The following is a 183,879-nucleotide window of genomic DNA, read 5'->3' on the forward strand; positions in this document are numbered from 1 at the left end:
CCGCGAAAGCGCAGCACACGTCCGCCGCCGGCGCGGCTGATCACCATCGAACGCAGGCGGGCGACATGGCCGCCGCCGGCATTGATTTCCATCTCAATGCGGCGCCGGATTGGTGGAACGACGATCCTGACGGTGACGTCCAGCACCACCGCTCCAGTCCTGTCCGGACGCGGCAGGGGCTGGGAAAGTGCAAACGGCGCCGACGTCGCTCTTGCCTTGCGCAATGTCGGCCTGCCGCGCCAGACGGCGGGCGTCGGCTGCTGCAGGCGGCCCTTTTTGCGTTTGAGGCGCAACTGCTTGGCAAAGCCGCGCGACAGCCAAACGAGGCCGCCGAAATCGGTGCGCGGCTTGGCCTGCAGCACCGAGGACCAGCGCGACAGGCCGGCGCGGTCGGCCAACTCAATCGTCTTTGCAAGTTCAGCCTCCGGCACCGCAATGCCGATCTCCAGGCAGAGATAGGAGAGCGCCACCGCCGCGGCTACGGCCAGGTGGCGCCTGGCGACGATGTCGGCGAACACGCCCCAGTCGACTGCGCCACTCTCGATGGCGACCGCACAGTCGACCAGCCAGTCGCTGTGGGTGTGGGCATCGAGGCCGCCATGTGCGATGGCAAGCGCCATGCGGTCGGCCGGAGAGGGAACAAGCACGCGGACGCCATTGAAGTCGGCTGACAGCGCCCGCTGCCAGATCGCCAGATCATCTTTCGCGCTTTGCTGCGACCCGTCATAAGCGAGCTGGTGCAGGTCGATGTCGCCGAAACTGCCCTTGAAGAAATTCATCGAACGCAAGGACGCCAGCCTGGTGCGCAGATATTGCGGACTGACGCCGGTGGCGATCTGCCAGTCGCGTTCGCTAAGCACATCGAAGGCGGCAATCATGTCCTGCGGGCGCACCAGTATGTCGATGTCATGCGCCACCCGGCCGCGCTGCGCCGACGCGTTGACGGCGATGCGGCTGGCGCCTTTGATAAGCATCACCGCGCAGCCGGCGTCGATCATGGCCTGTAGCGCCGGCTCGGCCTCGCGCGCAGCCAGTCGCGATTTGGTCCACAGCATCTTTTGCAGGCCGACAAGACGTGGATAGGCCGGATGCCCAGCGAGCTTGCGGCCGAACCTGTCGGAGATCGCGGCCAGCAGCCGATGCTCGCGGAAAGCAGCATGGTCGATATCGTTCTCGTCGAGCCAGCGCGCCGCATAGCCCCCGGCCGCCTCTTCATCGGGGAGCAATGCGGCCTTCAGCAACTGGTCGAGGCCGCCGGTAGGCCACGACCAGCCATAGTCCGGAAAGCGGCGGCCGATACGGCGCATGGCATTGGCCATCAGTCGGCGCTCGCCTTTTTCGCTGCTCGCCTTTGCATGGCCAGCCTTACGACTTCGACATAACCGCGGTCGCGCACGGGGTCGCGTCCATAGGACATGCTGTCGGGCCGGATGCGGCGCAAGGTCAGGACATCGTCGAGCATGGCAAGCGCAAAGCCCGCCTCACGGGCACGGGCGATCCAGTCGACCATGTCGCCGCGACCGCCTTGCGGGTCGATGATCGGACCGACGGCCTCGGCCACCTCCCGGCGGATCATCATCGTCGTGCGCGACCAGCCCGCCACCGCCACGTCCTTTTGCACATCGGGCTTGTCATCGCGAAACGTCCGCCAGTGGGCAAAGACGCCTGCCGTCGCGGGAAACCGCTCGAAATGCTCCAGCTGCCTTTCGATCTTGGTCGGCAGCCACAGATCGTCCGCATCGAGCGTGGCGACGAAGGGCGTCGCCAGCGCGGCGATGCCCCTGGTGGTGGCGCTGCCTGGTCCGGCATTGTCCTGGCGCAACACCCGCACCGGCATGCCCAGCGCATTGACCACCGCGACCGTATCGTCGGTCGAGCCGTCATCGACGACGATTATAGCGTCGGGCTGGACCGTCTGGGCCGCGACCGATCGCAGCGTCTCGGCGATGGTGGCGGTCGCGTTGAAGGCCGGAATGACGACGCCGTAGCTGGCCATCACAGGAAACGCCAATTCGCAAGTTCCTTGAAATCGAAGATGCCGTCGACAGGGTGCAAGGAGCGGTCGGCCTCGCGCCGTTTCATCGACTTGTAGACGGCGCGCATGAATTCGCGAAAAGGAACATCGGCCTGCCTGGTCATGTTGCCGGGATGGCGCCGGTAATAGAGCGCAACAGTGTCGGGCATCGTGAATTTCGGCCCGCTTTCGAAAGTGCGCAGCAGATAGTCGGTGTCCTCGGCCTGGTGGAAATCCTCGTCGAAGCTGCCGATGCGTTCGACCAACCGCCGGACGAAGATAGCGGGAGACAGGTGAATGCCGCGAACCGTCACCGAGTGGCTGTCGGCTGTCGGCTCCAGCGTATCGTCATCTATGTCGTCGACCAACGTCATGCGCGAATAGGTGAGCTCGAGGGTGGGGTCTGCGTCGAAACAGGCCAGATCCGCCTTGAAGCGGCCCGGCGGGGAAATGTCGTCCGAATCGAGAAACGATACCAGCCCGGTCTGCGGCAGCAATTGCCGCAAGCCCGCGTTGCGCGCCCGCGTCACCCCCGCATTCTCCTGCTGGAAAAGGCGAATGCTCGGCGCCTCCGCGATCAGCGAGCGCACGACCGCCGCCGAACTGTCGGTCGAACCGTCATCGATAACGATGATGTCGAGATCGGCGGCATCGCGCTGCCTCAGCAGCGAGCGCAGCGCCGAGCCGACATGGCGTTCGCGGTTGTAGACCGGCATGATCACGCTCAGCTTCACGCACGCATTCCAGGCTGTGATCTGTTCATTCTTTCACCACTCTGCCGGGCGCTTGATCTCGAAAAGCCCCTCGACCGGGCGCCGCGACGGATCGGCCTTGCGCCGCCGCAAGGATTTCTGAATTACACGTAGATATTCGCGCACCGCCACATCCCTTTGCTTGGTCAAATTGCCGGGGTGGCGCCGGTAGTATACCGCGACGGTGTCGGGAAAAATGTGCTTTGGGCTGGTTTCGAAAATGCGCAGCAGATAGTCGGCGTCTTCGCCCTGCCGGAACTCCTCGTCGAAAGCACCTGTACGGTCGATGAGTGCCCTGCGGAATATCCCGGCGCTAAGGCTGACGCCGCGCACGGTGGGACCTGCGCCGCCCCGTGCCGGCTGCAGGGTTTCGTCGTCCATGAGATCGACGCGCGTCATCAGCGAGTAGGTCAGCTCGAGCGCAGGGTCGGCCGCGAACAGGGGTAGGCCAGCCTTGAATCGTCCAGCCGGCGAGACGTCGTCCGAATCCAGGAACGACACCAGTTCGGTTTGCGGCAGCAACTGCCTCAGCCCTGTGTTGCGCGCGTTCGCCACGCCCTGGTTTGCCTGCTGGAACAGGCGGATGCACGACGCTTCCCGCATGATGGCGCGGACTGCTTCAACGGAGCTGTCCGTCGAGCCGTCGTCGACAACGATGATATCGAGATCGGCATCGTCGCGTTGCCTGAGCAGGGACCGCAACGTCGAAACGACATAGATCTCCCGATTGTAGACCGGCACAATGATGCTCAACTTCATGCAGCGCCCCGAAGGACGAAATCCGCAATCGTGCCGGCGATCTCGCGCGGCTCGGTCCCCAGCGACAGCCGGTAGCATGGCAGATCGCGGGTAAGCTCGCTGAAAAAGCGAAAGCCCGCTTCCCGCTCGCCCGGCATCTGCACGATTCCTGACGGCGCCATGGCGATCATGGCATCCTTGCGCGATATGGGCATGACCGAGCTTCTCGCACCTCCCCTGATATGGGGCACTATCAAAGCAATAATGTCCAGACTTGCAGGAGTTGGTCGAGGCGCGACCTCGTTGATGTGAAAGGCATGCTTGCCTTGCCAGTTCAGCGGTTGGTACGAATTTAGCCGACCCTCCAGCTTCAGCCGCTTGAAGCCCTCCGGATCCTGCTTGAGCGTGGCAAACAGCGGATAGGCCGTCACCCCCTCGGTCCGGTCGATCAGCACATAGTCGTCGCCGACGCTATCGAGCCCATTGAGCAGGCCGGCGACGACCGTTCCCGATTTTCCGGCTCCCCCGGAGCCCGCAAGCAACACGCCCTTGCCATCGATGCCCAGCGTGCCGGCATGGGTAAGCCGCATGCCGCGCGCCGCATATTCCCAATGCAGGAAGGCGCGCAGCGGCGCCGCCTGTTCCCATGGCGGAAAGGCGTCGGCCGACATCATCAGCTGCGCCCCGACATGTCGTTGCGGATCATGGAACTGCCAAAAGTCGAGGTCATGATAGTAGCTGCCGCGCAATCCGGCCTCTTCCAGCCGGTTGGCAAAGGCATGATGGTTGTAATCGCCTCGGCCCCAGGTGGCCGGGGCGGGGACGCCATCGATGGCCGGGTGGGCGACGAAAATGCGGCAGCCGTCAGATGCAGACGGATTTTCCGGGGCCGGTATGAAGGCATGGCTCATGGCTTCCGCCAGCGTGCCATGGTCGAGGTGGACACTCAGGTCCAGCCCCGGCAACCGCACGCTGGTGGTAACGGGATAGAAGGCGGCGGCGCTTTCCGCGGCCGCCAGCACATGGCGGGCATAATCCGGCAGGGTTTGCAGCGTGATCAAAGGCATGTGTTCGTTGTTCCAGCGTCCAGAATTGCGCCGGGTCGCCTGATGCATGTCGCTCGGGGTGGCCCCGGTTTTGAGACGACGACATGCATAAAATCAAAGATCTAAACCGCGTCGCCTGAGTCCGTTCAAACGCGACGCGCTTTAGGGAAACGATTATGCCTGTTTCACCGCCGGCCAGCCGAGAGGTTCCTCGACCTCATGGATCGGGTCGACAATGATGAGATCGGCAAGGTCGTCATGGACATCGACCTTGAGCGGCTCATTGCTGGCAGCAAGCGCAGCCGACAGCTCGCCCGAAAGCGGTTGTGCCGGTGTTTCGGCTGGCGCAAGCAACCCGAAATCGAGCAGTCGGGCAACGAAGCTTTCGAGGTCGGCTAGGCTTATTTTTGCGGCGCCCGCGGCAGCTCCGACCAGCGCTTCAGTGGCGACGCCGGACGACAAAGCCTGCCAGACCCGGCTGCCGGAATCGGAAAAGCCGAAATACTTACCGTTCGAAAGATCGAGAACGACGGCTTCGCCATCGAATGATTCGAAAACGATGTCCTTGCTTGCGACCGCGTAGACCCGCTGTTGCATCGCTCTGTCCCCCGTTCCATGCGCCCATGAAGGGATGCGCCGGTTTCACGGTCTGCCCAGCCCTTCCTAAGTGCGTCTAAATCACTCGGCCTATGCTTGGCAAGACAAAGACCCGCGAACACAACGCCTGCGTCGGCGACCGTTGCGGCGAAGTCGACCGGCTCAAGCCTCGATTTCGAGCGCCGACAACGGTTTCGAGCAGCAGGCAAGGATGAAACCGTCATCGATCTCGTGGTCGAGGATGCCGCCATTGTGGCTCATCTCGACTTCGCCGGAGACCTTCTTCACCTTGCAGGTGCCGCACAGGCCGAACTCGCAGGCGGCGGGAATCCGCACGCCCGAGCTGCGCGCGGTCTGCAGCACGGTCTGGCCGGCGACGCATTCGGCATCGACCTCCGAAAGCGAGAAGCGGATCGGCGTCACGGCTTCGACAGGTGCAGCGATGCCGTCCTCGACCGGGGAGGCAAACGGCGCCGGAATTTCCTCCATCACAGGCGCGGCAAAGCTCTCCTGATGGTATTTCGTCATGTCGAAGCCGGCGGCATCCAGCATGCCGCGCACGGCGCGCATGAACGGATCGGGGCCGCAGCAGAAGATTTCGCGCTCGCGGAAATCCGGAGCCAGCAAGGGCAGCCGGATCGCGTCGATGCGCCCCATATGACCGTACCAGCCCTCGCGGCTGGAACGTTCCTCGATCATGAAGCCGAGCGACAGGCCGGGCATATGGCCGCCGAGCAGTTCGAGTTCCTTGCGGAAGATGATCTCTTCGGCACGCCGCGCGCAGTTGACGAAACCGACATCGGTCCATGGCGCGCAGTCGTTCAGCCAGCGCAGCATCGACATCATCGGCGTCACGCCGGAGCCAGCCGAAATGAACAGGTATTTGGCCGCCGGGTGGCTGTGCAACGAGAAGTCGCCCGCCGGTCCATAGGCCTTGACGTGCGAGCCGGGTGCCAGATGGTCGAACATCCAGCGCGTGCCGATGCTGCCGGCCTGCGCCTTGATCGTCACCGCGATCGAAAACGGCCGCGATGGCGACGACGACAGCGTGTAGGTGCGCATCAGCGGCCCGTCCGGTGTCGGCAGTTCCAGCGTCAGGAACTGGCCCGGCTTGTAGCGGAACCAGGTCTGGTTGTCGGAGCGGAAGGTGAAGGTCTTGACGTCGGGCGCCTCGTCGCTGACGCCGATCACTTCCAGCACCTGCAGCCTATCGTTCCACGGCGCCATCTGGTCGAGATGGCGATAGAGCCCAAGATCCGTCATCGCATTCATCCTCTGGTCCCTCTTCGCCTGCTCCAGCTCACGCGACGCTGCGCAGCGCCGGCCGGCCGCCTTCGGCAAGGCGCGGGCCGATAAAGGCCGCGTACCATTCGACGAACTGGATCACGCCGCCCTCGTGCAGCTCCGAATAGGGGCCGGGCTCATAGGCCGGAGACAGGATGCCAAAGGCGTTTTCCTCGACGATTCGGCGGTCCTGGTCGTTGGTCTCGGTCCAGACATGGGTGAGCTCCTCAAGGTTGTAGTCGACCCCCTCGACCGCCTCCTTGTGCACCAGCCACTTGGTCGTCACCGCGGTTTGCGTAGCGCTGATCGGCAGCACCCGGAAGGTGACCGCATGGTCGATCAGTATGTGGTTCCAGGTCGTCGGATAGTGGTAGTGCATCAAGGTGCCGATGCGGTCGGCGGCAACAGTGTCGGACAGGTTCTTCGTCACCGCGCGCTTTCCGGACATCGTGTAGCTGACGGCATCGCGCAGCAGCGGCGCGCGGGTGGCGCGGTATTGCCCGGCCGGATCGATGCGGAACTTGCTCGGCAGGCCCGCCGCCTCGCATTTCGCCCAGTGCGCAAGCATCTCCGGATCGCTGTCGGCGCCCTGCACGCCGGTCACCGTCGGCGCTTCGGGGAATGTCTTGCACAGCTCCGGATGATTGCCGGCGCAGTGATAGCATTCGCGGTTGTTTTCCCAGACCAGCTTCCAGTTGCCCTTCTCGATGATGGTGCTCTCGAAGGCGACCTTGGCTTCATTCAGCCGGTGCGGCTTGAGGTAGGGCTCTATCATGGCGCGCATCGGGGCAAAGTCGGCAGGTTCTTTTGCCAGGCAGATGAAGATGTAGCCGCCGACGCTCTCGCAGGCGACGGGCTTCAGGCCGAACTGGCTCTTGTCGAAACCGTCGGCCATCTGGCGGGCAAACAGCAGCCGGCCGTCAAGCTCGTAGGTCCACTGGTGATAGGGGCAGACAAGCTTTGCCGCCATGCCCTTCTCAGTGTTGCAGACACGGCTGCCGCGATGGCGGCAGGAATTGTGAAAGGCGTTGATGTTGCCCTTCTGGTCGCGGACCAGCACCACCGGATAATCGCCGATCTGCACGGTGATATAGCTGCCGGGCTTCGGCAGTTCGCAATCATGGCCGATGAACAGCCAGTCGCGATACCAGATAAGCTCCATGTCGAGCTTGAAATAGTCCGGGTCGGTGTAGAAGGGCTGTTCCAGCGAAAAGCCTTGCTTGCGGCCGTTCAGGAGCCTCAGCATGTCGTTGCGCGTATCCATAGTTCTGTCCTCGTGGTTTAAGGACTGAACTTGGTGGTGATGGAGGAAGGATCGGACGCAGGCCGGCGCGGCGCCGGACATGCACTATCCACCTCTTGACCGCCCACCGCGATCAGTCGAGTCTATGCATCTCGGGCTGGTTTCCGGGCTCTGGAGTTGTCCTTGCGGACCATCGCGACACCTTCCCAGGCTGCTGCCCAGTGGTCTCCCGTTGCGACTTCAACTCCACCACCGTTGCGGGGGCAGCGCCGGATTCTGACCGGCTTCCCAATTCTCCGCTGCGTCGTCACGAAGCGGCACCTGAGATGCGATCATCTAATCACGGCAGCGATCGCGACGTCGGCATGAAAGCGACATCATATCCATGCGGCGCGACACGCGCGGCATACGCCCCGCCGACCACCGAAGGGCTGAGATCCTGTCTTGCGGCGCTATCATCGCCGTTTCGAATCGCTGCGGATCCAGTTCCGATCGGGGGCAAAAAGGGCTCAACGGTATCGAAAAGTTACTATTAGCGATCTCTAATCGAACCGAACGGTTCGTTTCTGTTGACAATGCGTGCAGGATGGTGTGAACGACGGCCCGGAAACCGACACCGGAGCGAACCACTCGGTTCGACATAAGCAACTGAAAACAATGCGATAAATGACCATAGAGGAACTTCCTGGCACAATTTCAAGGTGCAGGACCGTGGTCCACACGGAACAACTTCGTGATTGGAAACCAGCCTATGGCTTTCCCACATCGGGGCTGTCCGAACGACGCGAATTCCTCCCAAGACACGCCGCTAGACGGACAGACAAACTGGAGTACTAAAAATGAAAAAGATCATCCTCACTGCCGCAGCCGTTTTGGCGATCACCGGCAGCGCCTTCGCCGGTAGCGACAATTACGGTTCCAATGGTGCGAACCAGCCAGCCGTCTCGGTCGACAGCTCGTATACGGCTTCCATTCAGAAGCCGGCGCACGCTGACAAGCAGCCTGTCGTTCAGGGCGCCGACCGCGACCTCTACGGCAATCGCTGATCCCGACCAAAGAAGGGCGGCTAACCCGTCGCTCTCGGGATCCCAAAAAATTCAGGAGTATTGAAATGAAAAAGATCATCCTTGCTGCCGCCGCCGTTTTGGCCATCTCCGGCAGCGCTTTCGCCGGCAGCGACAACTACGGTTCGAACGGCGCCAACCAGCCTGCGATTACGCCGACCGATAGTGGCCATACGGCTTCGGTTGAGAAGTCGGCTCCAGCCGAGGAGGCGCCTGCCCACGGTGCCGACCGTAACCTTTTCGGCCGTTAAAAGCCGGTTCCCAGCACGCGGCGGGCTTATCCGCTGCAGCTGGCGGCATCAGAAAAATTCAGGAGACTAAAATGAAGAAGATCGTTCTTGCCACCGCAGCCGTTCTGGCTGTTTCGAGCGCTGCCTTTGCCGGCAGCGACAATTATGGCTCCAATGGCGCCAACCAGCCGGCCGCTGCCGTCGACACCACCCGCACTTCGTCGACCGGCACCAACTCGGCGGTCTACAAGCTGCTGAACTCGTCGAACGACCAACAGAAGTTCGTTCCTCAGAGCAGCGACAGGGATCGGTTCGGCAACAACTAACAGCCGAAGCTTAAAAAAAGAGCGGCGGGCCTGGCCCGCCGCTCTTTTTTCATGCCTGTACGACGCAGCTATCTCAAGCCGCCTTCACTTCCACCGGCTTGAGCGAGAAGGAGTGCCCATCGGCGTCGAAGATGTGCAGGTCCCCGGCATCCGCGGTCAGTCGCAGCTTTGCCCCGCGCTTGACCTCGACATTGCCGGGCAGCTTGGTCACCAACGGCAGGTCAGCGCGGCCGATATCGACATAGACAAGCTGCACCTCGCCGAGTTGCTCGACATAGTCCACCACGCCCTCGAAAAGATATTCCGCGCCGGTGGCGGCCGACAGATCCTCCGGCCGCACGCCGAAGCTGACTGCCGCACCCTTTGCTGACGCCGGCGTTGCGATCGGCACCGTTGCCTTGCGGCCGCCGACATGGCTGACGATTGTCGGGTTGCCCGTCCTGTCGATTGTCGCCGGCAGGATGTTCATGGCCGGCGAGCCGATGAACTGGGCAACGAACAGATTGCCGGGCTTCTTGTAGAGGTCTATCGGCGTGCCGACCTGCTCGATATGGCCATCCTTCAGCACGACGATGCGGTCAGCCAGCGTCATCGCCTCGACCTGATCGTGGGTGACGTAGATCATGGTCGTGGCAGGCATCGATTCCTTCAGCTTGGCGATCTCGATGCGGGTGGCGACGCGCAGCGCCGCGTCGAGGTTCGACAGCGGCTCGTCGAACAGGAACACTTTCGGGTTGCGCACGATGGCCCGGCCGATGGCGACGCGCTGGCGCTGGCCGCCCGACATGGCCTTGGGCAGACGGTCGAGATATTTGGTCAGCTGCAGGATCTCCGCTGCCTGCCGCACCCGCTTGTCGATCTCGGCCTTGCTTTCCTTGCCGATCTTCATCGAGAAGGCCATGTTGTCGTAGACGGTCATGTGCGGATAGAGCGCATAGGACTGGAACACCATGGCGATGCCGCGCTTGGAAGGCGGCACATCGTTCACCACCTCGCCGGCGATCTTCAGCTCGCCGGAGGTGATCTCCTCAAGCCCGGCGATGGACCGCAGCAAGGTCGACTTGCCGCAACCCGACGGGCCGACGAAGACGATGAACTCGCCCGACTTTATGTCGAGGTCGATGCCGTGGAGAATGTGCAGATTGCCGTATGATTTCTTCACCTGTCTCAGCGTGACATCGGCCATAATTTCCTCCCAGTGATTTCCCTAGAGAACCTGGATTTCCTCAAAAAATCCAGTTTCGTCAAAAACTCAGTCGATGCGCCCGAACCAGGCGCCGTAGCCGCCGAGGCGGATGGAACCTGTGCCGGATTGTCCCGAAAAACCGTGCCCGGCCAATGGCAGCAGCGCCTGACCACCGAGATCGACCTCGGCCGGCTTGCTGGCCAGATTGAAGACGCAGACGATCTGCTCATTGCCCTCACGGCGGGTGAAGGCGACGGTGTCGCCCTCGCTTTCGATGAACTCGATGTCGCCTTTGGCCAGGGCCGGATGCTGGCGGCGGAAACCGAGAAAGCGCCGGTAGTGCTCGAGCAGCGAGGCCGCGTCGCCCTGCTGAACATTGACCGCTTGCGACAAGTGCTTGCCCGGCACCGGCAGCCAGGGCTTGGCCGTCGAAAAGCCGGCATTGCTGGCGGTTGCATCCCACACCATCGGCGTGCGGCAGCCGTCGCGGCCCTTGAATTCGGGCCAGAAGCGAATGCCGTAGGGGTCCTGCAGATCCTCGAACTGCAACTCGGCTTCGCCAAGCCCAAGCTCCTCTCCCTGATAGAGGCAGACCGAACCGCGCAGCGACACCAGCAGCGCCGAGATAACCTTCAGATAGGCGGCCGGGTCGGCCTCGTCGGCGGCCCAGCGCGAGGCCGGACGCATCACGTCGTGGTTGGAAAAGGCCCAGCACGACCAGCCGTCACTGGCGACTTTGCCGAAGGCTTCCAGCACCTCGCGCACCTTGGCGGCGCTGATCTTTTCCGGCGCCAGGAAATCGAAGGAATAGCACATGTGGACGCGTTTGCCGCCGGCGGTGTAGGCGGCGACCACTTCCAGCCCGCGTTGCGAATCGCCGACTTCGCCGACTGCGGCGGTTGCCGGATATTCGTCGAGCAGCGCCCGGAACCGTTCGAGGAAGGCAAGGTTTTCCGGCCGGCTCTTGTCGTAGATATGGTCCTGGTAGTTGTAGGGATTGACCGCAGGTGCTGTCTGGTCGTTGCGCTCTTCGGGCGGCAGCGGCGGATTGTTCTCCAGCCCCTGGCTGTGGAAGTAGAAATTGATGGTGTCGAGGCGGAAGCCGTCGACGCCGCGCTCCAGCCAGAAGCGGGTGACGTCGAGCAGCGCGTCCTGGACTTCCAGATTGTGGAAGTTGAGATCGGGCTGCTCGGACAGGAAATTATGCAGGTAATATTGCTGGCGGCTGGTGTCCCACTGCCAGGCCGAGCCGCCGAAGATCGACAGCCAGTTGTTGGGCGGCGTGCCGTCCGGCCTGGCGTCGGCCCAGACATACCAGTCGGCCTTCGGATTGCCGCGGCTGGCGCGGCTCTCCTTGAACCATGGATGGTTGTCGGCGGTGTGCGACAGCACCTCGTCGATCATCACCTTGAGGCCGAGGTGATGGGCTTCCGCAACCAGCGCGTCGAAATCGGCGAGCGTCCCGAACATCGGGTCGACGTCGCAATAGTCCGACACATCGTAGCCGAAATCCTTCATCGGCGACTTGAAGAAGGGCGAAATCCAGATGGCGTCGACGCCGAGCGAGGCGATGTAGGGCAGCCTGCGGATGATGCCCTTGAGGTCGCCGATGCCGTCGCCATTGGAGTCCTGATAGGAGCGCGGATATATCTGGTAGATCACCGCGCCCCGCCACCAGTCGCGACCGACGGCGAGATCGGGCTTCGAGGTCGCCTTCAAAGCGGCTTGCATAAGTCTCAACCTCCTTTGACCGAGCCGGCCAGCAGCCCGCGGACGAAATAGCGCTGCAGCGAGAAGAACACGATCAGCGGCACGATAATGGTGACGAAGGCCGATGTCGTCAGGATTTCCCAGTCGCCGCCGCGCGAGCCGAGCAGTGCGTTGAGCTTCGCGGTCAGCACGATCTGATCCCCTTCGGTACCGAGGAAAACCATTGCCACCAATAAGTCGTTCCACACCCACAGGAACTGGAAGATCGCAAAGGACGCCAGCACCGGGAAGGACAGCGGCAGCACGATCTTGACGAAGATTTCGAAATCGCTGGCGCCGTCGATGCGCGCCGATTCCATGATCTCGCGCGGCAGGCCGGCAATATAGCTGCGCAGGAGATAAATGGCGAAGGGCAGGCCGAAGCCGGTATGCGCCAGCCAGATGCCGAGATAGGTTTTCGACGGCACACCGAAGAAGATGCCGACGCCGTTGTAGATTTTCAAAAGCGGGATCAAGGACATCTGCAGCGGCACGACCAGCAGGCCGATGATTGTGGCGATCAGCAAGGCGCGGCCGGGAAAACGCATCCAAGCCAATGCATAGGCGGCGAAGGCGGCGATCAGGATCGGGATGACCGTCGCCGGGATGGTGACGGTCAGCGAGTTTATGAACGAGCGGCCGATGCCCTCCGAAAACAGCACGGTCTTGTAATTGTCGGTGGTGAATTTCGGTGGCGCCGACGAGGCGTAATAGACGCGCTGGCCACGGTCGCCTTCGAAAGCCTTGGGCGAACTCATGACGAACGTTCCGTCGGCATTGAGCTGCAAGGTCACGCCGTCGCCGAGATCGGCAGTGGTGCCGGCCGGATATTGCGTCGGTGCCGCCGACTTGACGCCGAAGGCGCTGATGTTGCGCGCAGCACCGTCGCCGAAGATATTGCCGGCAAGCACGAACTTGCCGTCCTTCTCGACCTGCGCCGAGGCCGGCGGCAGGCGGCCGGCTTCAGTCTGGCTGGAGCTGGAGAACGAGTTCCACCAGCCCGAGGCGATGATCTGGTCCTTGTCGCGCAGCGACGAGACCAGGATGCCGAGCGTCGGCACGGTCCAGACGGCGACGAAGACAAGCACGGCGATGTGGACGCCGAAGCGGCTGGCAAAGGACTTTCCGGTCGCGACGGCCATCTCAATGTCCTCCCGTCTCTTTGTTCGCCTGGCGGATGTTCCAGACCATGATCGGGATGACCGCGATCATGATGATGATGGCGATGGTGGCGCCGCGGCCGAAATCGCCGCCGCCGCGGAACATCCAGTCGAACATCAGATTGGCCAGCACCTGGCTGTTCCATTGGCCGTTGGTCATGGTCAGCACGATGTCGAACACTTTCAGCACCAGGATGGTGATCGTCGTCCAGACCACGGCGATGGTGCCCCAGATCTGCGGCACCATGATCTTCCAGAAGATCTGGAACGGATTGGCGCCGTCGATGACCGCGGCTTCAAGCGTCTCTTCGGGGATGCCGCGCAACGCCGAAGACAGGATGACCATGGCAAAGCCGGTCTGGATCCAGATCAGGATGATCATCAGGAAGAAATTGTTCCAGAACGGCAGCGATATCCAGACCTGCGGCTGGCCGCCGAAATACTGGATGATGGCGTTGAGCAGGCCGATCTGCGTCTGGCCCTCGCCGCGATATTCGTAGATGAATTTCCAGATCACGCTGGCGCCGACGAAGGAGATCGCCAGCGGCAGGAAGATCAGGCTCTTGGCGATTGTGCCCCACCAGATCTTGTCCGTGAGCACGGCGATTATCAACCCTAGAAAGGTGCAGGCGGCGGGCACCACCGCCAGCCAGATGATGTTATTCAGGATCGAGTTGCGGAACTCGCGGTCGCCGAACGCCCATTCATAGTTGGCGAAGCCGACAAAATGCTGGCCGCCGCGGTCGAGGAAGGACAGCCAGAGCGTCGCCACCACCGGATAGATCAGGTAGACGGTGAGGATGATCATCGCCGGGCCGACGAACAGCCACGGACGGACCAGTCCTTGCCGGCGCAGATTGTCGATGGCCGCAGCCCCGGCCACGCCGCGCGACGGGAATATCAGGTCGACCAGCTTGTTGGCGCCCCAGAAATAGGCGACGCAGCCGCCGACGCCGATGATGATGACAAAAATGGCCGATAAGATCTGAGCAGCCATGGGTCCCTCTTCCCTGCGCATGATCGGCCGGGCCTTGAACAGCCCTGGCGATGTGGCTCTGCGCCGATTTAAGTTATTCTGAAACGAACGAACGCAAATCGGTCCGGCGTAAGGCGCCGGTCGGATCCGGGCCATAGCGGCCCGGACCCAGTCTGTGGAGGAAGTCCTGAATTTGCCGCCAAAGCGGCTGATTACTTGGCAGTGGTTACTTGCCAGCTGACTGCTTGCCAGCTGACTACTTGATAGCGTCCCAGCTCTTCTGGATGTCGGTGGCGACATCCTGCGCCGACTTGCCGCCGACCAGATCGATCATGCCGGTCCAGAAGGCGCCGGCGCCGATCTTGCCCGGCATCAGGTCCGAACCGTCGAAGCGGAAGGTCGAGGCATTGGCGAGGATATCGCCCTGCTTCTTCAGCGCGTCGCTGGCATAGGCATCCTTGTTGACCGACTTGAGCGGCGTGACGAAGCCGCCCTGGGCCATCCAGATTTCATGTGCCAGCGGCATTTTCAGGAATTCGATGAACGCGCGTGCACCCTTCGAATCCTTGGTGATCATGGCCAGCGTGCCGGCGCCGAGCACAGGCGTGCCCAGCTCGGGCTTGGATGCATAGGGCGGGAAGTAGAAGAAGTCGGCGTCCTGTCCAACCTTTGTGCCTTCCGGGAAGAAGGTCGGGATGAACGATGCCTGATGGTGCAGGTAGCATTTCGGCGGCACCGAGAAGAGGCCCTTCGGGCTGTCGCGGAAGTCGGTCGCGGCAACCGCCTTGGCCCCACCGTCGACCATCTTGTCGTCGGTCGCGATCTTGCCGAAAATGTCGATGGCCTTGACCACCGCCGGATCGTTGAACGGGATCTCGTTCTTTACCCACTTGTCATACACGTCGGGCGCCTGGGTGCGCAGCATGATGTCTTCGACCCAGTCGGTCGCCGGCCAGCCGGTAGCGCCGCCTGAGCCGAGGCCGATGCACCACGGCGTGCCGCCGTCGGCGATGATCTTCTTCTCGAGGTCGGCGAGCTCTTCCTGGGTCTTGGGAACCTTGTAGCCGGCTTCCTCGAAATTGTCGGGCGAATACCAGACCAGCGATTTCACGTCGGCCTTGTAGGGGAAGGCGAAGAAGCCCGGCTTGCCGTCCTTGTCCTTGAAGGTGCCGAGATCGACCCATGACTGGCCGGCGCCGTAATTGTCCTTGATCCATTTGGCGGTGTCGTCGCCCAGCGGCGTCAAAAGGCCCTTGGACGCCAGATCCTGGATCAGGCCCGGCTGCGGCAGTACGGCGATATTGGGCGGGCTGCCGGCCTGGGTATCGATGACGATCTGCTGTTCGTAATTTTCCGACGAGGAGTATTTGATCTCGGCGCCGGTGGCTTCCTGAAAATATTCGAGAACAGTGCGGATGAGGCCTTCGTCCTCGCCGCGCCAGGGCCCGAAGATGGTCAGCGTCTCGCCCTTGAGATCGACCTTCTTCAGCTCTTCGTAATTGGCCCAGTTGAAGCGCTTGTCTTCCCCGGGCTTGAACTTCAGTTCGGCTTGCGCCGGCAGGGACAAGGCGAGCGTGGCAAACGCTGCGCCAAGCAGAAGCATCTTCTTCATCGGTATTCCTCCCAGTGTGGACACATACACCCGGACGGAACCTCCATTCCGCCCGCCGACGCTGCAGGACTGTGACTCGTTCAGAAAGGAACCGCAACCTTTCGAAGAGTCTTCCAAAGCGCTTTGGTCTTTTTGATCTCGCCATTGAATCGGCTGGAAGTCAAGAGGGCGGTGGGCTAATCGATTTAATTTCGAGCTGGAAGACTTGGTAAAGTGCACTGCAGCATAGTTTTACGGCGGTGCAGCAGCGTATTAAGCTTCAAACTGGCCGGACCAGTGCGTATGGTCGACCAGCTTGGCCGCGCCCGTTGTGGCGCCGCGTGGCTTCCAAATTAAAAGCGCTTTGAGGCTTGGAGGCCTCCCAGTGAACCTGAAGCAGCTCTCTCATATGCTAGCCCTGTCGCAGACAACGGTAAGCCGTGCGCTCAACGGCTATCCGGAGGTCAACGAGGAAACCCGCCGGCGCGTGGTGGATGCCGCCAAGCGCCACGGCTACCGGCCCAACCCGAGCGCGCGCCGGCTGGCGACCGGCAAGACGGGCATGATCGGCTATGTGCTGCCGACGGGCGCCTCCGTCGACATCGACCCGCATTTCGTCGAGTTCCTGTCGGGTCTCGGCGACTATGCCCGCTCGCACGAGCTCGACCTGGTGCTGTCGCCGGCCGATGCCGACGACCAGGAAACCACCTATCGCCGCATCGTCGCCAACCGCCAGGTCGACGCCGTCTACATCTCCTCGCCGCGCCCGGCCGACCGGCGGGTGGCGCTGGTCAACACGCTCGGCATTCCCTTCATCGTCCATGGCCGCAGCGAAGGCTCCGATTTCGACTACCCCTTCACCGACATCGACAACGAGGGCGGCTTCCACGACGCCGCCCGGCTGCTGGTTCAGCTCGGCCACCGGCGGCTGGCGCTGATCAATGGCGACGACCGCGAGACCTTCGCCATCCACCGCGAGCGCGGCATGCGCAGGGCGCTGGCCGCGAGCGGCCTGACGCTCGGCGAGCGCCATGTCTGTTCACTCACCATGACGGAGGAGAACGGCTACCGCGCCGCCAGGCGCCTGCTCGAACAGAGCGAGCGGCCGACGGCGATCGCCTGCTCCAGCCTGATCATGTCGCTCGGCGTCGTGCGCGCGGTGCGCGACCTTGGCCTGACCATTCCCGGCGACCTGTCGTTGATTGCCCATGACGACGTCTTTCCATGGCTGAAGCCGGAGAATTTTTCCGTGCCGCTGTCGACGACGCGCTCGTCGATCCGCCTCGCCGGCGCCCGCATCGCCGAACGCTTGGCAGCGCGCATTTCCGGCTTGGAAGAAGGGGCGCGGGGCGAGGTCTGGCCTGTCGACCTGGTGGTGAGAGGCTCGGTCGCCGGCGCGCCGGTTTAGGGATTAATCCAATTGCTCCGCTGGGCAAGTTTACCCATGTGGATGTTGCCCGCAGATAGATTGACTTCGTTGGGACAACGGTCTGCCTGGACCTGTCCTTGATTTGGCTTCGAGTGGGTGGCAACCAGTAAGCCAGAGCCATCAACCAGTCCTCAGGGTGCGCCACTTGCCCATATTCCCGTTCTCCGAAACGGATCCAATCCGGCATCCTGGCCCACCGCCGAAAACGTCGGAGGTGGTCATTGTCGGTGGCGGCATCATCGGTGTGACGACGGCGCTTTTCCTGGCACAGCGGAACATCCCGGTGACGCTGCTGGAAAAAGGACGCATTGCGGCCGAACAGTCGTCCCGCAATTGGGGCTGGATCCGGAAGCAGGGACGCGACGCCGACGAGTTGCCCATCGTCATAGAGGCTATTCGCCTGTGGCGGCAACTGGCTGAGGAATGCGGCGAGGACATCGGCCTGACCCAGACAGGTGTGACCTACCTGGCGAAGACCGACAAGGACATGGCCGGCTTCGAAGCATTCATGAAGATCGCTGCGACGCATGCGCTCGACACCCGTCTCCTGGATGCAGACGAAACCGCGGCACTCATCAAAGGCATGTCGCGCAAATTCAAGGGCGCGATGACGACGCCCTCCGACATGCGGGCGGAGCCTTGGCTGGCGGTGCCCGCACTTGCCCGGCTCGCCGTGCGAAAAGGCGTCAAAATCGTCGAGAATTGCGCGGCGCGAACCCTCGAAATCTCAGGCGGCAAGGTCAAGGGCGTGTGGACCGAGACGGGGTATATCGAGGCCTCCAGTGTGCTGGTCGCGGGAGGTGCCTGGTCATCCTTGTTCCTGAGAAGACACGGCGTCTCCATCCCCCAGCTCAGCGTCAGGGTAACCGCAGCCGCAACGGACCCCTTGGCTGAAATCTATGCAGGTGCGGCGACTGACGAACACATCGCTTTCAGGCGCCGGCAGGATGGCGGGTATACGCTCGCCGCGGGCGGCAGCCATCTGCATTACCTGGGACCTGACGCCTTCCGGCACGCCACCAAATATCTTCCTGCGCTGAGGGACAATCCGCTGGGGACACGCTACTTTCCGTTCGCGCCGTCAGGTTACCCCGATGCCTGGTCGACGCCGCGCGATTGGGCGCCGGATTCGCACAGCCCTTTCGAGAGAATGCGGGTGCTCGACCCGGCCCCTGAACCGGCCCGTCTGCGTTCGATAGAACGCAAGTTCAAGCACCTCTTTCCGCAGTTCGAGAGGGTTCGCCTGAAGGCAGGCTGGGGTGGCATGATCGACGCCATGCCCGACGTCGTCCCCGTCGTGGATCGGGTTGAGGCAGTCGGCAGCCTTTTCGTCGCAACGGGAATGAGCGGCCACGGCTTCGGCATCGGGCCTGGCATAGGCCGCGTCGTTGCCGACATGATCCAGGGAAACCAGACGGGGCACGACCTCAGCCGCTTCCGGCTGTCGCGCTTCCATGATGGCAGCCCTGTCCGGCTGGGTCCGGCGCTCTGAATTGGGTGGCGCGAAATTCGCCCGGTTTACTTGTTCGCCGCCGCCTTCGTATCCAGCAGGCCATAACCGAAATCATTGTCCCGTCCCTTCGGACCGAGATCCCTGGCGGTGGCGGCCAGCGCCTTTTCGATATCGTCGGCCGAGCGCTCGGGTGAGGCGTGGATCAGGTTGGCGATTGCGCCGGACACGATCGCGGCGGCAAATGAGGTGCCGGTGACGACGTCAGAGCCGGCGCCGCTCGGCGCCACCATCTCGACGCCGGGCGCCGAGATGAAGACATAAGCGCCGCGATTGGCCTGCTGCATCAGCCCGTCCCTGGCGTCGGTGGCGGTGACCGCGATCACGCCGTCATAGGCGGCGGGGTAGCCATAGGGCGCTTTCGGCCCGTTGTTGCCGGCAGCAGCGACCAGGATGATGCCGAGCCCGCGCGCATTGCGGCAGGCGGTGGCGAGCAGATCGTTCTTGGGGCCGACGAAACTCATATTGATGATGCTGACATTCTGGTCCGCCGCCCAGTCGAGCGCCGACAGGATGACATCCATGGTCGACCTGCCGTCCTCGAAGGCGCGGGCGTGATAGATCCTGGCGCCGGGCGCCATGCCTTCGAGCGCGCCGACGCCGGCGATCAGCCCGTCGACCGAGGTACCGTGGTCACGCTTTTCGACCGGCACGTTGGGCATGGCGTCGAACTGGTCGGCAATGACGCCGGACAGCGCCGGATTGGTGTCGTCTATGCCGGTGTCGATGACGGCGATGCGCACGTTTTCGCCACTGGCTTGCTTGTTGTCGAGCTGAATGCGCTCGAAGGCATAGTTGACGATGCCGGCCGCCTGCTGCAGCGAATAGATATGGTTTGGCTCGCGCCGCAGGGTGCGGCCATCGGCGGCCAGCTGCGCCAGCACGGCGCCGACCGGGCGGCCGTCGGGAATGCCGAAGCGCACCAGTGTGGTGCCGAGCAGCCGCGACTGGCGCTGCGAGCGCACTTCAAGGCCGAAGGAGGCGGCGATCTGCTGGACGGCGCCGGCATCGCCGTCGACGGTCACCAGCACCTCGTCGGGCACGAACTCGCCGGCGATGGCACGGCGCGGCGCGGTCGCGACAAGATCGGTCGGCGAAACGATCGCCCCGCCGGCGGGTGGCCCGGCCTGCGTGTCGGCAGGCGGCGCTGACGGCCGTGGCGTCGGCACGGGCGCTACGGGAGCCGGTGGGTTGGGAAACAGGTCGACGATCAGGGCCGGAAGGGTAACTGCGCCTGGTTCGCCGCCGACGTTGGCCTCATTGCCGTCTTTCGGGCAGTCGGCAGCCGCCGCTCCGGCCGCGTCGGTGCAGTCGGCCCGGCCGGCATTGGGATCATTGGTCTGCGCCGACGCCGGCACGGCGACGATTGTCGTCGCCGCCACCAGGATCGCCGCAAATCGAATGACCGCCCTAGCTGCCATCAACCGGTTTCCTTCCCTCGATCACAGTCTCCGCGAACGGCTGGGCGGCAATAAGGCCGACGAGCCTGGTGTAGTCTGCTCCGGTCTTGACCGGGATGGCAATGCGGAAGACGCCCGAGGCGGCCGGCCCGCCGGCGATCTTCAGCGCGTTCTGGTCGAGGAAGACAGCGATGTCGGACATCTTCGCATCCGGCTTGAACTTGACCAGCGCGAACGGCAGTTTCGCCAGATCATCCTCGGCGCCGGCAATCTCGAAATCATGGCTCTTGCCGCCGGTCTGCACGTAGGACTGCACCACGACCAACGCCAGCAGCACCGCCGCTGCCGCCCAGGCGACACCGACCGGCACCGCCATGAAACGGCCGAGTGCCTGCGCCAGCCAGGAACGGCCCGCGGGAGCGCGGACCGGTCCGGCTTCGGCGTCGAGCGCCCTGGCAAAGCGGCTGAGCGCATCGGCCGGTGGCCGGATCGCCTCGTTGGCGGCGGTGGCGCCGGAGAATTCCGCCTCAGCCTCGCCAAGCGCCGCCGTCGCCGCCGGATCGGACGCCAGCCATTCCTCGACGGCTTCGAGGTCCGAGCCTTCCAGCGAGCCGTTAAGGTAGAACGGCAGCAGCGTTTCCATTTCGTCACGGCGCGACATTTTTTCAGCGGCGCTCATGTCTTCAGGATTGCTCATGGCCACCCCCTGTCGTAACCGGCGGCCTTGAGGGCTTCGCCGAGTTTCTTGCGGGCGTAGAACATTCGGGTCTTGACGGTGGCGACCGGGATGCCGAGCACCTCGCCGATCTCCGTCACCGACTGTCCATGGTAATAGGCAAGGTCGATCACCGAGCGGTGTTCCTCCGGCAAGGCATCGACGAAGCGCCGCAAAGCGGCGCCCTTGTCTTCCTTCATGGTGGCGACTTCCGGCGTGTCGGCGCCGTCGGGAACCTGCGCCGCATCATCGTCATCGATCCAGTCTTCTTTTTTCTTGCGAAGCATCGACAGCGCCTTGAACCGGGCGATGCCGAGCAGCCATGTCGAGACTTCCGAGCGCCCTTCGAAACCGGGCGCCTGGCGCCACAGCTCGAGAAAGACCTCGTTTGCGATATCGTCGGCCATCATTTCCGATCCCGTCTGGCGCACCACGAAGCGGTAGACCCGCGCGTGGTGACGCATGAACAGCAGCCGAACAGCGGCACGGTCGCCCTTCGCGACCCGGTCGACAAGCGCGCGATCAGTCTCGGTCGCTGCCGTCATGGCCGGTCGAGCCGCCTGGCTCCTGTCTGCTCTGTCGCCGATAGGTTCAAAAAGGTTCATCCTTCCGCCAAGGAATTTTGGCGAAGCTAACCGAAGAGAGGGAGTGTTGCCAGAGCGTCTCCCTTCTCCCCGTCACTATACGGGGAGAAGGTGCCGGCAGGCGGATGAGGGGCGGCGCCGGCGTTCGCAGGCGATGATGCNCCCTTCTCCCCGTCACTATACGGGGAGAAGGTGCCGGCAGGCGGATGAGGGGCGGCGCCGGCGTTGGGGTATTTATTTTGATGTTAGCGCTGCCCCTCACCCTTACCCTCTCCCCGTATAGGGACGGGGAGAGGGGGTAGCGAACGGCGGCTCAGCGACGACCTCCGTCACCCCAAAAACGGCTTAGCCTTCATGGTCTCCGGCACCGGCACACCCAGCCGCTTCAGCACCGTCGGCGCCAGTTGCAGCTGATCAAGCAGCGTGTCCGGATCCGGCCCTTTGCCGGCTCCGAAATAATACAGCGCGAAATCCTGCATTTCATCGTCACGGCCGCCATGATGGCCGCGGTCTGTCTGGCCGTGGTCGGCGGTTACGATCACCTCGTAACCGGCCTGCCGCCAGCCCGGCAGGAAGGCTGCCAGCATGCCGTCCATCGCATAGCAGGCATGGTCCATTTCGTGGCAGTCATGGCCGAAGCGATGGCCCATCGAATCCAGAGTGCAGGTGTGCAGGATACCGTAGTCGATGGCATGGCGTCGGGTCAGCATGGTCAGCGTCGCAAACAGGTCGACATCGCTCGGCGTCATCTGGTTGCGGGCATTGTAGCCGGTCATGGTGTGGAAGCGGCCATGCGCGATCGGTCCGTTGGGCTCGTCATACTCCATGTCCTCGACCAGATCGAACGGATAGGAACGAAAGAATTCCGACCAGTAGGAATGCGTCACCGCGCCGGTCTTGCCGCCGGCCTTGCTGACCTCGGAGAAAATATCCGGCTTGTTGACGAGAAAACGGTTCTCGTTGGATAGGATGCCGTGCTCCTGCGGCGAAACGCCGGTGTGGATCGAGGCATAGCAGCAGGCCGAGGTCGACGGCAGCACCGAGCGCATCTTCCACACCTGCGCCTCGCCCGATTGCACCCAGCCTTCGAGATTGCCCATCAGCCGGCGCCAGTTCCGGTAGGGCACGCCATCGAAAATGATGAGCAGCAGTTTGGTCTTGAGCGCCATGGGCGGCTCCGGAAAGCTTTTGCCGTTGAAGGAAGTTTTCGCGACAAAGGCCGCGAATTCCCTACTAATTCCCCGCGCTCGCCATGCGCCGTCCCTTGATCGCCTTTTCCAGCCAGCCGATCTCCATCTCGGGAACGGACGACAGCAGCAGGTCGGTATAGGCGTCGAAGGGCGGCGTCAGCACCTTGCTCTTGGCGCCGTAGCGCACCACCTCGCCGCGGTACATCACCGCGATCGAATCGGCGATCGACTTCACCGTCGCCAGATCGTGGGTGATGAAGAGGTAGGCGACCTTCTCGTGCTGCTGCAGGTTGAGCAGCAGCTTGAGAATGCCGTTGGCCACCAGCGGGTCGAGCGCCGATGTCACCTCGTCGCAGATGATCAGCTTGGGCTTGGCAGCGAGCGAGCGGGCGATACAGACGCGCTGTTTCTGGCCGCCGGAGAGTTCGGCCGGATAACGATCGAGAAAGCCCTTGCCCATCTCGATCTCGTCGAGCAGTTCGGCGACGCGCTTGTCGCGCTCGCGACCGCGTATGCCGAAGTAGAATTCCAGCGGCCGGCCGATGATGGTGCCGACGGTCTGGCGCGGGTTCATCGCCACGTCGGCCATCTGGTAGATCATCTGCAATTGCCGCAGATCCTCCTTCGGCCGGTCGGCAAGCCTGTTGGCGAGCGGCCTGCCGTCGAAGGTGACGGTGCCTTCTTCCGGCGGCAACAGCCCGGTGATGGCGCGCGCCAGCGTCGACTTGCCGGAGCCGGATTCACCGACGACAGCCAGCGTCTGTCCCGGAAAGATGTCGACCGAGACGTTCTTCAGCACCTTGACGTGGCTGCCGCCGTAAGCGGCGGTGACGTTCTTGACCGACAGGAACGGCGCGGCGCCGGGCTTCTGCTCGGCATGCTCGATCTCATGCACCGAGACCAGCGCATTGGTGTATTCCTGGCGCGGCTCCTTGATGATCTGGCGAGTGCCGCCCCATTCGACCAGCCTGCCATGGCGCAGCACCATGATCTCGTCCGAGACCTGGGCGACGACGGCAAGATCGTGGGTAATGTACAGCGCCGCGACATGGGTGTCGCGGATGGCGTCCTTGATCGCCGCCAGCACGTCGATCTGCGTCGTCACGTCGAGCGCCGTGGTCGGCTCGTCGAAGACGATCAGGTCGGGTTCCGAACACAGCGCCATAGCCGTCATCACCCGCTGCAACTGACCGCCGGAGACCTGGTGCGGGAACCGTTCGCCGATGATTTCGGGGTTTGGCAGGCTGAGCTTCTTGAACAACGCCACGGCACGTTTCTCGGCCTCGGCGCGTGTCGCCGTGCCGTGCAGCAGCGTTGCTTCCACCACCTGGTCCATCAGCTTGTGCGCCGGATTGAAGGCCGCGGCCGCCGACTGCGCGACATAGCAGACCTCGCGGCCGCGCAATTTGCGGAAACCTTCCTTGCCGCCCTTGAGGATATCGCGGCCGTTGAGCAGCACCTCTCCGCCGGTGATGCGCACGCCGCCACGGCCATAGCCCATCGACGACAGGCCGATGGTCGACTTGCCGGCGCCGGACTCGCCGATCAGGCCGAGCACCTTGCCCTTTTCCAGCGTCAGCGAGACATCGTGGACCAAAACGATGTTCTTCGGCGCCTCGCCGGGCGGAAACACTGTCGCTTCGATGCGCAGATTGCGGATATCGAGCAGCAGGCCGGGCTTTGCTTTTGTGTCAGCCATCACCCGCGTCCTCCCTTCAGGCTTGTCGTGCGGTTGAGCACCCAGTCGGCGACCAGATTGACCGAAATCGCCAGTGCTGCGATCGCCGCGGCGGGAATGAGTGCCGCCCCGATACCGAAGACGATGCCGTCCTTGTTCTCCTTGACCATGCCGCCCCAGTCGGCATCCGGCGGTTGCACGCCAAGGCCGAGAAAGGACAGCGTCGACAAGAACAGCACCGCGTAGATGAAGCGCAGGCCAAGTTCCGAGACCAGCGGCGACAGCGCGTTGGGCAGGATCTCGCGGAAGATGATCCAGCCGCTGCCTTCGCCCCGCAGCTTGGCGGCCTCGACATAATCCATGACGTTGATGTCGACGGCCACCGCGCGCGACAGCCGGTAGACGCGGGTCGAGTCGAGGACGCCCATCACCAAGATCAGCGTCACCAGATTGGTCGGCAGCACCGAAAGCACGACGAGCGCCATGATCAGGGTCGGGATCGACATCAGCAGATCGACAAGGCGCGACAGCAGCGTGTCGAACCAGCCGCCGAACACCGCCGCCGAAAAGCCGAGGATGGCGCCGAGCGAGAATGACAGCGCGGTGGCCAGCACCGCAATGAACAGCGTGATGCGAGCGCCGTAGATCATGCGCGACAGAAGATCGCGACCGAGATTGTCGGTGCCCAGCAAATGTGCCGCCGTCATCGGTTCCCAGACATCGCCGACGATTTCGGCATTGCCGTACGGTGCGATCAACGGTGCGAAAACTGCCGCCAGCACGAACATAGCTGTCAGCAAGATGCCGATCAGTGCGGGGATGGGGATGCGTTTGATGTCGAGCATGCCCGCCGCCTATTTCGGATGTCTGAGGCGCGGATTGGCGACAATCGCCCCGATGTCCGCAATGATGTTGAGGCTGATATAGACGGCGGCGAAGACCAGGCCGACCGCCTGCACCACCGGCACGTCGCGCTTGGTGACGTGGTCGACCAGATATTGTCCCATGCCGGGATAGACGAAGATCACCTCGACCACGACGACGCCGACGATGAGGTAGGCGAGGTTGAGCATGACGACGTTGATGATCGGCGCTATGGCATTGGGGAAAGCATGCTTGCGGATGACGTTGAAGGCCGACAGGCCTTTCAGTTCTGCCGTCTCGACATAGGCCGACTGCATGACGTTGAGGATGGCCGCGCGGGTCATGCGCATCATATGCGCCAGCACAACCAGCGTCAGCGCGGTGGCTGGCAACGCGATCGCCTGCATGCGCTCACCGAACGGCATGCCGTCATAGACCGTGGAAATGGCCGGGAACCATTGATACTTCACGGCAAAGAAATAGACGAGCACATAGCCGATGAAGAATTCCGGGAAAGATGTCGAGGCGAGCGCCAGGCCGGAGATCAGCTTGTCGACCCAGCCATTGCGGTAACGCACGGCGATCAGGCCGAGGATGATGGCCAGCGGCACGGCCACGATCGCAGCCCAGAAGGCGAGGAACAGCGTGTTCCACAGCCGCCCCTTGATCGACGTGGCAATATCCTGGCCGCTCGACATCGCCGTGCCAAGATCGCCGGTGAGCACACCGCCTAGCCAATGGAAATACCTGATGTAAGCCGGCTGATTCAGGCCGAGCTGCTCGCGCAGATTGGCGAGCGATTCCGGCGTCGCCGACTGTCCGAGAATGGCTTGCGCGACGTCGCCGGGCAGGATCTGGGTGCCGGCGAAGATCAGGACCGAAACGGCCAGCAAGAGGACGATGCCCAGCGCAACGCGCTGGGCCACAAGTTTCACGACGGGTGAGGACATATCCGCAAAGCCGGGCTCAGGCTTCGAGCCAGCACTTCGCCAGCGCGTAGCCGTTCATCAGCTCCTGATGCGGATCGTCTACCCAGCCGCCGACCTTGGCGCCTGTCGCATCGATGAACTGATTGAACATCGGCAGGATCAGGCCGCCCTCGTCGCGCACCAGCACGGCCATGTCGTGGTACATCTGCTTGCGCTTGGTCTCGTCGAGTTCGGCGCGTGCGGCCAGCACCAGCTTGTCGAAGTCCGGACGCTTGAAACGGGTGTCGTTCCAGTCGGCGGTCGACAGATAGGCGGTCGAGTACATCTGGTCCTGGGTCGAGCGGCCGCCCCAATAGGAGGCGCAGAAGGGCTGCTTGTTCCAGACCTCGTTCCAGTAGCCGTCGCCGGGCTCGCGCTTGAGCTCGATCTTGATGCCGGCCTTGGCCGCGCTCTGCTGGAAGAGCTGCGAGGCGTCGACTGCGCCCGGGAAGGCGACGTCGGAGGTGCGCAGCAGCACGGTGCCGTCATGGCCCGACTTCTTGTAGTGGAACTTGGCCTTGTCGGGATCATATTTGCGCTGCTCGATCTCGGAAAACAGCGGATAGGACGAATTGATCGGGAAGTCGTTGCCGAGCGAGCCGTAGCCGCGCAGCACCTTGTTCAGCATCTCTTCGCGGTCGATCGCGAGCTTCAGCGCCATGCGCAGGTCGCTGTTGTCGAAGGGCGCGGTGTTGCAATGCATGATGAAGACGTAGTGGCCGGGGCCGGCATGGTTGCGGATGGTGACGCCCGGTACGCGCTTGATGAGGTCGACGATCTTCGGCTCGACGCGGTTGATCATGTTGACCTGGCCGCCCTGCAGGGCCGCCGTGCGCGCGGTCGCGTCGTTGATGACGATGATCTCGATCTGGTCGGCATGGCCCATCTTGTCGGCCTGCCAGTAATTGGCGAAGCGCTCGCCGCCATGGCGCACGCCGGGCTCGTTGGTGGTGACCTTGTAGGGTCCTGCCGAGATGCCGGCATCCGCCTTGTCCTTGCCGCCGTTGGGCTGGACGATGAGGTGGTAGTCGCTGAGGAGATAGGGAAGGTCGGCGTTGGCCTCCTTCAGCGTCAGGACGACTTCCTTGCCACTGGCCTTGATGCTGTCGATGCCTTTCATGTAGCCCAGCGCGCCGGACTTCGATTTTTCATCGGAATGGCGCTCGAGGGTTGCCGCCACATCCTCAGCGGTCACCGTCTTGCCGTTGTGGAATTCGACGCCGTCGCGGATTTTCAGCGTCCACACCTTGGCGTCGTCCGACGAGCCGATCTCTTCGGCGATGCGGTTCTCGAGTTTGCCTTCCGGGGACAGCTCGACGATCAGCTCGCCCCACATCTTGCCAAAGGCGAACGGCACTTGCGTCATGAACAAAGCCGGGTCCAGGCTGTTCGTGGATTCGCCGCCTACGAGGCCGGCCTTCAGCGTGCCGCCCTTGACCGGGCCTTCCGCGCGAGCCGCACTGGAAAGCAGCATATTGGCGAAGGGCGCTGTGACGCCGAGTGCTGCGGCGCGGCCGAGGAAATCACGACGGCTCAGCTTGCCGGACGCAACGCGCCGGCTCAGATATTCGAGTTCGTTGGACATTTGAGTTCCTCACTCTGTTGGTTCGACCTTATGGTCGTTTTTTGCTTGTTGTTACCAAAGGGATATTGACCGGAAGGCAAAGCGGTAAGCAAGACGGAATGCGACATGCCGTGGCGTAAATCGTGCGTCGCAACTGGACCAGTCGCGTGGACGCTCAGAGCAGGTCGCGCGGGATCGTCTCTTCGAAATCGCGTTCGAAAACCAGCGTTTCGCCCTCATAGGCTTCGATTCTGGCGCTGACGACGAAGTTTTGCGCGTCGCTGCGCATTTCAGCCGATGTCTCGGTGCGCACCGACCATCCGTTTCGCGACAAGGTCTGCGTCCAGTGCGTCCGGCCCGAGGCAGACAGCGGGTCGTAGGGATGGATCGTCCAGCTCTCGCGGGCAATGCTGCCATTGGCCAGTCCATGCGCGAGATCGCGCACTTCGCCGAAATCATCCGTGATCGAGAGCGTGACGATGCCGGTCTTCTCATCGCGATCGACGTGACGCTCGGAATTCGCTGCACGAACTGTCGCGGTTGCCCAGGGTGTTGCGCCTTCGGGAGACTGGAATGAAGTCTCGTCGCTTTTTGCGAGCGGGCGCAGCGGCAGCCTCAGCGTCGCCGCTGAAAGGTCGAGCCGCACCGGCTCCGGCGACGGCCAGATCATCGGCCAGTAAGCGTTGGAAACAGCGATGCGCAGGCGGTGTCCGGCCGGCACGCGGTAGGCGCACTGGTCGAGAATAACGCGCGCCGAAACCGTTTCGCCCGGCACCAGCGCTTGCGGCTGTTCGTGCGAAGCGCGATGCGTCAGGTTGAGCACGCCGTAGGAGATCAGTTCCGAGGCGCCGTCGGGGTGCACGTCGCACAGCCGCACCGCGATGTTCGCCTGCGGGCGATCGGACGACACCCGGATGAGAAGCTCCGGCGCGCCGACGATGTCGAGTGCCTCGGCAAGCACAGGCTGATCGAAGCAGACGGACAGCGCATCGTCCGGGCGCTGGTCGCCGGGCAGTTCCGGGCCAAAGGTGAAGGGAAAATATTCGCCGCCGGCGAGCCCGCAGCTTTGCGGGGTCGCCACGATCGCCGGCCTGACGCCGTCAGCAATGAGTTCGATCGCCCCGACCTTGATGTTGGGAGACGGCCATTCCTGTTCGGCCACCCAACGGCCCGGCCGCTCCGGGTGCCAGCGCGCCGGCCGCACACTGTCCATGACATAGGCGCGGTAGTCCGGGTCGGCCTCGACGCCGGTGTCGACGCCCTTCAACCAGCTGTCCCACCAGCGCAACGCCTCCTGCAGGAAGCCGATGGCGGGTTTGGGTTCGGCATAATGCGGGTATTTGTGGATCCATGGCCCGACAATGCCCTTCACCGGCGCCTGGATGTTGGTGACCAGATGCGAAATCGTGTTGCGGTAGCCGTCATGCCAGCCGCCGATCGACAGCACGGCGGCTTTGACCGCGGAGAAATCCTCGCAGATCGAACCGCGTTTCCAATAGGCGTCGCGATGCTGATGGCTGAGCCAGAGCGGCAGAAGGAAAGACTGGTTCTCCAGCCGCGTCAGCCAGAGGTCGCGCCAGCGGTTGCCCGCAATCAGCGGATCCGGCGGTCGCGACGAATAGGACAACATGGTCGAGGCCCAGCCGAAATTTTCCGTCAAAAGGCAGCCGCCCTTGTAGTGGATGTCATCGGCGTAGCGGTCGACGGTCGAGCACAGGCTGATCACCGCCTTCAGCGCCGGCGGCTGCTTGGCCGCCACCTGCAGGCAGTTGAAGCCACCCCAGGAAATGCCCATCATGCCGACACTGCCGTTGCACCAGGGCTGTGCTGCCGCCCAGGCAATCACATCGCAGGCGTCCTGCAATTCCTGCTCGGAATATTCGTCGTCCATCAGACCTTCGGAATCGCCATTGCCGCGCATGTCGACGCGGATCGAGGCGTAGCCGTGGCCGGCAAAATAGGGATGCGTCAGCTGATCGCGAAAGATGGTGCCGTCGCGCTTGCGGTAGGGCAGGTGCTCGAGGATCGCCGGCACCGGATCGCTGCTGGCGTCCTCCGGCATCCAAACCCGCGCCGACAGCCGGCAACCATCCGGCATGACGATGCCCATATCGGGGAATTCGACGACCTTGCGGGGAAATTCGGTGATGGTTTTCATGCGATGCTCCAGGATGTCAGTGACGCATGGAGCGGGCATGTCATGAAGTCAAACGGGCGACGGCCGGTGTCGCCGCGACGACGCCACGATATGTAGCCCGATTGTTTTGCCCTGATGTTGCAGGATTATAATTAATGTATTACATTTATTAACTGAACCCAACGTGATGAGGATTTCGCCTGAAAATCGTTTGGGATGAGCCAGAGCGCGTGACGAACCTGGACAGCCGGGGTCTCGATTTTGCCGAACTCGATATTGAGTTTTTTTGCGACTTCAACCGTCCTTCCAGCCAAGGCCGACCGGTTCAAGGCGATTGGCGAATTCGGAGAGATCATCCTGGCCGTGATTTTCAAGCCGCTTGGTTCGGAGGTGATCTCGATGCGCCGTGCCAGCCGAAAGGAAAGGTCAGTATATGAACAATCCTAAATCGCGTGTTCGACCGCTTACCGATGCGGAGGAAGTGGAAATTCAAAGACAAATTGTTGATGATCCCGACGATACGGAGACGACAGACGAACAGTTGGCGCAAGCCAGGCCTTTCGCGGAAGTGTTTCCAGAACTTTTCGAGAGCATAAGGCGTGCTCGTGGCCGGCCAGCCGTGGAGAAGCCTAAGCAAGTCGTGTCCATCCGTCTGGATCAGGATGTCATCAGTAAATTCAAGGCGACCGGCAAGGGCTGGCAGGCCAGGATCAACGAGGTGCTGAAAAACGCGAAGGTAGGCTAGGCAATCCGCGTCAGTTCAGCGGAATGTCGTTTTCGGCCTTGCGCGCCTGATAAGCGCCGGACAGTTCGTCGTAGCGGGCGGAAATATTGCCGATCCTTGCCTCAAGCCGGCCGCGCTCGGCCTCGGGCAGCGTCCGCACCAGCCTGCGAATGGAAAAACTCTTCCAATAAGCGTTCTCGGCATTGTAGCCGCCGGGATCAAGAGTGAAGACCTCTTTCAGGATTTTCAGATCGTGCGGGATCGCAAAGCTGTCGCGTGAATCCTCGTGGCTGAAGAGGTAGTAGAAATTGTCGAAGCCGGTCCAGGTGATCGCCGACAGGCAGAGCGAGCAGGGCTCATGCGTGGCGATGAAGATGGCGTCCTTGGTGTCGACGCGCTCGGCTTTCGGCATTTCATAGAAACGCTTCAGGCAGTGCACCTCGCCATGCCAGAGCGGATTTTCCATCTCGTTGTTGGTTTCGGCCAGCACCAGCGAGCGGTCGCCCTTCCGCAGGATGGCGGCGCCGAACAGCTTGTTCCCATGGGCCACGCCCTCTGCCGTTTTCGGCACGATGTCGTGCTCGATGACATCGAGCAGGCGGTCGATCAGCGACAAGTCGGTCATTTCTCAGGTCTCGTTGGGGAGATGGATTTCGTAGGGGTGCGAGAAATGGAACTCTTCGAGGTTGGAGCCGTCACCGCCGCGGTCGACGATGACGAAATCCTGCGCTTCGCCGAGCGGCGTCAGCACGCCGTGCCAGAGATTGCGCGGATAGTTGACGCCTTGCCCGGGTGCGGTGATGAAGGCGTGCGGCTCGCCCGGACCGTCCTTGCCGTCATGGCAGACGACGACCAGGAAAGGCCGCGGTGACAGCGGGATGAACGCCTGGCTGCCTAAGGGATGGCGCTCGACCATGGTCAGCTTCAGCGGCAGGTCGTAAGGCGTGCCGCGCGCCATCGAGATCAGCACGCAGGCATTCGGTCCCGCGGCTTCAGCGGTGGCGAGATTGTGGTAGCGCTCGGTCTTGCCGCCATTGATCGGGTAGTGATTGCCGCCGCCCATGTCGATGACATCGCCGAAGCCGGCAAAGCTTTCGCGCGTCAGCGGCCGCGCTGTGATGCGGGTCACCGCGCGCGACCGCCAATGCCCGCCCCGCCGAGCTTGGCGTGCCGGTTGACGTCCTTGTAAAGGAGATAGCGGAATTTGCCTGGGCCGCCCGCGTAGCAGGCCTGCGGGCAGAAGGCGCGCAGCCACATGAAGTCGCCGGCCTCGACCTCGACCCAGTCCTGGTTGAGGCGGTAGACCGCCTTGCCTTCCAAGACATAGAGCCCGTGCTCCATGACATGCGTCTCGGCAAATGGGATGACGGCGCCAGGCTCGAGCGTAACGATGGTGACGTGCATGTCGTGGCGCATGTCGGCTGGATCGACGAAACGGGTCGTCGCCCAGCGACCCTCGGTGCCGGGCATCGGCGTCGGCGCCATTTGCTGGTCACTGCTGAACAGGACTTCCGGCGCGTCGATGCCGTCGACGGCCTCATAGGCCTTCCTGATCCAGTGGAAGCGTACGGCGTCGCGACCTTCGTTGCGCACCGTCCAGCCGCTGTCCGGCGGCAGGAAGGCAAAACCGCCGGCTTGCAGCACGTGCTTCTTGCCGGCCAGCGAAACGGTCAACTCGCCCTCAACCACGAACAGCACGCCCTCGGCGCCGGCGTCCGGCTCGGGCCGGTCGCTGCCGCCGCCGGGCAGGACCTCGACGATGTACTGCGAAAATGTCTCGGCGAAACCCGAAAGCGGCCTGGCGATGATCCAGGCCCTGGTCTCGTCCCAGAACGGCAGTGGGCTGGTGACGATGTCCTGCATCACTCCCTTCGGTATGACGGCATAGGCCTCGGTGAAGATGGCGCGGCCGGTCAAAAGCTCATTTTGGCCGGGATGGCCGCCATGCGGTGCATAATAGGTTTTCTGGTCAGTCTTGATCATATCCATTGGGTCCTGACCCCTCAGTCATTTCATTAGAGCGGGAGCATGTCTTTCAGGCGGAGCAGCGCGATGCGCTCGACCTGTTTGCAGGCGGTATCGAGTTCTACGCCACGGCTGTTGCCGATGCGCGCCTCGAACTCGGCGAGGATCTCCTCCTTGGTCTTGCCCCGCACCGCGATGATGAAGGGAAAGCCGAAGGTGGTGACGTAAGCGGCGTTGAGCTTGGAAAACAGCTCGCGCTCCTTGTCGGTCAGCGCGTCGAGGCCGGCGGAGGCCTGCTCGCGTGTGGATTCCGCAGTGAGGCGTCTCGCTTCGGCCAGTTTGCCAGCGAGATCGGGATGGGCGTTGAGGACGCCGATCCGCTCGGTTTCGCTGGCGGCGCGGAAGACGCGGCAGAGCGCATTGTGCAGGCCGCCGGCGCTGTCATGCGCCGGCCCAAGCTCCAGCTCATAGGCACGTTCCGCGATCCAGGGCGAATGTTCGAACACGCCGCCGAAAGTGTCTACGAAGGTTTCGAACGCCATCTTCGACGGCTTGAGCGCCGCCGGCTGGTAGGGGTGGTTCTCCTGCCAGTGCCTGGCGATATCGATCCGCCGCGCCAGCCAGACCTTGTCGTGCGATTTCACATAGTCGACGAAGCGCTTCAGCGCCGCCACCCGACCAGGACGTCCGACGAGGCGGCAATGCAGGCCGATATTCATCATCCGCGGCCGGCCCGCTTTGCCCTCGGCATAGAGCGTGTCGAAACTGTCCTTCAAATAGGCGAAGAACTGGTCGCCGGAATTGAATCCCTGCGGCGTGGCGAAACGCATGTCGTTGGCATCGAGCGTGTAGGGGATGACGAGTTGCGCGCCGCCGCTGTGCTCGAACCAGTAGGGCAGTTCGTCGTCATAGGTGTCGGAGACGTAGTCGAAGCCGCCCTCTTCGGCCACCAACCGCACCGTATTGACCGAGGTGCGGCCGGTGTACCAGCCGGTCGGCCGTTGGCCCGTCACCTCGTAGTGCAGCTTGATCGCCGCTTCGAGGTCGCGGCGCTCGTCCTCGGCGCTGTGGTCGCGGTAGTCGATCCATTTCAGGCCGTGCGAGGCCATTTCCCAGCCGGCCTCCTGCATCGCCGCCACATGGTCGGGCGACCGGGCTAATGCTGAGGCGACCCCGTAACAGGTCACCGGCACTTGCGCCTCGCTGAACAGGCGCAGCAGCCGCCAGAAGCCTGCCCGCGCGCCATATTCGTAGATCGATTCCATGTTCCAGTGGCGCTGGCCGACCCAGGGCGCGGCGCCGACGATTTCCGACAGGAAGGCTTCCGAGGCCTTGTCGCCGTGCAGCACGCAGTTCTCGCCGCCTTCCTCGTAGTTAACGACGAATTGGACGGCCACATGCGCACCGCCCGGCCATTTCGGATCCGGCGGATTGGCTCCGTAGCCGCGCATGTCTCTAGAGTAACGCATTGCCCCTCCCGCCGGACGCTGCCGGAAGTTATGATCAGGATAGTCGAAAGGGTTGCTCGCGCATTCCCCCGAAATTTTTGAAAGTGTTTTTGTGCCACTCCGCTCGACCGGGACTTATGCATCGCCTTTAATTGGCGCACAATTCACTGCTTTGTTCGGCTGTATCGGAAATGGGAGGCGCCAGTGGCAGAAACGTCGAAAGCCGATGGCGGACGTCTGACGACGCATGTGCTCGACACCGCGACCGGCAAGCCGGCGGCGGGCCTGTCGATCGCGCTTTATCATCTTGAGAGCGACGCGCGGATACATTTGAAGACCGTCGTCACAAATGCCGACGGCCGCTGCGATGCGCCGCTGCTGGCAGGAGCGGAATTCCGCCTCGGCGAATACGAACTGGTGTTCGCCGCCGGTGACTATCTACGCGGCCAGGGCACCAAACTGCCGGAACCGGCCTTCCTCGACAGTGTGCCGATCCGCTTCGGCATGGCGGAATCCGTGCATTATCACGTGCCGTTGCTTATCTCTCCTTATGGCTACTCGACCTACAGGGGGAGCTGACGCATGGCCAAGATCATCATACGCAACGAGATCCGCTTCATCCTCAATGGCAGGGATGTCGCGCTGTCGTCGGTGGCGCCCGACGCGACCTTGCTCGACTGGTTGCGGCTCGACCGCTCGCTGCGCGGCACCAAGGAAGGCTGCGCCGAGGGCGATTGCGGCGCCTGCACGGTGCTGATCGGAAAATTGTCCGCCGGCAAGCTGGTTTACGAAAGCGTCAATGCCTGCATCCGCTTCCTCGGTTCGCTCGACGGCACCCATGTCGTCACCGTCGAGCATCTGCGCGGCGCGCCTGGCCAATTGCATCCGGTGCAGCAGGCGATGGTCGATTTCCACGCTTCGCAATGCGGCTTCTGCACGCCGGGCTTCGTCATGTCGCTCTACGGCCTGTGGATGAAGTCGCCGGACCCGTCGAATGCGGCGATCGAAAAGGCCTTGCAAGGCAATCTTTGCCGCTGCACCGGCTATGAGGCGATCATGCGCGCCGCGCGTGCCATCTCCAGCTACGGCAAGGCGGCGAAGGATCCGCTGGCGGCCGAGCGCAAGGCGATCACCGCCAGGCTCGAGGCTATGCATGACGGTGCCCGCGTCGAAATCGGCGCCGGCAAGCTGAGGTTGGTCGTCCCGGCCAACGCCGATGATTTCGCCGCTGTACTGGATAAGGAACCCGACGCCACTGTTGTCGCCGGCTCGACCGACGTCGGCCTGTGGGTCACCAAGCACATGCGCGACATCTCACCGGTAGTCTTCATCGGCAATCTCGAGGGGCTGTGCGCGATCTCCGAAGACAATGACGTCATCACCATCGGAGCCGGCGTTACCTACACCGACGCCTTCGCGACACTGGCCAAGCGCATCCCCGCGCTCGGGCCATTGTTCGACCGCATCGGCGGCGAACAGGTACGAAACATGGGCACCATCGGCGGCAACATCGCCAATGGCTCGCCGATCGGCGACACGCCGCCGCCCCTGATCGCGCTTGGTGCGCAACTGACGCTGCGCCGCGCCAAGAAGCGGCGCACCATCGCGCTCGAGGATTTCTTCATCGCCTATGGCAAGCAGGACCGGCAGCCAGGCGAATTCGTCGAGGCCGTGCACGTTCCCGTGCCGGCCAAGGGCACGAAGTTTGCCGTCTACAAGATCACCAAGCGCCGCGACGAGGACATCACCGCAGCCCTTGGCGCCTTTTTCCTCGACTTGGCCAAGGACGGAACCGTGGCCGATATATGCATCGCCTATGGCGGCATGGCGGCCACCCCGAAGCGGGCTTTCGGTGTCGAAAAAGCGCTGCTCGGCAAGCCGTGGACGGAGACAACGGTGGAAGCGGCCATGGCTGAATATGCCGGCGATTTCACCCCGCTGACCGATATGCGGGCATCGGCCGAATACCGGGCGCTGGCGGCCAGGAATCTGCTGCTGCGCTTTTTTGCCGAAACCAGCGGCAGCAAGGCGCCGTTCCAGGTGTCACGCAACGAGGCGGCCTGATGAACAAGCACGCCTCTCCAGATCTCAAGGCGCAGAAGATTTCCGGTGGCGTCGCCGCCGACCAGCGCCACGATTCCGCGCACAAGCATGTCAGCGGCAGCGCGGTCTATATCGACGATATGCCGGAACCGGCGGGCATGCTGCATGGCTGCCTCGGCCTGTCCACGGCGACGCATGCGACGATCAGCAAAATGGATCTGTCGGCGGTGCGCGCGGCGCCGGGCGTCGTCGATGTGCTGACGGCCAAGGACGTTCCGGGCGAAAATGACATTTCGCCGACCGGTCGACACGACGAGCCGGTGCTGGCCGACGACAAGGTGCAGTTTTATGGTCAGCCGATCTTCTGCGTTATTGCCAAGACGCGCGAACAGGCGCGCCGCGCCACCCGGCTGGCCAAGGTCGAATACAGTCCATTGCCTTTCGTCACCGACATTGGCGATCTCGACCCCCGCAAGGACAAGCTGGTCACGCCGCCGCTCACGCTGAAGCGTGGCGATGCCGCTGCCGCGATCAAGGCGGCGCCGCGCCGGCTGAAGGGCAAGATGCGCATCGGCGGCCAAGAGCATTTCTATCTCGAAGGCCATATCGCAGTGGCCATTCCTGGCGAGGACCAGGACGTCACCATCTATTCCTCGACCCAGCATCCGAGCGAAGTCCAGCATATGGTCAGCCATGCGCTGGGCGTGCCGAGCAACGCCATCACAGTGGAAATCCGCCGCATGGGTGGCGGCTTCGGCGGGAAGGAGACGCAAGGCAACCAGTTTGCGGCATTGGCTGCGATCGCCGCCAAGAAACACCATCGCGCGGTCAAGATCCGGCCCGACCGTGACGACGACATGATTGCCACCGGCAAGCGCCATGACTTCCTCGTCGACTACGAAGTAGGTTTCGACGACGCCGGCAACATTCTTGGCGTCGACTTCATGTTCGCGGCGCGTTGCGGCTTTTCATCGGACCTGTCCGGCCCGGTCACCGACCGCGCGCTGTTCCATTGCGACAACACCTATTTCTGGCCGGCGGTGCATGCGCAATCGGCGCCGCTTTACACCAACACCGTGTCGAACACGGCGTTTCGCGGCTTCGGCGGCCCGCAAGGCATGGTCGGCGCCGAACGCGTCATCGACGAGGTTGCCTTTGCCGTCGGCAAGGACCCGCTCGAAATCCGCAAGCAGAATTTTTATGGCACCAGTGGTGATAAAGACGGGGGCCGCAACGTCACCCCGTATCACCAGACGGTCGAGGACAACATCATCCACCGCATCGTCGCCGAGCTGGAGGCGAGCGCCGACTATGCGGGGCGCCGCCGCATCATCCAGGCCTTCAACGCCAACAGCCGCTTCATCAAGCGCGGCCTGGCGCTGACGCCGGTCAAATTCGGCATCTCTTTCACAGCCACCCACTACAACCAGGCCGGCGCGCTGGTGCATGTCTACACCGACGGTTCGGTGCATCTGAATCACGGCGGCACCGAGATGGGGCAAGGCCTCTACGTCAAGGTGGCGCAGGTGGTGGCGGAAGAGTTCCAGATCGACCTCGACCAGGTCAAGATCACCGCGACGACCACCGGCAAGGTGCCCAACACTTCGGCCACCGCGGCGTCGTCCGGCACCGACCTCAACGGCATGGCGGCGCAGAACGGCGCCCGCCAGATCAAGGAACGGCTGACCGACTTCGCCGCCGAAAAATACCAGGTGCCGCGCGAGCAGGTGCTTTTCCTGCCCAACCGGGTGCGCATCGGCAACCAGGAGATCGCCTTCACCGACCTTGTCAAGCAGGCCTATATGGCCCGCATCCAACTGTCGGCGGCGGGTTTTTACAAGACGCCGAAAATCCACTGGAACCGTGACAAGGGCGAGGGCCGTCCGTTCTATTATTTCGCCTATGGCGCCTCGTGCTCGGAAGTCTCGGTCGACACGCTGACCGGCGAATATGTCGTCGAGCGCACCGACATATTGCATGAAACCGGCCGCTCGCTGAACCGCGCCATCGATCTCGGCCAGATCGAGGGCGGCTTCATCCAGGGCATGGGCTGGCTGACGACGGAGGAGCTGTGGTGGGACGACAAGGGCCGGCTGCGCACGCATGCGCCGTCGACCTATAAGATCCCGCTCGCGTCCGACCGGCCGAAGATATTCAACGTCACGCTGGCCGACTGGCCGGAGGCCAACGAGCCGACGGTGCACCGTTCCAAGGCGGTCGGCGAACCGCCCTTCCCGCTCGGCATGTCTGTGCTGCATGCGCTGTCGGACGCGGTGGCAAGTGTGGCCGATCATAAGGTCTGTCCGCGTCTCGACGCTCCTGCAACACCAGAACGGGTGCTGATGGCGATCGAACGGCTGAAGGGTGAAGCCAAGAATAGCGCCTGACTCTGACCTGGATTCTGGCAAAACGTGCAATTCAGACTGAAAAACCCTATATTTCCCGTACGGGAATGCGAAATATGAAGTCGAAAGTGCAAAGGCTCAGAGCTTTTCTCGCCAGCGCCGGCCGGCTTGCTCTGGTCGAAGTGGCCGGCACCAAAGGCTCGACCCCGCGCGAGAAGGGCGCCTTCATGCTCGTATCGCAGGCGGCGATTTTTGGCACGATCGGCGGCGGTCAGCTCGAGTACATGGCGATCGACAAGGCGAGGCAGATGGTGGGGTCTTCACCCTCCCCCTTGTGGGGAGGGTCGCTGCGCAGCAGCGGGGTGGGGGTGCGGCACCGACCCCCACCCGGACCTGCGGTCCGACCTCCCCACAAGGGGGAGGTAGGGGGCTGGCGCTTTTCGCGACGGCTACGATTTCGACAGGATAGNCCGTTTCGCCAACGACGCGTCGAGTCGCTTGCTCACCGACCCTCCCCACAAGGGGGAGGGTAAAGAAGCCCGCATCGGCTTCGACGAAGTCTGCGCCACGCTTGACGTGCCGCTAGGCCCCGAGATCGGCCAGTGCTGCGGCGGGCGCGTCGAAGTCTTGATCCGTGTCGTCGATGCCGCGCTTACTGCCGAGCTGATCGCGGCCGCAGAAGCCGAGGAAGCCCACCTGCCGCATGTCTATATCTTCGGCGGCGGCCATGTCGGCCGGGCGCTGGCCGCGACGGTAGCACTTCTTCCCGTGCATGGTGTCGTCATCGAGACGCGGGCCGAAGCGCTGGAAGGCATGCCGGAAACCGTCGAGACGCGGCTGACGCCGATGCCCGAGGCCGAGGTGCGAAACGCCCCCGCCGGCACCGCCTTCGCCATCCTCACCCACGACCATGCGCTGGATTTCCTCATCGTCGCCGAAGCGCTGAAGCGCGACGACGCGGCCTATGTCGGCATGATCGGCTCGAAAACCAAGAGAGCGACGTTCAGGAACTGGTTCCTGAAATCGGCGGAGGGCACGGAGGCTGAGTTCGCCCGCCTCGTCTCGCCGATCGGCGGCGATGCGGTCAAGGACAAGCGCCCACCGGTCATAGCTGCGCTGGCCGCGGCCGAGATCATGACGGCGCTGGTCGCGCACGGCGCGGCACCGGCGGTAAGCCAGCAGGCGCGGCAAGGCCAAGAGGTAGCCGGCTAATCTTTTTTATCCGACCGCTTCAGGCCAAGATGATCTCGCAAGGTGCTGCCTTCGTATTCCCGACGGAACAGTCCGCGCCGCTGCAGTTCCGGCACCACCAGCGTGGCAAAGGCATCGAGCTCGCCGGGGAAGTATGACGGCATGACGTTGAAGCCGTCCGCGCCGCCGCCCTCGAACCGCGCCTGCAATTCGTCAGCGATCCGCGCCGGCGTGCCGACGATACGCCAATGGCCACGTGCGCCGGCGAAATGGCGGGCAAGCTGGCGGATCGACAGGCCGTTGCGGCGCGATTGTTCGATGACCAGCGCCTGGCGGCTTTTCATGCCCTCGGTCTCCGGCAGTTCGGGCATCGGTCCGTCGATCGGATAGCTCCCGAGATCGGAGATGCTGAGATAGCTGGACAGCAGCGCCACGCCGACATCGTCGGGGATCAGCGCCTGCAATTCCTCCTGTTTCTCCCGCGCTTCGGCCTCGGTTTCCGCCACCACGGGGGAGACGCCCGGCATGATCTTGATGTCGTCGGGCTGACGCCCATAGGCAGCCATACGGCCCTTGAGGTCGTCGTAAAAGCCCTTGGCTTCCTCGAGGGTCTGCGCCGCCGTGAACACGACGTCGGCGGTGCGGGCGGCAAGGTCGCGGCCGACATCCGAGGCGCCGGCCTGCACCATCACCGGCGCGCGCTGCGGCGAGCGCGGCAGGTCGAGCGGGTCGCGCACCGAAAAGCTCTGGCCGTTGTGACCGTGAAAGCCACTGCCTTGCCAAAGTCCTGATACCACCTCGGCGAATTCGCGCGCCCGCTCGTAGCGGTCGGCATGGGGTTTCAGGCCCATCGCGCCGAAATTGGCGGCTTCGATGGGGCTGGCCGACGTCACCAGGTTCCAGCCAGCCCGGCCACCACTCAGATGATCGAGCGACAGAAAGGTGCGCGCCAGCCCATAGGGCTCGTTGTAGCTGGTCGAGGCCGTCGAAACGAGGCCGATGCGGCTGGTCTGGACGGCGAGCGCGGACAGCAGGCTGATCGGCTCGAAGCCGATCGAGCGTGAGGTCTGGCTGGCGATGCCGACATTGGCTTCGCGCAGACCGGCGGCGTCCTCGCAGAACACCATGTCGAACTTCGCCGCTTCCGCCGTGCGCGCCAGCTGGATGTAATGATCGATGTCGATGCCTGCAGTAACATGCGCCTTGGGGTGACGCCAGGCGGCGATGTGGTGGCCCGTCGCCCACAGGAAGGCGCCAAGCTTCATCTGGCGGGTCATTGCGCTCCTCCGGCAAGTCTGAGATGAGAGCGCAAGGTGGTGCCGGGATAATCCGGGCGGACGAGGCCGCGGCGCTGCAATTCCGGCAGCACGCGGCCGATGAAACCGTCAATCGCCGCAGGCGGTATTGCGATGTTGAACCCGTCGCAGCTTTGCGAGCTGAACCATGTTTCGAGCGCGTTGGCAGCGACATCTGCGCCAACGTTCAGCAGCAGCTTGACCGCACCCGGATCGCGTCCGCAGGCCACAACGCGGCGCTTGAGATCGTCATGGCGCGCCTTGGGGTCCTTTGTGGGTCTGTCCAGCAGGACGACATCGGCAGTGCGGGCAGCCATATCCAGGTCGGCCTCGGACAGGCCGGACAGCACCAGCACCGGCGTATCCTGCGGCGAGCGCGCGACGTTCAGCGGCCCGCGCACGGAGAAAAATTCGCCCTTGTGGTCGAGCAGGTGCATTTTTTCGGGATCGTGGAAGCGGCCGCCGATCTTGTCGAACAGCAGCGCGTCGGCATCCCAGCCCTGCCACAGGCGCTGAACGATACCGATGTATTCCTGCGTGCGGCGGCGGAACACATCGTCGGAAAATCCATCCGGCCGGCTGAAATTGGCGGCTTCCCGTGGCGCCTGCGCCATGGTCGCGTGCCAGCCGGCGCGGCCATGGCTGATGCTGTCGAGCGAAGCAAAACGGCGCGCCAGATTGTACGGCTGGTGAGCCACCGTCGAGGCTGCAGCGACAAGGCCGATCCGACTTGTCACCGTCGCCAGCGCCGCCAGCAAGGTCGTCACTTCGAAAGAACTCGACCCGGCGCTGTTCGGCGCGGAATCATCGAGGACAATCATGTCCAGCCCCGCCGCTTCCGCTTGCTTGGCAAAGCCGGCCAGGTCGCTGAACCCGAGCGGCTGCCCGGAAGTAATGTTGAGCGAAACGGCAAGATGCATTGTGGCTTGCTGGTCAGTCGGCATGGGACCATCGATCATAGGGCAGCGTATGCGAACCTAAGGTCACCTGCTTGTAAGACAACCCTGGCGACTGGGCCAACAGCCCCTCACTTGCCGGCCAGCAAATCCTTGATCAGCCGCTGGCAACGCTCGGCCATGAAGTCGAGCAACAGCCGCACCTTCGGGTCCTGCAGCTTCTTGTGCGGATAGACGGCGGCGAACTGCACCGGCGTTGGCGGCGTGCTGGCCAGGATGACCTGCAGCCGCCGGTCGCGGATGAAAGGTTCCACTTCGAAGCGCGGCTTGTTGATGATGCCGCGGCCCGACAGCGCCCAGCCGGTCAGCACATCGCCATCGTCGGTGTCGTAGGGGCCGTGCACCTCGAATTTCTGCGGGCCGGACGGCGTCTGCAGCGTCCAGACATATTCGCGCGCCCCGGAATAGCGCAGCATCAGGCAGTCGTGCTTCTTGCCGATCAGCTCCTGTGGCTCCACCGGCTCGCCCCGCGCTTCGAGATATTTCGGTGCCGCCACCAGCACGCGTTCACATTCCATGATGCCGCGCATCCGCAGGCTGGAATCCTCAATGATGCCGAGCTTGAAGGCGACGTCGATGCCTTCCTTCATGATGTCGATATTGTGGTCGGAGAGCCTCAGCCGCACCTCGATATCGGGGTATTTGTCGTGGAAATCCGGAATGCCCGACGCCACCAGCCGCCGTCCAAGGCCGAGCGGGGCGGTCACCTTGATGGTGCCGCGCGGCTGGCCGGAAAGAGCCGAGACCGCGGCTTCCGCCTCGGTGATCGCCTCCAGCACCTGCTTGGCGCCGGAGTAGAACACCGTGCCATGCTCCGTCGGCATCAATTGCCGTGTGGTGCGGTTGAACAGCCGCACGCCGAGGTGTTTTTCCAGCTCCTTGATGCGGTTGGAGGCGACCGCCGGCGAAATGCGCATGTCGCGGCCCGCCGCCGAGAGATTACCAAGCTCGACGACGCGGACGAAGACGGCGATGTTGTCGAGATAGGCCATTCGTGGCTCTTTATGTGGCGGCGTACGTGGTCAGCCTAGTATTTTCCATTTTTTTTTGAAAGTCATCGTACACCTCGCCTCTTTTCGTTTGCGCCCCACACCGTAAAGTCAGCCGATCGGCAGGGACGATTTCACATGATGGATTTCGCGATTTTCTGGGACTGGCTGAGTTTCGCCGTGCGCTGGCTGCACGTCGTCACCGGCATCGCCTGGATCGGCTCGTCCTTCTATTTCGTCGCGCTCGACCTTGGCCTGCGCCAGCGCCCCGGCATGCCGGTCGGCGCATTCGGCGAGGAATGGCAGGTGCATGGCGGCGGCTTCTACCACGTCCAGAAATATCTGGTGGCGCCGGCCGAAATGCCGGAACACCTGACCTGGTTCAAGTGGGAATCCTACGCCACCTGGCTGTCCGGCTTCGCCATGCTGTGCGTGGTCTACTATGCCGGCGCCGACCTGTTCCTGATCGACCCCAATGTTCTGTCCATGTCGGTTCCCGTGGGCATCCTGCTGTCGATGGCGACGATCGGCGTCGGCTGGGTTGTCTACGATCTGCTCTGCCGGTCGCCGCTCGGCAAAAGTGACACCGGACTGATGCTGGTGCTCTATGGCGTTCTGGTGTTCATCGCCTGGGGTCTGACGCATCTGTTCACCGGCCGCGCCGCTTTCCTGCATCTCGGCGCCATCACCGCCACTATCATGTCGGCCAATGTCTTCATGGTGATTATTCCAAACCAGAAGATCGTCGTCGCCGACCTGATTGCCGGCCGCAAGCCCGACCCGAAATACGGCAAGATCGCCAAGCAGCGCTCGCTGCACAACAACTACCTGACGCTGCCCGTGCTGTTCCTGATGCTGTCGAACCACTATCCGCTGGCGTTTGCGACGGAGTTCAACTGGGTCATCGCCTCGCTGGTGTTCATCATCGGCGTCTTGATCCGGCACTATTTCAACACCGTGCATAAGCGTGCCGGCAACCCCCACTGGACCTGGATGGCGGCTGCGGTGCTGTTCGTCATCATCATGTGGCTGTCGACAGCGCCGAAAATACTGACCGGCGAGCCCAAGGCATCCGCCGCGGCCGAAGTCTATATCGCCTCGTCGCATTTCCCGGCGGTGCGCGACACCGTGCTTGGCCGCTGCTCGATGTGCCATACGGCCGAGCCGGTCTATGAAGGCATCTACCATGCGCCGAAGGGCGTGATGCTCGACACCGACGCCGGCATTGCCGAGCATGCGCGTGAAATCTATTTGCAGGCCGGGCGCAGCCACGCCATGCCGCCCGCCAACGTCACCCAGATCAGCGACAAGGAACGGGCGCTGCTGGTCGCCTGGTTCGAAGGCGCAGGGAAATAGGGATGACCTCCACACTTCTGCGCGGCCGCACCCTAAGTTTTTTGCGCTGGCCCGAAGCCATCGACGACCATGCCGCCTGGCGCTATGAGGAGGATGGCGGCCTGCTGATCCGCGACGGCCGGATCGTTGCCGTAGGCAGCTACACGGAAGTCGAAAAGCAAGCGGGCGACGGTGCGAAAAAGATCGATCATCGGCCGCATCTGCTGCTGCCCGGCTTCATCGATGCGCATGCGCATTTTCCGCAGATGCAGGTCATTGCCTCCTACGGCGCCGAACTGCTCGACTGGCTGAACACCTACACCTTTCCCGAAGAGACCAAATTCGCCAACGCCCAGCATGGCCGCCGCATCGCCCGGCTGTTCCTGGACGAGATGGTGCGCCACGGCACGACGACGGTCGCCGCCTACTGCTCGGTGCACAAGGCGTCTGCCGAAGCGTTCTTTGCCGAATCGCATGCGCGCGGCATGCTCAACATTGCCGGCAAGGTGATGATGGATCGAAACGCGCCGGCAGGCGTGCTCGACACGCCGCAATCCGGCTATGACGATACGAAGGCACTGATTGCGGAATGGCACGGCAAGGGCCGCCAGCTTTATGCGATCACGCCGCGCTTCGCCATCACCTCTTCGCCCGAACAGTTGGAGATGTCGGGCGCGCTCTGCCGCGAGCATCCCGATCTGCATATGCAGACGCATCTGTCGGAAAACCACGCCGAAATCGCCTTCACGCAAAAACTCTATCCGCAGGCGCGCGACTACACCGATGTCTACGAGCAGTATGGCCTGCTGGGGCCAAAGAGCCTGTTCGGCCACTGCATCCATCTCTTGGAACGCGAGGCCGATGCGCTGTCGGACAGCGGCTCGGTGGCGGTGTTCTGCCCGACCTCGAACCTGTTCCTCGGCTCTGGCCTGTTCGATTACCAGCGCTTTCGGCGCCGCGACAAGCCGCTGCGCATCGCCGCGGCCAGCGATGTCGGCGGCGGCACCAACTATTCGATGCTGCGCACCATGGACGAGGGCTACAAGGTGATCGCGCTGACTGGCGAAAAGCTGAACCCGTTCCAGTCCTTCTGGCAATTAACACGTGGCAATGCCGAGGCGCTGTCTATGGCGGACAAGGTCGGCACGCTGGATGAAGGCACCGATGCCGACATCACCGTGCTCGACGCCCGCGCCACGCCGGCGATGCGGCTGAGGATGGAGACTGCGGAGACGCTGGCGGAGGAGTTGTTCCTGCTGCAGACATTGGGCGACGACCGCGCGGTGCGCGAGGTCTATGTTGCGGGGCGGCCGGCCAAGAGTGATATGATCGCGGGTTAGGACTCATCATCCGCGCGGGACAAGATGATGATTGCGCCTGGTTGCCAAGAGGTTCCCCCACTCCGTCGCCGCTTCGCGGCGCCAACTCTCCCCCCTCCGGAGGGAGAGGAAGGGAGCCTTTGCTTCGGAGGACGGGCGCCGGCTCGGACAGCTTTGCGCCCTTCCTATACCCCGTCGATCGGGGGAGAGGTGTCGAGAGAAGCTCGACGGAGTGGGGGGCGACCCTGGCGGGGCAAGACCACCACCGCGACGAGACCTTGACCGGGCGGAGCTTGTCGTACACACGATTTGTGACGATTTCGGAGAACAAAAATGGCCGCCGCAGACGACATCGCTCTGATCCAGAAACAGGAAGAGACGCTGGTCTTCCCGGCCTTCGACGAGGCCGTCGCCTTCAAGGTCGGCGCGGCGATCCGCGAGCGGGCGCTGGCCGAAAAGCTGCCCATCATCATCGATATCAGGCTGTGGGATCGGCCGCTGTTCTATGCCGCGCTGCCGGGTTCGAACGCCTCCAACCCCGATTGGGCTCGACGCAAGATCAATGTGGTCAAGCGCTACCTCAGGAGCACCTATCGCCTGGTGCTGGAACAGCAGCGACCGGGCCGCACCTTCAAGGTCGGCGAGGGGCTGGATATTGCTGATTACGTACTGGCCGGCGGCGGGTTTCCGGTGACTGTAAAGGGGGCTGGCGTGATCGGCGTCATCGCCGTCTCCGGCCTGCCGGAACGCCAGGACCACGGCGTCGTCGTCGATGCACTGTGCGATCATCTCGGCGTTGATCGGACACAATTGGCGCTGCCGCCGGAAGATAAATCGTGACGCTAGCGCTGCCCCTCATCCGCCTGCCGGCACCTTCTCCCCGTATAGTGACGGGGAGAAGAGAAGCACCCCAACGCCGGCGAACCCCTCTCCCCGTCTCTATACGGGGAGAGGGTAAGGGTGAGGGGCGGCGCCGGCTTTTCGGAAGCTCGCAAACCGCGGATGGCGGCCAATTATGACCGTGCTCGACCCAAAATCCTTTCTCATCTCGATCTTCAATGCCGCCGTTGCCGCTGCCGATCCGGAACGAACGATCAGGGATCACCTTCCGGCCAAGCCGAAGGGCCGCACCATCGTCATCGGCGCCGGCAAGGGCTCGGCGCAGATGGCCGCCGCGTTCGAGAAGGTGTGGGATGGCCCAATCGAAGGGCTGGTCGTCACCCGTTACGGCTATGGCGCCAAATGCGAGCGCATCGAAATCATCGAGGCGGCACATCCGGTGCCGGACGCTGCCGGTCTTGAGGCGTCGCGGCGCCTGCTCGAAAAGGTGCAAGGGCTGACTGCGGACGACCTGGTAGTGGCGCTGATATCGGGCGGAGGATCGGCGCTACTGCCGTCGCCTGCCGCCGGCCTGACGCTCGCCGACGAAATCGCCGTCAACGAGGCGCTGCTTGCCTCCGGCGCGCCGATCGCGGCGATGAACACCATCCGCAAGCATGTCTCAACCATCAAGGGCGGCCGGCTGGCAGCTGCCGCCTGGCCGGCCAAACTGGTATCACTGGTTGTCTCTGACATTCCCGGCGACAACCCGGCCCTGGTGGCCTCCGGCCCGACCGTGCCCGACTCCGGCAACCGCGCCGATGCGCTGGCCTCGATAGCGGCCTATGGCATGAAGCTGCCCGACGCCGTCATGGCGCACATCAACTCGCCAGAGGCCGATGCGCCAGATCTGGATGACCAGCGCTTTTCACGCAATGAAGTGCACCTGATCGCCTCGGCTGGCGTGTCGCTGGAAGCGGCAGCCGCTGAGGCAAAACGGCAGGGCATCGAAGCCGTCATCCTCTCCGATTCCATCGAGGGCGAGGCGCGCGAGGTCGGTGGCGTGCATGCAGCCATTGCGCGCGAAGTGGCGACGCGCAACCGGCCGTTCAAAAAGCCGGTGCTGATCCTGTCCGGCGGCGAGACGACCGTGACCTTGCGGGCCCCTGTTGACGAAAAAAGGGGCAAGGGCGGCCGCAACTCCGAATTCCTGCTCGCCTTTGCCATCGGCATCAGCGGCGCGGAAGGTATTCATGCACTGGCCGCCGATACCGACGGCATCGATGGCTCGGAAGACAATGCCGGCGCCTTTGCCGATGGCTCGACCGTCTCGCGCATGCGTGCCGCCGGCGTCGACGCCAAGGCGATGCTGGCCGGCAACAATGCCTGGACGGCGTTCAACGCGATCGGCGATCTGTTCGTGCCGGGGCCGACGGGTACGAATGTGAATGATCTGAGGGCAATCCTGATCAGTTAATTCGGCCGTGGCGGCCGAAGTTTCCAACGTTGGATTCACGACCGTAGGTGATTGGCTGAAGCCACTCAGCTTCGTCATCCCTGGGCGAAGCAGGAGCGAAGCTCCTTGTTCCGCCCGCGGATGACGATGTCGCTGAGGCTTTCGCTCATCTCACGACCCCATCAGCCGCTTCACCTCTTTCATATCCTTTAGGAACCGCTCGCGCTCAGCCTCCTTGTCCGTCGGCTCGTGAATGCGCAGGATAAAGGACGGGTGGATGGTGATGAACACGCGCAAGCCATCCTCGCGTTCGATCAACTGGCCGCGCATTTTCGTCACGGCAATGGCCTTGCCCAGCAGCGACAACGCCGCCGTTGCCCCAAGCGCCACGGCGAGGTCCGGCTTGATCAGCTCAAGCTCCCGGCCGATCCACCAGCGGCAGGCCTGGACTTCGCTGGTATTTGGCTTCGAGTGGATGCGGCGCTTGCCGCGCGGCTCGAACTTGAAGTGCTTGACGGCGTTGGTGACGTAGACTTTTTGCCGGTCGACGCCTGCGTCATCGAGAATCGCACCGAACACTTTGCCCGCTGGCCCGACAAAAGGTTTGCCGGCGAGATCTTCCTGATCGCCAGGTTGTTCGCCGACGAAGACCACTTTGGCGTCATCCGGCCCCTCGCCGAACACGGTCTGTGTCGCGTCGCGCCAGAGCGGGCAGCGACGACAACCCTTTGCAGCCTCGCGCAAATCGGAAATCGTCTTGGCATCGTCTTCATCCGGCGCCTCGGCCGGCTCGGGCTTCGGCCAATGTCTTGCCTGCAGCTTGGCGTGGTGCGGCGCCGGCGTTGTCGGCAGTCTGGCAATCATATCCCTGGCGGCCTCGTCCGCTCCTGCGATCAGATCTGGAATGAGCGAGGCCTCGGGAAGGTTCCGCCAATATTTCTTCGGCATCTCCTTCTGCATCGCCTTCACCTTGAGCCGCGCCGGGTTGAAGATGTTTTCGAAATAGGTCAGCCACAACGCCTCGGTGTCGTCCTGATCGGGTGCATCGCCCTTGGCCGCACCCGGCCCGATCGCCAGCCTTTCGCCGTTCCAGTCGGCGGAGGCATAGGGCGTCAGGATGGTCCAGCGCATGCCGGTGAACCGCCGGACGAAGAAATCCGCGTTGCGCTCGACAATGAAATGCTCCGGCTCGAACCAGGCGACGTAGCGCTCGTTCTCGCCGTCGCCGATCTTCCGGAAGCGTACGAAGGCATGCATCTTATGGCTGTCGCGCCGCACCGCCTTTTCCATGGCTTCGAGCCGCCTGGTGTCGGGATCGGATGCGATCGCCAGCAGTTTCGGCTCGGTGCGCAGGCGCCAAAGCATCCAGTAGAGAAAGGCAAACCGGCCGGGGTCGGAGTGGCAGAAGGCGGTTTCGGCATGGGCGATGAACTCGCGGGGGACGGTAAGCTGCGCGCCCTCTGGCACCGCCGGCAAGGCATCTTGAGGATCATTGGCGTCGGACCCGACACCCCAACTAATATCCTCAGGCCGGACCTCATTCAGCGCCAGACGCCGTGCCGCATCGCGCCAACCGGCGAAATCGGTCTGGCTCGCTAGCCGGACAGTGTATCGGGCAAGGTCGAGCTGAGCCGGCTGCATGGTCAAAACAGCGACAGTTGTTCGCAGGACTTTACGATCGTGTCGCGCAGGCCTGTCTTGTCGGTGAGTCCGCCCGGCGACCAGCCTTCGGCGATGATGAAGGGCCTCAGCTTGGCGATCGAATGGCAGATCCGTCCGACATCTTCCAGCCGCATGCGTCGGTGGCGGCGGGTTTCAAGGATCTTCGCCACCACCTTGGTGCCCAGACCCGGAACCCGCAGCAGCGCTTCGCGGTCGGCGCGGTTGATGTCGACGGGAAACCTCGCCCGATTGCGCAAAGCCCAGGCGAGCTTGGGGTCAATGGCGAGATCGAGCATGCCGTCGCTGCTGCCGGCGAGGATTTCCGGCTGCGAAAAGCCGTAGAAACGCATCAGCCAGTCGGCCTGATAGAGCCGGTGCTCGCGCATCAGCGGCGGTTTTTGCAGCGGCAGCGACGATGACGAATCCGGGATCGGGCTGAAGGCGGAATAATAGACGCGCCGCAGGTGATAGCTGCCATAGAGCCGCGCGCTGGTGTGCAAAATGCCGTCGTCGGATGTTTTGTCGGCGCCGACAATCATCTGCGTCGACTGACCTCCGGGCGCAAAGCGTTCGCGCTTCTTGGTCCTCAGCGTCGGCTCGGCTTTTTCCTCCATCTTCCGGCGCAGGTTCGCCATGGAAAGCCGGATCGTTTCCGGCTTCTTCTCCGGCGCCAGTTTCTTGACGCCTTCATCGGTCGGCAGTTCGACGTTGATAGACAGCCGATCGGCGTAGAGCCCGGCCTGCTCGACCAGTTCGGCCGAGCTTTCCGGAATGGTCTTCAGATGAATATAGCCGGAGAATTTTTCGTCCAGCCGCAGCCGCCGCGCCACTTCCACCATTTCGGCCATGGTCTCATCCGGGGAGCGGATGACTCCTGAGGACAGGAAGAGGCCCTCGATGTAGTTGCGCCGGTAGAAATCCATGGTCAGCTTCACCACCTCGTCGATGCTAAAGCGGGCGCGGCGCACATTCGATGACGAGCGGTTGATGCAGTAGCTGCAATCGTAAATGCAGAAATTGGTGAGCAGGATTTTCAGGAGCGAAATGCAGCGGCCATCCGGCGCATAGGAATGGCAGATGCCCATGCCTTCTGTGGAGCCGATACCGCCGGATTGGAGCGAATCCTTCTTCGCCGAGCCGGACGAGGCGCAGGAAGCATCGTATTTGGCGGCGTCAGACAGGATTGCCAGCTTTTCACGGACGGTGGGTGCGCTCATCCGTTCATGATATGTTCTTGAAGGCTGCAGCGCCACGTCATTTGATGCAGGCGGCGAAAAAGTAATCGCCGCCTGATCGTCGGGCTAGCAGGACGACTGCCCGAGTTCCAGGCTCTCTCAGACCTCGTGGAGGTAGAGGTGGTAATCCAGCTCGCTGACGGTGCGGGCGACGCGCAGATACTCCGACTGCTTGATCGCCACGAAGGTGCGATGCAGATCCTCGCCAAGCGCCTCTTTCAGGAAGCTCGATGCCCGCGCCGCCTCGATCGCAGCGCGCCAGTCGACCGGCATGGTCGTGCGCGTGATGGCGGCTTCATAGCCATTCCCAGTGGTTTCGGGGCCGGGGTCGAGGCCTTCATCCAGACCCTTGATGATGCCGGCCAGCACCGTTGCCGCGATCAGGTAGGGATTGGCGTCGACACCCGACGGCCGGTGCTCGATGCGCCGGTTCTTGGCGTCGCCCGCCGGGATGCGCAGCGCCACCGAACGGTTGTTGACGCCCCAGGTCGGCGCCACCGGCGCATAGGACTGCGAGACGAAGCGCCGCCAGGAATTGGCGTGCGGCGCAAACACCAGCATCGATTCGGCCATGGTCTGGATCAGCCCGCCGAGCCCCTGCAGCAGCGGCAGCGACCAGCTTTCGCCGCCAGCCTCGGCAAAAACGTTGCGGCCGTTCTTGTCCTGCAACGAAACATGGAAATGCATGCCGGAGCCGGCGTATTTTTCGATCGGCTTGGCCATGAAGCAGGCGGTGACACCATGGCGGCGCGCCTGCGCCCGCACCAGCCGCTTCAACATGACGAGGTCGTCGGCCGCCCGCATGACATCCTTGCGATAGTTCAGCGTCAGCTCGTACTGGCCGGGCGCGTATTCGGAAATCACCGTTTCGGCCGGAATGCCTTGCGCCTTGGCCGCGGCATAGATGTCGGAAAACAGCGGCTCCATGCCGTGCAGATGGTCGACGGAATAGACTTCCGTCTTGGCCGAGCGGCGGCCGTCGAGCACGGCGTCCGCCGGCTTTACCTTGCCGTCGGCGTCACGCTCATTGGCAAGCAGGAAAAATTCGAGTTCGAAGGCGCCGGCGGGATAGAGGCCCTTGGCCGCCAAGATGTCGACCTGCCTGGCCAGCGCCAGCCGTGGGTCCGACGACATAGGCTGTCCCTCGAGATGGTACATCGCCATCAGCAACTGGCCGCGCGGCGGGTTCGTGCCGTAAAGCGGCACCAGGGTGCCGGGGATCGGCCAGGCCCTGAGGTCGCCATCGCCGGTCGTCCAGATCAGCCCGGTTTCGTGAACATCCTCGCCGGTGATGTCGAGGCCGAGGATCGAGATCGGCATGTGGCGGCCGCCCTCGAAGATGCTTTTCAGCTCATGCCGGCGCACGATCTTGCCGCGGCCGACCCCGTTGGCGTCGGTCAAGACGATATCGAAGGCTTCGATTTCGGGATGGGCGTCGAGAAAGGCTTGCGCCTCGGCGGGCGTCGAGCCCGAAGGTGAAGTCATGATTAGTGTACTCGAGTTTGGCTTGGCAGCTTGTCTCATGCCGTCAGCCTTGCCGCAACCGTGGCGAAGGCGGTGATCAGCCGGTTGACCTGGGCGCCGGTGGTGGCCGGTGAGATCAGCATCATGTTGTGAAAGGGCGCGATCAGCACGCCCTGGTTGACCAGCGCGACATGGATAGCCGCCTCAAGCTCCGGCGCATGGGCAGTCTCGGCTTCGGCGCCGTTCCTGAGCGGGCCAGGGGCGCAGATGAACTCGACGCGGGCGCCGACGCGGGCGACATGCCAGGGCAGATTGTAGCGATCGATGACGCCGGTCAGCCCGGCATCGAGCCGCAGGGCGAGGCGATCCATCCGGGCATAATTCTCCTGCGTCATCACCTCTTCGAGCGTTGCGCGCATGGCTGCGAACTGCAGCGGGTTCGCCGACAGCGTCGTGCCCATGCCGGAATAGCCCGGCTCCTTGGTTCGGTTGTAGTCGGCATAGCGCGAGGCGACCTCGTCGCTCATGCCCCACACGCTTGCCGGCACGCCACCGGCGATCGGCTTGCCCAGCACGAAAAGGTCGGGCTGCAGCCCGAATTTTCTGGTGTAGCCCCCTGGGCCGGTCGAGATGGTGTGGGTCTCGTCGATCAGCAGCAGCGTTCCGGCCGCGCGCGTCAGTTTGCGCAAGGCGTCGTGAAAACCCGGATCGGGCAGCACCATGCAGGAATTTGTCAGCACCGGCTCGGCGATGACGCAGGCGACATCGCGGTCGGCGAGCGCCGCTTCCAGTGCAGCAACATCGTTGAATTCGATGACCTTCGCCGTCCTGGTCAGGTCGCGGAATTCGCCCGCCAGGCCCGGCCGGTTGACAGCTTTGCCGTCGACCAGCCGGACCATCGTCTCGTCGACCGAGCCGTGATAGCAGCCGTTGAAGACCAGGATCTTTTCCCGACCGGTGATAGCGCGGGCAACACGCAGCGCGAAGCGGTTGGCGTCGGTGGCGCTGGTGGCGATCTGCCAGAACGGCAGACCGAAACGCTGTGTGAGCAGCGGCCCGATGGCCAGCGCATCCTCCGAAGGCAGCATATAGGTCAGGCCGCGCCCGGCCTGGCGGCGGATGGCGCGCGCCACCGGCGGCGGCGAATGGCCGAACATCGAACCGGTGTCGCCGAGGCAGAAATGGTCCAGCCTGTTGCCGTCGATATCCGTGATGGCGGCGCCCTTGGCGCTTTCGACCAGGATCGGGAATGGCGTCGGCCAGTCGTTCATCCAGTGCATCGGCACACCGCCGAAGAAGCCTGGCAGGCCGTTACCGACCTTGGCCTGCGATTTCGGCCGCGCCTTGCGGAAGGTGTTCGCCTCGCTTGTCCGCAATGCAGCGATGCGGTCACGGCTGATACCGCCAATGGACGCCTTTGAACTGTTCGTGCTGTACATGAAATCCCTCTCGGCCGGCACACTACCCAATTGGCGACGGCAACCGCAATTGGCCGTGTTGGTGCGCTGCATTGGGTCAGCAGCAAGTTCGGCAGACTTGACCTTCCGGCGCAGTCGGGCGCCAATGCGATCGGGTCTGTAGTTTGGGGAGAAAAATGCGGACGATCATCTGAGCTATTGCGCTACTCTTGTCGGCCGCTGCGGCTTCCGCATCGGGCGGCGTCTGGTGTTCCGTCGATGACAAAGCGGTGCAATTCGAGGTCGGCGCCGGGGTCACCAGAGGTATGGGCGGCCCGACCTTCAATTTTCGCGGCGATCTCGAGATACTTGGCCGGCCGGAAGGCGACAGTCTGCGCAAGACCGTCTTCGAGGATTCCGACCTCACCCAGTACTGGCTGGACGACAAGGAGTTGCGGCTGAACGTCTACCACGAGCATCAGCTCGGAGATAAATTCAACTCTGTCGAACTGACGATCCTGACCAAGACCAGTGACGAGGGCGTCTATGACGGCCGGTACACGCTTGCCGTCTACGACAACGCCGCCGACACGGAACAGGACGGCAAGCCGAAAGAATTGACCGGCAAGGTGTCGTGCGGAGCTGAATAGGTCACGCCGAGATATCGATGACGCCGCAGTCGCCGGCGGCACTGCCGAAGGCGACCCGGCGCTCTTCCTTGTCCCACATCATCGCGGTGATGGCGCCCATGCCCGGGCGGCGCAACAGCACCTCTTTGGCATCGGTAAAGCGCACCGCCATGACCATGCCGTCATCATAGCCGACGGCGACGACATCCTGGCTCGGATGGCAGGCAACCGATGTCACCATGGCGTTGCCGCGCGTGCCGAGCTCCAGCGGCGCCTTGCCCATCGGGCCGTCCTTGCCCGAAAACGGCCAGACGATCGCCGCCGGCGCGCCGGAACTCGCCAGCCACTTGCCCTTCACGCTCCACGACAGGCTTTTGACCTTGCCGGGATAGCCGGTCATGCGCATGTGCTTGCCGTCGGCGAGCTTCCAACCATGCAGCGCGTTTTCCTGCATGGTGGTGACGAGGAAGGCGCCATCCGGCGAGAAGGTCACGCCGGTATGGGCGCCGGCCCATTCCAGCTCCACCGGTCTGCCCTCGGCGGCCGGGAAATGCAGCGTCGCGCCATTGTAGCGGGCGACGCCGAAGCGCATGCCCTTGGGGGAGAAGGCCAGCCCCTCGACCGAACGTGGATGGGCAAACTCTTTGGTCTTGCCGTCGGCAAAGCGCACGAACGCAGTCTTGCCTGTGGCATAGGCGATAGCGCCTTGCGGCCCGGCGGCGACGCTGGTGATCCACTTCTTGCCGGCGCTGGCGAGTTCGCTGACATTGCCGCCGGCGGCAACGGCAAAAATCTTGCCGTCCTCGCCGCCGGTGATCAGGCGGTCGTTGGCGGCGTCATGGAACGTGGAGAGCAGGCCGTCATTGGCCTGAATTGTCTTGTGGCCGTTGTCGAGCCTATGAACTGTCCCATCGGCGAGCGCAAAATGCGGCACGTTGTCGAGGAAGACGGCGGCAAGGCAGTGACCTTCCAGGTCGAGGGGAGCAACTGTGGGCATCAGGACCATTCCAATGAAGCTGTCACCACTCCCGGGAAGCCACTGAGGCGGCCAGGCCTGGCGTCAACCTTCTCCCCTTGTGGGAGAAGGTGGATCGGCGCGCAGCGCCGAGACGGATGAGGGGTGTTGAACGGATCGCCGTCGGTGCCGAGCTGGAGCACCCCTCATCCGACCTCGCTTCGCGAGGCCACCTTCTCCCACAAGGGGAGAAGGAAGAGCGGGCAGCGCTAGCGCCATAGAGTCCGGAAATCAAGCCGCCTGGCAGGCGTCAAAGCTCTTCTTCAGCCGTTCGGCGTCAAGCTCGCGGCCGATGAACACCAGCCGGCTCTCATGCTTTTCGCCGTCTTTCCAAGCGCGCTGGTGGTCGCCTTCGATGATCATGTGCACGCCTTGGATGACATAGCGCTCGTCGTCGCCCTTGAGCGCGATGATGCCTTTCAGCCGCAGGATGTTGGGACCTTCCATCTGGGTGATCTTCTCGATCCACGGGAAGAATTTCTTCGGGTCCATCTCGCCGCCGCGCAGCGACACCGACTGCACGGTCACGTCATGGATGTCGGAGGGATGCGCGTGACCGTGATGATGATGGTCGTGATCATGGTCGTGGTGATCGTGGTCGTGATCATGGTGGTCGTGATCATGATCGTGCGCCTCAAGGAAATGCGGGGCGTTTTCCAATGCGCGCGACAGGTCGAAGGCGCCGCGGTCGAGCACTTCGGACAGCGCCACGCCGGCGCGCGTGGTGCGGTGGATCCTGGCCGCCGGGTTGATGGCGCGGATGGTGGCCTCGACCTTGGCCAGTTCTTCGGGCGTCACCAGGTCGGTCTTGTTGAGCACGACGACATCGGCGAAGGCGATCTGGTCCTCGGCTTCCTTGGAATCCTTCAACCTGAGCGGCAGGTGCTTGGCGTCGACCAGAGCCACGACAGCGTCGAGTTTGGTCTTGGAGCGCACGTCGTCGTCCATGAAGAAGGTCTGCGCCACCGGCACAGGATCGGCGAGGCCGGTGGTCTCGACGACGATGGCGTCGAAGCGGCCGGGACGGCGCATCAGGCCTTCGACGACGCGGATCAGGTCGCCGCGCACCGTGCAGCAGACGCAGCCATTGTTCATTTCGTAGATTTCCTCGTCGGATTCCACGATCAAATCATTGTCGATGCCGATCTCGCCGAATTCATTGACGATGACGGCATAACGCTTGCCATGGTTTTCCGACAGGATGCGGTTGAGCAGCGTCGTCTTGCCGGCGCCGAGATAGCCGGTGAGAACGGTCACGGGGATTTGCGTCTGTGCTTCGCTCATATCTTGCCTCGAAATGGCTGGGCCACGGAATTGCGGGCCGCAAGAAGGGATTGTTGGCCTGATATAGGATGTGTGCCGGCCTTTTGCACGAGGCAAACCGCCTGGGTGTTTGACCCAGGATTGACGAAGCGGATGGGTAGACCCGAGAGGCCGAGTGCGAGGGATGCCGACCATCAACGTGTCGCCGGAAACGCCTCTTCGTTGACCTGTGCTGAGCCGCGCCGCGTCAAACCGTTGCAATCGCCTTGGCGGAAACTCGTTTGTCATCTAACTGAAATAAACATCTGGCATCACCATTTCGAGCACCACAAATGCTTGCCGGCAAAGCTGTTTCGAAAGCCGGAATCTTTTGGATCGTCGATTGCCAACCGGCCGGCTGCGTCTATGCTGCACGCACCGGTACGGCCGAAGAGGGATCACCATGGCCAAGGCGGACAAGACTGCAACGATGAGCCGGCTGCATTCGGCGGCAAGGCTGGCAAGGACCGCGCTGGCGGCGCGGCTTCTGGCGCACGGCTTCTATGCCGGCCAGGACCAGATCATGCTGACGCTCGACCGCGAGGACGGCCAGACGCCCGGCAATCTCGCCGGCCGCCTCGGCGTGCGCCCGCCGACCATCACCAAGACCATCAACCGGCTGCAGGCCCAGGGTTTTTTGGAAAAGCGCGCCTCTTCCGCGGATGCACGCCAGGCGCATATCTTTCTCACCGACACCGGCCGCGAGATCATCCACGCCATCGAGAAGTCGGTGAAGAAGACCGAGAAGCAGGCGTTGAAGGGCCTCGACAAGAAAGAACAGAAGACGCTGTTCAAGCTACTCGCCCGCATCGAGGCCAATTTGTCAAACGAGGAGCTGGTGCTTTTCGACGACGATGGCGACATCGACGATTGATCTTCCTGACCTAGGCGGCTACCGAAGGCCCGCGCACCAGCGCCGACCAGCGGCCGGGCGTCAGGCCGAATGCTTTCTTGAAATGCCTGTTGAAATGGCTCTGGTCGCTGAAGCCGGCGCCAACGGCAATCTCGGCCAGCGGCTCGCCCACCTCGATCATCCGTCTTGCCTTTTGCAGCCGGCGCATCAGCAGGAACCGATGCGGGCTGGTGGAATAGGTCGCGCGAAAATGGCGTGACAGCGCATAGCGGTCGAGCCCGGTGACGGCTTCCAGCTCATCGGAACGAACGGACCGCTCGGCATTCTCCTCGAGATAGCCGCGCGCCAGCGCTGCCGCACGCGAGGCCGACTTCCCCATCGGCTTTGCTTTCTGTCCCGCATGACGCCCCAGATGCTGCGCCAGCTCCGCAACGAAATCGGCGACGAACAGCTCGTCCAGTTCCTCATCGAGCGGCGACAGGGCCGAAAGCAGCGTGCCACGCAAGGCAGGATCGCTGACCACAGCATCCCTGACGAAAGGCAGCGGCGCGCCGTCGAGGCAGTCGAGCAGCAGTGAGGGTTCCAGATAGAGGATCCGGTAGCGCAGACCATCCTCGGTCCCGGCGCCGCCATCGTGCACTTCGTCGGGATGCAGCACGATAACCTGGCCCGGCAGGCTGTGGTTGACAGTGCCCCTGTAGTGGAAGCGCTGCACACCGGAAAGCGTCACGCCGACGGCAAGCGTATCATGACGGTGCAGGTCGAAGGCGTTGCCATGGAAATGCGCCTCGATGCGCTCGATGCCAGCGGTAACAGGCGCCGAGACGATCCGGTCTTCATCCGCGCACGAACGTTCAAGACCCTGCGTCGCCTCACCTTCTAGATCGTGCGTCATCACCTATCCCTGCCCTTCATGGGCGTGCTCCGGAGTCCTCATTTTGGTGTTCGATACGAAATTTGCAATCTTGCTGCGGGACGATCTCGCCGTCTGGCAAAAGCTCAACGTCGCCGCCTTCCTGACCAGCGGCATCGTCGCGCAATTCCCCGCCATTATCGGCGAACCCTACCGCGACCGCGCCGGCAACCTTTATAATCCTCTGTCGATCCAGCCGGTCATCGTGCTTTCGGCCGATGGGCCGACGCTCAACTCCATCCACCGGAAGGCGCTGGAGCGGGGCGTGACGGGGTCAGCCTATGTCGAGGAGATGTTTGCCACCGGCTTCGATGCGGCCAACCGCGCGGTCTTCGCCGAGTTCGGGCCTGAGGACGCCAAGATCGTCGGCATCGCGCTGCGTGCCGACAAGAAACTCGTCGACAAGATCACCAAGGGCGCCCGCATGCACGCCTAATTCAGCAGGAAGCGTGTAACGGCGCTCATGAATTCAGTCGGCCGCTCGACGTTCAGCATATGGACGCCCGGAAGCAGTGTAAGCGTGGCGCCGGGGATGCTGGCTGCGATCGCCTCGCTGTGGCTTGCCAGCGTTACCTTGTCGTCTTCTCCACCGATCACCAGGGTGGGCGCGGTAATGAGGGAGACAGTCCGGCGCAGATCGCAATCGCGTACGGCGGCGAAGCATCCCGCGAGACCTTGGGGCGGCGTCGCCAGGACCATCGCGCGGAACGCGTCGACGGTTTCGTTTGGGCCGGCAAGCATCGAGGCGGGAAACCAGTTGTGCATGAACATGTCCGCGGTGGCCGACATGTTGCTCGCTGCAAGGACAGTCCTGATCTGCTCATCAAAGTAAGAAGCCGGCCCGAGATGCGGCGAGGTGTTGGAAAGGATGAGACGCTCGATGCGCTCCGAGGCATGGATACCCAGCCACTGCCCTACGAAGCCGCCCAGCGACAGCCCGCAGAAATGCACGCGGGCGATTTGAAGCGCATCCAGCAGCTCAAGGACGTCGCGGCCCAGCCGATCAAGCGAATAGGCTCCGGCCGGAGCATCGGAACTGCCGTGGCCGCGCAGATCATAGCGCAGCACCCGGAAAGATCCGGCAAGTTCCGCTAGCTGCCGGTCCCACATATGCAGGTTCGTCACAATGGAATTCGAGAGCACAAGCACAGGGCCGGCCCCCGCCAGCTGATAGGCGATCCGGCAGCCGTCGCCCGTCGTAAAATAAAGCGTGTCAGTCATCTGGTCCTCATCTCACCCTGGCGAAAGGAGTTCGATGCTCCCGCCGCCCTTTGAATGAGCCACCCTAGGCCTCGTAATTATCCAGGAAAATTACTATGATTGGACGATCTCAGTAGGTTTTTACGATAATGAATGGTCTGAAACTCCACGACTTACGGTGCTTTGACGCCGTGGCAAGCGAGGGCAGCTTCCAGGCGGCCGCCCTCCCCTTGAACCGATCGCATCCATCCGTCTTCGCCGCTGTCGCACGCCTCGAGCAGTTGCTCGGGCTCACACTTCTCGACCGCAGCGGATATCGGGTGGGGCTGACGGAGGCGGGCCGCGAGTTTCACGCGCGAGCGCAGCTGACATTGCGCGAGCTCGACCATCTGCGAACCTATGCGGGCCAGTTGGCGAGCGGCGAGGAGACGGTCCTGCGTGTCGTCATGGGTGATCTCTGCCCGCGACCGCAAATCCTGCGTATGCTCAGCGGCTTCTTTGCCGAACGCACCGGGACACGCCTGCACCTGGAGTACGAGGCGGTCGGCGGTCCGCTCGAACGGTTGATGGAAGGCTCGGCTGACCTCATCTTCCATCGCGCGGATCCTTCCGATCCGCATCTCGAGCGGATCGATCTCTGCGCGGTGCCCCTCGTGCCGGTGGTGGCGCCTGGGTTCCTTCCGTTCGCGCCTGGCCGCGAGATTGCGCCGGAGCAGATGCGGCCCTTCACCCAGTGCGTGATCCGCGACACGGCGCGGCGGCCATCGCCGGAGAGCTATTTCCTCATCGACGGTGCGCATCAGTGCTCGGCGCCGGATCATCTGATGAAGAAGGAACTGATCCTTCACGGACTGGCCTGGGGCCATCTGCCGGCATGGCTGATCGAGGACGAACTGCGGGATAGGAGGCTGATCTCGATCGCTGGTGCACATCTGCCCGGCCGGACGGAGATCTTGGCGGCGGTGCGCCGGCGCGACCGACCGCATGGACCCGTCGCCGAGGCGTTGTGGCTTCATCTCCAGGCGCAAGTGGCATCCGACGGCAAAGCACCGGGATGTCAGAACGTCGCAGTGGAACGCAAAGCGCCTTAGCTGGCATCGGATCGGCCTGCGCTGAACCTGTCTCAGACGCCTGTTGTGCCAGTCGCTTTTGGCTTGCCGGGCGCTGGAGATTGCCGCAAAGGTTAAGCGTTGATCCTCCCTGCCCGGCCTGACATTTGAACGTTCCCGCAAGATCAGACGAAAGCGCAACGCCGCCCGCGGCGATGCTGTTCATGCTGTCCACCTATGTCTTTTTCACCTTTCTCGACACATCGAGCAAATATCTGGTGCTGGCCGGCGTCTCGGCGCTGATCGTCGCCTGGGCCCGCTTCACCGTCCATGTCCTGCTTGTCGGCGTCTTCCTGCGCGGCTGGCGCGAGCCGTCGCGCTTCCGCGCCAACAATTTGCCGGCCCACATCCTGCGCGGCGGTCTGCTGTTCGGCTCGACGATGTGCAACGTCATGGCGCTCAAAACGCTTCAACTGGCCGAGACCACCTCGATCTACTTCTTCGGGCCGATGGTGATCACCGCCCTTGCCGGACCGCTGCTTGGTGAATGGGCCGGCTGGCGGCGCTGGCTGGCAATCCTGTCGGGCTTTGTCGGCGTGCTCGTCATTACAAGGCCGGGCATCGGCGTGTTCGGCATCGGCCATCTTTTCGCGCTCGGCTCGATGCTGTCGAACAGTTTTTACGTCATCATGACGCGGCGGATGTCAGCCAGCGAAACCTCGGAAAGCCTGATCCTGTTTTCGGCGCTGGCGCCGGCCGTGCTGCTTCTGCCGATTCTGCCGTTCTCGCATGGGCTGCCGCAGGATGGCTGGCACTGGTTCATACTGGTGATGCTGGGCGTGTTCGGCGCCGGCGGCCACTGGCTGCTGGTGCAGGCCTACCGCCTGGCGACCACCACGGCGCTGGCGCCGTACCCCTATTCGCAGATGGTCTGGATGATCCTGTCCGGCTGGATCATCTTCCACCAGTTCCCCGACCGCTGGACGCTGGTGGGTGCAGCCATCATCGTCGCCAGCGGCCTTTACATCATCCATCGCGAGCACCGTTTGCGGCTGCGCAATCGCACGACCGTCGATGTCGAGGCGGAGGCTCTGGCGAAAAAACTTTGATTTGCTCCGAATCCGATGGCATAACGCCGCATTTAAAAAACTTAAAAAACTCGGGGAGCCAAGGGCTGGCACAAAAGATCAAGCTTTCGACGATCGCGGATGCGCTTGGCGTCTCCACGGCCACCGTCTCCCTCGCCTTGCGCGACAGCCCGCTGGTCGCAGGCGCCACGCGTGACCGCATCAAGGAGCACGCGCGGGCCATCGGTTATATCTACAATCGCCGCGCCGCCTCACTGCGCACCTCGCGCTCGGGCATTGTCGGCGTCGTCGTGCATGACATCATGAACCCGTTCTTCGCCGAGATCCTGCGCTCGATCGAGAGCGAACTCGACCGCAGCCGGCAGACCTTCATCCTGTCCAATCACTACGACCAGCTGGAAAAGCAACGCACCTTCATCGATACGCTGCTGCAACTCGGCGCCGACGGCGTCATCATGTCCCCGGCCATCGGCACGCCGGCCTCTGACATCGTCATGGCCGAGGAAAACGGCCTGCCGGCGGTGCTGATCGCACGCAGCGTGGAAGGCGCCGACGTGCCGGTGTTTCGCGGCGACGATGCCTATGGCACGGCACTTGCCACCAATCATCTGATCTCGCTCGGGCACAAGCGCATCGCCATGATCGGCGGCACCGACCAGACCTCGACCGGGCGCGACCGCTACCAGGGCTATCTCAACGCCATGGAGGCCGCCGGGCTTGAGGTCAGGCCGTCCTGGCGCATCGCCGGGCCGCGCACCAAGCAGGGCGGATTCGAGGCGGCTGGACAGTTTCTGGCGCTTAAAGACAAGCCAACCGCCGCTTGCTGCTGGAATGATCTGGTCGCCATCGGCCTGATGAACGGCATTGCCCGCGCCGGCCTGGTGCCGGGCGCCGACATCTCGGTGACCGGCTATGACGATCTCGAGGAGGCGGCAATCGCGACACCGGCGCTCACCACAGTCTGGAATGGCCAGCGAGAGGTCGGCCGCCGTGCCGCCAGCGCGCTGCTCGACAAGCTGAACGGACAGGCGGTACGGCCGTCACAGGAACTGATCAAGCCGGAACTGCATGTGCGCCAGTCGACCGGCAAGCCGGTGGAGCGTGCATGACCAAGACTGATGCGTTGCAGACCGTCGCCGTTCTGGTGCCAGGACATTTCAACGACCATGCGGTCGAGCGCATCGACCGCACCTTCAAGCGGGTCAAGATAGAGCGCGCCGATCCCGCCCTGGTCACCGACGAGATGCGCCATGACGTGCGCGCCATTGCGTCCTTCGCCGGCGTCAATGCGGCATTGATGGATGCATTGCCCAACCTCGAACTCATCGCCTCCTTCGGCGTCGGCTATGATTCGGTCGATGCCGGCCATGCGGCCAAGAAAAACATCATGGTCACCAACACCCCCGATGTTTTGACCGAGGAGGTCGCCGACACCACGATCGGCCTTTTGCTCAACACCGTGCGTGAACTTTACAAGGCCGAGAAATGGCTGCGCGACGGCAGTTGGGTGAAGAAGGGCAACTATCCCCTGAGCCGGCTGACCTTGCGCGGTCGGCATGTCGGCATTTACGGCATGGGCCGCATCGGCCTTGCCATTGCGCGCCGGCTGGAAGCGTTCGGGCTGCCGGTGGCCTACCACAACAGGCGCAAGGTCGAAGGTCTGGCTTATGAATACCACCCGACGCTGAAGGGCCTTGCCGAAGCGGTCGATACGCTGATTTCCGTAGTGCCGGGCGGCGCTTCCACGGAGAAGGCGGTCAATGCCGAAATCCTGGCGGCGCTTGGCGCCAACGGCGTTTTCGTCAACATCGGCCGTGGCAGCACGGTCGACGAGGCAGACCTCGCCGCAGCGCTTGCCAACGGCACCATCGCCGCGGCCGGGCTCGATGTTTTCGCCGATGAACCGAATGTGCCCAAGGCTTTGCTGGAGGCGCCCAACACCTCGCTTTTGCCCCATGTCGGCTCGGCCTCGCACCACACGCGCCGCGCCATGGCGGATCTGTGCGTCGACAATCTGGTATCCTGGTTCAGCGAGCGCCGGCCACTGACCCCGGTGCCTGAGACGGCGCAAGTCAAGCCACGAAGCTGAGCGGCTCTCTGCCACACTCGTTAACGTCGGCTTAACGCTTTGGAATCATTGTGGTCTGCGCCGGGGGGCGCGGAGTGCAAGATGACGAAACTTCCGGCATTGATTGCGGCAGCGGCACTTTTCGCCGGCTTTCAGCTGTTTCACGGCGGCAGCAGTGAAAGTTCGGCCAATGAAGCAAGGCCGGCAACCACCTTCAGGCTGGTCGCCAATGGCGACGAAGGCGACTGCGCGGTTAGCCGCGGCGCCGCGATTGACGATGGCCTGTCGCTGTTGACCGTGGCGCCGAGTTGCCGCGGGTTGCTGCCGGGGATCGAGCGGGCAAAATTCTGGCGAGAGGGCGAGGACGGCACAATCGCGTTCAGCGCCGACGGCACCGACCCGATCGTCACCTTCTCGGTTGCGGATGGCGACGGCTACGAATCCTACGCTCCGGCCACGCCGCTGCTTTCGCTGGCGACAACCGGCGAACTGGATCAATCCGCCGGCAATTGATCGTCGGGATTTATTCCGCCGCCGCCCGTGCACCGGCCTTCGCCGCCGCATGCAGCCGCACCGCATCGCCGAAGGCGCGGAAGATCTTGGCCGAGTTGCCGTCCGACTTGACCCAGTATTCGGGGTGCCATTGCACGCCGACGGCGAAGGCGCGGGCGTCCTTCACCGAAACCGCCTCCACCGTGCCGTCGCCGGCAACCGCCTCGACCTGCAGCTTCGAGCCGAGCCGGTCGATGCCTTGGCGGTGCAGCGAGTTGACCTTGATGTCGCCGGCGCCGAATACACCGGCCAGGCAACTGCCCGGCTTGATCGAAATGGTCTGGTGAATGGCGAAACGTTCGTCCTGATTGTCGCTCACCGGCGCGCGATGGTCCAGCGAACCTTCGCGCTCCTGGATCTCGGTGCCAAGCGTGCCGCCTAGCGCCACGTTCAACTCCTGGATGCCGCGGCAGATGGCAAGCAGCGGCACGCCGCGCTCGATCGCCTTGCAGATCAACGGCAGCGTGGTGGAATCGCGCGCCGGGTCGTAGGGGCCGTTGGCCTCGCTGGCGTCGCCGCCATAGAGCGAGGGATGCACGTTGGACTTTGAGCCGGTGACCATGACACCATCGACCGAGGACAACAGCTCGTCGAAATCGAGCCGGTCGCCGAAGGACGGCACCAAAAGCGGGAACACGCCGGCGCCGGAAAGTGCTGCCTCGATATATTGCTGCGGGACGGCATGCCAAGTGTAGTTGTCAAACTGACGGACGTCGGTGGATATGGCGACGAGCGGCTGGTGCATTTGGGTCCGGATTCCATTTGGAGCGAAGCGAATTATCTATTGTGCCTGCAAAATAGGCGATCCGAAGGCGCTTTTCCATGGCAAGTTTCGCCATCTCGCATGGGCCACGCGGCGAACGTTAGACTATAGTTGCACGCTGGCCGGCCGGCCCGCGGATTTGTCGCCAGCGCCGCCGTCAAATCCCGCTGCCATGCTGGACTCGACCCCTTGCCCGTGTATTGTTTCGGCAAATCGATACCGGGCGTGAGGAGACGTCCCTGATGTCGGTTTGTTGGTCCAAAAGGGAGGTTCTGCATGGATCGTCGTTCATTCATCCGCAAGGCCGGGGTCACCGGCGTGGGCGCAGCGGCGGCTGCCGCGACGCTAGCCGCACCGGCAATCGCCCAGTCCAATCCGAAAGTGACGTGGCGGCTGGCGTCATCTTTCCCCAAGTCACTCGATACGATCTATGGCGGCGCCGAAGTCTTCTCCAAGATGCTGTCTGAGGCGACGGACGGCAATTTCCAGGTCCAGGTCTTCGCCTCCGGCGAACTCGTACCCGGCCTGCAGGCCGCCGACGCCACCACTGCCGGCACCGTCGAGGCCTGCCACACGGTGTCATACTATTATTGGGGCAAGGACCCGACATGGGCGCTCGGTGCGGCGGTGCCGTTCTCGCTCAACGCGCGCGGCATGAATGCCTGGCACTATCATGGCGGCGGCATCGACCTGTTCAACGAGTTTCTCGCCACGCAAGGCCTGTTCGGCCTGCCCGGCGGCAACACCGGCGTGCAGATGGGCGGCTGGTTCCGCAAGGAGATCAACACCGTCGCCGATCTCTCCGGCCTCAAGATGCGCATCGGCGGCTTTGCCGGCAAAGTGGTCTCGAAGCTCGGCGTCGTACCGCAGCAGATCGCCGGTGGCGACATCTATCCGGCGCTGGAAAAAGGCACGATCGACGCCGCCGAATGGGTCGGCCCCTATGACGACGAGAAGCTCGGCTTCTACAAGGTCGCGCCCTATTACTACTATCCCGGCTGGTGGGAAGGCGGCCCGACCGTCCATCTCCTGTTCAACAAGGCGAAGTACGAAGAGCTTTCGCCGGCCTACAAGTCGCTGGTGCACACGGCCGCGCACGCGGCGGACGCCAACATGCTGCAGAAATACGACTACCTCAATCCTGCAGCAGTCAAGCGGCTGGTAGCCGGCGGCGCGAAATTGCGCCCGTTCAGCCAGGACATCATGGCCGCCTGTTTCGAGAAGGCCAATGAGGTCTACACCGAAATGGAAGCCACCAACGCACCGTTCAAGAAGATCTGGGACTCGATCAAGGGCTTCCGCAAGGAGCACTATCTGTGGGCGCAGGTGGCCGAGTACAATTACGACACCTTCATGATGGTCCAGCAGCGCAACGGCAAACTGTAGGCTGGGATCTGTCCCTTCTCCCCGTCACTATACGGGGAGAAGGTCCCGGCAGGTGGATGAGGGGCGGTGCAAACTTCGGCGATTGATCGCCTTGGGCCTGGTAGGCGCCTTGAGCCCGAAATTATACCTTATCCATCCAAGCGTTGACGCTGCCCCTTACCTGCCTGCCGGCATCCTCTCCCCGTATAGTGACAGGGAGAGGGACGCGGTCATCGTCGTTTCGCCAATCGCCAACGTCGCAGGATTGAGGCTGCCCTTCATTCCCTGCCCGGCACCACCAACACCTTGACCTCGCCGAGGGCGGCCGGGTTGGAGATAACCGAGGGGGCTCCGTCCAGGCCGACCTGTCTGGAGATGAGCTTGTCGATCTCGATTGCCCCGGACGCGACAAGGTCCGCCGCCCGCCTGTGGGTGAAGGGGTTGATGAACGAGCCGAGAACCTTCAGTTCGCGAAACAGGATGTCGAACGGTTCGAAGGGCACTTTCACGCCTTGCGGCATCACGCCGACGATCACCACCGTGCCGCCGGACTTCGCCAGCCGCATCGATTGTTCGACGGTATCGGGGACACCGGCGCATTCGAGCACCACGTCGGCCCCGCCGGGCACAAGGCCGGTTGGGCCGGCGATCGCCTCGATCGGGTCGACCGCGTTTGGGTCGACCGTCGCCGTTGCACCGAGCTCTTCGGCGAGCGCACGGCGGGAGGCCTGCCGCGTCGACAGGATGATGGTCGCCGCTCCTGCGAGCCTCGCCAGTTGCACGGTAAGCAGGCCGATGACGCCGCCACCAAGCACCACCACGGCAGCGCCGGGTCTGATTCCGGCGAGGTCGACAGCGTGCAGGCAGCAGGCCAGCGGCTCGCAGAAGGCGCCATGCGTTGGCTCGAGGTTCGCAGGCAGAAGAAAGGCCTGGCTCTGCGGCATCACGACATAGTCGGCGAAGCCGCCGTCGCGATGGATGCCGATGGCCCTGAGATTGCTGCACAAATTGACCCGGCCGGCCCGACAATGACTGCAGCGTCCGCAGAAGATGTTGGGATCGCCGGTAACACGGTCACCGATGGCGATGCCGGAAACCGCGTCGCCGACAGCCTCGACGATGCCGCAGAATTCGTGACCAAGCGTCACCGGCGGGCTCGAAGGGAATTCGCCGTGGAGGAGGTGACGGTCGGTGCCGCAAACGCCGCAGGCTTCGACGCGCACCAGAACGTCCTGCGGTCCCGCAACAGGCTTGTCGACCTCCCGTAGCGCAATGCTGCCCACGGCTTCCAGGCGCACGGCTCTCATAACATCCTCACTCAGGTTCTCAGTGTTCACACATCAGTTGAAGTTCGGCGGCTGCGACAGGTCGGTCGCCGGCGCCGCCGGCTTGGCGGGCGGCGTCTCGCCGAAATTCGGCGGCTGCGAGAGATCGTTCGACGGTGGCGCCGCAGGTGATGGGCCACCGTTGGCTGGTGGTGGTGTGCCGAGAGGCGCAAGGCCTGGCATATCAGGCAAGTTGATCTCGATCGTTCCCGGATCGACGGCCGCACCCTTGTAGCGCATGACCATTTGCGGGAAGGCGATGGTCAGCCCGATCATGATCACCTGGATGCAGACGAAGGGCACGGCGCCCCAATAGATCTGGCCGGTGGTCACCGGCGCGATCTGCTTGCCGGTGAGGCGATCGAGATAGGGCACGCGCGCGGCGACAGAGCGCAGGTAGAACAGCGCAAAGCCGAAAGGCGGGTGCATGAAGCTTGTCTGCATGTTGACGCCGAGCAGCACGCCGAACCAGATCAGGTCGATGCCGAGCTTATCGGCAGCCGGCGCCAAGAGCGGNCGATCAGGAAGCCGACTTCGCCGCCCGGCAGCGACGTCAACAAATGCTCGACCCAGACGTGGCCGTTGACGCCGTAGAAGGTCAGCGAGAACACCCGCGCGCCGATCAGGATGAACAGCACGAAGGAGGAAAGCCTGGTGGTCGACGCGAGCGCCTGTTTGATGACATCCAGCGACAACCGCCCCTTTATTGCCGCCATCGCCAGGGCGCCAACCGCGCCCATGGCGCCGCCCTCCGTCGGGGTGGCGATGCCGAGGAAGATGGTGCCCAGCACCAGGAAGATCAGCGCCAGAGGCGGGATCAAAACGATGATCACCTGCTGCGCCAACCTGGACATCATGTTGATGTTCAGGCCCTTGTCGGCGATCGCCACGATATAGATCAGGATCACCCCGATGCTGGCGCCAAGGATATCGGCATTGTCGCCATGCGCCGGCGCAAGGTAGCGATAGGCCGCATAGGAAGCCGCGACTGCCACCAGCAGTGCCGCGAGCAGCGACAGCACGCCGTGGCCAAGCGTGCGGGCCGCCAGCGGCAACGCCGGCATCGAGTTCGGCCGGACGATCGACATGATCAGGATGTAGAGCGTGTAAAGGCCGGTCAGCACCAGGCCGGGGATCAGCGCGCCGGCATACATGTCGCCGACCGAACGGCCGAGCTGGTCGGCCAGAACGATCAGCACCAGCGACGGCGGGATTATCTGGGCGAGTGTGCCGGATGCCGCGATGACGCCCGACGCCAGTCGTCGGTCATAGCCGTAGCGCAGCATGATCGGCAGCGAGATCAGGCCCATGGCGATGACCGAAGCCGCGACCACGCCCGTGGTCGCGGCAAGCAGCGCACCGACGAAGATCACCGCATAGGCAAGGCCGCCGCGAACCGGGCCGAACAGCTGGCCGATCGTGTCGAGCAGGTCCTCGGCCATGCCCGATCGTTCCAGCACGATGCCCATGAAGGTGAAGAACGGGATTGCCAAGAGCGTGTCGTTCGACATCACCCGGCTGCCGTAGAAATTGTCGGGCAGCGCATGCAGCAGCGGCCACGCCAGGTTGATCGAGCCGCCCGAATAGGGCGACAGCACGACACCGATGAAGAAGAACATCAGGCCGTTGGCGGCGAGCGAGAAAGCGACGGGGTAGCCGATCAGCAGGAAGATGATCAGCGAGGCGAACATGATCGGCGCCATGTTCTGGGCGATGAACTCGATCATGGGCGCGCCTCCTGGGCGAGCGCCTTGGCTTCTTCGGCAAGGGCTTTCGCCTCGAGCTCGGCCTGTTCGTGCACCGAGATGAACGGATTGGGATCGTCCATGTCGCCGCGCATGATGGCGATCTTCTTGATGATCTCGGAGATGCCCTGCAGCGCCAGCAGAAAGAAGCCGACGAGCAGGATCGCCTTGGCCGGCCAGATGATCAGGCCGCCGGAATTGTTCGACATTTCGCCGCTGCGGAACGACAGCGACACGTAGGGTACAAAATAGATCACCATCAGCGTCACAAACGGCATCAGGAAGAAGACATGGCCGAGCAGGTCGATCCAGTGCTGCACGCGGCGCGACCACATGCCGTAGACGATGTCGATGCGGATATGGTCGTTCTGTTTCAGCGTGTAGGCGGCGGCCAGCATGAAGGCGGCGCCGAACAGGTACCACTGCAGTTCCAGCCAGGCATTCGACGAGACGTCGAAGACCTTGCGGATGATGGCATTGGCGGCGCTGACCAGGATTGCCAGCAGGATCAGCCACGATATCCACCGGCCGATGAACTCGTTCATACGGTCGATCGTTCTGGATAGAGCGAGCAGCCCTGCCATGCATTTCCTCCCTGAGGTCGAAGGCGCGCCGGCTCCCCTATTTTCCGTCGCGCCGCTGTGGCCCAACGGTATGCCGTGCGTGGTTCGGCGGGTCAACATGGCATGGGCGCGATCAACGCCGTCGTGACGGGAGGCAGGGGATAAGTGCCGACCGGCTGCTGCGTCATGCAACCAAAGTCTGACAGCGGATGCGGCGATCAGGCGATCTTCTGCTGGTCGCGGCCGGGACCGATCAGCACAAGTGCCGCGACCAGGAACAGATACATCCAGCCATCGCGCCATTCGATCGGGAAATAGCCGGCCCATAGCGACTCCGCCATGCCGAAGGCGGCCGCACCGAGCGCGGCCCGAGGCGGAGAGAGATAGCCGCCCACCGCCGTCACGAACAGGATTTTCAGCCCGTAGACGAGGCCGGAGCCGAAGCTGACATTGCCGTAGTAAAGGGCGGCCATGATTCCGGCCAGCGCGGCGCAGAAACCGCCGAACAGCACCGCATGCCGGAACACTGCGCGCACGTCCACGCCGCACATGGCAGCCGCTTTGGGATCGTCGGAGACGGCGCGCCAGCGGCGGCCGAAGCCCGAGCGGGCAAACGCCCATGCAGCGAGCATGATTGCCGCCAGAACCACCGCGCAATCGATGAGCTGGATCAGCGTCAGCGTCGCCTGGAAGCCGGCATCCTGAGCAAAAACGATGGGCTGCGCCAGCATCGGCGGCAGCCACCAATCATGCGTGTCGGCGGCGATACGGCTTGCTTCCGACAGCACCAGCAGGATGCCGAGCGTCGTCACCACAATGGCATTGGGCGTGCGGTCGGCCAGCGGTTCGAAGACGCTGCGCGACAGCACGTGGCCGATCAGCGCGGCATAAAGGAAAGCCGTGAAGACGCCGAGCACCACTGCCGCCAGCAAGGTCAGCCACAATACCTGATAGCCGAAGGCCACGGTCAGGATCATCGTCTGGCCGCAAAAGGCGAACAGCGCGCCATAGGCGAGATTGGTCCGGTGCAGGATGCCATTGGTCAGCACGTAGCCGAAGGCAAGCAGCGCATAGAGCGCGCCGGAATGCAGCCCGTTCAGCACCTGCTGGAAGAAATAGAGCATAGACAGCTTTCCGGGCGCCGGAGCCCGCGCCAAGGTTTGCATCGTAAAATCTAACTTGTCAAACGCGATTTATCGGTTAGATTTCTGATATGACAGTATCTTGGAGCCCACATCGCTTCACCGGCGGCATTCTTGCGCTCGATACGGCCAACACCGTGGTGTTGCGCAACGATCCGGAAAAGACTTTCGACCGTTTTGCCGATCCGGCCGAGATCGCGCGCTTCGCCAACGCCGCAACCGGCTTTCGCGGTGCCGAGCTTGGCGGCAGACCGCTAGAGGCGACCTCGCCGGACAGCATCGCCCCGGTGGTGCTGGCGATCCGCGAGACGACCGACCGCCTGTTTCGCGGCGCGGTGTCGAAAGGTGCGCTTGCCGCCGGCGACCTCGCCGCTTTTCTCAAGGCCTGCGCCAACGGCCTCGATCGGAGCCCTGCCGAAATCGGCGCACCGGGTAGACCGTTCGGCGATCCATCGACGCCGATCGCGTTCGAGGCGGCGCTGGCGGTTTCGGCCTTGTCGCTGCTGCGCGACGACACGGTCGCCAGGCTCAGGATCTGTCCCAATTGCAGCTGGCTGTTTCTCGACAGGAGCCGCAATTCCAGCCGCCTTTGGTGCGATATGGCTGTGTGCGGCAACCGCCAGAAAGCAAGCCGTCACTATCGCCGCCGCACGGCGGCACATGAGGTCAACAATGCCTAGGGTTGTTTTTCGTTCGATCCTTGTCGGTGCTGCGCTCATTGCAGCCGTTGCGCTTGGCGCCTGCCGCGACACCGGCGGCGACGGCAAGCTGTTCGAGGTTTCCGGCAAGGTCGTCGTCTTCAACTACCGTCTCGCCCGGGCGACCTATGTCGTGACGCTGCGGCCCCTGCAGCCGATGGGCGAAGGCCAGGTTGCGGTCGCCAGTTTCCAGAATCCGGCCGGCGGCCCTCCCCTGGTAGTCGAGCAGAAGGTCTGGCCGAAGCTCGACAAGGTCAGCCTGGAGAGCCCGGCGCTCACCTGCATCGTCAAGGACAAACCCTATGCGATCTCCATCAGCATCAGGGGTCCTGACGGCACGTTCCTGCAGAAGATCGACACGACGCTGATGTCGAGCGAGGACCAGTCGATCCTTCCCGACCGGCCGCTGGTGGTCGACCAGCTCTATACGGCCAATCCCGATCTTGCCGGCCATCCCGACGGCAAGCTGCCGGGTGAGCCGAAGCCGGATTGCTCGAAAGGCTGACGCGTCTTTGCCGGGCGCGACTGCGTGGAAATTTTCGGTCGCCGGACAACCGCCGCGGACCGATTTCGTGCCGGATACGCGACGGCAGCGGATCGTTCGTTGCGCTTTGCCTGGCACTTTCGATTTCGTTTGACCTGCCTTGCAAGCGGAGAAAGACTGCGCCATCTCACTCCTACGTTGGCTGCGCGCCCCCGGTGCTGTCTCCGCAGAGGAAATGCCTGATGACGCTGCACGACGTCGCGCTCGACGACAAGTTCGATCTTGGCAAGGAGCGCATCTTCCTGTCCGGCGCACAGGCGGTCATCCGCATGCTTTTGATGCAGCGCGAGCGCGACCGCCGGGCCGGCCTCAACACGGCCGGCTTCGTGTCCGGTTATCGCGGCTCGCCGCTCGGCGGCCTCGATATGCAGCTGTGGCGGGCGAAAAAGCAGCTGGCGCAGGCCGACATCGTCTTCCAGCCCGGCCTCAACGAGGAGCTTGCCGCCACCGCCTGCTGGGGCTCTCAGCAGACGGAATTAATGGGCGAAGGCAAGCATGACGGGGTGTTTTCGGTCTGGTACGGCAAGGGACCGGGCGTCGACCGCTCCGGCGACGTTTTCCGCCACGCCAACCTCGCGGGAACGTCGAAGTATGGCGGCGTGCTTGCGCTGATGGGCGACGACCATATGGCCGAATCATCGACCAATGCGCACGCCACCGAATTCCTGTTCGTCGACACCATGGTGCCGATCCTCAACCCGGCCGGCGTTCAGGAGATCATCGACTACGGCCTCTACGGCTTTGCCATGTCGCGCTTCGCCGGCACCTGGGCGGCTATCAAATGCGTCAAGGACAACATCGAATCCACGGCCTCCGTCGATGCCGCGCTCGAGCGCCTGAACATCGTCGTGCCGGAGTTCGATATGCCGCCCGGCGGCCTCAACATCCGCGATGAGATCGACATGCTCGGCCAGGAGGAGCGGCTGCATGAATACAAGCGCGCCGCTGCATCCGCCTTCATCCATGCCAACGGCCTGAACCGCATCGTCTATTCGGGCGGCCGCGCGCCGAAGCTCGGTATCATCACGCTGGGCAAGAGCTATCTCGATGTCCGCCAGGCGCTGGAAGACATCGGCATCGACGAGGCCGCCGCCAACCGCATCGGCATCCGCCTGTTCAAGGTCGGCTGCCCCTGGCCGCTCGACCTGCAGCATATCGCCGAATTCGCCCGCGGCCTCGACACCATCGTCGTCGTCGAGGAGAAGCGCTCGCTGATCGAGGTGCAACTGCGCGAAAACCTCTACGGCACCGCCACCCAGCCGATGATCGTCGGCAAGAAGGACGAGCGCGGCGACTGGCTGTTCCCGGCCAAGGGCGCGCTCGACCCCAACGAGATCGCCATTGCGCTGGGCGAGCGCATCCTGCGCACAATCGGCCCTTCGGAAGAGATCACTGCCAAGGTGGCAAAGCTGCGCCAGTTCCAGGCGATGCTTGCCGACACCAGCGATATCGGTTCGCGCACGCCGTTCTTCTNAGGTGGCAAAGCTGCGCCAGTTCCAGGCGATGCTTGCCGACACCAGCGATATCGGTTCGCGCACGCCGTTCTTCTGCTCCGGCTGCCCGCACAATTCCTCGACCAAGGTGCCGGACGGCTCGATCGCCGCCGCCGGTATCGGCTGCCATTTCATGGCGCTGTGGATGGACCGCAACACGGTCGGCTTCACCGCCATGGGCGGCGAGGGCGCACAATGGGTCGGCCAGGCGCCATTCTCCAAGCGCGGCCACATCTTCCAGAATCTCGGCGACGGGACCTACAATCACTCCGGCACGCTGGCGATCCGCTTCGCGCTGTCGACCGATGCCAACATCACCTACAAGATCCTCTACAACGACGCCGTCGCCATGACCGGCGGCCAGCCGCATGAGGGCGGCCTGACTGTCGACATGATCGCCAGGCAGGTGCGCGCCGAAGGCGTCGAGCGCATCGCCATCGTCACCGACGAGCCGGACAAATATGCGGGGAAGGCCGAATTCCCCTCCGGCGCCACCATCCACCACCGCGACGACCTCGACCTCGTCCAGCGCGAGCTGCGCGACGTCAAGGGCGTCTCGGTGCTGCTCTACGACCAGACCTGCGCGGCCGAAAAGCGCCGCCGCCGCAAGCGCGGCACCTTCCCGGATCCCGACAAGCGGGTCTTCATCAACGAACTGGTCTGCGAGGGCTGCGGCGATTGCGGGGTGCAATCGAACTGCGTCTCAATCCAGCCGGTCGAAACCGAGTTCGGCCGCAAGCGCAGAATAGACCAGTCGAGCTGCAACAAGGACTTCTCCTGCGTCAACGGCTTCTGCCCGTCCTTCGTCACCGTGCACGGCGCCAAGATCAGGAAGGCCGAAGGCATTGCCGGGCGCTCCGACCCGCTTGACGGCGTGCCGGTGCCAGCCGAATTCCCGCTCGGCAGCGAGGGTTGGGCGGCGATCATCGACGGCGTCGGCGGCACCGGCGTCGTCACCATAGGTGCTGTGCTCGGTATGGCCGCCCATCTCGAGGACAAGGGCTGCGGCATGATTGACATGGCCGGCCTCGCCCAGAAGGGCGGTTCGGTGTTCACCCATGTCCGCATCGCCCGCACGCCGGACGACATCCACGCGATCCGCGTTTCGGCCGGCAAGGCCGACCTGGTACTCGGCTGCGACCTTGTCGTGTCCGGCGCCAAGAAGGTGCTTGGCGCGGTGCGCGAAGGCCATACCATCTTCCTTGCCAACACTGCCGAGATCATGCCTGGCGAATTCGCCCGCTCGGCCGATTTCTCGCTGCCCATCGAGCGCCTGAAGAAGGCGATCCGCGCTGCCGCTGGCGACGACAAGACGCATTTCTTCGACGCCACGCGCACCGCCACCCAATTGTTCGGCAATTCGCTCGGCGCCAACATGTTCATGCTCGGCTTCGCTTTCCAGCATGGCGGGCTGCCGCTGTCGGCGCAAGCCGTTGAAAGAGCGATTGAATTGAACGGCGAGGCGGTGGCGATGAACATCGCCGCCTTCCGCTGGGGCCGGCGCGCCGCGCATCAGCCGGACTTTGTGCGCGGCCTCATCGCGCAACCGGGCAAGGCCACTGAGATCGCCGAGACGCTGGACGATATCATCGCCCGCCGCGTCGCTTTCCTCTCTGCCTATCAGAATGCCGCCTATGGCAGGCGCTATGTCGAGAAGCTGGCGGTTTTGCGTGCTGCCGAGGCCAAGGCCGTGCCTGGCTCGACCGCGGTGACCGAGGCCGCCGCCAGAAACCTGTTCAAGCTGATGGCGATCAAGGACGAATATGAGGTGGCGCGGCTCTACACCGACGGCTCCTTCGCTATGGAGCTCTCAAAACAATTCCAGAGCTACGACAAACTCGAATTTCATCTGGCGCCACCGATCATGGGCAGGCGCGGCAATGACGGCAAGCCGAGGAAATCGAGCTTCGGCCCGTGGATGATGAAGGGTTTTCGCCTGCTGGCGGCGCTGAAAAGCCTGCGCGGCACGGCCTTCGACGTGTTCGGCTACAGCGCCGAGCGGCGCATGGAGCGGCAGCTTCTGGCCCGCTATGAGGCCGATCTGGAGCTTGTCGCCAAGGCACTTGCGCCAGGCAGGATCGAGGCCGCCATCGCCCTTGCCTCGGTGCCGGCGCTCATTCGCGGCTACGGCCATGTGAGGCAGGCCAGCGCCGAAAAGGCAGAGGGCGAGCGCACAAGACTTGTCGAGCGGCTGGCCAACACGCCGGCGCGGCCTGAACTTCAGGCCGCCGAGTGATCGATACGCCTTGTTTACCTGAAGCTTGATTTCCCAATCTGCACTGCATTCGCCCGCCCTCGGCAAACGGGCCAAAACCGCTGTTCTAAGCCTTTCTTAAGGCTGGTGTGGCATGACAAGGCTTAGCGTTGGGCCAACGGTATGGACAGAGCAAAGACCGAAGACATCCCGGCGGATGTTTATATCCAGTTTGTGCGGGCGTTATCCGACAACGCCTACATGCTGGTGGTCGGCGGCGTATGCTACTGGATCCTCGGATTGACGATCTACCTGCGGACGCACGATCCGCTGTATCTTGGCTTCGCGTTCCTTCTGTTGTCGATCAGCCTTTGGCGTTACTTCAGCATCCGCAGCTTCCACAGGGGAGGCAGCCCTATAACCACTGTCGAAAAGGCAGAGGCGTGGGAACGCGGTTACATTCTGAAAGGCAGTGCGCAGGGCCTCGCGTTGGGGTCGTTGTGTTTCGTGTCGATCTACCTGCGTCCCGATGACTTCGCCGAAGTGGCGTCTGTGTCGTTGGCATTGACCACCCTGCTCACGGTTGTCGGCCGAAGCTACGGATCCAGGCGCATGGTGCAGATTTTTTCCGTGACCCTCATTGGGCCAGCAGCACTTGCGCTCTTCCTGCGCATGGGCGTCCCCGACTTCGTCCTCGGGCTGATGATCATCCCGACGACAATCGTCACCATCAGCAGCGCCGACCATGTCCGCAACGTTCTGTTCTCGGCGGTCATCGGTCACAGGCAGGCGAAGGAGTTGGCGCAAAAGTTCGATCGGGCACTAAATACCATGTCGCATGGCCTTGTCATGCTCGACTCGAACGAGAAGGTGGTCGTCGCCAACGCCGAGGCAGCACATTTGATGTCATTGAAATCGCCGGGCACGCTGCTGGGGCGGTCGATCCACGGCCTCTTGATGCGCGGCGTTGCCGGCGGCATGCTGGCCCCGAAGGACTGCCGCTACATCGAGGCACAACTGACGCGCGCCCTGCGCGAAGGCCGCGACCGCAAGGTACTGGTCTCACTCGCCAACGGCCAGCACTACGAATTCTCCGCCCGTGAAGGCAGCCAGGAACTGGGCGTCATTACATTCGAGGACGTGACGGCCCGCGTCGAGGCGGAGGAAAAGATCCGCTTTATGGCGCGCTACGACAGTCTGACCGGCCTGCCGAACCGCGCCTATTTCCACGAACTTGTCCGTGAAGCCATGGCCTCCGGCGAGCAGGAGCGGCTCTGCGGTCTGGCGGTGCTCGATCTCGACGACTTCAAGAGCGTCAACGACACCCTCGGCCATCCTGTGGGCGACGGGTTGATCTACGCCGTGGCAGAACGTCTCGCGGCGATTGCCGGACCTGGCATCACGGTCAGCCGCTTCGGCGGCGACGAGTTCATGATCTTCTTCGACCGTGTCGAGGACGAGAGCCATCTCAGCCCTCTCCTCGACCATATATTCGCGAACCTGCAGGGTGAGGTGGACGTCGCCGGCCACGACCTGCGCATCCAGGCCAGCGGCGGTGCGGTGCTGTCCAAGGTCAAGGACACAGAAGTTGATGCAATGATCGTCAAAGCCGACCTTGCCCTCTACAAGGCCAAGGAGCTCGGCAAGAACAGTTGGAGGCTGTTTGAGGCGGCAATGGACGCCGCCTTCCGCAATCGCCAGATGATGAAGGCCGATCTGCGCAACGCCGTGCAGGCCAGGGAATTACGCGTCGTCTATCAGCCGATCGTGGCTGTAAACACCATGCGCATCGCCAGCTGCGAGGCGCTCTGCCGTTGGGACCACCCGGATCTCGGCCCGATCTCACCCAGTGTCTTCATCCCACTGGCCGAGGAGATGGGTATTGTTTCCGACATAAGCACTTTCGTGTTGGAGGCCGCGTGCGCCGAATGCTCGAAATGGCCGACCCAGACCAGCGTGTCGGTCAACCTTTCGGCCAAGGACTTCCGCAATCGCGATATCGTCGAGAAGGTCAGAAATGCCTTGGCCAAGTCGGGCCTTGCGGCGCACCGGCTCGAAATCGAGGTCACCGAGACCGCCCTGCTCGACGACAAGTCGCTGACGCGCGAGTCGATCGAGGAATTGAAGGCACTCGGCGCGCGCATCGCGCTTGACGATTTCGGGACCGGCTACTCCAGTCTGAGCTATCTGCACAAGCTGCCGCTCGACAAGATCAAGATCGACCGCTCATTCCTGGTCGATGTGAACCAGAACCGGCGGTCGCTCGACCTACTGAAGGGCATCGTCGGCCTGTCCCGGACATTGGGCCTTTCGGTCACCATCGAAGGGGTCGAGACCTTCGAGCAGCTGAAGACGCTGGTCCATTTGGTCAAGCCGGACTTCGTGCAGGGCTTCCTGTTCGGCGCCGCGCTCAGCGCATCGGGCATCGAGACGATGTCGAGCGTCACATGGCCGTTCGCCGCTGACCTGCATATCGCCGGCAAACGGACAGCCAGCTAAACGCAATCCGAGGAAAAATGCGAAGCGGTTTTCCGTCGGAATCGCGCCTGAGCAAAAGCAATCCAGGAAAAGTGCGAGCGGTTCTCCACTTGAATTGCATTTAAAAACACTCAGCAATTGTTCACTTGATGAAATGATGACCGCTCAGGCGTCGTTCAAGCCCGCGACGTCTTGGCGCTTTCAAGATCTGACTTCAGAATCATTTCGATGACCGCCGCCAGACCGGATCAGGCAACCACCCGCTGCGCCGTCTGTTTTCTCGTGTAAGACCGGTGAACGACCGCGCTCATTAAGGTTAACAAGCGGTAAACAAGCAATGTCGAATTTTCAGCTTGTGTCTCATTTCAACTCGAATAGCCTACTTCCAGGCGGAATTCGAGGAATGGCAATGAATACTGCGATGAAGAGTGCGTCGGCTGAGGCCAGCGCGAGGATCGACTCGGCTCTCAACCGATCCATGATGCAATTGCTGGATCATGTCGAATATCGTCTCATTACCGGGGGCGAAGATCTGGAGGCGATCTACCGACTCCGCTATAAGTCCTATCTGCGCTCAGGTATGTGCAGCCCGATCGCCAGCGGCATGTTCGAGGATCGCTGGGACAATCTGCCTAATTCCTATCGGTTCGGTGTCTACTGCTACGGCGAGTTGGTCAGTACAGTGCGCCTCCACTATATTTCCACAGACCAGCCGTACTCGCCTTCGGTCGACGCCTATCCCGAAGTATTGCTTCCCCGGCTTGCCCGCGGGGAAACGTTCATCGACGGAACTCGCTTCGCGACAGATCCGGACAGCGCGCCGGCGCCCGGAGTGCTGCCTTTCCTGACGCTCAGGATTTGCATGGCGGCCTACTGTTATTTTCGCCAGACCGCGATGTTTATCCCGATTAAGTTGGAGCATTCCGCTTTTTATGCCCGCTTCTTCAGCGCCACGCAGAGGACCGCGGGCAAGGCGTTTCCGGGCGTTCTCCCTCCGCTCGCATTGTTCGAAATTCCCGGTAATGAAGAGAATGTTCAACGGATACTCCACCGGTTGCCGTTCTTCAGATCGACAGCAACGGAGCAAAGGCTGATGTTTGGCAATCCGGCTATCAACCGGCTGACACCTTTGTCCATTCTGCCAACGGCGAAATACTACCGCGACGCCGCCTGAACGGATGTTCATTCTCGCGCCATGGATCTTTCCGCTGGCTTCGTCGTTATCGGTTGCCGCGCCGCATTCCTGGTGCTGCCGTAGCCCTGCGGTACCTCCGAATTGTTCACGCGAAAGCATGCCGACATGACTATCCACTCTCTCGCGCTTACCCCGCTCATCTCCCTGATCGCCGGTGTGCTGATCCTGGTGATGCCGCGGCTCCTTAATTACATCGTCGCGCTCTATCTGATCGTCGTCGGACTGCTCGGGCTGTTCCCGCATCTGGCCGGTTGAAACGCAAAACCCTCAACGTTCGACGCCAGGCCGGCGACAAGCCCATGCCGCCGGCTTTCAACATTCCTTTGAGGCTGTTGTCACTGGTCGTGCGGCAATAGCGCCATTGCTCTTGGCCCGGCTTTTCGCTATGTGCCTCAAAGATGTCTTCGAAGGGGTATTCCTATGGCTGATCACACGCCGACCGGTCCTGTCGAACTGGGCGCGAAGATGGACTATGCCGAACATGACCGCACCTATCATGGCTTTCTGGCGCTGGCCAAATACGGCTCGCTGTTCTGCGGCGCCCTGCTCCTGGCAATGGCTTTCGGCTTCTTCGCAGGCGGCTTCTTCTCCGCGACCATCCTGTTCGTGCTGATCCTCGCCCTCGGCGCCTTCATTCTCCGATAGTCTCTTCAGACCCTTGCCAAGGGCGTAGCCGGACATCCGGCCGCACTCTTTCGCAAAGCCGCACTCTTGCGCAAACAGGTTCCAGCCGAAAGGATCATGCGGTGGGACAGACGGTTTTCATCCCTCGCGAGCTCGATGCCAGCGAGCCTCGTGTCGCGGCCTCGCCCGATACCGTGAAGCGGCTGGCGGCGCTGGGCTTCGACGTCACCGTCGAGACGGGCGCCGGCACCAGGTCGCGCATCCCCGATGAGGAGTTCGCCAAGGCGGGTGCCGCGATCGGCAAGGCTTCGGATGCGAGCCGGGCGGATGTGGTGCTGAAGGTGCGCCGGCCGACCGACGCCGAGTTGAAGGACTACAAATCGGGTGCGGCGGTCATCGCCATCATGGATCCCTACGGCAATGATGCCGCGGTCGCGGCGCTTGCCGAGGCTGGGGTCACCGCCTTCTCGATGGAATTCATGCCGCGCATCACCCGCGCCCAGTCGATGGATGTGCTGTCGTCGCAGGCCAATCTCGCCGGCTACCAGGCCGTGATTGACGGCGCATCGGAGTATGACCGGGCGTTGCCGATGATGATGACGGCGGCCGGCACTGTGCCGGCGGCGAAGATCTTCATCATGGGCGTCGGCGTCGCCGGCCTGCAGGCGATCGCCACGGCGCGCCGCCTCGGCGCCGTCGTCACCGCCACCGACGTTCGCCCCGCCGCCAAGGAACAGGTGGCGTCGCTTGGCGCAAAGTTCCTCGCCGTCGAGGACGAGGAGTTCAAGGCGGCCGAGACCGCCGGCGGCTACGCCAAGGAAATGTCGAAGGAGTACCAGGCCAAGCAGGCAGCGCTCACCGCTGAGCACATCGCCAAGCAGGACATCGTCATCACCACGGCGCTGATCCCCGGCCGGCCGGCGCCGAAGCTGGTGTCGGCGGCGATGGTCGCCTCGATGAAGCCGGGTTCGGTGATCGTCGACCTCGCCGTCGAGCGCGGCGGCAATGTCGAAGGCGCGGTTGCGGGTCAGGTGGTGACGACGGCCAACAACGTTAAGGTCGTCGGCCACCTCAACGTGCCCGGCCGCGTCGCCGCATCGGCCTCGCTGCTCTACGCCAGGAACCTGTTCGCCTTCCTCGAGACGCTGGTCGACAAGACCAGCAAGACGCTCGCCATCAACCGCGAAGACGATCTGGTCAAGGCGACGATGCTGACCGACGCTGGCCGCGTGGTGCATCCGGCCTTCGCCAAGGCGGCGGAACAGCCCCATGTCGAACCGGCGGCCATTCCGGCGGAGACCATGGTGGCTGATGCCACGCCGAAGAAGGCTGCACCGAAAAAGGCGTCCGACAAAGCCACTGCCGGCAAGTCCGCCGCCAAGCCGAAGGGGATCGCGTGATGGATCAGACCTTGCAGAAAGCCCTCGATCAGCTCGACCAGGCAAGTGCCGCCGTCCGGCTGGCTGTGCAGAACCTGGCCAACGCGCCCGGTGGCGCCGATGCGGCGGGCGATGCCGCGCACGCACTGTCCGGCGGCGCCATCGATCCCTTCGTCTTCCGCTTCGCCATCTTCGTACTTGCGATCTTCGTCGGATACTACGTCGTCTGGTCGGTGACGCCGGCGCTGCACACGCCGCTGATGGCGGTCACCAACGCCATCTCCTCGGTCATCGTCGTCGGCGCGCTGCTGGCCGTCGGCATCTCGGCCTCCGGCATTGCCACCGGCTTCGGCTTCGTCGCGCTGATGCTGGTCTCGGTCAACATCTTTGGCGGCTTCCTGGTCACCCAGCGCATGCTGGCCATGTACAAGAAGAAGGACCGGTAGAGAGCCATGAACGCCAACTTCGCGTCCTTCCTCTACCTGGTCTCCGGCGTCCTGTTCATCATGGCGCTGCGCGGCCTGTCGCATCCGACCACCAGCCGCCAAGGCAATCTCTACGGCATGATCGGCATGGGCATTGCCATTGCCACCACGCTGGCGCTGGCGACTCCGTCCGCCGGGCGCTTCGGCCTGATCGTGCTTGGTCTGGCCATCGGCGGCGGCGTCGGCGCCGTTACAGCGCGCCGCATCGCCATGACTTCGATGCCGCAGCTGGTCGCCGCCTTCCACTCGCTGGTCGGCCTTGCCGCCGTCATGGTAGCGGCAGCCGCCATCTACGCGCCGGAAAGTTTCGGCATCGGCACGAATGGCGACATCCACGCCCAGGCGTTGATCGAGATGAGCCTTGGCGTTGCCATCGGCGCCATCACCTTCACCGGCTCCGTCATCGCCTTCCTCAAGCTCGATGGCCGCATGTCGGGCAAGCCGATCATGATCGGCGGCCGTCACATCATCAACGCGGTCCTCGGCATCGCGCTGATCGTGCTGATCGTGCTTCTGGTCACCACCGAGGCCAAGCTGGTGTTCTGGCTGATCGTCGCGGCTTCGCTGGCGCTCGGCGTCCTCTTGATCATCCCGATCGGCGGCGCCGACATGCCGGTCGTCGTCTCGATGCTGAATTCCTATTCCGGCTGGGCCGCCGCGGCACTCGGCTTCACGCTTGGCAATCTGGCGTTGATCATCACCGGCGCGCTGGTCGGCTCGTCCGGCGCCATCCTGTCCTACATCATGTGCAAGGGCATGAACCGGTCGTTCATCTCGGTCATCCTCGGCGGCTTCGGCGGCGAGACCGCGGCGGTTGCCGATGACGGCATCGAACGCACGGTCAAGCAGGGCTCGGCCGACGACGCTGCCTATCTGATGATGAACGCACAGAAGGTCATCATCGTGCCGGGCTACGGCATGGCGGTCGCCCAGGCCCAGCACGCGCTGCGCGAAATGGCCGACAAGCTCAAGGCCAATGGCGTGGATGTCAAATACGCCATCCACCCCGTGGCCGGCCGCATGCCCGGCCACATGAACGTGCTGCTCGCCGAAGCCAATGTTCCCTATGACGAAGTGTTCGAACTGGAAGACATCAACTCCGAGTTCGCGCAGGCCGATGTCGCCTATGTCATCGGCGCCAACGACGTCACCAATCCGTCCGCCCGCGACGACAAGTCGTCGCCGATCTACGGCATGCCGATCCTCGACGTCGACAAGGCCCGCACCTGCCTGTTCGTCAAGCGCTCGCTCGGCTCCGGCTATGCCGGCATCGACAACACGCTGTTCTACAAGGACGGCACCATGATGCTGCTCGGCGACGCCAAGAAGATGACCGAGGAAATCGTCAAGGCGATGGATCACTGATCCCGCCGCAACCTTCCACTGGAAGGTTTGGTCCATCATCGGAAACAAAAAAGCCCGGTTCGACCGGGCTTTTCTATGTTGAAGACCGGTTCAGCGGCTGGTCAGGAAAACCGCTTCCTCGTCGTCGCGCTGCCTGCCGCCCAGTGCTGCCGCAGCGCTGGCGATGAAGGCGCCGATAACCAGCGACAGGGCGCCAAGCAGTGCGAAGGTGGCGCTGCCTTTCCGGGCGGCGTCGGCGGCCTGCTTGGCCTTGACCTTTGCGTCCTCGACCCTGGCCACCAGGGCGTCGACACGCGCCTTGGCGTCAGCCTCGGAAAGCCCGGTGCGGGCGGCGACGAGCTGCGACAGATAGGTCTTGTCGTCAGCCGAAATTTCGCCTGCCGCCGCACTGGCGACGAGGATGCGCGAAGCCTGCCCGGCCGCAGCCGCATCGCTGTCCGGATTGGCCGCCGCGAGCCTGGCGGCATCAGCCGGACGGAACAGCGTATCCACAAGATAGGACGTTGCATTGTCGGCCGGTGCGCTGCCGGCATTGGCGGACGCGCCGGCCGAAGCACCCATGGCGGCGCCTGAGGCAACGGTAGAAGCCGCCTGCACGCCTGAACCAAGCACTGCCGACAGCGCCGACCCGAGAATGCCGACGACCAGCAATGTCGCCAGCGCCCAGGCGAGGAGGCCGTGCGCGGTGTCACGGAAATAGACCTCGTCGGTGTGGATGCCGACCCATTTGGTGCGCAGGCGTCCGGCAAGATAGCCACCGACCCCGGAGGACAGCCATTGCACGATGATGAGCCAGATCGCGCCGGACACCGCGAAGGTGGTCAGCGAGGCACTGGCGCCGGACCATGGCGAGACCATGGTCAGCCCCAGTCCTGAGCCGAGCAGCATGAGGATGAAGGTCAGCGTCGAGGCCGCGAAGGCGCCGGCGATGATCGGCCCCCAGCTGACGGCCGTGGCGGAGGATTCTGTTGAAGCAGATACGTCGACAGCCGATACGGTGGACTGCATCGACGCCTCCTACCGTACGAACAGCATGATGAGAATGATGATCGGGATCGGAATACCGAGCAACCAGAGCAAAATACCGCGTCCCATAAAGAGCCTCCCTGCGAGAAATTGATCGATGTCGTCACAATGTTCCTGAGCGATTTCCGTTCCGAGGAGCAATGAAATGATTTGCTTAGCGGGAACGGAACTATTTTCCGCGCGGCCCGAGGCACGACTGCGAAACTGTGGATTGGTTCACGGAGGTCCACATGGGCTGCCGTGTATTGTTGGCTCGGTGAGCCGGGGGTAGCATGAGCGATCCCGCCGTCGGATGTCGTCAACGGAGACGCTGATGCCCAAGACTGTCGCATCGCTGGCTTACAAAAAGGCGCAGCCCAGCCAGGCGGTGGTGATCGTGCATGGCATGGGCGAGCAGCGGCCGATGGGTACGCTGAGGGGATTCGTCCAGGCGGTCTGGAGCAGCGATCCCACCCGTGCTCCACCCTACGCCCAGATTCCCGATCCGGCCGTTTCCGGCGCCACGATCAACCAGAGCTGGATCACGCCCGACAGCCGGACCAAGTCACACGAGCTGCGCCGCATCACCACGCCCTACGACGTCGATGGCCGCCGTACCGATTTCTACGAGCTTTATTGGGCCGACATCACGCAAGGCACGACGCGCGGCCGGCTGGCCGCCTGGGTGACGAACCTGTTGTGGCGCAAGCCCGCCGACATTCCGCCCGACGCCCGCAAGCTTTACGTCGCCACACTTCTGATCGTTATCGTCATTCTGGGCGCAGCACTCGTGCTGGCAACATCGGTCTGGCAACAGGCCGTTACCTTGACGACCGGCCTGATGATCACCACCCTCGCTTCTTTTGTCATCTGGGCGGTGGATCAGTTCGCCCTGCCCTATTTCGGTGACGTCGCAGCTTATGTGCGCGCCGAGGCGGCGGCGATCGAGAAGCGTGCGCTGATCCGCGACAGAGGCCTGACGTTGCTCAAGACGCTGATGAAGGACGATGCTTACGACCGCATCGTGCTGGTCTCGCACAGCCTTGGGTCGATCATCGCCTATGATTTGCTGCAGATCCTGTGGGCCGAGTTCCGGCCGCGAAGGCTGGAAGCGGTCCGCGACAAGGCCAAACTGGCGGCGGTCGAGGCCGTCGACAAGGCAACGCTCGGCTCTGATGGGTCAGCGTGGCCAAAGAACCTTGAAGACCTCGCCGGATTCCGGCGCGGTCAATGGGCGCTCTACCAGCAGCTTCGGACCAAGGACGCCGACCACCCGCTGCCCTGGAAGATCAGCGATTTCGTCACGCTTGGCAGTCCGCTCTCCCACAGCGAATTCCTGGTGACCTACAATCTCGCCGAATTCAGGCGTGGCCTTGCCGAGCGCCTGTTCTCGGCTTGCCCGCCGATTGCCGATGACGGGCGCCCCGGCGGCACCGTGCTTTACCGGGAAGGACACAGCCAAGGCAAGGCGCAGCGCGCGGTGCATCATGGCGCGGTGTTTGCGGCAACGCGCTGGACGAACGTCTACGACCGCGGCAATGGCTGGGCGACAGGCGATCCGATTTCCGGTCCGATGACGGAAAACTTCGGCCCCGGTGTGGAGAACATCCAGATCGAGCTTCGCAGCTCACTTGGCCGTATCTTCACCCACACGCTTTATTGGTCATCGACGGCAAACGGCGTCGAAATCGCCCTGCCGGCGGGCACCGCGCCGCGCTCGCATCTGCAAGTGCTGCGCGACGCGGTGGACCTTGGTCGGAAGCTGGAGCCAAAGGCCTGACCCGGAGTGGAGCTCCGGCGGCAAGGCCCCCAGCCCTCAAATGTCCAGATTGGCAACTGACAGCGCGTTGTCCTGGATGAATTCGCGCCGCGGTTCGACCTCGTCGCCCATCAGCCGCGAAAACAGCGAATCCGCATCGGTGGCGTCATTGACCTTGACCTGCAGCAGCGAACGCACATTCGGGTCGAGCGTGGTTTCCCAGAGCTGCTCGGCATTCATCTCGCCGAGGCCCTTGTAGCGCTGCATGGTCAGGCCCTTGCGGCCGGTCGCAAACACCGCGTTGAGCAGCGCCAGCGGCCCCGAAATGGTTTCGGAGACATCCTTGCGGCGCAGCACCGGCGGCTCGCCATAGACTTCCATGAGGCGCGGGGCATAGCGGTCGAGCTGGCGTGCGTCGGCCGAATTTATCAGCCCGGCATCGAGCTGCGCGAATTCCTTGACGCTGCGCACCGTGCGTTCGAACACATAGCCGCCGACGCCTTCATTGGAGGTCGACAGCCGGCCGGTCCAGCCGCGCTCGGTGTCCTCGGCAATGATGTCGAGGCGCTGGGCGACGCGTTCGGCCATGGCATTGGCGCGGCCGAGGTCGTTTAGCACATCGGCGTTGAGCGCGCCGGCGATCGCCGCCTGTTCGACCACGCCCCTGTTGTAGCGCGTGTGCAGCCCGTTGATGAGCTGGCGCACGGCCAGTGCATCATCGATCGAGCCGCGCAGATCCTGTCCGGCCCGCGCCTCGCCGGAGGCAAGCGTCAGCGACGCCTCCTCCAGCCCGGAGCCGATCAGGAACTCCTCGAAGGCGCTCTCGTCCTTGATGTATTGCGAGCTTTTTCCGCGCGTCACTTTGTAGAGCGGCGGCTGGGCGATGTAGAGATGGCCGCGCTCGATCAGCTCCGGCATCTGGCGGAAGAAGAAGGTGAGCAGCAAGGTCCTGATATGGGCGCCGTCGACGTCGGCGTCGGTCATCAGGATGATCTTGTGGTAGCGCAATTTGTCGGCGTTGAACTCGTCCTTGCCGATCGAGGTGCCGAGCGCGGTGATCAGCGTGCCGATCATCTCGGAGCCGAGCATGCGGTCGAAGCGGGCGCGCTCGACATTGAGGATCTTGCCGCGCAACGGCAGGATCGCCTGGTTCTGGCGCGAACGGCCGCCCTTGGCCGAGCCGCCGGCGGAATCACCCTCAACGATGAAGATTTCGGATTTCGCCGGGTCGCGCTCCTGGCAGTCGGCGAGCTTGCCAGGCAGCGAGGTGACGCCGAGCGAGCTTTTGCGGGTGATGTCGCGGGCCTTGCGCGCGGCTTCGCGCGCCGCAGCCGCCTGGATCACCTTGTCGATGACCACCTTGCCCTCGGTCGGGTGTTCTTCCAGCCAGGTGCCAAGCGCCTCGTTGACCAGGCCTTCGACCACGGGCCGCACCTCTGACGAGACCAGCTTGTCCTTGGTCTGCGAGGAGAATTTCGGATCGGGAACCTTGACCGACAGCACCGCCGTCAGGCCCTCGCGGCAGTCGTCGCCGATCAGCGCCACCTTTTCCTTCTTGGTCAGGCCCGACGATTCGCCATAGCCGGTGATCTGGCGCGTCAGCGCGCCACGGAAGCCGGCCAGATGGGTGCCGCCATCGCGCTGCGGGATGTTGTTGGTGAAGGCCAGCACGTTCTCGTGGTAGCTGTCGTTCCACCACATCGCCACTTCGACGGTGATGCCGTCGCGCTCGGCCTTGATGGCGATCGGCTTGTCGATCAGCGGTTTCTTGACCCGGTCGAGATATTTGACGAACTCTTCCAGGCCGCCATCATAGTGCAACTCGTGGCGCACGAGATCGGCATGGCGGGCATCGGTCAAAATGATGCGCACGCCGGAATTCAGGAAGGCGAGCTCGCGCAGCCGGTGCTCCAGCGTGCCGAAGTCGAACTCGACCATGGTGAAGGTTTCGGACGACGGAAAGAAGGTGATCTCGGAACCGCTGCGGCCCTCATAGGTGCCGGGCTGCTTGTTCTGCTCATAGCTGCCGGTCGCCTTGAGCGGCGCATCGGCATTGCCATGCGTGAAGCTCATCTCGAAAATCTGGCCGTTGCGGCGGATTTTCAGCTTCAGCCAGGCCGACAACGCGTTGACCACCGAGACGCCGACGCCGTGCAGGCCGCCAGACACCTTGTAGGAATTCTGGTCGAATTTGCCGCCGGCATGCAGCTGCGTCATGATCACTTCGGCCGCCGAAATGCCTTCGCCAGTGTGAATATCGGTCGGAATCCCGCGGCCATTGTCGATAACGGTGACCGAACCGTCGGGATTGAGCGTCACCGTGACCAGATCGGCATGGCCGGCCAGCGCCTCGTCGATGGCGTTGTCGACCACCTCATAGACCATGTGATGCAGGCCCGAGCCGTCGTCGGTGTCGCCGATATACATGCCCGGCCGCTTGCGGACAGCGTCCAACCCCTTCAAAACCTTGATGGAATCGGCGCCGTATTCGGCCTCAGCGCCGTTGGCGTTGTCGCTTTGATCGCTCATGAAAACCTGTCTGATTGATGCCGCATGCTCAGCGCGAAAAAATGGCTTCGAATCACGCCGCTTTGATGTCCTAGATATAGGCGCAAAAGGCGGTTTTTCCAAGGTTTGCGGGCATTTCAGGGCTGAATCCCGAGCTGGCAGCCGGCTATTTTTTCGCGGCTTTCAATTTGGCCAGAAGACCGCGCAGATATTTGATAGTGGGTTTGTCCCTCGGCGCCAGTTTGCCTGTGCGGTCAAGCTCCAGCGTCAGGTCTAGCGCCTGCGACAACACAGCCTTCGGATTCTTCGCCACATAGGCATAGTTGATGTAGGCCTGTACCAGATCGAATTGCCAGATCGCATTGTCCGGATCGGACAGGGCCAACCGCTGGCGGATGGCCAGGCTGGCTTCGAAGGCCTTCTTCGAGCCCTCATAGTGGCGCTGCTTGGTCTCCAGCAGGCCTATTTCCTCGAACGTGATCGACAGGTCGCGCTGCCAGTCGGAATTGCCCGGGTCGAGATTTGCCAAACGGTTGGCAATAACGAGACTGTCCTGATAGTTCTGCAAAGCACCGGCGATATTGCCCTCGGCATCAAACACGCCGGCAATTTTTTCCAAACAGACCGACAGGTCGCGCTGCCAGTCGGTGTTGCCTGGGTCGCTGGCGGCAAGGTCTCGCGCCGTGGCCAGCGCTTGCTGGTAGGCCTCCAACGCGAGTGGCCAGTCCTTCTGGTCGCCGTAAGCATTGCCGATCTTGGCGTAACCGACCGACAGGTCGCGCTTCAAATCGGTGTCGTTTGAGTCGCGGCGCACCAGCGCTTCGGCGATTATTTGGCTCTTGTTGTAGGCGTCGAGCGCGCCCGCAGCGTCGCCACGCTCGCGCAGAACGTCGCCGATCCTGGTGTAGCTGACGGAGACGGCGCGCTGGTGCCTGGGGTCGTCCGGGTTGTTCTGCGCCAGTGCCAGCCGAATTCTCAGGCTCTCTTCGAATGCAGTCTGGGCGCCATCCAGTTGGCCGGCGGTGCGGGCAAGGCCGCCGATTTCGTCGTAGGTAATGGTCAGGTCGCGCAGCAGATAGACGCTGTTCGGCTCGGCATCGGCCAATTGCTGCTTGATGGACAGGCTTTGCTGGTAGGCCTGGGCTGCCGCACCCACGTCGCCTTGCGTGGCCAGCACATTGCCGATCTTATCATGGGCCATGGCGAGATCGCCGAGCCAGTCCTTCTTGTCCGGCACGTCTGTGGTCAGGCCCTGCAACATGTCCCTGGCCGCCTCATAGTTTTGCAGGGAGGCCGGCAGATCGCCTTGCGCCATCTTGATGTTGGCGAACTTGATATGGCCGATGGCGAGGTCGCGCTTGACGCTCGGATCGGTTTCCTGGCGCGCTCGCTGCTCGAGGTTGGCGACCAGCGCCGCAAAGGCGCGGCCGGCGGCATCGGTGTTGCCAACCGTCGTGTAGAGGATGCCGAGCTCTTCCAGCGTGCGGCTTTGGCGGTCGGCCTGTTCCAGGCTGAGAGAGGTCTGCCCGGCCTCGCCGTAGAGCGACAGCACCGTTTCATAGTCCTTGATGGCGGTGGCATAGTCGAGGGTGGCGCGCGCCGCGCCGCCCGAGAGAAATAGCGTCGCGGCTTCGGACAGGGTGCGGCTGACGAAATTGGCCTTCAACGCCTGGCGCGAGACATTGTCGACGTCGGCGGCCTTGGCGAGGATCACGCGTGCACCATCGAAAGCGCCGAGCGCCAACTGTTCCTCGGCCTGGCGGCGCAGTTCGGTCACCTGCGGGTCGTCGGCGGCCAGCGTCTTCATCTCGCCGCGCACCTTGACGAAGGCGTCGGCCGCCTCGCGCAGCTTGGCGTCCAGGCTTTCGCCGGAGAGATGGCTGGTGTCGGAACTGATCAGCGCGCCATAGAGCGGCGCCAGCGGCATGTCGGCATCGCTGGCGACCCGTTCGACCGCGCCGCGCATTTCCGGCGTCACATCGGCCATGGCAAGCAACAGCCGCTCGCGCTCCGGCAGTTGTTCCTTGGCCGCCGAGGCGAAGAACAGCTTCGGCAGCCCGCTCTCGACGTAGGGCAGCTGTTTTCCGCGCGAAAGGTCGTAGACCTCCTGCTGCACCAGCGTCAGCACCGAGCGGATTTCGAGCCCGTCGGTGCCGAGGTATTTGATCAGCGCCGCTGTAAAGGGCGAATTCGCACCGGTACCGTCGGCAGCCGTCTCGCCGGGCGCCGCCGAAAAGGCGAACAGGATGTTTTCCGCCTTGCCGACGCGTCCGAGGCCCGGCTTGATCTTGTCCACCAGGTCCTTGATCAGCGATGTGGCGCCACGCCCGTCGCCGTTGCCGCCTGTGAACGGATCGCTGCGGCAGGCGTCGAGCACGATCAGCCCGACCTTCGCCGTGGCGGCAATCGCATCGCGCACTTCCTCCAGCGGCAGGCTGGTCTTCTCCAGCTGGTCGAGCGAGGAGGCATCGGCATCGACCGGCAGAAGACGGTTGTCGCCGGAGATTTCGACGCCATGGCCGGAGAAATACACCAGCGCCACGTCGGCGCCCATGGCGTCCTCGCGAAAATCGTCGAGAGCCCGGCGCATGCGCCTGAGATCACGATTGGTCTCGACCACGACCTCGAAGCCGAGCTTCTTCAGCGCCACTTCCATCACCTCGCCGTCATTGACAGGATTGGCCAGCGGCCGCACCAGCCGGTAGTCGTCCTCGGCAATGACCAACGCCACGCGCCGCTCCGCCACCGCTGTGGCGGTGGTCGCAAGCATCAACAGCAAGGCAAACAACAGGCGCAAATCGAACCGCCCCCGGCTCAGTCACCTGCCGACCATTCCACCTCTTTATGGCATGAGCAAGCCGGAGCCGGCTGCGTTACGCAGCCCGCATCGGCTTCAGCGCCTCGCTCCAGCGCGAGAGCTCGTCCAGCATGGTCTTGGTCCCACCCTCTACCTGCTCACTAGCCTGGAAGGAGCCGTCGCTCTCCAGCAGTTTCTGATACATCGGCAGCGCGACGCCTTCCGAGATGGGCATGACGCCCACCGCGGTCAGCAGCGGCTTCAGCGCCTGCGCGGCGCGCAGGCCTCCGGAAACGCCGCCATAGCTGAAAATGGCGGCTGGCTTGTATTTCCATTCGCGCGCAAGGTAGTCGATGGCGTTGACGATCGCAGGCGCCACGAAATAATTGTACTCCGGCGCCACGAACACGAAGGCGTCGGCGGCATCAATGACCTTCGACCAGGCTTTGGTGTGGTCGTTCTGGTAATTGCCGAGCCTGGGGTGATGCGGCTCGTCCAGAACCGGCAGATGGAACGTGGCAATGTCGGTCAGCACCGGTTCGAATTTGCCGTGCTCGCGGGCAAAATCCTCCAGCCAGTGGGCGAAGACCGGCCCGGCGCGGCCCGGCCGCGTGCTGCCGATTATGATGTTCAGCTTGTGCTTCAAGCGGACTCTCCTGGGCGATTGGCAGTAGCTGTTGGTAACTGTCACCTATGGCAGAGTGTCCAACCGGACAAGCCGCAACGGTTTCACCGGCGGTCACGATCCGATGAACACACCGTCTGTCGGGCACACCGGGCGCTGCAGCGTTTCAGTTTGCCGTTCGGTCACATGGACGCCCGGATTGCCAGCCACTACATCTGAGCTATCAGCGGAGCACCTCATGGACACGCAGCCCGTCCCCTTCGTGCCGCCGGCGCCCAGGCCGCGCACGACGCCGCCTTCGACGCTGGAGATGATGCGGATCGTCTACCGCAATCCCCTCGAACTCTGGGGCGAGCACACCTACAACGAACCCTGGATTTCGGCGAATGGCGTCGGCGGGCATCTGATCGTCGCCAACGATCCCGGCCTCATCCGCCACGTGCTGATCGACAACGCCAAGAACTACAAGATGGCGACGGTGCGCCAGATGATCCTGCGGCCGATCCTGCGCGACGGGCTGCTGACCGCCGAAGGCGAGGTGTGGAAGCGGTCGCGCAAGGCGATGGCGCCGGTGTTCACGCCGCGGCATATCTTCGGCTTCGCCGAGCCGATGCTGCGCCGCACGATGCAGTTCGTCGCCCGCTACGAGGAGGGCGGGATGACCGATGTCGCCCATGACATGACGCTGCTCACCTACGATATCCTGGCCGAAACGCTGTTTTCGGGCGAGATTGCGGGCGAGCCCGGCAGTTTCGCGCAGGAAATCGACCGCCTGTTCGAAACCATGGGCCGTGTCGATCCGCTCGACCTGTTGCGCGCGCCCGAATGGCTGCCGCGGCTGACCCGCATCCGCGGCCGCAAGACCATGGCGTATTTCCGCAAGATCGTCACCGATACAGTCAAGATGCGCGAGGAGCGGCTGAAGCGCGACCCCGACACCGCGCCGCAGGATTTCCTGACGCTTCTGCTGCGCGCCGAAGGCCCCGACGGGCTGACGCGGGCGGAAGTCGAGGACAACATCATCACCTTCATCGGCGCCGGCCACGAGACCACCGCGCGGGCGCTGGGCTGGACGATCTACTGCCTCGCCGAAGCGCCGTGGGAGCGCGAAAAGGTCGAGCGCGAGATCGATGCCGTGCTGGCGCGCGAACCCGACCCGACGAAATGGCTCGACGCAATGCCGTTCACCCGCGCCGCCTTCGAGGAGGCGCTGCGGCTTTATCCGCCGGCGCCGTCGATCAACCGCGAGCCGATCGAGACGGAGACCTGGAACGATCTGGTGCTCCCCAAGCGCGCGGCCGTACTGGTGATGCCTTGGGTCGTCCACCGCCACAGAAAACTGTGGGACATGCCCGACGCCTTCATGCCCGAACGCTTCCATCCGGGAAACCGCGAGAAGATCGACCGCTTCCAGTATCTGCCGTTCGGCGCCGGTCCGCGCATCTGCATCGGCGCCAGCTTTGCCATGCAAGAGGCGATCATTGCGCTGGCCATCATGCTGTCGCGCTTCCGCTTCGATGTGACCGCCGAGACCAAGCCGTGGCCGGTGCAGAAACTGACGACACAGCCGCAAGGCGGCCTGCCGATGCAGGTGACGCGGCGCGTTTAACGGCGCAACGCCTTGTTACGCGATGCCGGCGGGCTTGCGCTGGAACTGGCCTGCGGCGCGGAAGCGCCAGAGATAGCTGGGCAGGATTGTGCCGATAGACTGCGGCTGGATGTCGAGGCCGGCAAGGTTCCGGTTGGCCTTGTTGGCCTCCTCCGACACAATGTTGGGCTGGCGCAGCAGCAGCACCTGGTCTTTGGTCAGCAACGGGTTGGGCAGCAGGCCGAGGATCGAGGCCTGCAGATTGGCCATCCACCACGGCACCGGCACCAGGAGCCGCTTGCGCTCGATGACGGTGAGCAGCTCTTCTATGCACTGCTTGAAGGTGAGCACTTGCGGCCCGCCGAGTTCATAGATCTGGCCGCCCTTGATCTTGCCCTCGACCGAACGCGCCACCGCTTCGGCGACATCGCCGACATAGACCGGCTGGAACTTGGTCTGGCCGCCGCCGATCAGCGGCAGCACCGGCGAATAGCGCGCCATGTCGGCGAAGCGGTTGAAGAAACTGTCCTCGGGTCCGAAATTGATCGACGGACGGAAGATGACGGCGTCGGCGATCGTCTCCAGGACAGCCTTTTCGCCGAGCGCCTTGGTGCGCGCATAATCGGACTCGGCGTTGAGGTCGGCGCCCAGCGCCGAAATATGGGTCAGTCCTGCGCCGACCGAGCGCGCGGCTTCGGCGACGGCGCGGGCGCCGAATTCGTGCACGGTGTTGAATTTCTGCCGGCCGCTTTCATGCGGGATGGCGACCAGATTGATGACATGGTCGGCGCCCTGCACGGCGCGGTCGACGGACCAGCGCACGCGCACATTGGCCTGCACCGGCTGGATCTGGCCGACATTGCCGAGCGGCTGCAGATGTCCCGCGAGATCGGGCCGGCGCACCGCCACCCTGATGCGGTAGCCGCGCTTGGCCAGCGCCCGCACGATGTGGCGGCCGACGAAGCCGGAGCCGCCGAAGACGACCACGAGCTTGGGGATCTGCAGGATTTCGGTCATGGCTGGCTCCGGCGCTCGAAAGCTTGGCTGAAGCCGTTTCATAGTCCGTTTTGGGCCAAAGGCAAAGGGTGACGCGTCGTCGCTGCCACCCTCTTATGGACCCTTCAGAACGCCTTGCCGAGGCGCGCGTCGACCGACTGGCGGTTGCCGCCGCGGATAACGAAGAACAGCAGGATCGCCGCCCATAGAAGCGACTTTTCAGCGCCGGAAAAGCCCTGGCCGACAGTGATCCAGTGGAACCAGACGGTGACCAGCAGCACGATCATACCGGCAAAGGCTGCGGGCCGAGTCAACAGGCCGATGGCGATCAGAATGCCGCCGAAGAATTCGGTGCAGGACAAAAGCAGCGACCAGAACGCGCCGGGACAGAAGCCGAGGCCTTCGACCATCTCGGCGGTGCCGAAAGGGTTGGTGATCTTCTGCGTTTCGGCGCCATCATACAGCGACGAATACAGGCGGCCAAACACCGGAACGATAAGTTTGCCCCGGGAAGCGTCGGTGGTTGCGGACATCGTAGCTCCTGTTGTTGTGACGATCCCTTGCAAACGCCCGATGGTTCCGGCAAGTCAAGTTAGCAAAAGTTAACTTCCGCCATCATGTTTTAGCACACAGAGCACGAACGCAGAAAACCCCGCCGAAGCGGGGTTTTCCGGGTGACGCAACTGTCGAGACAGAGCGCAACGCGGCGGATAACCTGAGACGGCATACGCCCGCCCGGGCCCTAAACGCATCCGACAGAAGACACCGACCGGGCAAACCCGACCCGGCAGCTATTGGTCGTTGCGATCGGTAGAAAGGTTCAGCCAGGTCGCGTTGTCGCAGGACCGCTTCAGCCCGAATAGCGCTCGGCGAACTCGGAAATGCGCTGCACCACGGCTTTGGGGGCATTGATGCCGCGCGCCTGCGCCTTCTCGGCCGCTTCGGCCCGCGCCCGGCCCGGAACGTGCACGCCAAAGCGCCGGCGCAGCCGGTCGAGCTGGTCCTTCATGCGCTGCTCGAAATCCGGGTCGAGCAGCTTGGGCTCGACGGCGAGCACGAACAGGCCGGTTCCCGGGCTGTCCGATCCGCCGGAGAACCAGGGCGCGTCGAGCGACCAGTTGGCGCCCGACAGGCCAGCCGCCAGCACTTCGACCATCAGCGCGATGTTGGCGCCACGCTGGCCGCCGAAGGCCAGCATGGCGCCCTTCATGGCAGCGGCCGGATCGGTGGTCGGGTTGCCGCTGGCGTCCAGCGCCCAGCCTTCGGGGATCTTCTTGCCGTCCTCGGCCGCCTTGCGGATGTTGACGAAGGCGGTGGCGCTCGACGACTGGTCGATGACCAGCGGCGCGCCATCGGCGGCGGGTGCCGCAAACGACATCGGGTTGGTGCAATAGACCGGCTTGACCGAGCCCGAGCCTGCCAGCACCGCCGGCCCGTTGGTGGCGGCGAAGGAGACCAATCCCAGCTGCGCCAGACGCCCGGTGAAATAGCCTAGTGCGCCGCACGTATAGGCGTTCTTCTGCGAGAAGATGGCGACGCCGAACAGCTTTGCCGCCTTGGCGAGGTCGTCGATGGTGCGGTCGAAGCCGGTATGGGCGAGGCCGCCACGCGCATCGGAGAGATAGACGGCGAGCGCCGGCCTGGTGATCACCGGATCGGCATTGCCGTCGATGCGGCCGGCTTCCAGCGCTTCGAGGTAATCGATGAAATGGGTCAGCCCGACGGTCGAAAGCCCTTCCGCCTCGGCGGCAATGATCGAGGCGGTGAGCGACCGCGCCGCCTCCTCATTGGCGCCGGCGCCGAGCGCCGCCATCCGGCACAGCCCTGTTGCCTGGTCTAGAGAGAGTTGCATGGTGCGGACCCGATTGGTGGTGAGAGTGAGTAGGGAGTAGTCAGTAGGGAGTAGCGAAAGCAAGCGGTTTCCCGGTCATATGCTGACTACTCACTACTGCCTGCTCACTATTCCCTAGCCCACCTTGTTCGGTATGCGCGCCTCGATCTTGCTGAATGCAAACACCAGTATGCCGGTGATGATCATGTAGATCAGCGCCAAAAGCAGCAAGGGTTCGTAGGTGAGGTAGGTGTCCTGCCGGACCTTGGACGAGACTGCGAAGATGTCGATGACGCTGATCGTCGCCACCAGCGGCGTCGACTTCAGCTGCAGCACGGTTTCGCCGGTCAGCGTCGGCAGCGCCCGGTAGATGGCCTGCGGCAGCCAGATGCGGCGGAAAATCTTCCAGCGGCTCATGCCGAAAGCGCGGGCCGCCTCTAACTGCCCCTTCGGCACGCCGGCAAAGGCGCCGCGCATTACTTCGCCCTCATAGCCGGCGAAGGACAAGGTCAGTGCCAGCACGCCATAAGGCCAGGCTTGCCTCAGATACGGCCACATCCAGGATTCGCGGATCCAGGGAAATTGCGGAAACAGCGAGCCCAGCCCGTAATAGAGCAGCCATAGCTGGATCAGCAGCGGCGTGCCCCTGATGACGGTGCAGAATGTCCTGGCGGGCGCGGAAAACCAGAAAGAGCCGGCGGCCTGCGCGAGCCCGAGCGGCACGGCGAGCAGGAAGCCGAGAAAGCAGGTGACGGCCAGGATCCACAGCGACCGCCAGATGCCGAGAAGCCCCATTTCATAATATTGCGGCAGCCAGTCCCAGCGCATGAAGAAGGCGGCGCTCAGCACCAGCCCGATCGCGATCAGGATCAGCACGATGCGATGCGGCTGCAGCCACAGCGACGTCCGCGCGGCAACATTGATGATGATCGCTTCTCCGGCCATCAGCGCGCATCCTTGAGCGACGGCATACCGCGCCGCGACCAGGCCTCGAGACGGCCGATGAGGAGGTTGGAGACCAGCGACAAGATGAGATAGAGCACGCCCGCGGCGAAAAAGAAGGTGAAATAGGCTTTGGTGACGCCCGCCGCCTGCCGCGTCGCCAGCGCCAGCTCGTAAAAGCCGACGACCGCCAGAAGGGCCGTATCCTTGGTGGCGATCAGCCACAGATTGGCGAGCCCGGGTATGGCGAAGGGCAGCATCGCCGGCAAGGTGATGCGCCGCAGCATGAGCCCGGGTGACATGCCATAGGCGCGGGCGGCTTCGATCTGGCCCTGCGGTATGGCCAGGATGGCGCCACGAATCACTTCGGTCGAATAGGCGCCCTGGACAAAGCCGAGCACGGCGATGCCTGCCGCAAGGCCGCTGATGTCGACGCGCTGGTAGCCCATTGCCGTCAGCGCCTGGTTGATCAGGTCCGTCCCGGCATAATAGAGCAGCAGGATCAGCACCAGTTCGGGCACGGCGCGCACGATGGTGGTGTAAACCGCCAGCAAGTCGCGTACGACCGGCCCGCCGTAAAGCTTGCCAAAGGCGCCCCCGGTGCCGATCAGGAGACCAAGGACCGTGGCGCCGAGCGCGATCTCGATCGAATGGAGCAGCCCAAGCAAGAGCGTGCCGCCCCAGCCCGGCGGATTGGGCGAAAGAAGCTCGATTATGCCGGCCGCCGAGGCCGAAAGAAGTGCGTCGATCAGCGTCGCCCCCGGATTGCTGGCTTCAACCACCGCCGACGGCAGCGCCGGCGGGGGCAGGGAGGCATGGCGCTAACGCCGTGCCCCCTAGCTCATGCGAGGATCGTCAGTTCGACTGCGCGCCGCCACCACCGTAAATGTCGAAATCGAAGTATTTCTTCGATATCTCGTCATATTTGCCGTTCGAGCGGATCGCCTTGATGCCGGCGTTGATCTTGGCCTTAAGGTCGGTGTCTTCCTTGCGCACGCCGGCGCCCACGCCCGGTCCGAGCACTTCATCGTCCGGAGCCACCATGCCCTTCAGATCGCAGCAGGCCTTGCCCTGGTCCGACTTCAGGAATGCGTCGAGCGCGATCGAATCCGCCTGGACGGCGTCGAGGCGGCCTGCGGCCAGATCGTTGTTGGCTTCGTCCTGCGTCTGGTATTCCTTGATCTCGGCGGCCGTGGGCCCGAAATGCTTCTTGGCATAGGCCGAATGGGTGGTCGACACCTGCACGCCGAGCACTTTGCCTTTGAGATCGTCGGGCGTGGCGCCGAATTTCTGGTCCTTCGGGCCGATGATGGCGGTCGGCGTGTTGTAGTACTTATCCGAGAAGTCGATGGTCTTCTCGCGTTCGGCGGTGATCGACATCGAACTGGCGATGACGTCGATCTTCTTGGTCGTCAGCGCCGGGATGATGCCGTCCCAGGCGACAGGCGTGATGACGCAGTCGAGCTTCTCCTCGGCGCAGACGGCGTCGATGAACTCGATTTCCCAGCCAACCCATTTGCCGGAAGCGTCCGGCGAGGTGAAGGGCGGATAGGGCTCGGCGGCGACGCCGATCTTGACCGGATCGGCCTTGGCCACGCCCATGGCGGCGACGCCGAGCAGCAGCGCTGCGGCGAATGTTTTCAGAACAGTCTTCATGTCACGACTCCCAGTTTGTTGTTGGTTCCCGGTTTTCTTCCGTCCCGGCCTTCCTAGCCGATGTTGCGGATGAACTGCTTCAGCCTTTCGGATTTCGGTGCGCCGAATATCTGCTCCGGCGGCCCCTCTTCCTCGACCAGCCCGTTGCAGAGGTAGACGACATGGGTCGCGACCTCGCGGGCGAATTTCATTTCATGCGTGACCAGCACCATGGTGCGGCCCTCGCGCGCCAGGTCGCCGATCACCTTCAGCACCTCGCCGACCAGCTCCGGGTCCAGCGCCGAGGTCGGCTCGTCGAACAGCATGACGCGCGGGTTGATGGCCAGGGCGCGGGCGATCGCCGCGCGCTGCTGCTGGCCGCCCGAGAGATAGGCCGGATAGACGTCGCGCTTTTCGGCGAGGCCGACGCGCGCCAAAAGCTTTTCGGCTTCCCTGATCGCCACGTCGCGCCTGACGCCCAGAACATGCACCGGAACCTCGATGACGTTCTCGATCAGCGTCATGTGGCTCCACAGGTTGAAGTTCTGGAACACCATGCCGAGCTTGGCGCGGATGCGTTCGATCTGCCGGCGGTCGGCGGGCACGGTGTGGCCGTGGCTGTCGGCCTTGAGTTTGATCTCCTCGCCATTGACGCGGATGATGCCGCTGGTCGGATTTTCCAGGCAGTTGATGCAGCGCAGCAGCGTCGACTTGCCGGAACCCGAGCCGCCGATAATGGCGATCACCTCGCCGTCGCGCGCCGACAGCGAAACGCCTTTCAGCACATGCAGCTGGCCGAATTTCTTGTGCAGGTTCTCGACATGGATGGCTTCGGCGGCGCCGTCCTGCGCCTTGCCGGATTGGACTGCGGCGGGTCCCGCCGCGCTCACCGGGGAACCTCTGCCACAGGGTCCACGGCAGATCGTCGAACGTCTATCCGGCTAATCAACATACGCTGTAATGCCCACTCCAGACTTCAGCATGGACCCAACAGCGCGAGCCCGTCAATCCCGCTCATTACGGCACTTGCGGCCTTATTGTGCAAGTGTATAAATAGCCTCCGATGAAATTTCTTCCATTTTTTTCACCCTGAACACGGCATTGAAAAGGGCACCGATGAGCGCTTTCGGATCACAGTCCATGGCGGCGCCGTTGCGGCGCGTGCTGATGCGGTCGGCGGCCAATGCCATGCGCGGCGCCGACCGGGCTACCTGGCACTATGGCCCGGGTTTCGATGCGGTGAAAGCGGCGGCGCAGCACGCGGCTCTTGCTGAACTGGTGACGGCTTCCGGCGCCGAAATCGAATGGATCGATGACAATGCCGACGGGCTGTCGGATTCCGTATTCACCCACGATCCGTCACTGATGACCGATCGCGGCGCGCTGATCCTGTCCATGGGCAAGCCACTGCGCGCCAGGGAGCCATCGCTGCATGAGGAAACCTACACACGCCTGGGTATTCCCATCCTCGGCCGCGTCCAGGCTCCCGGCCAGGTCGAAGGCGGCGATTGCGTATGGCTGGATGCCAGCACGCTGGTGATCGGGCGCGGGGTGCGCTCCAACCAGGAAGGCATACAGCAGGTTTCCAACCTGCTGACGCCGCTCGGCATTTCCGTCTACGGCTTCGATCTGCCGCTGTGGCAGGGCGAGGAGGCGTGCCTGCATCTGATGTCGGTGATCAGCCCGCTGGCCGACGACCTGGCCCTGGTCTATTCACCGCTTTTGCCGGCGCCGTTCTATCAGTTGCTGAAGGCGCGCGGCATCCGGCTGGTGGGAGGCGACGCCGAAGAGTTTGCCGCGTCCAACGGCCTCAGCCTGAACGTGCTGCCGACCAGCCCGCATAAAGTCATTGCCGTCGCCGGCTTTCCCAAGACCAAGGCCGCGATGGAAGCCGCCGGCTGCACGGTTCAAATCTTCGAGGCGGATGCCCTCTGCATCGCCTGCGAAGGTGGGCCGACATGCCTGACGCGGCCCATCCTGCGGCAATGAATGAGCGCCGCAAGTTCCGCCGCGAGGGCGAGGAGCGGCGGCGGCAGGATTTGATCGACGCGACCCTGGACAGCGTGGCCGAACATGGGCTGGAGGGCGCCAGCCTGCGCACCATCGCACTGCGCGCCGGCGTCACCGCGGGGCTGATCCGGCACTATTTCCCCGGCAAGGAAGACTTGCTGCAGGAAGCGTACGCGGCGCTGATGGGCCGTATGACCGAGCAGGCGAAGGCAGCATTGCTCATGGAAGACGCCGCGCCGCGCCAGCGCCTTGCGGCCTTCGTTACCGCCAACCTCAACGCCCCGATCATCGATGCACGCGTGTTTTCGCTCTGGGCAACCTTCATCGGCCGCGCCGGCGCGGATCCGAGCCTGGCTCGCGCCCACCGCGAAGGCTATCTTGGCTTTCGCAACGAGGTGGAAGCAGTCGTTGCCGAAGTGCTCGGCGCCGAGCAGCGCAGGCCAAACGCAAATGAACTGCGCCGCCATGCCATTGCCATCAACGCGATCATCGACGGGCTCTGGATCGAAGGCTGTCTGGCCGCAGAGATGTTCTCGCCTGGCGAATTGGCGGCGATCGGCGTCAAAGCCATAGAGGCCGAGCTCGGCCTGGCGCCGCAAAAGGGAGAGAAGCTATGACCACCATCGGCGAAGCGCTGATCACGCTGCTCGAAGCGCATGGCGTCGACACCGTTTTCGGCATTCCTGGCGTCCACACTGTCGAGCTTTACCGCGGGCTGGCGCGTTCAAAGATACGCCATGTCACGCCGCGTCACGAACAGGGCGCCGGCTTCATGGCCGACGGCTATGCCCGTGCCAGCGGCCGGCCGGGCGTTGCCTTTGTCATCACCGGACCGGGGCTGACCAACACCATCACCGCAATGGGCCAGGCGCGCGCCGATTCGGTGCCGATGCTGGTGATTTCGGGCGTCAACGCGATGCCGACGCTGGGAAAGGGGCTGGGCTTCCTGCACGAACTGCCGGACCAGCGCGGCATGATGGAGAAGGTGGCGCTGTTTTCGCAGCGTGTCACCGAGGCCAGCGAATTGCCTGGCGCTTTGGCGCGGGCCTTCGCGCTGTTTTCGTCGTCGCGGCCGGGCCCCGTCCATATCGAGATCCCGACCGACGTCATGGTCAAACCGGCCGACGGCATCGCTGCTTCGCTCACCAATGCAGCGCCGCGGGCGCCGGATGGCGCGGCCATTGCCGAGGCAGCCAGGCTGATCGCAGCCGCGCGCCGGCCGCTGATCCTTGCCGGTGGCGGCGCCAAGCGCGCCGAACAGCCATTGCAGCTTTTGGCCGAGCGGCTCGGCGCGCCTGTCGCCCAGACCGCCAATGCGCGCGGTCTGCTGCATGCACATCCGCTTTGCGTGCCGGCCAGCCCCAGCCTGAAGGCGGTGCGTGCGCTGATGGCAGACGCCGATCTGGTCATCGCCGCCGGCACCGAATTCGGCCCGACCGACTATGACGGTTACAGCGACGGCGGCTTCGTGCTGCCCGCCAATCTGATCCGCATCGATATCGGCGCCGACCAGCTCGCCCGCCGCCCGGTGAGCGTCGGCATCCAGGCCGATTGCGCGGAGGCGCTTGGCGCACTGCTAGGCGCGCTCCACCCTGATCATGCCGCAGCGAAGGACGGCGAGAGCCGCGCAGCCGCGTCGAGAAAGGCGGCCTTTGCCGAGCTCAGCCCGGCCTATGCCGCGCAGGTGCGTGCGGTGGAAACCATCCGCGACGCACTGCCGGGCGCCATCATCGTCGGCGATTCCACCCAGCCGATCTACGCCGCCAATCTCTATTACGACCATGACCGGCCAGGCGGCTGGTTCAACGCCGCCACCGGTTTCGGCGCGCTCGGCTACGGACCACCGGCGGCGATCGGCGCAGCCCTTGCCATGCCCGGCGTGCCGGTGGTCTGCCTCACCGGCGACGGCGGCTTCCAGTTCACCTTGCCGGAGCTGGGCGCGGCGCTCGATGCACCCGCACCGGTCATCTTCGTCGTCTGGAACAACAGAGGCTATCGCGAGATCGAAACGTCGATGCTCGATGTCGGCGTCGAGCCGCTCGGCGTGTCGCCGGCGCCGCCGGATTTCTGCAAGCTGGCCGAGGCCTACGGCATATCAGCCGAACGGCTTGCCGGTACTGCCGGTCTCGCCGATGCGCTCAAACGCGCACGCGCAACGGGCATGCCTCACGTCGTCGAAATCACCATCGACTGACGCTTGACCGCGCGCTTTACGTCAATGCGCGGGTCAGAAGGGGGCGGTCGGCGACTTCGAGCGATGCAAAGACGCAACAACTGCCATGTCGAGATGTCGGTTGAGTGATCGTGCAAAAGGCGCGACGCTCTGCGTCGGCGCGGCACGACAAGCGACATAATCATAAGAAACGACAGGAGCGTCCAGGATGACGGAAACAGTTCAGGGCAAGCATATCGTGGTGACCGGTGGCACCGGGGCGCTGGGTGCCGCGGTCGTCGGCAAATTGCTGGGGGACGGCGCGATATGCCATGTGCCGAATGCCCACGCGTCGGCCCCCTCGCATTTCCCCTTCGCGGCCCATGATCGCGTCCGGCTGGCGCACAATGTCGATCTCGCCGATCCTGCCAAGGTCGATGCCTTCTATGACAGCGTCCCCGAATTGTGGGCCTCCATCCATCTGGCCGGCGGCTTTGCCGCAGCCCCGGTCGAGAAGATCGAATCCGCATCCTTTGCCGAAATGATGGACACCAACGCCCGCACCGCCTTTCTGTGCTGCCGCGCTGCGGTGCGCTCCATGCTGGGCTCGAACACAGCGGGCCGCATCGTCAATGTCACGGCACGCGCCGGGCTCGACCCGCGCCGGGGTGCCGGCATGGTCGCCTATGCCGCCAGCAAAGCGGCGGTGGCAGCGATGACCGTGGCGATGGCGGAAGAGCTGAAGCACAAAGGCATACTGGTCAACGCGGTGGCGCCCTCGACGCTCGATACGCCGGCCAACCGCGCCGACATGCCGGACGCCGATTTCGGCAAATGGGTCAGCCTCGAAGCCGCCGCCGAGGCAATCGCCTATCTGGCATCACCGGCCAATCTGGCGATGAACGGCACGCTGGCGCCGCTTTACGGCCGCGCCTGAAGTTCCGCCGCGCAGAGCGGCTCATTTGGTTTGGCTTCCCGATGGCGGCCTTTGCCGACCTCGCCTGATCTACAGCGGAGGTTGGCCATTCAATCATGGCGACCGCCGACGCCTCCACGGCATTAGAAGACCTGCGACTACGTCAGGTTCGAGACGCCTGCCTCCACGACCTCGACTGCGTCGCCGATGGCGATCGTGCCGGCGTTGTTGGGAATGGCATTCTGGCCGAAGATGATGCCGCCCTTGGCGGAGCGGTGGATTTTGCCAAGCGTCTGCAACGGCTCGCGCGGGTCCGGCTGCTCGCCGCTCAACGGATCTCGGGTGGTGATGACGCAGCGCGAGCAGGGCTTTGCGATCCGCAACTCCACCGTGCCGATGCGGATCGTCTTCCAGCTGTCTTCAGGCCATGCGCCTTCTGCGTCGACGACGATGTTTGGCCGGAACCGCGCCATCTCGATGGGCCTGGCAAGATGGCTGTTCAGATGGTTCAGCGAGCCCGTCGTGGCGATCAGCAGCGGAAAACCGTCGGCAAAGCCGACGTAATCGCCAGGCTGGCCGAATTCCGCATCGACCGGCCGGTTTCGCGGATCGTCGAAATAGACGAGATCGACGGGCCGGCCAAGAATAGCCGAGAGATATGCACCGGCGGCCGGATCGCCCGGCCGCGCGGCAACCATATCCTTCCAGATCTTGACTTGCCGGAGCGCGGTGCCGGGAGCCGGTGCCTCGACGAAGTGCGAGCCATGCCTGTCATGTTTCAACAGGATGCCCGTTCCGCGATGCTCGACGTCGATCGTCGTCATATCGGGTATCTGGCGAATGGTGAGGAACTGCCCATCCTTGTCGACGACCATCCAGCGGCGGTCGCCTTCCATGCCCATTGTCTCGATCTCGGCGCTCGGCACGGCATGGCCGCGCAGGCTCTTGACCGGATAGCGATAGAGTTCGACGACCTTCATCCCGCATGCTTCTCCGTTGCCCGAAGGGCCGGACTTCCGTGTTTACGTCTGCAACGACGGCCGAGCCTACAACCGCGCGTGTGGAATTGAAGGGGTTGCACAGTCTTAGTCTAGTGCCAATCGCGCAGCCGAGCATGAAAAACCCGCGAGCCTTGCGGCCCGCGGGTTTTCTTGTTCAGGCTGCGCGCGAGGCGCAGCCGAGGCTTACGCTTGCGCGAAGCGGCTTACGCGCTGCGCGCAAAGCGGCTTAGCTGCCCTGCTTCTTCAGCGCGGCGCCAAGGATGTCGCCCAGCGAAGCGCCGGAGTCGGTAGAGCCGTACTGTGCGACGGCTTCCTTCTCTTCGGCGATTTCCAGCGCCTTGATCGAGACCTGCAGCTTGCGGGTCTTCTTGTCGAAGGCGATGACGCGGGCGTCCAGCTTCTGGCCGACCGAGAAGCGCTCGGGGCGCTGCTCGTCACGGTCACGGCTGAGGTCGTTGCGCTTGATGAAGGTCTCTATGCCGCTGTCGACCAGCCGCACTTCCAGGCCGCCATCCTTGATGCCGGTGACTTCGCAGGTGACGACCGCGTTCTTGCGCAGTTCGCCTGAAGTCGCCGCTTCGCCGACCGTATCCTTGGCCAGCTGCTTGATGCCGAGCGAGATGCGCTCCTTGTCGATGTCGACGTCGAGCACCTGCGCCTTGACCATGTCGCCGCGATTGTACTCTTCGATGACCTGCTCGCCCGGACGGGTCCAGTCGAGGTCCGAGAGGTGCACCATGCCGTCCACGTCGCCTTCGAGGCCTATGAACAGGCCGAACTCGGTCTTGTTCTTGACCTCGCCCTCGACCTGGCTGCCGACCGGATGGCTCGCGGCAAAAGCCTGCCACGGATTCTCGAGCGTCTGCTTGAGGCCGAGCGAGATGCGGCGCTTGGCCGGATCGACCTCGAGCACGACCACGTCGACTTCCTGCGTCGTCGACAGGATCTTGCCGGGGTGCACGTTCTTCTTGGTCCACGACATTTCCGAAACGTGGATGAGGCCTTCGATGCCCGGCTCCAGCTCGACGAACGCGCCGTAGTCGGTGATGTTGGTGACGGTACCCTTGATCTTCTTGCCGATCGGGAACTTGGTGCCGATCTCGGACCACGGATCGCTCTCGAGCTGCTTCATGCCGAGCGAGATGCGGTGGGTTTCCTGGTTGATGCGGATGATCTGCACCTTGACCGTCTGACCGATGTTGAGGATCTCGGTCGGGTGGTTGACGCGGCGCCATGCCATGTCGGTGACATGCAGCAGGCCATCGATGCCGCCGAGGTCGACGAACGCACCGTAATCGGTGATGTTCTTGACGACGCCTTCGACAACCTGGCCTTCTTCGAGGTTCTGCACGATTTCCGAACGCTGTTCGGCGCGGCTTTCCTCGAGCACGGTGCGGCGCGACACCACGATGTTGCCGCGGCGGCGATCCATCTTGAGGATCTCGAAGGGCTGCGGGTTGTGCATCAGCGGAGAGACATCGCGGATCGGGCGGATATCGACCTGGCTGCGCGGCAGGAAGGCCACGGCGCCGTCGAGGTCGACGGTGAAGCCGCCCTTGACCTGGTTGAAGATGACGCCTTCGACGCGCTCACCCTTGGTGAACTTCTCTTCGAGCTTGACCCAGCTCTCTTCGCGGCGGGCCTTGTCGCGCGACAGGACGGCTTCGCCCAGCGCGTTTTCGATGCGCTCGACCATGACCTCGACCGTGTCGCCGACCTTGAGCGTCGAGTCCTTGCCCTTGACGCCGAATTCCTTCAGCGGCACGCGGCCTTCGACCTTGAGGCCGACATCGATGATGGCCATGTCTTTTTCGATCGCCAGGATCGTGCCCTTGACGACCTGACCTTCGCCGGAGTGACCGGTGGTAAATGATTCTTCGAGCAGGCTCGCGAAATCGTCGCGAGTGGGATTTGCAGCTGACATATTTTCTCCTGGAGTGCCCCGCATCTGAAGCGGGACGGGCGCCGTGGGTTAGCGTTGCGTTGGCCTGCCGGCGTTCCGGGCTACAAAAGCCCTGGGCCGCCTAAGCGGCAATTCCGGCGCATGAAGAATGCTGGCAGGCTGGTTCGTGCCCGATATGGGTATTTTCTTCGCTTCCGGCAATCGGTGGAGCGGGAAAACCCTGGATCAGGCTTTGTCTCTCTTGGCCAGGGCGTCGTCGATGATCGCTTTGGCCGCCAGAAACGCGGCCTCTATAGCCATTTCGGAGGTATCAAGCAAGTGCGCGTCCGCCGCCGGCTTCAGCGGCGAGTCGGCGCGGCCCATGTCGCGCTCGTCGCGGCGCACAATATCGGCAAGAATTTCGGCGAAATCGGCGGTGCCGCCGATGCTTTCGATCTCGGCCAGCCGGCGCTGCGCCCGCACTTCGGCGCTCGCCGTCACATAGAGCTTTATGTCGGCGTCAGGGCACACAACCGTGCCGATGTCGCGCCCGTCGAGCACCGCGCCTGGCGGTGTCCTGGCGAAATCGCGCTGCTTTTCGACCAGGATGCGCCGGACGGTAGGGTAAATCGCGACCTTCGAGGCCGCCTCGCCAACCGCATGCGCCGACAGCACCGCACGGTCGAGCTTTGCCAGATCGACCTGGCGTGCGGCGGTTTCGGCTGCTGAGACATTGTCGAGTGGCAGCGCGTGCCGGATCAACGCATAGGCGACGGCGCGGTAGGTGAGGCCGGTGTCGAGCAGGTTGAGGCGGTAGTGGTCGGCCAGCCGTCGGGCCAGCGTGCCTTTGCCGGCGCCGGCGGGACCGTCGATGGCGATGGTGAAGGTCATTGGCGGGCCAACACGAAAGACAGACGCCGCGATCCTTCGCGCCCCCCTCTGTCCTGCCGGACATCTCCCCCTCCAGAGGGGAGATCAGAAGCTTCTGCGCCCCACTCTTTCCTGCAATTTCGAAAACTGGCGAAAGCCGCTGTGACGGCCGATCTCCCCCCTTGAGGGGGAGATGTCCGGCAGGACAGAGGGGGGCGCTGTCCCGCCGACATCTCTGCTTGCTTTGCGCTTGGCATCAACCTACCCGATCTCCGCACCGAGCCCCGTCATCAGACCCATGAACTCCGGGAAACTCGTCGCGATCATGGCGGCGTCGTCGATGGTCACCGGCTTTTCCGTTGCCAGCCCCATTACCAGGAAGCTCATGGCGATACGATGGTCGAGATGCGTCTGCACCGTCGTGTCCTGGCCATTGGGATGGCCGCCCAGCCCCTTGCCGCCGGGCTTTCCGCGCACCGCGAGCGAAGCTTCGCCTTCGGCGCAGTCGACGCCGTTGAGCTTCAGCCCATTGGCAACCGCTGCCAGTCGGTCGGATTCCTTCACCCGCAGCTCTTCCAGCCCCTGCATCAACGTCTCGCCCTCGGCGAAGCTCGCGGCAACCGCCAGCACCGGATATTCGTCGATCATAGACGGCGCCCGCTCGGGCGGCACGGTGACGCCCTTGAGCTCGGAGTAGCGCACGCGCAGATCGGCAACATCCTCGCCGCCGGCATTGCGCGGGTTCAAGATGTCGATCTGGCCGCCCATTTCCTGCAACGTTAGAAGCAGGCCGGTGCGGGTGGGGTTCATCAGCACGTTCTCGATGACGATGTCCGAACCCGGCACGATCAGTGCCGCGACCAGCGGGAAGCCGGCCGAGGAGGGGTCGCCGGGCACGGCGATGGTCTGCCCCGTCAATTTGCCCTGGCCCTCGATGAAGATGTGGCGCACGCCGCGCTCGTCGGTCTCGACCGAGAGATTGGCGCCAAATCCCCTAAGCATCTTTTCGGTATGATCGCGCGTCATCACCGGTTCGATCACGGTGGTGATGCCGGGCGTGTTGAGGCCTGCCAGCAGCACGGCCGACTTCACCTGCGCCGAGGCCATCGGCACGCGGTAGGTAATGGGTGCGGCGTGTTTCGGCCCATGCAGCGTGATCGGCATGCGGTCGCCCGGCGTCGCCTTCAGCACCTGCACGCCCATCTGGCGCAAGGGTTCGAGCACGCGGCCCATCGGCCGTCCCGACAGCGATGCGTCGCCGATGAAGGTCGTTTCCATGTCGTAAGTGCCGACGAGGCCCATTGTGAGGCGGGAGCCGGTACCGGCATTGCCGAAATCGAGCGGGCCTTCCGGCTGCAGCAGCGCGCCATTGCCGGTGCCGCGGATCACCCACTCGGCGCCGCGCTTCTCGATATGCGCGCCCATCGCCTTCATGGCGGCCGCCGTGCGCATCACATCCTCGCCTTCGAGCAGGCCGGTGACGCGGGTTTCGCCGGAGGCAAGGCCGCCGAACATCATGGAACGGTGCGAAATCGACTTGTCGCCCGGCACGCGAGCGGTGCCGGAAAGGGCGGATGATTTGCGGGCGGTGGCCGGCTTGGCAGCGGCGGCGTGAGACATGGAATTTCCCTGGACGGAATGCCGGCGCACCGGCGCTTTTCATTTGTTGCGGCGGTCTCGTATCACGGCGGGCACGAATGGTCATCCCCATGGTCGTCGCTTGGCGCGAGGCCTTTCAGTGCTTGGTTTTGTGACGCCGGCTTTTCGCTTTGACAGCGCGGTAAACTGTGGTTAAGGGGACCACTCTTTTACTGACGAGGCTTGACGTGGCAAAAAACGAACTTGGCACAAAGCGTGTCGACCCTGAAACGGGCCGAAAATTCTACGACCTGAACAAGGACCCTGTCGTCTCGCCCTATACGGGCAAGACGTATCCGCGTTCCTATTTCGAGGACGGCAAGATCGCCGCCCTCGAAGAGGAAGAGGAAGTGGCCGAGAAGGAAGTGGACGCCGAGGAAGAAGAAGGCGTTGAAGTCGTCTCGCTTGAAGAGGCCGACGAAGACGTCAAGGCCGGCGACGAGCTTCCCGACCTGGGCGACGACGAGGACGATGTCGATCTAGGCGACGATGAGGACGATACTTTCCTTGCCGACGAAGAGGAAGAAGACGACGACGTCGCCGACATGATCGGCGTCGGCGACGACGACGACGAAGTCTAAGAACGCTTCGAACGCATGCATTTAGCGGCGTTCACGGGCTATGACGAAAAAGCGGCCCTCGAAGGCTTGATCTTCAGGGAAGGCGGGGTTAGAAGCCGCCTGCACTAAACGGCGCGGTCCTGAAACCCGCGCCGGACCTCTCGCCGGCAACGGCGACGGCTGACTGCCGGAGTGGGGCCATAGCTCAGTTGGGAGAGCGCTTGAATGGCATTCAAGAGGTCGTCGGTTCGATCCCGATTGGCTCCACCAAACAGTCTCTTTCCGACGCTCGGTTTCGCGGCATTCATGCTTGTCGCCTGCCAGTCGGCGCCTGAACCATCATCGCCGCCCGCACCTCAGCCCATGGAGCCTGCCGCGATCTCTGCTCCTGATGGTGCGGCGGTCCTCGATCCATCCGTGCGGGTTATGCCGCCCGGCGAAGGCGTCCCGGCCAAATATGTCGCGTTTTCCGGCATATGGGGCGGACAGCTGGACGGGATGTATGACGGCAAGCTCGCCGTGCTGACGATTACGCGCGGCGGCAATGTCACCGCCACCTATGCCTGGGGCGATGTCGCCGACAACAAACCGGGCGTGGCCGATGGCGAAGGCAAGATTTTCGGCAACACGTTGAAACTGCGGCGCCTTCCCAATGGCGCGGACGTCAGCGCGGTCATTCAGGCGGACGGAACGCTGGCCGTCACCTATGGGCTTGCCGACCGAACCTATACGGGCACGTTCACCAAGCAATAATCGCGAGAGCTAATCTTCCGGGGGAGCCACGGCTGGCCCCTTCCCCGATCAGCGCAGGCCGAATTCGCGCAGCAGTTCTTCGCGATAGCGCACGAAGCGGCTCTCGCTGCGCTCGCGCGGGCGTGGCAGGTCGATGTCGATCAACCGCGCCGCGCCGCCTTTCTCCTTGGGCAGGATCAGCACCCGGTCGGCAAGATAGATCGCCTCCTCCAGATCGTGGGTGACCATCACCATGGTGACGTTCTCCTCGCTCCAGATGCGCGCCAGTTCCTCCTGCATGCCTATCTTGGTCATGGCGTCCAGCGCCCCCAGCGGCTCGTCGAGCAGAAGGATCTCGGGCTGCACGGTGAGCGCCCGGGCGATGCCGACGCGCTGCGCCATGCCGCCGGAAAGCTGGCTCGGAAAAGCATCGGCGAATTCAGCAAGGCCGACCAGTGCGACGTAGAAGCGGGCGCGTTCCTCGGCTTGTCTCTTGGGAACGCCACGCACTTCGAGGCCGAACGCGACATTGCCGAGCACGCTCAGCCACGGCAGCAGCCGCGGCTCCTGGAAGATCACGGCACGCTCGGCGCCGACGCCATGCACCGGCTGGCCGTCGATCGCGACACCGCCGCTGTCGGCCGCCTCCAGCCCGGCCAGAATACGCAGCAGCGTGGTCTTGCCGGAGCCGCTGGCGCCGACAATGACCAGGCATTCCCCCGAACGAATGTCGAGGTTGAGCGTCCGCAGCACGGCAAGCTGGCGCCCGCCGAGGCTGAAGGATTTGGACAGGTCGCGGATCGAGACCTCCCCGCCGCGGTTGGAACCGGTCATCTTGTCTCTCAGCTATTTCAAAGCTCAGTTGATCTTGGTTTCGCCGGGCCGGTACAGAATGTCGGCGGCTTTCAGCTTGCCCTTGGCCAGACGGCCGTCGCGCTCCAGCACGGCGACCCAGAAGTCGATGTCGCGGTCGGTCGCCTGCGCACCTTCGCGCAGACCAAAGCCGGTCCAGTAGCGGGCGAGATCGCCGTTTTCACCGCGCTTGTCGAGGATAGTGGCCAGCACCTTGCGGGCTTCGTCCGGGTTCTGGCGCGACCAGTCCGAGGCGCGCGCCGACTGTTCGACGAAGTTGCGCGCCGCATCCGGGTTGGCGGCAATGAAGTCGCGCCTGAGTACGACGAAGCCGCCGGCGAGTTCGCCGAGCACCTGCGTGTCGTCGAACACGCCGCGCACGCCGCCATTGGCGACCAGCGCGCCGGCAAAGGTCGCCTGCCAGTAGCCGAGGCCGGCAATGTCGACCTGGCGCGAGCGCAGCGTCTGCTCAAGCTGCGGGCCGGGCACGACAATGAGGTTGGCGGCGGTCGGCGGCAGGCCGACGCTGTGCAGGGCCTCACGCACCGTATAGTCGAGATGAGCGCCGAGCGTATTGACCGAGATGGTCTTGCCGGCAATGTCGGCGATCGATTTGATCGGGCTGTCTTCCAGCACGTAGAAGACGCTCTTCACATCCTTGTTGATGCCGTTGCTCGGATACGCCGCGACGAAGTCGTTGCCGCCCGAGATCGAGTTGATCACCGCTGCGGTGGCGGCCGAGCCGATGTCGACGCTGCCGGAAGACAGCGCAAACAGCGATTCCGGTCCACCCGAGGAATAGCCGACATTCTCCAGCTCGACGCCGAGCCCTTTGAAGTAGCCGAGCTCGTCGGCCAGCTCGTGCGGGGAGATGCTGCCACGGCTGGCGAGGTAGCGGAACTTGACGGCTGCGGCTTGCGCAAAGGCCAGGCGCGGCAGGCCGGCGGCGATGAGGCCGGCGGCAAGCGGCGCGCCGGCAAGCAGCGAACGGCGGGTGATTTTCATGATCGGGTCCTTGTGAGGTAAACGGTGAGGGGCGGACTGCTCAGTTGACAGGATTGCTCCAGCGACAGAGCCGCCGCTGCAGGGTGACCAATGCCTGGTTGGCGATCAGGCCAAGCCCGGCGAGGATGACGATTGCCGCAAACATCAGCGGGATCTGGAAATTGTACTGCGCGTTCATCACCTGGAAGCCGATGCCCTTGTTGGCACCTATCATCTCGGACGCGATCAGCAGCAGCAGCGCCGTGGTGGCGCTCAGCCGCAAGCCGACGAAGATCGACGGCACGGCGCCCGGCAGTACGACGCGGCGAAACACGGTGAGCCGGCTCGCACCATAGACGCGCGCCATTTCAAGCAGCTTGGGATCGACTTCCTTGACGCCGCTGGTGGTATTGAGCAGCAGCGGAAACAGCGTCGCCCAGAAGATGACGAAGATCTTCGAGGTCTCGCCAAGTCCCAAGAGCAGGATGAACACCGGGTAGAGCGCCAGTGCAGAGGTCTGCCGGAACACCTGCAGGATCGGATCGAGCGCGGTTTCGACCGGGCGCACCTGGCCCATGAACAGGCCGAGCGGAATGGCGACGGCCACGGCTGCGGCAAAGGCGATGCCGGCGCGCTGCAGGCTGATGGCGATGTCGCCGAGCAGGCTGCCGCCGGCAAGCCCCTTCCAGAGCGCTTCGACGATCATGTCGATCGGCGGCAGCACCGCCGCGTTGACCCATCCGACGCTGCTCGCCACCTGCCAGAGCGCCAGGAAGCCGGCAAGCACGCCGTAGCGCTTCAGGAAGCGAACAGCAGCCCGGCCGCCGAGGCGCAGAAAGTCGGTGCCGAGCCCGGTTTCGCCACCACTGCGGCGAACCGTGATTTGCCGATCGATGTGCTGCAACGTCATTGCTTCACCCCTTCGATGCCAAGGTCATTCGGCGGCAAGGACGGTCGAGCGGGCGACGGTCCATGGATTTTCCGGGCGCCTGAGGCCGAGATTCTCGCGCAGCGTGCGGCCTTCGTAAGCCGTGCGGAACAGGCCGCGCCGCTGCAGCTCGGGAATGACCAGGTCGACGAAATCGTCGAGCGCGCCGGGCAGCCAGGGCGGCAGGATGTTGAAGCCGTCGGCCGCCTCGCTGGTGAACCATTCCTCCAGCTGATCGGCGACCTGCGTGACGCTGCCGACGATGGTGTAGTGGCCGCGCGCCGTCGCTACCCATTGGTAAAGCTGGCGGATGCTGAAATTGTGCTCGTCGGCAATCTGCCGGATCAGCGCCTGGCGGCTCTTCATGCCTTCGGTTTCCTTGCTCGGCGGCAACGGGCCGTCGAGCGGATAGCCCCTGATGTCGAGCGTCTGGCCGGCAAGACCGTTGAGGAGCGCAACACCGTCCTCGGGCAGGATAAGGTCGTTGAGCTGTTGGTATTTGGCGCGGGCCTCGTCCTCGGTGCGGCCGACGAAGGGCGCGACGCCCGGCATGATCAGCACCTGGTCGGGATCGCGGCCGACTTCAGCCACGCGCGCCTTGATGTCTCGGTAGAATTCCTGCGCCGTCTCGAGCTTCTGATGGGCGGTGAAGATGACCTCGGCCGAGTGCGCGGCAAGCCCGCGTCCGTCTTCCGACTGCCCGGCTTGTACGACAACCGGATGCCCCTGCACCGGGCGCGGCACGTTGAGCGGACCCTTGACGCTGAAATGCTCGCCCTTGTGGTCGATGTCGTGCAATCTGTCCTTGTCGTAGAAACGGCCCGACTGCTTGTCGCGGATGAAGGCGTCATCCTCCCAGCTGTCCCACAGCGCCTTGACCGTCTCGACATGCTCATGCGCCCTGGCATAGCGCTCGGCATGGCTGGGCTGGACGTCGCGGTTGAAATTGCGTGCCGTTTCGTCGCCGGCCGAGGTCACCACGTTCCAGCCGGCGCGGCCGTTCGACAACAGGTCGAGCGAAGCGAATTTGCGCGCCAGCGTGTAAGGCTCCTCATAAGTGGTGGACGCCGTTGCGATGAAGCCGAGATGCGTCGTCAGCGGCGCCAGCGCCGCAAACAGCGTCACCGGCTCGAAGCCGGCGATCTTGGCGTTGCCGCCCTCGCGGGCGCCGAGGCCGACGGTCAGGTTGTCGGCCAGGAAATAGGCGTCGAACAGGCCGCGCTCGGCGGTCAGCGCCAGCTTCTTGTGGAACTCGAAATTGGTGGCGCCGTCGGCCGGCGCATCGGGATGACGCCAGGCGGCGATATGCTGCCCGCCGCCGGGCAGGAAAGCGCCGAGCTTGATCTGCCGCGGCCTGCTATCGGACTTGCTGGCTCGAGTCATTGCAGGCGTCCTTCTGGTCTATGCGGGATGGAATATTGCGTCGCGGATCGTGGTTTCAGGCGGCAAGGACGACGCTGTAGGGCACGCCGGCCACCCGGCATGCCTCGGCGACCGCCTGCCGGGCTCGCGCCTTGACTGCCTCTGACACCAGCACGCCATCTGCAAAGTCCTTGTCCGAGGCGTAGATCGCGGTCGGCAGGGTCTGCGCCTCGAAGAAGCCGAACAACGGCCGCAACTGGTGTTCGACGACAAGCGAATGACGCTCGCCGCCGCCCGTTGCCGCCAGGATGATCGGCTTGCCGCGCAGCGACGACGGGTCGAGCAGGTCGAAGAAGTGCTTGAACAGCCCGGTGTAGCTGCCCTTGAAGGTCGGGGAGCCGACCACCAGCACGTCGGCGCCGAGCAGCTGCTCGATAATACCCCGCGCCGCCGGATCGAGATCGCCAAGCTGTCTTGCAGGCGCAAAGGACGGGCCGAGATCCTCGATGTCGAAAACGCTCAAAGCCGAGCCGGCCCGGCTCGCCACCTCACCGGCGATGTGGCTGACGAATGCCTTCGTCTTGGACGGACGGGTCAGGTTGCCGGACAACCCCACCACCAACTTTTTTGACATCCGAGGCTCCTTCTCGCAGACGCACTATCCGCATTAAGCCTACAGATTTTGTAGAATTAAATGAGCGAGAAGATTTCAAAACCGGGCTCTGAAACGAATGGAGTTTGCGGTACATCGCCTTTGGTTGGTTCATTTGGCCCCAAAAGCGCCGCGGCAGATGCTGACGCGGTCGCGCAAGGCATCGCCGGGGACCATGGCCTTGGTCCTTTGCGCACCGATGGGTATCGTTGCGAAACCGTCAAGGGCCGGCGGCATTGACACTGCGTTGTGTGAGTGTCGATTGAACCCGATCGCGTGGGCGACGAAGTAGGCAACTGGAATCAAAGAACAGGATGCGCGCATGAAAAAGATCGGCTTTCTTTCCTTCGGCCATTGGTCGCCCTCGTCGCAATCGCAGACGCGCTCGGCGTCCGACGCGCTGCTGCAGTCGATCGACATGGCCGTCGCCGCCGAGGAGCTGGGCGCGGACGGCGCCTATTTCCGCGTCCATCATTTTGCCCGCCAGCTCGCTTCGCCGTTTCCGCTTCTGGCCGCGGTCGGCGCCCGCACCAGCCGCATCGAGATCGGCACCGCCGTCATCGACATGCGCTATGAGAATCCGCTGTATATGGCCGAGGATGCGGGTGCTGCCGACCTGATCGCCGGTGGCCGGCTGCAGCTTGGCATCAGCCGCGGTTCGCCGGAGCAGGTGATCGACGGCTGGCGCTACTTCGGCTACGTGCCGCAGGACGGCAAAAGCGATGCCGACATGGCGCGCAACCATGCCGAGGTGTTTCTGGACGTGCTGCGCGGCGAAGGTTTCGCGCAACCCAATCCGCGGCCGATGTTCCCCAATCCTCCGGGAATGCTGCGGCTCGAGCCGTTCTCGGCCGGCCTGCGCGATCGGATCTGGTGGGGCGCCGCTACCAACGCCACCGCCGAATGGGCGGGCAAGCTCGGCATGAACCTGCAAAGTTCGACGCTGAAGTTCGATGAGGGCGGCCAGCCGCTCCACATCCAGCAGGCCGAACAGATCCGCGCCTATCGCGCGGCGTGGAAGGCGGCCGGCCACACACGCGAGCCGCGCGTGTCGGTCAGCCGCAGCATCTTTGCGCTGGTGAACGACCGCGACCGCGCCTATTTCGGCGGCGGCAGCAGCGAAGATCATTTCGGCTATATCGAGCCTGAGAAGCTTGCCGTCTTCGGCCGCTCCTATGCCGCGGAGCCCGATGTGCTGATCGATCAGCTGAAAGAGGACGAAGCGATCGCCGAGGCCGACACGCTGCTTCTGACCGTCCCCAACCAGCTTGGCGTCGAGTACAACGCCCACGTCATCGAGGCGATCCTGAAGCACGTCGCGCCGGCTCTGGGCTGGCGCTGACAAGAGGCGCCAGCCGCCCGGCAAACAAAGAGATAGACCGTTTCGCCGGCAAACGTCGAAACGCTCTAAGGGACGAGGCGGCTAGGCATCCGCCTTGAAGGTCTGCTTCTGCTGGCCGAGCCCCTCGATGCCCAGTTCCACCACATCGCCGGGCTTCAGGAACACCGGCGGCTTCATGCCGAGACCGACGCCGGGCGGGGTGCCGGTGGAGATGATGTCGCCAGGATGCAGCGACATGAACTGGCTGAGATAGGAAACGAGATAGGCGACGCCGTAGACCATGGTCCTGGTCGAGCCGTTCTGCATCGTCTTGCCGTTGACCGTCAGCCACATTTTGAGGTTCTGCGGATCGGCAACCTCGTCCTTGGTGACAAGCCACGGCCCGGTCGGACCGAACGTGTCGCAGCTCTTGCCCTTGGTCCACTGGCCCTGGCGCTCGGCCTGGAAGGCTCGCTCGGACACGTCATGGGCAACGGCATAGCCGGCGACATAATCCAGCGCATCGGCCTCGCTGACATATTTGGCTTTTCTGCCGATGACCACGGCGAGTTCAACCTCCCAGTCGGTCTTTTCCGAACCGCGCGGGATCAGCACATCATCGTCGGGGCCGACAATGGCCGAGCTCGCCTTCATGAAGATGATCGGCTCCGGCGGCACGGTGGCGCCGGTTTCGGCGGCATGGTCGGAATAATTCAGGCCGATGCAGATGAACTTGCCCGTGCCTGCGACGCAGGCGCCGAGGCGCGGCTTGCCGGAAACCGCCGGCAGCGAGTTCGGATCGAGCTTCGACAATGTCTCGAGCGACGCCGGATCGAGCGCCTTGCCGGCAATGTCGGTGACATGACCCGAAAGATCGCGGATCGTTCCATCCGCATCGAGCAGGCCGGGGCGTTCGCTCCCTATCTCGCCATAGCGCAGCAGTTTCATCTTGCTCTCCAAATTGCGGCCCAAGGCCGTTTTCAACTCACTCTGCCAAAGCGACGAGGACTGGCCGACTCTGGCTAACGGATCCGACCTGGGGCAAGCCGGACTTTAGGACTGGTCGACCCGGAACCTGCGTATCGAGACTATGCTCAGATCGACCAGCCGCCGTCGATATTATAGGCTTGGCCTGAGGTGTACGTGGCGCCGGCGAGGTAGACGGCAAGGTCGGCGATTTCCTCGGGCGTGCCGAGACGGCCCATCGGCTGGCGGGCAATGAAGGCTGCGCGGGCCGCCTCGTAATCGCCCTGCGCATGCATGCGGTCCTGTAGCGACGGGCTCTCGACGGTGCCGGGGCAGATGGCGTTGCAGCGAATGCCCTTGGCGACATAGTCCGCGGCAATCGCCTTGGTGAGACCGATCACGGCCGCCTTGGTGACGCCGTAGGCGAAGCGGTTGGGCACACCCTTGCCGGCGCCGGCGACGGACGACATGTTGATGATCGTGCCATCGCCGCGCTCCAGCATGCCGGGCAGTGCGGCCCGAATGGTGCGGATCATGGCGCGGACATTGAGGTTGAAGGCGAAATCGAGATCGGCGTCCTTCATCTCGAGGATGGACCCGGAATGGACGAAGCCGGCGCAGTTGAACAGCACGTCGACGCGGCCGATTTCGGCGAAGCCGGATGCCACCGCATCGTCGTTGAGAACGTCGAGCTTGCGGGTCTTGATGCCGGAGGTCTTGGCGAGTTCGGCCAGCAGCGCCTCGTTGATGTCGGTGGCGTGCACGATGGCACCTGCCTTGGCGAAGGCCAATGCGCTCGCTCTGCCGATGCCTTGTGCCGCCGCGGTGACGACAACGACCTTGCCTGCTAGATCCGCCATGCGTTTCTCCTCGCCCTCTTTGGCCACTGCTCGGCCCGATTTACTGCCGGCTGACTGGGGCGTCCCGTGCCAGACAGGCGCGACTATGCGGCCCTGCACAATCCATCAGTCCATAACAAATGTTTTTTCTGGTTAAAGAACACATGTCCAAGCGTCAAGCCCGAACGCGATCACCTTCGCGACGGCTGATGTAATGCACATCGCTTGCTCTGATGCAACAACATGTATGACAACCGGACAACGAGTCACGCTGCCATGGTTCACTCAAGCACAGCGCGCTTCAGGCGGCATTAGTCGCCGTATGGCACCCAGACGTTCTTCACTTCGACGGCGCGGCGCAGCAGGGCATCGCCGGCGGCCTCGTCGGACGCCCAGTCGAGGCTGCTGCCGTTGCCGGTCCAGACGCGCTTGAGATTGCCGACGGAATCGGCCTCCGCCTTGGCGCAAGTGTCGGCATCGGCAAACAGCCAGAGCCCGTCGACATCGTCATGCTTGGCCAGCACGCCGGCAAGCTCCGCCGTGCTGCCGGTGACGATGTTGATGGCGCCTGCCGGAACGTCGGAATATTCGATCACCTGGTAGAGATCGGTGGCAAGCAGCGGGTATTTTTCCGACGGCACGGCCACTACCGTGTTGCCCATGGCAAGCGCAGGTGCGATCAGGGAGATCAAGCCGAGCAGCGGCGCGCTGTCCGGGGCGACGATGCCGACGACGCCGACCGGCTCGTGCAAAGCGAGCGTGACGGCGCGGGCCGGTGGCTGATGCACCCTGCCCTCATACTTGTCGGCAAGGCCGGCATAGAGGAACAGGCGCTCGATCGATTGTTCCACTTCCTCCCGCGCGGCCTTGGCGTTGGCGCCGGTCAGTTCGGTCAAGCGTGCGCTAAACTCGCCGGCACGGCCGGACAGATTTTCGGCGAGATAATATAGCACCTGGGAGCGATTGTAGGCGGTCGCCTCCGGCCACGCTTTGCAGGCGCGGGCGGCGGCAACGGCGTCGCGGATGTCCTTGCGGCTGCCGAGACCGACTTCGCCGGCCAGCTTGCCCCTGGCAGTGGCGACATAAACCGAGTAATTTCCATCGGGACGCACCTGCTTGCCGCCAATGAACAGCTTGGCCGTGCGGTCGATGGCGCCGCCATCCGATTGCTCGACGGGCTGCGCCGAAGACGCCGTCGGCTTGATCACCGGGCCGAGCGGCAGTTTTGCCGAGAGATATTCGAACATGCCCTCGCGCCCGCCCTCGCGGCCAAAGCCGCTTTCGCGATAGCCGCCGAAGCCGCAGGCGGCGTCGAACATGTTGGTGCCGTTCACCCAGACGACGCCGGCCTTCAATTGCGGAGCGACATGCAGCGCGAGGTTGATGTTTTCGCTCCACACCGAGGCGGCCAGCCCATAGCGCGTGTTGTTGGCAAGCTCGATCGCTTCCTCGGTGTTGCGGAAGGTCATGGTGGCCAGAACCGGACCGAACACCTCTTCCTGCGCCAGTATGTTTGCCGGCGAAACACCGGTGGCGAGCGTCGGCAGGTGGTAGTAGCCGGAAGACGGCAGCACCGCATCGGGCTGCCAGCAGACGGCGCCCTGCCTGGCGCCTTCGGCGACCAGACCCTTGACGCGGTCGAGCTGCGTGGCGTCGACCAGCGGGCCGACATCGGTGTTCTTGTCGAGCGGGCTGCCGACGCGAAGCCGGCTCATCCTGACCTTGACCTTGGCGATCAAGGCATCGGCAATGCCTTCCTGCACCAGAAGCCGTGACCCGGCGCAGCAGACCTGGCCCTGGTTGAACCAGATGCCGTCGACCAGTCCTTCGACGGCGCTGTCGAGATCGGCGTCCTCGAAGACGATGAAGGCCGATTTGCCGCCAAGCTCCAATGACAGCTTCTTGCCCGATCCAGCCGTGGCTTTCCTGATGATCTTGCCGACCTCCGAAGAGCCGGTGAAGGCGATCTTCTGGATGCCGGGATGGTTGACGATGGCGACGCCCGCTTCCGGCCCGCCCTGGACGATGTTGACGACGCCCTTGGGCACGCCGGCACGCTCGCAGATCTCGGCAAACAGGATGGCGGTGAGCGGCGTGAACTCGGCCGGCTTCAGCACCACCGTGCAGCCGGCGGCGAGCGCCGGCGCAATCTTCCATGCCAGCATCAGCAGCGGGAAATTCCATGGGATGATCTGGCCGACGACGCCGACACCCTTGTGGCCTGGGAAATCCTTGTCCAGCGCCTGTGCCCAGCCGGCATGATGGATGAAATGGCGGATGGCCAGCGGCACGTCGATGTCGCGGCTTTCGCGGATCGGCTTGCCGTTGTCGATTGACTCAAGCACTGCGAACAGGCGCTGATGACGCTGCATCGCGCGGCCAATGGCGTAAAGCACTTTTGCGCGCTGGTAGCCCGAGGATGCCGACCATTTCGGTAAGGCCTTGGTGGCTGCGGCGACGGCTGCGTCGATATCGGCGGCGCCGGCATCGGAGATCTTGGCCAGCAGCTTGCCGGAGGAGGGTTCGCTGGTCTCGAAAGTCTTGCCGCTGGCGGCCGCCTTCCAGCCGCCATCGATGAACAGCGCCTTGCCGAAATCGCGTCCGGCAAGCCAGGCATCGGCCTCGGTGCGGGCTTCCGGCGCCGGGCCGTATTCCATGGCGTGATAGCGTTCGAGAATGTTCATGACGCGCTCCAGATAATCGTCTTGGCAGGCGCTCTGTGGCGCCCCCCTCTGTCCTGCCGGACATCTCCCCCACAAGGAGGGAGATTAGCCTTCGCGCCTGTCGGCTCTGAAACGTCGACAATTGGCGAAATCGCCGACGTTAGCCAATCTCCCCCCAAGTGGGGGAGATGTCCGGCAGGACAGAGGGGGGCGCGAAGGAACTCGACGTTCAAGGCCTTCTCCGCCTCACGCCATCGCATGGCGGTGGTTGGCCGAATAATGCCCGGTCAGATGATGCTCGAGCTGGCGCTCGATATCGGTCAGCAGGCTCGAGGCGCCGAAGCGGAACAGGTCTGGCTCCAGCCATGGCCGGCCGAGGTCCTCCTTCATCAGCACCAGCCAGTCGAGCGAAGCCTTGGCTGTAGAGATGCCGCCGGCCGGCTTGAAGCCGATGAGAAAGCCGGTCTCCTCGAAATAGGCTCGGATGGCGCGCACCATGGCAAGGCCGACGGGCAGCGTGGCGTTGACGCTTTCCTTGCCGGTCGAGGTCTTGATGAAGTCGGCGCCGGCCATCATCGCCACCATCGAGGCCAGCATGACATTGCGCAGCGTGGCGAGGTCGCCAGTGCCGAGAATGACCTTGAGATGCGCATCGCCGCAGGCTTCGCGCATCGAGACGATCTCGTTGTAGAGCTCCTGCCACTTGGCGCCGAAGACCAGGCCGCGCGGGATGACGACGTCGATCTCGTCGGCGCCGTCGCGCACCGATGCCTCGATCTCCTGCAGGCGGGTCGACAGCGGCGCAAGGCCGTGCGGGAAAGCGGTGGAGACGGCGGCGACATGGATGCCGGTGCCGCGCACGGCATCAACAGCCGTCGCGACGAATGGATGATAGACGCAGACCGCCGCCGGGCGGATTTTTTCGCCCTCGATGCCAAGCCCCTCGACGATGTCGCGGCGGAACGGGTTGATCGCCTTGGCGCACAGGCGGCGGACGCGCTCTTCGGTGTCGTTGGAATTCAGCGTCGTCAAATCCATGCAGGAGACCGCGCGCAGCAGCCATGCCGCCTGGTTGTCAGCCTTGATCGAGCGCCGCTTTGTGAGGCTGGCGACCCTGCGTTCCAGCGCCGAGCGGTTGACCGAGCGAACCGATTCCATGAAGCCGAGATCGAGCCGCATGCCGGTGTTGCGGGCAATACCGTGGCTTTGCGGCACGGGCGTGTTGGCGGCCGCACGTGCCGCCAGCGGCGTGACCTTGGACGCGCCGAGATCGGCTTCGCGGATTGTGCTGCTCATCTCCTGCCCTTTCGCTCGACGATTTTACGTCGTGGTGCGTGTCGTTGCTCCCGGACTTGGGCGACACACACCGAAGATAGCCCGTGAATCGATGCTTCACGAGTCCTTCAAGGGCTCATAACGGAAAAAGGCGGCAAAAGCAGCTGAATTTTGACCACATGGTCAAAACGTCAATTCAAGACGTGGCGCCGAGGCGCCGGCTGATGTCAGCCGACGAAAGCGCGCTCGACGACGAAGGTCGAGGGATGGCTGAGCGAGCCCTCATGGAAGCCGAGGCTTTCGGCCATTTCCTTGACGTCCTTCAGCATATGCATCGAGCCGCAGATCATAATGCGATCCGTCTCCGGATTGAGCTTCTCGATGCCGAGGTCGTCGTAGAATTTGCCGGAGCCGATCAGCGCGGTGATGCGGCCCATGCGCGCCGACTCTTCGCGGGTCGTCGAATTGTAGAGGGTGACGCGGCCGCCGGTCAGTTCGCCGATCAGGGGATCGTTCTCGAGCGCGGCCACCAGTTCCTGGCCATAGGTCAGTTCGGCATTGTCGCGGCAGGTGTGGGTCAGGATGACCTGATCGAATTTTTCGTAGGTATCGGGGTCGCGCAGAAGGCTGGCGAAGGGCGCAATGCCGGTGCCGGTCGAGATCATGAACAGGCGCTTTGCCGGGGTCAGCGCGTCGACAACCAGCGTGCCGGTCGACTTCTGGCGCATGATGACGGTGTCGCCGACCTGGATCTTCTGCAGTTCGGAGGTCAGCGGACCATCCGGCACCTTGATCGAGAAGAATTCCAGCTCCTCGTCCCAGGCCGGGCTGGCGACCGAATAGGCGCGGTACACCGGCTTTTCGGCATTGGGCAGACCGATCATGACGAACTCGCCGGAGCGGAAGCGCAACGACTGCGGACGGGTGATGCGGAACGAGAACAGGCGGTCGGTGTAATGCTTCACCGAGACGACGGTTTCGGCATAGACATTGGCCGGAATCGGAAACTGCAGCGGACGGGCGCCGGCTGTGTTGAGTGCGGATGTGGTGTTCATCAAATCCAACTCTGTCTTGCCCGCGCCTGTGCGGGCGCCAAACCGTTTCCTGCGCGCCCAGACCATTCAGGTCCCGGCGAGCCGTTCACACACTCCAAAGCAGTGAGCTCTTGTGTCCCAAATTTATTAGTATACAAACGATATTTGTGTCAAGATACCACGCTAAAACAGCTTTCCAAACTGCGGCATATTCGTAGTTCCGCCATTTCGGATTTCGACAATGAAAGAGAATTTTTCGGTGCAACAACCGGATTCCCTGGGTCACGTCGTTGCCGGCATCGATGTTGGCGGAACCTTCACCGACCTCATTTTGATCGACGGAAATGACGGCGGAAAGGTGCATATCGCCAAGACGCCGACGACGGTCGACAACCAGGCGTTCGGCGTGGTTTCAGCGCTGGGCGCCACCGGCTTTGCCATAGACGGCATCGACCTCATCGTGCATGGCACGACCACCACCACCAATGCAGTTCTGGAACGCCGGCTGGCGAAAACCGGCATGATCACCACACGCGGTTTTCGCGACGTGATCGAGTTGGGACGGCGGACCCGACCGCAGCCCTATGGCATGACAGGCACCTTCGTTCCGATCATCCCGCGCGATCTCAGGCTCGAAGTCTCGGAGCGCGTCGAAGCATCCGGCGCGGTGCGCACGCCGCTCGACGAGGCCGAGATGCGCGACGCCGTGAAGACGCTGATCGCGGCCGGCTGCGAGTCCCTCGTCATCCATTTCCTGCATTCCTACGCCAACCCTGGACATGAGCGGCGCGCGGCCGAAATCGCCGCCGAGCTTTGGCCGAACGGCTACATCACGACTGGCCATGCGCTGCTGTCGGAAGCCCGCGAATTCGAGCGCGGCGTTACCGCCGCGGTCAACGCCTCGGTGCAGCCGATCCTCGAGCGTTATGTCGAGCGGCTGCGCAAGGAATTGGCCGCCAAGGGCTATGCCCGCGACTTCCTGATCATGAACGGCAATGGCGGCATGATCTCGGCCCGTTTCGTCACGCGCGAGTCGGCCAAGACCGTGATGTCCGGCCCGGCCTCCGGCGTCATCGCCGCCGCCTATACGGGCAAGCGCGCCGGCTTTGAAAACCTCGTCACCTACGATATGGGCGGCACCTCGACCGATGTGGCGCTGATCCGCAACGCCGAGCCGGCGGTCTCCAACGAGATCGAGATCGAATATGCGATGCCGATCCATGTGCCGATGGTGGCGGTGCATACGGTCGGCGCCGGCGGCGGCTCGATCGCGCGCGTTGATGCGGCCGGCCTGATCCAGATCGGCCCGGAAAGTGCCGGCGCCAATCCCGGTCCGATCTGCTACGGCCGCGGCGGCTTGGAGCCGACCATCACCGATGCCAATCTGGTGCTGGGACGGCTGGCGCCGAAAAAACTGCTGGCGGTCGAAAATCCAGTCACCGTCGAGCGCGTCACCGGCATTTTCGAGAACAGAATAGGCAAGGCCACCGGCCTCTCCGGCGTCGAGGCGGCGGGTGCAATCCTGCGGCTCGGCAACATGAAAATGGCCGGCGCCATCCGCATGGTCNCTCGGTGTCGCGCGGCCATGATCCGCGCGATTTCGCGCTGTTCGCCTTCGGTGGCGCCGGGCCGCTGCATGCCTCCGCCCTGGCGCGCGAACTCGGCCTGCCCCGCGTGCTGGTGCCGGCGCGTCCGGGCATCACCAATGCGCTCGGCTGCGTCGTGGCCGATCTGCGTCACGACTTCGTCAACACGATCAACCAGCCGGTCGCCGTGCTCGATGAAGCCAGGCTTCGCGAGGTGCTGGAACGTCACCGCGGGGAAGGCGAGGAACTGATCGGCAAGGAAGCGGTGAAGCCGGAAACGATCCGCGTCACCCATTCCGCCGACATGCAGTTCGTCGGCCAGACCCACATCATCAACGTGGCGCTGCCGTCGTCGTCGGTGACAAGGCAGGAGTTGCAGGCGCTGTTCGAAAAAGCCTATTTCGCCCGCTTCAAGGTCGAACTGCCGGAGATCCGCGCCAATCTGGTCAACCTCAACACGTCGGTGACGGGCGTGCGGCCGGCGATCGACCTGTCACGGCTGATCGACCCGGCCGGGCGCGCTGGGACACTTGACGAGGCGCGGCGCGAAATCAGGCCGGTCTGGTATGCCGGACGCTGGCACGATACGCCCATATACGCACGCGAAAAATTGCCGCTCGATGCCGTTATCCAAGGGCCGGCGATCCTCGAACAGATGGACGCCACCACCGTGCTCGAACCCGGCGACCGTGCACGTTCTGACGCCGACGGCAACATCATCATCCACATTGGCGAGGCCTGAGATGCAAAAGCTCGACGCCATCACGCTTTCGGTCCTGCAGGCAGCCTTGCAGCAGGTCTGCGACGAGATGGATCTCACTTTCTCCCGCGCTGCCTTCTCGCCTGTCATCGCCGAGGCCAATGACCGCTCCGACGGCATCTACTCGGCCGTCGATGGTTCGTTGATCGCACAAGGCAGCCAGGGCCTGCCGGTGTTCGTCGGCGTCATGCAGTATTCGACCAGGACGGTGATCGAGATGATCGCCGACGGCCGCTGCCTGCCACCTGAGCCGGGCGACATCTATATCGTCAACGATCCCTATCTCGGCGGCACTCATCTGATGGATGTGCGCTTCGCCATGCCGGTCTACCGCGACGGCAAGATATTTTGCTGGCTATCGAATACCGGCCACTGGCCCGATATCGGTGGCTCGGTGCCGGGCGGCTTCTCCGCTTCCGCGACCGCCGTCGAGCAGGAAGGCCTGCGGCTGCCGCCGGTCAAGCTGTTCAAGAAGGGCGTGCTGGACACGGAAATCTACGCCATCATCTGCTCCAACATCCGCGTCGCCGATCAGCGCATCGGCGATATAAGAGCGCAGGCCGCAGCACTGCTGATCGGTCAGGACCGGCTCAATGGAATCCTCGATCGTTACGGCGACGAAACTGTCGTCGGGGCGATCGCCGAACTGCGTCGCCGCGCCGCCGAGCAGATGCGCGCCAACATCTCCGCCATTCCCGACGGCACATACAGTTCGAAGGCCTTTGTCGACTCGGACGGCGTGGTCAACGAACCGCTGACCATCGCGCTCGCCGTCGAGAAGCAGGGCGACACGCTGACCTTCGATTTTACCGGCTCGTCAAAACCATGCGCGGGGCCGATGAACAGCGTGCTGGCGACGACATTGTCGTCGGTCTATCTCGCCATGCGCCATATTTTTCCTGATGTGCCGATCAGCGCCGGCGCCTTCGAGCCCCTGATCGTCAAGCGGCCGGAAGGCACCTTCCTCGACGCCAAATACCCGCGGCCGGTCTCGGGCTGCGCGGCTGAAGTCTCGCAGCGCATCGCCGAGGCGGTGTTCGCCGCGATGGTGCAGGCGCTGCCGGACAAGGTGACGGCCGCGCCCGCCGGCTCCAGCGGCAATTTCGCGCTGGGCGGCAACGATCCGGCGCGCGGCCGCGACTATGTGATGTATCAGATCTCCGGCGGCGGCTATGGCGGCAATTCAGGCCATGACGGGCTGACCAATGGCTGCTCGACCATCGGCATTTCCAAATCACCGCCGGTCGAGATCATGGAGCAGGCGTTTCCTGTGCTCTACCGCCACTATGCCTTGCGCGAAGGCTCGGGCGGCGCCGGCAAGCAGCGCGGCGGCTTCGGCCTCGCCTATGAGGTCGAGATATTGCGAGGAGAGGCGCGCGCGTCCTTCGTCATGGACCATGGCCGTTTCGGCCCGCAAGGCGCGCTCGGCGGCAAGGACGGCGCGGTGAACACGGTGACCGTGTTCCGCGACGGCGAGGCACATGTGCCGCCGCATCTGTCCAAGGAGCAGGACATCGCGCTCAAGGCCGGCGACCGCGTGCGCGTCGGCACGCCGGGCGGTGGCGGCTATGGCGATCCGCGTCAGCGCGACCCGAAACTGGTCGCCGAAGACATCAGGCTTGGTTACTACACCGATGAACAAGCCAAAGAGCTGTTCGGAACCTGACAGCCGACAGGCCCGAGCCGCGTCAGGTCTGCAGCTTGGCCTTCAGCGCATCGGCGAATTTCTGCGCGATCTTCTTGAAGCCGGCGGGATCGGGATGCAGTTCGTTGGCCCAGTCGGCCACCTTCAACGTTCCCTGCGTGTCGGCCAGATGGAAATTGTTGTTGGGATCGTCGGCCAGGCGCTTCACCACATCGCGGAACGCCGCCAGCGCGTCGTGAACGATGACCGTGCCCTTGGCGACCGTCCAGTTGCAGAAATCGAGCGACGGTTTCAGCCACGGGCCGACACAGGACGGATGCGCTCCGTTCGGGATCGGAAAATCATAGCAATGGCCAAAGATCGGCACGCCTGGCGCGACGCGGTCGCGCAGCGCGAACAAATCGAGATAGCAGGCCTCGACCATGCCGAGCGCCTTGGTGAAGCGGTTCTTGTTCAGCCCGGGGGCGTGGCCGTCATTGAAGTCGAGGAAGATGCAGAACTGGTCGCCGGCAATGTCGTTGCCACCGGCAGAGAACAGGATGGCATCGGGCTTGCCGTCCAGCCAGTTGGCTTTGTTGCGCAGGGCGGCGATCATGCGCTGCTGCTTGGGCAGCGACATCTCGTCGGTCGCCGCATCGCCATGATGGGCAAGGTTGAGGATGGTCGGCGGCATCGAGCCGATGCGTCGCAGCTGCGCGATCACGTCGGTGTCGACGAACGGAAAGCCGTTACCGGTGAGCGGATAGTCGAACCAGGAATCGCCCTGCGCCAGCATCACCAGCGGCCGGTTGGCGACGGCCGCCTCGAGATTGCCGGCGCTTTCCCTTGCGGTTTCGAGCCGCTCGATGTTGGCTTGGTGAACCCTGATGCGCTTGGCGATGTCGTCGTCGATGCGCCGTTGCGCGGCTTCCTGCACGAATTCCTGCTGGTCCATCCCCAGGTCCCTCCCACGACCGTCTACTTCCAGCTGAGCATGCGCCCATGTCCATGATCGGTCTGTAATTTAGATCACAGTAAGATTCCTGGGGAAGGACGGCTTGCCGCGCCGTGATCGCCGCAGAGCATGTCGTTTCCGTCTCCGTGGAGTCTGCAAAAGACCATAGACTTCTATCCTTGTTTTCGCGCAATTCCGGACGGGAAACCGCCAACACCTTCCCTGGAATTGCTTAGTCAACGGAGATCAGGAACATGCGTCTTTTCGGTCGTTTCGTGCTTGCCGCGTCCGCCGCCGTGCTGCTTGGGACCGGTGCTGCCTCTGCCGAGAAACTCAGGATCGGCACCGAGGGCGCCTATCCGCCCTTCAACTATGCCAATTCGGACGGCACGCTGGGCGGCTTCGACATCGACCTCGGCAATGCGCTGTGCGCCGAGATGAAGGCCGAGTGCGAATTCTCCGTACAGGATTTCGATGGTTCCATTCCGGCGCTGCAGGCCGGCAAGTTCGACGCCATCATCAACATCACCATCACGCCGGAACGGGCCGAGAAGGTCGAGTTCACCCACAAATATTACCAGACGCCGCCGGCCATCGCCGTGCCGAAGGATTCGACCATCGTCGGCACATCGCCGGACGATCTGAAGGGCAAGGTGCTGGGCGTGCAGAGCGCAACCATCCACCAGAATTTCGCCGAGCAGAAATACTCCGGCTCGACCGTGAAAGCGTATCCGACCGGCGACGACGCCCGCACCGACATGGCCAATGGCCGGCTCGACGCGATGATGGATGGCTCGATCATCCTGACCGAATGGCTGAAGAAGCCCGATGGCGCCTGCTGCAAATTGCTCGGCACGCTGACCGCCGATCCGGCCATTCATGGACCCGGCGTCGGCATCGCCCTGCAAAAGGGCAACAAGGAACTGGCCGACAAGTTCAATGCCGCCATCGACGCCCTGCGTGCCAGCGGCAAGTACAAGGAAATCAACGACAAATACTTCTCGTTCGACGTATACGGAAGTTAACCCCTTCACCGCTCCTACCTCGGCAGCGCCATCAGGCGCTGCCGTTTTCATGAGATGACGGAGAAGTTTCTTGGTTGAGCGGCGCTCCCCTTTCTACACCAGCATCGTTGGCCTCGGCGCCACGATGGGCCGGGTCGGCGGCGACTTCGTCTCGGCCAAAACTTATTCCGGCATCGCCGACGAGCATCTGAACACGCGCAAGAAAGTCGGCGTGCAGGATCTCAGCACCATGGGCAAGATGGACATCAAGGGGCCGGAAGCGGAGGCGCTGGTCAACCACGTTATCGTCAACGATGCGGCCGCGATGAGCCCCGGCCAGGTGCGCTATTCCACCGTCTGCCGCGACGATGGCGGCATCATGGACGACCTCACCGTGTTCCGGCTGGGATCGGAGCATTTCATGCTGGTGACCGGTTCGGTCAACCGGCTGAAGATGCTGCCCTGGCTGCAGCATCATGCTGAAGCGCGAAAGGCCTATGTCACCGACATCACCGCGGCCGTCGCCTTCCCGACCATACAGGGGCCGCGCTCACGCGAGCTGCTGAAAGCACTGGTTTCGGATGCCGATCTCGATGAGTTGAAACGCTGGGCGTTCACTTCAGGGCGCGTCGGCGAGACCAAAGTCCTGATCTCACGCACCGGGGTGACCGGCGAGCTCGGCTTCGAACTGTTCGTGCCGGCGGACGAGGCGACTTCCGTCTGGGACGCGCTGATGCGGACCGGCGGCGATTTCGGCTTGAAGCCATACGGCGTGCTGGCCATGTTCACGCTCGGGCTGGAAAAGGCCTATCCGGCGCATGGCATCGACATGGACGAGAGCCGTACGCCCTTCCATGTCGGGCTCGATCGCTGGATCAAGTTCGACAAGGGCGAGTTCATCGGCCGCGAGGCATTGCTCAAAATTCGCGACAAGGGGCTCGACGAACGCTGGACCGGGCTGATTCTCGACGGTGACAAGCCGGCCGCGACGGATGCCAGGGTTTTCGCCGACGGCGAGGATGCCGGCGTCGTCACCTACAGCGATCACGGCTATTCCTTAGGCAAAGTTCTGGCGACGGCGCATTTGCGGCTGCCGTTCACCGCCATCGGGACCGAACTCAGCATCGACATTGACGGCAAGCCGACCCGCGCGGTGGTGGCGCCGATGCCATTCTTCGATCCTGAAGGCGCGAGGCTGCGCGCCTGATTGCTCAGGCCAACTTTGCCAGCAGCCGCATAAAGGTGGCCGCTTCCTTGGCGGTCAGCGGCGCCAGCGTTTCCTGGGTGATGGCGCGGGCCAACGGGATCAGCCGTTCGATCGCCTCGCGTCCCTCTGGCGTGAGGTTGACCAGCAGCCGCCTCTTGTCGACCTCGTGCTTGGTCAGGTCTACCAGGCCTCGCGCCTTCAGCCGGTCGATGACGCCCTTGACCGTCGCCGCATCCATGGCGATCAGCGTGCCCAACTGGTTCTGCGAGGTCTCGCCGACATCGTGCAGCTTGGCAAGTGCAGCGAATTGCGGCGGCGTCAGGTCGCTGATCTGGGCGGCAAAGATCGAGACATGGCGCTGATGCGCCTTGCGCAGGATGAAGCCGACCTGCTCCTGCAGGCGGTAGTCATGTTCGTCGGGCTCTTCGGCCTCGACCAGTTTCAGCAGATTGTCCCCGCCGCTCATCGCAAGCCATCCCAGACCTTGATGTCGCCTGCAGCCAGGCCGCCCATGCGGTCATGCACGCGCGGACCGCAGCTCATGGCGAGGCAAAACAGGATTTCGTCGGCACGCGGCCCGTCGCTGAGGCCGACCTCCATGGCGTCGAAATGGCTGCGGACATAGGCGGCGTTGGTGTGGCCGAGCGGCACGTCAAGCCGCGAGCCGAAGGCGCCGACCTTGGTTGCCGACGGCACGATCGCCTTGGCGTCGCCCAGCCGCTCGCGCATGGCGTAACCGCCCGGCACATGCCACAGCGCGCCGTGCTCCAGCTCCCCCGACGAACCGACGATGGTGCCCTTGCCGTAGGCGTCGATCTGCTTGATGTCGCCGCCAAATGCGGCAATGAGCTTGTCGGTGAGCAGCAGGCCGAGCGGCTTCAGATCGTCCATGGCGCTCTGCAGTTCTTCGACGTAGCGGCCGGCGAACGGGTTCTTCACCAGGGCCACGGCTGCAGCGCGGCGGCGCGGCGCAGCTGCGACCGGCCCGCCATCGTGAAAGATCTCTTCGGTCAGAACCGCGATTTTGCGGATCGGAAACTCAGGCATGGGCAACTTCCTTCCCTGGATTTTTGTTGGGCGCGGCAAGCGCCATGGAACCACTGATGCGCGCTTCCCCACCTAGAAACAGCGCCGATGCGGCAATCAGGCCGCGCCGGCGAAAATCTTCGGCGACGGCAAGGCCATTGTCCAGCGCCCGCTCCACATCGCCACGCGCGAGCATGCCGACGGCTTGTGTCACCAGCCGCGCGCCGAGATCGCTGTCGGGCGCCAAGTCCTGCGCGGGAATGCGCTTGATGGCGGGATTGCCGGGCAGGTCGACGGCGTTGGCAATGAGTGTCGCGGCCGCATCGGCCTCGGCGCCGGTGTGCGCCAGCACGGTGACGGCGTCGGCAATGCCAAGCGAGAACGAACGGCCGCGCCAGCCGCTGGTGGCGACGCCGCGCACGCCGTCCGCCGAGCGAATGGTGAGGCGGTCGGCCATGCCGTTGCCGGTGCCGGCGATCGCCAGGTTCATCGACTGGCCCTTGCCGATATGGAGGGCGCTGTCGCCGCCATTGTTGACATAGGCCCGGTCGAGCTTGCGACCGGCAAGCAATGCCGAGAGCATTTCGTCGGCTACCGATCCCGCGACGGCGGCCATCGGCGTGATGAAGCATTCCGCCAACGGCATGACGGCTGCTTCCATGCGCCGCGCGGTCGGGCCGGCGAAGGTGCGCGGCGCCAGGAAAAATGCCGGCAGCCGCAATTCGGGAAGCTCCTCGACCAACTCGATCAGGATCGTCTGGAAGCGCTCGATCGCCTGATCGTAGGCGGCACGACACTCAGCCGCCTCACCAAAGGCCTCGACGATCAGGTCGATCGGCCCGTGGTTGAGGTGCAGCCGCTTGCCGTCCTGCAGCCAGTGGACTTGCGGGCCTTGCATCAAGAGGCCCCGTTCGAGCCGACGCGGCGCAACTGCGCCAGCGGCGGCCATGGATTGTGGGCCTCGGCGCCTGAGCCGCGGCGCGGGTTGAGATATTCGCCGCCTTTGGCAACAATATCCTCGACGCTGCGTATCTCGGCCTCGTAGCCGCCCAGCCGGACATAGTCGTCGCGGCGTAGCGTGAATTCGATCGGCGCCACCAGCGCCGGCGTCGGCACATAGCCGAAGGCGCCTTCCGGCACGCGCATGACGTCGACCATCAGCGTGATGCCGCCGCCCGGCCAGACATAGACCGGCGCGCCGCCAACGGTAACATAGGTATTCAAGCCCTGCACCGAGCGGGTGAGATTGACCGGGTTTTCGGTGACGCCGGCGCGAAGCGAACCGCCGGCGCCGCCGATGAACAGCACGGTGCAGAGCGCCGGCTCGCAATTGTCCTCGATCAGGCCGACCGATTTCTGCAGCCGCTCGGGGAACGGTTTTTCCACCGGCTTCAACTCGTCGTCGAGCTCGTAATAGGCGAACTGCTCGCCAGTGGTCGACACCATCAACAGCGACAGGCCGGGGCGGGCGCCCTTCTTGGCGTTCCATTCGCCGAGGATCGACAGCGGGTCGGAAATCGAGGTGCCGCCCCAGCCGAGGCCGGGCTCGGAAACCTTGAAATAGCGGCCCGGCGTCGAACGGCGGCCGATGATCTTGATGCCGGTATCCTGCCAGCCCAGCACCTTGCCGGCCTGATGCTCGGAGACGACGCCGGTGATATGGTCGTCGACCACCACCACCTCGTCGACAAGGCCGCGCCATTGCGTGGCGAACATGCCGATGGTGGCCGAGCCGCAGCCGACTCGCATGCGGTGTTCCTGCTTGCCGTCGATGACGGGTGGTTTGCCGGCTTCGACGGTGATGGTGGCGCCGCCATCGATGGTCAGTTCGACCGGCTTGCGATTGCACAGACTGAGCATCGCGTCACAGGTTGCCCGGCCTTCGGCCTTGGAGCCACCGGTCAAATGATGCACTCCGCCGAGCGACAGCATCTGCGAGCCGTATTCGCCTGTCGTGACGTGGCCGATCGGCTCGCCTTGCGCGCGCACGATTGCCGTTTCGGGACCGAGATGGCGGTCGGTATCGATCTTCACCTTGACGCCGCAGTACGAAAAAATGCCTTCGGTGACCACGGTCACCAGATCGACCCCCTCGACCTCCTGGCTGACGATGAAGGGAGCCGGCTTGTAGTCGGGATAGGTGGTGCCGGCGCCGATTGCAGTGACGAAGCGGCGGCCGGTGTTGACCAGTTCGCCGTCCCATTGCTCGCCCTCGGCAGTGAAAGGCACGACCGCGGCGCCGCTCTCTGCCGCATGGTCGAGGATGGTCAGCGGGTCCATACGCACGATGCGGCCACCGACATTGCCGTAGCGGTCGCAGGCGCCGGTGCGGCCATCGGCGATGTAGCACATCACCGGACAGGCATCGCAGCGGATCTTTTCCGCCACCAGCTTTTCGCCCGGATCGTGGGTTTCGAAGCGTTCGGCAAGCTCGCTCATCGGCGTGCCTCCTTGTCGCGGATGCCATCTTTTTCGCGGATGGCGGCGCGGATGCGCGCCGGCGTCGCCGGAACCTTGGTGATGAGAACGCCGGTGGCGTGGCGTATGGCGTTGAGGATGGCGGGTGCGGTCGGGATCAGCACATGCTCGCCCAGGCCCTTGGCGCCGAACGGTCCCTCCGGATCGGGAACCTCGATCAGAATGTGCTCGATCTCAGGCACGTCGCCGATGGTCGGGATGAGATAGTCGTGCAAATTCTCGGTGCGACCGGGGATGTATTCCTCCATCAGCGCCATGCCGATGCCTTGCGCGATGCCGCCTTCGATCTGGCCTTCGACCAGCAGCGGGTTGATAGCCTTGCCGACATCGTGCGCGGCGGTGATTTTCAAGAGCTTCACCGTGCCGAGCTTGAGATCGACTTCGAGTTCGGCGATCTGCGCGCCATAGCCATAGACGGCGTAAGGCTTGCCCTGGCCCTTGGCATCGAGCGGCAGCGTCGGCGGATCGTAGGTCTCCTCGGCGCGGAAGACGAAACCGCCCGCATCGACATCGAGGGCGGGGAGATCGATGCGCCGAGTGGCTTCGCCCTCGCGAATGACGATCACCGGACCGTCCAATTGCAGGGCAGCTTTCTCCGAGACATTGGCAAAACGCAGGATCTTTTCGCGCAAGGCGCGGCCGGCTTTTTCGGCCGCCTTGCCGGTGACAAAAGTCTGGCGCGAGGCCGATGTTTTGCCGGCATCGGGGCTGATCGCGGTGTCGGCGCTTCTCAGCTTGAATTTTTCCAGCGGCAGGCCGAGTGCGTCGGCGCAGATCTGGGCGATGACGGTGTTGGAGCCCTGGCCGATATCGACGGCGCCCTGGTGCAGGATGACGTCGCCGTCTGGCGAGATACCGACCCTTATGGTCGACGGATTGGGCAGCGAGGTGTTGCCGCAGCCATACCAGCAGGACGCGATGCCGACGCCGCGCTTTTTGCTCGTATTGGCATTGTTGAATGTATCTGCGTCGACCTTCGCGCGAGCCCAATGCGGCCGCAAGGAGTCGAGGCACTCGAAAATACCGACTCCCGACTCCAGTCGCTGTCCGGTAACCGTTTCGGATCCGTTCCGAAGGCAGTTTCTCAGGCGAAAATCGAGCCGGTCCATGCCGAGCTTGCCGGCAAGCTCATCATAGAGCGTCTCCTGCATGATCGTCGCCTGCGGCACGCCGAAGCCACGGAAGGCGCCGGAAATTGGCCCGTAGGTGTGGATGGCGCGGCCTTCGGCGCGGTAATTCGGCGTCGCATAGGGACCGGAGGCATGCACCGGCACGCGGTTGGCGACAGTCGGCCCCCAACTGGCATAGGCGCCGGTGTTGAAATCGCCGGAAAAGATCATGCCGGTGACATGGCCTTCGGCGTCAGTGCCGATGGTCGCCTTCATCTCGGCGGGGTGGCGCTTGGTGGTCGACATCATCGATTCGGTGCGGGTGTAGGCAAGCGCCGCCGGCCGGCCGGTTTTCAGTGCCACAAGGCCGATGAGCGGCTGCAGCGACACGTCGAGCTTCGAGCCGAAGCCGCCGCCGGTCGCGGTCGGCACGATGCGCACCTTGTCGACGGCAAGACCGAGCACCTTTGCCGTTTCGTCACGGTCCATATAGGGGGCCTGGGTGCAGGCGACGACGACCAGCGTGTCGCCGTCCATGTAGGCATGGCCGGCTTCCGGCTCGATATAGGCGTGCTCGACATAGGAGGTGTCGATGGCACCGGACACCGTGTAAGCAGCCTCGCCAAGCGCCGCCTCGGGGTCGCCGCGCTCGACAAAGCCCTTGGTCAACAAATTGGCCGGGCGGTTCGCGTGGATGAGCGCAGCCCCTTCTGCCTGCGCGTCGCCGGGCTGCAGAAAATGCGGCAGCTCGGTCCAGCGGACCGGGAAATCCTGGAGGTCGAGATCGAGCATGGCCTCGCGCTCGCCGGCGACCAGCGCCACTGCCTCGCCGCGCAGCCGCGCAAAGCCTTCGGCCAGCGCCGGCTGGTCGGCAAACGGACCGATGACGCCGAAACAGTTTTTTCCCGGGATGTCGGCGGCGGTGAAGACGCCGGCGATGCCGGGATGCGACTTCACCCAGCCCTCCAGGTCGCCGAAGGCGAAGCCGGCATGATAATGCGGCGAGCGGACCACCAGCACAGCCAGCGCATCGGCGGGAAAGGCATCGCCGCCGAATTTTTCAGCGCCGGTGACTTTTGGCACGCCGTCGAGCCGGACCGGGGAGGCGCCTACAGCATTCCCTGTGGTTGGCATTCTACGTTCAAAGTTGAATTCCAACGAATGACGTTGGCGCTGCCCCTCACCCTTACCCTCTCCCCGTGAAGAACGGGGAGCGGGGAGCGTCGGCGCTGGAGCACTTCCCTTCTCCCCGTCACTATACGGGGTGAAGGTGCCGGCAGGCAGATGAGGGGCAGCGCCGTCGGTCGACGTCTCGAACCGTCCCGCATCCATCACTGCCGCGATGATCTTTCTGTAGCCGGTGCAACGGCACAGGATGCCACCCAGCGCATCCTGCACCTCGGTCTCGGTCGGATTCGGTGTGCCATCCAGCAGCGCCGTTGCCGCGACCAGCAGCGCCGGCGTGCAGATGCCGCATTGCGCGGCGCCATGCGCCAGGAAGGACGCCTGCAGCGCCGAGAGCCGGCCATCGGCGAGGCCTTCGACGGTCGTTACGGACGTCCCGGCTGCGGAGGCCGCCGGCATCAGGCAGGCGCAGACGGCGTCGCCGTCGACCAGCACCGTGCAGGCGCCGCAATCGCCGGCATCGCAGCCAACCTTGGTGCCCGTCAGCTGCAATTCGTCGCGCAAAACCTGCGACAGCCGGCGCAGCGGCGGCACATTGACCGAGACGGCGGCGCCATTGACGGCGAAGGCGATCTCGGCGCGCTCGATGCCGAGGCCCGGCACGAGGTCGGGCAGGGCTTCAATCATCTCGGAGTGGCTCATGCCGCCACCATGCTGTTGTCGTTCGTCAGCCCGCAGGCCCCCAGCACGGCGCGAGCGACAAGCTCGCGCGCTGCGTCGAGCCGGTATTCGGCGCTGCCGCGCACGTCGGCAATCGGCGAGAGCTCGGCCATCGGCGCGGACAGGAGAGCATCGGCGAGTGCCGGGCCGACAGGCTTGCCCACCAGCACGGCTTCGACAGCAGCGAGCCGCTTGGCCACGGCCGAGCAGGACCCGACCGCGACAGCGGCTTCCATGACCATGCCATCCTCGGCAACGAGGCGCGCCGCCACCATGGCGATGGAGATGACGAGGTAGCGCCGCGCACCGAGCTTGACGAAGGCCGACGTGCCGGTGGCCCTGGGCTTCGGCACCCGGATGGCGGTAACCAGCTCGCCCGGTAGCAGCGCGGTGCGGCGGTTGCCGAGAATGAACTCCTGCAGCGGCAGATAACGCGTCGCGGCTGCAGAGCGCAGCTCGACCTCGGCGTCCAGCACCAGCAGTCCCGGAACGCCATCGGCGGCAGGCGAAGCATTGCAGAGATTGCCGGCGATCGAGGCGACATTCTGAATCTGCAGGGAGCCCACTTCGCGCGCGGCCTGCTTCAGCGCATCGAAAGCCGCCGGCAATGGATGGCGGACAAGGTCGGTCCAGGTGGTGCGGGCGCCCAAAACCCAATGGGTTTCGGTCTCGGCAATGCCGCGCAGCGAGACCAGGCCGTTAATATCGAGAACATTGTCGCGGAACGGTTTGGCGCCCTGCGCCGGATAGAAATCGGTGCCGCCGGCAAGCACGCGCCAGGCGCCCTCGCCCAGCAGAGCGAGCGCCTCGTCGAGCGTGGCGGGTTTCGCGTAACGGATCACGCTTTGCCTTCCAAAAAAATAGGCCTTCCCATTGGGACCTTCAAAAGGTGGGGTCTTCCCGAACCCCGCCAATGTCTGATCAGGCCAAATTCATTCGTATGCAAATGATATCAAGCTGGCGGAAATTGTCAAAGCCGGAGTTTAAGGGAACCCGGCCGCCAAGCATTTCTTACGCTTGCAGAGGTTGACGCAGGCGGCCATCCGGTCAAGTTTCAGCATCCGGTCGCATCAGCGGCGTATTTCACTCGATCCCCCGTTCGAGACGTAGAAGAGGAGAGGCGCCATGGCCGACGAAGCGCTTGTTGTCATCGACCTGCAAAACGACTTCTGCCCCGGCGGCGCACTGGCGGTTGCCGGCGGCGACGAAATCGTGCCGCTGGTCAACGATCTGATTCGGCATGCCGAGCATGTCGTGCTGACGCAGGACTGGCACCCGGCCGGACATTCGAGCTTTGCCTCCAGCCATCCGGGGGCGCAGCCCTTTAGCGCGATCGAGATGCCCTATGGGCCGCAGACGCTGTGGCCGGACCATTGCATCCAGGGCAGCCTCGGCTCGGATTTTCACTCGGGGCTCGCCTGGACCAAGGCCGAGCTGGTAATCCGCAAGGGATTTCGCCCTGATATCGACAGCTACTCCGCCTTCTTCGAGAACGACCACAAGACGCCGACGGGGCTCGCCGGCTACCTCAAGGAGCGCAGCATCGACAGTGTGACCCTGGTTGGCCTGGCGACCGACTTCTGCGTTGCCTTTTCGGCCCTCGACGCGGTCAAGCAAGGCTTCAAGACGACGGTGCGGCTCGACGCGTGCCGCGGCATCGATCTAAACGGTTCGGTCGAGGCGATGCTGAAGAGGATGCGCGATGCCGGGGTGAAGCTCGAAGACCCGATCTCGGAGTGACTGGATCGTGACGCAGCGAGGGGGCTGCACACAGTTGGGGAAGGCTTTCGCGGCAGGTGTACTCGCTTCCGCTGTGTCTCCGCAAATGGCCTTCGCGGCCGAGGCCCGCGGCCTGCCCGATGCTGCCATGTCGCTGTGGTGGGCGCTGCCTTTCGCCGGCCTGCTGCTCTCGATCGCCACCGGACCGCTGCTGTTCCACCATGTCTGGGAGCATCATTACGGCAAGATCGCCGCCGGCTGGGGAGCGCTGGCGGTCATCCCGCTGATGGTTGCATTCGGCGTTCCGGTAGCCGGTGAAGCCGTGCTGCACACGCTGCTCACCGAATACATGTCGTTCATTATCCTGCTGTTCGCGCTCTACACCATTTCGGGCGGCATCCTTGTCGCCGGCAACATCCATGGCACGCCGCTGGTCAATGCCGGGCTGCTGCTCGTCGGGGCGATGCTGGCCTCGGTGATCGGCACCACCGGCGCCTCGATGATCCTGATCCGGCCGATGCTGCGCGCCAACGACAACCGGCAGTTCAACGCCCATGTCGTCATCTTCTTCATCTTCCTGGTGTCTAACATCGGCGGCTCGTTGACGCCCTTGGGCGACCCGCCATTGTTCGTCGGCTTCCTGCGCGGCGTCGAGTTCTTCTGGACGTCGGCGAACCTCTGGCGCGAGACGCTGTTTACCGGCGGCCTGGTGCTGCTTGTCTTCCTGGCCATCGACATCATGCTGCATCGCCGTGAAGGCGGCGCGCCGAAGATCAAGGATCCGACGCCGGATACGAAGGTGCGCCTTCGCGGCCTGGCCAATCTGCCGTTGCTGGCCGGCGTCATTGCCGCGATCCTGCTTTCAGCTGCCTGGAAGCCGGGCGTGACTTTCTCCATCCTCGGCGTCGGCCTCGAACTGCAGAACCTGGTGCGCGATGCCATCATCCTGGCGCTCGCCGGGCTGTCGCTTGTCGTTTCCCTCAAGAGCCATCGCGAGGCCAACGGCTTCACCTGGGGCCCGATCGCGGAGGTGGCAAAACTGTTTGCTGGCATCTTCATCTGCATCGTGCCGGTCATTGCCATCCTTCGCGCCGGCCATGACGGCGCGCTGGCGCCGCTGGTCGCGCTGGTGACGTCACCCACCGGGCAGCCCAATGATCTCGCCTATTTCTGGCTGACCGGCGGGCTGTCGTCCTTCCTCGACAATGCGCCGACCTATCTGGTGTTCTTCGAACTCGCAGGCGGCGACGCGCGGCACCTGATGACGGAGGCGGCCTCAACGCTGGCCGCGATCTCGGCCGGCGCGGTGTTCATGGGCGCCAACACCTATATCGGCAATGCACCCAACTTCATGGTCTACGCCATCGCCCGACACCGCGGTGTGAAGATGCCGGGCTTCTTCGGCTACATGGCATGGTCAGGGCTGGTGCTGATCCCGATCTTTTTGATCGCCGGGTTCCTGTTTTTCGGCTGATCAGCCGACGCCGACATAGCGCCTGACTGCCGATGGGTCGGCGCGCAATTGCTCGACATCCACCGTCTCGCGGTTACGGCCGTTCTCGATGAAGCAGACGCGGTCGGCGACGGACAGCACGGCGTCGACGCGCTGTTCGACCAGAATGGTGGAGACACCTAGCTCACGCAGCTTCACCACCGTCTCGCGGATCTTGGCGATCATCGACGGCATCAGCCCCTCCGTCGGCTCGTCTAGCAACAGCACCTGCGGCTCAAGGCAAAGCGCACGGGCCATGGCCAGCATCTGCTGCTCGCCGCCGGACAAAGTGCCGGAGCGCTGGCGCAGCCGCTGGCGCAGCAGCGGGAAGAGATCGAGCACGCTCTCGCGCGTCGCTCTGCCCTTGCCGCGCGCCATCAGACCGATCTCGATGTTTTCCGCCACCGTCATCTCGGCGAACAGCCGCCTGCCTTGCGGTACATAGGCGACGCCGGCCTTGGGCACCTCATGCGCCGGCAGGCCGGTCAATTCCTTGCCGGCGAGCCGGATCGAGCCGGCGCTCGACGGAACCAGCCCCATGATTGCTTTCAGCGCCGTCGTCTTGCCGGCGCCGTTGCGACCGAACAGGCACAGCACCTCGCCCTTGTTGAGCACGAGATCAAGCTCGTAGAGCACCTGAACCTCGCCATAGAAGCAATCGAGCCTGGAGATGGTCAGCGCTTCAGTCTTGTGGGCCTCAGTCTTGGGGGCCTCAGTCTTGGGGGCTTCGCTCATGGCGCCGTCCCCAGATAGGCTTCCTGCACCTGTGTGTTGGCGCGAACCTGTTCGGGCGTGCCTTCGGCCAGGATCCTGCCGGCGTTGAAGACCGTGATGCGGTCGGCCAGCTGCATGACGACCGGCATGTTGTGCTCGATCAGGAGCACGGTGGCGCTCTTGGCAATCTCGCGCACCAGTCCGATGAAATTGTCGATCTCGCTGTCGGCCAGCCCCTGCGTCGGCTCGTCGAGGATCAAAAGCCGCGGCTTAAGCGCCAGGCCCATCGCGACTTCCAGCAGGCGCTGGTGGCCGTAGGAAAGCTGGCCGGCCGGCATATGGGCGCGGCCGGCAAGTCCGGTGCGTTCCAGCGCGGCCATGACGCCGGTGCGCACCGCACCTTTCGAGCGGCCATCGGTCAGCGTGCGCTGCACCGGCAACGCGACATTATCGTAGGCAGAGAGGTTGGCGAAGACGCTGGTGATCTGGAAGGTGTAGGCGATGCCCCGGCGCACCCTGAGATAGGCCGGCTGGCTGGTGATGTCGGCGCCGTCGAAGACGATCATGCCGGACGATGGCTGAATGCGGCCGCTGACCAGGCTGACGAAGGTGGTTTTGCCGGCGCCATTGGGGCCGATGACGGCGCGGATCTCGCCCGGCATCAGCTGAAAATCGACACCGTCGACGGCGCGCAGGCCGCCGAAACTGCGCGCCAGGCCTTTGGTGGTCAGCAACGGCATCATGGGAGCCACCCGAGCCAGCGCTGGCGGATGGTGCCCAGAATGCCTTTGGGGAAAAACAGCACCAGCAGGATGAGCGCAATACCGACGATCAGGAGATAGGCGGAGGTGTAGCCGCTGGCGGTGTCGATGACATAGTACATGAACACCGTGCCGAGCAGCGCGCCCAGCGTCGTGGCGGCGCCGCCGAGCAGCACCCAGAGCAGCGGCAGGATGGAATACTGCACCGAGGCAAAGCTCGAGCCGACATAGCCGAACAGCAGCGCATAGGCCGCACCCGAGGCGGCGCAGATGGTGCCGGAGACGACGACGGCGATCAGCTTGTTGGAGAAGGTGTCGTAGCCCAGCATTTTCGTGCGCTCCTCGTTCTCGCGCACCGCGACCAGCACGCGGCCATAGCGGGAGCGGACGATGGCGAGGGTGATCAGCAGCACGACCGAGAACAGCGCCAGCGCGCTCATGTAGCGCACGGTCGGGTTGGTTAGGTCGAGCGATGTCGCGCCGAAGGCCAGAACCCGCGCCGGCTGCGGCACGACCAGACCCTGGTCGCCGCCGGTCCAGGCGGCGAAATAGAGGATGGTGAGGTAAAACACCTGCGCGAACATCATGGTGACGATCATGAAGGCGACGCCGGTGGTGCGCAGCGCCAGCAGGCCGATCACAAGTGCCAGCAGCGCGCCGCAGGCGATACCGGCGAGGAAAGCCAAAGGCACGCTCCAGCCGAGATGGATGACGGCGAGACCAGCGCCATAGAGCCCGGCGGCGAAGAACATGGCGTGGCCGAGGCTGAGCAGGCCGACATAGCCGAACAGCATGTTGTAGCCCATGGCGAACACCGCCAGCACCATGATGCGGGCGAGCAGGCCGTGATGATAATCCGGCAGGACGAAGCTCAGGGCGAACAGCAGCGCGATGGCGCCGATATGCAGAGCATAAGCTTTTGCCGGCGAAGCTTCGCTCATCGCGGCGCCTGCCCGAACAGGCCTTGGGGCCTGAACACCAGCACCATGGCCACCAGCAGCGTGGCTATGATCTTGGCCAAAGTCGGCGAGAAGAACACCGAGATGATGCCGTCGGACAGGCCGATCAGCACGGCGGCAACGACGGTGCCGCGCAGCGAGCCGAGGCCGCCGATGATGACGACGATGAAGGACAACAGCAGCGGGTCCTGCCCCATCAGGTAGTGCGCCTGACTGATCGGCACGATCAGCACGGCGGCGACGGCCGCCAGCATGGCGCCGAGCGCGAAGACGCCCGCATAGACGCGGGCGACCGGAATGCCGAAGGCCTGCGCCGTTTCGCTGTCATATTGGGTGGCGCGCATGATGAGGCCGATCTTGGTGCGCGTCAGCACCAGCCAGGTGGCGATGAGCAGAAGGGCCGAAGCGGCAATGATCGACAGCTTGTAGCCGGAATAGCCGAACCAGGGCAAAAGGATGCGGTAGCTGAAGGGCGGCTCCACCGGGCGGGCTTCCGGGCCATAGAAGCTCAACGCCAGCTGCTGGATGATGTAGAGCATGCCGATCGTGGCGACGATGGTGGCTTCCGGATTGTAATTGAGCCGCCGCAGCACAAGCCGCTCGGCTACCAGCGCAATGGCGCCGACAATCAGCGGCGCAATCACCAGCGCCGCCAGGAAGCCGAGCGTGGGATGGCCGGGTATCGCCGTCGAGATCGCCCAGGCCAGCACCGCGCCCAGCATGAAGAACTCGCCATGGGCCACGTTGACGACGCGCATGACGCCGAACACCAGCGACAGCCCAAGCGCCGTCAGCGCCAACACGGCTGAGGTGACAAGGCCTTCGAGGGCGGCGAGGAGGAGATGGGGTCCGAAATGCATTCAGGGCGCCCTTACCCTCCCCTTGTGGGGAGGGTGACCGCGCAGCGGTCGGGTGGGGGTTGGGCACGGGCCGTCGCGACCCCCACCCCGTCTCGCAAGCTTCGCAAAAGTGCGAAGCTTGCGTGCCGACCCTCCCCACAAGGGGGAGGGTAAGGCGCCTCACAGCGCCTGCGTCGTATAATCCCCTTCGGCCTCGTAAAGCCCGTCCTCGATCTTGGTCTTGTGGACGACCTTCATCTTGCCGCCTTCGACCTTGGAGATGTTCTGGATGCCAAAACACTGGTGGATCTTGCCGTTGAAGGTCTTGGGGCCTTGCGGATGCTCCGGGCCTTCGGCGAATTCGGTCAGAGCCTCGGTCGCCTCGACCAGCTTGGCGCGGTCTTCCGGGCCCTTGTAGCCGGCATCTTCCATCGCCTTCTTAACGACATAGAGCGTCTCCCAGCAGCCGAACATGTGGGCGGCGGTGGAGACGTCCTTGGGGTCGCCGACGGCAGCCCCATTGTCGTCGATGCCGACAGCGGCGCGGTAGGCTTTCTGGGCGGCCGAGTCATTGGCCTGCGCATAGCGCGGCGAACCTTCCCAGAAATGGCTGCCGTCCAAAAATTCGAGGCCGGGGCTGTTGATGTCGGTGGCTTCGAGCGAATCGATGAAGCCGAACAGTTGCGGCCGGTTGGAGCCGTAGAACTCGCCGAGTTCCTTGACGAAGGTGAGCACGGCCGGGCCGACCATCACGTGGTAGATGACTTCGGTCTCGGCGGGTATCTGCGGGAAGTATTTCGTGAAAGACGACTCTGTCGGCGGGATGGCGATCTGGGCGATGACCTCGGCGCCTTGCGCCTTCAGCGCCGGCGGCAGGTAGTCGCGATGGTCGTAGCCGAAGGCGAAATCCGGGAAGATCTGCGTCACCTTCTTGCCGGCATTGGCCGCGATCCACGGCGCCATCGACTGGATCTGGCTCTTCACATCGGTGATGCCAGGCTGGAAGACGTAGCGGTTGAGCTTGGTCGAAGCGACGTGGTGGCCTTCGCTGACGACGAAATACGGGATCTTGTTTTCGCCGGCGGCCGGCGCCGAGCCGATCACCACATGCGAGAACAGCGTGCCGAAGACGATGTCGGTCTTGTGCTGGGTGGCGAACTTGCCGACCACCTCGGCGCCACGGCCGGGATCGGTGCCGTCATCCTCGATCACCAGTTCGACAGGTCGGCCATTGATGCCGCCGGCGTCGTTGATCGCCTTGACCGCGGCGGCACTGGTCTTTTCATACCAGCGGCCATAGGCGGCGCCGATGCCGGTGCGGTGCGACTGGAAGCCGATCTTGATTGGCGCCGAACTCTGCGCCTGGCTGTAGCGGACGAAGCCGGGCGCGAGCGTCAGCCCGGCGCCGGCGGCGAGACCTTTCAGCGCGGTGCGGCGGCTAAGGGTGGATTTGGAGAGATCGAAAAACCCATTCTTGTCAGTCACGGCAGTTCCCCTGTTTTTGAGTTTTGACTGTCTGTAACGAGGCAAGGCCACTCCCTTGCAGGAGGGGCAGAAATTGCATGTGTACAAACTAAATCACCAAAGCACAGAGCTTGCAAGCGGGCTTTCCGCAAAGGCATGTGGATCAGCTTGTCTCATCCGGCCGTCGGCGTGGCAAGCAACCACAGGCCGAAGATCGTGTAGGCAATCATCAGCATGGTGAGCGGCAACTGGCTGAGGGCGGCGCGCGATGGCACCTGGTGCAGTCGCCAGGCCAGTCCATGGGCAACGAGCACCGCCAGCATGTGCCCGGCGATGATGATGCCGGCCTGCAGGTTCCACAGCCACCAGGCGGAGTGGGCCCCGGCGACGATGCCGGCCTCGATCTGCATGTCGGCGGCGCCGAACAGGTTCCATCCCAGCGCGAACGGGTCGGACAAAGCGGCAATCGCATACTGGCCGTCGACCAGCAGCGCCGTCAGATAGTGCGCGACATGATAGGCGAGCGCGATCGGTACGATCGACCAGACCAGCAGCCCGGCGGCCTCTCCGTGGGAATGTCGGCTGCCGGCAAGGCGCTGGCCGAGTATGACGGCCAGCAGGAATGCCGCCGCGAGCAGGACGAAGGTCAGCACGAGGCCAAAGCTGCTTATGCCGATGAGCGCGGTGCGGCCGGGATATTCCAGCGGGTTGATGCCGAACAGGCCGAGCCAGAAGAAGGTTTTCGACAGGCCGTCGAAGGACACCGATGACAGGCTGAGCAGCAGGAAAGCGATGCCGCTTGCCGGCAGGGGCGCTGCGCCGAGCAGTTTTGAGCCCGGCCAGCAGAGAGCGAGCCGCCCGTGTTCATCGCGCTCGACAAGGGCGAAGCGCGCCACCATGGCGAAGAACATCGTCAGGAATTCGCCGCGCCGGCTCCAATCGCGGTAGCCGAAGGCGAGCATGGCGATGAAGGTAAGCAACCAGTAGAGGCCGGCGGCATAGGCCAGCCGCGCCGGGTCGTCGGGCGCCGGGTCGATCAGCTCGAACCAGGCGAAGGCGAAGAACAGGATAACGGCTGGCCAGCAGCCGAGCCATGAAGGCAAACGCGATTCCTGTCCCTCACCGCCACGAAGCTCGGACAGGCGGCTTACGATCCGCCACGGGCCATACCATGGGTTCAGCCACGACCAGAGATCGCCGAACAGGCCTTGCGCGATGGCAAGGCCGACCCAGAGCAGCGTCCAGATGGTTAGCGGCAGCGGATTGGAGAGCGGATCGCGGCTGCCGAACAGGCCGGCGGCGTTGAGCGTTGCGAAGCCGGCAAAGGAGATGAGGCTGATGATTGTGCGAGGGGGGTCGGCGAATGGGAAGAGCGGCAGGCGGCGGCGCCAGAAGCGGTGGAGGGTTGCGGGTGGCAGCAGGGCGAGAACGAGGAAGCTTACCGCGACGGCAAGCGCGCCGCCGGCGATGTAGTAGCCGGTCGGCAGGAGGAGGACGTGACCGCGGTCGGAGGCGTGCGCGAGGGCGGGGGTGGGGAGGAGTGTGAGGGTGGTGGTGATAAGGGTTGGCCGGTGACAGCCGCGCTCTACGACGCCCCCCTCTGTCCTGCCGGACATCTCCCCCTCAAGGGGGGAGATTGGCAGTTGCCCTGCCGGCGCTGCCTTTGCAACGTCGGAGATTAGCGAAGGCGGAGATGACGGGGTAATCTCCCCCCTTGCGGGGGAGATGTCCGGCAGGACAGAGGGGGGTGGGCGGGAACTCACGCTATCGCGATTTCCATTTCGTCCAGCAAGGCACCCGCCGACCCTCAAACCTTGACCAGCTGCTCCACGCGATCCTTCGCCCCAAAAATCCGGAGATAGCGCTCGATCTCCTTCTTGTCGCCCGTCGCTTTCGCCGGATTGTCCGACAGCTTCACCGCCGGCCGGCCATTGGCCTCCGTCACCTTGCAGACGAGCGATATCGCATCCAGGCTGTTGGTTTCGGTCGGCGCGCAGCCTTCGAAATCGTTGGTGAGGTTGGTGCCCCAGCCGAAGGACATGCGCACCTTGCCCTTGAAGTGCCTGTAGGTCTCCTCGATGGTTTCGACCTCGAGACCGTCGGAGAAGATCAGCAGCTTCTGCCTGGGGTCCTTGCCCTTCTCGCGCCACCAGTCGATGATTTTTTCGCCGCCTTCGATCGGCGGCGCGCTGTCGGGGCGGAAGCCGGTCCAGTCGGCGACCCAGTCCGGGGCGTCGCGCAGGAAGGATGCGGTGCCGAAAGCGTCGGGCAGCACGATCAGCAGGTTGCCGCCGTAATAGCGCTGCCAGTCCTGCAGCACCTTGTAGGGTGATTCCTTCAATTCCTTTTCCGACTTGGCGAGGGCGGCAAAAACCATCGGCAATTCATGCGCGTTGGTGCCGAGCGCTTCGAGGTCGTTGTCCATCGCCAGCAGCACGTTCGAGGTGCCGGTGAAGGCTTCGCCAATGCCTTCCTTGAGCGCCTCGACGCACCAGCGCTGCCACAGGAAGGAATGGCGGCGGCGGGTGCCGAAATCGGAGATGCGGATGCCGGGCAGCGCCTTCAAGCGTTCGGTCTTGGCCCACATCTTCCCCTTGGCGCGTGCATAGAGCACGTCAAGCGCGAAGGGACCGAAGGCGCGCATGGCGGCGCGGGAACGAAGCTCATTGATGATCGCCAGCGCCGGGATTTCCCACAGGGTGGTGTACATCCAGGGACCGCTGAAGGAGAGCTCGTACTGACCGTCGCGCTTGGAGAGCTCGTAGTCGGGCAGCCGAAAACCTTCCAGCCAGGCGAGGAATTCCGGCTCGAAGATCTGCTTGCGGCCATAGAAATTGTTACCGCCAAGCCAGATCATCTCCTTCTTGGAGAAGCGCAGCGTGCGGGCATGGTCGAGCTGGTCGCGCAATTCGCCTTCGTCGATGTCGTCGGCAAGCCGCACCGAGGTAGTGCGGTTGATCAGTGAAAAGGTGGCGTCGACCTTGGGGTACATGCCCCAGATCATCTGCAGCATCAGAAGCTTGTAGAAATCGGTGTCGAGCAGGCTGCGGACGATCGGGTCCAGCTTCCAGGTGTGGTTGTAGACGCGCCGCGCTATATCAGTTCTTGCCATGTCCTGCCGTCGCCTTCGCTGCTCACGTCCTTCTTACGCAATTCCGGACGGGAAACCGCCGCACAGTTTTCCTGGAATTGCCCGGCAAGAGCTTATTAGCATTGAATTTTTGAAAGCGCCTCCCGCTTTCCGGGCTGGCCCGACAAAAAGCAGTCGCTCCGGTCCAGCCTCAACTCTTGGCGCCCACCACCCGCAGCGCCGGACGCTTCCGGCGGCTGCCGATGCGGCCGGCCACCGGCGCGTCGGCGCGGCTGTCGGCTTGTTCCTTTTCGGCAAACAGCCAGTCGACGAACAATTGCACGATCGGCGCCGAACGCATCTCGTTGCGGCAGACGACATAGAAATCGTCGACCGCCGGCACCGACAGGCTGAACGGCGCCACCAGCAGGCCCCTGGCGAGCAGCATGCTGGCGGTGACGGAATCGCCGAGCGCGACGCCGTGGCCGTGCACCGCGGCTTCGATCGCGGTGCGGGCGTCGCCGAGATGGTGGCGGCGGCCACGTTCGAGGTCGAGCCCATCGGCGGCGGCCAGCCAGGTGTGCCATTCGCGGCCATCATCGCCATGCAGGATGACATGGCCAGCAAGATCCCGGCAGATGCGGAGCGGCCGGTTGTTGATCAGCGTCGGGCTGACCACCGGGAACAGTTCGAGGCCCGACCATTTGCGCATCCAGCAATCGGTCCAGCTGCCGTCGCCATAGAGCACGCAGACATCGACCTGTGGGGCGCGGATGTCCTTGGGGTCGTTGGACGGGATCAGCGTCAACCTGATATCAGGATATTGCGCCATGAAGCTGCCGAGCCGCGGCGTCATCCACAGAAGCAGCAGCGCCGGCACGCAGGAGACCGACAGCGTACCGGCGCTGGCTGGCCTGGTCATGCGCTGGGTGGCGGCGGCGATGCCGTCGAAGGCGGTCGAGACCGCCGGCAGCAATTCGGCGCCGTGCGGGGTGAGCTTTACCCGCTGTCCGGTGCGTTCGAACAGTTTTACGCCGAGTGATTGCTCGAGCGCCTTGATCTGGTGGCTGATTGCGCCGTGGGTGACGTTGAGCTCACTCGCCGCCTTGGTCAGCGAGGCATGCCGCGCCGTCGCCTCGAAGGCGCGCAAGGGATTCAAGGGGGGCAGACGCTTGGCCATGAGCAACCGGATACTCTGTGAGATTTTCTCACAATCAGCACCGTAACAATATCAATTGATTTTTCAATGCGGCTGCCGGACACTTTGGCAGGTCAACAGCATCAATGACGTGAAATCTACAGGCAGCCAGCGGGACAGCGACCCGGCCGGATGATGGTCAGTTCGCAGATGTCGCCACGGCCGCATGCATCAGCCCGCAGGAGGAGACCGACATGGGTTATGACAGAGGCAAGCTGGAAGCCTTGCGCCGCAAGTATGGCGAGAGCCATGGCGGCGAGATGTTCGACCCGAAGTTCCGCAAGGTCGCCGACAAGATCTTCTCCAAGAGCGGCACCCGACTCGCGCCCTACGCCGGCATCCCCACCTTCCTCGCCGCGCCCTATCGCGAAATCGCAGCCGACAATCCCGATTTCGGCGATTTGCAGGTGGCGATCATCGGCGTGCCGATGGATCTCGGCGTCACCAACCGGCCCGGCTCGCGCTTTGGACCCAGGGCGCTGCGCGCCATCGAGCGCATAGGCCCCTACAATCATGTGCTGGAATGCGCGCCGACGCATGAGCTTCGCGTCGCCGACATCGGCGATACGCCGTTCCGCAGCCGTTACCGGCTGGAGATCAGCCACGAAGACATCGAGCGCCGCACCAACCAGATCGTCGATGCCGGCGTGCTGCCGCTTTCGGTCGGCGGCGACCACTCGATCAGCCATCCGATCCTGAAGGCGGTCGGCAAGAAGGCGCCGGTCGGCATGATCCACATCGATGCCCATTGCGACACAAGCGGGCTGTTCGACATGACCAAGTTCCACCATGGCGGCCCGTTCCGCAACGCGGTGCTGGACGGCGTCCTCGACCCCACCCGCACCATCCAGATCGGCATCCGCGGCTCGGCCGAATATCTGTGGGAGTTCACCTACGAATCCGGCATGACGGTCGTGCATGCCGAAGAGGTGACGGGTCTCGGCATCCCCGCCATCATCGAGAGGGCGCGCAAAATCGTCGGCGACGGCCCGACCTACATTTCCTTCGACGTCGACAGTGTCGATCCGGCCTTCGCTCCAGGCACCGGCACGCCGGAGATCGGCGGCCTGACGACGCGCGAGGTGCTCGAACTGCTGCGCGGCTTGAAAGGCCTCAACATTGTCGGCGGCGACGTCGTCGAGGTGGCGCCGCAATATGACGCGACCACCAACACCGCCCATGTCGGCGCCCAGGTCCTGTTCGAGATCCTGAGCCTGATGGTGTTCAGCCCGGCGATCACCGGCAAGGGGGCCTGACGGATTTCACATGCAAAGGCGGCCGCCGCGCTGGAGCCGGCGGCCGTTTCCAAAACAAACAAGCTTCCAGAAGGGGAATACCAATGACAATCCAAATGAAATCAACCATCGCCGCCGCGCTGATGCTCGCCGGCCTCGGCTTCGCCTCCCCGGCCAATGCCGACGCCGTCGACGACATCACCAAGGCCGGCGCCATCAATGTCGGCATCTTCTCCGACTTTCCGCCCTTCTCCTCGGCCAGCGCCGATATGAGCATCAAGGGCTATGACGTCGACGTCGCGCAGGCGATCGCCGATTCACTCAAGGTGAAGCTCAATCTGGTCAGCGTCACCGGCCAGAACCGCATCCCGTATCTCACCGACAAGCGCGTCGATATCCTGATGAGCGTCGGCTATTCCAAGGAGCGCGAGGAGGTGATCGATTTCGCCGCCGCCTACGCGCCCTATTACATCGCCGTCATCGGTCCGGCGGCGCTCTCCGTCAAAGGCAAGGAAGACCTTGCCGACAAGTCGATCGCCGTAAATCGCGGCACGCTGGAGGATACGTCGCTGACCGAGGCGGCGCCGGCATCGGCCGACATCAAGCGCTTCGACAACTACAACTCCGTCATCCAAGCCTTCATCTCCGGCCAGACGCAGCTGATGGTGGTCGGCAATGATGTCGGCGCGCAGGTGCTGGCCAAGCAGGACGCGCTGAAGCCGGAGCAGAAGTTCCAGCTTTTGACCTCGCCTTCGCATATCGGCCTCAACAAGAAAGAGGACCGGCTGAAGACGGCGGTCAATGATGCGGTTGCCAAGATGCTGGCCGACGGCAAGCTCGACGAGAGCTCGAAGGCCTGGCTGAAGACGCCGCTCAATCCCGACAACCTCAAGGATTGAGTTCTCGTGGCCTTTGCCTGGCTCCCAGGTGCTGTGGGCGACATCGCGCGCGGCGCGGCCACGACGATCCTGTTGATCGTCGTGACCACGCTCGTGGGCACGCTGCTCAGCATCCTGGGCGCTGCCGGCCGGCGCAACGGCCCGGTATTCGTGAAGCGCGCCATCGCGGTCTATGTCGAGGTGATGCGCAACACGCCGTTCCTGGTGCAGCTGTTCTTCATCTTCTTCGGCCTGCCCAGCCTCGGCATAAGGCTCGATCCGATCCTGGCCGCCATGCTGGCAATGACGCTCAACATGGCGGCCTACACGATTGAAATCGTCGGCGCCGGCCTCGATGCCGTGCCCGGCGGACAGACGGAAGCCGCCTTGGCACTCGGGCTTCGGCCACGCCAGGTGTTTGTCAAGATCGTGCTGCCGCAGGCGCTCAAGGTGATCTACCCGGCGCTGACCAGCCAGATCGTCATCATGATGCTGGAATCGGCCGTGGTGTCGCAGATCGCCGTGCGCGAGCTGACCTATGAGGCCGACATGCTGCAAGCCCGCACCTTCCGGTCCTTCGAAACCTATTTCGTCGTGACCCTGGTCTACCTCGTCCTGTCCATGGCCTTGCGCCGGCTGCTGGTCACAGGCGGGCGCCGCGTATTGGGGGCAGGTGTCACATGATCGAATTCACCTTCTGGGACATCGTTCGCAATCTGCTGCTCGCCGCCCGCTGGACGGTGCTGTTGTCACTGGCCGCCTTCGTCGGCGGGGCGCTGGTCGGGCTGATCGTGCTGTTCTTCAGGACCGCAGAGAATAAATGGAGCCAGCGGGTCGCTTCCGGCTACATCGCCCTGTTCCAGGGAACGCCGCTGTTGATGCAGCTGTTCCTAATGTTCTTCGGCCTGCCGATGCTCGGCCTGCGCATCGAGCCATGGACGGCAGCGGTGCTCGGCCTGACCTTCTTCGCCAGCGCCTATCTGGCCGAGATCTGGCGCAGCGGCGTCGATGCGCTGCCGCGCGGGCAGTGGGACGCCGGCGCCAGCCTTGGGCTGCACCGTCTGCAGGAGCTCAGGCTGATCATCCTGCCGCAGGCGTTCTCGATCACAAGGGCGCCGATCGTCGGCTTCCTGGTGCAGTTGATCAAATCGACGGCGCTGACCTCGATCATCGGCTTCGAGGAGCTGGTCAGAACCTCCAACGCCATCAACAACGCCACCTTCGAACCGTTCAAGGTCTACGGGCTGGTGGCGCTGATCTTCTTCGTCATGTGCTTTCCACTGACGCAATACGCCCGTACGCTCGAACAACGAGCGGCGGCCCACTGACGCCAGGCGGCGACAGTGCGTGAAGGGAACCTGCCGGAATAGAACGGCATCAACTGAGGAGAAACCAGATGAACAGACTGATTGGAAAATCCCTGACACGGCGCGGCGTGCTTGGTGCGGGCCTCGCTACAGCCGGCGTGCTCGCCATGCCGTCGATCCTGCGCGCGCAGGACAAGTCGCTGAAGGTCGGCGTCTATGGCGGCTACTTCAAGAAATCCTTCGACGAGCACGTCTTCCCCGACTTTACCAAGGCGACCGGCATTGCGGTCGAGTCGGTCGCCGAGCCGACCGGCGAAGCCTGGCTGGTGCAGCTCGAACAGGCGTCCAAGGCCGGCCAAGCCCCGGCGGACCTTTCGATGATGTCGCAGACCTCGACGCTGAAGGGCCAGTCGACCGAATTGTGGACGCCGCTCGATACGTCGAAGTTCAAGCACTACAACGATTTGTTGCCGCGCTTCGTCAACAAATATCCGGATGGTCGCGTTGCCGGCATCGGCGCCGTCGCCTGGTGGATCACGCTGGTCTCCAACACCGATGTCTACAAAGATGCGCCGACCTCATGGGAGACGCTGTGGGACAAGGCCAATGAGGACAAGCTTGGCCTTCTGGCACTTGCCTCGAACTCGTTCCTGCTCGAAGTGACAGCCAAGACCTTCATGGGCGGCACCAATGCGCTCGACACCGAGGACGGACTGAACAAGGCGTTCGAAAAGCTCGCCGAGCTCAAGCCGAATGTCCGGCTGTGGTATCGCGACGAGGCGCAGTTCGAGCAGGCGCTGAAGTCGGGCGAGATCCCGATGGGCCAGTATTATCACGACGTCACCGGCCTCGCGGTCGCCGACGGCTTCCATGTCCGCTCGACCTTCCCGAAGGAAGGCGGCATCCAGGACTCCGGCAATTGGGTGCTGTCGCGCGCCTCGACCAAGGTCGACGAGGCGCATGCATTCATCGACTATATGAGCCAGCCGTCGATGCAGGGTCTGATGTCGCGCAAGGTCGGCACCACGCCGACGCTGAAGAAAGAGGTGCTCGACCTCAAGCCGGAAGAGTTCGCCGCGGTGTCGTCGGATATCGATCCGATCATCCCGCGCTATGACCTCTATACGTCGAAGGCCGACTGGATCAACCAGAAGTGGACCGAGCTGATCGTCGGCTGAGCCGCCCGTTCCGCTTGAAAACTGATCGGCCGCCGGATTTCCTCCGGCGGCCATTTCCTGGAATTGCTCCAGCGCACAGCCTGAGAGGGATGAGCATGTCCGGACTAGATATCAACGCCGTCACCAAAAAATTCGGCAACTTCGCCGCCGTCGACAATGTCCAGCTCAACGTGCCGCATGGCACGTTCGTGTGTCTGCTCGGCCCATCGGGCTGCGGCAAGACCACGCTGCTGCGCATGATTGCCGGACTGGAGGAGCCGACCAGCGGCGCCATCGTGCTCGACGGCGAGGACATCACGCCTTTGCCGACGCACAAGCGCAATCTCGGCATGGTGTTCCAGTCGCTGGCGCTGTTTCCGCATCTCTCTGTCGGCGACAACATCGCCTATGCGCTGCGCATTCGCGGCGCCTCGAAGGAGGAGCAGAAGAAGCGCGTCGACGAGTTGCTAGGCCTCATCCATCTGACCGGCTTTGCCGACCGCCCGGTGGCCAAACTGTCGGGCGGTCAGCGCCAGCGCGTGGCAATTGCACGGGCCTTGGCGCTGTCGCCGAAACTGTTCCTGCTCGACGAGCCGCTGTCGGCGCTCGACGCCAAACTGCGCGAGGCCATGCAGGTGGAACTGCGCCAGTTGCAGCAGCGGTTGGGCATCACCACCATCGTCGTCACCCACGACCAGCGCGAAGCCATGACCATGGCCGACCTCGTCGTCGTCATGGGCCACGGCAGGATCCTGCAGGCGGCGCCGCCGATCGAGATCTACCGCAAGCCGGCCGACGCCTTCGTCGCCGACTTCATCGGCATCACCAATCTGCTGCCGGCCGAGATCGACAGCACCGGGCGCACCACCATTCTGGGCACAGCCATTCCAGGTCTTGCCATGCCGGCGGGTCAGACTAAAGCGTCTGTATCGGTCCGCCCCGAGGATGTGCATCTCGGCAGCCCCGGCGGCTCGGCCATTACCGGCGAGGTGAGTTTCGTTCGCGATCTCGGCGGCACCATCGAGACCTTCGTCGATGTCGGCGGCACCAGCATCATTGCCGTGACCACGCCGCGCGAACGGCATGACGTGCCGGTCGGCGCCAAGGTCGGCGTAACGCTGCCGCCCGGCAGCTGCGTGGTGCTCGGCGCATGAGACGCGAGGCTCCGAAGTCGCTAGCCGACTACACGCCGCTGTTCTTTCCGGCGCTGATGCTGATCGTCTTCTTCGTCGTGCCGTTCTCGACGATGATCGCCGTGAGCTTCTTCAAGCGCAATCCGTCCGGTTTCTACACGCCGGATTTCGTGTTCGACAATTACGCCCGCTTCCTGTCGGTATTCTTCGGCGGCGTGCTCGGCTTTTCACTGATGCTGGCGGTGCTGGTCGCCGTCTGCTGCGTGGCCATCGCCTTCCCCTTCACCTACCTCCTGACCCGCCGGCCGCGCCGCGTGCAGACGCTATGGCTGGTCGGCCTGCTGTCGGTGCTGTCGCTGTCGGAAGTCATCATCGGCTTTGCCTGGTCGACGCTGTTTTCGCGCACGGCGGGCATCACCAATCTGTTCGTGGCGATCGGGCTGATGGACAAGCCGGTGGCGCTGCTGCCGACCTTCGGCGCGGTGCTGACCGGCATGGTTTACCAGGCGCTGCCCTATACGATCCTGGTGCTTTACCCCGCTTTGGTCCGCCTCGATCCGACTCTGTTAGAGGCCGCGCGCACGCTCGGCGCCTCGCCTATCCGGGCCTTCTTCAACGTCGTCGCGCCGGCGCTGCGCAACACCATCGTGGCGACGCTGATCATGGTCTTCGTCTTTGCGCTCGGCTCCTATCTGCTACCGCAGATTCTGGGACGCCCGCAACACTGGACGCTGTCGGTGCTGATCACCGACCAGGCGATCTACCAGTCCAACATGCCGTTCGCGGCCGCAATGGCGGTGTTCCTGGTGCTGATCTCGCTGGCGCTGGTCGGACTGACGCTGCTCGTCGGACGAAGGGAGAACGCCCTATGACCGCGACCTTGCTGCGCCGTGTCTATTTCACCATCGTCGCGCTGTTCCTGGCGGCGCCGCTGATCGTCGTCGCCGGCGTGTCGGTGAATTCGCGGCAGGAGCTCTCCTTCCCGCCGGTCGGTTTCTCGCTCGCCTGGTACGCTCAGATCTTCACCGATCCGGAATGGCGGCTGGCGCTGATCCATTCGGTGACGCTGGCCGTCTGCTCGGCGGCCATTGCCGTGGCGGTCGCGCTGCCCCTGGCTTGGTTCCTGTGGCGGCGCATCGCGCCATGGGCGAACATCTTCCAGGTGCTGGGGCTTGCCCCCTTCATCCTGCCGCCGGTCATCACCGCGCTCGGCTTCCTCTCCTTCTGGGCGACGGTCGGGCAGTTCGGCCAGTTCTTCACCGCCATAATCAGCCACGCCATCTTCTTCGTGACGCTGCCGCTGGTGACGCTGTCGCTCGGCTTTGCCTCGATCGACCGCTCGCTGGTCGAGGCCGCGGCGACCATGGGCGCCGATGACCGCACAGTGCTGAAAACCGTGGTGCTGCCGTTGATCCTGCCCTACCTCGTCTCGGGATACGCCTTCGCCTTCGTCTTGTCGCTCAACGAATACATCGTCGCCTACATGACGATCGGCTTCACCACCGAGACGCTGCCCATCAAGATCTTCAACGCGCTGCGCTACGGCTACACACCGACCATGGCTTCGGTGTCGGTGTTCTTCGTCGCGGTGGCGGCACTGGTGTTCGGCTCGATCGCCAGGTTCGGCGATATACGCAGGCTGCTCGGCGCGATGTCGTCGGACGGGAGCTGAGCGGACCCAGGCCAAACGAGAACGGCCGCCGAACCCGGCGGCCGTTTTGCTTTTAATGGCTGAAGACGAGCGGCGGCGCGATCCTATCCCGCCGCAGCCAGCGCGCGAGCAGCAGCACCGCCACGACGGCCAGACCCGACGCAAGGCCGATCCAGATGCCGACGCCGTGCAGGCCGAAATGGAAGGCGAGCAGCACGCCGAGCGGCAGGCCGATGCCCCAATAGCCGATCGCGGCATAGATCATCGGCACCTTGGTGTCGTGCAGGCCGCGCAGCATGCCGGCGGCAACAGCCTGCGCGCCGTCGAAGATCTGGAACAACGCGGCAAAGGCCAGGAACGACACGGCCAGCGCGATCACCCTGGCGTTGGCCGGGGCGGTCATGTCGATGAAGGCGCCGATCAACAGATGCGGCCACAGCACCATCACCAGCGCCATCAGCGCCATGGACGAGACGCCGATGACGAAGGCGGTCCAGCCGGCGCGCGAAACGCCTGCCGGATTGCCTGCGCCATGCGCCAGCCCGACACGCACGGTGACCGCCTGGTTGAGGCCGAGCGGCACCATGAAGGAGATCGAGGCGATCTGGATGGCGATAGCGTGCGCGGCCAGTGAATCCGCATCGATCAGGCCCATCAGCAGGGCCGCCGCGTTGAAGATCGTAACCTCGAAAGCGAGGATGCCGGCGATCGGCATGCCGAGCCGCAGCAGACCCTTGAAACGCGGCCAGTCGGAGCGCCAGAAGCGGCCGAACAGGCGGTAGCGGCGGAATTTCTTCTCCAGCATCACTACGGCTGCCAGGCCGCAGAACATCAGCGTGCTCGACAGCGTCGTCGCCAGCCCCGAACCGGCAATGCCCATCGAGGTGACGCCGAGATTGCCGAACATGAACACCCAGTTGAAAAAGGCGTTGCAGGCAACGGCGACGAAAACGATGACCAACGCCCAGCCTGGCCGCTCCAGCGCCGAGATGAACGAGCGCAGCACGATATAGCCGTAGAACGGCAGCACCGCCCATTCCAGCCAGCGCAGATAGATGCCGGCCTGGTGGGCGAGCGCCGGCTCCTGGCCCATGGCCAGCAGAATGGCCTCGCCATGCCACAGCACGATCCAGATCGGGATCGAGATCAGGATCGCCAGCCACAGGCCCTGGCGCACGGTACGGCGCAAATCGCGCACCGAATAGCGCCGGCGGCCAAGCTCGGTGGCGATCATCGGCGAGGTCGCCAGCATCAGGCCGAGGCCGAAGATCAGCGGCATGAAATAGAGATTGGCGCCAAGCGCGCCGCTGGCCAGCGTGTCCGCGCCCAGACGCCCCATCATCATGACGTCGGTGGCGGTCATCGCGGTCTGGCCGAGATTGGTCAGCACCATCGGCCAGGCCAGCGCCAGCGTCGCCCTGATTTCCTGACGCCAAAGATTTTCCGGCGCACGAGCGCCGGCTTCGATCGCAGACATTGTCCTGCTCTTTCCGATTGCGGCGCGTCGGCAACGAGGCCGGAAGCCGCACTTCCAAACGGCAAAACCTTCGGTTTCGCAGCGTTTGCGTCGTTCTATTGGACGAAATGCGGCATGAAGGCAAGGGAGGACGGGCAGCCGGCGATTGAGCCAGAGGCGGGAACCCTCCTATCCGGCTGCCCTTATTTGTTTTACGCAATTCCGGACGGAAAACCGTTACACACTTTTCCTGGAATTGCTCTAGATCAGCCGATGCTTTCGCCGCCGTCGATCACCAGTGCCTGGCCGGTCATGAAGGATGAGCGGTCGGAGACGAGGAACAGGATCGCTTCGGCGATCTCTTCGGCGCTCGCCCAGCGGCCCATCGGAATCTTGGTGCGGACATAGGTCTCGATCGCCTCGCGTCCGCCCATCTGGGCGATGAACGGCTCGTTGAAGGGCGTGTCGACCCAACCGGGGCAGAGCGCGTTGACGCGCACATTGTGCCGGGCATAGTCGAGCGACATCTGCCTGGTCATCGCCACAACCGCATGTTTGGAGGTGGCATAGGCGATCATTTCGCGATCGTAGAACACGCCGGAATTCGAGGCCGTGTTGAGGATGACGCCGCCGCCTTGCGCGACCATTGCCGGCATGACCAGCCGCGCGGCCAGGAACTGCGCCCGTACATTGATGCGCCAGGACGCATCCATACCATCGACTTCGACCTCGGTCAGCGTGCCGCCGACCTGGATGCCGGCGTGATTGTGCAGAATGTCGATGCGGCCATTTTTGCCGAGAGTGCCTGTGATGAGCTGCCCTACCGCCGCGTCGTCAGAGACGTCGGTGACAATGGCCTCGGCCTGCCCGCCAGCCGCGCGGATACTCGCCGCTGTCGCCTCGCCGCTGGTCTTATCCCGGTCGGCGATGACCACCAGCGCGCCTTCCCTGGCCATGATCATGGCGCCGGCGCGGCCGATGCCGGAACCGGCGCCCGTCACCACGGCGATGCGGTCTTTGAGGAGCATGAATTTGTCTTTCAGCTGGATGGCTTGTTCAGTTTGACGGCTGGCGCTGGCGCAGCTGCCATTGGGCAAGCACCACCAGAAGAACCGAGGCGACGAGCACGATGGTGGCGATGGCGTTGATTTCCGGCGTCACGCCGCGCCGGATCGAGGCGAAGACATAGATCGGCAGCGTCGTCTGCGCGCCGGCGACGAAGAAGGCGACGATGAAATCGTCGAAGGAGAAGGTGAAGGCGAGCAGGAAGCCGGCGATCACCGCCGGCATGATCTGCGGCAGCACGATCGAGCGAAACGTCGTCAGCGGCGTGGCGTAGAGATCGCTCGAGGCCTCGACCATGTTGCGGTCGAGGCTGGCGAGACGCGTGCCGACGATCATCGTCACCAACGCCATCGAAAACAGGCCGTGGGCGGCGATGATCGATCCATAGCCGAGCGACAGGCGCGGCGGCTGGTCGTTTGGCCAGATCGAGGCGAGGAACGGGTTGAGCACGCCAAACAGCTGGACCAGCGCGACGAGCGTCGAGATGCCGATGACGACGCCGGGAACGACGATCGCGGCACCCATCAGCGCGTCGAAGACGGCGCGGGTTCTGAGCCCGACCCGCGCCAGGCCGAGTGCGGCTGCCGTGCCGCACACCGCCGCCAGAAGGGCGCTGGTGGTGGCGATGAACAGGCTGTTCTTCAACGCCTCGACCAGGAACGGGTTCGACAGCGCCGTGCCGTACCACTGCACCGAAAAGCCGGTGAACTCGCTGGCATGGCGGCCGGCGTTGAAGGAAAACAGCACGACCAACGCGATCGGCAGATAGAGGAAGGCGAAGACGGCTGTGACGAAGGCGCGCATCAGATCAGATCCACCCTGCGGGCGCCCGACACCCGTGTCGAAATGCGGTTTGCCGCGATCAGCACCACCACCGAAACCGCCACCAGCGTGATGGCGATGGCCGATCCGAACGGCCAGTTGCGCGACTGCAGGAACAGGTCGACCAGCGCGTTGCCGATGAAGAACACCTTGCCGCCGCCAAGCAGGGTCGGGATCAGGTATTCGCCAAGCAGCAGGATCATGACCAGCGAGAAACCTGTCATCACGCCCGGCAGCGACAGCTTCAGGGTGACACCCAGAAAGGTCGAGAGCGGCGTCGCGCCGAGATCGGCGGAGGCCTCCAGCAGCCTTCGGTCGAGCCGCTCGAGACTGACATAGATCGGCAGGATCATGAGGGGCAAATAGCCATAGACGATGCCGAGCAGCACGGCGCCCGGCGTGTTGATCAACCTGACATCCTCGATGCCGACAAAGGCCAGCAGTGCGGGAATGCCGCGTCCGCCCAGAATGTACATCCAGGCATAGGTGCGCATCAAAAGGCTGGTCCAAAAGGGAATGACGACGAGCGCAAGCAGGATCAGTCGCCAGCGTTGCGGCGCCTTCAGGGCGAGGTAGTAGGCAACCGGGTAGGCGACGAGCAGGCAGGCAAGCGCGCCCACCGGCGCCAGCATCATCGTGTTCCAGAAAGCAGTCGCCCGCGCCGGAAGATTGGCATACTGCGCCAGCGTGAAGGCGGCCTGATAGCCGCCCTCCGGCGCCCGCTCGCCGACGCTGAATACGGCAATGGCGATGAACGGCAACACCAGGAACACCACCAGCCACGCCGTGGCCGGTGCGAGCAGCAGCGCTGTCAGAAAATTGTGCCGAAATCTGTTGCCGTGCATTAAACCGCCCCGATGCCGGCGGACCTAGGCCCGCTGGTTTTCCGTTTGCGTCAGGCCAGCCTCAAGCCGACTTGAAGCGCGCCATCAGTTCGGCGCGGCCGGGGTCGGTCAGCGTCGCCGCCGCACCAAACTCCAGCGGTGTCAACAGGTCGGCCGCCGGGTAAAGGATCGGATTGTCGAGCACTTCCTTGGGCAGCAGTTTGTTGACCCGCGCGTCGGTCGAGGGCGCGCCATTGGCGAGATGCTCCTTCACAGCAACCTCCGGGGTCATCAGATAATTGAGCAAGGCATAGCCGGCCGGCTTGTTCGGCGCGTCCTTCGGGATGGCGTAGAAATCGGTCCAGATTTCGCCGCCCTCCTTGCCCAAGACATAGGCGATCTCTGGAATATCGCGATGCAGCTGTGCGCCATCATTCGTCCAGCACATGGTCATCCAGGCGTCGCCCGCCCGCATGCCCGGCTGGTAGTCCGAAGAGACCGCGAACAGATGCGGCTTGACCTTGAGCAGCAGTTCCTCGGCCTTGGCGAGTTCGTCCTGCTTCAGCGAGTTGAAGGAATAGCCGTAATATTTCAGCGCGTTGCCGATGGTGGTCAGCTGGTAGTCATGCACCATGGTGCGGCCATCACCCTCAGCCATGGCGACGTCCCAGAATTCCTTCCAGCTGGTCATCGGCTTGGCCAGCTTCTTGGTGTTGACGGCAAAGCCCGTGGTGCCCCAGTTCTTCGGCACCGCGCAGGTCGTGCCGTCGATCGTGCCTTCCGAGGTGAAGCGCGGGTCCTCCTGGGAGCCGTCGAAATTCGGCAGCTTGGCCATGTCGAGCGGATCGATGATGCCGAGTTTCTTGTAGGTCGAGATCGTGTAGTTGGTCGGCACGAACAGGCTCCAGCCCGAGGCGCCGGCCTGCAGCTTGGCAAGCATCTCCTCATTGGAGCCGAAGACGTTGACCTCGACGGCGACGCCGGTGTCCTTCTTGAAATTCTCGAAGGTCTGCGGGTCGTGATAGTTCGGCCAGGTGGCGATCGACATGCGGTCGCCGAGGTTTTCGGCGGCGAAGGCCGGCGTCGGCATGATGCCGAGCTCGCGCGCCATCACCGCGGTTGCGATGCCCAGGCCGGTGAGGCCGATGAAATCGCGGCGGCCGATCGAGCCGCGCTTCAGGCGCATCAGCTGGTCGACGAAGTTCTCAGGGCTAATCGGCAGTCCGTCACGATATGATTTCGACATTTTTTGCTACCCTCTGGTTGGTCCCGTTGTTCTTGGTCTCCGGAAACGCCAGCGGCGTCCCGGAGGCAAAGCCGATGGCGACGGGTTCACCCGGCTTGAAGAGATTGCCATGGCCGATCACATGGTCGGCCTTGGCCAGCAACGTTCCGATGCCCTGGACCTCGATGGCGTATTCCGCGGTCGAGCCCAGGAAAATCCGGTTGCGCACGATGCCCTTGAACGGGCTGCCTTCCGTGGCGCCGAGGCTGAGCGATTCCGGACGCAGGCTGACCGAAACGGTCTCGCCCTGCTGCAAGGCGGTTCGTTTGCGCGCGGCAATGACGGTTCCGTCCGCCAGCGTCACATTGACCAGATCGCCTGTATGCCCGGCAACCTTGCCGCTCAACAGATTGGTCTTGCCGACGAAGTCGGCGACGAACAGGTCGGCCGGCTCGTCATAGATCTCGCTCGGCTGGCCGAGCTGTACGATGCGGCCGCCATTCATGACGCAGACGAAATCGCTCATCGACAGCGCCTCCTCCTGGTCGTGGGTGACCAGCACGAAGGTGATGCCGATCTCGCGCTGCAGGTTCTGCAACTCGATCTGCATGTCGGTGCGCAGTTTCTTGTCGAGGGCCGCCAGCGGCTCGTCGAGCAACAGCACGGCCGGCTTGTTGACCAGTGCGCGCGCCAGCGCGACGCGCTGCTGCTGGCCGCCGGAGAGTTCGTGGATCTTGCGGCGGCCATAGCCGGCGAGCCGCACCATTTCGAGCGCCTCGCCGGCGCGCCGGCCGATTTCCCGCGACGACAGGCGCGGCCGTGCCTGGCGCAGCCCGTAGGACACATTGGCTTCGACATCGAGATGCGGAAACAGCGCGTATTGCTGGAACACCATGTTGACCGGCCGACGATAGGGCGGCGTTCCGGCCATGTCCCGGCCACGGATGAACACCTGGCCTTCGCTCGGCTGCTCGAAGCCGCCGATCATGCGCAGGCATGTGGTCTTGCCGCAGCCGGACGGTCCGAGAAGGGCGACAAAGGCGGAGGGGGGCACAGCGAGATCAATGCCGCTGACGGCGGTCACAGCGCCATAGCGCTTGGTGACGCCGCGAAACTCGATGTCGGGCACTGCGGTCAAAGTGCTGGCTCCAGCAACAGGGCTATTCCAGGACGCTACCAGAGCCAATGGCGTCTAGTATATACCTCGCTGGTGGTATATCTGATCTATTTTCTCGTTTGAGGGGGTATAGATTGAGTGCGTCCCGCAGCGACGAATACAGCCGGCTCGCAGCCCTTGTCGCGGCGACACGGGAGACGAGCGGCGACCTGTTCGGCAAGGCAATGGTCGGCTGGTTGAGCCAGCATGTCGGCTTCGACCACTGCGTGATCTTCGGTTACCGCGGCGCCTCGCGACCGCCGCTGCTGTTCGAAACCTTCTCGCCGGCCGAGAGCCATGTCTTCGTCACGCTCTATCAGGAAGGACCCTATCTGCTCGACCCATTTCATCACGCGGCGGTGGAGCGCAAGGAGGGGTTCTGGCGCATGCGCGAACTGGCGCCCGACCGCTTCTATGCCAGCGAGTATTTTCGCACCTACTATAGCCAGACAAGGCTGGCCGAGGAGGTCGGCTTCTTCGTGCCGCTGCCCGGCAAGGATGCGCTGGTGCTGTCGCTGATGCGATTGCACGCCTCGGGGCCCTTCGGCACCGCCCATGCCAGGCTGCTGCGCGACATGGCGCCGGCGGTGATCGGTTTCGCCCGGTTGCGCTGGCCCGCACTTTCGGCCGAGGAGCAGGACGAAGCGGAGCAGGGCGAGACGAGCGCCGCCGTCAACGAGTTCGACCGCGCCCACATTTGGGAAAGCCTGTCGCTGACCCCGCGCGAAAAGCATGTCGTCGATCTGGTGCTGCAGGGGCATTCCACCGAGTCGATAGCGAGAGCCATGCGTATCGTGCCGGGAACGGTGAAGGTTCACCGCCGCAACATCCACCGCAAACTCGGCATCAAATCCCAGGCCGGGCTGTTCGCCCGCTTCATCGAGATCATCGAGAGCCGGCGTTGAACTCGCTGAGGCAGACATCGTTCACTTGCGGGCGACAGACTGCTACGGATTACCCGAAACCAGTCGCTTCCTCATACGCCCCGGAGAGCAGACGATGGCATTCAGGCGCAGAAAGAACACGGCCGCGATCCCTCGCACGGTGCCGGCTTTCGAGCACATCGTCACCGAGGCGAGCGACAGTTTCCTGTGGCGGCTCGACGACTATCCCTGGGAGCGCAATGTCTGGAATTTTCATCCGGAATACGAGATCCATCTCCTGAGGAAGTCTTCCGGGGTCGCGCTGGTCGGCGATCACATCGGCGAATTCGGGCCGGGCTACCTGAGCATCGTCGGCGGCGGGCTGCCGCATGACTGGGTGACATCGGTGCAACCCGGCGAGCTGATCGAAGGACGCGACATCGTGCTGCAATTCGATCCGCAGCGGCTGCGCGGCTCGGCGGGACTGCTGCCGGAGCTGCGCGAACTGGAACCGTTCCTGGAGCGATCGCTGCGTGGCATCGTCTTCCATGGCCGCGCCGCGCTCGACGGCGCCGCGCTGATGGAACGGATGGGCACGGTGCACGGGCTCGCCCGGTTTTGCCTCTTCCTCGAACTGGTCGATCTGCTGGCCAGGACAGACGAATACGAGCTTTTGTCCTCGCCGGATTTCTCACCCGCGCTCGACGCAACCTCGCTGGACATCATCCAGCGCACGCTGACCTATCTCTTCCAGCATTTCGCCGAGGACCTGAAGCTGCCGGAGGCGGCGGAGCTGGCGGGGATGAGCGAAAGCACGTTTTCGCGCTTCTTCCAGAAGAACACCGGCAACAGTTTCAGCGACCACATCGCCAAGCTCCGGCTCTGGCAAGCCTGCAAGCTGCTGGCGGACACCGATATTCCGATCACCGACATCTGCTTCCAGGTCGGCTACATGAACATCTCCAACTTCAACCGCGCCTTCCTGCGCAAGCACCGGATGACGCCGTCATCCTACCGCAAGCTGTCGAAGCAGCGGATGACGATGCGCGCCTGAAAACCGGCCTTCCTCACTCCATCGGTACTCATGTGACAGAGGCCGTGCAGGCGGGCCGGATTTTGCAGCGCACAATGCATAAAAGTACAGGTCTGCTGCAACGGGGCTTCTAGCGCGGCCTTTAGCAACTCCTCATTTTGGCGATGGGTGGCTTGTCGCTCGGGCGATGGCGAGGATCGCGCAACCGAAGACTTCCGCTTCCTGCGACTGTTCCTGGAGGAGAAAATCAATGAAACCAATTCGGCTCGCTGCGAGCATAAGCGCAGCTTTCATGCTTACCACGACCCTCTCGACCATGGCGCTGGCGGCGCCGGTCTGCTCGGCGCCGGTCAAGGTGCTGGCGCAACCGCGTGACGGGCTGACGCTGCTGGAAGCGTCCAAGGACGAGTTCCAGAAACTGGCCGGCGCCAGCTTCCAGATCGACTATCTCAACGAGAACGACCGCCGGGCAAAGTCGCGCGCCGATGCGTCCACGGTCGGCAACTACAACGTCTACTATGTCGACGAAGCCAATGTCGCGCTGTTCGCCTCGTCGAAATGGATCGTGCCGCTCACCGACTATTACCCGGCTGACTACGACTACGCCGATTTCGACCCGGGCCGGCAGAAGGTCGCCACCTATGACGGCAAGGTGTGGTTCGCGCCGCTGACCGGCGGCGGCGACCTGATGGTCTACCGCAAGGACATTCTGGAAGCCGCCGGCATCCAGCCGCCGAAGACGCTGGACGAGTTGATCGCCGACGTGCCGAAGCTGACCGATCCCGACAAGGGCATGTACGGCATCGCGCTGCGCGGCGCGCGTGGCTCGGGCGCCAATGTCTGGCGCTGGATGCCGTTCTTCAAGGCCTATGGCGGAAAATGGTTCGACGGTGACAAGCCGGCTTTCAACTCCGAGGCCGCGGTCAAAGCGACCGAGACCTATCTTAAACTGTTCAAGGATTCAGCGCCCGGCACGCAGACCGGCAGCTGGGATGAATCGACCGGCGCCTTCCTGTCGGGCCAGGTTGCCATCTTGGTCGAATCGACGCCGCTGTCGGGCATGGCGGTCGACCCGAAGACCTCGCAAGTGGTCGGCAAGATCGGCTTCCTGCCGCCGCCCTCGCCACTGACCGGCGGCGGCTACGGCCACGGCCTCGCCATCGCCGCCAAGGCCAATGCCGATGACGCCGCGAAGCAATGCGCCGGCCTGTTCATCGCCTGGGCGACGTCGAAGGAGAACGAGAAGCGCCGGCTCGACGCGCACCAATTCGGCGAGCTCAACCGCACCAGCGTGCTGTCCAGCAAGGAGTTCGCCGACATCTATGGCGCCGATCTCGGCCAGGCGCTTGCCGATACCGGCAAGGTGACGGCGGTGAACTTCTGGCAGGATCCGCGCTGGCCGGATCTCGGCGACCGCTGGGGCATCATCCTGGAAGAGCTGGTCACCGGCACGCGCACCGACGTCAAGGGCGGCCTCGACGAACTCGAGGCCTACGCCAACGAGCTGGTGAAGAAGAAGTAATCCTCCCGCCCGCCGCGCGGTCCACGGCATTCGACCGGATGCCGGGACCTGTGCGCCGCGGGTTCTCCCCAAAAAGGCACAGCCCGAGGATAGGCAATGCGCCGACGCTCTTCCCTGCCCGTGACGTTTCTGGTTCCGACGCTCGCCATTCTTCTGGTGCTGTCGATGGTGCCGACGCTGTACGCCATCGTCATTGCGCTGCAGAATCGCGAGCTGAGCTCGTCGAACTATTCCTGGGTCTGGCTGTCGAACTTCATCGACCTGTTCGCCGACCGGCGTTTCCTCAACGCGGTCTGGGTTTCGGTGAAGTGGGAAATCGTCACCGTGGTGGCGACGATGATGGTGGCGATCGGGCTCGGCGTGCTGATGTTCGAAGTAGCGTCGCCGCGGCTGCGCAACATCTACTGCCTGCTGTTCATCATCCCGGTGCTGTTGCCGCGTGTCTCGGCGGCCTTCGTGTGGAAGTTTGCCTATCATCCGCTCTACGGCATCGCCACCTATCCCTACAGGCTGATCACCGGCGGGTTGATCTTCGACCCGCTGTCGAAGCCGTCGACGGCCCTGTTTGCCGTCGCCTCGGTCGATGTCTGGCAGTGGGGACTGTTCTTCGCGGTCATCGTGCTGAAGCTTCTGGAGACCTTGCCGCCGCAGCCGATCGAAGCGGCGCGGCTCGACCACGCCAAACGCTGGCAGATCCATGCCTATGTGACCTTGCCTATGCTGAAGGCGCCGCTGATCAGCCTGATGTTCGTCAAGATGATCGAATCGCTGCGCTCCTTCGACCTGATTTATGTGATGACGCGCGGCGGGCCGGGCGTGGCGACCGAGACGCTCGACATGTACGCCTTCTCGCAAGGCTTCATCGAATCCGGCAAGGTGTCCTATGCCTCGGCCATGGCGGTGCTGATGATGATCGCGACTGTCATCACCTTCACCATGCTGTGGAAGCGGGTGCAGGCATGAGGCCGTATCGCATGAGACCGGGCCGCCTCATCGGCAAGATCATCCTGGCCTTCGCCGGCTTCATGGCGGTGTTTCCGCTCGCCTGGACGGCGGTCAATTCGCTGAAGAGCAATGTCGACATCATCACCCGCGTGCCGCGCCTGGTGTTTACCCCGACCTTCGACAATATCAGCTACATCATCGGCCGCGACAGCGTAATGACCGGTCTCTTTAACTCGGTCATTTCCTGCGGCGTCGCCGTGCTGATCGGCGTCATGCTCGGCCTTCCGGCAGCCTATGCGGTGGCGCGCTATCCCAATCGCTTCGCTGGCGACATCCAGTTCTTCGTGTTGTCGCTGCGCTTCCTGCCCCCGGTGGCAGTCGCCATTCCGCTGATGGTGATCTGGCTGCAGATCGGGCTCTACGACACCTTGCCGGCGCTGATCGTCACCTATTCGCTGCTCACCATCTCGGTGATCATGTGGCTCGCCATTCCCGCCTTCCAGGCCGTGCCGAAGGAAATCGAGGAAGCCGCTTTCGTCGACGGCTACGGCGCTTACTCGGTGTTCTGGCGCATTGCGCTGCCGGTAGCGGCGCGCTCGCTGATCGGCGCCGTCGCCTTCAGCTTCGTGCTGGTGTGGAACGAATTCCTGATCGCGCTGATGCTGTCCAGTTCCAACGCCAAGACATTGCCGATCGTCGCTTCCGAACTTTCACAGCAAGGCATGAACGTGCCGTGGGGAATCCTCAACGCCTCGGTCGTGCTGTTGTCGCTACCGCCGCTGCTGTTCCTCGGCGTGCTCAGCGGCTTCCTGAATTCCGTTTTCCGGCAAAAAAAGACTTGATGCGAGGACTTACCTATGCGGGCACTGGTGCTTGAGAAAAAAGGCGAACTGTCGCTGCGCGAGATCGCGCTGCCGCTCGACGTCGGACCGGGCGATGTCAAGATCGCCATCCACACGGTCGGCGTCTGCGGCAGCGACGTGCACTATTACACCCATGGCGCCATCGGCAGCTATGTCGTGCGGGCCCCGATGGTGCTCGGCCACGAAGCCGCGGGAACGATCGTCGAGATCGGCGCCAATGTCGGCACGCTGAAGGTCGGCGACCGCGTCTGCATGGAGCCGGGCGTGCCGAACCTGTCGTCGCGCGCGACCAGGCTCGGCATCTACAATGTCGACCCTGACGTCTCCTTCTGGGCGACGCCGCCTGTGCATGGCGTGCTGGCGCCCTATGCCGTGCACCCGGCCGCCTTCACCTACAGACTGCCGGACAATGTCACCTTCGCCGAAGGCGCGATGGTCGAACCCTTTGCCATCGGCATGCAGGCGGCGAGCCGCGCCCGCATCGTGCCTGGCGACGTCGCCGTCGTCGTCGGCTGCGGCCCGATCGGCATCATGATCGCGCTGGCGGCGCTGGCCGGCGGCTGCTCGAAGGTGCTGATCTCCGATTTTTCCGCACCCAAGCTCAAGATTGCCGCGCAATATCCCGGCATCGTGCCGGTCAATATAGGTGAGCAATCGCTGGTCGACGCAGTCTCCGCCGCGACCGACAATTGGGGCGCGGATATCGTGTTCGAGGCGAGCGGCAGCCCGAAGGCATTCGCCGACCTGTTCGATGTCGCGCGGCCGGGCGGCGCGGTGGTGCTGGTCGGACTGCCGGTCGAACCGGTCAGCCTCAACGTTCCGGCGGCGATCTCCAAGGAAGTGCGCATCGAGACGGTGTTCCGTTACGCCAACATCTTCGACCGCGCGCTGCAGCTGATCGCCTCGGGGAAGGTCGACCTCAAGCCGCTGATCACCGGCACTTATGATTTCTCGGACAGCATCGAGGCCTTCGAGCGGGCGGCGCAAGGCAAGCCGCAAGACGTCAAGCTGCAAATCCTTCTTACCGGCGAGAAGGGCTGACCATGTCCGCGATCGTTTGCTCCCATGTCGACAAGGCTTACGGCGCCACCACCGTCATCCGCGACCTCAATCTCTCGATCGAGGAGCACGAATTCGTCGTATTCCTCGGCCCGTCCGGCTGCGGCAAGTCGACCTTGCTCAGGATGCTGGCCGGACTGGAGGATATCAGCGGCGGGGAAGTGTCGATCGGCGGCAAAGTGGTCAACGATCTCGAGCCCGGCGAGCGCGGCATTGCCATGGTTTTCCAGAACTATGCGCTCTACCCGCATATGACGATCTTCGACAACATCGCCTTTGGGCTCAAGCGACAGAAAGTGCCCCCGGCCGAGATCCGGAAGCGGGTCGAGGCGGTGGCAACGACGCTCGGCCTCGAACCTTACCTCGCCCGCAAGCCGACCGAACTTTCCGGCGGCCAGCAGCAGCGCGTGGCGATTGCGCGCGCCATGATCAAGACGCCGAAAGTGTTCCTGTTCGACGAGCCGCTGTCCAATCTAGATGCCAAACTGCGCAACCACATGCGGGTCGAGATCGCCCGGCTGCATCAGTCGCTGAAGACCACCACCGTCTATGTCACCCACGATCAGTTGGAAGCGATGACGCTGGCCGACCGGATCGTGCTGCTCAGGGATGGCGTTATCGAACAGATCGGCTCGCCTGCGGAGATCTATCGCCAGCCGGGCAATCTGTTCGTCGCCGGCTTCATCGGTACGCCGAACATGAATTTCATCGACGTGGCCGTCGGGCGGAAGGACGAACGCTGGACGCTGACAGACGGCGGCTCGAGCTTCTCCATAGAAGGCTCGGGCTTCGATCTACGCGGCGTCCAGCGCGCCGTGCTTGGAATCCGACCGCCGGACCTGAAGACCGCCGGCGCTCAGAGCATCAATCTTCTGCAAGGCACCGCCGACCTCATCGAGTTCCATGGCAATGACGCGCTGGTGACGTTCGCCTGCGGCGGCAAGGAGGTCGGCGCATTGGTATCGGCCCGCGAATGCCCGGCGTTGCGCGCGCCTGTGCGCTACACATTCGAGGAGGAGAGCGTGCATCTGTTCGACTCGGCGACCGGCGCATCCTTGCGCCGGCGAGAGGAGGCCTAGATTTGGTACGCAATTCCGGACGGAAAACCGTTTCACATTTTTCGTGGAATTGCTCTAGCTGATGGCGTCGAGCTCCTGCCGCTGGCGGTGCATTTCGAGGAAAATCCTGTAGTCGCGGTCGAAGCGGCCTGACGCGGCCGGGTTCGAGGTGCGCGCCCTGCCGCCTTGCTGCATGGCGACGCAAGCGGCATTCAGGTCCGGGAACAGACCGGCCGCGGTGGCGGCGACCATGCCGGTGCCGAGCAGAACGGCTTCGTCGGCCAGCGGCTCGATTACCGCGCAGCCGGTCGCGTCGGCATAAAGCTCCATCAGCAACGGGTTCTTGGTGTGGCCGCCGGTGACATGCAGCGTGTCGATGAGATAGCCGTTCTCGTTCAGCGCCTCCAGCACATGGCGCACGCCGAGCGCGATGCCGACGGCGGTGCGCCAATACAGCTTGCACAGACTGTCGAAGGAGGAATCCAGCGTCAGCCCGCTGACCACGCCGACGGCATGCGGGTCGGCAAGCGGCGAGCGGTTGCCGTGGAAATCCGGCAGCACATGCAACCTCGCCGCCAGCTTGTCGCCTTCGGTGCTGCGCAGTTCAGCGACGCGCCTGGCGATCTTGGCATGCATGGCCGCATCCGGCTCGCCGCCGGCGCCATGCCAGCGGATGATGTGGTCGAGCAAAGCCCCGGTAGCCGACTGGCCGCCTTCCGACAGCCAGAGCTTTGGCAGTGCGGCGCCATAGTATGGACCCCAGACGCCGGCGAAAGGCTGCGGATCGGGCGACATGGCCATGACGCAGGACGAGGTGCCGGCGATCAATGCCAGATGGCGGCCGATATTCTGCTCGTCGCCAGCAAAGCCGCCGAGCACGCCAAGCGCGCCGGCATAGGCATCGATGACGCCGGCGCCGACCCGACAGTTTTCGCTCAAGCCCAACTCCGCCGCCGCTTCAGGGGTGAGCGTGCCGATGTCTGCGCCGACAGCACTTGCCTTCTCCGGCAGGCTGCCGTGTTCGAACAGATCGCCAAGCCCGACCCTGTCGAAGAAGTCACGGCGCCAGCCGGTTTCCTCATGCGCCAGATAGGTCCATTTGGCGGTCAGCGTGCATTGCGAGCGCGCCAGCGACCCGGTCGCCTTCCAGGTCAGGAAATCGGTGAGGTCGAATAGGTAGCCGGCTTCATGCCAAGTTCCCGGCAGATTGCCCTTCAGCCACATCAGCTTCGGCGTCGCCATTTCCGGCGACATGACGCCACCGATATAGTCGAGTACGGCGTGGCCGCTATCGGTGCATTCATCTGCCTCGGCGATGGCGCGATGGTCGAGCCAGACGATGGTGTCCCAGCGCCGTTCGCCCGTCACCGAGACGCTGAGCTGGCCGGCATTCCTGTCCAGCACCACCAGCGAGCAGGTGGCGTCGAACGACATGCCGACAATATCGTCGGCTGACACACCGGCCTTTTCGCGCGCGGCACGCACCGCGATGCAGACCGCCGACCAGATATCCTGCGAATTGTGCTCGGCGTGATCGGCCTTCGGCTGGTTCATGACGATCGGATGCTCGGCGCGGCCGAGCAAGGTGCCTGACGTATCGAGAATGCCCGCGCGGGCGCTCCCGGTGCCGACATCGACCGCGCAAACGAAGCTTTTCGTCAAGATGCTTTTACTCTCGCTCCCTAGAGCCGGATGATTTCAGGTCTGTTCGACCCGAAATCTGAATCCGTCTCTAAATCAAAGAAGTAGAGCATGATGTCGTTCCGAAAACCGATTCACACTTTTCGGCATCATGCTCTAGCCTGCAATCAGATCGGGCAATTGCAGCATGTCCGCGAATATAAAGTCCGGTTCACTCGACGCAAGCCGCGCTTTCAAGGCCGGGTTGCCGGCGTGCGAACCGCCGGTGAAAGCAAAGACGCGCATGCCGGCCGCACGCGCCGCCGCGATGCCGGCAGGGCTGTCCTCGATTACGATGCAATTACCGGGATGCGCGCCCATGGCGGCGGCGGCATGGAGAAAAAGATCCGGCGCCGGCTTGCCGCGCGCGACCATGGCGGCGCTGAACAGATGCGGCTCGAGCAGGCCGAGCAGACCGGTGACGTCGAGCGCGTAGCGTATCCGGTCGAGCGTGCCGGAGGACGCGACGCAGCAGGGCACGCCCAGCCTCGGCAGGATGTCGCTGATGCCGGGAATCGGCTTCAGCTCCTCGCGGAATTTGCGCATCAGTTCGACGCGCATGTCGGTCAGATGCACGTCGGTGATGTCGATGGTGAAATCGCGAAGAAGTATCTCGCGCACGCTCTTCATGCTCTTGCCTAAGAAATGCTCGTAGGCGGTATCTTCGCTGACCGAGCCCCCGGCGGCAGAGATCATGCCGAGCAGAGCCGAAACCGACAGCGCCTCGCTGTCGACCAGCACGCCGTCACAGTCGAAGATGACCAGTTCGGGCGTCATTGCGGCTGGCGTCAGAGCTTGCCGGAGATGTAGCGCGTCAGCGTCGCGCGCGTGCCATTCGCCCACAAGACGTTGAGCGCATGGGCAAAGGCCTCGGCGAACGCCGCCGAGCGGCCGACATCGCCATAGATGTCCTCCATCGCAAGCCAGGCGTCGGGCGCATCCTTCGCCGCCTTGGCGGTTGCCTGCAGCCGGTCCCAGCTGGGATCGTTGGCTTCGATGTCGGCGCCGCTGTCGGTGGTGCCGAAGCAATAGCGGCACCACAGCGCCGATTCCAGCGCGAGACCCGCAACGCTCTTCCCGGCTTTCAGCCGGTCGGCGATGGTCGGGATGATGAATTTCGGCTGCCGGTTGGAACCGTCGAGGCAAAGCCGGCGGATGGTGTCGCCGATCTTGGGGTTGGAAAAGCGGTGCTCGATGAGCTGGTAATAATCCTCCAGCACGGTGTCCGGCACCGGCGGCACGGTCGGGATGATCTCGTCATGCTCGAGCTTGGCGAGGAAGCCGCGCACCAGCGGCTCCTGCATCGCCTCATGGACGAAATGGATGTCCATCAACCCTGCGGGATAAGCGATCGTGGCATGACCGCCATTGAGGATGCGGATCTTCATCAGCTCATAGGGCGCGACATCCCTCACGAATTGCACACCGACCTTTTCCAGCGGCGGGCGGCCGTCGGTGAAACGGTCTTCCAGCACCCATTGCTTGAACGGCTCGCAGAACACCGGCCAGTTGTCCTCGAGGCCGAACTCCGAGGCGAGAATACCGCGCTCGCGGTCGGAGGTGGCGGGCGTGATGCGGTCGACCATGCCGTTGGGAAAGGCGACATTGTCGCTGACCCAGTTCGCCAGATCCTCGTCGATCAGCCGGGCCAGCCCAATGACGCCATCCGAGGTGACATGGCCATTATGAGGGATGTTGTCGCAGGACATGACGGTGAACGGCACGATGCCGTCGGCCCGGCGGCGCATCAGGCCCGCAAGGATGAGGCCGAACACCGTCTTCGGCGTCGTGCCTGCCTGTGCGTCGGCGACGATGTCGGGGTGGGTCGGGTTGAACTTGCCGGAGGCCGGATCGATGAAATAACCGCCTTCCGTGATGGTCAGCGAGACGATCTTGATCGCCGGATCGGCGAGCTGGTCGATGATGGCATCGGCATCGCCGGGCGTCAGGAAGTCGATCATAACGCCGGTGACGCGGGCGCTCATATGGTCGGAATCCTGCTCGACCACGGTGGTCAGCCAGTCCTGCTCCTGCAGCTTGGAACGGCCGATTTTTTCGCCCTCGAAGACCCCGGCGCCGACCAGCGCCCAGTCATGGCCGATGCCTGCATTGAAGAGATCGTCGAGGTAGACCGCCTGATGCGAGCGATGGAAATTGCCGACGCCGAAATGGACGATACCGGGTTTGAGCCTGGAGCGATCATATCTGGGACCGGCGACCTTGGCGGGGAGTTCCGAGAGGATCGAGGAGGAGAGTTTCACGGTCATTTTTCTACCCTTTTGGCCGGGCTGCGGCCTTCGTGATCCCGGCCCATCAACTCATCCATTGGCCGCCATCGACATTGTAGGTCTGGGCGACGATGTATTCGGCGTCGTCGCTGGCCAGGAAGACCGCCATGCCGGTCAGGTCCTCCGGCTTGCCCATGCGGCCATAGGGCACGCCCTCGCCGACCAGCCGCTTCTTCTCGCCCTTCGGCCGGTTCTCATATTTGGCAAACAGCGCATCGACCTCATCCCACATATCGCTGTCGACGACGCCGGGCGCGATGCCATTGACGTTAATGCGGTGCTTGATCAGGTCGAGCCCGGCGGACTGGGTCAGCGAAATCACCGCGGCCTTGGTGGCGCAATAGACGGCGACCAGCGGCTCGCCGCGCCGTCCTGCCTGGCTGGCGATGTTGATGATCTTGCCGCCCTTGCCCCTTGCGATCATCGAACGCGCCGCTGCCTGCAGCATGAACAAAGTGCCGGCGACGTTGACGGAGAACAATTTGTCATAGCTCGCTTCGGTGATCTCGACGATCGGCGCCAGGTCGAACAAGGCAGCATTGTTGATCAGTATGTCGAGGCCGCCGGTCTTTGTTTCGACCGCCTTGACCGCCGCCTGGATCGAAGCAAGGTCGCTGACGTCGAGCCTGACCGGATAGGCGTTGGCGCCAATCTCGGCGGCCGTCTTTTCGGCAGCCGCCAGATTGATGTCGGCAATGGCCACCGTGGCACCCTCGCGCGTATAGGCTTCGGCAAAAGCCCTGCCGATGCCGCGCGCGGATCCGGTGATCAGCGCCGATTTGCCTTTCAGTCTCACTGCGTCAGCGCCTTTCCGTCGGGGCCGAAGCGATGCATGCGGACCTTGTCCGGCGTCAAATAGATGGTGTCGCCATGGCGTACGGCCAGTTCGCCATCGGCGCGTACCGTCAGCGGACCGACGCCGTCGGCCTGGACATGCAGGAAGGTGTCGGAGCCCAGATGCTCGGCGACGCCGACAAGGGCTTTCCAGTCACCCGCCGTGGTCGATATCCCCATATGCTCGGGACGGATGCCGATGGTCTTGGCGTTGTATTTGGCCGCCGGCGCACCTTCGATCAGGTTCATTTTCGGCGAACCGATGAAGCCCGCCACGAACAGGTTCTTCGGCGACTTGTAGAGTTCCATCGGCGAGCCGACCTGTTCGATGTTGCCGGCGTTGAGCACGACGATCTTGTCGGCCATGGTCATGGCTTCGATCTGGTCGTGGGTGACGTAGACCATCGTCGTCTTGAGCTGATGGTGCAGCTCGCTGATTTCGAGCCGCATGGTGCCGCGCAGTGCGGCATCGAGGTTGGACAGCGGCTCGTCGAACAGGAATGCCGAGGGCTGGCGCACGATGGCGCGGCCGATGGCGACGCGTTGCCGCTGGCCGCCGGAGAGCTGGCCGGGCCGGCGTTCGAGATAGTTGGTGAGGTTGAGGACCCGGGCCGCGTCCTTCACCTTCTTGTCGATCGTCGCCACATCCTCGCCCGCCATCTTCAGCGGGAAGCCGATGTTCTTGGCCACCGTCATATGCGGATAGAGCGCATAGGACTGGAATACCATGGCCAGCTTGCGCTTGGCCGGCGCCTCGCCGGTGACGTCACGGCCATCGATGTTGATGGTGCCCCCGCTGGTGTCCTCGAGCCCGGCAATGAGGCGCAGCAACGTGGACTTGCCGCAACCCGACGGCCCGACGAAGACGACGAACTCGCCATTCTCGATGACCAGGTCGAGGCCTGGAATGATGACCGTCGATCCGAAATGCTTGGAGACGTTCTTGAGCGTGATGTTTCCCATGGTTTCCTCCCCGAGGGGTTATTTGGCCGGATTGCTTCAGGCAACGTCCGTTATTTTACCGCGCCGAATGTCAGGCCGCGCACCAGCTGCTTCTGGCTGAACCAGCCCATGATCAGGATGGGGGCGATGGCCAGCGTCGAGGCCGCCGAAAGCTTGGCCCAGAACAGGCCTTGCGGGCTCGAGAACGAACTGATGAAGGCCGTCAGCGGCGCTGCCTCGGTGGTGGTCAGGCGGATGGTCCAGAACGCTTCGTTCCACGCCAGGATGATGTTGAGCAGCATGGTCGATGCGATGCCCGGCACGGCCATGGGGGTCAGCACATAGACGATCTCGCCCCACAAGGTGGCGCCGTCCATGCGTGCCGCTTCCAGGATCTCGCCGGGGATTTCGCGGAAGTAGGTGTAGAGCATCCAGATCACGATGGGCAGGTTGATCAGCATCAGCATGATCATCAGGCCGATGCGGCTGTCGAGCAGTCCGGCATCGCGGAAGATGAGGTAGATCGGGAACAGCACGGCAACCGCCGGCATCATCTTGGTCGAGAGCATCCACATCAGGATGTCCTTGGTCCACTTGCCCGGCGAGAAGGCCATCGACCAGGCGGCCGGAACCGCGACTATCAGGGCCAGGATGGTCGAGCCGACCGAGAGCAGCACCGAGTTGAAGAAGAACTTGAAGTAGCCGCTCTGCGCCTGGACCTCGGTATAGCTCTCGAACGTCCCCGACGGGATCAGCGCGAAGCCCTGGATGGCCTCCTGCTCCGACTTGAACGAGGTGATGATCGTGTAGAGGATCGGGAAGAAGATCAGCAGCGCGACGATCCAGGCGGCGCCTGTCGCAATGACCTTGTGTTGGGTGGTGACTGCACGTGCCATCGTATCCTCCCTTACTTGTCCAGGTTCTTGCCGACCGCGCGCATGGCGAAGAAGGCGACGATGTTGGCGAGAATGACGGCGATGACACCGCCGGCCGATGCCTGGCCGATTTTGAACTCCAGCAATGCCTTCTGGTAGACGAGGAAGGGCAGGTTGGTGGAGGCATAGCCGGGTCCGCCATTGGTGGTGACCAGGATTTCGGCATAGACCGACAGCAGGAAGATGGTCTGGATCAGGATGACGACGGTGATGGCGCGCGACATGTGCGGCAGCGTCAGATAGATGAAGCGGCTGACCAAGCCGGCGCCGTCCATCTCGGCGGCTTCCTTCTGCTCGCCGTCGAGCGACTGCAATGCGGTCAGCAGGATCAGCGTTGCGAAGGGCAGCCATTGCCAGGCGACGATGATGATGATGGCAAGCATCGGATGCTGCCCGAACCAGTCGATCGGTTGAGCCCCGAAGAAGCGCGCAATGTCGGCAAAGACGCCGTATTGCGGGTGCATGATCATGTTCTTCCAGACAAGTGCAGCCACCGGCGGCATGACGAAGAACGGAGAGATGACGAGGATGCGGACGATCCCCTGTCCCCACATCGGCTGATCGATCAACAGCGCCAGCATGATGCCGCCGATGACGGTGATCAGCAGCACGCTGCCCACCAGGACCAGCGTGTTGAGGATCGACTGCAGGAATGCCGGGTTGGAATAGAACAGCGAGTAATTCGAGAACCAGACAAACCCGTCGCGGATCGGATTGAGCGGATTGTACTGCTGGAAGGAGAACCAGATCGTGAGTGCCAGCGGCACGATCATCCAGACGAACAGCAGCACCACGGATGGCGCCAACATAAAGCGGGCAAGCGAACGGGTCTGCTGAGTAGCCATGACGGTCACCCTTCAAGGTCAGCCAAATTTTCAGGTGTGTGAAAGGGGCCGCCCGAACTGGGATTCGGGCGGCCGTTGCCGGCCAAGGAGGCGGCCGGCATTCGGCACCGGGAGGAGCCTTACTTGATATAACCGCCTTCGGTCATGGTCGCGGTGGCGGCGTCCTGCGCCTGCTTGAGCGCGTCGTCTACGCTGGTCTGGCCGGCGAGCGCCGCCGAGAACAGCTGGCCAACGGTTGTGCCGAGGCCCTGGAACTCAGGAATGGCGACGAACTGCACACCGACATAGGGCACCGGCTTGACGGTCGGATGCGTCGGGTCGGCGGCATTGATCGAGTCCAGCGTCATCTTGGCGAACGGAGCCGCCTTCTGATACTCGGCATTGGCATAGAGCGAGGAGCGCGTGCCCGGAGGAACGTTGGCCCAGCCTTCCTTCGAAGCAACCAGTTCTGCGTAGTGCTTGCTGGTCGCCCAGGAGACGAACTTCTGTGCGGCGTCTCCCTTCTGCGTGCCGGCCGGGATGGCCAGCGACCAGGCCCACAGCCAGTTGCCGCGCTTGCCCAGACCATTGTCGGGGGCCAGTGCGTAGCCGACCTTGTCCGCGACGGTCGAGTTCTTCGGGTCGGAGACGAAGGAGGCGGCGACGGTGGCGTCGATCCACATGCCGCACTTGCCCTGCTGGAACAGCGCCAGGTTTTCGTTGAAGCCGTTGGACGAGGCGCCCTCGGGACCGTCGGCCTTCATCAGGTCGACATAGAACTGCAGTGTGTTCTTCCATTCCGGCTGGTCGAATTGCGGCTTCCAGTTCTCGTCGAACCAGCGGGCGCCGAAGGAGTTCGACATGGCGGTGAGGAAGGCCATGTTCTCGCCCCAGCCGGCCTTGCCGCGCAGGCAAACGCCGTTCACGCCATTGGCGCGGTCGGTCATCTTGTCGGCGGCCTGCTTGATGAAGTCCCAGGTCGGGGCGTCGGGCATCTTCAGCCCGGCCTTCTCGATCAAGTCCTTGCGGTACATGACGAAGGAGCTTTCGCCGTAGAAGGGCGCGGCATAGAGCTTGCCGTCGACCGACAGGCCGCCGGCGATGGCCGGGATGATGTCCTTTGCGTCATAGTCGTCGCCGAGCTTGTCGAGCGGCAACAGCCAGTTCTGCTTGGCCCAGATCGGAACCTCGTAGGTGCCGATGGTCATAACGTCATACTGGCCACCCTTGGTGGCAATGTCGGTGGTGACGCGCTCGCGCAGCACGTTCTCTTCGAGCGTGACCCAGTTGAGCGTGACGTCGGGGTTAGCCTTGGTGAAGTCGTCGGTCAGCTTCTGCATGCGGACCATGTCGCCATTGTTGACGGTGGCGATGGTGATGGATTCGGCATGCGCGGCGAAAGCGAAGGCGCTGGCCGACAACAGGCCCAAAGTGAGCGTGCGCAGTTTCATCAAATTCCTCCCATGAACCAAGATGAGCATTTGCCTTGGTAATGGGCAATTACTCACTTGGCGTTAATTATGTCAAGCCGGATTCGATGCTGCAGCGCAGCACACGGGGCAGGTGCGCGACGTTGCGCGCGTAGAGGATATTGAATGGACTTGGGAAGCTGTTTGCACGGGATGTGAGAGCGGGTTGATGCCGACCCATCGCAACCCAATCGTGGCGCCAAGGGAGCGATAGGGCCCAGCCCGTCAGCCGTGGGACGGGTAGCTTCCGACGGAATATTCGAAAACCCTGCCGTCGCGTGTTTGCTTGGCTCTGGTCAGCACTTCCGTCACCTGGATCCAGCTGGGCTCGTCCTTGCGCAGCCTAACCTCCCGGCCGATTGCCTTCACGGCAGCTTGAAACGGCGTAAATGCTTCGATCACCTGCGTCGTGCGCACGGTGTTGTTTTCGATTTCTTCGACGCGATAGACTTTCATCAGCCGACTGATCGACCCTGTTTCAATCTGCAGACGATTGATCCTGCTCAATTGGGTCGTCACAAGCACAAGCCTATGCCGGGCGAGTGATATCGACAGCGTTTTTGTCAAGCTTGGTTAACCGGGTGGCCCGATCGCAGCTGTTTGTCCGCGAAAGCGAGCATTCGTCGCGGATCCATGGCTCGCTTTGCATCTCGGAAATCAATCCGCGAATCGCTCGCCTTCAGGCGCAGGCGATCTCGGCCAGGATCCAGTCCCGGAAGGCTTTTATCTTCGGCACGTTGCGACGCGCCGTCGGGTAGACCAGCCAATAGGCGTGGCCGTCGTCGCCGACCAGGTCGAAGGGCTGGATCAGGCGGCCGGCGGCGAGCTCGGTCTTGAACAATGCGGTGGTCAGGATCGCCACACCATGGCCGGCGATGGCCGCGTTCGCCTCATAGGCCTGCGCGCCCATGCTGGTGCCGGTGCGCCTGGCAAGTTCGTCGGCGGGGACGCCGGCAAGGGCGAACCATTCCCGCCACCAGATGTCGCCGGGATCGAGAATGGGCAGCTTGAACAGGTCGGCGGGTTCGTGGACGCCACCTATGGTGGCAGCGAGTGCCGGGCTCAGCACCGGGGTGAAATCGGCCTTGAACAAAAGATGGGTCTCCACTCCAGGCCACTTGCCGCTGCCGGAGCGGATAGCGATGTCCATGTCCTCGCGGGCAAAATCGATCACCCTGTTCGAGGTATCGACGCGCACCGCCAGCGACGGATGCGCGACCTGGAAGGAGCCGAGGTGCTGCGCCAGCCAGTTCGAGGCAAAGGTCAGCAGCGTCGAGACGCACAGCACACCATCGGCGCCCCCACGCGCGGCGGAATAGGCGCTTGAGAGCAGGCTGAACGCCTCGCTGACGGCGGGCGCCAGGCGCTGGCCGGGTTCGGTCAGCACGATCTGGCGCGGCTGGCGCAGGAACAGCGGCGAACCGATGCGCTCTTCCAGAAGCTTGATCTGATAGCTGGCGGCGGCCTGCGTCATGCCGAGTTCCTGCGCGGCCTTGGTGAAGGAGAGATGCCGCGCGACGGCTTCGAACACCCTGATGGCCTGCAGCGGCGGCAACTGGGCGAGCTGTGGTGCCTTGAGATCGGGCATAAGCCCTCCTTATGGGTCGTGATCGACGTTTGATTGGCGGCAAGAGGCAATCAGGCCGATATCTGGTGTCAACGATCAATCAAGTTCAAGCATAGCGGAGGCTGAAGATCATGACCACGGTACAGCAAAAGCTCGATTCGACCCCGGCGCAGAGCTGGTTTTCCCTGCTGGTGCATGAATTTTCCCTGCTTGTGCACCGCCGGCGCGGCTACGTCGACGTCCGGGAGCTGTCGCCGCATTTGCAGCGCGACATGGGTTTTCTCGACGGCAACGACCCGTCCGGGCGCTGCAAATAAACGTGTTGGATTTTATCGATGGGCCGCTTAATCTATCAGGAACCGTCGAGCAAAGCCGTGGCGGTCCGCTCGTCGGTGATGAGGCCATTGACCAGCCGGCGGTTCACAGCGGCCAGGATGCCCGGCAACTTACGCTCGCCCATGGCGAGCGCAATGACCAGCGACTTTTCGCGTGACGGCAAGGCTGCCGACGATACCCGGTCGTTGGTGATGCCCTCGATCATGCGGCCTTCCCGATCGAACACCCAGCCGACGATCTCGGCGACGCCGCCAGCCTTTTGCAACGCCTTCAACTCGCTTTCCGAGATAAAACCGTCCTCGTAGAGCGGCGCCTTCGGGCCGAGATCGCCGATGCCGACAAAGGTCACGTCGGCTTCCGCGGCCAGCGCCAGCGTCGGTTGGATCATCGGCTGGGCAAGCAGCATCTCGCGCTCTTCCGGCGACGAGGCGATGACCGGCAGCGGCATCGGGAACGAGCGCGCCTTGACCCGGTCGGCCATGGTGAAGATGACGTTGTAGAAGGCGGCCGAACCGTCGGGCGAGATGTTGCCGGTCAAGGACACAACCTTGTGCTGCGAGCATTCCATCGGCGGCAATTGCTCGATCGCCGCCTTCAGCGTGCGGCCGGTGCCGATGGCCAAGACGATGGGCGTCGGTGACCGCAGCCGCCGCTCGATCTCGGCCGCAGCCGCCTCGGCAATGCCGATCGTGGTCGAGGATGAGGTTGGATCGCTCGGCACCACTTCGACGAGGTCGAGCGCGAAGCGTGACTTCAGTCTAGCTGCGAGATCAAGGCAATTGGCGATCGGGTGATCGACGCGAACCTTGATCAGCCCCTCCGACACCGCCAGCGACACCAGCCGCTGCGCCGTCTGCCGGGAAATGCCGAGCGTGGCGGCGATCTGGTCCTGGGTGTTGCCGGCAACATAATAAAGCCAGCCGGCGCGCGCTGCCTCGTCCAGCCTGCTGCTGCCGCCGTCTTGCCGCGAATTCAAAATGTGCCTCCAGCCCTGCCCCTTTGCCCGCCCTTGGGCGAAGCGTCAATAGTCTTGCAGGGAATGTGTCGGCGCGCAATTGTCTATCGGCAGGGCAATTGCTTGCTGCTTCGATCCGGCCGCCGCGCGGCAACCAACCAAGCGAAAATCGCCAGCGGACGGGCTCGGCGGTTTATCTCCTGATACAAACGCTTTAAGGGGATCGGCAAAAGGAGCCTCGCATGACGCCGAAAGCGGTTTTCTGGGATATGGACGGCACGCTGGTCGACAGCGAGCCGCTGCATGAGGCGGCCTTGGTGGCGGCGCTGCGCAGCGTCGGTATCACGCCGCCGGCCGACCTGCATGAGCGGGTGCTGGGCGTCGCCGCCGCACCGGTCTACGAGATGCTGCGCAGCGAGTTCGGCCTCGACCTGCCCTTCGACGACTGGATCGTGCGCAAATACGATCACTACATCCCGATGGCCGAGACGCTGAAGCCGCGCCCCGGCGCGATCGAACTGTTCAACGAGTTGCGCGCGCTCGGCGTGCAGCAGGCGGTGGTGTCCAATTCCGACCGGGTGATCGTCGATGCAAATCTGAGTGCCGTCGGCCTGATCTATCCCGGCATGCGCACGATCAGCCGAAACGACGTGCGCGAAGGCAAGCCGCATCCCGAGCCGTTCCTGCGCGCCGCATGGCTGGCCGGCGTCGATCCTTCAGACGCGGTGGCCGTCGACGACAGCGTTACCGGCGCCACATCAGGCCTGGCTGCGGGGATGCGGACGATCTTCTGGCCGGAAGCGCCGATGGCAGGACCGAAGGGCGCTGTCGTGATCAACAGTGCGGAAGAGTTGCGGGCTCGGTTGGGACTCTGAGTGAGCCTATGAACGTCGGCGCTGCCCCTCATCCCCCTGCCGGGACCTTCTCCCCGTGAACGGCATAGGCGCTAAGATAGGTATTGCCCTGCGGAATCGGGTGTGATTCTACACTGCGATGACA

At 63.6% G+C, this 183,879-nt stretch carries 161 protein-coding genes, 1 tRNA gene, 5 pseudogenes and 1 riboswitch (1 of these 168 running past the window's edge); of the genes and pseudogenes, 68 read left to right on the top strand and 99 right to left on the bottom strand.

The window, feature by feature from the left end; genetic code table 11:
* From X756_RS153240 to X756_RS153205, 8 genes are all read right to left on the bottom strand, one after another.
* Positions 1–1,319, bottom strand: partial view of a nucleotidyltransferase family protein gene (locus tag X756_RS153240; RefSeq protein WP_023729687.1) — the 5' portion only. Its footprint begins 148 nt before the window's first position; only the first 1,319 of its 1,467 coding nucleotides appear in the window; the start codon lies at positions 1,317–1,319; its stop codon lies beyond the left edge, outside the window.
* Entirely contained in the window at positions 1,319–2,011 is a 693-nt protein-coding gene (locus X756_RS153235; protein ID WP_245259934.1) for a glycosyltransferase family A protein, read from the bottom strand. Before X756_RS153235 ends, X756_RS153240 begins: the two co-directional genes overlap by 1 nt.
* Complete coding sequence (locus tag X756_RS153230) at positions 1,996–2,748, bottom strand: glycosyltransferase (RefSeq protein ID WP_023729689.1); 753 nt, start codon at positions 2,746–2,748, stop codon at positions 1,996–1,998. The genes X756_RS153235 and X756_RS153230 overlap by 16 nt, the downstream gene beginning before the upstream one ends.
* Before the next feature lie 33 nt (positions 2,749–2,781).
* Positions 2,782–3,525 carry a glycosyltransferase family A protein gene (locus tag X756_RS153225; RefSeq protein ID WP_023703623.1) on the bottom strand — a complete coding sequence of 248 codons (744 nt, stop codon included), beginning with the start codon at positions 3,523–3,525 and terminating at the stop codon, positions 2,782–2,784.
* Entirely contained in the window at positions 3,522–4,571 is a 1,050-nt protein-coding gene (locus X756_RS153220; RefSeq protein ID WP_023729690.1) for a hypothetical protein, read from the bottom strand. Before X756_RS153220 ends, X756_RS153225 begins: the two co-directional genes overlap by 4 nt.
* Before the next feature lie 153 nt (positions 4,572–4,724).
* On the bottom strand, positions 4,725–5,147 hold the full coding sequence (locus X756_RS153215; protein ID WP_023668882.1) for a PqqD family protein: 423 nt from the start codon (positions 5,145–5,147) through the stop codon (positions 4,725–4,727).
* Between the two features lie 162 nt (positions 5,148–5,309).
* Complete coding sequence (locus X756_RS153210) at positions 5,310–6,410, bottom strand: hybrid-cluster NAD(P)-dependent oxidoreductase (protein ID WP_023729691.1); 1,101 nt, start codon at positions 6,408–6,410, stop codon at positions 5,310–5,312.
* A gap of 37 nt (positions 6,411–6,447) precedes the next feature.
* The gene (locus X756_RS153205) at positions 6,448–7,695 is read right to left on the bottom strand and encodes an aromatic ring-hydroxylating dioxygenase subunit alpha (protein WP_023729692.1); all 1,248 of its coding nucleotides are present in this window, start codon (positions 7,693–7,695) and stop codon (positions 6,448–6,450) included.
* Positions 7,696–7,811: 116 nt separating this feature from the next.
* Positions 7,812–8,014: riboswitch (cobalamin riboswitch) on the bottom strand.
* A gap of 499 nt (positions 8,015–8,513) precedes the next feature.
* On the opposite strand from X756_RS153205, the gene X756_RS153200 reads away from it, so the two are divergent.
* The 3 genes from X756_RS153200 (at position 8,514) to X756_RS153190 (ending at position 9,294) form a co-directional block, all read left to right on the top strand.
* Positions 8,514–8,720 carry a DUF680 domain-containing protein gene (locus tag X756_RS153200; RefSeq protein ID WP_023668885.1) on the top strand — a complete coding sequence of 69 codons (207 nt, stop codon included), beginning with the start codon at positions 8,514–8,516 and terminating at the stop codon, positions 8,718–8,720.
* A 65-nt stretch (positions 8,721–8,785) separates the two neighbouring features.
* Entirely contained in the window at positions 8,786–8,989 is a 204-nt protein-coding gene (locus X756_RS153195) for a DUF680 domain-containing protein (RefSeq protein ID WP_023729693.1), read from the top strand.
* Positions 8,990–9,060: 71 nt separating this feature from the next.
* Positions 9,061–9,294, top strand: coding sequence for a DUF680 domain-containing protein (locus tag X756_RS153190; protein WP_023715518.1), 234 nt, complete (start codon positions 9,061–9,063; stop codon positions 9,292–9,294).
* A gap of 73 nt (positions 9,295–9,367) precedes the next feature.
* On the opposite strand, the gene ugpC (X756_RS153185) is transcribed toward X756_RS153190, so the two are convergent.
* The 5 genes from ugpC (X756_RS153185) to X756_RS153165 form a co-directional block, all read right to left on the bottom strand.
* Positions 9,368–10,480 carry a sn-glycerol-3-phosphate ABC transporter ATP-binding protein UgpC gene (ugpC, locus tag X756_RS153185; RefSeq protein WP_023729694.1) on the bottom strand — a complete coding sequence of 371 codons (1,113 nt, stop codon included), beginning with the start codon at positions 10,478–10,480 and terminating at the stop codon, positions 9,368–9,370.
* 66 nt (positions 10,481–10,546) lie between these two features.
* Complete coding sequence (locus tag X756_RS153180) at positions 10,547–12,211, bottom strand: alpha-glucosidase family protein (RefSeq protein ID WP_031238365.1); 1,665 nt, start codon at positions 12,209–12,211, stop codon at positions 10,547–10,549.
* Between the two features lie 5 nt (positions 12,212–12,216).
* Complete coding sequence (locus X756_RS153175) at positions 12,217–13,371, bottom strand: carbohydrate ABC transporter permease (RefSeq protein ID WP_023668890.1); 1,155 nt, start codon at positions 13,369–13,371, stop codon at positions 12,217–12,219.
* Position 13,372: 1 nt separating this feature from the next.
* Positions 13,373–14,386, bottom strand: coding sequence for a sugar ABC transporter permease (locus X756_RS153170; RefSeq protein WP_023668891.1), 1,014 nt, complete (start codon positions 14,384–14,386; stop codon positions 13,373–13,375).
* Positions 14,387–14,621: 235 nt separating this feature from the next.
* The gene (locus tag X756_RS153165) at positions 14,622–15,977 is read right to left on the bottom strand and encodes an ABC transporter substrate-binding protein (protein ID WP_023729696.1); all 1,356 of its coding nucleotides are present in this window, start codon (positions 15,975–15,977) and stop codon (positions 14,622–14,624) included.
* Between the two features lie 364 nt (positions 15,978–16,341).
* Between X756_RS153165 and X756_RS153160 the strand changes: the two genes are divergently transcribed.
* Both X756_RS153160 and X756_RS153155 read left to right on the top strand, forming a co-directional pair.
* Positions 16,342–17,364, top strand: a complete 1,023-nt coding sequence (locus tag X756_RS153160) for a substrate-binding domain-containing protein (RefSeq protein ID WP_023729697.1) — start codon at positions 16,342–16,344, stop codon at positions 17,362–17,364.
* Positions 17,365–17,530: 166 nt separating this feature from the next.
* On the top strand, positions 17,531–18,877 hold the full coding sequence (locus X756_RS153155) for an FAD-binding oxidoreductase (protein WP_023729698.1): 1,347 nt from the start codon (positions 17,531–17,533) through the stop codon (positions 18,875–18,877).
* A 26-nt stretch (positions 18,878–18,903) separates the two neighbouring features.
* Here the strand turns inward: X756_RS153155 and X756_RS153150 are convergent, their stop codons facing one another.
* The 9 genes from X756_RS153150 to X756_RS153110 all read right to left on the bottom strand — a co-directional run bounded on the left by X756_RS153150 (position 18,904) and on the right by X756_RS153110 (position 30,016).
* Positions 18,904–20,316, bottom strand: a complete 1,413-nt coding sequence (locus X756_RS153150; RefSeq protein ID WP_023729699.1) for a S8 family serine peptidase — start codon at positions 20,314–20,316, stop codon at positions 18,904–18,906.
* Positions 20,306–20,974, bottom strand: a complete 669-nt coding sequence (locus X756_RS153145) for a hypothetical protein (RefSeq protein ID WP_023690251.1) — start codon at positions 20,972–20,974, stop codon at positions 20,306–20,308. The genes X756_RS153150 and X756_RS153145 overlap by 11 nt, the downstream gene beginning before the upstream one ends.
* Positions 20,975–20,988: 14 nt before the next feature.
* Positions 20,989–21,555 (bottom strand): sigma-70 family RNA polymerase sigma factor, encoded by a 567-nt coding sequence (locus tag X756_RS153140; protein ID WP_023683483.1) that lies wholly within the window; start codon positions 21,553–21,555, stop codon positions 20,989–20,991.
* Between the two features lie 368 nt (positions 21,556–21,923).
* On the bottom strand, positions 21,924–22,763 hold the full coding sequence (locus X756_RS153135) for an alkaline phosphatase family protein (RefSeq protein ID WP_023694742.1): 840 nt from the start codon (positions 22,761–22,763) through the stop codon (positions 21,924–21,926).
* 64 nt (positions 22,764–22,827) lie between these two features.
* A complete protein-coding gene (locus X756_RS153130; RefSeq protein WP_023694741.1) occupies positions 22,828–24,483 on the bottom strand; it encodes an ABC transporter ATP-binding protein in 1,656 nt (551 codons plus the stop codon).
* Complete coding sequence (locus X756_RS153125; RefSeq protein ID WP_023729701.1) at positions 24,483–25,307, bottom strand: ABC transporter permease; 825 nt, start codon at positions 25,305–25,307, stop codon at positions 24,483–24,485. The genes X756_RS153130 and X756_RS153125 overlap by 1 nt, the downstream gene beginning before the upstream one ends.
* A gap of 9 nt (positions 25,308–25,316) precedes the next feature.
* Positions 25,317–26,276, bottom strand: a complete 960-nt coding sequence (locus X756_RS153120) for an ABC transporter permease (RefSeq protein WP_023671388.1) — start codon at positions 26,274–26,276, stop codon at positions 25,317–25,319.
* Between the two features lie 16 nt (positions 26,277–26,292).
* Positions 26,293–27,879 carry an ABC transporter substrate-binding protein gene (locus X756_RS153115; RefSeq protein WP_023671387.1) on the bottom strand — a complete coding sequence of 529 codons (1,587 nt, stop codon included), beginning with the start codon at positions 27,877–27,879 and terminating at the stop codon, positions 26,293–26,295.
* Between the two features lie 154 nt (positions 27,880–28,033).
* Positions 28,034–30,016, bottom strand: a complete 1,983-nt coding sequence (locus X756_RS153110; RefSeq protein WP_023729702.1) for a CocE/NonD family hydrolase — start codon at positions 30,014–30,016, stop codon at positions 28,034–28,036.
* A 179-nt stretch (positions 30,017–30,195) separates the two neighbouring features.
* Here X756_RS153110 and X756_RS01000000165425 point away from each other — a divergent pair.
* Positions 30,196–30,442: pseudogene (locus X756_RS01000000165425) on the top strand (BrnT family toxin).
* Positions 30,429–30,740, top strand: a complete 312-nt coding sequence (locus X756_RS153105) for a BrnA antitoxin family protein (protein ID WP_023729703.1) — start codon at positions 30,429–30,431, stop codon at positions 30,738–30,740. Before X756_RS01000000165425 ends, X756_RS153105 begins: the two are co-directional and overlap by 14 nt.
* 10 nt (positions 30,741–30,750) lie before the next feature.
* On the opposite strand, the gene X756_RS153100 is transcribed toward X756_RS153105, so the two are convergent.
* From X756_RS153100 to puuE, 4 genes are read right to left on the bottom strand one after another with little or no spacing between them, the layout of a single operon-like run.
* Complete coding sequence (locus X756_RS153100) at positions 30,751–31,344, bottom strand: nucleoside deaminase (protein ID WP_023695962.1); 594 nt, start codon at positions 31,342–31,344, stop codon at positions 30,751–30,753.
* Between the two features lie 3 nt (positions 31,345–31,347).
* A complete protein-coding gene (locus X756_RS153095) occupies positions 31,348–31,848 on the bottom strand; it encodes an ureidoglycolate lyase (RefSeq protein WP_023694737.1) in 501 nt (166 codons plus the stop codon).
* Entirely contained in the window at positions 31,845–32,708 is an 864-nt protein-coding gene (locus X756_RS153090) for a bifunctional allantoicase/(S)-ureidoglycine aminohydrolase (RefSeq protein WP_023729704.1), read from the bottom strand. Before X756_RS153090 ends, X756_RS153095 begins: the two co-directional genes overlap by 4 nt.
* A gap of 26 nt (positions 32,709–32,734) precedes the next feature.
* Positions 32,735–34,153 carry an allantoinase PuuE gene (puuE, locus tag X756_RS153085; RefSeq protein ID WP_023729705.1) on the bottom strand — a complete coding sequence of 473 codons (1,419 nt, stop codon included), beginning with the start codon at positions 34,151–34,153 and terminating at the stop codon, positions 32,735–32,737.
* Positions 34,154–34,336: 183 nt separating this feature from the next.
* Here puuE and uraH point away from each other — a divergent pair, with 183 nt between their 5' ends.
* From uraH to xdhC, 5 genes and pseudogenes are all read left to right on the top strand, one after another.
* Positions 34,337–34,711, top strand: a complete 375-nt coding sequence (gene uraH / locus X756_RS153080; protein WP_023694734.1) for a hydroxyisourate hydrolase — start codon at positions 34,337–34,339, stop codon at positions 34,709–34,711.
* 3 nt (positions 34,712–34,714) lie between these two features.
* The gene (gene xdhA / locus X756_RS153075; RefSeq protein WP_023729706.1) at positions 34,715–36,196 is read left to right on the top strand and encodes a xanthine dehydrogenase small subunit; all 1,482 of its coding nucleotides are present in this window, start codon (positions 34,715–34,717) and stop codon (positions 36,194–36,196) included.
* Positions 36,196–38,562, top strand: coding sequence for a xanthine dehydrogenase molybdopterin binding subunit (xdhB, locus tag X756_RS153070; RefSeq protein WP_023671377.1), 2,367 nt, complete (start codon positions 36,196–36,198; stop codon positions 38,560–38,562). Before xdhA ends, xdhB begins: the two co-directional genes overlap by 1 nt.
* Positions 38,563–38,636: 74 nt before the next feature.
* Positions 38,637–38,837 (top strand): annotated as a pseudogene (locus X756_RS1000000168730) (XdhC family protein); the annotation flags it as partial.
* 181 nt (positions 38,838–39,018) lie between these two features.
* Positions 39,019–39,732, top strand: a complete 714-nt coding sequence (gene xdhC, locus X756_RS0134175) for a xanthine dehydrogenase accessory protein XdhC (RefSeq protein ID WP_245264499.1) — start codon at positions 39,019–39,021, stop codon at positions 39,730–39,732.
* Here xdhC and X756_RS153065 read toward each other — a convergent pair.
* From X756_RS153065 to X756_RS153055, 3 genes are all read right to left on the bottom strand, one after another.
* Positions 39,729–40,988 carry an LLM class flavin-dependent oxidoreductase gene (locus X756_RS153065; RefSeq protein ID WP_023729707.1) on the bottom strand — a complete coding sequence of 420 codons (1,260 nt, stop codon included), beginning with the start codon at positions 40,986–40,988 and terminating at the stop codon, positions 39,729–39,731. The two genes, xdhC and X756_RS153065, sit on opposite strands and share 4 nt — an antisense overlap.
* On the bottom strand, positions 40,985–41,926 hold the full coding sequence (locus tag X756_RS153060; protein WP_023729708.1) for an LLM class flavin-dependent oxidoreductase: 942 nt from the start codon (positions 41,924–41,926) through the stop codon (positions 40,985–40,987). Before X756_RS153060 ends, X756_RS153065 begins: the two co-directional genes overlap by 4 nt.
* A gap of 107 nt (positions 41,927–42,033) precedes the next feature.
* Entirely contained in the window at positions 42,034–42,954 is a 921-nt protein-coding gene (locus X756_RS153055) for a LysR family transcriptional regulator (protein WP_023671373.1), read from the bottom strand.
* Between the two features lie 135 nt (positions 42,955–43,089).
* Between X756_RS153055 and X756_RS153050 the strand changes: the two genes are divergently transcribed.
* From X756_RS153050 to X756_RS153035, 4 genes are all read left to right on the top strand, one after another.
* Positions 43,090–44,307: a urate hydroxylase PuuD gene (locus X756_RS153050; RefSeq protein WP_023671372.1), complete on the top strand. Its 1,218-nt coding sequence runs from the start codon at positions 43,090–43,092 to the stop codon at positions 44,305–44,307.
* 2 nt (positions 44,308–44,309) lie between these two features.
* The gene (gene guaD / locus X756_RS153045; protein ID WP_023729709.1) at positions 44,310–45,626 is read left to right on the top strand and encodes a guanine deaminase; all 1,317 of its coding nucleotides are present in this window, start codon (positions 44,310–44,312) and stop codon (positions 45,624–45,626) included.
* 312 nt (positions 45,627–45,938) lie between these two features.
* Entirely contained in the window at positions 45,939–46,445 is a 507-nt protein-coding gene (locus X756_RS153040) for a heme-degrading domain-containing protein (RefSeq protein WP_023729710.1), read from the top strand.
* A 175-nt stretch (positions 46,446–46,620) separates the two neighbouring features.
* Positions 46,621–47,901 (top strand): glycerate kinase, encoded by a 1,281-nt coding sequence (locus X756_RS153035; protein WP_023729711.1) that lies wholly within the window; start codon positions 46,621–46,623, stop codon positions 47,899–47,901.
* Between the two features lie 150 nt (positions 47,902–48,051).
* On the opposite strand, the gene X756_RS153030 is transcribed toward X756_RS153035, so the two are convergent.
* The 4 genes from X756_RS153030 to X756_RS153015 form a co-directional block, all read right to left on the bottom strand.
* A complete protein-coding gene (locus tag X756_RS153030) occupies positions 48,052–49,521 on the bottom strand; it encodes a UdgX family uracil-DNA binding protein (RefSeq protein WP_023729712.1) in 1,470 nt (489 codons plus the stop codon).
* 2 nt (positions 49,522–49,523) lie between these two features.
* Entirely contained in the window at positions 49,524–50,759 is a 1,236-nt protein-coding gene (locus tag X756_RS153025; protein ID WP_023694722.1) for a putative DNA modification/repair radical SAM protein, read from the bottom strand.
* Between the two features lie 117 nt (positions 50,760–50,876).
* Positions 50,877–52,262, bottom strand: a complete 1,386-nt coding sequence (locus tag X756_RS153020) for a glutamine synthetase family protein (RefSeq protein WP_023695949.1) — start codon at positions 52,260–52,262, stop codon at positions 50,877–50,879.
* Positions 52,263–52,297: 35 nt separating this feature from the next.
* Positions 52,298–53,680, bottom strand: a complete 1,383-nt coding sequence (locus X756_RS153015) for an aspartate aminotransferase family protein (RefSeq protein WP_023729713.1) — start codon at positions 53,678–53,680, stop codon at positions 52,298–52,300.
* Positions 53,681–53,928: 248 nt separating this feature from the next.
* Here X756_RS153015 and X756_RS01000000165430 point away from each other — a divergent pair, with 248 nt between their 5' ends.
* Positions 53,929–54,288 carry a hypothetical protein gene (locus X756_RS01000000165430; protein ID WP_245264500.1) on the top strand — a complete coding sequence of 120 codons (360 nt, stop codon included), beginning with the start codon at positions 53,929–53,931 and terminating at the stop codon, positions 54,286–54,288.
* 1 nt (position 54,289) lies between these two features.
* On the opposite strand, the gene X756_RS153010 is transcribed toward X756_RS01000000165430, so the two are convergent.
* Positions 54,290–55,264 (bottom strand): WD40 repeat domain-containing protein, encoded by a 975-nt coding sequence (locus X756_RS153010; RefSeq protein ID WP_023711331.1) that lies wholly within the window; start codon positions 55,262–55,264, stop codon positions 54,290–54,292.
* A 249-nt stretch (positions 55,265–55,513) separates the two neighbouring features.
* Complete coding sequence (locus X756_RS153005; protein ID WP_023729714.1) at positions 55,514–56,566, bottom strand: GTP-binding protein; 1,053 nt, start codon at positions 56,564–56,566, stop codon at positions 55,514–55,516.
* Positions 56,567–56,987: 421 nt separating this feature from the next.
* Between X756_RS153005 and X756_RS153000 the strand changes: the two genes are divergently transcribed.
* Positions 56,988–57,458, top strand: a complete 471-nt coding sequence (locus X756_RS153000; protein WP_023729715.1) for a MarR family winged helix-turn-helix transcriptional regulator — start codon at positions 56,988–56,990, stop codon at positions 57,456–57,458.
* A 10-nt stretch (positions 57,459–57,468) separates the two neighbouring features.
* On the opposite strand, the gene X756_RS152995 is transcribed toward X756_RS153000, so the two are convergent.
* A complete protein-coding gene (locus X756_RS152995; RefSeq protein ID WP_023729716.1) occupies positions 57,469–58,332 on the bottom strand; it encodes an AraC family transcriptional regulator in 864 nt (287 codons plus the stop codon).
* A gap of 46 nt (positions 58,333–58,378) precedes the next feature.
* Here X756_RS152995 and X756_RS152990 point away from each other — a divergent pair, with 46 nt between their 5' ends.
* On the top strand, positions 58,379–58,786 hold the full coding sequence (locus X756_RS152990) for a DUF2000 family protein (protein ID WP_023729717.1): 408 nt from the start codon (positions 58,379–58,381) through the stop codon (positions 58,784–58,786).
* Here the strand turns inward: X756_RS152990 and X756_RS152985 are convergent.
* Entirely contained in the window at positions 58,783–59,571 is a 789-nt protein-coding gene (locus X756_RS152985) for an alpha/beta fold hydrolase (RefSeq protein ID WP_023729718.1), read from the bottom strand. The genes X756_RS152990 and X756_RS152985 overlap by 4 nt on opposite strands.
* Positions 59,572–59,699: 128 nt before the next feature.
* Here X756_RS152985 and X756_RS152980 point away from each other — a divergent pair, with 128 nt between their 5' ends.
* From X756_RS152980 to X756_RS152960, 5 genes are all read left to right on the top strand, one after another.
* On the top strand, positions 59,700–60,641 hold the full coding sequence (locus X756_RS152980; RefSeq protein WP_023729719.1) for a LysR family transcriptional regulator: 942 nt from the start codon (positions 59,700–59,702) through the stop codon (positions 60,639–60,641).
* A 182-nt stretch (positions 60,642–60,823) separates the two neighbouring features.
* Positions 60,824–61,708 carry a DMT family transporter gene (locus X756_RS152975; RefSeq protein WP_032999395.1) on the top strand — a complete coding sequence of 295 codons (885 nt, stop codon included), beginning with the start codon at positions 60,824–60,826 and terminating at the stop codon, positions 61,706–61,708.
* 65 nt (positions 61,709–61,773) lie between these two features.
* Positions 61,774–62,796 carry a LacI family DNA-binding transcriptional regulator gene (locus tag X756_RS152970; protein WP_023671355.1) on the top strand — a complete coding sequence of 341 codons (1,023 nt, stop codon included), beginning with the start codon at positions 61,774–61,776 and terminating at the stop codon, positions 62,794–62,796.
* Complete coding sequence (locus tag X756_RS152965) at positions 62,793–63,776, top strand: 2-hydroxyacid dehydrogenase (RefSeq protein WP_023729721.1); 984 nt, start codon at positions 62,793–62,795, stop codon at positions 63,774–63,776. Before X756_RS152970 ends, X756_RS152965 begins: the two co-directional genes overlap by 4 nt.
* Positions 63,777–63,857: 81 nt before the next feature.
* Positions 63,858–64,268, top strand: coding sequence for a hypothetical protein (locus X756_RS152960; protein ID WP_023729722.1), 411 nt, complete (start codon positions 63,858–63,860; stop codon positions 64,266–64,268).
* Between the two features lie 10 nt (positions 64,269–64,278).
* Here X756_RS152960 and X756_RS152955 read toward each other — a convergent pair whose 3' ends face one another.
* The gene (locus X756_RS152955; RefSeq protein ID WP_023725934.1) at positions 64,279–65,052 is read right to left on the bottom strand and encodes a gamma-glutamyl-gamma-aminobutyrate hydrolase family protein; all 774 of its coding nucleotides are present in this window, start codon (positions 65,050–65,052) and stop codon (positions 64,279–64,281) included.
* A 294-nt stretch (positions 65,053–65,346) separates the two neighbouring features.
* Between X756_RS152955 and X756_RS152950 the strand changes: the two genes are divergently transcribed.
* Positions 65,347–66,456 (top strand): TRAP transporter substrate-binding protein, encoded by a 1,110-nt coding sequence (locus tag X756_RS152950; RefSeq protein WP_023725935.1) that lies wholly within the window; start codon positions 65,347–65,349, stop codon positions 66,454–66,456.
* A 257-nt stretch (positions 66,457–66,713) separates the two neighbouring features.
* On the opposite strand, the gene X756_RS152945 is transcribed toward X756_RS152950, so the two are convergent.
* From X756_RS152945 to X756_RS152935, 4 genes and pseudogenes are all read right to left on the bottom strand, one after another.
* Entirely contained in the window at positions 66,714–67,742 is a 1,029-nt protein-coding gene (locus tag X756_RS152945; RefSeq protein WP_023729723.1) for a zinc-dependent alcohol dehydrogenase family protein, read from the bottom strand.
* 33 nt (positions 67,743–67,775) lie between these two features.
* A pseudogene (locus X756_RS01000000165435) lies at positions 67,776–69,487 on the bottom strand (TRAP transporter large permease subunit).
* Positions 69,484–70,089, bottom strand: coding sequence for a TRAP transporter small permease subunit (locus X756_RS152940; RefSeq protein WP_023683517.1), 606 nt, complete (start codon positions 70,087–70,089; stop codon positions 69,484–69,486). The pseudogene X756_RS01000000165435 and the gene X756_RS152940 overlap by 4 nt, the downstream one beginning before the upstream one ends.
* Before the next feature lie 197 nt (positions 70,090–70,286).
* Positions 70,287–71,192: a branched-chain amino acid ABC transporter permease gene (locus tag X756_RS152935; RefSeq protein WP_023729724.1), complete on the bottom strand. Its 906-nt coding sequence runs from the start codon at positions 71,190–71,192 to the stop codon at positions 70,287–70,289.
* An 89-nt stretch (positions 71,193–71,281) separates the two neighbouring features.
* Between X756_RS152935 and X756_RS152930 the strand changes: the two genes are divergently transcribed.
* From X756_RS152930 to X756_RS152895, 10 genes and pseudogenes are all read left to right on the top strand, one after another.
* The gene (locus tag X756_RS152930; RefSeq protein ID WP_023694705.1) at positions 71,282–71,890 is read left to right on the top strand and encodes a CGNR zinc finger domain-containing protein; all 609 of its coding nucleotides are present in this window, start codon (positions 71,282–71,284) and stop codon (positions 71,888–71,890) included.
* Positions 71,871–72,413 (top strand): hypothetical protein, encoded by a 543-nt coding sequence (locus X756_RS152925; RefSeq protein WP_031193855.1) that lies wholly within the window; start codon positions 71,871–71,873, stop codon positions 72,411–72,413. Before X756_RS152930 ends, X756_RS152925 begins: the two co-directional genes overlap by 20 nt.
* A gap of 221 nt (positions 72,414–72,634) precedes the next feature.
* A pseudogene (locus tag X756_RS01000000165440) lies at positions 72,635–76,181 on the top strand (indolepyruvate ferredoxin oxidoreductase family protein).
* Between the two features lie 141 nt (positions 76,182–76,322).
* Entirely contained in the window at positions 76,323–78,638 is a 2,316-nt protein-coding gene (locus X756_RS152920) for an EAL domain-containing protein (protein WP_023729726.1), read from the top strand.
* A gap of 382 nt (positions 78,639–79,020) precedes the next feature.
* Positions 79,021–79,791 carry a hypothetical protein gene (locus X756_RS152915; protein ID WP_031238378.1) on the top strand — a complete coding sequence of 257 codons (771 nt, stop codon included), beginning with the start codon at positions 79,021–79,023 and terminating at the stop codon, positions 79,789–79,791.
* Positions 79,792–79,917: 126 nt separating this feature from the next.
* Positions 79,918–80,067, top strand: a complete 150-nt coding sequence (locus X756_RS1000000167390) for a DUF3096 domain-containing protein (protein WP_023729728.1) — start codon at positions 79,918–79,920, stop codon at positions 80,065–80,067.
* 165 nt (positions 80,068–80,232) lie between these two features.
* A complete protein-coding gene (locus X756_RS152910) occupies positions 80,233–80,457 on the top strand; it encodes an aa3-type cytochrome c oxidase subunit IV (protein WP_023671340.1) in 225 nt (74 codons plus the stop codon).
* Positions 80,458–80,558: 101 nt separating this feature from the next.
* A complete protein-coding gene (locus X756_RS152905) occupies positions 80,559–81,836 on the top strand; it encodes a Re/Si-specific NAD(P)(+) transhydrogenase subunit alpha (RefSeq protein ID WP_023729729.1) in 1,278 nt (425 codons plus the stop codon).
* Positions 81,833–82,261, top strand: coding sequence for a proton-translocating transhydrogenase family protein (locus tag X756_RS152900; protein WP_023671338.1), 429 nt, complete (start codon positions 81,833–81,835; stop codon positions 82,259–82,261). Before X756_RS152905 ends, X756_RS152900 begins: the two co-directional genes overlap by 4 nt.
* A 6-nt stretch (positions 82,262–82,267) precedes the next feature.
* Positions 82,268–83,665 (top strand): NAD(P)(+) transhydrogenase (Re/Si-specific) subunit beta, encoded by a 1,398-nt coding sequence (locus X756_RS152895; protein WP_023671337.1) that lies wholly within the window; start codon positions 82,268–82,270, stop codon positions 83,663–83,665.
* A gap of 90 nt (positions 83,666–83,755) precedes the next feature.
* Here X756_RS152895 and X756_RS152890 read toward each other — a convergent pair whose 3' ends face one another.
* On the bottom strand, positions 83,756–84,673 hold the full coding sequence (locus tag X756_RS152890; protein ID WP_023729730.1) for a membrane protein: 918 nt from the start codon (positions 84,671–84,673) through the stop codon (positions 83,756–83,758).
* A 331-nt stretch (positions 84,674–85,004) separates the two neighbouring features.
* Between X756_RS152890 and X756_RS152885 the strand changes: the two genes are divergently transcribed.
* The gene (locus X756_RS152885; protein WP_023729731.1) at positions 85,005–86,450 is read left to right on the top strand and encodes a hypothetical protein; all 1,446 of its coding nucleotides are present in this window, start codon (positions 85,005–85,007) and stop codon (positions 86,448–86,450) included.
* 36 nt (positions 86,451–86,486) lie between these two features.
* Here X756_RS152885 and gyrB read toward each other — a convergent pair whose 3' ends face one another.
* The 3 genes from gyrB to X756_RS152870 form a co-directional block, all read right to left on the bottom strand.
* A complete protein-coding gene (gene gyrB / locus X756_RS152880; protein ID WP_023671333.1) occupies positions 86,487–88,958 on the bottom strand; it encodes a DNA topoisomerase (ATP-hydrolyzing) subunit B in 2,472 nt (823 codons plus the stop codon).
* 145 nt (positions 88,959–89,103) lie between these two features.
* On the bottom strand, positions 89,104–91,734 hold the full coding sequence (locus X756_RS152875) for a caspase family protein (protein ID WP_023729732.1): 2,631 nt from the start codon (positions 91,732–91,734) through the stop codon (positions 89,104–89,106).
* 76 nt (positions 91,735–91,810) lie between these two features.
* Positions 91,811–92,380 carry an NADPH-dependent FMN reductase gene (locus X756_RS152870; protein WP_023729733.1) on the bottom strand — a complete coding sequence of 190 codons (570 nt, stop codon included), beginning with the start codon at positions 92,378–92,380 and terminating at the stop codon, positions 91,811–91,813.
* 217 nt (positions 92,381–92,597) lie between these two features.
* Between X756_RS152870 and X756_RS152865 the strand changes: the two genes are divergently transcribed.
* Complete coding sequence (locus X756_RS152865; protein WP_023729734.1) at positions 92,598–93,968, top strand: cytochrome P450; 1,371 nt, start codon at positions 92,598–92,600, stop codon at positions 93,966–93,968.
* Between the two features lie 15 nt (positions 93,969–93,983).
* On the opposite strand, the gene X756_RS152860 is transcribed toward X756_RS152865, so the two are convergent.
* The 7 genes from X756_RS152860 to X756_RS152830 form a co-directional block, all read right to left on the bottom strand.
* Positions 93,984–94,964, bottom strand: coding sequence for a complex I NDUFA9 subunit family protein (locus X756_RS152860; RefSeq protein WP_023729735.1), 981 nt, complete (start codon positions 94,962–94,964; stop codon positions 93,984–93,986).
* 104 nt (positions 94,965–95,068) lie between these two features.
* A complete protein-coding gene (locus X756_RS152855; RefSeq protein WP_023729736.1) occupies positions 95,069–95,476 on the bottom strand; it encodes a DoxX family protein in 408 nt (135 codons plus the stop codon).
* A gap of 317 nt (positions 95,477–95,793) precedes the next feature.
* Positions 95,794–96,795 carry an Ldh family oxidoreductase gene (locus X756_RS152850; protein ID WP_023700423.1) on the bottom strand — a complete coding sequence of 334 codons (1,002 nt, stop codon included), beginning with the start codon at positions 96,793–96,795 and terminating at the stop codon, positions 95,794–95,796.
* Positions 96,796–96,909: 114 nt separating this feature from the next.
* Positions 96,910–97,719: an ABC transporter permease gene (locus X756_RS152845; RefSeq protein ID WP_023729737.1), complete on the bottom strand. Its 810-nt coding sequence runs from the start codon at positions 97,717–97,719 to the stop codon at positions 96,910–96,912.
* On the bottom strand, positions 97,719–98,432 hold the full coding sequence (locus X756_RS152840; protein WP_196813869.1) for an ABC transporter permease: 714 nt from the start codon (positions 98,430–98,432) through the stop codon (positions 97,719–97,721). The genes X756_RS152845 and X756_RS152840 overlap by 1 nt, the downstream gene beginning before the upstream one ends.
* 139 nt (positions 98,433–98,571) lie before the next feature.
* A complete protein-coding gene (locus X756_RS152835; protein WP_023671323.1) occupies positions 98,572–99,372 on the bottom strand; it encodes a transporter substrate-binding domain-containing protein in 801 nt (266 codons plus the stop codon).
* Positions 99,373–99,425: 53 nt separating this feature from the next.
* Positions 99,426–100,241, bottom strand: a complete 816-nt coding sequence (locus tag X756_RS152830) for an ABC transporter ATP-binding protein (protein ID WP_023729738.1) — start codon at positions 100,239–100,241, stop codon at positions 99,426–99,428.
* 226 nt (positions 100,242–100,467) lie between these two features.
* Here X756_RS152830 and X756_RS152825 point away from each other — a divergent pair, with 226 nt between their 5' ends.
* The 4 genes from X756_RS152825 to X756_RS152815 all read left to right on the top strand — a co-directional run bounded on the left by X756_RS152825 (position 100,468) and on the right by X756_RS152815 (position 104,450).
* Positions 100,468–101,340 (top strand): dimethylarginine dimethylaminohydrolase family protein, encoded by an 873-nt coding sequence (locus tag X756_RS152825; RefSeq protein WP_023729739.1) that lies wholly within the window; start codon positions 100,468–100,470, stop codon positions 101,338–101,340.
* The gene (locus X756_RS0134200) at positions 101,310–101,978 is read left to right on the top strand and encodes a TetR family transcriptional regulator C-terminal domain-containing protein (RefSeq protein WP_031238391.1); all 669 of its coding nucleotides are present in this window, start codon (positions 101,310–101,312) and stop codon (positions 101,976–101,978) included. The genes X756_RS152825 and X756_RS0134200 overlap by 31 nt, the downstream gene beginning before the upstream one ends.
* A complete protein-coding gene (locus X756_RS152820) occupies positions 101,975–103,555 on the top strand; it encodes a 5-guanidino-2-oxopentanoate decarboxylase (protein ID WP_023729740.1) in 1,581 nt (526 codons plus the stop codon). The genes X756_RS0134200 and X756_RS152820 overlap by 4 nt, the downstream gene beginning before the upstream one ends.
* 187 nt (positions 103,556–103,742) lie before the next feature.
* Complete coding sequence (locus tag X756_RS152815) at positions 103,743–104,450, top strand: SDR family NAD(P)-dependent oxidoreductase (protein ID WP_023695922.1); 708 nt, start codon at positions 103,743–103,745, stop codon at positions 104,448–104,450.
* A 137-nt stretch (positions 104,451–104,587) separates the two neighbouring features.
* Here the strand turns inward: X756_RS152815 and X756_RS152810 are convergent, their stop codons facing one another.
* The 4 genes from X756_RS152810 to aroA all read right to left on the bottom strand — a co-directional run bounded on the left by X756_RS152810 (position 104,588) and on the right by aroA (position 109,802).
* Positions 104,588–105,409 (bottom strand): MOSC domain-containing protein, encoded by an 822-nt coding sequence (locus tag X756_RS152810; RefSeq protein ID WP_023695921.1) that lies wholly within the window; start codon positions 105,407–105,409, stop codon positions 104,588–104,590.
* Between the two features lie 247 nt (positions 105,410–105,656).
* Positions 105,657–107,354, bottom strand: coding sequence for a 30S ribosomal protein S1 (gene rpsA, locus X756_RS152805; RefSeq protein WP_023671316.1), 1,698 nt, complete (start codon positions 107,352–107,354; stop codon positions 105,657–105,659).
* 204 nt (positions 107,355–107,558) lie between these two features.
* The gene (gene cmk, locus X756_RS152800) at positions 107,559–108,203 is read right to left on the bottom strand and encodes a (d)CMP kinase (RefSeq protein WP_023671315.1); all 645 of its coding nucleotides are present in this window, start codon (positions 108,201–108,203) and stop codon (positions 107,559–107,561) included.
* A 240-nt stretch (positions 108,204–108,443) separates the two neighbouring features.
* On the bottom strand, positions 108,444–109,802 hold the full coding sequence (gene aroA / locus X756_RS152795) for a 3-phosphoshikimate 1-carboxyvinyltransferase (RefSeq protein WP_023671314.1): 1,359 nt from the start codon (positions 109,800–109,802) through the stop codon (positions 108,444–108,446).
* Positions 109,803–110,008: 206 nt separating this feature from the next.
* Here aroA and X756_RS152790 point away from each other — a divergent pair, with 206 nt between their 5' ends.
* The 3 genes from X756_RS152790 (at position 110,009) to X756_RS0134205 (ending at position 111,133) form a co-directional block, all read left to right on the top strand.
* Entirely contained in the window at positions 110,009–110,401 is a 393-nt protein-coding gene (locus X756_RS152790) for a TIGR02300 family protein (protein ID WP_023671313.1), read from the top strand.
* Between the two features lie 173 nt (positions 110,402–110,574).
* Positions 110,575–110,650: transfer RNA gene (locus tag X756_RS152785), tRNA-Ala, on the top strand.
* A 147-nt stretch (positions 110,651–110,797) separates the two neighbouring features.
* On the top strand, positions 110,798–111,133 hold the full coding sequence (locus X756_RS0134205; protein WP_245259937.1) for a hypothetical protein: 336 nt from the start codon (positions 110,798–110,800) through the stop codon (positions 111,131–111,133).
* Between the two features lie 48 nt (positions 111,134–111,181).
* On the opposite strand, the gene X756_RS152780 is transcribed toward X756_RS0134205, so the two are convergent.
* Genes X756_RS152780 through msuE form a run of 5 tightly spaced genes read right to left on the bottom strand, consistent with a single transcriptional unit; the run spans position 111,182 to position 115,872 of the window.
* On the bottom strand, positions 111,182–111,946 hold the full coding sequence (locus X756_RS152780) for an ABC transporter ATP-binding protein (protein WP_023729741.1): 765 nt from the start codon (positions 111,944–111,946) through the stop codon (positions 111,182–111,184).
* Between the two features lie 24 nt (positions 111,947–111,970).
* Entirely contained in the window at positions 111,971–112,969 is a 999-nt protein-coding gene (locus X756_RS152775) for an ABC transporter substrate-binding protein (RefSeq protein WP_023671310.1), read from the bottom strand.
* 40 nt (positions 112,970–113,009) lie between these two features.
* Positions 113,010–113,858 carry an ABC transporter permease gene (locus X756_RS152770; protein ID WP_023683543.1) on the bottom strand — a complete coding sequence of 283 codons (849 nt, stop codon included), beginning with the start codon at positions 113,856–113,858 and terminating at the stop codon, positions 113,010–113,012.
* 24 nt (positions 113,859–113,882) lie between these two features.
* Positions 113,883–115,259 (bottom strand): LLM class flavin-dependent oxidoreductase, encoded by a 1,377-nt coding sequence (locus tag X756_RS152765; RefSeq protein WP_023700424.1) that lies wholly within the window; start codon positions 115,257–115,259, stop codon positions 113,883–113,885.
* A gap of 55 nt (positions 115,260–115,314) precedes the next feature.
* Entirely contained in the window at positions 115,315–115,872 is a 558-nt protein-coding gene (gene msuE / locus X756_RS152760) for an FMN reductase (protein WP_023683545.1), read from the bottom strand.
* A gap of 340 nt (positions 115,873–116,212) precedes the next feature.
* On the opposite strand from msuE, the gene X756_RS152755 reads away from it, so the two are divergent.
* A complete protein-coding gene (locus X756_RS152755; protein WP_023729742.1) occupies positions 116,213–117,232 on the top strand; it encodes an LLM class flavin-dependent oxidoreductase in 1,020 nt (339 codons plus the stop codon).
* 81 nt (positions 117,233–117,313) lie between these two features.
* On the opposite strand, the gene X756_RS152750 is transcribed toward X756_RS152755, so the two are convergent.
* The 5 genes from X756_RS152750 to X756_RS152730 all read right to left on the bottom strand — a co-directional run bounded on the left by X756_RS152750 (position 117,314) and on the right by X756_RS152730 (position 124,009).
* Positions 117,314–118,159 (bottom strand): fumarylacetoacetate hydrolase family protein, encoded by an 846-nt coding sequence (locus tag X756_RS152750; protein WP_023729743.1) that lies wholly within the window; start codon positions 118,157–118,159, stop codon positions 117,314–117,316.
* Positions 118,160–118,305: 146 nt separating this feature from the next.
* Positions 118,306–119,037: an SDR family oxidoreductase gene (locus tag X756_RS152745; RefSeq protein ID WP_023729744.1), complete on the bottom strand. Its 732-nt coding sequence runs from the start codon at positions 119,035–119,037 to the stop codon at positions 118,306–118,308.
* Between the two features lie 290 nt (positions 119,038–119,327).
* Positions 119,328–121,700 (bottom strand): aldehyde dehydrogenase family protein, encoded by a 2,373-nt coding sequence (locus X756_RS152740; protein ID WP_023729745.1) that lies wholly within the window; start codon positions 121,698–121,700, stop codon positions 119,328–119,330.
* A 225-nt stretch (positions 121,701–121,925) separates the two neighbouring features.
* Positions 121,926–122,975: a deoxyribose-phosphate aldolase gene (gene deoC, locus X756_RS152735; protein ID WP_023729746.1), complete on the bottom strand. Its 1,050-nt coding sequence runs from the start codon at positions 122,973–122,975 to the stop codon at positions 121,926–121,928.
* Between the two features lie 206 nt (positions 122,976–123,181).
* On the bottom strand, positions 123,182–124,009 hold the full coding sequence (locus tag X756_RS152730) for a ferredoxin--NADP reductase (protein WP_023671300.1): 828 nt from the start codon (positions 124,007–124,009) through the stop codon (positions 123,182–123,184).
* A gap of 220 nt (positions 124,010–124,229) precedes the next feature.
* Between X756_RS152730 and X756_RS01000000165445 the strand changes: the two are divergent.
* Positions 124,230–126,316 (top strand): annotated as a pseudogene (locus X756_RS01000000165445) (hydantoinase/oxoprolinase family protein).
* A gap of 1 nt (position 126,317) precedes the next feature.
* Positions 126,318–128,000 carry a hydantoinase B/oxoprolinase family protein gene (locus X756_RS152725; RefSeq protein WP_023729747.1) on the top strand — a complete coding sequence of 561 codons (1,683 nt, stop codon included), beginning with the start codon at positions 126,318–126,320 and terminating at the stop codon, positions 127,998–128,000.
* Between the two features lie 22 nt (positions 128,001–128,022).
* Here the strand turns inward: X756_RS152725 and X756_RS152720 are convergent, their stop codons facing one another.
* Positions 128,023–128,913, bottom strand: a complete 891-nt coding sequence (locus X756_RS152720) for an SGNH/GDSL hydrolase family protein (RefSeq protein WP_023729748.1) — start codon at positions 128,911–128,913, stop codon at positions 128,023–128,025.
* A gap of 254 nt (positions 128,914–129,167) precedes the next feature.
* Between X756_RS152720 and X756_RS152715 the strand changes: the two genes are divergently transcribed.
* Complete coding sequence (locus tag X756_RS152715) at positions 129,168–129,938, top strand: ABC transporter substrate-binding protein (RefSeq protein WP_023729749.1); 771 nt, start codon at positions 129,168–129,170, stop codon at positions 129,936–129,938.
* Between the two features lie 70 nt (positions 129,939–130,008).
* Positions 130,009–131,124, top strand: coding sequence for an aminomethyltransferase family protein (locus tag X756_RS152710; RefSeq protein ID WP_023729750.1), 1,116 nt, complete (start codon positions 130,009–130,011; stop codon positions 131,122–131,124).
* A gap of 4 nt (positions 131,125–131,128) precedes the next feature.
* On the opposite strand, the gene X756_RS152705 is transcribed toward X756_RS152710, so the two are convergent.
* From X756_RS152705 to X756_RS152680, 6 genes are read right to left on the bottom strand one after another with little or no spacing between them, the layout of a single operon-like run.
* On the bottom strand, positions 131,129–131,590 hold the full coding sequence (locus X756_RS152705; protein WP_023671294.1) for a MarR family transcriptional regulator: 462 nt from the start codon (positions 131,588–131,590) through the stop codon (positions 131,129–131,131).
* Positions 131,587–132,171, bottom strand: coding sequence for an amino acid synthesis family protein (locus X756_RS152700; protein WP_023729751.1), 585 nt, complete (start codon positions 132,169–132,171; stop codon positions 131,587–131,589). The genes X756_RS152705 and X756_RS152700 overlap by 4 nt, the downstream gene beginning before the upstream one ends.
* Positions 132,164–133,048, bottom strand: coding sequence for a thiamine biosynthesis protein ApbE (locus X756_RS152695; RefSeq protein WP_023729752.1), 885 nt, complete (start codon positions 133,046–133,048; stop codon positions 132,164–132,166). Before X756_RS152695 ends, X756_RS152700 begins: the two co-directional genes overlap by 8 nt.
* Positions 133,048–134,589, bottom strand: a complete 1,542-nt coding sequence (locus X756_RS152690) for a hypothetical protein (RefSeq protein ID WP_023729753.1) — start codon at positions 134,587–134,589, stop codon at positions 133,048–133,050. Before X756_RS152690 ends, X756_RS152695 begins: the two co-directional genes overlap by 1 nt.
* On the bottom strand, positions 134,586–137,564 hold the full coding sequence (locus X756_RS152685; RefSeq protein ID WP_156941360.1) for a molybdopterin-dependent oxidoreductase: 2,979 nt from the start codon (positions 137,562–137,564) through the stop codon (positions 134,586–134,588). The genes X756_RS152690 and X756_RS152685 overlap by 4 nt, the downstream gene beginning before the upstream one ends.
* Entirely contained in the window at positions 137,561–138,424 is an 864-nt protein-coding gene (locus X756_RS152680; RefSeq protein WP_023729755.1) for a xanthine dehydrogenase family protein subunit M, read from the bottom strand. The genes X756_RS152685 and X756_RS152680 overlap by 4 nt, the downstream gene beginning before the upstream one ends.
* A 283-nt stretch (positions 138,425–138,707) precedes the next feature.
* Here X756_RS152680 and pncA point away from each other — a divergent pair, with 283 nt between their 5' ends.
* Together pncA and X756_RS152670 are read left to right on the top strand one after the other, a co-directional pair.
* A complete protein-coding gene (pncA, locus tag X756_RS152675; protein ID WP_023683560.1) occupies positions 138,708–139,322 on the top strand; it encodes a bifunctional nicotinamidase/pyrazinamidase in 615 nt (204 codons plus the stop codon).
* Between the two features lie 85 nt (positions 139,323–139,407).
* Positions 139,408–140,775 (top strand): sodium:proton antiporter, encoded by a 1,368-nt coding sequence (locus X756_RS152670; RefSeq protein ID WP_050589249.1) that lies wholly within the window; start codon positions 139,408–139,410, stop codon positions 140,773–140,775.
* On the opposite strand, the gene X756_RS152665 is transcribed toward X756_RS152670, so the two are convergent.
* The 8 genes from X756_RS152665 to gcvA form a co-directional block, all read right to left on the bottom strand.
* The gene (locus tag X756_RS152665; RefSeq protein ID WP_023729757.1) at positions 140,776–141,528 is read right to left on the bottom strand and encodes an ABC transporter ATP-binding protein; all 753 of its coding nucleotides are present in this window, start codon (positions 141,526–141,528) and stop codon (positions 140,776–140,778) included.
* Positions 141,525–142,250: an ABC transporter ATP-binding protein gene (locus X756_RS152660; RefSeq protein ID WP_023693111.1), complete on the bottom strand. Its 726-nt coding sequence runs from the start codon at positions 142,248–142,250 to the stop codon at positions 141,525–141,527. The genes X756_RS152665 and X756_RS152660 overlap by 4 nt, the downstream gene beginning before the upstream one ends.
* The gene (locus X756_RS152655) at positions 142,247–143,209 is read right to left on the bottom strand and encodes a branched-chain amino acid ABC transporter permease (protein WP_023729758.1); all 963 of its coding nucleotides are present in this window, start codon (positions 143,207–143,209) and stop codon (positions 142,247–142,249) included. Before X756_RS152655 ends, X756_RS152660 begins: the two co-directional genes overlap by 4 nt.
* The gene (locus X756_RS152650; RefSeq protein WP_023729759.1) at positions 143,206–144,087 is read right to left on the bottom strand and encodes a branched-chain amino acid ABC transporter permease; all 882 of its coding nucleotides are present in this window, start codon (positions 144,085–144,087) and stop codon (positions 143,206–143,208) included. The genes X756_RS152655 and X756_RS152650 overlap by 4 nt, the downstream gene beginning before the upstream one ends.
* A 159-nt stretch (positions 144,088–144,246) precedes the next feature.
* Positions 144,247–145,551 carry an ABC transporter substrate-binding protein gene (locus tag X756_RS152645; protein ID WP_023671283.1) on the bottom strand — a complete coding sequence of 435 codons (1,305 nt, stop codon included), beginning with the start codon at positions 145,549–145,551 and terminating at the stop codon, positions 144,247–144,249.
* Positions 145,552–145,703: 152 nt separating this feature from the next.
* Entirely contained in the window at positions 145,704–147,146 is a 1,443-nt protein-coding gene (locus X756_RS152640; protein ID WP_023729760.1) for a hypothetical protein, read from the bottom strand.
* Between the two features lie 191 nt (positions 147,147–147,337).
* Positions 147,338–148,642 carry a nicotinate phosphoribosyltransferase gene (pncB, locus tag X756_RS152635; RefSeq protein WP_023683568.1) on the bottom strand — a complete coding sequence of 435 codons (1,305 nt, stop codon included), beginning with the start codon at positions 148,640–148,642 and terminating at the stop codon, positions 147,338–147,340.
* Positions 148,643–148,811: 169 nt separating this feature from the next.
* Complete coding sequence (gene gcvA / locus X756_RS152630) at positions 148,812–149,780, bottom strand: transcriptional regulator GcvA (protein ID WP_023671280.1); 969 nt, start codon at positions 149,778–149,780, stop codon at positions 148,812–148,814.
* A 212-nt stretch (positions 149,781–149,992) separates the two neighbouring features.
* Here gcvA and speB point away from each other — a divergent pair, with 212 nt between their 5' ends.
* From speB to X756_RS152590, 8 genes are all read left to right on the top strand, one after another.
* Positions 149,993–151,054, top strand: a complete 1,062-nt coding sequence (speB, locus tag X756_RS152625; RefSeq protein ID WP_023729761.1) for an agmatinase — start codon at positions 149,993–149,995, stop codon at positions 151,052–151,054.
* Positions 151,055–151,137: 83 nt separating this feature from the next.
* On the top strand, positions 151,138–151,932 hold the full coding sequence (locus X756_RS152620; protein ID WP_023729762.1) for a transporter substrate-binding domain-containing protein: 795 nt from the start codon (positions 151,138–151,140) through the stop codon (positions 151,930–151,932).
* A 6-nt stretch (positions 151,933–151,938) separates the two neighbouring features.
* Positions 151,939–152,595: an amino acid ABC transporter permease gene (locus X756_RS152615; RefSeq protein WP_023683571.1), complete on the top strand. Its 657-nt coding sequence runs from the start codon at positions 151,939–151,941 to the stop codon at positions 152,593–152,595.
* A complete protein-coding gene (locus X756_RS152610) occupies positions 152,592–153,239 on the top strand; it encodes an amino acid ABC transporter permease (protein ID WP_023729763.1) in 648 nt (215 codons plus the stop codon). The genes X756_RS152615 and X756_RS152610 overlap by 4 nt, the downstream gene beginning before the upstream one ends.
* A gap of 77 nt (positions 153,240–153,316) precedes the next feature.
* Complete coding sequence (locus tag X756_RS152605; protein WP_031193903.1) at positions 153,317–154,396, top strand: extracellular solute-binding protein; 1,080 nt, start codon at positions 153,317–153,319, stop codon at positions 154,394–154,396.
* 95 nt (positions 154,397–154,491) lie between these two features.
* Entirely contained in the window at positions 154,492–155,529 is a 1,038-nt protein-coding gene (locus tag X756_RS152600) for an ABC transporter ATP-binding protein (RefSeq protein WP_023695892.1), read from the top strand.
* Positions 155,526–156,380: an ABC transporter permease gene (locus tag X756_RS152595; RefSeq protein ID WP_023695891.1), complete on the top strand. Its 855-nt coding sequence runs from the start codon at positions 155,526–155,528 to the stop codon at positions 156,378–156,380. Before X756_RS152600 ends, X756_RS152595 begins: the two co-directional genes overlap by 4 nt.
* Complete coding sequence (locus X756_RS152590; protein ID WP_023729764.1) at positions 156,377–157,180, top strand: ABC transporter permease; 804 nt, start codon at positions 156,377–156,379, stop codon at positions 157,178–157,180. The genes X756_RS152595 and X756_RS152590 overlap by 4 nt, the downstream gene beginning before the upstream one ends.
* Before the next feature lie 52 nt (positions 157,181–157,232).
* On the opposite strand, the gene X756_RS152585 is transcribed toward X756_RS152590, so the two are convergent.
* From X756_RS152585 to X756_RS152560, 6 genes are all read right to left on the bottom strand, one after another.
* The gene (locus X756_RS152585; protein WP_023729765.1) at positions 157,233–158,636 is read right to left on the bottom strand and encodes an MATE family efflux transporter; all 1,404 of its coding nucleotides are present in this window, start codon (positions 158,634–158,636) and stop codon (positions 157,233–157,235) included.
* A 245-nt stretch (positions 158,637–158,881) separates the two neighbouring features.
* Complete coding sequence (locus X756_RS152580; protein ID WP_023683575.1) at positions 158,882–159,643, bottom strand: glucose 1-dehydrogenase; 762 nt, start codon at positions 159,641–159,643, stop codon at positions 158,882–158,884.
* A gap of 28 nt (positions 159,644–159,671) precedes the next feature.
* Positions 159,672–160,484 carry an ABC transporter permease gene (locus tag X756_RS152575; protein WP_023729766.1) on the bottom strand — a complete coding sequence of 271 codons (813 nt, stop codon included), beginning with the start codon at positions 160,482–160,484 and terminating at the stop codon, positions 159,672–159,674.
* Positions 160,484–161,347, bottom strand: a complete 864-nt coding sequence (locus X756_RS152570) for an ABC transporter permease (RefSeq protein WP_023729767.1) — start codon at positions 161,345–161,347, stop codon at positions 160,484–160,486. Before X756_RS152570 ends, X756_RS152575 begins: the two co-directional genes overlap by 1 nt.
* Positions 161,348–161,408: 61 nt before the next feature.
* Positions 161,409–162,572: a spermidine/putrescine ABC transporter substrate-binding protein gene (locus X756_RS152565; protein ID WP_023729768.1), complete on the bottom strand. Its 1,164-nt coding sequence runs from the start codon at positions 162,570–162,572 to the stop codon at positions 161,409–161,411.
* Positions 162,553–163,689: an ABC transporter ATP-binding protein gene (locus tag X756_RS152560; protein ID WP_023729769.1), complete on the bottom strand. Its 1,137-nt coding sequence runs from the start codon at positions 163,687–163,689 to the stop codon at positions 162,553–162,555. Before X756_RS152560 ends, X756_RS152565 begins: the two co-directional genes overlap by 20 nt.
* A 113-nt stretch (positions 163,690–163,802) precedes the next feature.
* On the opposite strand from X756_RS152560, the gene X756_RS152555 reads away from it, so the two are divergent.
* The 7 genes from X756_RS152555 (at position 163,803) to ugpC (X756_RS152525) (ending at position 171,071) form a co-directional block, all read left to right on the top strand.
* Positions 163,803–164,612 carry a helix-turn-helix transcriptional regulator gene (locus tag X756_RS152555; RefSeq protein WP_023729770.1) on the top strand — a complete coding sequence of 270 codons (810 nt, stop codon included), beginning with the start codon at positions 163,803–163,805 and terminating at the stop codon, positions 164,610–164,612.
* Positions 164,613–164,706: 94 nt separating this feature from the next.
* Positions 164,707–165,624 (top strand): AraC family transcriptional regulator, encoded by a 918-nt coding sequence (locus X756_RS152550; protein WP_023671262.1) that lies wholly within the window; start codon positions 164,707–164,709, stop codon positions 165,622–165,624.
* Positions 165,625–165,853: 229 nt separating this feature from the next.
* Entirely contained in the window at positions 165,854–167,125 is a 1,272-nt protein-coding gene (locus tag X756_RS152545; protein ID WP_023693095.1) for a sugar ABC transporter substrate-binding protein, read from the top strand.
* A gap of 96 nt (positions 167,126–167,221) precedes the next feature.
* Positions 167,222–168,088 (top strand): sugar ABC transporter permease, encoded by an 867-nt coding sequence (locus tag X756_RS152540; RefSeq protein WP_023729771.1) that lies wholly within the window; start codon positions 167,222–167,224, stop codon positions 168,086–168,088.
* Between the two features lie 11 nt (positions 168,089–168,099).
* Positions 168,100–168,912, top strand: coding sequence for a carbohydrate ABC transporter permease (locus tag X756_RS152535; protein ID WP_023729772.1), 813 nt, complete (start codon positions 168,100–168,102; stop codon positions 168,910–168,912).
* Positions 168,913–168,927: 15 nt separating this feature from the next.
* Positions 168,928–169,974 (top strand): NAD(P)-dependent alcohol dehydrogenase, encoded by a 1,047-nt coding sequence (locus X756_RS152530; protein ID WP_023729773.1) that lies wholly within the window; start codon positions 168,928–168,930, stop codon positions 169,972–169,974.
* Positions 169,975–169,976: 2 nt separating this feature from the next.
* A complete protein-coding gene (gene ugpC / locus X756_RS152525) occupies positions 169,977–171,071 on the top strand; it encodes a sn-glycerol-3-phosphate ABC transporter ATP-binding protein UgpC (RefSeq protein ID WP_023729774.1) in 1,095 nt (364 codons plus the stop codon).
* Between the two features lie 54 nt (positions 171,072–171,125).
* Here the strand turns inward: ugpC (X756_RS152525) and X756_RS152520 are convergent, their stop codons facing one another.
* The 10 genes from X756_RS152520 to X756_RS152475 form a co-directional block, all read right to left on the bottom strand.
* Positions 171,126–172,712, bottom strand: a complete 1,587-nt coding sequence (locus X756_RS152520) for an FGGY-family carbohydrate kinase (protein WP_023729775.1) — start codon at positions 172,710–172,712, stop codon at positions 171,126–171,128.
* A gap of 135 nt (positions 172,713–172,847) precedes the next feature.
* Positions 172,848–173,507, bottom strand: a complete 660-nt coding sequence (locus X756_RS152515) for an HAD family hydrolase (RefSeq protein ID WP_023729776.1) — start codon at positions 173,505–173,507, stop codon at positions 172,848–172,850.
* Between the two features lie 11 nt (positions 173,508–173,518).
* On the bottom strand, positions 173,519–174,997 hold the full coding sequence (locus X756_RS152510; protein WP_023729777.1) for a mannitol dehydrogenase family protein: 1,479 nt from the start codon (positions 174,995–174,997) through the stop codon (positions 173,519–173,521).
* 46 nt (positions 174,998–175,043) lie between these two features.
* Positions 175,044–175,814 carry an L-iditol 2-dehydrogenase gene (locus tag X756_RS152505; protein ID WP_023729778.1) on the bottom strand — a complete coding sequence of 257 codons (771 nt, stop codon included), beginning with the start codon at positions 175,812–175,814 and terminating at the stop codon, positions 175,044–175,046.
* The gene (locus tag X756_RS152500; RefSeq protein WP_023689168.1) at positions 175,811–176,815 is read right to left on the bottom strand and encodes an ABC transporter ATP-binding protein; all 1,005 of its coding nucleotides are present in this window, start codon (positions 176,813–176,815) and stop codon (positions 175,811–175,813) included. Before X756_RS152500 ends, X756_RS152505 begins: the two co-directional genes overlap by 4 nt.
* A 50-nt stretch (positions 176,816–176,865) precedes the next feature.
* Positions 176,866–177,690, bottom strand: coding sequence for a carbohydrate ABC transporter permease (locus tag X756_RS152495; protein ID WP_023671250.1), 825 nt, complete (start codon positions 177,688–177,690; stop codon positions 176,866–176,868).
* 11 nt (positions 177,691–177,701) lie between these two features.
* Positions 177,702–178,574, bottom strand: a complete 873-nt coding sequence (locus X756_RS152490) for a sugar ABC transporter permease (protein WP_023729779.1) — start codon at positions 178,572–178,574, stop codon at positions 177,702–177,704.
* Positions 178,575–178,693: 119 nt separating this feature from the next.
* A complete protein-coding gene (locus tag X756_RS152485; protein ID WP_023671248.1) occupies positions 178,694–180,004 on the bottom strand; it encodes a sugar ABC transporter substrate-binding protein in 1,311 nt (436 codons plus the stop codon).
* 243 nt (positions 180,005–180,247) lie between these two features.
* On the bottom strand, positions 180,248–180,529 hold the full coding sequence (locus tag X756_RS152480) for a hypothetical protein (protein ID WP_023683593.1): 282 nt from the start codon (positions 180,527–180,529) through the stop codon (positions 180,248–180,250).
* 172 nt (positions 180,530–180,701) lie between these two features.
* Positions 180,702–181,610 (bottom strand): LysR substrate-binding domain-containing protein, encoded by a 909-nt coding sequence (locus X756_RS152475; protein ID WP_023671245.1) that lies wholly within the window; start codon positions 181,608–181,610, stop codon positions 180,702–180,704.
* Positions 181,611–181,720: 110 nt separating this feature from the next.
* On the opposite strand from X756_RS152475, the gene X756_RS152470 reads away from it, so the two are divergent.
* The gene (locus tag X756_RS152470) at positions 181,721–181,906 is read left to right on the top strand and encodes a hypothetical protein (RefSeq protein WP_023729780.1); all 186 of its coding nucleotides are present in this window, start codon (positions 181,721–181,723) and stop codon (positions 181,904–181,906) included.
* 35 nt (positions 181,907–181,941) lie between these two features.
* Here X756_RS152470 and X756_RS152465 read toward each other — a convergent pair whose 3' ends face one another.
* On the bottom strand, positions 181,942–182,901 hold the full coding sequence (locus X756_RS152465; protein ID WP_023671243.1) for a sugar-binding transcriptional regulator: 960 nt from the start codon (positions 182,899–182,901) through the stop codon (positions 181,942–181,944).
* A gap of 221 nt (positions 182,902–183,122) precedes the next feature.
* On the opposite strand from X756_RS152465, the gene X756_RS152460 reads away from it, so the two are divergent.
* Positions 183,123–183,755, top strand: coding sequence for an HAD family phosphatase (locus X756_RS152460; RefSeq protein ID WP_023729781.1), 633 nt, complete (start codon positions 183,123–183,125; stop codon positions 183,753–183,755).
* Positions 183,756–183,879: the final 124 nt, after the last annotated feature.

Source organism: Mesorhizobium sp. LNJC405B00 (genome assembly GCF_000502615.1).
Taxonomy (GTDB): Bacteria; Pseudomonadota; Alphaproteobacteria; order Rhizobiales; family Rhizobiaceae; genus Mesorhizobium.

Bases quoted from the DNA above. Each gene is read 5' to 3' on its own strand.
- X756_RS152765 (WP_023700424.1), bottom strand. From the start codon at position 115,259: ATGACTCGAGCCAGCAAGTCCGATAGCAGGCCGCGGCAGATCAAGCTC.
- X756_RS152720 (WP_023729748.1), bottom strand. From the start codon at position 128,913: ATGGACCAGCAGGAATTCGTGCAGGAAGCCGCGCAACGGCGCATCGAC.
- X756_RS152950 (WP_023725935.1), top strand. From the start codon at position 65,347: ATGGATCGTCGTTCATTCATCCGCAAGGCCGGGGTCACCGGCGTGGGC.
- X756_RS152850 (WP_023700423.1), bottom strand. From the start codon at position 96,795: ATGCAACTCTCTCTAGACCAGGCAACAGGGCTGTGCCGGATGGCGGCG.
- X756_RS152570 (WP_023729767.1), bottom strand. From the start codon at position 161,347: ATGCACGGCAACAGATTTCGGCACAATTTTCTGACAGCGCTGCTGCTC.
- X756_RS152535 (WP_023729772.1), top strand. From the start codon at position 168,100: ATGAGACCGGGCCGCCTCATCGGCAAGATCATCCTGGCCTTCGCCGGC.
- X756_RS153175 (WP_023668890.1), bottom strand. From the start codon at position 13,371: ATGGCCGTCGCGACCGGAAAGTCCTTTGCCAGCCGCTTCGGCGTCCAC.
- X756_RS153170 (WP_023668891.1), bottom strand. From the start codon at position 14,386: ATGGCTGCTCAGATCTTATCGGCCATTTTTGTCATCATCATCGGCGTC.
- X756_RS152565 (WP_023729768.1), bottom strand. From the start codon at position 162,572: ATGTCGAAATCATATCGTGACGGACTGCCGATTAGCCCTGAGAACTTC.
- gyrB (WP_023671333.1), bottom strand. From the start codon at position 88,958: ATGAGCGATCAAAGCGACAACGCCAACGGCGCTGAGGCCGAATACGGC.
- X756_RS152845 (WP_023729737.1), bottom strand. From the start codon at position 97,719: ATGGCCGGAGAAGCGATCATCATCAATGTTGCCGCGCGGACGTCGCTG.
- cmk (WP_023671315.1), bottom strand. From the start codon at position 108,203: ATGACCTTCACCATCGCCATCGACGGTCCCGCCGGCGCCGGCAAAGGC.
- X756_RS152925 (WP_031193855.1), top strand. From the start codon at position 71,871: ATGAGGTCAACAATGCCTAGGGTTGTTTTTCGTTCGATCCTTGTCGGT.
- X756_RS152835 (WP_023671323.1), bottom strand. From the start codon at position 99,372: ATGAAGACTGTTCTGAAAACATTCGCCGCAGCGCTGCTGCTCGGCGTC.
- X756_RS152620 (WP_023729762.1), top strand. From the start codon at position 151,138: ATGACAATCCAAATGAAATCAACCATCGCCGCCGCGCTGATGCTCGCC.
- X756_RS153140 (WP_023683483.1), bottom strand. From the start codon at position 21,555: ATGACGGCAGCGACCGAGACTGATCGCGCGCTTGTCGACCGGGTCGCG.
- X756_RS152855 (WP_023729736.1), bottom strand. From the start codon at position 95,476: ATGTCCGCAACCACCGACGCTTCCCGGGGCAAACTTATCGTTCCGGTG.
- X756_RS152485 (WP_023671248.1), bottom strand. From the start codon at position 180,004: ATGAAACTGCGCACGCTCACTTTGGGCCTGTTGTCGGCCAGCGCCTTC.
- X756_RS153025 (WP_023694722.1), bottom strand. From the start codon at position 50,759: ATGAGCGCACCCACCGTCCGTGAAAAGCTGGCAATCCTGTCTGACGCC.
- X756_RS153040 (WP_023729710.1), top strand. From the start codon at position 45,939: ATGGCCGCCGCAGACGACATCGCTCTGATCCAGAAACAGGAAGAGACG.
- X756_RS153050 (WP_023671372.1), top strand. From the start codon at position 43,090: ATGATGGATTTCGCGATTTTCTGGGACTGGCTGAGTTTCGCCGTGCGC.
- X756_RS152580 (WP_023683575.1), bottom strand. From the start codon at position 159,643: ATGCTCCTCAAAGACCGCATCGCCGTGGTGACGGGCGCCGGTTCCGGC.
- X756_RS153145 (WP_023690251.1), bottom strand. From the start codon at position 20,974: ATGAGCGCCGCTGAAAAAATGTCGCGCCGTGACGAAATGGAAACGCTG.
- X756_RS153100 (WP_023695962.1), bottom strand. From the start codon at position 31,344: ATGACCGACTTGTCGCTGATCGACCGCCTGCTCGATGTCATCGAGCAC.
- X756_RS152920 (WP_023729726.1), top strand. From the start codon at position 76,323: ATGGACAGAGCAAAGACCGAAGACATCCCGGCGGATGTTTATATCCAG.
- X756_RS152530 (WP_023729773.1), top strand. From the start codon at position 168,928: ATGCGGGCACTGGTGCTTGAGAAAAAAGGCGAACTGTCGCTGCGCGAG.
- X756_RS152965 (WP_023729721.1), top strand. From the start codon at position 62,793: ATGACCAAGACTGATGCGTTGCAGACCGTCGCCGTTCTGGTGCCAGGA.
- X756_RS152945 (WP_023729723.1), bottom strand. From the start codon at position 67,742: ATGAGAGCCGTGCGCCTGGAAGCCGTGGGCAGCATTGCGCTACGGGAG.
- X756_RS152775 (WP_023671310.1), bottom strand. From the start codon at position 112,969: ATGAAAATCACCCGCCGTTCGCTGCTTGCCGGCGCGCCGCTTGCCGCC.
- X756_RS153110 (WP_023729702.1), bottom strand. From the start codon at position 30,016: ATGAAAACCATCACCGAATTTCCCCGCAAGGTCGTCGAATTCCCCGAT.
- X756_RS153190 (WP_023715518.1), top strand. From the start codon at position 9,061: ATGAAGAAGATCGTTCTTGCCACCGCAGCCGTTCTGGCTGTTTCGAGC.
- X756_RS152550 (WP_023671262.1), top strand. From the start codon at position 164,707: ATGGCATTCAGGCGCAGAAAGAACACGGCCGCGATCCCTCGCACGGTG.
- X756_RS152930 (WP_023694705.1), top strand. From the start codon at position 71,282: ATGACAGTATCTTGGAGCCCACATCGCTTCACCGGCGGCATTCTTGCG.
- ugpC (WP_023729774.1), top strand. From the start codon at position 169,977: ATGTCCGCGATCGTTTGCTCCCATGTCGACAAGGCTTACGGCGCCACC.
- X756_RS152685 (WP_156941360.1), bottom strand. From the start codon at position 137,564: ATGAGCCACTCCGAGATGATTGAAGCCCTGCCCGACCTCGTGCCGGGC.
- X756_RS152780 (WP_023729741.1), bottom strand. From the start codon at position 111,946: ATGACCGGTTCCAACCGCGGCGGGGAGGTCTCGATCCGCGACCTGTCC.
- X756_RS152975 (WP_032999395.1), top strand. From the start codon at position 60,824: ATGCTGTCCACCTATGTCTTTTTCACCTTTCTCGACACATCGAGCAAA.
- X756_RS152895 (WP_023671337.1), top strand. From the start codon at position 82,268: ATGAACGCCAACTTCGCGTCCTTCCTCTACCTGGTCTCCGGCGTCCTG.
- X756_RS153055 (WP_023671373.1), bottom strand. From the start codon at position 42,954: ATGGCCTATCTCGACAACATCGCCGTCTTCGTCCGCGTCGTCGAGCTT.
- X756_RS152995 (WP_023729716.1), bottom strand. From the start codon at position 58,332: ATGACGCACGATCTAGAAGGTGAGGCGACGCAGGGTCTTGAACGTTCG.
- X756_RS152815 (WP_023695922.1), top strand. From the start codon at position 103,743: ATGACGGAAACAGTTCAGGGCAAGCATATCGTGGTGACCGGTGGCACC.
- gcvA (WP_023671280.1), bottom strand. From the start codon at position 149,780: ATGGCCAAGCGTCTGCCCCCCTTGAATCCCTTGCGCGCCTTCGAGGCG.
- X756_RS152980 (WP_023729719.1), top strand. From the start codon at position 59,700: ATGAATGGTCTGAAACTCCACGACTTACGGTGCTTTGACGCCGTGGCA.
- X756_RS152660 (WP_023693111.1), bottom strand. From the start codon at position 142,250: ATGATGCCGTTGCTGACCACCAAAGGCCTGGCGCGCAGTTTCGGCGGC.
- X756_RS152490 (WP_023729779.1), bottom strand. From the start codon at position 178,574: ATGGCTACTCAGCAGACCCGTTCGCTTGCCCGCTTTATGTTGGCGCCA.
- X756_RS153200 (WP_023668885.1), top strand. From the start codon at position 8,514: ATGAAAAAGATCATCCTCACTGCCGCAGCCGTTTTGGCGATCACCGGC.
- X756_RS152500 (WP_023689168.1), bottom strand. From the start codon at position 176,815: ATGGGAAACATCACGCTCAAGAACGTCTCCAAGCATTTCGGATCGACG.
- X756_RS152960 (WP_023729722.1), top strand. From the start codon at position 63,858: ATGACGAAACTTCCGGCATTGATTGCGGCAGCGGCACTTTTCGCCGGC.
- X756_RS153210 (WP_023729691.1), bottom strand. From the start codon at position 6,410: ATGACGGATCTTGGGCTCTATCGCCATCTCGACCAGATGGCGCCGTGG.
- X756_RS153135 (WP_023694742.1), bottom strand. From the start codon at position 22,763: ATGGCGCTCAAGACCAAACTGCTGCTCATCATTTTCGATGGCGTGCCC.
- X756_RS153125 (WP_023729701.1), bottom strand. From the start codon at position 25,307: ATGCTCGACATCAAACGCATCCCCATCCCCGCACTGATCGGCATCTTG.
- X756_RS152890 (WP_023729730.1), bottom strand. From the start codon at position 84,673: ATGCAGTCCACCGTATCGGCTGTCGACGTATCTGCTTCAACAGAATCC.
- X756_RS152940 (WP_023683517.1), bottom strand. From the start codon at position 70,089: ATGGCAGGGCTGCTCGCTCTATCCAGAACGATCGACCGTATGAACGAG.
- X756_RS153220 (WP_023729690.1), bottom strand. From the start codon at position 4,571: ATGCCTTTGATCACGCTGCAAACCCTGCCGGATTATGCCCGCCATGTG.
- X756_RS153225 (WP_023703623.1), bottom strand. From the start codon at position 3,525: ATGAAGTTGAGCATCATTGTGCCGGTCTACAATCGGGAGATCTATGTC.
- pncB (WP_023683568.1), bottom strand. From the start codon at position 148,642: ATGGCAAGAACTGATATAGCGCGGCGCGTCTACAACCACACCTGGAAG.
- X756_RS1000000167390 (WP_023729728.1), top strand. From the start codon at position 79,918: ATGACTATCCACTCTCTCGCGCTTACCCCGCTCATCTCCCTGATCGCC.
- X756_RS152575 (WP_023729766.1), bottom strand. From the start codon at position 160,484: ATGCGCGCCTTCGTCACAGCCGTCTTCGCCTTCCTCTATCTGCCGATC.
- ugpC (WP_023729694.1), bottom strand. From the start codon at position 10,480: ATGGCCGATGTCACGCTGAGACAGGTGAAGAAATCATACGGCAATCTG.
- X756_RS152725 (WP_023729747.1), top strand. From the start codon at position 126,318: ATGCAAAAGCTCGACGCCATCACGCTTTCGGTCCTGCAGGCAGCCTTG.
- X756_RS153115 (WP_023671387.1), bottom strand. From the start codon at position 27,879: ATGTCCAACGAACTCGAATATCTGAGCCGGCGCGTTGCGTCCGGCAAG.
- X756_RS152745 (WP_023729744.1), bottom strand. From the start codon at position 119,037: ATGGCGGATCTAGCAGGCAAGGTCGTTGTCGTCACCGCGGCGGCACAA.
- xdhB (WP_023671377.1), top strand. From the start codon at position 36,196: ATGAACAAGCACGCCTCTCCAGATCTCAAGGCGCAGAAGATTTCCGGT.
- X756_RS152460 (WP_023729781.1), top strand. From the start codon at position 183,123: ATGACGCCGAAAGCGGTTTTCTGGGATATGGACGGCACGCTGGTCGAC.
- X756_RS153000 (WP_023729715.1), top strand. From the start codon at position 56,988: ATGGCCAAGGCGGACAAGACTGCAACGATGAGCCGGCTGCATTCGGCG.
- X756_RS152820 (WP_023729740.1), top strand. From the start codon at position 101,975: ATGACCACCATCGGCGAAGCGCTGATCACGCTGCTCGAAGCGCATGGC.
- X756_RS152470 (WP_023729780.1), top strand. From the start codon at position 181,721: ATGACCACGGTACAGCAAAAGCTCGATTCGACCCCGGCGCAGAGCTGG.
- X756_RS153020 (WP_023695949.1), bottom strand. From the start codon at position 52,262: ATGACTTCACCTTCGGGCTCGACGCCCGCCGAGGCGCAAGCCTTTCTC.
- X756_RS153105 (WP_023729703.1), top strand. From the start codon at position 30,429: ATGAACAATCCTAAATCGCGTGTTCGACCGCTTACCGATGCGGAGGAA.
- X756_RS153090 (WP_023729704.1), bottom strand. From the start codon at position 32,708: ATGGATATGATCAAGACTGACCAGAAAACCTATTATGCACCGCATGGC.
- guaD (WP_023729709.1), top strand. From the start codon at position 44,310: ATGACCTCCACACTTCTGCGCGGCCGCACCCTAAGTTTTTTGCGCTGG.
- X756_RS153165 (WP_023729696.1), bottom strand. From the start codon at position 15,977: ATGAAGAAGATGCTTCTGCTTGGCGCAGCGTTTGCCACGCTCGCCTTG.
- X756_RS153005 (WP_023729714.1), bottom strand. From the start codon at position 56,566: ATGAGCGAAGCACAGACGCAAATCCCCGTGACCGTTCTCACCGGCTAT.
- rpsA (WP_023671316.1), bottom strand. From the start codon at position 107,354: ATGTCAGCTGCAAATCCCACTCGCGACGATTTCGCGAGCCTGCTCGAA.
- X756_RS152910 (WP_023671340.1), top strand. From the start codon at position 80,233: ATGGCTGATCACACGCCGACCGGTCCTGTCGAACTGGGCGCGAAGATG.
- xdhA (WP_023729706.1), top strand. From the start codon at position 34,715: ATGGCCAAGATCATCATACGCAACGAGATCCGCTTCATCCTCAATGGC.
- speB (WP_023729761.1), top strand. From the start codon at position 149,993: ATGGGTTATGACAGAGGCAAGCTGGAAGCCTTGCGCCGCAAGTATGGC.
- X756_RS153030 (WP_023729712.1), bottom strand. From the start codon at position 49,521: ATGCAGCCGGCTCAGCTCGACCTTGCCCGATACACTGTCCGGCTAGCG.
- X756_RS152510 (WP_023729777.1), bottom strand. From the start codon at position 174,997: ATGACCGTGAAACTCTCCTCCTCGATCCTCTCGGAACTCCCCGCCAAG.
- X756_RS152585 (WP_023729765.1), bottom strand. From the start codon at position 158,636: ATGTCTGCGATCGAAGCCGGCGCTCGTGCGCCGGAAAATCTTTGGCGT.
- X756_RS152885 (WP_023729731.1), top strand. From the start codon at position 85,005: ATGCCCAAGACTGTCGCATCGCTGGCTTACAAAAAGGCGCAGCCCAGC.
- X756_RS0134200 (WP_031238391.1), top strand. From the start codon at position 101,310: ATGCCTGACGCGGCCCATCCTGCGGCAATGAATGAGCGCCGCAAGTTC.
- X756_RS152665 (WP_023729757.1), bottom strand. From the start codon at position 141,528: ATGAGCGAAGCCCCCAAGACTGAGGCCCCCAAGACTGAGGCCCACAAG.
- X756_RS152670 (WP_050589249.1), top strand. From the start codon at position 139,408: ATGGCCTTCGCGGCCGAGGCCCGCGGCCTGCCCGATGCTGCCATGTCG.
- X756_RS153205 (WP_023729692.1), bottom strand. From the start codon at position 7,695: ATGGATACGCGCAACGACATGCTGAGGCTCCTGAACGGCCGCAAGCAA.
- puuE (WP_023729705.1), bottom strand. From the start codon at position 34,153: ATGCGTTACTCTAGAGACATGCGCGGCTACGGAGCCAATCCGCCGGAT.
- X756_RS153065 (WP_023729707.1), bottom strand. From the start codon at position 40,988: ATGACCCGCCAGATGAAGCTTGGCGCCTTCCTGTGGGCGACGGGCCAC.
- X756_RS152705 (WP_023671294.1), bottom strand. From the start codon at position 131,590: ATGAGCGGCGGGGACAATCTGCTGAAACTGGTCGAGGCCGAAGAGCCC.
- X756_RS153215 (WP_023668882.1), bottom strand. From the start codon at position 5,147: ATGCAACAGCGGGTCTACGCGGTCGCAAGCAAGGACATCGTTTTCGAA.
- X756_RS152935 (WP_023729724.1), bottom strand. From the start codon at position 71,192: ATGCTCTATTTCTTCCAGCAGGTGCTGAACGGGCTGCATTCCGGCGCG.
- X756_RS152770 (WP_023683543.1), bottom strand. From the start codon at position 113,858: ATGACGTTGCAGCACATCGATCGGCAAATCACGGTTCGCCGCAGTGGT.
- X756_RS153015 (WP_023729713.1), bottom strand. From the start codon at position 53,680: ATGTACAGCACGAACAGTTCAAAGGCGTCCATTGGCGGTATCAGCCGT.
- X756_RS152545 (WP_023693095.1), top strand. From the start codon at position 165,854: ATGAAACCAATTCGGCTCGCTGCGAGCATAAGCGCAGCTTTCATGCTT.
- X756_RS152715 (WP_023729749.1), top strand. From the start codon at position 129,168: ATGCGTCTTTTCGGTCGTTTCGTGCTTGCCGCGTCCGCCGCCGTGCTG.
- X756_RS153195 (WP_023729693.1), top strand. From the start codon at position 8,786: ATGAAAAAGATCATCCTTGCTGCCGCCGCCGTTTTGGCCATCTCCGGC.
- X756_RS152600 (WP_023695892.1), top strand. From the start codon at position 154,492: ATGTCCGGACTAGATATCAACGCCGTCACCAAAAAATTCGGCAACTTC.
- X756_RS152915 (WP_031238378.1), top strand. From the start codon at position 79,021: ATGGCAATGAATACTGCGATGAAGAGTGCGTCGGCTGAGGCCAGCGCG.
- msuE (WP_023683545.1), bottom strand. From the start codon at position 115,872: ATGTCAAAAAAGTTGGTGGTGGGGTTGTCCGGCAACCTGACCCGTCCG.
- X756_RS152955 (WP_023725934.1), bottom strand. From the start codon at position 65,052: ATGCACCAGCCGCTCGTCGCCATATCCACCGACGTCCGTCAGTTTGAC.
- X756_RS152810 (WP_023695921.1), bottom strand. From the start codon at position 105,409: ATGAAGGTCGTCGAACTCTATCGCTATCCGGTCAAGAGCCTGCGCGGC.
- X756_RS152655 (WP_023729758.1), bottom strand. From the start codon at position 143,209: ATGAGCGAAGCTTCGCCGGCAAAAGCTTATGCTCTGCATATCGGCGCC.
- X756_RS152860 (WP_023729735.1), bottom strand. From the start codon at position 94,964: ATGACCGAAATCCTGCAGATCCCCAAGCTCGTGGTCGTCTTCGGCGGC.
- X756_RS152515 (WP_023729776.1), bottom strand. From the start codon at position 173,507: ATGACGCCCGAACTGGTCATCTTCGACTGTGACGGCGTGCTGGTCGAC.
- X756_RS153035 (WP_023729711.1), top strand. From the start codon at position 46,621: ATGACCGTGCTCGACCCAAAATCCTTTCTCATCTCGATCTTCAATGCC.
- X756_RS152865 (WP_023729734.1), top strand. From the start codon at position 92,598: ATGGACACGCAGCCCGTCCCCTTCGTGCCGCCGGCGCCCAGGCCGCGC.
- X756_RS153130 (WP_023694741.1), bottom strand. From the start codon at position 24,483: ATGGCTGACACAAAAGCAAAGCCCGGCCTGCTGCTCGATATCCGCAAT.
- X756_RS152700 (WP_023729751.1), bottom strand. From the start codon at position 132,171: ATGCCTGAGTTTCCGATCCGCAAAATCGCGGTTCTGACCGAAGAGATC.
- X756_RS152755 (WP_023729742.1), top strand. From the start codon at position 116,213: ATGAAAAAGATCGGCTTTCTTTCCTTCGGCCATTGGTCGCCCTCGTCG.
- X756_RS152985 (WP_023729718.1), bottom strand. From the start codon at position 59,571: ATGACTGACACGCTTTATTTTACGACGGGCGACGGCTGCCGGATCGCC.
- pncA (WP_023683560.1), top strand. From the start codon at position 138,708: ATGGCCGACGAAGCGCTTGTTGTCATCGACCTGCAAAACGACTTCTGC.
- X756_RS152730 (WP_023671300.1), bottom strand. From the start codon at position 124,009: ATGAACACCACATCCGCACTCAACACAGCCGGCGCCCGTCCGCTGCAG.
- X756_RS152610 (WP_023729763.1), top strand. From the start codon at position 152,592: ATGATCGAATTCACCTTCTGGGACATCGTTCGCAATCTGCTGCTCGCC.
- X756_RS153010 (WP_023711331.1), bottom strand. From the start codon at position 55,264: ATGCCCACAGTTGCTCCCCTCGACCTGGAAGGTCACTGCCTTGCCGCC.
- X756_RS152540 (WP_023729771.1), top strand. From the start codon at position 167,222: ATGCGCCGACGCTCTTCCCTGCCCGTGACGTTTCTGGTTCCGACGCTC.
- X756_RS152640 (WP_023729760.1), bottom strand. From the start codon at position 147,146: ATGTCCGGCAGGACAGAGGGGGGCGTCGTAGAGCGCGGCTGTCACCGG.
- X756_RS153120 (WP_023671388.1), bottom strand. From the start codon at position 26,276: ATGTCCTCACCCGTCGTGAAACTTGTGGCCCAGCGCGTTGCGCTGGGC.
- X756_RS152475 (WP_023671245.1), bottom strand. From the start codon at position 181,610: ATGCCCGATCTCAAGGCACCACAGCTCGCCCAGTTGCCGCCGCTGCAG.
- X756_RS152750 (WP_023729743.1), bottom strand. From the start codon at position 118,159: ATGAAACTGCTGCGCTATGGCGAGATAGGGAGCGAACGCCCCGGCCTG.
- X756_RS152825 (WP_023729739.1), top strand. From the start codon at position 100,468: ATGAGCGCTTTCGGATCACAGTCCATGGCGGCGCCGTTGCGGCGCGTG.
- aroA (WP_023671314.1), bottom strand. From the start codon at position 109,802: ATGTCTCACGCCGCCGCTGCCAAGCCGGCCACCGCCCGCAAATCATCC.
- X756_RS152495 (WP_023671250.1), bottom strand. From the start codon at position 177,690: ATGGCACGTGCAGTCACCACCCAACACAAGGTCATTGCGACAGGCGCC.
- X756_RS152690 (WP_023729753.1), bottom strand. From the start codon at position 134,589: ATGAGCGAGCTTGCCGAACGCTTCGAAACCCACGATCCGGGCGAAAAG.
- X756_RS152595 (WP_023695891.1), top strand. From the start codon at position 155,526: ATGAGACGCGAGGCTCCGAAGTCGCTAGCCGACTACACGCCGCTGTTC.
- deoC (WP_023729746.1), bottom strand. From the start codon at position 122,975: ATGAGCAGCACAATCCGCGAAGCCGATCTCGGCGCGTCCAAGGTCACG.
- X756_RS152695 (WP_023729752.1), bottom strand. From the start codon at position 133,048: ATGCAAGGCCCGCAAGTCCACTGGCTGCAGGACGGCAAGCGGCTGCAC.
- X756_RS152650 (WP_023729759.1), bottom strand. From the start codon at position 144,087: ATGCATTTCGGACCCCATCTCCTCCTCGCCGCCCTCGAAGGCCTTGTC.
- X756_RS153180 (WP_031238365.1), bottom strand. From the start codon at position 12,211: ATGCAAGCCGCTTTGAAGGCGACCTCGAAGCCCGATCTCGCCGTCGGT.
- X756_RS152590 (WP_023729764.1), top strand. From the start codon at position 156,377: ATGACCGCGACCTTGCTGCGCCGTGTCTATTTCACCATCGTCGCGCTG.
- X756_RS153060 (WP_023729708.1), bottom strand. From the start codon at position 41,926: ATGCATCTTGCCGTTTCGCTCAACATTACTTCCGGGCAGCCGCTCGGG.
- X756_RS152740 (WP_023729745.1), bottom strand. From the start codon at position 121,700: ATGAACATTCTCGAACGCTATCACGCCATGGAATACGGCCCGGCGCCG.
- X756_RS153150 (WP_023729699.1), bottom strand. From the start codon at position 20,316: ATGGCAGCTAGGGCGGTCATTCGATTTGCGGCGATCCTGGTGGCGGCG.